The organism is Pseudomonas sp. JC1203, from assembly GCF_056175065.1.
Genome location: NZ_JBWCAM010000010.1, coordinates 56,440 through 253,553, shown reverse-complemented (window position 1 = coordinate 253,553; position 197,114 = coordinate 56,440). Strand labels below are relative to the sequence as shown.

The following is a 197,114-nucleotide window of genomic DNA, read 5'->3' as shown; positions in this document are numbered from 1 at the left end:
AAAGGCAAGTGCGCAAAAGTGGCGCTGGTGGCGTGCATGCGGGTGCTGCTGATCCGGCTTAACGCCATGCTGCGCGAGGGCACAGCATGGCGGACGTAATTAACTGGGCAAGACAGTTGCTGCTACGGGTAAAAAAAACCGCCAGGGTCGCTGGCGGTTTTTTTGGTGTAACGGGGTGAATCAGGCGTCGTCGCCTTCGTCGTCATCCCCACCATCGACTTTCATGCCCAGCTCCTTGATCTTGCGGGTCAAGGTGTTGCGGCCCCAGCCCAGCAGCACGGCGGCGTCGCGGCGGCGGCCGGCGGTGTGCTTGAGGGCGGTCTCGATCATGATGCGCTCGAAACTCGGCACGGCGCTGTCCAGCAGGCTGGACTGGCCACGGGCCAGGGCCTGGTCGGCCCATTGGCGCAGGGCCTGCTCCCAGTTGGTCACCGGCGCTGCGTCCTGTGGCAGGCTCAGCAGCTCGGGTGGCAGGTCGCCGATGTGCACTTCACGGCCCGAGGCCATCACGGTGATCCAGCGGCAGGTGTTCTCCAGCTGGCGCACGTTGCCGGGCCACGGCAGGTTTTTCAGGTATTCCTCGGTCTCGGCTTTCAGCAGCTTGGGCTCGACGGCCAGCTCCTGGGCGGCGCGGCTGAGGAAGTGCTTGGCCAGGGTCGGGATGTCTTCACGGCGGTCCGACAGGCGCGGAATGTGGATGCGGATCACGTTCAGGCGGTGGAACAGGTCTTCGCGGAACTTGCCGGCGTGCACCAGGGTTTCCAGGTTCTGGTGGGTGGCGGCGATGATGCGCACATCCACCTTCACCGGGGTGTGGCCGCCCACGCGGTAGAACTCGCCGTCAGCCAGCACGCGCAGCAGGCGGGTCTGGGTGTCGGCCGGCATGTCGCCGATCTCGTCGAGGAACAGGGTGCCGCCGTCGGCCTGCTCGAAGCGGCCACGGCGCAGGTTGGCGGCGCCGGTGAACGCGCCTTTTTCATGGCCGAACAGCTCGGACTCCATCAGGTCCTTGGGGATGGCGGCCATGTTCAACGCGATGAACGGCGAGGCCGCGCGCGGGCTGTGGCGGTGCAGGGCGTGGGCGACCAACTCTTTACCGGTACCCGACTCACCGTTGATCAGCACGGTGATGTTGGAATGGCTGAGGCGGCCGATGGCGCGGAAAACTTCCTGCATGGCCGGCGCTTCGCCGATGATTTCCGGCGTGCGGGTCAGCGTCGGTACTTCGGTCAGCCCTTGTTGCTCCTGGGCGTGCTGGTTGGCGCGCTTCACCAGGGCCACGGCTTCGTCCACGTCGAACGGCTTGGGCAGGTATTCGAATGCACCGCCCTGGTACGAGGCCACGGCGCTGTCCAGGTCCGAATGCGCGGTCATGATGATGACCGGCAGGCGCGGGTGCGACTCGCGGATGCGCGCCAGCAGGTCCAGGCCACTGGCGCCGGGCATGCGGATGTCGGAAATGATCACATCAGGCTGCTGGCGAGCCAGGCGACTCATGACGCCATCGGCACTGTCGAAGCTTTGGGTGGTCATGCCTTCCTGTTGCAAGGCCTTTTCCAGCACCCAACGGATGGAACGGTCGTCATCGACGATCCAGACAGTTTCACTACGACTCATGACGAAGCGGCTCCTTGTTCCAGCGGCAGGAAGATCGAGAAAGTGGTGTGGCCGGGGTGGCTTTCACACTCGATCAGCCCCTGGTGCTGGCTGATGATGTTCTGGGTAATGGCAAGGCCAAGGCCTGTACCGTCCGGGCGCCCGCTGACCATCGGGTAGAAGATGGTTTCCTGGAGCTCGGCCGGTATACCGGGTCCGTTGTCGGTAATTTCGATTTTGGTCACCAGCCGGTGGCGGGTGTGGCCAATGGTGAACTGGCGCATGGTGCGCGTGCGCAGGCTGATGCGGCCCAGGCGCAGCTCGTTCTGGCCGCTGATGGCCTGCATGGCGTTGCGCACGATGTTGAGCACCGCCTGAATCATCTGTTCGCGGTCTATCAGCACGTCGGGAATGCTGGGGTCGTAGTCGCGCACCAGGGTGATGCCGCCCTGGGCCTCGGCTTCCACCAGGCTGGAAACGCGCTCCAGTACCTCGTGCACGTTAGTCATGGCCAGCGACGGCAGCTTGTTGGAGCCCAGCATGCGGTCCACCAGGTTGCGCAGGCGGTCGGCCTCTTCAATGATGACGTTGGTGTAGTCCTTCAGGCTTTCTTCGGGCAGCTCGCGGGCCAGCAGTTGCGCCGCGCCACGGATGCCACCCAGCGGGTTCTTGATCTCGTGGGCCAGGCCGCGCACCAGCATCTTGGTGGTTTCCTGCTTCGACAGCTGCGCCTCTTCCTTGGTGATGCGCAACAGGCGGTCACGGGGGTGCACTTCCAGCAGCAGCAGGGTCTGGCCGTTGTTGAGAATCGGCGTTACCGCGTAGTCGACGGTCAGGGTCTGGCCGGTCAGCGCGGTCAGCATGGCTTCGCGCTTGGTAAACGGGTGGGCCTGTTCCACGGCCTGGCGCAGGGAGTTGAGCGCCTCGGCCGACTCGGTGAACAGTTCGCTGATGAACTGCCCGTGGCTGCGCTGGCCGCTGATGGCCAACAGCATTTCGGCCGCCGGGTTCATGTATTCCAGGCGCAGCTCGGCGTTGAGCAGGATGGTGGCAGTGGTCAGGTTGTCCAGAAGCAGTCGGTGCAGTGCATCACTGATGGTCATTAGCTGTCGTTGACCTCTTTTGGCCCATTGCCGCGGGAACGCGGGTCCTTGGCGGCGCGGGCTGGTAATCCGCTGATACACCTTAAAATGCAAGAACTAAACCAAAGCTCCGAAAAGAAGCGCGGTCGGCGGAAAATGGCGCTTTCACTGCTCATTAAATGACGCAGCGGGCAGGGTCTCGTTCAGGATTGACCCAAAATGGGATGTTCGTCCGACTTTACCCGTTCTATCCGCACCAAAATAGAGCGTATGCGCACACTATAGCGGCTGGATGTGTCATTCGCTGTCATCGTCGTCCGCAGGCTTGTCCGCCAGTGGGCATTCGGGGCGCACGCCGTAGTCGGCGGTCTTGCAGGGGTTGTTGCGGCGCTTCTGGATCAGCGAGATGCGGTGCATGTGGAACGGTTGCGCCGGGGTGCGCTCGATCACCGTTTCGTGGTTGTCGATGATTTCTGCTGCAAGCTGGTGCGTGCCGCGGTCGATGTTCTTCAGCTGGAACACCGGGCTTACCGCCGGGCCGGCGACGACATTGCCATCCACCAGCAGGCGGTAGCCGTGGTTGGGCATCAGTGGCGGGTCGCTGGTGATGGTCACGATCAGGTTGCCGGAGGGGTCATGAATACTGGCGTCTGGCTCAGGTATGAGGATGCGCAGCATGTCGTAGTGGCTGGCTGGCTGTTTCTTCGCCAGTTTGCGCGCCGGGGTGGGCGGCACTGGCGTGGCGGTCATGCTGTTGCTGGGCCGCACGTCCACCACGGTGGCGTTGGCGTGGGGCTTGTCGGTGTAGACGCGGTTACCCTGGGCGTCGATGTAGGTGTAGACCTGGGCCATGGCGGGTGCGCTCAGCACCAGCAATGCAATGGCCGACAGCAGGCGTGTCATGGGCGTTTTCCGGCAGGGGGCAGGTGGTAGCGCTGCAGCGTGAAGGTGACGGTGGGGCTTTGCTGCACCACCCGGTCGTTGAACAGCACTTGCACGGCGAGGCTATGGTCGCCGCGGTCGATGTTCACCAGTTGCAGGCGTGGCACGTTGGTGGGCTGGCCATAGGGCTGGCCGTCCAGCAGCAGGCGCAGGCGGTGCATTTCGCGCAGGCGCGGGTCTATCAACACGCCCACGGTGAAGGTGCCGTTGTTGGCACGCAGGGCTTCTTCGGTGGGTATGTCGGTCAGTTGCAGGGTGCTGTAGGCCTGTTCGGGCTCGCTGCTGCGGGGGCTGCGCGGCACCGGCACCATGGGCGCGACGGGTGCCTGCGGCTCCACGCTGTTGAGCGGTGGCAGTTCCACGGTCTGCGAGCGGGTGCCATCGGGCGGCTGGTTGGAGTACGCGGTGTTGCCTTCGGCGTCGGTGTATTTGTAGATCTGCGCGAAGGCGGGCAGGGCCACCAGCATCAGCACCCAGATAAGGCATGAACGCATGAACGCATCCTGTCGGCTCATGGAAGGAACGGGCCCTGCGGCCCAGGTGCCAGCATAGAACAGAATGGCCGACGGATGGTTTCGGCTTTGTACCAGCGTGCCGGGTTCGCGTCGCCGCAACTGTCTGGGGGGAGCTGGCTTGCCAGCGAGATTTTAGGGCCCCAACAGCTCGCTGGCAAGCCAGCTCCCACAAGCTGTAGCAGCTGCCGAAGGCTGCGTCCGAGGGCGGTGGGGGTTGCCTGGAATCCAGCGGTGCCTGTGACGCGGCCTGTGGCCGCTGCTACGGGCCGCGTGGGGGGGGCGTCAGGAAGGGCTGGCGCACAACTCGCCGGTGGCCCGGACCAGCGCCGTGCGTTGCAGCGCATCAGCCTTGCGCGCCTCGATGGCGCTGGCCACCCAGCGTGGGCACTGCGGGTCGTTGCGCGACGGCGCGAACGCTGCCAGGCGCTCCAGCAACTGCTTCTGCAGCACGTCCAACTGCGGGCGGATCTCCTTGGCCAGGTCTACGCGTGGCGTGTCTGGTGCGGCGCCCTTGGCGTTCCATTGGGTCAGCAGGCTGTATTGCACCAGCTTGTTGGCTTCTATCTGCGCGGCGAAGAATTGTTCGGCCAGCGGCACATCCACCTTGTAATCGACGGCCAGCTTGCCGGCGCCGGCAATCACGTCGCGCTCGCGCGGGGCGTCGAGCACAGGCTTGTGGCTGTCCCATTTGGTCAGGGCCACCTTGGGGGCGATTTCAAGGCGTTGTTGCACGCTGTCCAGCAGCGGCGCGAGGGTAGCGGGCGGGGCGGCGAAGGCCGCGCTGGAGAACAGGGTGGCGGCTAGCAGCAGGGTTCTACGCATTGTCGTACTCATGTTGTTATTGGTGACGAAAGGCAGCGGCCGATTCTAGCAGGCAAATTATTCCGAAAGCGGCATGCCAGGGCTGCCGGCGTAGAACACGATCAATTCCACGGGCTGTGCACCGGTGCGCCCACGGTGCGTGGTGGCGACCATTTCGGCCAGCGGCTCGCCGGGCTTCAGTACGCGGGTCTTGCCGGTGTCCTGCGCTTCAACGGTCAGTTCGCCGGAAAGAATGTAGGCGACGTTGGGCATGGGGTGGGTGTGCCAGTCCAGGTTGGTGTTGGCGGGAATGTGCAGCTTGAGCAGGGTCAGTTCCGGTTTGCCCTGGGGGTAGGCCTGGTAGGGGGCGCCATCCCATGAGGAGGTGCTTTGCAGCAGGATCTGTTTTTCAACACCGGCCTGGCTCAGGGCCGGGAGGCTGACGAGAGCGGCAATCAGGGGAAGATAACGTTTCATGGTGTGGCCCACGGAATGGTTGGGCGTTGGAGCGTATCTGCGGCAATTGCTGGGGAATGTCAGGCATTGCCGTCCCGATACGAGGGACTCTTCCGTGAAGGTTGTAGGAGTGAAGAACAAAAAAGGCCTCCCGAAGGAGGCCTTTTTCAAATCACGCGGCTTGCGCCAGCGTCACCGGATTAGCAGCTGTAGTACAGCTCGTATTCCAGTGGGTGTACGAAGGTACGAACCTTGATTTCTTCTTCGCTTTTCAGGGCGATGTAAGCGTCGATGAAGTCGTCGCTGAAAACGCCGCCTTTGGTCAGGAACGCACGACCTTTGTCCAGCTCTTCCAGGGCTTCTTTCAGGCTGCCGCAAACTTGTGGGATCTCTTTCGCCTCTTCAGGCGGCAGGTCGTACAGGTTTTTGTCAGCTGCGTCGCCAGGGTGGATCTTGTTCTGGATACCGTCCAGGCCGGCCATCAGCAGTGCTGCGAAGGCCAGGTATGGGTTGGCAGCCGGATCCGGGAAGCGTGCTTCGATACGACGGCCACGTGGGCTGTTGACGTAAGGAATACGGATCGAAGCCGAACGGTTGCGAGCCGAGTAGGCCAGCATTACTGGAGCTTCGAAGCCTGGGACCAGACGCTTGTAAGAGTTGGTAGCCGGGTTGGTGAAGCCGTTCAGGGCCTTACCGTGCTTGATGATACCGCCGATGAAGTACAGGGCGGTGTCGGACAGGCCGGCATAGCCTTCGCCAGCGAAGGTGTTCTTGCCATCTTTGGCGATGGACATGTGCACGTGCATACCCGAGCCGTTGTCGCCGTACAGTGGCTTAGGCATGAAGGTAGCGGTACGGCCGTAGGCGTCCGCAACGTTGTGCACAACGTATTTCAGGGTTTGAACTTCGTCGGCCTTCTTCACCAGGGTGTTGAACTTGACGCCGATTTCGTTCTGGCCAGCAGTTGCCACCTCGTGGTGGTGAACTTCAACGACCTGGCCCATTTCTTCCAGTGCGTTGCACATGGCAGTACGGATTTCGTGGTCGTGGTCGAACGGCGGAACTGGGAAATAACCACCTTTCACGCCTGGACGGTGGCCCTTGTTGCCGCCTTCCACGTCTTGGTCGGACATCCACGAACCTTGTTCCGAGTAGATCTTGAACATGGAACCGGAGATGTCGGACTTGAACTTCACTTCGTCGAAGATGAAGAACTCAGGCTCTGGGCCGGCGAACACGGTGTCACCGATACCGGTCGACTTCAGGTACTCTTCGGCGCGGTGGGCGATGGCGCGCGGGTCGCGATCGTAGCCTTGCATGGTCGAAGGTTCGATGATGTCGCAGACGATGATCAGGGTCGGCTCTTCGGTGAACGGGTCCAGGACGGCAGTTTCGTCGTCTGGCAGCAGGATCATGTCGGAGGCTTCGATGCCTTTCCAGCCAGCGATGGAGGAACCGTCGAACATCTTGCCGACTTCGAAGAAGTCGTCTTCCAGCGCGTCACGGGCTGGCATGGTGACGTGGTGCTGGGTGCCCTTGGTGTCCGTGAAGCGCAGATCAATCCACTTGACGTCATGATCTTTGATGAGTTGAACCGACTTCGACATGTTGTCCTCCGGGGTGAATAAGGGCTGGTAGTGGTTAGCCCTGTAATTTGGGTGATGCCGGGCGCGAATAGTCTGCCAAGGCAACCTGCCTCACAAGGGAGCAATTTGCATGCCAGTGCCCCGAGATGGGTTTTTTGCCCCAAACCCAAGCATTTCGGCCTGTTTTCGGCAAAATGCGCCGTTTTGCCGCACTGTTTTGAAGCGCTAGCAATCCGTGAGGCACCATAAAGGTGCACTGAAAACCTTCTGTACGATAACTGGTTAAAAGCTGAGCAATTTCCGCTATAATCCTGCCCCCCTTTTTCGGCTGGCACCTCGCGCGCTGTTTTTCATGAAACTAATCGTAAAAGTCTTCCCAGAAATCACCATCAAGAGCCGGCCCGTTCGGAAGAACTTCATTCGCCAGCTCGCCAAGAACATCCGCGTCGTGCTCCGTGAACTGGACCCGAAGCTGGTGGTGGATGGCGTGTGGGACAACCTCACCGTTGTCACCCGCATCGAAGATGCGAAAATCCAGCGCGAGATGATCGAGCGGCTTAAATGCGTGCCCGGCATTACCCATTTCCTGCAGGTGGACGAATACCCCCTGGGCGAGATGGACGACCTGGTAGCGCAGTGCAAGCAGCACTTCGGCCACCTGCTGCCCGGCAAGATGTTCGCCGTGCGCTGCAAGCGCGCCGGCCGGCACACTTTCACCTCCATGGACGTGGACCGCTATGTTGGCAGCCAATTGCGCCAGCAGTGTGGCGCGGCCGGCATCGAGCTGAAGAAGCCCGAGGTGGAAGTACGCCTGGAGATCCGCGACAAGCGCGTCTTCATTATTCACAGCCAGCACCAGGGCATCGGCGGCTACCCGCTGGGTTCGCTGGAGCAGACCCTGGTACTGATGTCCGGTGGCTTCGACTCCACCGTGGCCGCCTACCAGATGATGCGCCGCGGCCTGATGACCCACTTCTGCTTCTTCAACCTGGGTGGCCGTGCCCACGAGCTGGGCGTGATGGAAGTCGCGCACTTCCTGTGGAAGAAATACGGCAGCTCCCAGCGCGTGCTGTTCATCAGCATCCCGTTCGAGGAAGTGGTGGGCGAGCTGCTGGGCAAGGTCGACAACAGCCACATGGGCGTTATTCTCAAGCGCATGATGCTGCGCGCCGCCTCGCGCATGGCCGATCGTCTGCAAATTGATGCGCTGGTAACCGGCGAGGCCATCTCGCAAGTGTCGAGCCAGACGCTTCCGAACCTCTCGGTGATCAGTGCGGCAACCGACAAGCTGTTGCTGCGTCCATTGCTTGCCAGCCATAAGCAGGACATCATTGACCAGGCCAACGAGATCGGCACCGCCGATTTCGCCAAACACATGCCTGAATATTGCGGGGTGATTTCGGTCAACCCCACCACCAAGGCCAAGCCCCACCGCGTCGCCTATGAAGAACAGCAGTTCGACATGGCCGTGCTGGAGCGGGCCCTGGAACGCGCCAAGCTGGTCTCCATCGATAATGTGATCGATGAACTGGGCCAGGATATCGAAATCGAGGAAGTCGCCCAGGCCTTGGCCGGGCAGGTGATCATCGATATCCGTCATCCTGACGCCCAGGAAGACGAGCCCCTTGAACTCGAAGGCATCGAGGTCAAGGCGTTGCCGTTCTATGCACTGAACAGCCGTTTCAAGGAACTGGACCCCACTCGTCAGTACCTGCTGTATTGCGACAAAGGCGTGATGAGTCGCCTGCATGCCCACCACTTGCTCAGTGAGGGACATGCCAATGTGCGCGTTTATCGACCGAGCTAAGCGCCCGGGGCTGTTTGCCTGTGGCCTGCGTCACCGGCCCCCCGACGCCACCGTCAAGCTGTAACGGCTTTAACGGACTCTAAGTCAAATCGCTGTCACTAACTGTCAGCACACCGAATCCTCTGATCGAGATACACAAGTGATCGAAAATCTACGTAACATCGCCATCATCGCTCACGTTGACCATGGTAAAACCACCCTGGTAGACAAACTGCTGCGTCAATCGGGCACCCTGGAGCGCAACGAGCTCAACGACGAGCGCGTGATGGACTCCAACGACCAGGAGAAAGAGCGCGGTATTACCATTCTGGCGAAGAACACCGCCATCAACTGGAATGGCTACCACATCAACATCGTCGACACCCCCGGCCACGCCGACTTCGGCGGTGAAGTAGAGCGCGTGATGTCGATGGTTGACTCCGTTCTGCTGCTGGTTGACGCTCAAGACGGCCCTATGCCGCAAACTCGCTTCGTGACCAAGAAGGCTTTCGAAGCCGGCCTGAAGCCAATCGTCGTGATCAACAAGGTTGACCGTCCGGGCGCGCGTCCTGATTGGGTTCTGGACCAGATCTTCGATCTGTTCGACAACCTGGGCGCCACCGACGAACAGCTGGACTTCAAAGTCGTCTACGCCTCGGCCATCAACGGCATCGCCGGCCTGGACCACACCGACATGGCCGAAGACATGACCCCGCTGTACCAGGCGGTCGTGGATCACGTTCCAGCTCCAGCTGTTGACCGTGACGGCGCGTTCCAGATGCAGATCTCGGCTCTGGACTACAACAGCTTCCTGGGCGTCATCGGTGTTGGCCGTATCGCTCGCGGTCGCGTCAAGCCTAACACCCCGGTTGTGGCTATCAGCGCCGACGGCAAGCGCCGCAACGGTCGTATCCTGAAGCTGATGGGTCACCACGGCCTGCACCGCATCGACGTTGAAGAAGCAGCTGCCGGCGACATCGTCTGCATCAGCGGTTTCGACGAGCTGTTCATCTCCGACACCCTGTGCGACCCACTGACCGTCGAAGCCATGAAGCCGCTGACCGTCGACGAGCCAACCGTTTCCATGACCTTCCAGGTAAACGACTCGCCTTTCTGCGGTAAAGAAGGCAAGTTCGTGACCTCGCGTAACATCAAGGACCGTCTGGACAAAGAGCTGCTGTACAACGTTGCACTGCGCGTTGAAGAAGGCGACTCGGCTGACAAGTTCAAGGTTTCGGGCCGTGGTGAGCTGCACCTGTCGGTACTGATCGAAACCATGCGTCGCGAAGGCTTCGAGCTGGCCCTGGGCCGTCCTGAAGTGATCATTCGTGAAGTCGACGGCGTCAAGCAAGAGCCGTTCGAAAACGTGACCATCGACATCCCTGAAGAATCGCAGGGCAAGGTCATGGAAGAGATGGGCCTGCGTAAAGGCGACCTGACCAACATGGTGCCGGATGGCAAGGGCCGTGTTCGTCTGGAATACAACATCCCTGCTCGCGGCCTGATCGGTTTCCGTAACCAGTTCCTGACCCTGACCAACGGTGCTGGCATCCTGACCTCGATCTTCGACCGTTACGACACCGTCAAGTCGGGCCACATGTCGGGCCGTCAGAACGGCGTTCTGGTTTCGGTTGAAACCGGCAAGGCTCTGACCTACTCGCTGGAAACCCTGCAGGCTCGTGGCAAGCTGTTCGTGGAACACGGCCAAGAGATCTACAACGGTCAAATCGTCGGCCAGAACAGCCGCGACAACGACCTGGGCGTCAACCCTACCAAGGGCAAGAAGCTCGACAACATGCGTGCTTCGGGTAAAGACGAAACCATCGCCCTGGTTCCACCTGTTCGCTTCACCCTGGAACAGGCTCTGGAATACATCCAGGAAGACGAGCTGTGCGAAGTTACTCCTAAATCCATCCGTCTTCGCAAGAAGATCCTGGACGAAAGCGAGCGTACCCGCGCTGCCAAGAAAGCCAAGGTGTAAGCTAGCCTTCGCTGAATGAAAAACGCCCCCGGTCGAAAGGCCGGGGGCGTTTTTTTATGCCTTTATAAATCTGTAGTCGCAACACGCTTGTGTGGGTGCTGGCTTGCCAGCGAGCTGTTGATGCCCAAAAGCTCGCTGGCAAGCCAGCTCCCACAGGCAGTTTAGAACGTCGCGGGCTTTGGCTTATACGCGCAATAACCCGGCCGTGGGCCTACGCGCGGGTGGTTGCGGCAGGTGTCCGGGCGCTTGTCGTAGATAGTGCACAGGCGGCTCTTGCGGTCCAGGTACAGGCAATCGTTGTTGCTCATGCGCTGCAGGGTAAAGATCCCCGACTTCTGGTTGAAGCGCTCGACGATGCCGTCCTTCTGCAGGCGCTTGGCGATGTTCTTCGGCGGGTCGCCCAGTTCGAATTCGTCCACCACGCCAATGCGCACCAGATCCTTGATCTTCACCTCGACGGGCAGGGTGCAGCAGGTCGACATGCAGGCGCCGCACATGGGCTGGGTGAATTTCTGCCAGGTCTCCAGGCGGTCGACTTCGGCAGCGGCTATCAGGGTGGTCTTCATCAGGTTCGGTTTTTCGGGGTAATCGGGCGCGCGATGATACCGGTACTGGTGAAATTGTGAACAACCATTTGCCGGTTGGCCTGTTGCTGTTTCACGGTTCTTACAGAAAAGCGCGAACCTGGCCTTTCACCTCCTGTCGAACCGTCTAGGCTCACACAACCCCATCCTAAAAATCCGTCAACTTCCCCGAGGACGCATCAATGTCTCAGGAACCGCTTGTCCGTGAAGCAGAGGTGGCCGAATTTCGCGCCGCTGTACTCGCAAAACTCACATACGCGGTAGGCAAGGACCCGGATCATGCCTTTGATCATGACTGGTTCGAAGCCATCGCCCTGGCGGCCCGCGACCATATGGTCGAGCACTGGATGGACCACACCCGGCAGATCTACCGCAAGGCGCAGAAGCGGGTGTATTACCTGTCCCTGGAATTCCTGATCGGCCGGCTGTTGTACGACAGCCTCAGCAACCTGGGGCTGCTGGACATCGCCAAGGAGGCCCTCACCGACCTAGGCGTGGACCTTGAGCGCATTCGCCTGCTGGAGCCGGATGCGGCGCTGGGCAACGGCGGCCTTGGCCGGCTGGCGGCCTGCTTCATGGAAAGCATGTCCACCCTGGGCATCGCCGCCCACGGTTATGGCATTCGCTACGAGCACGGGCTGTTCCGCCAGGCCATCGTCGATGGCTGGCAGCAGGAGCAGACCGAGAACTGGCTGGATTTCGGCAACCCCTGGGAGTTCGAGCGCCCCGAGGTGATCTACCCGATCAGCTTCGGCGGCCATGTGGAAACCGTGCAGGACGCCGGCGGCCAGCAGAAGCAGGTGTGGTGGCCCGCCGAGACGGTACGGGCGGTGGCGTACGACACGCCCGTAGTGGGCTGGCGCGGTTCCAGCGTGAATACCCTGCGGCTGTGGCGTGCACGCGCGCTGGAAGAGCTGCACCTGGAACGCTTCAACGCCGGTGACCACTTGGGGGCGGTGGCCGAGGTGGCCCGGGCCGAAAGCATTTCGCGGGTACTGTACCCGGCCGACAGCACCGAGGCTGGCCAGGAGCTGCGCCTGCGCCAGGAATACTTCTTCGTCTCGGCGTCGCTGCAGGACCTGCTGCGCCGCCACCAGAACATTCACCCATCGCTGCTGAACCTGGCCGACGGCGCCGCTATCCAGCTCAACGACACCCACCCCTCCATCGCCGTGGCCGAGCTGATGCGCCTGCTGGTGGACACCCACGGCATTGCCTGGGACACCGCCTGGGACATCACCGTCAACACCCTGGCCTACACCAACCACACGCTGCTGCCCGAAGCGCTGGAAACCTGGCCGGTGGGACTGATGGAGCGCATGCTGCCGCGGCACATGCAGATCATCTACCTGATCAACGCCTACCACATCGATTCGCTGCGGGCCAAAGGCATCCACGACTTCGACGTGCTGCGCGCGGTGTCGCTGATCGAGGAAGACAACGGCCGCCGCGTGCGCATGGGCAACCTGGCGTTCCTGGGCTCGCACAGCGTCAACGGCGTGTCGGCGCTGCACACCAAGCTGATGCGCAGCACGGTGTTTGCGCAAATGCACAAGCTGTACCCGGACCGCATCAACAATAAAACCAATGGCATCACCTTCCGCCGCTGGCTGTTCCAGTCCAACGGCGAGCTGACGTCGATGCTGGTGGACGCCCTGGGCGAGGACGTGCTCGACCATCCCGAGCAACGCCTCAAGGACCTGGAACCCTTCGCCGACAAGCCCGAGTTCCGCAAACGTTTCGCCGCCCAGCGCCTGAGCAGCAAGAAGGCGCTGGCGCGCATCATCCAGGACCGGCTGGGCGTGGCCATCAACCCTGAGGCCATGTTCGACGTGCAGGTGAAGCGGATCCACGAGTACAAGCGCCAGCTGCTCAACCTGCTGCACACCGTGGCGCTGTACCAGGCCATTCGCGCCGAGCCGGGCACGCAGTGGGTGCCGCGGGTGAAAATCTTCGCCGGCAAGGCGGCCGCCAGTTACCACCAGGCCAAGCTGATCATCAAGCTGGCCAACGACATCGCGCGTACGGTCAACAACGACCCCACCGTAAGGGGCCTGTTGAAAGTGGTGTTCCTGCCCAACTACAACGTCAGCCTGGCGGAAAGCATCATTCCAGCAGCTGACCTGTCCGAGCAGATTTCCACCGCAGGCTATGAGGCCTCGGGCACCAGCAACATGAAGTTCGGCCTCAACGGCGCGCTCACCATCGGCACCATGGACGGCGCCAACGTGGAGATGAGCGAACTGATCGGCACCGAGCACATGTTCATTTTCGGCCTGACCGCGCAGCAGGTGGAGGCGCGCAAACGCGCCGGCGAGTTCAACGCCAGCGGCGACATTGCTGCGTCCCACCGCCTCAACGACGTGCTGCAGGCCATTCGCGGCGGGGTGTTCTCGCCGGACGACTCGGCCCGTTATGCCGGCCTGATCGACGGCCTGATCGCCTACGACCGCTTCCTGGTGTGCGCCGACTTCGATGCCTACTGGGACGCGCAGAAACGCGTGGAGGACCTGTGGCACGACCCGGCAAGCTGGTGGCGCTCGGCAGTGCTGAACACCGCGCGCACCGGCTGGTTCTCGTCCGACCGCACCATTCGCGAATACGCCGAGGACATCTGGAAGGCGCTGGAATAACCTGACTCATCTGTTGAACGCCATGCCATGTGGGAGTGGGCTCTGCCCACGAAAAGAACACCGCGGTGCTCCAGTAAAACCGCGGTGTTCTTTTCGCGGGCAGAGCCCGCTCCCACAAGAGCCCTTGATGAATAGCCCTTTATGGCAGCTCCTGGTTGTTGGGATATCCGTCAGCAAATACTGGCCCAATCGATATACTGTCGCCCTGCCATGGACTTGTGACACCGGTTAGGGAAATCGATCATGCAATGGGTATTGCTGTTGCTGGGCCTCGCGCTGGGCGCCGCGTTCGATGAATCCATCGACGGCGCGCTCATTGGCGGGCTGCTGGGCCTGGGTTTTGGCCAGGCCTTGCGGCTGGGTGCACTGACGCGCCGCAGCGAGGAGCAACGCCTGGCCCTGGCCGCGATGCAACTGCGCGTGCAGGCGCTGGAAAGCAAGGCCCCTGCGGCTGCCGCAGCGCAGGGGCCAGAGCCTGTCGAGCTGGAATGGGAGCTGCCGGCTACTGCGCCAGAGCCCACGCCAGAGCCCACTCCAGAACCCGCCACTGCCGACGCCTGGGCCACCGAGCCCCGGCAGCCGGGCGCACCGGATATCTTCAGCAAGGCTTTCGACGCCGCCCGCGGCTGGCTGCTGGGTGGCAACACCGTCCTGCGTGTAGGCCTGGTGCTGCTGTTCCTGGGCCTGGCGTTCCTGCTGCGCTACGCCACCGAAAACGTCGTGGTGCCGGTGGAGCTGCGCTACGCCGGCGTGGCGGCCAGTGCCCTGGCATTGCTGGGGCTGGGCTGGTGGCTGCGGCGCAAGCGCCGCGGCTACGGCCTGCTGCTGCAAGGGGCAGGGGTGGCGGTGCTGTACCTGACCATCTTCGCCGCCATGCGCCTGCATTCGTTGCTCGACCCCGGCCCGGCCATGGGCCTGCTGGTGGCGGTGACGCTGTGCTCGGCCATCCTCGCCGTGCTGCAGGATGCCCTGGGCCTGGCCTGCGCGGCTGCCCTGGGCGGCTTTGCCGCGCCTATCCTGGCGTCTACCGGGGCAGGCAGCCAGGTGGCGCTGTTCAGCTATTTCGCCCTGCTCAACGCCGGCATTCTCAGCATTGCCTGGTTCAAGGCCTGGCGCCTACTGAACCTGATCGGCTTCCTTGGCACCTTCGGCATCGGTTTCGCCTGGGGCGCGCGCTCCTACGCGCCTGAGTTGTTCTGGAGCACGGCGCCTTTCCTGTGGCTGTTCTTCGCCATGTACCTGGCCATCGGCCTGCTGTTTGCCCGCCGCACCCTGCTGGACAGCCCGGCGCCGCCTGCCGACGCCGACCGCGCCACGCTGCTGCGTTGGGCTGCGCGCCAGGGTGACTACGTGCACGGCACTATCCTGTTCGGGCCGCCGCTGGTGGGCTTCGGCCTGCAATGGGCATTGATCCGCCACCTGCAGTTCGGGCCTGCCTTCAGCGCCCTGGCCATGGGCGCCATCTACATGGTGCTGGCGTGGCTGCTGGCGCGGCGCGCGCCGCAGCGGGCCACGCTGCTGACCGAAACCTGCCTGGTGCTGGCGGTGATCTTCACCAGCCTGGCCATACCCCTGGGGCTGGACGCGCACGGCACCACCAGCGCCTGGGCATTGGAAGGCGCGGGCTTGTATTGGTTGGGGCTGCGCCAGCAACGCCGCCTGGCGCGCTGGTTCGCCCTGCTGCTGCAGGTGGCGGCGGCCGCGTATTGCCTGTTCGACCTGAGCCCCTTGCCCTACCTGCTGCTGGCGGTGGCTGGCCTGGCCTGCGCCTGGCGCCAGCACGTGGAACAGCCGGGCAGCAAGCTGGGCCCCGTGCTGCTGGTGTGGGGCGGGCTGTGGTGGTTGCTGGCGTGTGCCAGCGCCGTGTGGCGATGGGTGCCGTGGCCGTTGGACGCTGCGGCGCTGTTGATGGCCTTCAGCGCCAGCGCCGCCGTGGCCTGCGCCCTGGCACCGCGCCTGCGCTGGCGGGGCCTGGCGCACGTGGCGCTGATGCTGGTGCCGCTGGCCTGGCTGCTGCTGCCGTATGGCTGGGGCCACAGTTTTCACATCGGCGCCCAGCTGGGCTGGCTGGCGTGGCCGCTGGTATTGGTGGTGCATTTCTGGTCGCTGCGGCGCCTGCCTGAATGGGTGGGCACGCGGGTACTCACCATCAGCCACGTGCTGGGGGCCTGGCTGCTGACCGCGCTGCTGGCGCTGGAGCTCAGCTATGGCCTCGAGCAGTTGGCCGGCTACTACAACGCCTGGCGCTGGCTGGGCTGGGCAGTGTTCCCGGCGCTGTTCCTGCTGGCCATGGCCAGCCCGCGCGAATGGCCGTGGCCGGTGGCCAGTTATCCACAGGCCTACCGCTGGTGGGCCGCCTGGCCGTTGGCGTGCGCCATGCTGGGCTGGCTATGGCTGGCCAACTTCTTCAGTGACGGTGCGGCCGAGCCGCTGCCCTACCTGCCACTGGTCAACCCGCTGGAGCTGGGCCTGCTGCTGGTGACCTACGCCCTGTTCATGTGGGCGCGGCGCTTTGACAGCCGCCTGCGCAGCCTGCGGGTGCGCGGGCCAGTCACCTGGTTGCTGGCGGCCACGCTGTTCGCGGTGCTCACGGCCATGGTCATGCGCACCGCCCACCATTACGCCGGCTTGCCCTATGATCTGCAGGCCCTGCTGGGTTCGATGCTGGTACAGGCCAGCCTGTCGATTCTGTGGACGCTGATCGCGCTGGGCCTGATGATTGGTGGCCACCTGCGCGGGCGGCGTGAGGTGTGGCTGGTAGGGGCGGGCCTGATTGCCGTGGTGGTGGCCAAGCTGTTCTTTGTCGAACTGAGCAACCACGGTGGGCTGGCGCGAATCGTCTCGTTCATCGGGGTGGGCGTGCTGTTGCTGGTGGTGGGGTATTTCGCCCCATTGCCGCCACGGCGAACTGAAACGGCGGGGGCCGATTCCTGATATGGGGCGCATGATCAAGACGTGGTGTGGGGTAATGGGCTTGTGTGCCGTACTGTCGGCCATGGCCCAGGAGCAACCGAACGACTTTGCCAACCAGGTGCCGCTGAGCACCAGTGGCCAAGGCCCGTGGTACCGCCTGGAGTTGCCGCTGGCGTTGCAGTTGGGCGCGCGCCAGGCCGACCTGGGCGATATTCGCGTATTCAATGCTGCCGGCGAGCCCCAGGCATACGCCCTGGTGCATGAGCCGGCGCGGCACGCGCAAGGCGAGCACCAGGCCAGCGTGAAGTGGTTCCCGCTGTACGACGCCGCCGAAACCGCGCCGGGTACGCCCAAGGTGCGGGTGCAGACCGGGCCCAATGGCAACCTCATCGAGGTGCAGCCCGAAGAAGAGCTGGAGGCGGGCGAGGAGGTGCTGCGCGGCTGGTTGCTGGACACCAGCGCCATCAAGGAACCGCTGACCCAACTGAGCCTGGACTGGAGCAGCGAGCGCGAAGGCTTCCAGCGCTTCACCGTCGAGGCCAGCGACGACCTGCAGCATTGGCGGCCTTGGGGGGAGGGGCAGGTAGCGCGCCTGTCGTTTGCCGACGAGCGCATTGAACAGCACGAAGTCAGCCTGCCAGGCCTGCCGGCGCGCTACCTGCGGCTGCTGTGGCAGGTGCCGCAGTCGGCGCCGGTGCTCAGCCAGGTGCTGGTGCAAAGCAGCGCCAGCAGCGCCGTGCCGCCGCCGCTGGTGTGGTCGGAACCGATCAAGGGCAGCAGCGCCAAGGCCAACCAGTACGTGTGGATGCTGCCGGCCGCGCTGGCGGTGGAGCGCGTGCAGGTCGACCTGGACCAGCCCAACAGCCTGGCGCCGGTGGAGCTGCTGGGCCGCTACGACCTCAACGGTAGCTGGGAACCGCTGGAAAGCGGCTTGCTGTACCGGCTGACCCAGAACGGCCAGGACGCGGTACAGAGCGAGTTGCCCATGCGCGGCGAAACCCTGCGCCAGCTGAAGCTTGAGGTGGACGACCGCGGCGGCGGCCTGGGCGCCGAGGCGCCGCTGCTGCGGGTGGCGGTGCGCCCCGTGCAGCTGGTGTTCCTGGCCCGTGGCGCCGGCCCTTACCGGCTGGCCATCGGCAACCCCACGGCCGTGGGCGCGCAGCTGCCGCTGAGCACCCTGATTCCCGATGTGGATGAGCAGCGCCTGGCCGCCCTGGGCGTGGCCGAGCCCGCCGTGACCCCGGTGATCGTCGCGCCACCGCCACCCTCGGCCGCCACGCCTGCATCCAACTGGAAGCGCATCAGCCTGTGGCTGGTACTGGTGATCGGCGTGCTGGCGCTGGCGGCCATGGCCGTAAGCCTTGCAAGGGCGAAGCCGGGCAGCCGCTGAGGCCATAAGCGTCACCTGCGGGCGTTTTCGGACTACGCTTGAGCGGGTGGCGTGAACCTTTATCGTTACAGCCCTGTCTGAAGGGCTGGAACCGCGCCCCTATCGCTCGCTAGGTTGTGAATGAGCCTGTAAACTGCGCGGGTTTTTCCCCACCCCAATCTCCGGAGCCGTCCATGTCCCGCGTTACCCTGAGTCGCTATTTGATTGAGCAGACCCGCAGCAACAAGACCCCTGCCGATCTGCGCTTCCTTATCGAAGTGGTGGCGCGCGCATGCAAAGAGATAAGCCACGCTGTGTCCAAGGGCGCCCTGGGCGGCGTGCTGGGCAGCATGGGCACTGAAAACGTGCAGGGCGAAGTGCAGAAGAAGCTGGACGTACTGTCCAACGACATCCTGCTGGAGTCCAACGAGTGGGGTGGCCACCTGGCCGGCATGGCGTCCGAGGAGATGGACAATGCCTACCAGATCCCTGGCCAGTACCCCAAAGGCGCCTACCTGCTGGTGTTCGACCCGCTGGACGGCTCGTCCAACATCGACGTCAACGTGTCGGTCGGTACCATCTTCTCGGTGCTGCGTTGCCCAACCGAGTACCTGACCCAGAACGACAGCCTCAACGAGCAGGCTTTCCTGCAGAAGGGCACTGAGCAGGTCGCCGCCGGCTACGCCATCTATGGCCCGCAGACCATGCTGATCCTGACCCTGGGCAACGGCGTCAAAGGTTTCACCCTGGATCGCGAGATGGGCAGCTTCGTGCTGACCCACGAGAACATCAGCATCCCGGAAACCACCGCCGAGTTCGCCATCAACATGTCCAACCAGCGCCACTGGGAAGCCCCGGTGAAGCGTTACGTCGGTGAGCTGACCGCTGGTGAAGAAGGCCCGCTGAAGAAGAACTACAACATGCGCTGGATCGCCTCGATGGTGGCCGACGTGCACCGTATTCTCACCCGTGGCGGCCTGTTCATGTACCCGCGCGACGACCGTGAGCCAGAAAAGCCAGGCAAGCTGCGCCTGATGTACGAAGCCAACCCGATGTCGTTCCTGGTGGAACAGGCCGGCGGCGCTTCCACCAACGGCCACCAGCGCATCCTCGACATCCAGCCTGAAGGCCTGCACCAGCGCGTGGCAGTGTTCCTGGGTTCGAAGCAGGAAGTGGAGCGCGTGACCGCGTACCACAAGGAATAACATCCTGCGGTAAAAAAAATGCCCCCATCACTGGGGGCATTTTTGTTTTCAGATGCGGAAGCTGCCAACCAGCTGCTTCAACCGCGACACTTGCTGCTCAAGCTCGCTGCACGCGCGCAGGGTGGACTGCAGGTTCTCCACGCCTTCCTGGTTCAGCGTGTTGATCTCGGTGATGTCCACGTTGATGGCTTCCACCACGGCGGTCTGCTCTTCGGTGGCGGTGGCCACCGACTGGTTCATGCCGTCGATCTCGCCGATGCGCTGGGTCACGCTGCTCAGGCGCTGACCGGCCTGGTTGGCGATACCCACGCTCTGCTCGCTCTGGCTCTGGCTTTCGGTCATGGTGCCCACGGCTTCGCGGGCGCCTACCTGCAGCTCCTCGATGATTTTCTGCACTTGCTGCGCCGAGTCCTGGGTGCGGTGCGCCAGGTTGCGCACCTCGTCGGCTACCACCGCGAACCCACGGCCGGCATCACCGGCGCGGGCTGCTTCGATGGCGGCGTTCAGCGCCAGCAGGTTGGTCTGCTGCGAGATGCTGGTGATCACCTCGAGGATCTGGCCAATGTTCACCGTGTTGGCGTTCAGGGTCTCGATGTTGCCGCACGAGTCGCTGATTTTCGCCGAGAGCTGGCCCATCACCTCGATGGTCTTGTTCACCACCTGCTGGCCGTCTTCAGCCAGGCTGCGCGCGTCGCTGGAATGCTGCGAGGCCAGGGCTGCGTTCTGGGCGATTTCCTGGGCGGCGGCGCCCAACTCGTTGATGGCCGCGGCCACGCTGCTGGTGCGGCTGACCTGCTGGTCGGAGTTGAGCATCGACGAGTTGGAGGCGCTGACCACCTGCAGGGCTACCTCGTTGACGCGGCCCGTGGCCGAGGACACCTCGCGAATGGACTCGTGAATGCGCTCCACGAAGCGGTTGAACGATTGCGCCAGGGTGCCGAATTCGTCGTTGGCGTGGATCACCAGGCGCTTGGTCAGGTCGCCTTCGCCTTCGGCGATGTCATGCATGGCGCGGCCCATCACGTGCAGCGGCTCCATCAGCACGCGAATCAGCAGACCCAGCAGGGCGATGATGATCACCACGGCAATCACCGTGGCCACCAGCGCCGAATTGCGGAACTCGCCGAGCATGGCGTAGGCCGCGTCCTTGTCCAGCACCAGCGCCACGTACCAGTCGGCCGACGGCACGCCGTTTACGCGGGTGAAGGAGATGAACTGGGTCTTGCCATTGACTTCAACTTCCTTGAGGCCCGGCGACACCTGCGGCGCGCCTTGTGGATAAGCTTCCGCAAGGTTCTTGAGGTCCAGCTTGACGTCCGGGTGGATCAGGATCTTGCCGTCGCCGGTGACGATGAAGGCATGGCCATGGCCGCCAAAGTTCAGCGAGTTGATGATGTCGCTGATGCTGGTCAGGTCAATGTCCGCACCGGCCACGCCGATGAACTGGTTGTCATGGCGCACCGGGGTAGCGATGGTGATCACCAACTTGCCCGAGGAGGCGGCGATGTAGGGTTCGGTGACGATGGTCTGCTGGGCAGTGTTGGCCGCCTTGAACCAGCCGCGCTGGCGCGGGTCGTAGTCAGCCGCGCGGTTGCCCGCAGGCACCGAGAACATCACGCCGTTCTGGCCGCCGAAGTAGGTCAGCTGGAAGTTGCTGGAGTACGCCGGCAAGCCCACGCTGCGCGCCAGGCTTGGCGCCGAGTCGCCATCCACTGCCACTTGCTGGCCCAGGGACTGCAGCAATTGGATGCGGCTTTCCAGCCACGTCTGGATGTTGCTGGTGGTCAACAGGCCCAGCTGCTTCATCGAGGCTTCGGTGTTTTCATGCAACGTCGCCCGTTGGCGATAGTCGTTGAATGCCATGAAGCACGAGAACGCCAGGGCAACGATGAGGGCGGCCGCGATCAGGATCTTGTGGCTGAATTTCAGGTTTTTTGTCATTGGGGTGATCTGTACGCAAAGGGGCTGATCAAACGGGGGGTGGCAATCTGCCAGATACACGCAGATAGCGCTATCTACTGTCGGCCGAAAAAACGTGAAGATTAATGTACGGTTTGGTGAGTTGACCGGCGGGCAGGGCGGGGCTGGCATAAATGCCCAAGGCGGCCGGGAACCAGAACGCGATTTTCTCTTCTAAGCTCTAGCTGGCAGCCAAGCCGGCACTACTGTCCAGGAGTGACCTTTCATGTCTTTGCGTTCCCTCGCCCTGTTGTCGTTCTGCGTGTTGCTTGCCGCATGCAACAAGATCAACCAGGAAAACTATTCGCAGATCAAGGCGGGCATGACCAAACCTGAAATCGAGAAGCTGCTGGGCAGCCCCACCGATTGCTCCGGCGCGCTGGGCATGTCCAGCTGCACCTGGGGTGACAAGAACAGCTTCATCAGCGTGCAGTACGCCGGTGACAAAGTGGTCATGTATTCCGGGCAGGGCCTGAAATGAGCCGTTTGAAGATGGTGGCCATGCTGCTGGGCGGCATGGCGGCAGGTGCGCTGCTGGCCGGCTGCGCCAACAAGGCCACTGACCCGCTGGCGCCGCGCACCGTGGACCAGGTCGACCTCAAGCGTTACCAGGGTACCTGGTACGAACTGGCGCGCCTGCCCATGTTCTTCCAGCGCAATTGCGTGCAGTCCGAGGCGCACTACCGCCTCAAGCCTGACGGCAACATTGCCGTGCTCAACCGCTGCCGCACCGCCAGCGGCGAGTGGGAAGAAGCCACCGGCACCGCGTCACCGCAGGTGCCGGGCAAAACCGACAAGTTGTGGGTGGTGTTCGACAACTGGTTCTCGAAGATCCTGCCGGGCGTGGCCAAGGGCGACTACTGGGTGCTGTACGTGAGCGACGACTACAAGCACGCCATCGTCGGCAACCCGGACCGCAAGTACCTGTGGCTGCTGTCGCGCACACCGACCGTGTCGCGCGAGGTGCGTGAAGAGCTGCTGGCCAAGGCGCAGCAGCAGGGCTATGACACCACCAAGCTGATCTGGCGCAAATAAATAGCCTGTGGGAGCTGGCTTGCCAGCGAGCTGTTGGGGCCTGAAAGCTCGCTGGCAAGCCAGCTCCCACACAGATTAAGGCGGGGGTCAGGCGAGAAGGTCGCGTAGCACCTGAGCGAAAGCCGTTGCGCTTTCGCGCTCTTGCGCATGCAGGCCGTCACTGACCACCTGCTTGCCGTTTACCCACACATCACGCACCTGGCGGTCACCGCCGGCAAACAGCCAGCGGTTGAGAATGCCGTCGCCGCTGGCGGTGGCCAGGTACGGGTCGTCGCCATCCAGCACCAGCCAGTCGGCGCGGCTGCCCACGCGCAGTTCACCGATGGCCTGCCCCAGCGCCTGGGCGCCGCCCTGCAGGGCAGCGTCGTAAAGCGTGCGGCCGACCATGGGCTGCTCGGCGCCGTACAGGCGGTTGCGGCGCTGGTCGCGCAGGCGCTGGCCGTATTCCAGCCAACGCAGTTCCTCTACCACGCTGAGCGACACATGGCTGTCGGAGCCGATGCCCATACGCCCGCCCTGGGCCAGGAAGTCCACGGCCGGGAAAATACCATCGCCCAGGTTGGCCTCGGTGGTCAGGCACAGCCCGGCCACGGCGCGGCTCTGGGCCATGCGCCGTACTTCGTCGGCATCGGCGTGGGTGGCGTGCACCAGGCACCAGCGTTCATCCACCGGTACGTTGTCGTACAGCCATTGCAGCGGGCGCTTGCCGCTCCAGGCCAGGCAGTCGTTGACCTCTTTCATCTGCTCGGCGATGTGGATATGCACCGGCGCACCCGGGTCGCTGGCGGCCAGCACCTGGTTGATCTGCTGCGGGGTAACCGCGCGCAGCGAGTGGAAGCACAGGCCCAGGCGCTGCGCCGGTTGCTCGGCAAGTATCGGCGCCAGGCGCTGTTGCAGCGCAAGGTAGGCGTCGGTGCTGTTGATGAACCGGCGCTGGCCATCGTTCGGTGCCTGCCCGCCGAAACCGGAGTGGCTGTACAGCACCGGCAGCAGGGTCAGGCCGATACCGCTGCTGGCCGCCGCCTGGCTGATCTGCCGTGACAGCTCGGCCGGGTCGCCATAAGCCTTGCCTTGCTGGTCATGGTGCACGTAGTGGAATTCGGCCACGGCGGTGTAGCCGGCCTTGAGCATCTCGATGTACAGCTGGCGGGCGATGACGCCCAACTGCTCGGGGCTGATCTTGCCAACCAGGCGGTACATCAGGTCGCGCCAGGTCCAGAAACTGTCGTTGGGGTTGCCCGCCACTTCGGCAAGGCCGGCCATGGCGCGCTGGAAAGCGTGGGAGTGCAGGTTGGGCATGCCCGGCAGCAGCGGGCCCTTCAGAGGCGTGGCATTCTCGGCACTGGCGTTGGCCTGCAGCTGGGTGATCAGGCCGTCGGCGCCCACCTCGATGCGGACCTTTTCGGCCCAACCGGTGGGCAACAACGCACGTTCGGCAAAGAAAGCGGACATCGACACTTACCTCATCAGGTTTATTTGTATATACATATACAGACGTTTGCCTGCCCGGTAAACTGCGGCAAGCTATCCATCTATCGTTTCAGATTGGCTTAACAGAAGGATTTCCCGTGTCGACTCCGCCCGTAGTTTCTCCACTGGTTGCCCAGATGGGCGAAAGTCCGGCACCGCTCTATGCCCGCGTCAAACAGATGATCGCCGGGCAAATCCAGAACGGCACCTGGCCGCCGCACCATCGTGTGCCGTCCGAAAGCGAGCTGGTTACCCAGTTGGGTTTCAGCCGCATGACCATCAACCGCGCCCTGCGCGAACTCACCGCCGAAGGGCTGCTGGTACGCATGCAGGGCGTAGGCACCTTTGTGGCCGAGCCCAAGAGCCAGTCGGCGCTGTTCGAGGTGCACAACATCGCCGATGAAATTGCCTCGCGCGGCCACCGCCACCGCTGCCAGGTGATCATGCTGGCGGAGGAAGCCGCTGGTTCCGAGCGCGCGCTGGCGCTGGACATGCGCGAAGGGCAGAAGGTATTCCACTCGCTGATCGTGCATTTCGAGAACGACATCGCCGTGCAGATCGAAGACCGCTACGTGAACGCGGTGGTGGCGCCGGACTACCTCAAGCAGGACTTTACCCAGGAAACGCCCTACGCTTACCTGTCCAGGGTGGCCCCGCTGACCGAGGGTGAGCACGTAGTTGAAGCCATCCTGGCTGATCCGTCGGAGTGCAAGCTGCTGCAGATTGAGCCGGGCGAGCCTTGCCTGCTGATTCGCCGCCGCACCTGGTCGGGGCGCACGCCGGTAACGGCCGCGCGGCTTATCCACCCCGGCTCCCGTCACCGCCTGGAAGGAAGGTTCAGCAAATGAACAGCATCAAGCACCTGCGCGCCGCCGGTTACCCGCGTATGCCGTGGAAGAACGGCGGTGGCAGCACCGAGGAAATCACCCGTGACGGCGGCGACGGCCTGGATGGTTTCGGCTGGCGCCTGTCGATCGCCGACATCGGCGAGTCGGGCGGCTTTTCAAGCTTCGCCGGCTACCAGCGGGTGATCACCGTGCTGCAGGGCGCAGGCATGGTGCTGACCGTGGACGGTGAAGCCAGCCGCGAGCTGCAGCCGTTCGATGCCTTTGCCTTCAAGGGTGACAGCGCCGTGTCTTGCGCCCTGGTGGGCGGCGCTATTCGCGACTTCAACCTGATCTACGCGCCGGCCCGTTACCGCGCCCGTGTGCAATGGCTGGAAGCGCCGCAACGGCTGTTCAGCGCGGCGCATACGGTGTTGGTGTTCAGCGTGGCAGACGCGCTGACCGTCAAGGCTGGCGCCAACACGCAAATCCTCGGCCTGTACGATTGCCTGCAAATCGAAACCGCCGCTCTCACCGAGCTGACCATCGATGGTCACTGCTGCCTGATCGAAATCTCCCCGCTCTAATACCTGCCCCCGTAATCTTGGGCTGCGGCCGGACGCAGCCTTCGGCAGCTGCTACGGTTACTGCGGGGCTGCACTATTTTGTTACCGATTGCCCCATAGGGGCGCAAAATTCCCACTCGAACGGGCGAATGGCCAAGCCGCCAAACGCCTCGAAATTTTTTTTCATCGCCTCGCAACCCGCTTCCCACCTGCTTTCTGCCCTCGGAACAAGTCGCGCGCCGCAAACTTGGCAACTCAATTGCATATGCTTGTACATACAAGTAAATACGTGCACGGATCAGTGCACTCACATGCTGAGGAGTCTCGTACGTGACTGACAATGCCCAAAACAAATTCCGTGACGTTGAAATTCGTGCCGCCCGCGGTACCAAGCTGACCGCCAAGAGCTGGCTGACAGAAGCGCCGCTGCGCATGCTGATGAACAACCTCGACCCGCAAGTGGCCGAGAACCCCAAGGAATTGGTGGTGTACGGCGGCATCGGCCGTGCGGCGCGCAACTGGGAGTGCTACGACAAGATCGTCGAGAGCCTGACCCACCTCAATGACGACGAAACCCTGCTGGTGCAGTCGGGCAAGCCGGTAGGCGTGTTCAAGACCCACAGCAACGCCCCGCGCGTGCTGATCGCCAACTCCAACCTGGTGCCGCACTGGGCCAACTGGGAACACTTCAACGAACTGGACGCCAAGGGCCTGGCCATGTACGGCCAGATGACCGCCGGCAGCTGGATCTACATCGGCAGCCAGGGCATCGTCCAGGGCACCTACGAAACCTTCGTCGAAGCCGGCCGCCAGCACTACAACGGCAGCCTCAAGGGCAAGTGGGTACTGACCGCCGGCCTGGGCGGCATGGGCGGCGCGCAGCCGCTGGCCGCAACCCTGGCCGGTGCCAGCTCGCTGAACATCGAATGCCAGCAGAGCCGCATTGATTTCCGCCTGGCCAGCCGCTACGTCGACGAGCAGGCCAGCGACCTGGACGACGCCCTGGCGCGCATCGCCAAGTACACCGCCGAAGGCAAGGCCATCTCCATCGCCCTGCTGGGCAACGCTGCCGAGATCCTGCCGGAACTGGTGAAGCGCGGCGTGCGCCCGGACATGGTCACCGACCAGACCAGCGCCCACGACCCGCTGAACGGCTACCTGCCCGCCGGCTGGACCTGGGAGCAGTACCGTGACCGCGCCCAGACCGACCCGGCCGCCGTGGTGAAAGCCGCCAAGCAGTCGATGGCCGTGCACGTGCAAGCCATGCTCGACTTCCAGAAGCAGGGCATCCCCACCTTCGACTACGGCAACAACATCCGCCAGATGGCCAAGGAAGAGGGCGTGGCCAACGCTTTCGACTTCCCAGGCTTTGTGCCGGCCTACATCCGCCCGCTGTTCTGCCGCGGCATCGGCCCATTCCGCTGGGCTGCGCTGTCGGGTGACGCCGAGGACATCTACAAGACCGACGCCAAGGTCAAGGAACTGATCTCCGACGACGACCACCTGCACAACTGGCTGGACATGGCGCGCGAGCGCATCAGCTTCCAGGGCCTGCCGGCGCGTATCTGCTGGGTTGGCCTGGGCCAGCGCGCCAAGCTGGGCCTGGCGTTCAACGAAATGGTCCGCCGCGGCGAGTTGTCGGCCCCGGTAGTGATCGGCCGCGACCACCTGGACTCGGGTTCGGTGTCCAGCCCCAACCGCGAAACCGAAGCCATGCAGGACGGCAGCGACGCCGTGTCCGACTGGCCGCTGCTGAACGCCCTGCTGAACACCGCCAGCGGCGCTACCTGGGTGTCGTTGCACCACGGCGGCGGCGTGGGCATGGGCTTCAGCCAGCACTCGGGCATGGTCATCGTCTGCGACGGCACCGATGAAGCCGCCGAGCGCATCGCCCGCGTGCTGCACAACGACCCGGCCACCGGCGTCATGCGCCACGCCGATGCCGGCTACCAGATCGCCATTGACTGCGCCAAGGAGCAGGGCCTGAACCTGCCTATGATCAAAGGCTGATCAACAGGTGTGGGCGCTGGCTTGCCAGCGAGCTTTTCAGGGCCCCCAAAAGCTCGCTGGCAAGCCAGCTCCCACAATCCTGAGATTGGCTTCCAAATTGCTTGTATGTACAAGCATAGGTGATTGCCTGGTGCGGGCTAGTAACACTTTCTCTCATTCGACTTTGCAGGAAGGTTAACGATGGCGCAGAAATTCAGCTTGTTGGGTTCATTGGCCCTGGGCGCAGTATTGCTGGCGGGCTTGCCGCTGGCGCAGGCCAAGGAATGGACCTCGGTCAACATCGCGACCGAAGGCTCCTACGAGCCCTGGAACGTGACCCTGCCTGGCGGCAAGATCAGCGGCTTCGAGCCCGAGCTGATGGAAATTCTCTGCCAGCGCATGAAGCTTACGTGCAACATCTCGGTGCAGAACTGGGATGGCATGATCGCCAGCCTCAACGCCGGCAAGTTCGACGTGCTGATGGACGCCGTGGTCATCACCGAAGACCGCAAGAAAGTCATGGCCTTCTCCATTCCCTACGCGCGCACCCCGGCAAGCTTCGTTGCCCTGGACGCCAACGTGCTGCCAGGCAAGCCGGGCGGGGCCAACGAAATTACCCTGGGCACCGACGAGAAGCAGATTGGCGAAGCCATCGAAGGCCTGCGCAAGGCCCTGAAGGGCAAAACCATCGGTATCGCCTCGGGCACCATCTACACCCCCTTCATCGACGACCACTTCAAGGACGTCGCCACCATCCGCGAATACAACGCCTCGGCGGACACCATCCTCGACCTGCAGGCCGGGCGTATCGACGTGGCGTTCGACGACGTGACCTTCCTCGACTCGCTGAAAGCCAAGGACGAGAACAAGAACCTGGCCTACACCGGCCCGCAAATCGGCGGCCCGATCTGGGGCGAAGGCGAGGCCCTGGGCTTCCGCCAGGCCGATGCGGACCTGAAGGCCAAGTTCGACGCCGCGCTGAAAGAGGCGCTGGCCGACGGCACGGTGAAAAAGCTCAGCGAGAAGTGGTTCAAGCTCGACCTTACGCCCAAGTCGTAAGCGTGGCGGGGCCGGCGCCTGCGGGCGCCGGGTGTTCAATGATTGCAGTGGTGGGAAAACCTCATGAATCTCTTGCAGATGCTCAGCTTCGGTGACACCGGTTGGGGCATGGCCTTGCTCAAGGCAGCGGCCATGACCTTGCTGTTGACCCTGGCGGCGTTGCTGATCGGCGCCCTGGTGGGCAGCCTGGTGGCGGCGGCGAAACTCTCGCGCCAGCGCAGTGTGCGCTACCTGGGCGATGCCTACTCGATCCTGTTCAGAGGGATTCCTGAACTGCTGGTGATCTACCTGTTCTACTTCGGCGGCGCCAGCGTGGTGTCGGCCATCAATCACTGGTTCGGTGGCCAGGGCTATGTCGACGTGCCGCCGTTCCTGGTGGGCGCCATCGCCGTGGGCCTGATCTCGGCGTCGTACCAGGCCGAGGTCTACCGTGGCGCGTTCATCGCCGTGGCCAAGGGCGAACTGGAAGCGGCGCTGGCCATTGGCATGAGCCGTGGCATGCGCATTCGCCGCGTGCTCATCCCGCAAATCTGGCGTTACGCGTTGCCGGGGCTGGGCAACGTCTGGCAGATGAGCCTCAAGGACTCGGCACTGATCTCGGTCATCGGCCTGGTCGAGTTGATGCGCGCCAGCCAGGTGGCCGCCGGCTCCACCCGCCAGTACTTCACGTTCTACATCGTTGGCGGGGTGTGCTACCTGATCCTCACCGGCCTGTCGGGGCGCCTGTTCAACATTGCCGAAAACCGCGTGCTGCGCACCCAGCGCCGCAACCCGGCCCAATCCTGAGAAAGGGGAATTGTGATGATCGACTTTGCCTTTCTCGCCGACACCATGCTCAAGCTGCTGGGTGCGCTGCCCACCACGCTGACGCTGTTTTTCTCGTCCCTGCTGCTGGGGCTGATCCTGTCGCTGGGCGTGGTGTCCATGCGTGTCAGCCGCTGGTGGTTCCTGAGCTACCCGGCGCGCTTCTACATCATGCTGTTCCGCGGCACGCCGCTGCTGATCCAGATGTTCCTCATCTACTACGGCCTTGGCCAGTTCCCGGCCATCCGCGACAGTTTCCTGTGGGTGGTGCTGAAATCGCCCTACGGCTGCGCCGTGGTGTCGCTGGCCATGTGCACCGCCGGCTACACCGCGGAAATCATCCGTGGCGGCCTGCAGAGCGTGCCTCACGGCCAGATCGAAGCCGGCCAGGCGGTGGGCATGAACCGCTTCACCCTGCTGTACCGGGTGATCGGCCCGGTCACCCTGCGCCAGGCGCTGCCGGCCTATTCCACCGAGGCCATCCTGCTGGTGAAGTCCACCGCCCTGGCGAGTCTTGTGACCGTGTGGGACGTGACCGGCGTGGCCCAGCAGATCATCCAGCGCACCTACCGCACCATGGAAGTGTTCATCTGCGCGGCGCTGATCTATCTGGTGCTGAATTTCCTGGTGGTGCGGGCCGTGGCCTGGATCGAGCATCGGCTGTCGCCGCACCTGCGCGAGCGGCCCCAGGGCCAGCCCGTGGTGCCTGCGCCTGAAGCCTCTACCCATTCCTGATTGCAGCGGAGCTTGTCATGAGTACTCAATTCCAGACCGCCCTGTCGGTTGCCAATATTCACAAGGCGTTCGGTGCAACCCAGGTGCTGAAGGGCATTTCCCTGGACGCGCACAAGGGCGACGTCATCTCCATCCTGGGCGCCAGCGGCTCGGGCAAAAGTACCTTCCTGCGCTGCATCAACCTGCTGGAAACCCCGGACGAGGGCAGCATTGTCCTCGACGGCGAGGCCATCGAGATGAAGCGCCACCGCGACGGCCGCCTGCTGCCGGGCAACCGCCGCCAGGTGGAAGCCATGCGCAGCAAGCTGGGCATGGTGTTCCAGAGCTTCAACCTGTGGTCGCACATGACCGTGCTGCAGAACGTCATCGAAGGCCCGATGCGCGTGCTCAAGCGCTCGCGCGCCGAATGCGTGGAAGAGGCCGAACAGCTGCTGCACAAGGTAGGCCTGTACGAGCGCCGCGACTACTACCCGGCGCACCTGTCGGGCGGCCAGCAGCAGCGCGTGGCCATCGCCCGGGCGCTGGCCATGAACCCCCAGGTGATGCTGTTCGACGAGCCTACCTCGGCGCTCGACCCGGAACTGGTGGGCGAGGTGCTGCGGGTGATGCGCTCGCTGGCCGAAGAGGGCCGCACCATGCTGGTGGTCACCCACGAGATGGGCTTCGCGCGCCATGTCTCCAACCGCGTGGTGTTCATGCAGGGCGGCCAGATCGACTGCCAGGGCACCCCCGCCGAATTGTTCGAAGGCCTGCCGACCGAGCGTTTCCGCCAGTTCGTTTCCAGCCATCAACAGCGCAACGCCGAGTAAAACGCTACCTAACCTGAGGATCGTTGTATGGCTGGTTCAGTTGACCGTGCTGCAAGCACGCCATTGATCGAAAAACGCTCAATCGACTACATTCCCGAATCCGAGCGCCATGGTCGGTTATTCAGCCAGTTCACCCTGTGGCTGGGCGCCAACCTGCAGATCACCGCCATTGTCACCGGTGCCCTGGCCGTGGTGCTGGGTGGCGATGTGTTCTGGTCGCTGGTGGGCTTGTTCGTCGGTCAACTGCTGGGTGGCGGGGTAATGGCCCTGCACGCCGCGCAAGGCCCGCGCCTGGGCTTGCCGCAGATGATCTCCAGCCGGGTGCAGTTCGGCGTCTACGGCGCGGTGATCCCGCTGGTGCTGGTGTGCCTGATGTACATCGGTTTCTCGGCCAGCGGTTCGCTGCTGGCGGGGCAGGCCATCGCCCAGCTGCTGCAGGTGGATGACTGGCAAGGCATCGTCATCTTCGCCGCCCTGATCGTGGTGCTGACCATCTTCGGCTACCGGGTTATCCACATGATCGGCCGCGTCGCCAGCGTGCTCGGTGTCATCGCCTTCATGTACCTGTTCTACCGCCTGCTGGCCGGCAACGACGTTGGCGCGCTGCTGGGCAACAAGCACTTCTCCCTGAGCAGCTTCCTGCTGGCGATTTCCCTGTCGGCGTCCTGGCAGATCGCCTTCGGCCCGTACGTGGCCGACTACTCGCGCTACCTGCCGAGCAGGACCTCGGTGGCCGGCACCTTCTGGGCCGTGGGCCTGGGCGCGGTGATCGGCGCGCAGGCGTCCATGGTGTTCGGCGTGTTCGCCGCCGCCCTGGCTGGCGCGCAGTTCGCCCACCACGAAGTGTCGTTCATCGTCGGCCTGGGCGGCACCGGCGCGGTCGCGGCGCTGCTGTACTTCAGCGTGGCGTTCGGCAAGGTCACCGTCACCACGCTCAATGCCTACGGCAGCTTCATGTCCATCGCCACCATCATCAGTGGCTTCCGCGGCAACCGCCATATCTCCAGCGCCCTGCGCCTGACCTACATTTTCCTGATGGTGGGCATGGCCACCCTGCTGGCGGTGCTGGGCAAGGACTCGTTCCTCAAGGACTTCTCGGCCTTCATCCTGTTCCTGCTGGCGTTCTTCACGCCCTGGAGCGCCATCAACCTGGTGGACTTTTACTGCATCACCAAAGAGCGCTACGACATTCCGGCGCTGTCCAACCCCGATGGCCGCTACGGCCGCTGGAACATCCCCGGCATCACCATCTACGTGATCGGTGTGGTGATCCAGATGCCGTTCATCTCCACCCACTTCTACACCGGCCCGCTGGTGGCCAGCCTGGGCGACACCGACATTTCCTGGATCATCGGCCTGGTGGTGCCGGCGGTGCTGTATTACCTGGTGGCCAAGCGCTGGCACGGCGCGGTGCCAGACCGCCTGATCCTGCCGGACGAGCAGCCTGCAGCCCCGGCAGCAGCAGGGAAGGCTATACCTCAGGGGACCTTCTGACGTGTGAGAGCCGCCCATGTTCCCCGATACCCTGACCTTCTCCATCGCCGACTGGGTCAACCGTGGCGTCGACGCCCTGGTGACCCGCTACGGCGATCTGTTCCGGCAGGTGTCCGATTCGCTGCTGTGGCTGATCGTGCGCCTGGAAAGCGGCCTGCGCCTGCTGCCCTGGTGGTTGCTGCTGCTGATTGTCGGGGGCATAGCCCTGCACGCCACGCGCCGGCTGTTCAGTGCGCTGGTGATCATGGCGCTGCTGTTTCTGGTAGGCGCGGTGGGGCTGTGGGACAAGCTGCTGCAAACCCTGGCGCTGATGCTGGTGGCCACGGTGATCTCGGTGCTGATCGGCATTCCCCTGGGCGTGCTGGCCGCGCGCAGCAAGCGCCTGCGCGCGGTGCTGATGCCGCTGCTGGACATCATGCAGACGCTGCCCAGCTTCGTGTACCTGATACCGGTGTTGATGCTGTTTGGCCTGGGCAAGGTGCCGGCTATCTTCGCCACGGTGATCTACGCCGTACCGCCGCTGGTGCGCCTGACCAGCCTGGGCATTCGCCAGGTGGACCGCGAGGTGATGGAGGCGGTCAACGCGTTCGGCGCCAGCCGCTGGCAGCAGTTGTTCGGGGTGCAGTTGCCGCTGGCCATGCCCAGCATCATGGCCGGGGTCAACCAGACCACCATGATGGCGCTGTCGATGGTGGTCATCGCCTCGATGATCGGCGCGCGCGGCCTGGGCGAGGACGTGCTGGTGGGTATCCAGACCTTGAACATCGGCCTGGGCCTGGAAGCCGGGCTGGCGATTGTCATCCTGGCGGTGGTCATCGACCGCATCACCCAGGCCTATGGCCGCCCGCGCCACGAGGTGCGGTCATGATCGAGGTGCGCAACGTGTCCAAGGTGTTCGGGGTGAAACCCGAGCGGGCGCTGGCCCTGCGCGCCGAGGGCGCCAGCAAGGAGCAGATACTGGCGGCCACCGGCTGCGTGATCGGCGTCGACGACCTGTCGCTGACCGTGGAGGCGGGCGAGATCTTCGTGATCATGGGCCTGTCGGGCTCGGGCAAGTCGACCCTGGTGCGCCACCTCAACCGGCTGATCGATCCTACCAGCGGGCAGATTCTGGTCGATGGCCAGGACATCCTCGGCTACGACCGCCGCGCCCTGCGCGAATTTCGCCGGCACCAGGTCAGCATGGTGTTTCAAAGCTTCGGCCTGCTGCCCCACCGCACCGTGCTGGAAAACGTTGCCTATGGCCTGAAAGTGCGGGGCGAAAGCCGCCAGCAGTGTGCCGAGCGTGCCGCCCACTGGATAGCCGCGGTGGGCCTGCAGGGGTACGAACACGCCTGGCCGGCGCAATTGTCGGGCGGCATGCGCCAGCGCGTCGGGCTGGCGCGGGCGCTGGCGGCCGACACGCCGATCATTCTCATGGACGAGGCCTTCAGCGCCCTCGACCCGCTGATTCGCGCCGAAATGCAGGACCAGTTGCTGGCGCTGCAGCAAGGCCTGCACAAGACCATCGTGTTCATCACCCACGACCTGGACGAAGCTGTCCGGCTGGGCAACCGCATTGCCATCCTGCGCGACGGCCGCCTGATTCAGGTCGGCGCTGCGCAGGACATTCTTCATCACCCGGCCGACGACTACGTGGATCGTTTCGTTCGCCGCCGGGTGGCCACTTATTAAGGAGCGTTGTAGATGTTGTTGGCCGAAAACGTCGTAATCGCCGAAGCACGCTTGCGTTGGCAGGATGTGGTCGCCGTGGCGCGGTTTGGCGCCCGCCTGGAGCTGTCGCCGCAGGCCTGGGCGCGTATTGATAACGCCCAAGCCATTGTCCAGCGCATCGTCGAGAGCGGTGAACGCGCCTATGGCGTCAACACCGGGCTGGGCGCGCTGTGCAACGTGTCGCTGCAGGACGAGCAGCTCAGCCAGCTGTCGCGCAATACCCTGCTCAGCCATGCCTGCGGGGTGGGCAAGCCGCTCACCGACGAGCAGACCCGGGCGATTATCTGTGCGGCCATCATCAACTTCTGCCAGGGCAAGTCCGGCCTGCACCGCCAGGTGGTGGAAGCGCTGCTGGCGCTGCTCAACCGTGGCATTACCCCGCAGGTGCCGTCCCAGGGCTCGGTGGGCTACCTGACGCACATGGCGCACATCGGCGTGGGCCTGCTGGGCATCGGCCCGGTCAGCTACCGCGGGCAGATCGTCGACGCCGCCCAGGCCTTCGCCGCCGAAGGCCTGCAGCCGGTGATCCTCGGCGCCAAGGACGGCCTGTGCCTGGTCAACGGCACGCCGTGCATGACCGGCCTCAGCTGCCTGGCCCTGGACGACGCCTGGCGCCTGACCGGCTGGGCCGACGTGATCGGCGCCATGAGCTTCGAGGCCCTGCGCGGGCAGATCGACGCCTTCGACCCGGCCATCATCAGCCTCAAGCCGCACCCCGGCATGCAGGTGGTGGCGAAAAACCTGCGCTGGCTGCTGGCCGATAGCGAAGTGATCGCCAGCAGCCGCGGCATCCGCACCCAGGACGCCCTGAGCATTCGCTCCATCCCGCAGGTGCACGGCGCCTCCCGCGACCAGCTGGCGCACGCGGCGCGGCAGATCGAGATCGAGCTCAACTCGGCCACCGACAACCCGCTGCTTCTGGGCACCCCCGAGGACTACCGGGTGATGTCCCAGGCCAACCCCCACGGCCAGTCGGTGGCCATGGCCGCCGACGTGCTGGCGATTACCGTGGCCGAGATCGGCGCCATCGCCGAGCGCCGCCTGGACCGCATGATCAACCCGCTGGTCAGCGGCCTGCCGGCGTTCCTGGTCAGCCAGCCGGGGGTGAACTCGGGGATGATGATCGTGCAGTACGTGGCCGCCTCGCTGTGCGCCGAAAACCGCCAATTGGCACAGCCTGCGGTTGTGGATAACTACGTGACCTCGGGCCTGCAGGAAGACCACCTGAGCATGGGCACCAACGCCTCGCTCAAGCTGCACCGGGCGTTGGAGAACTGCACACAGATCCTCGCCATCGAGTACCTGCTGGCGGCCCAGGCCTTCGAATTCCTCAAGGACCTGCGTTTTGGCGCCGGCACCGACACCGCCTGGCGCCTGCTGCGCGAACGCATCCTGCCCTACGACCAGGACCGCTGGCTGGCGCCGGACATCGCCGCCAGCGCCGCCATCCTCAAGGACCCAGCGCTGCTGGGCCGCACCTTCCCCGAATTGTTCCAGGAGACTCTGTGATGAAAACCCTGTGGCAGCACTGCCATGTGGCGACCATGGCCCACGGCAAATACTCGATCATCGAAGACGCCGCCATCCTTACCTCCGGCGGCACTATTCACTGGATCGGCCCGCGCAGCGAAGCGCTGGTGGGGGAGGGCGTGGCGATCATCGACCTGGGCGGCGCCTGGGTTACCCCTGGGCTGATCGACTGCCACACCCACACGGTGTTTGGCGGCAACCGCAGCGGTGAATTCGAACAGCGCCTGCAGGGCGTCAGCTACGCCGAGATCGCTGCGGCCGGCGGCGGCATTGCCAGCACCGTGCGTGCCACCCGCGCCGCCAGCGAGGACGAGCTGTTCGGCAGCGCCCGCAAGCGCCTGGCCAGCCTGCTGCGTGACGGGGTGACCACCGTGGAAATCAAGAGCGGCTACGGCCTGGACCTGGCCAGCGAGCGCAAGATGCTGCGGGTTATCCGCCGCCTGGGGGAGGCGCTGCCGGTGAGCGTGCGCGCCACCTGCCTGGCGGCCCACGCGCTGCCGCCTGAATACAAGGACCGCGCCGACGACTACATCGCCCACATCTGCGACGAAATGCTGCCAGCGCTGGCGGCCGAGGGCCTGGTGGACGCCGTGGACGCCTTCTGTGAATACCTGGCGTTCTCGCCGGCGCAGGTGGAAAAAGTCTTCCGCAAGGCGCGCGAGCTGGGTATCCCGGTGAAGCTGCACGCCGAGCAACTGTCGTCGCTGAACGGTTCCAGCCTGGCTGCGCGCTACCAGGCGCTGTCGGCCGACCACCTGGAATTCATGACCGAAGACGACTGCCGGGCCATGGCCGCCGCCGGCACCGTGGCGGTGCTGCTGCCGGGCGCGTTCTACTTCCTGCGCGAGACCCAGCTGCCGCCCATGGACGCCCTGCGCAAGCATGGCGTGGCCATCGCCATTGCCAGCGACCTCAACCCCGGCACCTCGCCGGCGCTGTCGGTGCGGTTGATGCTGAACATGGCCTGCACGCTGTTCCGCATGACCCCCGAGGAAGCCTTGGCCGGTGCCACCCTGCACGCGGCCAAGGCCCTGGGCCTGGGCGCCAGCCATGGTTCGCTGGAAGTGGGCAAGGTCGCCGACTTCGTCGCCTGGGACATCGAGCGCCCGGCTGACCTGGCCTATTGGCTGGGCGGCGAATTGAACAAGCGCGTCGTGCGTCACGGCGTGGAAGTCACTGTTGGAGAATTGCACCGTGGATAACGTCCTGACCTTCAAGCGCGGCCGCGTGCCGCTGCTGATCAGCATGCCCCATGCCGGCCTGCGCCTGACCCCGGCCGTGAAAAGCGGCCTGATCGACGAGGCGCAAAGCCTGCCGGACACCGACTGGCACATTCCGCGCCTGTACGACTTCGCCGATGAGTTGGGCGCCAGCGTGGTGGCCGCCGAATACTCGCGCTTCGTCATCGACCTCAACCGGCCGTCGGACAACAAACCGCTGTACGCCGGCGCCACCACCGGCCTGTACCCCGAAACCCTGTTCGACGGCGTGCCGTTGTTCCGCGAAGGGCAGGTGCCCTCCGACGCCGAGCGCCAGCGCTACCTGGAAGAGATCTGGGGCCCGTACCACCGCACCATCACCCAGGAACTGGCGCGCCTGCGCGACGAGTTCGGCTATGCGCTGCTGTGGGACGCGCACTCCATCCGCTCCCAGGTGCCACACCTGTTCGACGGGCGCTTGCCGGACTTCAACCTCGGCACCTTCAATGGCGCCAGCTGCGACCCGGAACTGGCCCGCCGCCTGGAAGGCGTGTGTGCAGGCTTCGGCGCCTACACCCACGTGCTCAACGGGCGCTTCAAGGGCGGGCATATCACCCGCCACTTCGGCGACCCGGCCAACAAAATCCATGCGGTGCAGCTGGAGCTGGCGCAGAGCACGTACATGGAAGAGTTCGAGCCGTTCAACTACCGCGAAGACCTGGCGGCGCCAACGCAGGTGGTGCTGAAAGCGTTGCTGGAAACCCTGCTTGATTGGGGGCGCACCAGCGCACCGCAGCGTTCCTGACGCCGCCTGCGGCAGCTGCTACGGGGGACCGTCGTAGCAGCGGCCGCAAGGCCGCGTCCAGCCATTGGCACGCTCCTGTAGGACGCATCCGTAGTCCAATTCTGAAAATACGCCCCCGCCGTGGTTTCGCATTGAGCCGCGCCCCCACCCCCGGTACGTTGGCCCCCGCATTCTTCTCAAATGGAAGTGGGGTACCGGCATGGCCGTCAATCGCTACATCACACCGCTGCTGCTCGAACAGGCGCTGCTCAAGCCTGACCTGACCGACCCGTTCGAAGCCCATGCGGTGGGGATGACCGCCGAGCTGGTGCTCAAGAGCCTGCAGCGCCGAGGCTGGCCGGCAGCGACGCCGTTGCGCGGGCCCAAGGTGGTGTCGCCACAGGACAACTACGGGCTGCTGGGCTACAGCCGCGAAGCGCTGATCCAGCACAGTGAACGGGCACGCTGGGTAGACAGCCAGAAATTGCTGCGCACCCATACCACCTGCCTGCTACCGGCCGCCTTGCGCGCCGCAGCCGCCAAGCGCTGGCCGGGGGAAACGCTGCTGCTGGCCGCGCCCGGCATCACCTTCCGCCGCGATATCCGCGACCGCTGGCATTGCGCCGAACCGCACCAGATGGACGTCTGGGTGCTGGGCGCGCCGCACCTGTCCAGCCGCCAGCAGCTGTTGCGGCTGGTGGGCGATATTCTGGATGCGACCATTCCCGACCAGCGCTGGCTGCACCGCGAGCGCGCGCAGCCCTACACCGAGCGTGGCGTGCAGGTAAACGTGATCAAGGATGACCGGGCGGTGGAGGTCATGACCGGTGGTTGCATCGCCAAATCGCTGCTGGAGCAGCTGGGCATCGACCCTGCGCGCCACGGTGGCCTGGCGCTGAGCATGGGCCTGGACCGCCTGACCATGCTGTGCAAGGGCATTCCCGACATTCGCCTGCTGCGCGACCCCAACGAGCGGGTGGCGGTACAGATGCACGACCTGCTGCCCTGGCGGCCAATGTCGCGGGTGCCGGGCATCACCCGCGATATTTGCGTGGCCATGCGCGCCGGCCACAGCCTGGAAGTGCTCACCGAACTAACCCTGCATGCCGCCGGCCCGTGCGCAAGCTGGGTCGAGGAAATTACCCTGAAGGGCCGCTGGCCCATCAGCGAGCTGCCGCCGGCGGCCGTCGAGCAGCTGGGCATGGTGCCCGGGCAGGAAAACCTGCTGCTGCGCATCACCTTGCGCGATGCCTCGCAATCACTGACGGTAGAGCAGGCCAATGGCCTCTACGATGTACTGGAGAACACCCTGCACGAGGGCACGCCTGGCGGCAGTTACCGGCTTGAGCGTTGAGCTGCACCCGCGCCCGCAATGCCCCCCGACATCATGGGGGCATGATCTGTAAGCGATTCGGGTTTATGATGCCTGACGGCACTTATGACAGAAGTCCCAGCAGGGATGACCCAATACCCTTACGGAGCGTGCAATGCAGACTTTGTACCCGCAGATCAAACCCTACGCCCGGCACGATCTGGCCGTGCAAGAGCCGCATGTGCTGTATGTCGACGAGAGTGGTTCGCCCGAGGGCCTGCCGGTGTTGTTCATCCACGGTGGCCCCGGCGCCGGCTGTGACGCCCAGAGCCGCTGCTATTTCGACCCCAATATCTACCGCATCGTCACCTTCGACCAGCGCGGCTGCGGCCGTTCCACCCCCCACGCCAGCCTGGAAAACAACACCACCTGGGACCTGGTGGCGGACATGGAGCGCATTCGCGAGCACCTGGGCATCGACAAGTGGGTGCTGTTCGGCGGCTCCTGGGGTTCCACCCTGGCGCTGGCCTACGCGCAAACCCACCCCGAGCGCGTGCTGGGCCTGGTGCTGCGCGGCATCTTCCTGTGCCGCCCGCAGGAAATCGAATGGTTTTACCAGGCGGGCGCCAGCCGCCTGTTCCCCGACTACTGGCAGGACTACGTGGCGCCGATCCCAGCAGACGAGCGGGGCGACCTGCTCACCGCCTTCCACAAGCGCCTGACCGGCAACGACCAGATCGCCCAGATGCATGCGGCCAAGGCCTGGTCCACCTGGGAAGGCCGCACGGCCACCCTGCGCCCGAACCCGCTGGTGGTCGACCGTTTCTCGGAGCCGCAGCGGGCGCTGTCCATCGCCCGTATCGAATGCCACTACTTCAAGCACAACGCGTTCCTGGAACCCGACCAGCTGATTCGCGACGTACCGAAAATCGCTCACTTACCAGCTGTTATCGTGCACGGCCGCTACGACGTCATCTGCCCGCTGGACAACGCCTGGGAACTGCACCAGGCCTGGCCCAACAGCGAGCTGCAGGTGATCCGCGATGCCGGCCACGCAGCGTCCGAGCCGGGCATCACCGACGCGCTGGTACGCGCCTGTGACCAGATGGCCCGGCGTTTGCTGGACCTGCCACTGGAGGAAGCGTGAAGGGGCTGTTGCAACGCGTCAGCAGCGCCCGGGTGGAAGTGGGCGGCGAGGTGGTGGGCGCCATTGGCCAGGGCCTCATGGTGCTGGTGGCGGTGGAGCCGGAAGATACCCGCGCCAGCGCCGACAAACTTCTGCACAAGCTGCTTAACTATCGAGTGTTTGCCGATACACAGGGCAAGATGAATCTTTCGCTCAAGGATGTGGGCGGCGGGCTGCTGCTGGTTTCGCAGTTCACCCTGGCGGCCGACACGCGCAGCGGCATGCGCCCCAGCTTTTCCACCGCGGCGCCGCCAGCACTGGGCGCCGAGTTGTACGAGTACCTGCTGGCACAGGCACGCGGGCAGCACGAAGGCGTGGCGGGTGGCCGTTTTGGCGCCGACATGCAGGTGCACCTGGTCAACGATGGCCCGGTTACGTTCCTGTTACAGTCATAAGTGGCGGTAAAACGTTCATTTGCGCGAATTTCGGTGAGTTTGTAGCATAAAAAGTTTACCAACCCTGATGCGTTGTAACGCGGGCTGCTGGATAATCTCGCGCCATGACGATCAGCGTTCGTTGATCCATTTTGTTCCGACATGAGCCTTGGTCTTTGCCGTTTGGGGAATCATTGCGCCCTTTCGGAGTCGGAACAATGCTCGCCAACCCGGCACATGACAGCTGGCCGTTGGTTTTTTGATTTGTTTTTCGGCGAGGGTTGCTCGTGATTGTTAGTCCCTGTAATGCACCAAGAACCCCAGGCAAGCGCCTACGTAGCGCGTTGCTGACGGGGTCTGCACTCCTCTGCCTGCTGAGCGCGGGCCAGATCTGGGCCTTTGGCCTGGATGACGTGGCAGCCAAGGCAAAGGATCTTGCCGGGCAGAAATTCGAGGCGCCCAAAAGCAATCTGCCTGCCGAATTCCGGGACATGAAGTTCGCTGACTATCAGAAAATTCGTTTCCTGAACGAGAAAGCCGAGTGGGCGAACGACAAGACCCCCTTCAAGCTCTCGTTCTACCACCAGGGCATGCATTTTGACACCCCGGTGAAAATCAACGAAATCGCCAACGACAAGGTCCAGGAAATCAAGTACGACCCGGCTCGTTTCGATTTCGGCGACCTGAAATTTGATCCAAAGTCCACCGAGAAGCTGGGCTACGCCGGTTTCCGCGTGCTGTACCCGCTGAACAAGGCGGACAAGCAGGACGAAGTCATGACCCTGCTGGGTGCCAGCTACTTCCGCGTTGTCGGCAAGGGCCACACCTATGGCCTGTCGGCGCGTGGCCTGGCCATCGACACCGCGCTGCCATCGGGTGAAGAGTTCCCGCGCTTCACCGAGTTCTGGATCGACAAGCCGAACCCGGCCGACAAGTTCCTGGTGATCTACGCCCTGCTGGACTCGCCACGCTCCACCGGCGCCTACAAGCTGACCCTGCGCCCGGGTGAAGACACCGTGGTCGACGTGCAGTCCAAGGTCTACCTGCGTGACCACGTCAGCCGCCTGGGCATCGCCCCGCTGACCAGCATGTTCCTGTTCGGCTCCAACCAGCCGTCCAAGGTGCTGAACTATCGCCACGAGCTGCACGACTCCACTGGCCTGTCGATTCATGCCGGCAACAATGAGTGGATCTGGCGCCCGCTGAACAACCCTAAACACCTGGCCGTCAGCAGCTTCACCGTCGAGAACCCGAAAGGTTTCGGCCTGCTGCAGCGTGGCCGCGAGTTTGGCCGCTACGAAGACCTGGATGACCGCTACGACAAGCGCCCAAGCGCCTGGGTAGAGCCGAAGGGTGACTGGGGCAAGGGTACCGTCGACCTGGTCGAGATCCCGACTGCCGATGAAACCAACGACAACATCGTTGCCTTCTGGAACCCGGAAAAACTCCCGGAACCAGGCCAGGCCCTGGATCACGACTACCGCCTGGTATGGACTTCCAACGAAGACCAGCTGCACTCGCCTGAAACCGCCTGGGTCAAGCAGACCCTGCGCTCCACCGGCGACGTCAAGCAGTCCAACCTGATCCGCCAGCCTGACGGCAGCGTGGCCTTCCTGATCGACTTCACCGGCCCGGTGCTTGCCGCCCTGCCTGAAGACGCCCAGGTGCGCAGCCAGGTGAGCGTTGGCGACAACGCCGAGCTGGTCGAGAACAATCTGCGCTACAACCCGGAAACCAAAGGCTGGCGGCTGACGCTGCGCCTGAAGGTGAAGGACCCGAAACAGTCGGTGGAAATGCGCGCCGCACTGGTCAAGGACGCACCATTGCCGCCCGCCAAGCCGGCTGAGCCTGTGAAGGAAGAGAAGCCTGCCGCCAAGCACGCCAAGGCCAACGCCAAGCATGCCAAGGCCGACAAGCCTGCCGAGCAGCCAGCCCCGGCTGCGCCCACCACCGAGGAGCCGGTCAAGTCCGATCAGGTACTGACCGAAACCTGGAGCTACCAGTTGCCTTCCGATGAGTAATTCACAGACCCGGCCGGAGTCGCTCAGCGAATACCTGGCCCACCTGCCCCTGAGCGAGGAGCAGCGCGCAGAACTTGCCCGCTGCAACTCGTTCAGCGAGCTGCATGAATACCTCTCCGCGCAGCCGGCGGACGAGTCGCGCGAGGCCGCCCAGGCCTCGGTCGGCCGCCGGTTGACCCTCAACAGCGCCGCTGAACTGGAAGAGGCCGAGATGCTCTCGGTCGATTCCGACGGCCGCGTGAAGCTCAAGGCCACCCCGCCGATCAACCGCACGCGGGTGGTCCCGGAGCCTTGGCGCACCAACGTGCTGGTACGCATGTGGCGCCGGGTTACCGGCCAGAAGAGCGCGCCGGAACCGGTCAGCGACAAGCGCGAACTGCCCAAGGCGCGCTGGCGCTGGGTAGGCTCGATGCGCCGCTACATCCTGCTGGCGCTGATGCTGGGCCAGACCATCGTCGCCGGTTACTACATGAAAGGCATCCTGCCCTACCAGGGCTGGTCGTTCGTGGACCTGGACGAGGTGCTGCACCAGTCCGTGGCGCAAACCGCGCAGCAAGTGCTGCCGTATGTGCTGCAGACCAGCATCCTGATTCTCTTCGGTATCCTGTTCTGCTGGGTGTCGGCGGGCTTCTGGACCGCCCTGATGGGCTTCCTGGAACTGCTGACCGGGCGCGACAAGTACCGCATCTCCGGTGCCAGCGCCGGCAACGAGCCGATCGAGCCCGGTGCCCGCACCGCGCTGGTGATGCCTATCTGCAACGAAGACGTGCCGCGGGTGTTCGCCGGCCTGCGCGCTACCTTTGAATCGGTAGCCGCCACCGGTGACCTGGACCGTTTCGACTTCTTCGTGCTGTCGGACACCAACGACACCGACATCGCCGTGGCCGAGCAACAGGCCTGGCTGGACGTGTGCCGCGAGGCCAAGGGCTTCGGCAAGATCTTCTACCGCCGCCGCCGTCGCCGCGTGAAACGCAAGAGCGGCAACCTCGACGACTTCTGCCGTCGCTGGGGCAGTGACTACCGCTACATGGTGGTGCTGGACGCCGACAGCGTCATGAGCGGCGAATGCCTGACCAGCCTGGTGCGCCTGATGGAGGCCACCCCGGACGCCGGTATCATCCAGACCGCGCCGAAGGCGTCGGGCATGGACACCCTGTATGCGCGCATGCAGCAGTTCGCCACCCGCGTGTACGGCCCGCTGTTCACCGCCGGCCTGCACTTCTGGCAGCTGGGCGAGTCGCACTACTGGGGCCACAACGCGATCATTCGCATGAAGCCGTTCATCGAGCACTGCGCCTTGGCGCCGTTGCCGGGCAAGGGCGCGTTCGCTGGCGCCATCCTGTCCCACGACTTCGTCGAAGCAGCGCTGATGCGCCGTGCCGGCTGGGGCGTGTGGATCGCCTACGACCTGCCGGGCAGCTACGAAGAACTGCCGCCCAACCTGCTCGACGAGCTCAAGCGCGACCGTCGCTGGTGCCACGGCAACCTGATGAACTTCCGCCTGTTCCTGGTGAAAGGCATGCACCCGGTGCACCGCGCGGTGTTCCTGACGGGCGTCATGTCGTACCTGTCGGCGCCGCTGTGGTTCTTCTTCCTGGTGCTGTCCACCGCGCTGCTGGCGGTGAACACGCTGATGGAGCCTGCGTACTTCCTGGAACCACGGCAGCTGTACCCGCTGTGGCCACAGTGGCACCCGGAAAAAGCCGTGGCGCTGTTCTCCACCACCATCGTGCTGCTGTTCCTGCCCAAGCTGCTGAGCATCATCCTGATCTGGGCCAAGGGTGCCAAAGAGTACGGCGGCCGCATCAAGGTGACTATCTCGATGCTGCTGGAGATGCTGTTCTCCGTGCTGCTGGCGCCGGTGCGCATGCTGTTCCACACCCGGTTCGTGCTGGCCGCGTTCCTGGGCTGGGCCGCCACCTGGAACTCGCCGCAGCGTGACGACGACTCCACGCCATGGAGCGAAGCGGTGCGCCGCCACGGCCCGCAAACCCTGCTGGGCTTCCTGTGGGCGTTGCTGGTGTGCTGGCTGAACCCAAGCTTCCTGTGGTGGCTGACGCCTATCGTCGGTTCGTTGATGCTGTCGATCCCGGTGTCGGTGATTTCCAGCCGCACCAACCTGGGCCTCAGCGCCCGCGACGAGAAGCTGTTCCTCATCCCCGAGGAGTACGACACGCCGCAGGAGCTGATCTCCACCGACCAGTACACCCACGAGAACCGCTGGCACGCGCTGAAGGATGGTTTCATCCGCGCCGTGGTGGACCCGCAGCAGAACGCCCTGGCTTGCGCCCTGGCCACTGCCCGGCACCGCTCGGTGGCGCCGATCGAATCGCTGCGTGAGGAGCGTATTCGCAAGGCTCTGACCGCTGGTCCGTTGAAGCTGGACGGCAACACCCGCCTGCACCTGCTCAGCGACCCGGTGGCGCTGGCGCGCCTGCATGCACTGGTCTGGAGCGAGGGCAACGAAGCCTGGCTTGGCGCCTGGCGCCAGTCCATCGAGGCTGACCCGCATTCGCCGCTGCTGCCACTGCAACCGCACTCAGCCACGCCGCCAGCCCTGGCGAACGCGTGATTCCACTGGCCCCGGGCGCACTGCCCGGGGCCGTTGGAAACCTCTGGAAACACTGCCAACGGTCACTTTCTGTCGACCTTTGCGCATTAAATCCCTCTTCAGCACTTGTACTACCAGACGAGTACGTTAGGATCGCACCCCGAAATGGTGCGCCCCCGATGTGCGGCGCCCTGAATTGACACGCGCGAGCACGTTGCAACGCGTTAGTTAGGGGACTTGGTGATGAAGAAGTATCTGTCGATGCTGCTGCTGGGCGTCATGGCGCTGGGCGCAGTGGGTTCCGCCCAGGCGGGCGCCATTGATGACGCGGTCAAGCGCGGCACGCTGCGGGTGGGCATGGACCCTACCTACATGCCATTCGAGATGACCGACAAGCGCGGCGAGATCATCGGCTTCGAAGTCGACCTGCTCAAGGCCATGGCCAAGTCCATGGGCGTCAAGCTGGAGCTGGTGTCCACCAGCCTCGACGGTATCATCCCGGCCCTGTTGACCGACAAGTTCGACCTGATCGGCAGCGGCCTGACCCTGACCCAGGAACGCAACCTGCGCATCAACTTCAGCGACCCCTTCATCGTGGTCGGCCAGACCCTGCTGATCCGCAAGGACCTGCAGGACAAGATCAAGTCCTACAAGGACCTCAACGATCCCCAGTACCGCCTGACCTCCAAGGTCGGCACCACTGGCGAGATGGTCTCGCGCAAACTGATGTCCAAGGCCCAGTACCACGGCTACGACAATGAACAGGAAGCGGTGATGGACGTGGTCAACGGCAAGGCTGACGCCTTCGTCTACGATTCGCCCTACAACGTGGTGGCCGTCGACAAGGCGGGCAACGGCAAGCTGCTGTTCCTGGAGAAGCCGTTTACCTACGAGCCGCTGGCCTTCGGCCTGAAGAAGGGCGACTACGACAGCCTGAACTTCATCAACAACTTCCTGCGCCAGGCCCATGAAGACGGGTCCTACGATCGCATTCACGACAAGTGGTTCAAGAGCACCACTTGGCTCAAGGACATGGAATAACCCCAGTCGTCCTTGTCTGACACCAGCGCGCGGGCTTGCCCGCGCGTTCGCATTTACGGAAAGGCAGTAGTGATCAAACACAAGAAAGCCCAGTGGCCCTGGCACGGGCTGACGGCGCTGGTCCTGGTGGGCCTGGCTGTCACCCTGTTTTACGCGACTTCGCTGATTTCCTACGAGTGGCGCTGGAGCCGCGTGCCGCAGTACTTCGCCTACCAGGCCGAAGACGTGCAGCGCGCCAGCGGCAACGGCACCGTGGAGGCCATCGACGCCCAGGGCAGCATGACCCGGGTGACGCTCAAGGACGAGGACGGCGACCAGCAGGTGCTGAACGTGGCCCAGGACAGCGTGAGAGTGTCCCAGGGCGACGATATCTCCGAAGGTGACCCGGTAGGCGTTACCCGCCATTGGGCCGCAGGGCCGTTGGCCTGGGGCCTGTGGGCCACGGTGTGGATCTCGGTGCTGTCGGGGGTGATCGGCCTGTTCATCGGCCTGGTGGCCGGGCTGTGCCGCCTGTCCGGCAACCCCACCCTGCGCGACCTGTCCACGGTGTATGTCGAACTGGTGCGCGGCACGCCGCTGCTGGTGCAGCTGTTCATCTTCTACTTCTTCATCGGCACTGTGCTCAACCTGTCGCGCGAGTTCGCCGGCGTGGCGGCGCTGGCGCTGTTCACCGGCGCCTACGTGGCCGAGATCGTGCGGGCCGGCGTGCAGTCCATCGCCCGGGGCCAGGGCGAGGCCGCCCGTTCGCTGGGCCTGAGCGCAGGCCAGTCGATGCGCCACGTCATCCTGCCGCAAGCGTTCAAGCGCGTGCTGCCGCCGCTGGCCGGGCAGTTCATCAGCCTGGTCAAGGACACCTCGCTGGTGTCGGTCATTTCCATCACCGAGCTGACCAAGGCCGGCCGCGAAGCCATCACCACCTCGTTCTCCACGTTCGAGATCTGGTTCTGCGTGGCGGCCCTGTATTTGCTGATCAACCTGCCGCTGTCGCACTTCGCCAGCCGGCTTGAGCGGAGGCTTGCGCAAAGTGATTGAAGTTCGTGACCTGGTGAAAGTCTTCGACACCCGCGGCCACGTGGTGCGCGCGGTGGACCACGTGACCACGCAGGTGGCCAAGGGCGAAGTGCTGGTGGTGGTCGGGCCTTCGGGTTCGGGCAAGTCCACCTTCCTGCGCTGCCTGAATGGCCTGGAGCAGTTCGACGAAGGCGCGGTGAGCATCGACGGCCTGTCGCTGGTAGACCCCAAGACCGACGTCAACGCCTACCGTCGCGAAGTGGGCATGGTGTTCCAGCACTTCAACCTGTTCCCGCACATGACCGTGCTGGAAAACCTGTGCCTGGCGCAGAAAATCGTGCGCAAGCGCAGCAAGAAGGAGCGCGAGGAAAAGGCGCGCATGCTGCTGGACAAGGTAGGCATCGGCCAGAAGGCCAATGAATACCCGTCGCGCCTGTCGGGCGGCCAGCAACAGCGCGTGGCCATTGCCCGCGCGTTGGCCATGGACCCGAAGGTGATGCTGTTCGACGAGCCCACCTCGGCGCTGGACCCGGAAATGGTCGGTGAAGTGCTGGACGTGATGAAGACCCTGGCGCTGGAAGGCATGACCATGATCTGCGTCACCCACGAAATGGGCTTCGCCCGCGAAGTGGCGCACCGCGTGCTGTTCTTCGACCACGGCAAACTGCTGGAAGACTCGCCCCCCGAGCAATTCTTCAGCAACCCCCGCGACCCCCGCGCCCAGGCGTTCCTGCGCCAGGTACTGTAAGCGTCAAGTCGGCTCCTGCACCGTTCATGGTAGGAGCCGGCCCTGGCCGCGATGCAGGCGATGCCCCCCTCCCGTAGCAGCTGCCGCAGGCTGCGTCTTGCATGCGCGGTGCATCAGGCTCACCGCCGCGCCCATGACGCGGCCTGCGGCCGCTGCTACAGGGGTCTGCGTAGCAGCAACTGTCTGGTGGGCACCTGTAGGAGCGCGCCGTGCCCGCGAAGCAGACGCCGCAGTATTTCAGGCCCTGCGCGGTGAGGCCTTCGCGGCCATAGGCCGCTTCTACAGCGGGCCAGGTTGACCTGAACATTGGCCTGAAACCACGATGACGTAGCAGCAACTGTCTTGAATTGGCGTCGTCTGCATCGCGACTAAAGTCGGCTCCTACACCGTTCATGGTAGGAGCCGGCCTTGGCCGCGATGCAGGCGATGCCCCTTCCCGTAGCAGCTGCCGCCAGGCGGCGTCCGCAGGCACCGCAGATGGCCCGGACGCAGCCTTCGGCAGCTGCTACGGGGTCAGACCCGGAAGCGGCCTACCAGGCCTTGGAGGTGGGTGCCCAGCCGCGCCAGCTCGATGCTGGACGCTGCGGTCTCTTCACTGGCCGCCGAGGTCTGGTCCGACACATCCCGCACGTTCAGCACGCTGCGGTTGATTTCCTCGGCTACCGCGCTTTGCTGTTCGGCCGCAGCGGCAATCTGCTGGTTCATGTTCTGGATGGTCGACACGGTGCGGGTGATGTTCTCCAGGGAACTGCCGGCGCGGCGGGTCAGTTCGACGCTGCTGTCGGTGAGGCTGCGGCTGTTGTCCATCACCGTGGCCACCTGCTGGGTGCCGCTTTGCAGGCCGGCAATCAGCTGTTCGATCTCTTCGGTGGATTTCTGCGTGCGCTGGGCCAGGCTGCGCACCTCGTCGGCCACCACGGCGAAGCCACGGCCGGCCTCGCCTGCGCGGGCGGCCTCGATGGCCGCGTTGAGGGCCAGCAGGTTGGTTTGCTGGGCCACGGACTTGATCACGTCCAGCACGCCGCCGATCTTGTCGCTCTCGCGCTTGAGGTGGCCCATGGCTTCGGTGGAATGGCCCACCTCGGCCGCCAGGCGTTCGATCTGCTCGATGGCCTCGCTCACCACGCGGTCGCCTTCGCGGGCCTGCTGGTCGGCTGCCACGGCGGCCTCGCTGGCCTGTTCGGCATTGCGCGCCACTTCCTGCACGGTAGCGGCCATCTGGTTCATGGCGGTGGCCACCTGGTCGGTCTCGACTTTCTGGCTGGTGACCCCGGCGCTGGTCTGTTCGGTAACCGCCGACAGTTCTTCGGCGGCGCTGGCGATCTGTGTGACGCCGTCGCTGATACCGGCGATCAGCGTGCGCAGGCCCACGGTCATGCGCTGCAGGCTGTTCTGCAACTGGCCCAGCTCGTCGCTGCGGTCCACGGTGTGGTCGTGGGTGAGGTCGCCGGCGGCCACCTCGTCCATGATCCTCAGGGTGGTGTGCAGCGGGCGGACCACCTGGCGGGTGATGGCGAAGCCGGCGAGCACGCTGAAGAGCAACGCCATGGCGGCGCTGCCCACCAGCCACTCACGGGCCTTGGCGGCGTCGGCGTTGCGCTTGGCGGTCTGCGAGCGGGTCAGCTCGTCGGCCGAGTCCAGCAGCACGCTGCCGGCGTCGGCCAGGCGCTTGAACAGCGGCGCCTGGTCACGCTGAGGGTCATTGCGCGCCGCGTTAAGCTCGGTGACCGTCTGGCGGTATTCGCGCGCGGCACTGATCTGGCGTTCCAGCACTGCCACGTCTTCGGGTGAGCTGAGGTGGGCGCGGGCGGTTGCCAGCTCATTGTCGAGCTTGCCCAGCACCTTCAGCACGCCGTCGATGCTGCCGTTCTCGTTCGCCACGCTCAGGCGGGCGATGCGCAGGTCACGGGTGAGGTCGCTGACATTGGAGATAGTGTTGAGCTTGTCGCCCCGTTCAATCAGGGCGCCCAGGCCGTTCCAGCCGGCGGTGACGGTGAGCAGGGTCATGGCCAGCACCAGGCCGAACCCCAGCATCAATTTGCGTTGCACACCGATGTGCCCGAGGTGGTATTGCATCCAACGATACATGCGCTTGCACTCCTAGCGAGCAGACAGGGCGTTTTGCCATTAGCGTGCCTCTGTATCGGCTTGGTGCAAAGTATTTGTAATCCGGTGGTTGGGTCTTTTCCGGGCTTTTGTGGGTGGGGGCTTGCCAGCGAGCTTTTGGGGGCCGCTTAAAAGCTCGCTGGCAAGCCAGCTCCCACAAAATCGCGCTAGAACAAACGGGCCAGCAAGGCGGTGACGGCTGTCTCGACGCGCAGGATGCGCTCGCCAAGTTGCACCGGGTTCAGGCCCGCCTTGCCCAGCAGCTCGACCTCGTAGGGTATCCAGCCGCCTTCCGGGCCAATCGCCAGGGTCACCGGCTCGCTCAGGCCGCGGGGGCATGGCGGGTGGTCGCCAGGGTGGCCCACCAGGCCCAGGGTGCCGTCGGCGATGGCGGGCAGGCGGTCTTCGACGAAGGGCTTGAAGCGCTTCTCGATGATGATTTCCGGCAGCACGGTGTCGCGCGCCTGTTCCAGGCCCAGCACCAGGTTCTCGCGGATAGCGTCCGGTTGCAGGAAGGGCGTCTGCCAGAAGCTTTTCTCCACCCGGTAGCTGTTCACCAGTACCACCTTGGCAACGCCCATGGTGGCCACGGTCTGGAACACCCGGCGCAGCATTTTCGGCCGCGGCAGGGCCAGCACCAGGGTCAGCGGCAGCTTGGCCGGCGGGGCCTGGTCCAGCACTACCTGCAGCTCGGCTTCGCGGGCTTCCAGGCGCATTACCTCGGCGCGGCCCATCAGGCCGTTGATGCGGCCCACGCGCAGGCTGTCGCCCACGGCCACGCCGTGCACTTCCTGCATGTGCTTCAGGCGGCGGTCGCGCAGGACCACCCGGTCGGCCGCGATGAAATCGGCCTCCTCGAGCAACAGCAGGTTCACGCCTGGGTCGCTGGCGGCTGGTCGTTATGGTCGCTGGCGTCTTCTTCGTGGTCGCCACGCTTGCTGACAAGGCCGCCGAACAGCACGCCAACCTCGAACAGCATCCACATGGGCACCGCCAGCAGGGTCTGCGAGAAGATGTCCGGTGGCGTCAGCAGCATGCCTACCACGAAGCAGCCGATGATCACGTACGGGCGCATCTTCTTCAGCTGCTGGACGTCGACCACGCCGATCCACACCAGCAGCACCACGGCCACCGGGATCTCGAACGCCACGCCGAAGGCGAAGAACAGGGTCATGACGAAATCGAGGTAGCTGGTGATGTCCGTCATCATCTGCACGCCGGCCGGGGTGGCCGCGGCGAAGAATTTGAAGATCAGCGGGAACACCAGGAAGTAGGCGAAGGCCATGCCGCAGTAGAACAGCAGGATGCTGGAGATCAGCAGCGGCACCGCCACGCGTTTCTCGTGCTTGTACAGGCCGGGTGCGATGAAACCCCAGATCTGGTGCAGGATGACCGGGATGGCCAGGAACAGCGAGACCATCATGGTCAGCTTCAGTGGCGTCAGGAATGGCGACGACACGTCGGTGGCGATCATGGTCGCGCCGGCCGGCAGGTATTCGCGCAGCGGCACCGAGACGAAGGTGTAGATCTGCTGGGTGAAGGCAAACAGCGCGGCGAAGATGACGAATACCGCGGCTACGCAGCGCAGCAGGCGGGTTCGCAGCTCGGTGAGGTGCGAGACCAGCGGCATGGGCTGGTCGTTTTCGGGAATTTCGCTCATGGGGCTCGCGGCGGCTGTGTCGGATCGTGAGGCGGCGTGTGGGCGCCGGGGACTTGCTCGGGCGAGGCATGCACCGGGGCGGCCGGTGCAGGTTCGGCATGCACAGGCGCAGGTTCAGGCACCTGCGTGGGTTGTGGCTGCACAACCGGTGGCTGCGCGGGCTGCGCAAGCGGGTTGAGGATCTTCTTCGCTTCCTGTTCCAGCGAGAGGATGTGCTCGTTGTGCAGCTGCCGGCGAATTTCGTCGGCGCCGATTTCACGTTCCACTTCCGCCTTGATGGCATTGAAGCTGCGCTTGAGCCGGCCTACCCACAGGCCGGCGGTGCGGGCGGCACCCGGCAGGCGCTCGGGGCCGAGCACCAGCAGGGCCACCAGGCCCACCAGAAGCAATTCGCTGAAGCTGATCCCGAACATGACTTCAGTCTTTCCTGATGGGGTCTTCGACTTTCTGGGCCGTGGCATCGATGGTGTGCGGCTGGCTCAGGGGCGAGGTGGCCTGCGGGTGCACTGGCTGGGCAGGTGGCACCGGCTGGTCGGCGGGCTTTTCGTCGTCGTTCATGGCCTTGCGGAAGCCCTTGATGGACTCGCCGACGTCGGTGCCCAGGTTTTTCAGTTTCTTGGTACCGAATACCAGTACCACGACAATCAGGATGACAATCCAGTGTTTCCAGTCAAAGAGACCCATGGGGTAAATCCTCGTTCGATACGTTATGCAGAAGGCTGGCGGGCGGCTTTTTCGGCGTGGCCGGAAAGCCCGAAGCGGCGGTCCAGTTCATCCAGGACGGCCTGCGGGTGTTGCCCCAGCGCAGCCAGCATGACCATGCTATGGAACCACAGATCGGCGGTTTCATAGATGACATCGCTGTAATCTCCGCTGACGGCGGCGTCCTTGGCGGCGATGATGGTCTCGACCGACTCTTCGCCGACCTTTTCCAGAATCTTGTTCAGGCCCTTATGGTAGAGGCTGGCGACGTAGGAGCTGTCGGGCTCGGCGCCTTTGCGCGACTCCAGTACCTCGGCGAGCCGGGTCAGGGTGCTGTCAGTCATGGGAGTGTCCTGGCTGGTAGATGGCTTTCGGGTCCTTGAGCACGGGGTCGACGGTTTTCCAGTCGCCGTTCTCGTAAACGCGGTAGAAGCAGCTTTGACGGCCAGTATGGCAGGCAATGTCGCCTACTTGTTCAACCATCAGGATAATCACGTCGGCGTCGCAGTCCAGGCGCATTTCGTGCAAATGCTGCACGTGCCCGGAGTCCTCGCCCTTGCGCCACAGTTTGCCGCGCGAGCGCGACCAGTAGATGGCGCGGTTCTCGGCGGCGGTCAGGGCCAGCGCCTCGCGGTTCATCCAGGCCATCATCAGCACGCGCCCGGTCTTGTGATCCTGGGCGATGGCCGGGACAAGGCCGTCGCTGTTCCAGTTGATCTCGTCCAGCCAGTCTTTCATTTTTGACTCCGACTACGAGTTCGATCGGCTCGAACTCCTTACTAGTGTGCCACCCTCATGTGCGGCTGGCTATCAACGCGCGACCAGGTAAAGGCCTGCGGCCAGCATGATCCATGCGGGCCACGCGGCCAGGCTGTCGATGGCGCCGCCGGTGGCGGCCAGTGTCGCACCCCCGGCCAGCAGGGCGCCACCCACCACGCGCAGCGCGCGCTGTTCGCGCGGTTGCTGCCAGGGCGGCGGGGCGTCCTTGGCGTGGGGCTGCGACATGCGTTCCAGCAGGTCGCGGGTCATGTTGGCCAGGTGCGGCAGCTGTTCAACCTGGGATTGCACGTTGTGGAACAGGCTCTTGGGGCTCATGCGCTCGCGCATCCAGCGTTCCAGGAACGGCTGGGCGGTGCTCCACAGGTCCAGGTCCGGGTACAGCTGGCGGCCCAGGCCTTCGATGTTGAGCAGGGTTTTCTGCAGCAGCACCAGCTGCGGCTGCACTTCCATGTTGAAGCGCCGCGCGGTCTGGAACAGGCGCATCAGCACCTGGCCGAAGGAAATGTCCTTCAGCGGTTTCTCGAAGATCGGCTCGCAGACGGTGCGGATCGCCGCCTCGAATTCATTCAGCTTGGTCTCGGCCGGTACCCAGCCCGAGTCGATGTGCAGCTGCGCCACGCGGCGGTAGTCGCGCTTGAAGAACGCAAACAGGTTGCGCGCCAGGTAATCCTGGTCTTCGGGCGTGAGGCTGCCGACGATGCCGCAGTCGATGGCGATGTATTTGGGGCTCCACGGCGCCACGGTGCTGATGAAGATGTTGCCCGGGTGCATGTCGGCGTGGAAGAAGCTGTCGCGGAACACCTGGGTGAAGAAGATCTCCACGCCGCGCTCGGCCAGCAGCTTCATGTCGGTGCGCTGGTCGGCCAGGGTGGCCAGGTCAGTGACCTGGATGCCGTAGATGCGCTCCATCACCAGCACCTTGGGGCGGCACCAGTCCCAGTACACCTGGGGCACGTAGAGCATGTCCGAGTCTTCGAAGTTGCGCCGCAGCTGGCTGGAGTTGGCCGCCTCGCGCAACAGGTCGAGCTCGTCGTAGATGGTTTTCTCGTAGTCGGCCACCACGTCCACGGGGTGCAGCAGGCGCGCGTCAGCCGAGAACTTCTCGGCCCAGCGCGCCAGCAGGAACAACCACGCCAGGTCCTGGCCGATGACCGGCTTGAGGCCCGGGCGCACCACCTTGACCACCACTTCCTCGCCACTGCGCAGCTGCGCCGAGTGCACCTGGGCCACCGAGGCTGAAGCCAGCGGTTCGACGTCGAAGCGGCTGAACACCTCGACGATCTTGCTGCCCAGTTGCTCCTCGATCAGCTTGATAGCCTGCTGCGGGTCGAACGGCGGCACGCGGTCCTGCAGCAGCATCAGCTCGTCGGCGATGTCTTCGGGCAACAGGTCGCGGCGCGTGGACAGCAGTTGGCCGAACTTGATGAAGATCGGCCCCAGGTCCTGCAGCGCCAGGCGCAGCGCTGCGCCGCGGGTCAGTTCCAGGCGCTTGCGCGGGAACCAGCGCCAGGGCATGGCAAAGCGCGTGATGCGCAGGAACCACGGCAGGGGGAGGGCAAATAGCAGGTCATCGAGACGGTAGCGGATCACGACGCGCTGAATGCGCAACAAACGGCGGACGGCAAGCAGCTTCATGCGTTATCGCTAGGTTTGAGGGATTGGGCGAGGCGCTCAAGGCGCGCTTCGAGGCGTTCGACATCGAGCTTGAGCTCGTCGATTTCGGCAAACCTGGCTTCGGCTTCGTGCTTGCCCACCAGGGTGCGGGTTTCTTCGGCCAGGTATTCGGCCATGTTCTGGTTCAGGCTGGACAGGCCCTTGCGCACCCAACTGGCGTCGCGGCGCAGGTGGCCGCTGATCAGTTGGCTGGCCACCGGGCCGAGCCAGCGTTGCAGCTCGTATTCCCAGTCCAGTTCCAGATCCTGCAACACTGCCACCAGTTCCAGCAGCACGGCGCTGTCGCCGGCAAGGTCCACCTGCGGGCTGTGCAGCACCGCGGTCTTGTCCTTGCTCAGCGCCAGCTGCGCCAGGCTGCTGGCCGGCGCCTGCAGCACGCAGTCGGCCGGCGCTGCCCATTGGCTGGCTAGCATCAGGCCTTCACCGCTGGGCAGGATGAACAGTTTCATGGCCGGCATCAGGCAATCGACTTCGATCACCTTGCCGGCCAGGCGCGCCAGGCGTGGCAGCGCCGTGCTGTCCAGGCGCAACACACGGTTGAGGCCGTGTTCGGCGCTGGCGATCAGGCCGCTGAACAGCATCAGGGCTTGATGCCGCGGTGCAGGGCAACGATGCCCGAGGTCATGTTGTGGTAGGTGACGCGGTCGAAACCGGCCTGCACCATCATCGACTTCAGCGTTTCCTGGTCAGGGTGCATGCGGATCGATTCGGCCAGGTAGCGGTAGCTTTCCGAGTCGTTGGTGATCAGCTTGCCAGCCAGGGGCATGAATGCGAACGAGTAGGCGTCGTACACCTTGGACATGAACTTGTTGGTCGGCTTGGAGAACTCCAGCACCAGCAGGCGGCCGCCCGGCTTGAGCACGCGCAGCATCGAGGCGATGGCGTCTTCCTTGTGGGTGACGTTGCGCAGGCCGAAGGCGATGGTCACGCAGTCGAAGTAGTTGTCCGGGAACGGCAGCTTCTCGGCGTCGGCCTGGACGAACTTGACGTTGCCGGCCACGCCCAGGTCCAGCAGGCGGTCGCGGCCTACCTTGAGCATGGATTCGTTGATGTCGGCCAGCACCACTTCGCCGCTGCTGCCCACCAGGTGGGAGAACTTGCGGGTCAGGTCGCCGGTGCCGCCGGCGATGTCCAGCACGCGGTTGCCGCTGCGCACGCCCGACAGTTCGATGGCGAAGCGTTTCCACAGCCGGTGCATGCCGCCCGAGAGCACGTCGTTCATCAGGTCGTACTTGGCCGCTACCGAGTGGAATACCTCGGCGACCTTCTCGGCCTTCTTGCTTTCGGGCACGTTCTTGTAGCCGAAGTGAGTAGTGGGTTCGGCATCGCTGGCTTTGCGCTGATCGGTCATATCGCTGTCACCGGAAAAAATTACTGGCCATTCTAATCCCCATGGCCGGCTTTGTCTTGGCAAGGCTGGTCGCAGATGGCTTGGAAGCGCAACCGCGATACTATAGCCAGCATTATCACTTGAGCGGGACTGGTTGGATGACGCAAATCAGCGTTGAGCGCAAACACGGCCTGGGGCGCGAAGCGGCCCGGCAGAAAGCCGAGGTGCTGGTGGACAAGCTGGCCCGCGAATACGACCTGCAGGCCCGCTGGGACGGGGACACCGTGGAGGTGAAGCGCAGCGGCGCCAGCGGCACCATCCGCATTGGCGACGACACCATTCGGGTGGATTTGAAGCTGGGCATGATGCTGTCGATCATGGGCTCGTCGATCAAGGGCGAGATCGAGAAGGCGCTGGATAAAGCGCTGGTCAGCTGACCCGTAGCAGCTGCTGTCTTTGTGGGAGCGGGCTTGCCAGCGAGCTTTTGGGCCCTAACAGCTCGCTGGCAAGCCAGCTCCCACAGTATCCCCGTAGCCGCTGCTACGGGGGTTTAGGTTACTTCTGGACTACGGCGGTGCCGCCGGCCTTGGGCGCGATGGTGGCGTAGTCACGCAGGGTCTTGGGGTTGTAGGGGTCGCCGATCAGCCGTGGGCGCGCCACGAACTTGTCGTTGACGATGCTCTTGGTCGGGTCCCACTCGTTGAAGCTCAAGCCGGCCAGGTCCGCCCAGGTGTGGATCAGGTTCTGGGTGCTGTACGGCCGGTTGGCATCACTCTGGAAGCCCCACGCGTGGTCGGCTTTCCATTTCGGCGAGGCGTAGGCCATGAACGGAATGGTGTACATGGCCGACGTCGGGTTGCCTTCGTTGCGGCCCAGGTTGGTGTGGTCGCCGGAGTCGTACACGTCTTCGCCGTGGTCGGACAGGTACAGCAGGAAGCCGTTCGGGTCGGTGGCCTGGTAGCTCTTGATCAGGCTGGACACGACGAAATCGTTGTACAGCACGGCATTGTCGTAGTCGTTGTAGGTCTGCAGGCGTTCGCCGGTGATGGCCGGTGGTACGCCGACATTGTCCTTGAACTTGTCGAACTCTGGCGGGAAGCGGTACTGGTAGCTGACGTGGGTGCCCAGCAGGTGGATCACGATCAGTTTGCGCGGCGCGCTGTCGCCCAGGGCCTTGGTGAACGGCTCGATCACGTCGCCGTCGTACTGGCGGGCGTTCTGGTTGCGGTTGTTGTTCATGTACGACTGCTCGTCCGCCTGTTCAGAGAAGGTGGTGAGCATGGTGTTGCGTTTGGTCAGGGTCTGCTGGTTGGTGATCCAGAAGGTCTTGTAGCCAGCCTGTTTCATCATCTTGACGATGGACGGTGTCTTCAGGAACAGGTCCGGGTGCTCTTCGTCGGCGAAGGTCAGCACCTGCTGCAGCGCCTCGATGGTGTAGGGGCGCGGGGTGACCACGTCATTGAAGATGCTCAGTTGGTCGCGCATCTTGCTCAATTCGGGGTTGGTGTCGCGGCCGTAGCCGTACAGGCTCATGTGCCCGCGGTTGGTCGACTCGCCAATCACCAGCACCAGGGTGGAAGGCTGGCCGGCGGCAGTGTCTTTCAGGTTGGTCAGCGGCGGGATCTTCGCGTCCAGCGCCAGCATGTCCTGCATGCCGTCCAGCTGCTTGAGGTAGTTGTTGTAGCCAATCACCAGCTGCCATGGCACCGCAGGCTCCATGCGGCCCTGGAAGTTTTCCATGCCGTTCTCGAAGCCGCCTTTCTTCTTCACGGCCTTCACCAGCGGCCACACCAGCAGCCCCAGAATCAGCGCCAGGCTAACGGCGATGGCCTTGGTGGTGCTGATGCGCACGGGGCGCAGGCGGGTCCAGATGAACACCGGCACGGCGGCGTACAGCAGGAAGGTCGGCACCATCCACCACTGGAAGTATTGGCCCAGGTACTCGCCGGCTTCAGCGTTGTTGGACTCGAACATGATGAAAATCACGCTCTGGGAGAACTCCTGGTGATACACCAGGAAGTAGAACAGGCTGCCCAGCGAACACAGGAACAGCACGATGCCGATGACCGCCGCGATCACCTTGGTGCGTGAAGGGAACAGCAGCACCGGGATCAGCCACAGGGCGCTGAGGAAAAATGCGTCACGGAAACCCTGGAAACCAGTGGTGCCGGCGGCCAGGATCAGCGCCTGGGTCACGCCCGAGAAATACCAGAAGAACAGGAAAAGCCAGCCCAGGCCCGCCCAATCGGTACGGGTACGGCGAGCTACTGCGGGGGATGCGGTGGTCATGTGGGTTCCAACTCTCGGCGATCAGGCGCCTGAGTCAGCTGCCCGAAATTAAAAGCGACAAGCATGCTACGACGTCATATGTGAGATTTTTGTCAAAACCCTGACAAGTCCGTGACAAGTGCGGGGCTGTGCTTAGGGTGAGCATTCTAATTTTTGTCATTAAGGTGTGCTCATGCCCTGTGGTCGGGTGGGCAATCCTCCCTCTTTCCAAGCATGAGGTGCACCATGGCAAAAGCGATCCTGAAGAAGAAAGTCCAGGTTCCGGCGGAACACGCCGCCGGTGAGGTTCGTTCCTACGCGCGCAAGATCTGGCTGGCAGGCATCGGTGCCTACGCCAAGGCCGGCAAGGAAGGCGTCAGCTACATCAAGGAGCTGATCAAGACCGGCGAAGACGTGGAAAAGACCGGCAAGAAAAAGATCGATGCCGAGATCAAGGCCGCCAACACCGAAATCGCCGAAGTGAAGGGCGAGGTCAAGGCCGAGCTCAAGTCCGTGAAGGGCAAGGTCGAGCTGCAGCTTGACCGTATCGAAAGCGCCTTCGACTCCCGGGTGGCCAGTGCCTTGAACCGCATCGGCATTCCGTCCAAACATGACGTTGAAACACTCTCTGCTAAGCTCGATGAGCTGACGGCATTGCTTCAACGTGTCGAGCGCAAACATTAAGGAGAGCAGGATGGCTGGCAAGAAGAAGGTTGAGAAAGAAGGCAGCTCCTGGGTCGGCGAAGTAGAGAAATACTCGCGTCAGATCTGGCTGGCTGGTTTGGGCGCTTACTCGAAGATCAGCAATGACGGCAGTAAGCTTTTCGAGAACCTGGTCAAGGACGGCGAGAAAGCCGAGCAACAGGCCAAGGACGAAGTGGACAAAGGCGTCGACTCGGTGAAGTCCACCGCCAAGACCGCGAAATCACGGGTGGGCGATGTGAAAGACCGCGCGCTGGGCAAGTGGGGCGAGCTGGAAGAGGCGTTCGACAAGCGTTTGAACAGCGCCATTTCGCGCCTGGGCGTGCCTAGCCGCCTGGAAGTGAAGCAGCTGCACAGCAAGGTCGATACCCTGACCAAGCAGATCGAGAAGCTCACCGGCCAATCGGTGACCCCGATCTCCAGCCGTACTGCTGCTGCCAAGCCTGCGGCCAAACCGCTGGCCAAGGCTGCTTCCACCGCCAAGGCAGCCACCAAGGCGGTGGCCAAGCCGGTAGCGGCGAAAACCGCGGCAGCGGCCAAGACCGCCACCAAGGCTGCCGCCAAACCGGTAGCCGCCGCCAAGGCCGCCGCGAAGCCTGCTGCCAAGCCGGCGGCGAAAAAGCCTGCGGTGAAAAAACCGGCAGCCGCCAAGCCGGCCACCCCGGCCGCCAGCGCAGCCCCGGCGACCACCGCCAACAGCGCCGCCGCCCCGTCCGCGCCAGCGCCAAGCAGCGCCCAGGCACCGGCGAGCGCCCCGCAGTCCTGATCGCTTCAGGCTGACCAAACGCCCGGCCCCGCAAAGGCCGGGCGTTTTTATTTGCCTCCGTAGCAGCAACTGTCTTGTGGGAGCTGGCTTGCCAGCGAGCTTTTATGGCCCCAACAACTCGCTGGCAAGCCAGCTCCCACAGGATGCCGCGTCAGCCCTCCAGGTAGCGTAGGGCGATGCGTTCCGCTGCATGCCTTGGCTCGGGGTGCAGGTGCGGGGCTACCAGCATCATGATCTGGTACACCACCACGCCCACCTCGCCGTCGCGGCCCAGAATGCGCTGGTAATCCAGGGAGAACACCAGGGTCAGGGTGATCTGCTCCACCAGTTGCCCCAGCGCCTGGGTGTCGCTGGTAACCTGGCCCTGGGCCTTGAGGCTGGCCAGCAGCGAGGCCAGCGTGCGCTTGATGGCGTTGAGCAGGCTGCGCACACCGCGCGCCAGCTTGGGCAGGCGCCCGGCCAGGTTTGACAGGTCCTGGAACAGGAAGCGGTACTGGGCCATGCGCTCCACAATCAAGTGCAGGAACAGCCAGTAGTCCTCGGCACTCAGCTGCAGGTCCTCGGGCGGGTCCAGCAATGGCGTGAGTTCGTCTTCGAAGCGTTCGAACAACCCCAGTATCAACGGCTCCTTGCCGTGGAAATGGTAATAGAGGTTGCCGGGGCTGATCCCCATTTCATTGGCAATTTCCATGGTCGATACATTGGGTTCGCCCTGCTGGTTGAACAGCTGCAGGGCGCACGCCAGGATACGGTCGCGGGTCTTCATCCGGTTTTCTTGTCAGTCCTTGGGCAAAATTCAGCGCACCAGCACATAGGTGCCTGGGGCTGCGTCCAGCGTGGGGTACGTGGCACTGCCAAGGGCCATCTGGGTCTCGCGCTGGGCGCCTGAACGCGCCTGAATCCAGCTGAGCCATTCCGGCCACCAGCTGCCTTCCACGTTCTTGGCGTCGTAGTACCAGGCCCGTGGGTCGCTGCTCAGGCGGGTGTTCTCGACGTAGTTGGCCTTGGGGTTGCCCGGCGGGTTGAGGATGCTTTGCACGTGGCCGCTGTTGGACAGGATGAAACGCCGCTCGCCGCCCAGCAGCAGGGTCGAGCGGTACACCGCGTCCCACGGGGTGATGTGGTCGTTGATGCCGGCCACGCTAAAGCTGTCCGCGGTCACCTTGGACAGGTCAATGGCCGTACCGCACACCTCAAGGCCGCCCGAATGGGTGAGCGGGTTGTGCTTGAAGAAGTCCAGCAGGTCGCCGTGCAGCGCGGCAGGCAGGCGCGTGGTGTCGTTGTTCCAGTAGAGAATGTCGAACGGCGGTGGCGCCTTGCCCAGCAGGTAGTTGTTGACGAAGTAATTCCAGATCAGGTCGTTGGGGCGCATCCAGGCGAACACCCGGGCCATGTCGCGGCCGTCCAGCACGCCGTGCTGGTAGGAGCGGCGCTTGGCCGCCTCCAGCGCCTGTTCATCGAGGAACAGCGCCGCCGGGCTTTCGATCTGGCTGTCCAGCAGGCTTACCAGGTAGGTCGCGCTGGCCACGCGGCGGCCCTGGCGCTTGGCCTGCAGCACGCCCTGCAACGCGGCCATGGTCAGGCCGCCAGCGCAGGCGCCGATCAGGTTCACGTCCCGCGAGCCGGTCACCGAACGGCAGACGTTCACCGCCTCCTCCAGGGCTTCCACGTAGGTGGAAAGGCCCCACTCGCGGTGGCGGGCGTCGGGGTTGCGCCAGCTGATGGTGAACACCTGCAGGCCATTCTTCAGCGCGTACTGGACGAAGCTGTTGGTGGGGCTGAGGTCGAACACGTAGTACTTGTTGATCTGCGGCGGCACAATCAGCAGCGGCTTGGCGTACTGCTTTTCGCTCATGGGCTTGTACTGGATCAGCTCCAGCAGTTCATTGCGAAATACCACCGCGCCGGGCGTGGTGGCCACGGTCTTGCCCACCTCGAACGCCTCGCGGCTGACCTGGCGGGGCAGGCCGTCGTTGTGGCGCAGGTCGTCCAGCAGGTGGCCGATGCCCTTGATCACGCTGGTGCCACCCGAATTGAACAGCTCCTTGAGCGCCAGCGGGTTGAGCAGCGAGTTGGTGGGCGACATGGCGTCGTTGATCAGGGCGAAGACGAAGTGCGCGCGCACGCGGTCGTCTTCGTCCAGGCCGCTCTCGTCGATCCAGGCCTTCACCTCTTTCTGCCAGCTCAGGTAGGCCTGCAAGCCCCGGCGGTAGAATGGGTTAAGGCTCCAGGTGGGGTCACTGAAGCGGCTGTCCTTGGGGTTGGGCTGGTGCAGCGTGTCGCCCATCAGCACCCGGCCCAGCTGGCCGCCCAGGCGTAGCGCGTGGCGGGCGGTAAGCACCGGGTGCAGCAGGCTGTGGCGGCCTACGCTGCGCAGGGTCGAAACCAGGTCGCGACCCCGTAGCCCGGTGATCGCGCTCTGGGCGTTCATAAAGGTGGCAGCGGTGGGCGTATGCCCCTTGGCTGGTTTCTCTTTCATGCGTCAACACTCCTTCGTCGGGCCTTCTACCAACACATGGGTGCAAGCGACGTGCATCGTGCTTGCGTTGATCGCGTTGGCAGCACTCCGGCCACGCACGCGACAACCAGCGGCCCCTCAGGGGCCGCGAAACGGCGCCGGTTGCGGGTGCATCACCGCGCGTTGGCGCTCTTCCTGGAGAAACTTCATGATGATTGGGGCGACGGCTTCGGCCCGGGTAATCAGGAACAGGTGGCCGTCGTCGATAATGTGCAATTGCGCGTTGGGGATGCGCCAGGCCAGCAGGCGCATGTTGATCAGTGGAATCAGCGGGTCGTCGTCGCCGGCCAGCACCAGGGTGGGCTGGTGGATCTTGTGCAGCCAGTGGATGCTGGTCCAGCCGAGCCCGGCGAACAGCTGCCAGTAATAGCCCAGCTTGCCCGAGGAGCGCACCTTGGCAGCGTGGTTCATGGCCAGGTCCGGGTCACGGCGGAACGCACCACCGTAGATTTCCGGGGCGATGCGCACCACGTGCGACGGCTGTATGTAGCGCCGCGGGCTGGCCATCATCCACAGTACCTTGGGCTTGCCCGGCACCATTACCGCGCCCGCTGCCGTGGCCGCCAGCACCAGCTTCTTGCAGCGCTCGGGGTAGTCGTAGGCGAACTGCTGGGCCAGCGCGCCGCCCCACGACACGCCAATGGCGTTCACCTGGCCGTAGTCCAGGTAGTCGAGCATGCGCGCCGTCAGCCGAGCCAGGCCCGGGAAACGGTACGGGTAGCTGGGCGTGGACGAGCCGCCCACGCCGGGCACGTCAAAGGCGATGACTTCCAGGTCCGGGTCCAGCGCCTGAACGAAGGGAAATACCAACTCCAGGTTGGCGCCGATGCCATTGAAGATCAGCAGCGGCGTCAAATGCGGCTTGCCCGGCCTTACCGCGGTGCGGATGGCCTGGCCATCCAGATCCACGGTCCGGAAGATGTACTGTTCCTGCATGCATCAAGCCCTATAGGTTGTGCCGCCACGCCATGTGCCGTGGCGGTTCTCGGACGGGCCTGGCGCCTCAGCGCTCGTGCACGTAAGTCCCGGGTGAAGCCTCCCCGGCCGGGTACGCCTTGTTGCCCAGCTTGAGTGGCGCCTTTTTCAGCTCCCCCGAACGCTCGGTCAACCAGGCTGCCCAGTACAACCACCAGGAATCGGTGTGCTTGGTCGAATCTTCCTGCCACTGCACGGGGGTGGACGTCAGCTCGCTATTGGTCATGAACCGCGCCTTGGGGTTGCCAGGCGGGTTGAGAATGCTCTGGATATGACCGCTGCTCGACAGTACGAACTCCACCTTGCCGCCAAACAGTTGTGCTGATTTGTAGCACGAAGTCCATGGCGTGATGTGATCGTTGGTGCCCGCCAGGCAGAAAATATCGCTGTCCACCTGTTTCAGGTCGATGGCCGTGCCGCAGACTTCCAGGGCGTTGGCGCGGGTCAACGGGTTGTTCTTGAACATTTCGATCAGGTCGCCGTGGAAGGCGGCCGGCAGGCGCGTGGTGTCGTTGTTCCAGAACAGGATGTCGAACACCGGCGGCTCGTTGCCCAGCAGGTAGTTGTTCACCCAGTAGTTCCAGATCAGGTCGTTGGGGCGCATCCAGGCGAAGATCTTCGCCATGTCCTTGCCTTCCAGCACGCCCGATTGGTAGGAGTGGCGCTTGGCCGCCTCCAGGGTCTGCTCGTCGACGAACAGCGCCACCTGGGTGTCCAGGGTGGTGTCGAGCACGCTCACCAGCAGGGTCAGGGCGTTCACTTTGCGCTCGCCCAGGGCGGCGTAGTGGCCCAGCAGCGCGGTGCAGGTGATGCCGCCCGAGCAGGCGCCCAGCATGTTCAGGTCTTTGCTGCCGGTGACGGCCAGCACCACGTCCACCGCTTCCTTCAGCGCGTCGATGTAGGTCGACAGGCCCCACTCGCGCTGGGCCTTGGTTGGGTTGCGCCAGCTGATGATGAAGGTCTGCACGTTGCTGCGCAGGCAGAAGCGCGCCAGGCTCTTCTCGGGGCTGAGGTCGAACACGTAGAACTTGTTGATCTGCGGCGGCACCACCAGCAGCGGGCGTTCCAGGGTCTGCTCGGTAATGGGGCTGTACTGGATCAGCTCCAGCACGTCGTTGCGGTAAATCACCGCGCCTTCGCTGGTGCCCAGGTTCTTGCCCACCTCGAACGCGTCCATGTTCACCTGGCTGGGCATGCCGCCGTTGTTCACCAGGTCCTTGGCCAGGTGCGACAGGCCGTCGAGCAGGCTCTTGCCGCCGGTTTCGAAGAAGCGCTTCACCGCCGCCGGGTTGGCCATGGTGTTGGTGGGGGCCATGGCTTCGGTCATCAGGTTGATGACGAAATGGGCGCGGGCAATGTCCTGGGCCGACAGGTTGCTTTCGCCCGCCCAGTCGTGAAGCTCCTTGCGCCACGCCAGGTACGTCTGCAGGTAGCGGCGGTAAAGGGGGTTCTGGCTCCAGGCGGGGTCACCGAAGCGACGGTCATCGCTTTCCGGCACCAGGCTGGATTTGCCGAAGATCACGTTCTTGAGTTCGATACCGAAATGCGCCACGTGCTTGGCACTGTGCAGTGGCTGCTTGAGAGCTTGCCGCAAAATCATGCGCGCAGAGCTGAGCAGATCCTTGCCGCGCAAGCCGATGACAGGGTTCAAGCCCAGGGTGTTTTCCGAGGCCTGGTACTTCAGTTCATCGTTGTTCTTGTTACTCATCTACGACGCTCCGTTGTCCTGAGACGAGTACTGGTGGGACTGTGCCGACAGCGCAGCCGCGAGCCAGTACTACTGCCCGGGTGACCAGTGATAGCGAACAGTTGTGTAACGACTGGGCGGGCGATGCATCGCGGAGTATTGCCGGCAATCCTGCGCCTGCGGAAGGTTACCTTCTCTCGCAACGTCCGAACCCGACCAGTGCCCTGAGTGATGCAGGGAACTTGCCACTTCCATTGGTTACCCGACTTTGTACGAAATCGCAAGCGACCGATGTAGGACCGCTGCCAAGGCATTCAAGCAAATAGAATTAGAAAATGCTCTCTAGAAAATCCGACCCGCGGGCTAGAGCATCAGTTTGACCACCGACAATGCGGGGTCACGGGTCTTGCCGGCTTTTTGCAGTTCGTCGAGGTAATCGGCCCACAGCTGTTCCTGGCGAATCGACAGCTGGTACAGGTAGTCCCAAGTGAACAAGCCGCTGTCGTGGCCATCGTCGAAGGTCAATTTTAGTGCGTACTGGCCGGCCGGCTCTATTTTGGACAGGCCAACGCCCAGTTTGCCGAATTGCAGGATGGGTTTGCCGTGGCCCTGGACCTCGGCGGAGGGAGAGTGCACGCGCAGGAATTCGGCGGGCAGGTGGTACACCTCGTCCGGGCCGTAGGTGAGGCTCAGGGTTTTCGAGGCTTTGTGCAGGTTGATGGCGGTGGGGAGCTTGGTCATCGATACAGGGCTCTGAAGTTCAGGTCGCCCTTGTGGGAGCTGGCTTGCCAGCGAGCTTTTCGCTTCTAAAAGCTCGCTGGCAAGCCAGCTCCCACAGCACAGGTGCTACGGGCAGGTCTTGCCTTACAGGATATACCGAGACAGATCTTCGTTCTGCGCCAATTCGCCCAGGTGGCTGTTCACGTACTCGGCGTCGATGCGGATCGGCGCTTCGCTGTGGGCGCTGGCCAGGTCGCCGGCGCTGAAGGACACTTCTTCCAGCAGTCGTTCAAGCAGAGTGTGCAGGCGGCGGGCACCGATGTTCTCGGTCTTCTCGTTCACCTGGAAGGCGATTTCGGCCAGGCGCTTGATGCCCTCGGGCGCGAACTCGATGTTCAGGCCTTCGGTCTTCAGCAGCTCGCGGTACTGCTCGGTCAGCGAGGCGTGCGGCTCCTGCAGGATGCGCTCGAAGTCTTCCGGCGTCAGGGCCTTGAGTTCCACGCGGATCGGCAGGCGGCCTTGCAGCTCCGGCACCAGGTCGCTTGGCTTGCTCAGGTGGAAAGCGCCGCTGGCGATGAACAGGATGTGGTCAGTCTTGACCATGCCCAGCTTGGTGTTCACGGTGCAGCCTTCGATCAGCGGCAGCAGGTCGCGCTGTACGCCTTCGCGGGACACATCGGCGCCGCCGACGTTGCCGCGCTTGGCCACCTTGTCGATCTCGTCGATGAACACGATGCCATGCTGTTCAACCGCTTCCAGGGCCTTGGCCTTGAGTTCTTCCTCGTTCACCAGGCGGCCGGCTTCTTCCTCGCGTACCAGCTTGAGGGCTTCCTTGACCTTGAGCTTGCGGGCTTTCTTCTTGCCCTTGCCCATGTTGGCGAACAGGTTCTGCAGCTGGCTGGTCATCTCTTCCATGCCAGGTGGCGCGGAAATGTCGACGCCCACGGCCTCGGCTACTTCGATCTCGATTTCCTTGTCATCCAGCTGGCCTTCGCGCAGGCGCTTGCGGAACAGCTGGCGGGTGTTGGAGTCGGTGCTGTGGTTCTGGTCTTCGTTGAAGCCCATGCGCGCCGGCGGCAGCAGGGCGTCGAGGATGCGCTCTTCGGCGGCGTCCTCGGCGCGGTGTTGCACGCGCACGATTTCCTGCTCGCGGAGCAGCTTCAGGGCAGCGTCGGCCAGGTCACGAATGATCGACTCGACGTCGCGGCCCACATAGCCGACTTCGGTGAACTTGGTGGCTTCGACCTTGATGAACGGCGCGTTGGCCAGCTTGGCCAGGCGGCGGGCGATTTCCGTCTTGCCCACGCCGGTAGGGCCGATCATCAGGATGTTCTTGGGCGTCACTTCAACGCGCAGCTCGGCCGGCAGCTGCATGCGGCGCCAGCGGTTGCGCAGGGCGATGGCGACGGCGCGCTTGGCATCGTCCTGGCCGATGATGTGGCGGTTGAGTTCGTGGACGATCTCGCGGGGGGTCATGGACATGATATGTGGCGGTCCTCTAGCGGTGCTGACAAGCGTGGGAAAGCCCGGCCGCGGCCGGGCGCCAGAACAACTTGTTATTCCGCGAGGTCCTGCTCCTCGATGGTCAGGTTGTGGTTGGTGAACACGCAGATGTCGCCGGCGATACCCAGTGCGGTCTCGGCGATTTCGCGGGCCGACAGGTCGGTTTTCATCAGCAGCGCGCGGGCAGCGGCCTGTGCGAATGCACCACCGGAGCCCATGGCGATCAGGCCGTCTTCAGGTTCGACGACGTCGCCGTTGCCGGTGATGATCAAGGAGGCGTCCTTGTTGGCCACGGCAAGCATGGCTTCCAGGCGGCTCAGGGAACGGTCGGTACGCCATTCCTTGGCCAGCTCGACGGCGGCGCGCACGAGGTGGCCCTGGTGTTTCTCCAGTTGGCCTTCAAAACGCTCGAACAGCGTGAAGGCGTCGGCGGTGGCACCGGCAAAACCGGCGATTACCTGGCCGTGGTACAGGCGGCGCACTTTCTTGGCGTTGCCTTTCATCACGGTATTACCGAGGGAAACCTGGCCGTCGCCGCCCATGACGACTTTGCCGTGGCGACGAACTGAAACGATGGTGGTCAAGGGGAGAGTCTCCACGCAGCGGGGCGAAAATGCCCTGATGGAAACTCATATGGGGGTGCGGTTGGCTATTTCAACCTTGGGGGATGAGCGGTGTTGTTGCAGGGTGGTGGCGGACGCGGCCTGCGGCCGCTGCTACAGGGCCGCGTCCGAAGGGCTTACTGGCGGGTCTGGCGTTGTTGTAACAGCAAGTTGCTGAAACCGCTGCCCGACAGCTGCTTCTGCGCCACGGTCAATTGCTCGCGGTTGCTGAACGGGCCCACCAGCACCCGGTACCAGGTCTCGTCCTTCACGGTGCCCGACTCCACGGCCACGGCCTGGCCCAGCAGAATGATCTGCGCGCGCACGCGGTCCGCATCGGACTGCTTGCGGAACGAGCCGGCCTGCAGGAAGAACTGCGTGGTGGCCGCCGGCTTGATCACCGCCGGTGCTGGCGGTGGCGTCTGCCCCGACAGCGCCGCCTGGGCGCGCGCGGTGTCGATCTTCGCCGCTTCCGCCGGGGTGACCGGTGGTTGCGCCGGCACCGGCGGGGTTTTCTCCGGCACCGCTTCCGGCGGCACGATCACTTCCGACTCGGGCAGCAGGGTGTAGAAGTCGTACTTGGGCTTCACCGGTGCCTGCGGGCTTGGCGGCGTCTTGTTGGCCTCGGCGATCTTGTCGGCCTTGGCCTGCTCGGGTTTCACCCGCTTGACGTCGTCATGCCCCGGCTCCAGCTTCATCAGGAAGACGATGAAGGCGCCGACCGTGAGGCCGACCGCCATCCATACCCAACCCGGAATCGGCTTTTTCGCTGGAGCGGAATTTCGGCTGGCGCCACGCTTGGGAGCAGGTTTTTTCTTGGCAACCAACTTACATGCGCTCCAGAGTTTCCAGGCCCAGCAGCTCCAGGCCTTGCTTGAGGGTGCGACCGGTCAGGGCGGCCAGGCGCAGGCGGCTTTGTTGCTGGGCCGGGGTGTCGGCGCCCAGTACCGGGCAGTTCTCGTAGAAGCTGGAGAACAGGCCGGCCACGTCGTACAGGTAGGTGCACAGCACGTGCGGGGTGCCTTTCTCGGCGACGTTGTTCAGCACTTCGCCGAACTGCGCCAGCTTGGCGGCCAGTTCGTGCTCTTGCGGGGCTTCCAGCACGATCTCGCCTTCCACGTCGGCGAAGCTCTTGCCCAGCTTGCGGAACACGCCGGCAGTACGGGTGTAGGCGTACAGCAGGTATGGCGCGGTGTTGCCTTCGAAGTTCAACATCAGGTCGAAGTTGAAGCTGTAGTCGCTGGTGCGGTGCTTGGACAGGTCGGCGTACTTCACCGAGTCGATGCCCACCACCTTGGCGATGGCGCGCAGTTCTTCCTCGGCCACCTCCGGGTTCTTTTCCTTCACCAGCGCGTAGGCGCGTTCCTGGGCTTCGGTCAGCAGGTCGATCAGCTTCACGGTGCCGCCGTCACGGGTCTTGAACGGGCGGCCGTCGGCGCCGTTCATGGTGCCGAAGCCCATGTGCTCCATGTCCATCGGGTGGGTGACGAAGCCGGCCTTGCGGGCCACGGCGAACACTTGCTGGAAGTGCAGGGCCTGGCGCTGGTCGACGAAGTACAGGGCGCGGTCGGCGGCCAGGGTGCCGCTGCGGTAGCGCACGGCGGCCAGGTCGGTGGTGGCGTACAGGTAGCCGCCGTCGGCCTTGACGATGATCACCGGCAGCGGCTCGCCTTCGGCGTTCTTGAATTCGTCGAGGAACACGCACTGGGCGCCGTTGCTTTCCACCAGCAGGCCGGCAGCCTTGAGGTCGTTGACCACGTTGACCAGGTCGTCGTTATAGGCGCTTTCGCCCATCACGTCGGCCATGGTCAGCTTGACGTTCAGCAGTTCGTAGATTTTCTGGCAGTGCGACAGCGAGATGTCCTTGAACTTGGTCCACAGGGCCAGGCAGTCCGGGTCGCCGGCCTGCAGCTTGACCACCAGGCCACGGGCGCGGTCGGCGAACTCGGGCGACTCGTCGAAGCGCTGCTTGGCGGCGCGGTAGAAGTTCTCCAGGTCCGACAGCTCGTCGCTGGTGATCGGGTTTTCCTGCAGGTACGCCATCAGCATGCCGAACTGGGTGCCCCAGTCGCCCACGTGGTTCTGGCGAATCACGGTGTCGCCGAGGAATTCCAGCACGCGGGCCACGCCGTCACCAATGATGGTGGAGCGCAGGTGGCCGACATGCATTTCCTTGGCAAGGTTGGGGGCCGACAGGTCGACCACCACGCGCTGGGTGGCGCCAGCCTTGCGCACGCCCAGATGGGCGTCGGCCAGGGCGGCGTCCAGGCGGGCGGCCAGGGCCTGGGTGTTCTGGAAGAAATTCAGGAAGCCGGGGCCGGCGATCTCGACCTTGCTGATCTGCGCGTCGGCAGGCAGGGCGGCGATCAGCTTTTCGGCCAGGTCGCGGGGTTTAAGGCCAGCCGGCTTGGCCAGCATCATGGCGATGTTGCTGGCGAAGTCGCCGTTTTTCTTGTCGCGGGCGTTTTCCACCTGGATCGCTGGCGTCAGCCCTTCAGGCAACACACCTTCCGTGACGAGTTGGGTGAGGGCTTGTTGAATCAGCTGGCGAATGGTGTCTTTCATGGTCTTCTCGTTCGACCGCGTGGGCGGGCGGCGCCTGGAAGCGCGGGTGGAAAAACTGGATATTATCCGGTGCCAAGGTTGGCTTGCCAACCTTGTTTAGTGCAAGTTGTGGGAGCTGGCTTGCCAGCGAGCTTTTGGGCCTATTGAAAAACTCGCTGGCAAGCCAGCTCCCACCGTCTTTAATACAGGTCAACCGGGTCGACATCCAGCGACCAGCGTACCTGGCGGCCGCTGGGCATCTGCTCCAGCGCCAGTAGCCAGCTGGCCAGCAGCCGGTGCAGTGGCGCCCGGGCGCTGGCCTGCAATAGTAGCTGTGCACGGTAACGCCCGGCGCGGCGCTCCATGGGGGCCGGCACCGGGCCGAGCAGTTCGATGCCCGAAAGCTGCAATTGTTCCAGCAGTTGCTCGGCTGCGCTGCAGGCTTCATCCAGGAACGCCTCGGCCTGGCCCGGCTTGTGCGCTTCGGCGCGCAGCAGCGCCAGGTGCGCAAAAGGCGGCAGGCCGGCAGCGCGGCGTTCGCTGAGGGCCTGCTCGGCGAAGGCGAAGTAGCCCTGTTCGGTCAGCTGCACCAGCAGCGGGTGGTCGGCCAGGTGGGTCTGGATGATCACCCGCCCGGGCTCTTCGGCGCGGCCGGCGCGGCCTGCCACCTGCACAATCAGCTGGGCCATGCGCTCGCTGGCGCGGAAGTCGCCGGAAAACAGCCCACCGTCGGCGTCCAGGATCGAGACCAGTGTCACCCGTGGAAAGTGATGGCCTTTGGCAAGCATCTGCGTGCCCACCAGAATGCACGGCAGGCCCTTGTGGATAGTGGCGAACAGCTGGTTCATCGCATCCTTGCGCGAGGTGCTGTCGCGGTCCACGCGCAGCACCGGGTAATCGGGGAACAGAATGCTCAGGCGTTCCTCGGCACGCTCGGTGCCGGCGCCCACCGGGCGCAGGTCCACGGTATTGCACTTGGGGCAGCGGCGCGGCACGCGCTCCACGTGGCCACAGTGGTGGCAGCGCAGTTCGCCGGAGCGCTGGTGCACGGTGGTGCGCGCATCGCAGCGGGGGCATTCGGACATCCAGCCGCAGTCGTGGCACAGCAGCGTGGGCGCGAAGCCGCGGCGGTTGAGGAACACCAACACTTGCTGGCCGTTGGCCAGGGTCTGGCCGATGGCTTGCTGCATCGGGCCGCTGATGCCGCTGTCCAGTGGCCTGCTTTTCACGTCAAGGCGCAGGAACTTCGGCTGCTTGGCACCACCGGCGCGGTGTTCCAGTTTCAGCAGGCCGTAGCGGCCGGTGTAGGCGTTGTGCAGGCTTTCCAGCGACGGCGTGGCCGAGCCCAGCAGAATCGGGATGTTCTCCTGGCGCGCGCGCACCAGCGCCAGGTCGCGGGCGTGGTAGCGCAGGCCTTCCTGCTGTTTATAGGAGCCGTCGTGCTCTTCGTCGATGATGATCAGGCCAGGGTTCTTCATGGGCGTGAACAGCGCCGAGCGGGTGCCGATAATAATGTCGGCCTCGCCGTCGCGCGCGGCCAGCCAGGCGTCCAGGCGCTCGCGGTCATTGACGGCAGAGTGCAGCAGGGCGATGCGCGCATTGAAGCGCTGCTCGAACCGCGCCAGGGTCTGCGGGCCCAGGTTGATCTCGGGGATCAGCACCAGCGCCTGCTTGCCGGCCTCCAGGGTTTCGCGGATCAGCTGCAGGTACACCTCGGTCTTGCCGCTGCCGGTGACACCCGCCAGCAGGAAGGCGTGGAAACTGTCGAAGCCGGCGCGCACCGCCTCGAAGGCGGCGCGCTGCTCGGGGTTGAGCGGCAGTTCGGGCTGCGCCAACCAGTGTTCGTGGCGCACCCCTGGGGCGTGGCGGCGTACTTCCACCTGCACCAGGTCTTTTTCCAGCAGCAAATCGAGGCTGGTCTTGTTCAGGCCCAGCTTGCTCAGCAACTGGTGCGGCACGCCGTGCGGGTGCTGGGCCAGGGTGGCCAGGGCCTCGCGCTGCCTGGGTGCGTTCTTGATGCGCGGGTCGTCCTGGCGCGCGCTGGGCGCGGCCAGCCAGAAACGTTCCTGGCGCGCCTCGGCCGGCTCGCCCTGGCGCAGCAGCACCGGCAAGGCCCAGCTCAGGGTGTCGCCCAGGCTGTGCTGATAATACTGCGCGGTCCACAGGCACAGCTTGAACAGCGCCGGCGGCAGCGGGCTCACCGGGTCCAGCAGGGCCACGGCAGGCTTGAGCTTGTCGGCGGGCACCTCGCTGTGCTCGGCGACCTCCACCAGCATGCCGATCATCTCGCGGCGCCCGAACGGCACGCGCAGGCGCATGCCCGGGGTGAACGCGCTGGCTGGCATGCCGGCCGGTGCCCGGTAGTCGAACAGGCGTCGCAGCGGCGAGGGCAGGGCGAGGCGCAGAATGACGTCGGGCACGCGTGGGGGCTCTCTGAAGTGGGGGTGAATGCAGGGGCGCAGCCTACCAGACGACAGTCGGTGCAAGCGATAACTTGCGTGTTTGACAAGGTCTGATAAGATACGCGGCCTAATTACGTGCGGTATTCAACAATGGTGTTGGATGGCGGCACGCAGCCTGAGGAAGTGACCATGAAACCAGAAATTCATCCAGCGTACGAAGCCGTTGACGCCACCTGCAGCTGCGGCAACGTCATCAAGACCCGTTCGACTCTGTGCAAGCCACTGAGCCTGGACGTTTGCTCCGAATGCCACCCGTTCTACACCGGTAAGCAGAAAACTCTGGACACCGGCGGCCGTGTTGACCGCTTCCAGAAGCGTTTCGGCGGTTTCGGCGCTCGCAAGGTTTGATCTAACGATCGAGCTGGTAAAGAAAGGTGTCCTTCGGGGCACCTTTTTTTTGCCTGATTTTTGAACAATAGATGCGACAAATTGTTCACATAAATTAAATTAATTGTAGACACTCGCAAGCCCCGCCAACCGTGGCCCTGCGGCCAAAGTCCAATAGCCAGGCGCCTAAACCAAGTGACCGGGCAGTCTTGTCGCCTGTTTGCAGGGCGAGTATCCTCGGCGCTTCTAAAAGTCCATAGCACAAGCGGAACGCCAAAATGTCAGATTTGAAAACTGCCGCTCTCGAGTACCATGCCCAGCCGCGTCCTGGGAAACTGAGTGTCGAGCTCACCAAACCTACCGCCACCGCCCGTGACCTGTCGCTGGCCTACAGCCCGGGTGTGGCCGAGCCGGTTCGCGAAATCGGTCGCGACCCAGAGCTGGCCTACAAGTACACCGGCAAGGGCAACCTGGTAGCAGTCATTTCCGACGGTACCGCCATTCTCGGCCTGGGTAACCTGGGCCCACTGGCTTCCAAGCCAGTAATGGAAGGCAAGGGCGTTCTGTTCAAGCGTTTCGCCGGCATCGACGTATTCGACATCGAAGTCGACTCCGAAAGCCCGCAAGCCTTCATCGACACCGTCAAGCGTATCTCCATCACCTTCGGTGGCATCAACCTGGAAGACATCAAGGCACCTGAGTGCTTCGAGATCGAGCGCGCGCTGATCGAGCAGTGCGACATCCCGGTGTTCCACGATGACCAGCACGGCACCGCCATCGTTACCGCGGCCGGCATGATCAACGCCCTGGAAATCGCCGGCAAGACCCTGGAAGACGCGAAGATCGTCTGCCTGGGCGCTGGCGCCGCCGCCATCTCCTGCATGAAGCTGCTGGTTAGCATGGGTGCCAAGGTCGAGAACATCTTCATGATCGACCGTACCGGCGTGATCCACGCTGGCCGTGACGACCTGAACCAGTACAAGGCGGTGTTCGCCCACGCCACCGAGAAGCGCACCCTGGACGACGCCATCGAAGGCGCAGACGTGTTCGTCGGCCTGTCGGGCCCGAACCTGCTGACCGCCGAGCAGCTGAAGCGCATGGCCGCCAACCCGATCGTGTTCGCCTGCTCGAACCCCGACCCGGAAATCTCGCCAGAGCTGGCCCACGCCACCCGCAACGACGTGATCATGGCCACTGGCCGTTCGGACTACCCGAACCAGGTCAACAACGTGCTGGGCTTCCCGTTCATCTTCCGTGGTGCCCTGGACGTACGCGCCAAGCGCATTAACGAAGAAATGAAGATCGCCGCCGCCAACGCCCTGCGCGAACTGGCCAAGCTGCCAGTGCCTCAGGAAGTGTGCGACGCTTACGGCGGCATCTCCCTGGAATTCGGCCGTGAGTACATCATTCCGAAGCCAATGGATGCCCGCCTGATCACTGTCATCTCCGACGCCGTGGCCAAGGCCGCCATCGAGACTGGCGTGGCTACCCTGCCGTACCCGAAGAACTACCCGCTGAAAAGCGTGGATGACGTGTTCAACGGCTGATAGCAGCTGGTAATAAAAAAGCCCGACTCATTGAGTCGGGCTTTTTTATTGGTGCGGTGATGAGAGGGCGGGACGGGGGGGGGGGGGGGGGGGGGGGGGGGGGGGGGGGGGGGGGGGGGGGGGGGGGGGGGGGGGGGGGCGGGGCCCCCGGCCGCGGGCCCGCGCTGGGGGCCCCCCGGCCCCCACGGCCGCGTCATGGCCGTCAGAACAGGTCGATAGGCGCCGACTCGTCCGCTGGCAGCGGGCTGCCAGGGGCGCTGCCATTGCCCAGCTCGTTGACCGACGGTGGCGTGTCCTCGCTCTTGAACAGCTCGAAGTAGGCGTTCGGCGTGCTCGGGGCTGCCGCGCGGCCACTGACCGGGTCTACCCGCAGGCTGACGATGCCTTCCGGCTCGGCCTGGGTGTGGGCTGGCTTGTCCTTCAGCGCGGCGGCCATGTAGTCCATCCAGATAGGCAGCGCCACGGTGCCGCCGAACTCGCGACGGCCCAGGCTTTCAGGCTGGTCGAAGCCGGTCCACACGGTGGTCATGTAGTCGGCGTTGTAGCCCGAGAACCACGCGTCCTTGGAGTCGTTGGTGGTACCGGTCTTGCCGGCCAGGTCGCTGCGGCCCAGGGCCATGGCGCGGCGGCCGGTGCCCTTCTTGATCACGTCCTCGAGCATGCTGTTGAGGATGAAGGTGGTACGGCCGTCGACCACCCGCGTGGCCACGGCTGGCGCCTCGGTGAGGGCCGGGCTGCTGGCGTCGGTGATCAGCGAATGCTCGGGCGCGGCAACGCCAGGCGCGGTGGCTGCGGCGCGAGCGTCGGCCGGCACGCTGGGCGGGTTGGCGACGAACAGGGTGTCGCCGTTGCGGCTCTCGATCTTCTGGATCAGGTACGGCGAGATCTTGTAGCCGCCGTTGGCGAAGGTGCTCCAGCCCGTGGCGATCTCGATAGGCGTGAGGGTGGCGGTACCCAGGGCCAGCGACAGGTTCGGCGGCAGGTCCTGCTTGTTGAAGCCGAAGCGGGTGATGTAGTCGATGGTCGGGTTCACGCCCAGCGCCTGCAGCACGCGGATCGACACCAGGTTGCGCGACTTGTACAGCGCTTCGCGCAGGCGGATGGGGCCCAGGAAGGTGTTGGTGTCGTTCTTCGGCCGCCAGACGTTGTCCATGTTGGCGTCGGCGAACACGATAGGCGCATCGTTCACCAGGGTGGCCGGGGTGTAGCCGTTGTCCAGTGCCGCGCAATAGATGAACGGCTTGAAGCTGGAGCCCGGCTGGCGCTTGGCCTGCACGGCGCGGTTGTAGTTGCTCTGCTCGAAGGCGAAGCCGCCCACCAGCGCGCGAATGGCGCCGTTCTGCGGGTCAAGCGACACCAGCGCGCTTTGCACCGTAGGCACCTGGCTGAATTTCAGCGTGCCATCAGGCTGCGCCTGCACGCGAATCAGGTCGCCCACCTGGGCCACGTCCGAAGGTTGTGCGGGGGCACGGCCCTGGCTGTTGGTGTTGAGGAAGGGGCGGGCCCACTTCATGGTGTCCCAGGCTACGTGCTGCTGCTCGCCGTTGCGGTTCAGCACGCTCAGGCCACCCTTGTCGACCTGGGTGACGATCACCGGGTCCAGGCCATTGAGTGGGCGCTGCTTGGTGAGTTCCTGCAGCCAGGCGTCACGGGTCTTGCCCGGCAGGCGCGATTCAGGGCCGCGGTAGCCGTGGCGCTGGTCGTATTCGATCAGGCCGGCGGCAACGGCGGCGTTGGCGTCTTCCTGCAGGTTGCTGGGCACCGTGGTGGTCACGCGGAAACCTTCGGTGTAGGCGTCGCTGCCATAGCGGCCAACCATCTCGGCGCGGGCCATCTCGGCGATCCATGGCGCGTTCACTTCCGGGGTAGGCACGTGGTAGCTGGCGTTGATCGGCTCGGCCAGGGCGGTCTGGTACTCGTCCTCGGTGATCTTGCCCAGTTTGTACATGCGGCCCAGGATCCAGTCGCGGCGCTCCTTGGCGCGCACCGGGTTGGCCAGCGGGTTGAAGCGCGACGGCGCCTTGGGCAGGCCGGCGATCATGGCCATCTGCGCCAGGCTGATGTCGCGGATCGACTTGCCGTAATACACCTGCGACGCGGCATCGATACCGTAGGCGCGGTTGCCCAGGTAGATCTTGTTCACGTACAGCTCAAGAATTTCATCCTTGGTCAGCTGGCGTTCGATCTGCAGGGCCAACAGAATTTCTGTGGCCTTGCGGGAGAAGCTACGCTCACTGCTGAGGAAGTAGTTCTTGGCCACCTGCATGGTGATGGTGCTACCGCCCGTCTGAATGTGGCCGCTGCTGAACAGCTGGCCAGCGGCGCGCATCAGGCTGCTGGGGTCCACGCCATAGTGGTTGGCGAAGTTGTCGTCTTCCGCCGACAGCAGCGCTTGGATGAAGTGCGGCGGAATTTCGGCGAATTTGATCGGAGAGCGGCGCATTTCGCCAAATTCAGCGATCAGCTTGTTGTCGCTGCTGTACACCCGCAGCGGTATCTGCAGCTGCACCGACTTCAGTGCGTCCACAGACGGCAGGCTAGGGCTAAGGTACAGGTAGGCACCGCTCAGGCCGAGCAGCAGGCCACAGAAAACGGCGACGAAGGACCACCAGAAAAACTTCAGCAGGCGTATCAAGGCTTTTGGATTTCCAGATAAAAGAATGGGTTACGCGCAAGGCACGGCGACAAGGGCAAAAGTGCTGGGCATTATAAGCATTTTTAGACACAGAGCGTTATTTGCGCTTCTGTCAAGACTGCTATTAAATGCTTCGTACTATAAGTGGTCCGTAAGTCACGGATAATGATAGGGAATCGGGCGTGCTTGGACTCTTCGGCAAGAAAGCTAATTCGCTTTTGGGGATCGACATCAGCTCGACATCGGTGAAGCTTCTGGAGCTCAGTCGCTCCGGCAACCGGTTCCGAGTCGAAGCCTACGCGGTTGAGCCCCTCCCGGCCAACGCGGTGGTGGAAAAGAACATCGCGGAGCTGGAAGGCGTCGGCCAGGCCCTGTCACGCGTGCTGGTCAAGGCCCGCACCAGTGCCAAGACCGTGGCCGTGGCGGTCGCCGGCTCTGCCGTCATCACCAAGACCATCGAGATGGACGCTGCGCTTTCCGAAGATGAAATGGAAAACCAGCTCAAGGTCGAGGCCGACCAATACATTCCCTACCCGCTGGAAGAGGTCGCCATCGACTTCGAGGTGCAGGGCTATTCGGCGCGCAACCCCGAGCGGGTGGACGTGCTGTTGGCCGCCTGCCGCAAGGAAAACGTCGAAGTGCGCGAGGCGGCCCTGGCCCTGGCCGGCCTGACCGCGCGCGTGGTCGACGTGGAAGCCTACGCCCTGGAGCGTGCCTTCGGCCTGCTGGAGCCCACGCTGATGGAAGGCGAAGGCCCGCTGACCGTGGCCGTGGTCGATATCGGCGCCACCATGACCACCCTCAGCGTGCTGCATAACGGCCGCATCATCTACACCCGTGAACAACTGTTCGGCGGCCGCCAGCTGACCGAAGAGATCCAGCGCCGCTACGGCCTGTCCATGGAAGAAGCGGGCCTTGCCAAGAAGCAGGGCGGCCTGCCCGACGACTACGTGGCCGAGGTGCTGCAGCCGTTCAAGGACGCCGTGGTGCAGCAGGTCTCGCGCTCGCTGCAGTTCTTCTTCGCGGCCGGCCAGCACAACGATGTCGACTACATCCTGCTGGCCGGCGGCACCGCCTCCATTTCCGGGCTCGACCAACTTATCCAGCAGCGCCTGGGCACCCCGGCCATGGTCGCCAACCCCTTTGCCGACATGGCCCTGAGCAGCAAGGTCAACGCCGGCGCCCTGGCCAGTGATGCGCCAGCGCTGATGATTGCCTGTGGCCTGGCGTTGAGGAGTTTTGACTGATGGCGCGCATCAACCTGCTGCCGTGGCGCGAACAGCTGCGCGAAGAACGCAAGAAACGCTTCCTGCTGGCCCTGGCCGGCGTGGTGGTGGGCGGCATCGGCATCATATTGCTGGCGGACCAGTACTACAGCCACGCCATCGACCAGCAGAACGCCCGCAATGCCTACATCCAGACGCAGATCACCGCTTTGGACGAGCGCATCAAGCAGATCGCCGAGCTGAAGGCGCGGCGCAAGCAGCTGGTCGAGCGCATGAAGATCATCCAGGACCTGCAGGCCAACCGCCCGATCATCGGCCACCTGTTCGACCAGTTGGCGCGTACCGTGCCGGACGGCGTGTATTTCACCGACGTGAAGATGACCGACAAGGTCATTGCCGTGTCTGGCTCGGCCGAATCCAACAATCGTGTATCAGACCTGATGCGCAACATGGAAGCCTCGCCATGGATGTCGGCGCCCAGCCTGACTGAAGTCAAGGCCAGGCAAGCTGCTGACCAGCAGCAGAACAACAGCAACAACTTCCAGCTGACGGTGCGTCAGACCCTTCCGACCCCCGAGGAGAATGCAAAATGAATGTCTCCGAATGGCTGGAAGGCTTGCGCAAGATCAACTTCAGCGAACTGGATTTCAACAACCTGGGCTCCTGGCCGCCGGCGATGAAGGGCATTGCCGGGGTGCTGTTGATGGTGTTGATCCTGGCCCTTGGCTACAACTTCCACGTCAGCGACATGGGTGACGAGCTGGAGCGTGCACAGGCGCAGGAACAGACCCTGAAGGACCAGTACGCCAGCAAGGCGTTCCAGGCCGCGAACCTTGAGGCCTACACCCAGCAGATGAAGGAAATGGAGATTTCCTTTGGCGCCATGTTGCGCCAGCTGCCCAGCGACACCGAGGTGCCTGGGCTGCTGGAAGACATTACCCGTACCGGCCTGGGCAGTGGCCTGGAGTTCGAGGAAATCAAGCTGCTGCCCGAAGTTACCCAGCAGTTCTATGTCGAGTTGCCTATCCAGATCACCGTGACTGGCAACTACCACGACCTGGGCACCTTCGTCAGCGGCGTCTCCAGCCTGCCGCGCATCGTTACCCTGCATGACTTCGAGGTGAAGCCTGTGGTGGACGGCAACACCACGTTGCTGCGCATGAACATTCTGGCCAAGACCTACCGTTACCACGACAGCGACAAGGACAAGGGGCCTGGGCCGGCCCAGGACAAGGGAGCGGCCAAATGAGGGCAGTGTGCAGCCTTGTGCTGATCGGTTGCATGGCCCTGCTTGCGGGCTGCGGCAACGGCGATTTCGACGATTTGAAAGCCTACATGGATGGCGTCAACGCCCGGCCGAAGGGGGCTATCGAGCCGATCCCCAAGTTCGCGCCCTACGAGCCGTTTACCTACCAGGCCTCGGCCTTGCGCAGCCCGTTCCAGCCGCCGGTCAAGATCGACCTGGCGCACCGGCAGAAGGGCGCCAGGCAGGTTAAGCCGGATCTCACGCGGGTGAAGCAGTTCCTGGAAGGCTTCAACATCGAACAATTTGAAATGGTCGGCACGCTGGCCAACGAAACCGGCAAGTTCGCCCTGATGAAGGGCGCCGGCGGGGTTTACCGCATGAAGGTGGGCGACTACCTGGGCCGCAACGAAGGGCGAATCGTGTCGATCACCGATTCGCAGGTCGACGTGGTCGAGATTGTCCCCGATGGCGAGGGCGGCTGGCTGGAACGGCCGCGCACCATCACTTTGAAAGAACGCTCATAACGGGCCTGGTCACGCACGCATAGTGGAAAATCGATAATGAATAGGATGCTTTCAGCCCTTGGTCTTTCGCTATGGATAGCGCTGCTTTCGCCTGCCTTGATGGCGGCCACCCTGAAAACACTGGATGTAGCGGCGTTGCCAGGGGACCGGGTGGAGCTAAAGCTGACCTTTGACGCCCCCGTGCCTGCCCCGCGTGGCTATACCACCGACCAGCCGGCGCGCATTGCCCTGGACCTGCCCGGTGTAACCAATGGCCTGGCCACCAAGACCCGCGACCTGGGCGTGGGCAACGCCCGCAGCGTGACCGTGGTGGAGGCCAAGGACCGCACCCGGCTGATCGTCAACCTCACCAACCTTGCGCCCTACGGTACCCGCGTGGAAGGCAACAACCTGTTCGTGATGATCGGCCAGGGCGCCAGCAGTCTCGTCGGCGGCAGCACCGCGCCAGCCCCGGCAGCCGCCCCGCAGGGTGCATTGCCGCGCGCTGCGGTCGCCAGTGCCGCGCCGTCGCGCCCGGTGTACGCGCAGCCCGCTGGCCGCGCCATCCGCAACGTCGACTTCCAGCGCGGCGAGCAGGGTGAAGGCAATGTCGTGCTCGACCTCAGCGACCCGAGCATCAGCCCCGACATTCAGGAACAGGGCAACAAGATCGTCCTGACTTTCCCCAAGACCCAGCTGCCTGACCCGCTGCGCGTGCGCCTGGACGTCAAGGATTTCGCCACCCCCGTGCAGTTCGTCAACTCCACGGCCTCGGCTGACACCGCCACCGTGACCATCGAACCGGGCGGCACCTTCGACTACTCAGTGTTCCAGACCGACAACAAACTGACCGTCAGCGTGCGCCAGGTCACCGCCGAGGACATTGCCCGCAAGAACGCCGACCGCTTCGTGTACACCGGGCAGAAGCTGTCGCTGAACTTCCAGGACATTGACGTGCGTTCGGTGCTGCAGCTGATCGCCGACTTCACCAACCTCAATCTGGTGGCCAGTGACACCGTGCAGGGTGGCATCACCCTGCGGCTGCAGAACGTGCCGTGGGACCAGGCACTGGACCTGGTGCTGAAAACCAAGAACCTCGACAAGCGCAAGGTCGGCAACGTGCTGCTGGTGGCGCCAGCGGCGGAAATCGCCGCCCGCGAGCGTCAGGAGCTGGAGTCGCAGAAGCAGATCGAAGAGCTGGCGCCGCTGCGCCGCGAGTTGCTGCAGGTGAACTACGCCAAGGCTGCCGACATCGCCAAGCTGTTCCAGTCGGTGACCAACTCCAAGACCAAGACCGACGAACGTGGCTCGATCACCGTCGATGACCGCACCAACAACATCATCGCCTACCAGACCCAGGACCGCCTGGACGAGTTGCGCCGCATCGTCGCCCAGCTGGACATTCCGGTGCGCCAGGTGATGATCGAGGCGCGCATCGTCGAAGCCAACGTCAACTACGACAAGAGCCTGGGCGTGAGCTGGAGCGGCGCGACCAACGGTTCGGGCAACAGCAAGTGGACCGTGGCCGGCACCCAGACCACCAGCACCAACACCTTCGTCGACCTGGGCGCCACCAGTGCCACCTCCGGCATCGGCCTGGGCTATGTGTCCAACAACCTGACCCTGGACCTGCAGCTCAGCGCCATGGAAGCCACCGGCAACGGCGAGGTGGTGTCGCAGCCCAAGGTGGTGACCTCGGACAAGGAAACCGCCCGCATCATCAAGGGCACCGAGGTGCCGTACCAGGAATCCTCGTCCAGCGGCGCCACTTCGGTGTCGTTCAAGGAGGCTTCGCTGTCGCTGGAGGTGACCCCGCAGATCACCCCCGACAACCGCATCATTATGGATGTGAAGGTCAACAAGGATGAGCCCGACTATGCCAACGAGCTCAATGGCGTGCCGCCAATCAAGAAGAACGAGGTGAAGGCCAAGGTCCTCGTCAATGATGGCGAAACAGTGGTAATTGGCGGTGTTTTCTCCAATACCCAAACTAAAACGACAGACAAGGTGCCATTTCTCGGTGATGTGCCGTATCTTGGCCGCCTGTTTCGATCGGATACCGTGTCTGAGGCAAAAACCGAGCTGTTGGTCTTCCTCACTCCGCGTATCATGAATAACCAGGCGATTGCTGTGAGTCGTTGATTCTGTGCGAAATTTGATACTTGTTGGGCCAATGGGTGCCGGTAAGAGCACCATTGGTCGATTGCTGGCCAAAGAGCTCCGGTTACCGTTCAAGGATTCCGACAAGGAAATTGAACTGCGCACGGGCGCGAACATTCCTTGGATCTTCGATCAAGAAGGCGAAGCCGGTTTCCGTGACCGCGAGCAGGCCATGCTGGCCGAGCTGTGCGGCTACGACGGGCTGGTGCTGGCCACCGGTGGCGGTGCGGTCATGCGCGGTGAAAACCGCCAGGCCCTGCACGCTGGCGGCCGCGTGGTCTACCTGCATGCCTCGGTTGAGCAGCAGGTAGGGCGCACCGCCCGCGACCGCAACCGGCCCCTGCTGCGCACCGCCGATCCGGCCGGCACGTTGCGGGCGCTACTGGCCGTGCGCGACCCGCTTTACCGGGAAATTGCCGACCTGATCGTGGAAACCGACGAGCGGCCGCCACGCATGGTGGTGCTCGACATTCTCGAGCGCCTGGCGCAGTTGCCGCCCCGCTGACGCGAATCGTCATGGAGTGCCTGCGCAAATGCGCTATTCTCGGCATCGCCCCGGCTTGCCAGCCAGGGTGCATGTCGACAAATAATAAATCCTGAGACAGGGCGACGGGCCCGGCTTCACTGTGGGGAAACATGCAGACAATCAAGGTCGAACTGGGTGAGCGCAGCTACCCGATCTACATTGGCGAAGGCCTGCTGGGCCAACCCGAGTTGCTGGCACCGCACATTGCCGGTCGTCAGGTGGCCATCGTCACCAACGAGACCGTCGGCCCCCTCTACCTGGAACAACTGAGCCGCGCCCTGGGCGCCTACTCGGTGGCCTCCGTGGTCTTGCCCGATGGCGAGGCCTACAAGAATTGGGAAACCCTGCAGCTCATCTTCGATGGCCTGCTGACCGCCCGTCATGACCGCCGCACCACCATCATCGCCCTTGGCGGCGGCGTGGTAGGCGACATGGCCGGTTTTGCCGCCGCCTGCTACCAGCGCGGTGTCGATTTCATCCAGGTGCCAACCACGCTGCTGTCCCAGGTCGATTCGTCGGTGGGCGGCAAGACCGGCATCAACCACCCGCTGGGCAAGAACATGGTCGGCGCCTTCTACCAGCCCAACGCCGTGATCATCGACACCGCCAGCCTCAAGAGCCTGCCGGCGCGCGAGCTGTCGGCGGGCCTGGCCGAGGTGATCAAGTACGGCCTGATCTGCGACGAGCCGTTCCTGGGCTGGCTGGAAGACAATATCGACGCCCTGCGCGCCGTCGACCAGACCGCCCTGACCTACGCCATCAAGCGCTCCTGCGAGGCCAAGGCCGAGGTGGTGAATGCCGACGAACGGGAAACCGGCGTGCGCGCCACCCTGAACCTGGGCCACACCTTCGGCCACGCCATCGAGACCCAGATGGGCTACGGTGTGTGGCTGCACGGTGAAGCCGTGGCCGCCGGTACCGTCATGGCCCTGGAAATGTCCATGCGCCTGGGCTGGATCAGCCAGCAGGCCCGCGACCGCGGTATCCGCCTGATGCAGCGTGCCGGCCTGCCGGTGGTGCCGCCAGCGGACATGACCCCCGCACAGTTCCTCCAGCATATGGCCGTCGACAAGAAAGTGATCGATGGCCGCATGCGCCTGGTGTTGTTGCGTCACCTTGGCGAAGCCGTGGTGACCGACGATTATCCGACTGAAGTTCTACAAGCCACGCTGGCGGCGGATTACCGCGCCATCGCGGCTTCGCTTTGAGGTTAAGAGAGTTCGATGACACTGCACGCCGATGAGGCCTTTCTGGGCCACTACCAACTGGACCATGACCCCTTTGCGGCCCGTGTGCCGGGCTTCAAGTTCTTCCCTGCCCAGCGCAAGCCGGTGCTGGGGCAGCTGCACCACCTGGCGCGCTACAGCCAGCTGCTGCTGGTAGTTACCGGCCCCGAGGGCAGCGGCAAGACCCTGCTGCGCCAGGCCCTGGTGGCCAGCACCAACAAGCAGTCGGTGCAGAGCGTGGTGGTGTCGGCCCGTGGCGCCAGCGACGCCGCCGGCGTGCTCGCTCAGGTGGCGCAGCACCTGAACCTGGCCAAGGCCGATACCCAGGCCATCCTGGCGCAGGTGGTGCAACTGGCACTGACCGGCCAGGAGGTATACCTGCTGGTGGACGATGCGGAACAACTTGACGAATCCGCACTCGAAGCCCTGCTGACGTTGGCAGCCGGTACCCCGGAAGGCCGCCCCCACGTGTTCCTGTTCGGCGAGGCGTCGGTGATCGACGGGCTGGAACAGCTGAGCGCCGAGCAGGAGCTGTTCCACGTTATCGAGCTGCAACCGTACAGCGTCGAGGAAACCCGCGAGTACCTGGCCCAGCGTCTGGAAGGGGCAGGGCAGGGGATCCAACTCTTTACCAATGATCAGATTGCCGACATTCACGAAAATTCCGAAGGCTGGCCCGGCGCAATCAACCAGGCCGCCCGTGATGCAATGATCGAGGCCATGATCGCTAGCCGCTCGGCGGTGAAGCGTCCATCTATGGGGTTCAAAATGCCGAAAAAACACGTACTGGCACTGACCGGGGTTGTGGTGATCGCCGTGGCTGCGGCCGCCTTGCTGCCGGGCCGCAAGTCCGCCAACGCGCCTACCGCGCCGGCTACCGAACAGGCGCAGTTGCCGCTGGGCCAGGGCACGCCGGGCAACGCCCAGCCAAACCAGGACGGCAGCAACGCCGCCATCGAATTCGCCGGCAACTCCAAACCCATGCCACTGCCGCTGGTCGGCCAGTCGCAGCCGGTGATGCGCGGCCCGCTGGCCGAAGCCGCAGGTTCGGGTGATGGCGAGGAAACCACGCCAATCGCCCACGGCTCCTCGGCGCCGCCCACCGTGACCACCACCGCGCCGCCACCTGGCGTGCCTGCAGGCCCTGCGGCCACGCCAGTGCCGGTGCCAACCCCCGCGCCTGCCGCCCCTGTGGCCGCCGCACGCCCGGCACCTGCCCCTGCGCCCGTACACAAGGCGCCTGTACAGGTGGCTACCGCGAAGCCCGAGCACAAGGCCGTCGAGAAGAAACCCGAGCCTGTGGCCGCTGCCAAGCCAGCCGCCGGTGGCGCTGGTGCTGGCTGGTACAAGGGCCAGGCTGCTGGCAACTACGTGGTGCAGATCCTGGGCACCAGCAGCGAAGCCACTGCGCAGAACTACGTGAAAGAGCAGGGCGGCGAGTACCGCTACTTCAAGAAAACCCTGCAGGGCAAACCCCTGTACGTGATCACTTACGGCAGCTTCAGCAACCGCGATGCAGCGGTTGCGGCAATCAAGAACTTGCCAGCGAAGGTCCAGGCTGGTAAACCTTGGCCTAGAAGTGTCGCCAGCGTCCAACAAGACCTGGCATCGACGCGCTGAATGCCGCAAGCCCTGACCCGATAGCGGTCGGGGCCTTGTCCGGTGGCACCATCCCCGCCACCTCGCTGAGCGTCTCCTGATACGACCCCAAGCCTGCTGCGCATAACGCGGCAGGCTTTTGTGTCCCAGACTGTCTGTGGGTACCCCCATTGCAGTCCAGGCTGATAAGCTTCAGACTCAAGCATCGTTGCTACCACAACACCTTGCTTAAAACTTATAGAATTGCGACATGATTTTGTGCGGAGTCGCCGCGCAAATTTGTGGGCGACCCTGTCGCTGTGTACAATGACCTCCCTTTTGCCCCTGCAAAGCTGGCGTACGTTCGGCGCGGTTGGTAAGCGGTTGAATTGAAAAGAAATTTGTCCCCATAGGGGGCAGCCTGGTGAGAAAGTGTCTATGAAAACAGGTCTGTACCAACCCGATGAATTCAAGGACAACTGTGGCTTTGGGCTGATTGCCCATATGACCGGCGAACCCAGTCACCACCTGTTGCAAACGGCCATCGAAGCCCTGACCTGCATGACCCACCGCGGTGGGATCAACGCCGACGGCAAGACCGGTGACGGTTGCGGTCTGCTCATGCAGAAGCCCGATCAATTCCTGCGCGCCGTCGCCCAGGAAACCTTCGGCGTGGAGCTGCCCAAACAGTACGCCGTGGGCATGGTGTTCCTGAACAAGGACGACGCCCGCGCCGAAGCCGCTCGCGAGAACATGAACCGCGAGATCCTGGCAGCCGGCTTGAACCTGATCGGCTGGCGCCAAGTGCCTATCGACACCAGCGTGCTCGGCCGCCTGGCCCTGGAGCGCCTGCCCAAGATCGAACAGGTGTTCATCGGTGGTGAAGGCCTGAGCGACCAGGAATTCGCGATCAAGCTGTTCAGCGCCCGTCGTCGCTCGTCCGTGGCCAACGCCGCCGACACCGACCACTACATCTGCAGCTTCTCGCACAAGACCATCATCTACAAAGGCCTGATGATGCCGGCGGACTTCACCGCCTTCTTCCCGGACATGAGCGACGAGCGCCTGAAGACCGCCATCGCGGTGTTCCACCAGCGCTTCTCCACCAACACGCTGCCGAAGTGGCCGTTGGCGCAGCCGTTCCGTTTCCTCGCCCACAACGGCGAGATCAACACCATCACCGGCAACCGCAACTGGGCCCAGGCCCGTCGCACCAAGTTCGCCAACGACCTGATCCCGGACCTGGAAGAACTGGGCCCGCTGGTCAACCGCGTGGGTTCCGACTCCTCCAGCATGGACAACATGCTGGAGCTGATGGTCACCGGCGGCATCGACCTGTTCCGTGGCGTGCGCATGCTGATTCCGCCAGCCTGGCAGAACGTCGAGACCATGGACCCCGACCTGCGGGCGTTCTATGAGTACAACTCCATGCACATGGAGCCGTGGGACGGCCCGGCCGGCGTGGTACTGACCGAAGGTCGCCATGCTGTCTGCCTGCTGGACCGCAACGGCCTGCGCCCGGCGCGCTGGGTGACCACCAAGAACGGTTACATCACCCTGGCGTCGGAAATCGGCGTGTGGAACTACAAGCCTGAAGACGTCGTGGCCAAGGGCCGCGTCGGCCCGGGCCAGATCTTCGCCGTGGACACCGAAACCGGCCAGATCCTCGACACCGATGCAATCGACAACCGCCTGAAGTCGCGCCACCCCTACAAGCAGTGGCTGCGCAAGAGCGCCCTGCGCATCCAGGCCACCATGGAAGACAACGACCACGGGTCGTCCTTCTATAACCCCGAGCAGCTCAAGCAGTACATGAAGATGTACCAGGTCACCTTCGAGGAGCGTGACCAGGTGCTGCGCCCGCTGGGCGAGCAGGGCTACGAGGCCGTGGGTTCCATGGGCGACGACACGCCCATGGCGGTGCTGAGCCAGCGCGTGCGCACCCCGTACGACTATTTCCGCCAGCAGTTCGCGCAGGTTACCAACCCGCCGATCGACCCGCTGCGCGAAGCCATCGTGATGTCCCTGGAGATCTGCCTGGGCGCCGAGCGCAACATCTTCCAGGAGTCGCCTGAGCACGCTTCGCGCGTGATCCTCAGCTCGCCGGTCATTTCGCCGGCCAAGTGGCGCTCGCTGATGAACCTCGACCTGCCAGGCTTCGAGCGGCAGATCATCGACCTGAACTACGACGAGAGCGTTGGCCTGGAAGCGGCCGTGCGCAACATCGCCGACCAGGCCGAAGAAGCCGTGCGTGCCGGCCACACCCAGATCGTGCTGAGCGACCGCCACATTGCCCCGGGCAAGCTGCCGGTACACGCCTCGCTGGCCACCGGCGCGGTGCACCACCGCCTGACCGAGAAAGGCCTGCGTTGCGACAGCAACATCCTCGTCGAGACCGCCACCGCGCGTGACCCGCACCACTTCGCCGTGCTGATCGGCTTCGGCGCCTCGGCGGTGTACCCGTTCCTGGCCTACGAAGTGCTGGGCGACCTGATCCGTACCGGTGAAGTGCTGGGCGACCTCTACGAGGTGTTCAAGAACTACCGCAAGGGCATCACCAAGGGCCTGCTGAAGATCCTGTCGAAGATGGGCATCTCCACCGTGGCTTCGTACCGTGGTGCGCAACTGTTCGAAGCCATCGGCCTGTCCGAGGAAGTCTGCAACCTCAGCTTCCGTGGCGTGCCAAGCCGCATCAAGGGCGCGCGTTTCGTCGACATCGAAGCCGAACAGAAAGCCCTGTCCGTCGAAGCCTGGAGCGCGCGCAAGCCTATCCAGCAAGGCGGCCTGCTGAAGTTCGTGCACGGTGGCGAATACCACGCCTACAACCCTGACGTGGTCAACACCCTGCAAGCCGCCGTGCAGCAGGGCGACTACGCCAAGTTCAAGGAATACACCGCGCTGGTGGACAACCGCCCGGTGTCGATGATCCGCGACCTGTTCAAGGTCAAGGAGCTGGACAGCCCGCTGTCGATCGACGAGATCGAACCGCTGGAAGCCATCCTGCAACGTTTCGACTCGGCGGGTATCTCGCTGGGTGCGCTGTCGCCCGAGGCTCACGAAGCCCTGGCCGAGGCCATGAACCGTCTGGGCGCACGCTCCAACTCCGGTGAAGGCGGCGAAGACCCGGCGCGCTACGGCACCATCCGCAGCTCCAAGATCAAGCAGGTTGCCACCGGCCGTTTCGGTGTTACCCCTGAATACCTGGTCAACGCCGAAGTGCTGCAGATCAAGGTAGCCCAAGGCGCCAAGCCAGGTGAGGGTGGCCAGCTGCCAGGCGGCAAGGTCAACGGCCTGATCGCCAAGCTGCGCTACGCGGTTCCGGGCGTGACCCTGATTTCGCCACCGCCGCACCACGACATCTACTCCATCGAAGACTTGTCGCAGCTGATCTTTGACCTGAAACAGGTCAACCCGGCCGCACTGGTTTCCGTGAAGCTGGTGGCCGAGGCAGGCGTTGGCACCATCGCCGCCGGCGTGGCCAAGGCCTACGCCGACCTGATCACCATTTCCGGCTACGACGGCGGTACCGGTGCCTCGCCACTGACCTCCATCAAGTACGCCGGTGCACCGTGGGAGCTGGGCCTGGCCGAGACCCACCAGACCCTGCGCGGCAACGACCTGCGCGGCAAGGTGCGGGTACAGACCGACGGCGGCCTGAAAACCGGCCTGGACGTCATCAAGGCAGCCATCCTGGGCGCCGAGAGCTTCGGCTTCGGTACCGCCCCGATGATCGCCCTGGGCTGCAAATACCTGCGCATCTGCCACCTGAACAACTGCGCCACCGGCGTAGCTACCCAGAATGACAAGCTGCGCAAGGACCACTACATCGGCACCGTCGACATGGTCATCAACTTCTTCACCTACGTGGCTGAAGAAACCCGTGAGTGGCTGGCCAAGCTGGGCGTGCGCTCGCTGGGCGAGCTGATCGGGCGTACCGACCTGCTCGAAGTGCTGGAAGGCCAGACCGCCAAGCAGAACCACCTGGACCTGACCCCGTTGCTGGGCAGCTCGCACATTCCGGCCGACAAGCCGCAGTTCTGCGAAGTGGACCGCAACCCGCCGTTCGACCAGGGCCTTTTGGCCGAGCAAATGGTGGAACTGGCCAAGGGCGCCATCGCCGCCAAGTCCGGCGGCGATTACAGCCTGGACATCTGCAACTGCGACCGTTCGATCGGTGCACGTATCTCGGGTGAAATTGCCCGTGCCTACGGCAACCAGGGCATGGCCAACGCGCCTGTGACCTTCCGCTTCAACGGCACCGCGGGCCAGAGCTTCGGCGTGTGGAACGCCGGTGGCTTGAACATGTACCTGGAAGGCGACGCCAACGACTACGTCGGCAAGGGCATGACCGGCGGCAAGCTGGTGATCGTTCCGCCAAAAGGCAGCCCGTTCAAGACCCAGGACAGCGCCATCATCGGCAACACCTGCCTGTACGGCGCCACTGGCGGCAAGCTGTTCGCCGCCGGCACCGCGGGCGAGCGCTTCGCCGTGCGTAACTCCGGTGCCCACACCGTGGTGGAAGGCACTGGCGATCACTGCTGCGAATACATGACCGGTGGTTTTGTCTGCGTGTTGGGCAAGACCGGCTACAACTTCGGCTCCGGGATGACCGGTGGTTTCGCCTACGTGCTGGACCTGGACAACAGCTTCGTTGACCGCGTCAACCACGAACTGGTCGAAATCCAGCGCATCAGCGGCGAAGCGATGGAGGCCTACCGTAGCCACATCGAACGCGTGCTGGCCGAATACGTGGCAGAAACCGATAGCGAGTGGGGCCGGAATGTCTGGGAAAACCTGGACGACTACCTGCGCCGTTTCTGGTTGGTGAAGCCCAAGGCTGCCAGCTTGAAATCGCTGCTTACCAGCACCCGTGCCAACCCGCAGTGATATGCGCCTGAAGAAGTTGATGAGGTTTTAAAATGGCTGAACGTCTGAATAATGACTTCCAGTTCATCGAGGTCGGGCGCAAGGATCCGAAGAAGAAACTGTTGCGTCAGCGCAAGAAAGAGTTCGTGGAAATCTACGAACCCTTCAAACCCCAGCAGTCGGCCGACCAGGCCCACCGCTGCCTGGGTTGCGGTAACCCGTACTGCGAATGGAAGTGCCCGGTGCACAACTTCATTCCCAACTGGCTGAAGCTGGTGGCGGAGGGCAACATCCTCGCCGCCGCCGAGCTGTCGCACCAGACCAACACCCTGCCCGAAGTGTGCGGCCGGGTGTGCCCGCAAGATCGTCTGTGCGAGGGTGCCTGCACCCTCAACGACGGCTTCGGCGCGGTGACCATCGGTTCGGTGGAGAAGTACATCACCGACACCGCGTTCGCCATGGGCTGGCGCCCGGACATGTCCAAGGTCAAGCCGACCGGCAAGCGCGTCGCCATCATTGGTGCCGGCCCTGCCGGCCTGGGCTGCGCCGACGTGCTGGTGCGCGGTGGCGTGACCCCGGTGGTGTTCGACAAGAACCCGGAAATCGGTGGCCTGCTGACCTTCGGCATCCCCGAGTTCAAGCTGGAAAAGACCGTGCTCAGCAACCGCCGCGAAGTCTTCACCGGCATGGGCATCGAGTTCCGCCTGAACACCGAGGTGGGCAAGGACGTGACCATGGAGCAACTGCTCGAAGAATACGATGCCGTATTCATGGGCATGGGCACCTACACCTACATGAAGGGCGGCTTCCCGGGCGAAGACCTGCCGGGCGTACATGACGCGCTGGACTTCCTGATCGCCAACGTCAACCGCAACCTGGGCTTTGAAAAATCGCCGGAAGATTTCGTCGACATGAAGGCCAAGAAGGTCGTGGTACTGGGCGGCGGCGACACCGCGATGGACTGCAACCGCACCTCCATCCGCCAAGGCGCCAAGGCCGTTACCTGTGCCTACCGTCGTGACGAAGCGAACATGCCGGGCTCGCGCAAAGAGGTGAAGAACGCCAAGGAAGAAGGCGTGAAGTTCCTCTACAACCGCCAGCCCATCGCCATTGTCGGTGAAGACAAGGTGGAAGGCGTGAAGGTGGTCGAGACCCGTCTCGGCGAGCCTGACGCCCGTGGCCGCCGCAGCCCCGAGCCGATCCCGGGTTCCGAAGAGATCATCCCGGCTGACGCGGTGGTCATCGCTTTCGGCTTCCGTCCAAGCCCGGCGCCGTGGTTCGAGCAGTTCAGCATCCAGACCGACAGCCAGGGCCGCGTTGTTGCGCCGGAACAGGGCAAGTACAAGCACCAGACCAGCAACCCGAAGATCTTCGCCGGTGGCGACATGGTGCGCGGTTCTGACCTGGTGGTGACGGCGATCTTCGAAGGCCGCAACGCCGCCGAAGGGATCCTGGATTACCTGGAAGTCTAAGCCCATCTGAAACTGGCCGGCTCCTGTGGGAGCTGGCTTGCCAGCGAGTTGTTGAGGCCCTGAAAAGCTCGCCGGCAAGCCAGCTCCCACGGTTGTTTGTGATGCCGGTGGGTTGTGGCAAATCGCCCCGATAGATAAAAGGCACGGCGCACGCCGTGCCTTTTGCGTTCCAGTCTGGGAAAATACCGGCACTTATCTGCCGGATGCTCCCATGACTGCCCTGAAGAACGACCGTTTCCTTCGTGCCTTGCTCAAGCAACCCGTCGACGTCACCCCCGTGTGGATGATGCGTCAGGCCGGTCGCTACCTGCCTGAATACCGCGCCAGCCGCGCCAAGGCCGGTGATTTCATGAGCCTGTGCATGAACCCGGCGTTCGCCTGCGAAGTCACCCTGCAGCCGCTGGAGCGCTACCCGCTGGATGCGGCCATCCTGTTCTCCGACATCCTCACCATTCCCGACGCCATGGGCCAGGGCCTCTACTTCGAGACTGGCGAAGGCCCGCGCTTCAAGAAGGTGGTCAGCACCCTGGCCGACATCGAAGCCCTGCCAATCCCTGATCCGCAAAAGGACCTGGGCTACGTGATGGACGCCGTTAGCACCATCCGCCGCGAACTCAACGGCCGCGTGCCGCTGATCGGCTTCTCGGGCAGCCCGTGGACCCTGGCCACCTACATGGTCGAAGGCGGCTCGTCGAAAGACTTCCGCAAGACCAAGGCCATGCTCTACGACAACCCGCACGCCATGCACCTGCTGCTGGACAAGCTGGCCCAGTCGGTCACCAGCTACCTCAACGGCCAGATCCTGGCCGGCGCCCAGGCCGTGCAGATCTTCGACACCTGGGGCGGCAACCTGTCGGCTGCGGCGTACCAGGAGTTCTCGCTGGCCTACATGAAGAAAATCGTCAGCGGCCTGATCCGCGAGCACGAAGGCCGCAAGGTACCGGTCATCCTGTTCACCAAGAACGGTGGCCTGTGGCTGGAAAGCATCGCCGACGCCGGTGCCGACGCGCTGGGCCTGGACTGGACCTGCGACCTGGGCGAAGCCCGCCGCCGCGTGGGCAACAAGGTGGCCCTGCAAGGCAACATGGACCCCACCGTGCTGTACGCCAAGCCCGAAGCCATCCGCGCCGAAGTGGCACGCATCCTGGCCAGCTACGGCAACGGCACCGGCCACGTGTTCAACCTGGGCCACGGCATCACCCCGGAAGTGGACCCGGAGCATGCGGGCGCGTTCATCAACGCGGTGCATGAGTTCTCGGCGCAGTACCACCAGTAAGCGCTGCCGCCACACCCAGAACGCCCGGCCAGTGCCGGGCGTTTTAGTACGTGCGTCATAAAATTCATGACCAAGAAGCATTTCCATCTTTCATTTGCGGTAGCATGCCGCGTCCTGCAAGAAAGGTGGCCTAATCATGGCATCGACGAATTACACCCCCGCGCAAATGGTGCTCCATTGGCTGTCCGCAGCGTTCATCCTCTGGGCGCTGGTGATGGGCTTCTCGGTGATGCTGCTCGACGTTTCGCCCGCCTTCAAGGCCACCATCGCCGGCCTCAATGTGTCGCTTTCCATTTTGTTCATCCCGGTGTTCGCCCTGCGTACCTGGCTGCGCCTGCGCCACCTGCGTGACCACGGCCACCGCCCGGGCGAGCGCCTGGCCGGGGTGATCCACAACGTCATCTACGCCGTTACCGCCCTGGTGCTGCTGACCGGCGTGCTGATGATGGACCGGCCCATCCAGGTGTTCACCTGGGTGACCTTGCCACAGCCCATTCTCGACCCGGTGTGGGACCACCGCTTCCACACCCTTCACGCCGCCTGCAATGCCCTGCTGGGCATGCTGGTGGCGCTGCACGTGCTGGCGGTGGTCAAGCATGAGGCGGTGGGCAAGCGGGTGCTGCGGCGCATGTGGGTAGAAGCGCGCCCCTGACCCCGAATGCAGACTCCCTGTAGCAGCGGCCGCAGGCCGCGTCCCACGCGCCACGCGTACACCTGACGCACCGCATTTCGCCAGACGCGGCCTTCGGCCGCTGCTACGGGTTAGCGCAGGGTTTCACCGGCGTGGCTGCGCTGATCGAGGACGTTCAGCGCCACGCAGCCCGGCTCCAGCAGCAAATAGGCGGCCAGGGCGAAGTGGCTCAGGTCGGCGTCCTCGGTGTTGCGCGCGCTCATGCAGGCCAGGCCCTTGAGCATGTTGTTGGCGGCGCGCATGCGCAGCTCGGTGAATTCGAGCAGGTCGGCCATGGGCGCCTGAGTGTCCAGGTGCAGGACTGGGTTGGCGGTGAAGTTGCTGTTGAGTGCAAGGAAACGCGACATTCGAGAATCTCTTTTAAAGTGATTGAGGCCGCCCAGCGAATCAATTTGGGTGGCAGCTGCGTACGGGTTAGCAGACCGGTCACACTCATCCCGGCGCACCCGCAGGTGCCCCGTCCGCAGCTGCCATAGTCGAAAATAAGGCGAGCGAAAACGCCTCGAATCGAAAGCGAGTTGCGAAAGATAAATGTGATCTGGACTGCTAAATCCAAGCCGCAAAAACGCGGCCGCCGGCACTATGCGGCCACGATTCCCCCTCAACAACCCCATTTCCGGCCTTTAGGAAACGTCCTGCAAGACTCTCGGATCATATAAAGGATTTGTAGGAAATGCCTGGGCGGGGGCGTGAGCAGATGTAACGCGCAGGCAATTCTCTCCGGGGCGCTGGCGCCCACGTAGCAGCTGCCGCCAGGCTGCGTCGCGCCGCAGAGCGGCGCTCGATCATCAACCTCACTTCCCACCAGCCCCCAACGGCGCCAGCCGCGCCAACCGCGCCGCCACCGCCAACGCCACCACCAGCAACCCGCCGATAAACACTCCAACCCCGTTCCACCCGGCATAGTTCCACGCCACCCCGCCCAGGGTGCCGGCCACGCTTGAGCCCACGTAGTAGCTGAACAGGTACAGCGACGAGGCCTGGCCCTTGGCCTTGGTGGCGCGGCGGCCGATCCAGCTGCTGGCCACGGAGTGGGCGCCGAAGAAGCCGAAGGTGAACATCAGCATGCCGACGATAATCACCGGCAGCGGGCTCAGCAGGGTGGCCAGCAGGCCGGCGAACATCAGGGTTATGCTCATCCAGAACACTTTGCGGCGGCCGTGCTGGTCAGCCAGGGCGCCGACCTTGGCCGAGCTGTAGATGCCCGCCAGGTACACCACCGACAACAGGCCCACCAGCGCCTGGCTCATGTGGTACGGGCCGGCCAGCAGGCGGTAGCCGATGTAGTTGAACAGGGTGACGAAGGCGCCCATCAGCAGGAACGCTTCGAGGAACAGCCACGGCAGGCCGGCGTCCTTGAAGTGCATGGTGAAGCCTTCCAGCAGGCCGCGCGGGTTCATTTTGCGCGGGCGGAAGTTGCGCGACTCGGGCAGGATCTTCACGAACACCAGCGCGGCAACCAGTGCCAGGGCGCCGATCACCAGCATTGCCGTGTGCCAGCTGACGAAGTCGATGAGCACGCCGCTGATCAGCCGCCCGCTCATGCCGCCAATGGCGTTGCCACCGATGTACAAGCCCATGGCCAGGCCGATGTGCTGCGGGTGGATCTCTTCGCTCAGGTAGGTCATGGCCACCGCGGCCAGGCCGCTGAGGGACAGGCCGGTGAGTGCGCGCATCACCAGCACGCCCTGCCAGGTGGGCATCATGGCGCTGGCCAGGGTGCACAGGGCAGCGGCGAACAGGGCGAAGACCATCACCGGCTTGCGGCCGATGGCGTCGCTGATGGGCCCGGTGATCAACAGCCCAATGGCCAGCATGCCGGTGGACACCGACAGAATCAGGCTGCTTTGAGCGGCGTTGATGGCGAACTCTTTGGAAAGAATCGGCATCATCGGCTGCACGCAGTACAGCAGCGCGAAGGTGGCGAACCCGCCGGAGAACAGTGCCAGCACGGTGCGCATGAACAGCGGCGTGCCTTTCTCGATGTAGGCTTCGCTCAGGTGCGTGGCAACATCGGCGAGGGAGGTTGGGGGTATTTCCTGGTGCTGGACGGCAGCGGCAGTTTTCACGCGGGGCCTCGAAAGGTGCGGCAGAAGTGGCAATGAGAAAAAGCATATAGCTGGCTAATTATTCTTTCCAATATATTGTTCGACCCATTTGATAGCTTTAACGACCTATTCGAGGCCGCCATGGAACTGCGACACCTGCGTTACTTCATAGCCGTGGCTGAAGAGCTGCATTTTGGCCGGGCCGCCGAGGCGCTGGGCATCTCGCAACCACCCCTTAGCCAGCAAATACAGGCGCTGGAGCAGGAACTGGGCGCCCGCCTGTTCGACCGTACCAACCGTCGGGTGGCGCTCAGCGAGGCCGGGCGGCTGTTCCTGGAAGAGGCGCGGCTGGTGCTGGCGCAGGTGGACAAGGCTGCCAACGTGGCGCGCCGAGCGCAGTTGGGCGAACTGGGCGAGATGAAAATCGGCTTCACCTCGTCGGCACCGTTCAACTCCGGCATTCCCAAGGCCATCTACGCGTTCCGCCAGGCCTTCCCGGCGGTGCACCTGAACCTGGAAGAAATGAGCAGCGTGGGCGTGGCCGAAGCCCTGGTGGATGAAACCATCGAAGTCGGCCTGATCCGCCCGCTGCCGTTGCCGGAGTCGCTGACCTGGGTCGAGCTGTTCAGCGAACCGCTGGTGGCCGTGCTCAACGCCGACCACCCGCTAGCCCAGGGCAGCGAAGCGGGGCTGTACATGAACGCCCTGGCGCAGGAGCCGTTCGTGTTTTTCCCGCGCAGCTACGGCAGTGGCCTGTATGCGCAACTGATCAACCTGGCGACCCAGGCCGGCTTCAGCCCGCACTTCGCCCAGGAGGCCGGCGAGGCCATGACCATCATCGGCCTGGTGTCCGCCGGCCTGGGCGTGTCGGTGTTGCCGGCCTCTTACCAGTCCATGCGCATCGAAGGTGTGGTCTACCGCACCCTGCTCGACCCCGAGGCCATCACCTCGGTGTGGCTGGTGCAGCGCAAGGCCAACACCTCGGCCATGGCCAAGGCGTTCGTGGACATTGTGACCCGGCAATCAAGCCCTTGATAAATGGTCGAAATGGTCCGTTCAAGTTGTCGCACCCCAGGCCGATGACTTCAGGGCGAGTTATCCCCCTGGAGTCCCTATGAACGTCCGTCAGCTGCGCATCTCGACCCGTGCCTTCCTCAGTTTCGGCCTGATCAGCCTGTTGATGCTGGGCTTTGGCATCTTCTCCATGAACCAGATCACGCACATGCGTGAAGCCGTGATTCATACCGAGGACGTGTCCCACGCCGGCACCCGTTGGCTGGGCAGCATTCGCGACAACTCCCTGGGTATTCGCGTGCTGACGTTCCGCCTGATGCTCAACCGCGACCCCGCGCAGCTGCGCCCGGCGCTGGAGCGCATGACCTTCCTGCGCGGCGAGCTGGACAAGGCGCTGCAGGGCTACACCCCGATCGTGCCGGACGCTGCCCGTTCGGCGTTCGCACAGATGCAAAGCGTGGTAAGCCGCTATCAGGAGCAGCTGTCGCGCTACCAGGCGCTGTCTGACCAGGGCGACACCCAAGGCATGCTGGCGTTGCTCAACGGCCCCATCCAGGACTTGTCCGACCAGACCGGCAACCTGTTCAACGAGCTGGTGAAAATCAACCTGCAGGAATCCGGCCTGTACACCGCCGCCGCCAAGGACCGCTACGAGACCGCCATGCAGACCACCATCGTGGTGCTGGCGATTGTCTTCCTGCTGACCGTGGTACTGGCCTGGATGCTGACCCGCAGCATCGTCAAACCGCTGGAAGAAGCGGTGACCGCCGCCGGCCGTATCGCCAAGGGCGACCTCACCGGGCGCATCAACGTCGAGGGCGAGGACGAAGCCGCGGCGCTGCTGCGCTCGTTGGTGGCCATGCAAAGCAGCCTGACCGACACCCTGCGCCTGATCGGCGATTCTTCGCACCAGTTGGCGGCGGCGTCGGAAGAAATGACCGCCATCACCAACCAGACCTCCGGCGACCTGAACAACCAGAATGCCGAGATCCAGCAGGCCGCCACCGCGGTCAACGAAATGACTGCGGCCGTGGAAGAAGTGGCGCGCAACGCCGTCTCCACCGCCGACGCTTCCAGTGCTTCTACCCGCACCGCCCAGCTGGGCCGCGAGCGCGTCGACACCACCATCATCGCCATCCAGCGCATGGGCGAGCGCGTTGAAGACGCCTCCGAACAGGTCAAGGAGCTGGCTGCCCACTCTCAGGACATCGGCAAGATCCTCGACGTGATTCGCGGCGTGGCCGAACAGACCAACCTGCTGGCACTGAACGCCGCCATCGAAGCCGCCCGTGCTGGCGAGGCAGGCCGTGGCTTTGCCGTGGTAGCCGACGAAGTACGCGCCCTGGCCGGCCGCACGCAAACCTCCACCCAGGAAATCGAACAGATGGTGGCGGCCATCCAGCAGGGCACGGCCAAGGTGGTCGAGACCATGCAGGCCAACAACGACCAGGCGCTGTCGACCCTGGACACCGCCAAGACCGCCGGCACCGCCCTGGACGAAATCGCTGCGGCGATCTCGCTGATTCACGAGCGCAACATGGTCATCGCCAGCGCCTCGGAAGAGCAGGCCCAGGTGGCGCGCGAAATCGACCGCAACCTGGTCAACATCCGCGACCTGTCGATCCAGACCTCGGAAGGCGCCGGCCAGATCGACGAAGCCAGCCAGTCGCTATCGGGCCTGTCCCATGATCTGAAGAACATGGTGGGGCGCTTCCAGCTCTGACAATCACGCTATCGACGCGAACTTCATACCGGCTGCGTGGACGACCCTGCACATAGTGCGCAGGGTCGGATTGCCTTCGGGGGACAGGGCACGGTAAAGACTTTCGCGGGATAGCCCGGCTTTCTCAGCAATTTCCTTCATGCCACCTTTGGCCTCGACGATGTGGCGTAACGCGATTAAAAACGCTGATTCGCCGCCGTCCAGGTCAAGTTCTTCGAATGCCGATCTGAGGTATTCGGCGGCGAACTCTTGATCATTGCGAATCAGCTCAATGATGCTTTCATCATGGCTTCGGGTTCGGTTCATGGTGTTCTCCGCTGGTAGTCGGCCCAACAGTCGAGTGCTTTCTCGATGTCCTGCTGCTGCCTTCTCTTGTCTGCGCCGAGCAATAGCAGAATCAATCGCTTTTGCACCTGCGCGTAGTACACCCGATAACCTGGACCGTGGTCGATGCGTAGCTCCCACACGCCTTGGCCAACCGGTTTGCAGTCGCCGATGGAACCTAGGCTGAGGCGGTTGAGGCGGGTTGCGATTCGCGCTTTTGCAATCGGGTCTTTGAGCCGGTTGAACCATTGCTGGTACAGGTCCTGCCCGTTTGGTGAAACGTAATGAGTTAAATCGATCATGCTCAAATGTAGCTTAAATGCTACATAATCTGATCATACCAGCTTCTGAAATGGCAGTAGGACCTTTCTGAGATGCCAATTCATCCCCATGGCCATGGCGCAGGGAATATCCGTTCAAAGGTGCTGGTCGCCGTGCCACCAAGCCATCTACACTCGGGCATTCACTGGTACACGGAGGTTTTCCATGCGGCGCGTGGTGTTCAATCAGAAAGGTGGCGTTGGCAAATCGAGCATCGCCTGCAACCTGGCGGCGGTCAGTGCCCAGGAGGGCTATCGCACCCTGCTGATCGACCTGGATGCACAAGCCAACTCGACCCATTACCTGACCGGGTTGACGGGCGAAGACATTCCCATGGGCATCGCCGACTTCTTCAAGCAGACCCTGTCCTCCGGGCCGTTCGCCAAGAAGAACACGGTGGATATCTACGAAACGCCCTTCGACAACCTGCACGTGGTCACCGCCACGGCGGAGCTGGCCGACCTGCAGCCCAAGCTGGAAGCCAAGCACAAGATCAACAAGCTGCGAAAGCTGCTGGATGAGCTGGCCGAAGACTACGACCGTATCTACATCGACACGCCGCCGGCGCTGAATTTCTACGCGGTTTCCGCGCTGATCGCCGCTGATCGTGTGTTGATCCCGTTCGACTGCGACACCTTCTCCCGGCAGGCGCTGTACGGTCTGATCGCCGAGATCGGCGAGCTGCGCGACGACCACAACGAAGACCTGGAAGTGGAAGGCATCGTCGTCAACCAGTTCCAGGCCCGCGCCAGCCTGCCCCAGCAACTGCTCGACGAGCTGATTGCCGAGGGCCTGCCGGTGCTGCCGGTGTACCTCACAAGCTCGGTGCGCATGCGCGAATCACACCAGGCCAGCATGCCGCTGATCCACCTGGACCCACGGCACAAGCTGACCCAGCAGTTCGTCGAACTGCACCAGCTGCTGGAAGCCAACACCTCGGCTTGAAACGGCAGTGCACCTGTTAGTTCTGACAGTTGCCCAAGTCTGTCCTCATGTTAGGTTTGTCGAGCCGGTAGCGCACAAAACCAATGTGAGGTGCAGCATGGCCCATGACCACATGATTAAAGACAAAGCTGACGAGCTCGTTGCGACTGTAAAATTGACGTCGAGCCATTTTGGCGGACAGCTCGAGCTGCCCAATAGCGTGCTGTACATTACCGATCCCCCTACAGGCTTCATTTGGTTCAATGCGGGGAGCGAAGCAAGTAAGGTGCAGGTTTTCCAGCTGTTTTTCGCACGTGGTTGCGTGCCCGGCGACTATTCGCTGAGCCACCCCGGCGGCCTGCCGGTGTACTTGAATATCGTGTTTCCGGGCGGGGATCCGCTGCCTGCTCCGGTACGAAGCGGATTTGTTCGATTAGAAGTTTTCGACCTGGAACACCGTCACGTACAGGGGACACTTGAAGAGGTGGTGGTTGAAATCAAGCCAGGATCGATCATTACCTTGAATTCTGGATTCTTTTCATCGCCCCCCAACTTCAGGGGGCGAGCGTCACGCATTTCTGGCCATTAGATACCCTGGCTGTTGAGCCATGCCAGCAATTGCGGCAACGGGAACGCGCCGCTCTGACGCGCCACTTCGCGGCCGTTCTTGAACAGCAGCAGGCTGGGGATCGAACGAATGTTCAATTGCCCGGCCAGTTGCTGGTTGGCCTCGCTGTCGAGCTTGGCCAAGCGGCAGCGGCCGCTCAGTTGGCCGGCGGCCTGCTGGAAGATCGGCGCGAAGGATTTGCATGGCCCGCACCATTCCGCCCACACGTCCACCAACAGCGGCAGGTCGCCCTTGATCTGGCTGGCGTAGTCGCCTTGGGCAAGATCGAACGGCGTGGCCAGGATGACCTCACCCTTGCAGCGCCCGCACTTGGGCGAGTCGCCCAGGCGTTCGGCGGGTATGCGGTTGAGGCCGTTGCAGTGCGGGCAGGGGATGACCAGGGGTTCGGACATGGTGGCTCCAGGTTTGGCAGTTTTGCTGATTCTACCGGTAAGCGAATCCTGTAGCAGCGGCCGAAGGCCGCGTCAGCAGCACCGCCGGACGCAGCCTGCGGCAGCTGCTACGGGCGTGTGGTCGGTCACGAGGAGCAACTGATTTCGAGGTGCTTGCCCCACTCCGGTGGCCGCTGGGCGTAGGCGTCCATGCCTTCCTGCGCGTCGAACGGCCGGGTCAGCACCTGGTGCAGCCGGCGCACTTCTTCGTAATCACCTTGCTGGGCAGCGTCGATGGCTTTCTGCGCCAGGTAGTTGCGCAGCACGTACAGCGGGTTCACCGCGTGCATGCGCGCGGTACGCCCGGCGTCGTCGCCGTCGCGGGCGGTGCGTTCCAGGTAACCGGCAGCCCACTGGTCGAAGCCCTCGCGGTCGACGAAGTCGTCGCGCAGCACGGCCACGGCGGCCGCTGCGGGCTGGTCGCCCAGGCGGCGGAAGAACAGGTTGTAGTCCACGCCGCTGTTCTGCATCAACCGCAGCAGGCTTTCGACCATGGCCTTGTCGCCGTCTTCGGCGCGGGTGAAGCCCAGGCGGCGGCGCATCAGGTCCAGGTAGTGGGCCTCGTACAGCGGCAGGAACATGTCCAGGGTCTCGCGCAGGGCCTCGACGCTGATGAACGGCGTCAGCGCCTGGGCCAGCGCGCTGAGGTTCCAGTGGGCGACGGGCACCTGGTTGCTGAAGCTGTAGCGGCCTTGGTCATCGGAGTGGTTGCAGATGAAGTTGGCGTCGAAATCATCGAGGAAGGCGAACGGGCCGAAGTCGAAGGTGATGCCCAGGATCGACATGTTGTCGGTGTTCATTACCCCGTGGCAGAAGCCGTAGGCCTGCCACTTGGCGATCAGCTCGGCGTTGCGCTCAAGCACGCTGCGGAACATGGCCAGGTAGGGCTCGGGCTGTTCCAGGCACTCGGGGAAGTGCATGGCCAGCACGTGCTCGCCCAGCACCTTGGCCTGCTCGGGCTGCTTGGTGTAGTAGAAATATTCGAAATGGCCGAAGCGTATGTGGCTGGGCGCCAGGCGCAGCAGCATGGCGCCGCGCTCCTGGGTTTCGCGCCACACCGGGGTGTCGGAGCCGATCACGCACAGCGCGCGGCTGCTGGGAATGCCCAGGGCATGCAGCGCTTCGCTGGCGAGGAATTCACGGATCGACGAGCGCAGCACCGCGCGGCCGTCGCCCATGCGCGAGTACGGCGTCAGGCCGGCGCCCTTGAGGTGCAGGTCCCAGTGCTGGCCGGCGTCGTTGTACACCTCGCCCAGCAGCAGGCCGCGGCCATCGCCCAGGCGCGGGCTGTAGCCGCCGAACTGATGCCCCGAATACACCATCGCCCGCGGGTCGGCCTCGGCCCACAGCTTGTGGCCGCCGAACAGCTGGGCAAAGGTGGGGGAGTGGGCCTCGGTAGGGTCCAGGTCGAGCAGCGCCATGGCCGCATCGCTTGCCACCACCAGGCGCGGGTTGTCGAGGGGGTCGGGCAGTACCGAGGTTGAGAACGCATCGCCCAGGCGGGCGAAGCGGTTATCGAAGGTCAGTTCGTCGAGGGCTTTCAACGGCCATCTCCAGCAGAATGTCCGAGCATTCTGCTGGGGGATGGCCGCTGCGTCCAGTCAGTCCAGATGAGTGTCGGGCGGCTCTGGCCGGGTTCTGGGCTGTTGCTGCACGTTGGGCAGCAGCTGCTCGTCGACCTTCTCCACCGGCACCATCCTGAATTCCTGGCCCTGGGTGTTCTTCAGGTACACCTCCATCTGCCGGAACGAGATGTTGATGTTGTTCTTCTTGAACTCGCGGTTGATGTAGCGGTTCATTTCGTCCAGCACCGGGTTGCGGTCGCCCAGGTCACGCACGTGCATGCGCAGCTCGTGGTCCAGGGTGCTTTCGCCGAAGTTGAGGAAGTACACGCTGGGCGCCGGTTCCTTGAGCACCCGTGGGTTTTCCTGGGCGCCCTTGAGCAGCAGGGCGCGCACCAGGTCCAGGTCCGAGCCGTAGTCCACGCCCAGTTTCAGGGTGACGCGGGTAATGGTGTCGGTCAGCGACCAGTTGATCAGTTGCCCGGTGATGAACGTCTTGTTCGGGACAATGATGTCCTTGCGGTCGAAGTCGGTGATGGTGGTGGCGCGGATGCGGATCTTGCTCACCGTGCCCGACAGGCTGCCGATGGTGATGGTGTCGCCGATGCGCACCGGGCGTTCGAACAGGATCATGATGCCGGAGATGAAGTTGGCGAAGATCTCCTGCATGCCGAAACCCAGGCCTACCGACAGCGCCGCCACCAGCCACTGCAGCTTGTCCCAGCTCACGCCCAGGGTGGACAGCGACGAAACGAAACCGATGCCGATGATCACGTAGGACAAAAGCGTTGTGGTGGCGTAGGCGCTGCCCTGGGCCAGGTTCAGCCGCGACAGCACCAGCACTTCCAGCAGGCCCGGCAAGTTGCCCGCCAGCGCCACGGTGATGCCGACGATGATCAACGCCCCCAGCAGGTCGCCCAGGCTGATGGGCACCATGCTCATGGTGGCGCCGGTGCCGCTGGTGTATTCGTACAGGGTGATGTTGTCCAGGTAGGCGAACACGCTGATCAGGTCCGACCACACCCAGTACAGCCCGGCGATGAACACGCCCATCAGTGCCAGGCGAATCAGGCGCAGGGACTGCTGGTTGACCTGTTCGATGTCCAGGGTCGGCTCTTCGATGGGAATTTCGCCATCGCCGCTTTCCTTGGCGGCCTGGCGTTTGCTCAACGCGCGCTGGTACGCCAGGCGCCGTGCCGCCACGCTGAGGCCGCGCACGAAGGCGGCTTCGATCACCAGCCACAGCATCAGCAGGTACAGGGTGTCGATCAGCCGGTCGGTGAGCTTCAGTGCGGTGTAGTAGTAGCCGAAACACACCGCCATGAACAGCGCCACCGGCAGCGCGGTGAAGGCCACGCCCACCAGCTTGCGGAACAGCGAGGTGTTGCCGTGGGTGGGGCTGCTGATCAGCAGCCGGCTCAGCAGCCAGGCCATCAGCGCGTAGCAGGTCAGTACCACGACAATGCCGATGACATCGTCGGCCAGCGCCGAAGGCTGCAGCTCGGCCACCGCCACCACGGCCACCAGGGCCATGACCACGATGCCCAGGCGGCGGATCCAGTTGCGCAGGAATTCCACTTGCGGCTTCTGCCAGCGGAAGTGCACCTCGGCCACGCCGCCGGGCGCCAGTATCCGGTAGGCGGTGTAGAACACCAGCCAGGCCTGGGCCATTTGCAGCAGTGCCGAACCCAGGCTGGCGTTCTGGCCGCGGGCGTCTATTTGCAGGGCCAGGCCGCACAGCGCCAGGCCCAGCCCCACGGGAATCGCCAGCAACACGTTGACCAGCAACGCCTGGGGGGTGTGCCACTGGCTGTCACGCTTGAAGTGGCCAATGTCCTTGTGCACGCGGTTGAGGCGGTTGTGCAGGTAGCTGCGGCGCCACAGCAGCACGCCTATCAGCAGCAACAGCGGCACGAAGAACAGCGGCCGCTGCACCAGGCCGTCGGCCAATTCGCTGAGGCTGGACGCCCAGGGCAGGGTGGTCAGCTGCTTGCTCAGGTGCGACGGCGCGCCCTCCAGCCAGTCGGGGTCCAGCGGCTTGTTGCTGGGGATCCAGAACATCTGCTCGTCGAGGGTGGCACGCAGGCTCAGGGCGGTGCTCAGCAGCTGTTTCTGGTTCAGCTGCAGGGTGATGGACTCGTTGAGCAGGGCGCTCAGCTCGCGGTTCAGGCGCTCCAGCAGGTCGCTGCGGGTAACCGCCAGGTCCAGCAGCTGCTTGCGCAGTTGCGGGGTGACCTGTTCGGGCGGCTGCGCGGCGATCAGGCCATCGACGTAGGCGGTGGGGCTGCTCAGGGCTTCGCGCTGCTGGTTGACCTCGAACTGGTACAGGCGGATATCGGCGATCTCGTCCGCCAGGTTGCGGTCCACCTTCAGGTGCGGCAGCGCTTGCTTCTGTTTATAGAGAATCTTGGACAGCAGCAGGCTGCCCTTGAGAACGTTGATCTGCTCGTCCAGCGCCTGGTCGCTTTGCGTCAGGCTGTCCAGCTGCTGTTGGGTGTGCAGGTTCTGCTGGGTCAGGTCGTTGAGGCGGTCGGTGCTTTTCAGCAGGTAGTCGGACAGCTTCAGGTTGGTGGCGCTCTCCGTGGCCAACACGCTGCTGCCGCCGGCCTTCTGCGCTTCGATGGACTGCTGCGTCACGGTCTCTTGCGACTGCGCCAGGCGCTTTTCGTTGATCAGCGACTGCAGGTCCTGGATTTCCTGGCTGATGCGCGCGATTTTCTCGAACACCAGGTCATGCTGGCTGTTGCCCAGGTCTTGCAGCAGGGTGTTGCCGGCCAGCTCCTGGCGGCGCAGGGCAATCAAGGCGTTCAGCGCGGCCTGCTCGGCCAGCAGCTGGTTGCGTTGGTCGGCGGACACCACCTTGCCGTTGTCCTTGCCGGCCTTGAGGATGCCGTTGATCTGGGTGATGCGCGCCTGGCTGTTGCTGATTTCCGTCTGCGCCCGCTCCGGGCGGGTCTGGGCGGTGATGGCCAGGCTGTTGGCTTCGGTCAGCTGCTTCTGCAGGTCGCCCTGCTGGGCGCCGCGGTCGTTGAGCAGTTGTTCCAGCTGCGGCACCGACAGGTTGGCGTAGCGCTGGGCGACCGGGATCACCTTGGTGGCCTTGAGCTTGGTCAGCTCGCGCTGGTTCTCGCCGATCACCTGCGGGGCTTCGGTGAGCTGTTTCTTAAGCGCGGGCAGCTGGTTATTGCTGTCGTCGCGGTTGGAAAGAAACGTCAGGGTCTGTTCCAGTACCTGTTGCAGGGCTTTCTGGTCGGCGTCGGACAGCTTGCGGTCGGCGATCTTGTCGATGCTTTGCTGCACCGATTCGCTGGTGGGTGGGTCGGCCGCATGAACGGCGGTGACAGTCAGACACAGCCCAAGCAGGGCTGCGGAGAAAAATGAGCGCAGTGAGGGCATAGTCGAAAAGTCGTTTACAGCTCGGAAGAGAATGGCAGTTTAGAGGAAGAGTCCGGGGCCCGGTGCACTTCCTTCGGGCAGTTTGACGCCCACTTTCTGGATCTTGTTCCCGTCCATCACGGCCACGGTCCAGATTGTGTTGTTCCACACCACGTGGTCGCCCACTACTGGCGCGCCGCCAACCTTCTGCATGATGAACTGGCTGAGCGGCGTTTGCGGGTCCTGGCCGTCCAGCTGCAAACCGTACAACGCGGCTACAGGCCCCAGTTCTGCGTCCCCTTCGAGCACGAAGTCGCCGAAGAAGCGCAAATCCAGGCCCCGTTGCGGGGCCTGGCTGAACAGCTTTCCGAGTGCTGGCAAATTGTGTTCATGGCCAATTACACACAGCAAATCATCCACTTCCAATACCGTACTACCCGACGGATGGAGCAGTTCCTGGCCCCTGAAAAGGGCCGCGATGCGGGTACCTTCGGGCATTTTCAGCTCGCGCAGGGGCGAGCCGATGCACCATTTCTCGGCGCCCAGCTTGTAGACGAACAGCTCCCATTCGCTGGTGACGTGCACCTCCAGCGCCGAGCGGGAAATGGGCGCCGGGTCCGGCGGCACGGTCACCTTCAACAGCTTGGCCACCCACGGCAGGCTGGTGCCCTGCACCAGCAGCGATACCAGCACGATGAAGAACGCCAGGTTGAAGTACAGCTGCGCCTCGGGCAGGCCGGCCATCAGCGGGAACACCGCCAGAATGATCGGCACCGCGCCGCGCAGGCCTACCCAGGAAATGAAGGCTTTCTCGCGGCCGTGGAAGGCCTTGAACGGCAGCAGGCCGACGAATACCGACAGCGGCCGCGCCACCAGGATCATGCCCAGCGCCAGCGCCAGGGCCGGCAGGGCGATGGGCAGCAGGTCGTGGGGCGTGACCAGCAGGCCCAGCACCAGGAACATGCCGATCTGCGCCAGCCAGGCCATGCCGTCCAGCATATGCAGGATGCCGTGGCGGCTGCGGATAGGCTTGTTGCCCATCACCAGGCCGCACAGGTACACCGCCAGGAAGCCGCTGCCGTGCAGGGCGTTGGTCAGCGCAAACACCACCAGGCCGCCAGCGACCACCAGGATGGGGTACAGGCCGCCAGCCAGGTTGATGCGGTTCACCAGCTGCAGCATCACCCAGCCGCCGCCCAGGCCGATAACGGCGCCGATGCCGAATTCCTGCACCAGGTGGCCCAGCAGGCTCCAGTGCAGGCCGGTCTGGTGGCTGGCCAGCATGTCGATCAGGGTCACGGTGAGGAACACCGCCATGGGGTCGTTGCTGCCCGATTCGATCTCCAGGCTCGCCGTTACCCGTTCGTTCAGGCCCTTGCCGCCCAGCAGCGAAAACACGGCTGCGGCGTCGGTGGACCCGACGATGGCGCCGATCAGCAGGCCCTGGATGATGTTCAGGTTGAACAGCCAGGCGGCCATCATGCCGGTCAGGCCGGTGGTAATCAGCACCCCCACCGTGGCCAGCGACAACGCCGGCCACAGGGCCACGCGGAAACTTGCCACCCGCGTGCGCAGGCCGCCGTCCAGCAGGATCACGGCCAAGGCCAGGTTGCCGACGAGGTAGGCCGTGGGGTAGTTGTCGAAAATGATGCCGCCGCCGTCGACGCCGGCGGTCATGCCTACCGCCAGGATAATCACCAGAATAGGGATGCCCAGGCGGGAGGAGAGGGAACTGACCAGAATGCTAGCACCTACCAGCAACGCGCCGATCAAGAACAGGCTGTTGATGGTCGTCGCATTCAAAGGCAGTACTCCCTAAAACTGATATGGCGAAACAGCCTGCATCATGCAGGCTGCGTGCCAAGGGATTCTAACCTGTGCAATTGTACCTATGTCAAAAAGGTTCGCATTTCAGCGGCCATGACGCGGCCCCGTGTACCTCGTCGATCGCGTCGCCTGCATCGCGGCCAAGGCCGGCTCCTACCACGGACGGCGTAGGAGCCGACTTTAGTCGCGATGCAGACAACCGAGCACGCGGCCCCGTAGCAGCTGCCGAAGGCTGCGTCATCGATCACGCGGCTAAAACCAGCTGTCGGCCATCCCCAGGCAAGTATCGTCCCGGCTCTGCAGCAAATGCAGGTCGTGATGGCACGCCGGCAGCTCCCACGTCAGGAAATACCGCGCTGCCTGCAACTTGCCCTGATAGAACTCACGGTCTGCAGCGTTGCCTTGGTCTAGCCCTTCCTGCGCGCGAATCGCCTGCTCCAGCCAGCGCCAGCCAATCACCGTATGGCCGAACACTTTCAAGTACAGCGCCGAATTCGCCAGGGTGCCGGTGACCTGCCCCTTGGCCAGGTCGCCCAGAAGCCCCAGGGTTACCCCTTGCAGCGCGGTCAGCATGGTTTCCAGTGGCTGGCGCAGGGCACTCAGCGAAGCATGCGCCTGGGCGCGCTCGCAGGTATTGCTGATCAAACGCATCAGTTGCTTGAGACCGGCGCCGCCGTTCTGCGCCAGTTTGCGGCCCAGCAAATCCAGTGACTGGATGCCATGGGTGCCTTCGTGGATGGGGTTCAGGCGGTTGTCGCGGTAATACTGCTCTACCGGGTACTCGCGGGTGTAGCCGTGACCGCCGAGAATCTGGATGGCCAGTTCGTTGGCCTTCAGGCAGAACTCCGACGGCCAGGATTTGACGATGGGGGTCAGCAGGTCCAGCAGTTCGTGGGCCTGGCGGCGCACCTCTTCGGTCTCCCCGGTCAGGGTGTCATCGAACAGCCGCGCGGCGTACAGGCCCAGGTCGAAGGCGCCTTCCACGTAGGCTTTCTGGGTCAGCAGCATGCGCCGCACGTCGGCGTGGTTGATGATGGCCACCGGCGCGGTGGTCGGGTCCTTGGCATCCGGCAGGCGGCCCTGGGGCCGTTCGCGCGCATAGTCCAGGGAGTACAGGTAGCCGGCGTAGCCCAGCATCACTGCGCCCATGCCGACGCCGATGCGCGCCTCGTTCATCATCTGGAACATGTAGCCCAGGCCCTGGTGCGGCTTACCCACCAGGTAGCCGACGCAGTTGCCGTTATCGCCGAAGTTCAGCGCCGTCGAAGTGGTGCCGCGCCAGCCCATCTTGTGGAACAGCCCGGCCAGCAGCACGTCGTTGCGCGGGCCCAGGCTGCCGTCGTCGTTGACCAGGAACTTGGGCACGATGAACAGCGAAATGCCCTTCACCCCCGGCGGCGCGTCCGGCAGCTTGGCCAACACCAGGTGCACGATGTTCTCGGACAGCGGGTGATCGCCGCCGGAAATGAAGATCTTGTTGCCCTTCAGGCGGTAGCTGCCATCGCCGGCAGGCTCTGCACGGGTACGAATGTCCGACAGCGACGAGCCGGCGTGCGGCTCGGTGAGCGCCATGGTGCCGAAGAAGCGCCCCTCGATCATCGGTTGCAGGAAGCGGCGTTTCTGCTCGTCGCTGCCAAAGCTCTCGATCAGGTTGGCCGCGCCCATGGTCAGGAACGGGTACGAGGTGCTGCCAGCGTTGGCGGCCTGGAAATGCGCGAAGCAGGCTTGCGACAGCAAGGTCGGCAGCTGCATGCCGCCGTCCTCGAACGCGCGCGCGGCGTTGAGGAAGCCGGCCTGCAGGAAGGCATCCACTGCGGGTTTCACTTCCGGAATCAGCACCGCAGCGCCGTTTTCATAGCGCGGTTCGTTCTCGTCGGCCTTGCGGTTGTGCGGCGCGAAGTACTTCTCGGCGATGCTGCGCGCCGTATTGATCGCGGCGTCGAAGGTTTCGCGATTGTGCTCGGCGAAGCGTTCGCGCTGGGTGAGGCTTTCGGCGTCCAGCACTTCGTACAGCTCGAAAGCCAGGTTGCGGGCGCTGAGGAGGGTCTCGGACATGGCGGCATCCTTTTATTTGATGCGCCGAGTGTAGAAGCGGGGCGGGGGCGGGAACAGCAAGATAGATGGTGGTGATGATGGAACGCAGGCGAAAAAAAGGCGCCTGGGTAGGCGCCTTTTTTTGAGTGGCAATCAGCCGATGGTCATCAAACTGGCATTCCCCCCCGCCGCAGCGGTGTTCACGCTCAATGCACGTTCGATCACCAACCGCTCCAGGGCAATGTTGCTCTCGCCATGGGACAGGCCCTGCACACCAACGATGGCGCCGGCACGCTTGGCCACTTGCTGGCACACCGCGCGCAGCTGGTCGGAGTCGCCGTGGTGGATGACGGCGTCGAACGCCACTTCATCCTTGGTCCACTCCGGCACCAGTTGGATGCGCGCTTGCACTTCCTTGGGCAGGCGGGCGCGCAGCGGTTTGGCGATCTCGCCTTCCGGCCACACGGCGGTGCTGCCCACGGCCAGGGCGGCGGCCAGTTGCACCAGCAGGTCGGCTTCCTGGTCGGCCAGGCACAGGACGTGCTCGCGCGGCAGGATGCTGTAGCTGTTGCGCTCGCCGGTAGGGCCGGCCAGTTGGCGGGTGATGCCGCTTTGCGACTGTTGGGCGAACTGGGCGCACAGGGCGGCCAGGTCCGCTTGCTGGTTGCTTTCGGCCCAGGTTTTCAGGGCTTGCAGCGGCTTGCCCAAGGCGTCGCGCAGGCGCACGTCAGGGGCGCTGCCGCTGTCGGCACGCTTGAAGGTGTGCTCGATGGCGTCTTCCGGGCGGGTGGACAGCAGGCGGTACAGGTACAGCGGGCCGCCGGCTTTCGGGCCGGTGCCCGACAGGCCTTCGCCGCCGAACGGCTGCACGCCCACCACGGCGCCGACGATGTTGCGGTTGACGTAGACGTTACCGGCGTTGACGTTGTCGATCACCTTGGCGATGGTTTCGTCGATGCGGGTGTGCACGCCCAGCGTCAGGCCGTAGCCGGAAGCGTTGATCTGCTCGATCAGCTGGTCGAGGTTCTTGCGGCTGTAGCGCACCACGTGCAGCACCGGGCCGAAGATCTCGCGTTGCAATTCGTCGAAGCTTTCCAGCTCGATCAGCGTTGGCATCACGAAGGTGCCGCGCTTCACTTCCTCGCCGTCGGCGATGGCCACCTGGTACACGGCGCGGCCTTTGTCGCGCATGCCCTGGATGTGCTTCTCGATGCCGGCCTTGGCTTCGGCGTCGATTACCGGGCCAATGTCCACGGACAGGCGCTCGGGGTTGCCCAGGCGCGATTCGGCCATGGCACCCTTGAGCATTTCGATCACGCGGTCGGCTGAGTCTTCCTGCAGGCACAGCACGCGCAGTGCCGAGCAGCGCTGGCCGGCGGAGTCGAAGGCCGACGACACCACGTCGATGACCACCTGTTCGGTGAGCGCCGAGGAGTCGACGATCATCGCGTTCTGGCCCCCGGTCTCGGCGATCAGCGGGATAGGCCGGCCCTGGCTGTCCAGGCGCCCGGCGATGTTGCGTTGCAGCAGGCGCGCCACCTCGGTGGAACCGGTGAACATCACGCCTTTCACGCGCTCGTCGCCTACCAGGCGCGCGCCCACGGTTTCACCGCGGCCTGGCAGCAGTTGCACCACGCCCTCGGGAATGCCGGCTTCCAGCAGCAGCCGCACGGCCTGGGCCGCCACCAGCGGGGTCTGTTCGGCCGGCTTGGCCAGTACCGGGTTGCCGGCGGCCAGTGCGGCGGCCACCTGGCCGGTGAAGATCGCCAGCGGGAAGTTCCACGGGCTGATGCACACCACCGGGCCCAGCGGGCGGTGGGCGTCGTTGCTGAAGTCGTTACGGGCCTGCACTGCGTAGTAGCGCAGGAAGTCCACGGCCTCGCGCACTTCGGCGATGGCGTTGGCGAAGGTCTTGCCGGCTTCGCGGGCCAGCAGGCCCATCAGCGGCTGGATCTCGGCTTCCATCAGGTCGGCGGCGCGTTCCAGGATGGCGGCGCGCTCGGCGGGCGGGGTGGCCTGCCAGATCGGGCCGTTGCTCATGGCGCAGAGAATGGCGTTGTCGACGTCGGCAACGGTGGCTTCCTGCACATGGCCGACCACGTCGCGGTGGTCGGAGGGGTTCAGCACGGCCTGGGCCACTTCGGTGCTGGCGTCGCAACCCAGCATGGGCGCGGCTTTCCAGTCGTTGTGGGCGGTGCTCAGCAGTGCGCACGACAGCGAGGCCAGGCGGTGTTCGTTGGCCATGTCGATGCCGGCCGAGTTGGCGCGTTCGCTGCCGTACAGGTCACGCGGCAATGGAATGCGTGGGTGCGGCAGGCCGGCGCTGCCTTCCTGGGTAGCCATGCGTTCGATGTCGCTGACCGGGTCGGACACCAGTTCCTGGATGGAAATGGAGGTGTCGGCAATGCGGTTGACGAACGAGGTGTTGGCGCCGTTTTCCAGCAGGCGGCGCACCAGGTAGGCCAGCAGCGTTTCGTGGGTACCCACGGGTGCGTACACGCGGCACGGACGGTTCAGCTTGCCGTCGGCGACCTTGCCTACAACCTGTTCGTACAGCGGTTCGCCCATGCCGTGCAGGCACTGGAACTCGTATTGGCCGGGGTAATAGTTCTGACCGGCGATGTGGTAGATGGCCGACAGCGTGTGGGCGTTGTGCGTGGCGAACTGCGGGTAGATGACTTCCGGCACCGACAGCAGCTTGCGTGCGCAGGCGATGTAGGAAACGTCGGTGTAAACCTTGCGGGTGTACACCGGGTAGCCTTCCAGGCCTTCCACTTGGGCGCGCTTGATCTCGCTGTCCCAGTAGGCGCCCTTCACCAGGCGGATCATCAGGCGGTGGCGGCTGCGGCGCGCCAGGTCGATGACGTAGTCGATCACGTACGGGCAACGCTTCTGGTAGGCCTGGATAACGAAGCCGATGCCGTTCCAGCCAGTCAGTTGCGGTTCGAAGCACAGGCGCTCGAGCAGGTCCAGGGACAGCTCCAGGCGGTCGGCTTCCTCGGCGTCGATGTTCAGGCCGATGTCATATTGCTTGGCCAGCAGGGTCAGCGACAGCAGGCGTGGGTACAGCTCGTCCATCACGCGCTCGTACTGGGCGCGGCTGTAGCGCGGGTGCAGCGCCGACAGCTTGATGGAGATGCCCGGGCCTTCATAGATGCCACGGCCGTGGGAGGCCTTGCCGATGGAGTGGATGGCCTGCTCGTAGGACGCCAGGTACTTCTGCGCGTCGTGCTCGGTGAGCGCAGCCTCACCCAGCATGTCGTAGGAATAGCGGAAGCCCTTGGCTTCGAACTTGCTGGCGTTGGCCAGCGCTTCGGCGATGGTTTCGCCGGTGACGAACTGCTCGCCCATCAGGCGCATGGCCATGTCGACGCCCTTGCGGATCATCGGCTCGCCGCTCTTGCCGATGATGCGGCTCAGGGACGAAGTCAGGCCGGCCTCGTTGTGGGTCGATACCAGCTTGCCGGTCAGCAGCAGCCCCCAGGTGGCCGCGTTGACGAACAGCGAGGGGCTGTTGCCCAGGTGCGGCTGCCAGTTGCCGTTGCTGATCTTGTCGCGGATCAGAGCGTCGCGGGTGCCCTTGTCGGGAATGCGCAGCAGCGCTTCGGCCAGGCACATCAGGGCCACGCCTTCCTGGGAGCTCAGGGAGAATTCCTGCAGCAGGCCTTGGACGATACCGGCACGGCCGCCGGCGCTCTTCTGGTTGCGCAGTTTTTCGGCGATGCCGGCAGCCAGCTTGTTGGTGGCCTCGGCCATGGCTGCGGGCAGGCGGGCCTGCTCCAGCAGCATGGGCACCACTTCCGGCTCGGGGCGGCGGTAGGCGCCGGTGATGGCCGCACGCAGTACCGATTGCGGCAGGATGCTTTCGGCAAACTCCAGGAAGCACTGGTGGGCGTGGTCGCTGTGCAGGTCGCCGGCGTCGTCGTTGGCCGAGTGTGGCTGGCCGTTGAGTTCAGGCAGGGTGGCGCCACCCTCGAGCTTTTCCAGGTAATTGAAAATCGCCTGCTTGATCAACCAGTGCGGAGTGCGGTCGATGGACTGCGCAGCTGATTTCAGTCGCTCGCGGGTAGGGTCGTCAAGTTTGACCCCCAGGGTGGTCGTCGCCAATTTCTTGTCCTCATCAAGGCCACGTAGGTGTGGCAATAAAGCCGGCGGCAAGATTAGCCGTTGCTCACGGTCGGGTGCAACTAGGTGCAACCCGTATTTGGATGAAAAGTTGCACCTGTCATCGGCTTGCTTTTTTTGTGTGGCAAATCTGCACAACGGCAGTGCGCGGCGCCCCTGGGATGCTCCCAAAGGAAGCAGAACAGCAGCTGTGCCGCCTGGAGCCGGCTGTTGTGTAACAAGGTGCAACTTGCAGGCCATATCGGTTGCGCCCTGTCCGCTGATCGCACCAAAATGCACTTCGGTGGTGCAACCCTTTCCCGGGGCATCGGCCTTCGTGCAAAAAGGTGCAACCCGGTGGTTGCGACACAAAAATAACTAAAAGGAAGTTTCCCCCATGGGTGTGAGCAACCCCACCTTGATCACTTTCGTGATCTACATCGCGGCCATGGTGCTGATCGGCTTCATGGCCTACCGCGCCACCAACAACCTCTCCGACTATATTTTGGGTGGCCGCAGCCTGGGCAGCGTGGTCACCGCGTTGTCGGCCGGGGCCTCGGACATGAGCGGCTGGCTGTTGATGGGCCTGCCCGGTGCCGTGTACCTGTCGGGGCTGTCGGAAAGCTGGATCGCCATTGGCCTGATCGTCGGCGCCTATCTCAACTGGCTGTTCGTGGCCGGCCGCTTGCGGGTGCAGACCGAGCACTGCGGCGACGCACTGACCCTGCCGGACTACTTCGCCAGCCGTTTCGAGGACCGTAGCGGGCTGCTGCGGGTGATCTCGGCGGTGGTGATTTTGATGTTCTTCACCATCTACTGCGCCTCGGGCATCGTCGCTGGCGCGCGGCTGTTCGAAAGCACCTTCGGCATGAGCTATGAAACCGCCTTGTGGGCGGGCGCGGCGGCGACCATCGCCTACACCTTCGTCGGGGGTTTCCTGGCGGTAAGCTGGACCGACACCGTGCAGGCGACGCTGATGATCTTCGCGCTGATCCTCACGCCCATCGTCGTGGTGCTGGCCACCGGCGGGGTGGACACCACTTTTCTGGCCATCGCGGCCCAGGACCCGGCGCATTTCGACATGCTGCGCGGCACCAGCTTCATCGGCATCGTCTCGCTGCTGGGCTGGGGCCTGGGCTATTTCGGCCAGCCGCACATCCTGGCGCGCTTCATGGCGGCGGACTCGGTGAAGTCCATCGCCAAAGCCCGGCGCATCTCCATGGCCTGGATGATCCTGTGCCTGGGTGGCACCGTAGCCGTGGGCTTCTTCGGCATCGCCTATTTCGCGGCGCACCCGGAGGTGGCCGGGCCGGTCAGCGACAACCATGAGCGGGTGTTCATCGAGCTGGCGAAGCTACTGTTCAACCCCTGGGTGGCGGGCGTGCTGCTGTCGGCCATCCTGGCAGCGGTGATGAGCACCCTGAGCTGCCAACTGCTGGTGTGCTCCAGCGCCCTGACCGAGGACTTCTACAAAGCCTTCCTGCGCAAGGCCGCCGGCCAGCGCGAGCTGGTGTGGGTGGGTCGCGGCATGGTGTTGTTGGTGGCGCTGGTGGCGATTGCCATGGCGGCCAACCCGGAAAACCGCGTGCTGGGGCTGGTCAGCTATGCCTGGGCCGGCTTCGGCGCAGCGTTCGGGCCGGTGGTGCTGCTGTCGGTGCTGTGGCGGGGCATGACCCGCAACGGGGCGCTGGCTGGCATTGTTGTCGGTGCGGCGACGGTGGTGCTGTGGAAGCAGTTCAGCCCGCTGCCGCTGTACGAGATCATTCCCGGTTTTGCCTTCGCCAGCCTGGCCATCTGGCTGGTGAGCCTGGCGGGCAAGGCGCCGTCGCTGGCGGTGCGTGACCGTTTCGACGCCTCCAGCGCCGCCTACCACGCCGGCAAATGATCGGATCGCGGCCCTGCAGCCTTGGGTTGCGGGGCCGCGCCGAGGTAAACTCCCCGGCCTTGCAGGAGTTGCCATGAACTATCGTCACGCCTATCACGCCGGCAACCACGCCGACGTCTTCAAACACCTGGTATTGAGCCGCCTGCTTGCGCTGATGTCGCGCAAGGAGCAGCCCTTCGCCTACCTGGACACCCACGCCGGCATTGGTCTGTATGACCTGCGCGGCGACCAGGCCAGCCGCACCGGCGAGTTCCTGGAAGGCATCGCCCGCCTGTGGCAGGCCGATGACCTGCCGGCGCTGACCGCCGACTACATGGGCCTGGTGCGCGACATGAACCCCGATGGCGAGCTGCGATACTACCCGGGTTCGCCCGAGGTGGCCCGCCGCCTGACCCGCCCGCAAGACCGTGTGCAGCTCAACGAGAAGCACCCGGCCGATGGCGTGTTGCTGAAAGAGAACATGAAGGGCGACCGCCGCGTGGCCGTGCACCTGGGCGAGGGTTGGCATGTGCCGCGTGCCTTGCTGCCAGCGCCGGAGAAGCGCGCGGTAATGCTCATCGACCCGCCGTTCGAGCAGTTGGACGAAATGCAGCGCTGCGCCAAGGCGCTGAAGGAAGCGGTAGGGCGCATGCGCCAGACCGTGGCGGCCATCTGGTACCCGGTGAAGGACCAGCGCGCGCTAAAGCGCTTCTACCAGGACCTGGCCGGCAGCGGCGCGCCAAAGCTGTTGCGCGTGGAGCTGCTGGTGCACCCGGTGGACACGCCGCAAAGCCTGAACGGTTCGGGCCTGGCCATCGCCAACCCGCCGTGGGGCCTGGAAGAGGAACTGCGTGAGCTGCTGCCGTGGCTGGCCGAGAAGCTGGGCCAGACCAAGGGCAGCTGGCAGATGGACTGGCTGATCGCCGAGTGATGCGGCGGCGCCTGTGACGCGGCCTTGCGGCCGCTGCTACAGAAAGTCCCGTAGCAGCTGCCGCAGGCGGCGTCAGGCTATCAGCGGTTCAACCAAGGCGGCATGCATACGCCGGTACCGCCCAGGCCGCAGTAGCCCTCGGGGTTCTTGGCCAGGTATTGCTGGTGGTACGCCTCGGCGTAGTAGAAGGTCGGCGCTTCGGCGATTTCAGTGGTGATCTCACCTTCGCCGGCCTTCGTCAGTTCCTCTTGATACGCCGCCTTGCTGGCCTCGGCCGCCGCCAATTGCCCCGGCGTGGTGGCGAAGATCACCGAACGGTACTGGGTGCCGATGTCGCCGCCCTGGCGCATGCCCTGGGTGGGGTTGTGGGATTCCCAGTACGGCTTCAGCAACGCCTCGAAGCTGGTTTGCTTGGGGTCGAACACCACCAGCACCACTTCGCTGTGGCCGGTCAGGCCCGAGCAGGTTTCTTCGTAAGTAGGGTTGGGCGTCATGCCGCCGGCGTAGCCCACGGCGGTGGTGTACACGCCTGGCTGTTGCCACAGCAGGCGCTCGGCGCCCCAGAAGCAGCCCATGCCCAGAATGGCCACTTCCATGCCCTCCGGGAACGGCCCGGTCAGTGGCCGGCCGTTGACGAAGTGCTCGGCAGGTACGCTCATGGCGGTTTCGCGGCCAGGCAGGGCCTGGGCGGCGGTGGGCAAGACGTTTTTGTTCACAAGAATCTCCGAGCGCAGAACCATGTCCCATTCCCCTGAAGGCAGGTGTGGATAACCTGGGTGGTCATCTATTGATAGCCCGGTAGTTTGCCCGAGAGTGGCGCCGATGTCAGGCCATTGGGCCGCGCGGGTAGCGCTTCAGGCGGCGCAGCAGCTCATGGCTGGGGATAGGTCGGTCGAACAGGTAGCCCTGGCCGACGTCGCAGCGGTGGCGTCGCAGGAAGTTCAGCTGCTCGGCAGTCTCGATACCTTCGGCCACTACCTTGAGCTTGAGGTTGTGGGCCATGGCGATCACCGCCGAGGTGATCTCCATGTCGTCCTGGTTGTCGGGGATTTCATGGATGAAGCTGCGGTCGATCTTGAGAATGTCGATCGGGAATTTCTTCAGGTAGCTGAGCGACGAATAGCCGGTGCCGAAGTCGTCCATGGCCAGGGTCAGGCCCAGCGCCTTCAGCTGTTCCAGCTGTTGGTGGGTGTCGTCGGTGGCTTCCAGCAGCAAGCCTTCGGTAAGTTCCAGTTCCAGCAGCGCCGGGTCCAGTTCTTCTTCCTTGAGAATATGGGCGATGGATGCCACCAGGTCCGGGTCGGAGAACTGCTTGGGTGACAGGTTGATGGCCACCTGCAGGCGGCCCATGCCGGCGGCGATCAGGGTGTTGGTCATGCGGCACGCCTGGCGCGCGATCCACTTGCCGATCGGAATGATCAGGCCGGTTTCCTCGGCCACGCTGATGAACTGGTCCGGGCGGATCATGCCCTTTTCCGGGTGGTTCCAGCGCAGCAACGCCTCCATGCCCAGCAGCCGGCCGGTGCGCAGGCACAGCTTGGGTTGGTAGAACACTTCCAGCTCGTTCTGGGTAAGGGCGCGGCGCAGGTTGTTTTCCACGAACAGCTTGTAGCTGGCCTCGGCGTTCAGCGCCTCGGTGAACACCTGCACCTGGTGCTTGCCGTTGGCCTTGGCCTTGTGCAGCGCCAGGCCGGCATTCTTCATCAGGGTTTGCGGGTCGCGGCCGTGCAGTGGCGCGCAGGCCAGGCCCACGGAGCCGGTGACGTTGATCAGCTGGTTGTCGACGAACATCGGCTTGTCGAGGGTCTTGAGCACTTGTGCGGCGGTCTGCTGGCCGGCTTCCAGGTCGGTGTCGTCCAGCAGCACGGCAAATTCGTTGCTGGCGAAACGCGCCAGGCTGCCGCTGGGGCTCAAGCTGTTGCGCAGGCGCCGGGCCAGGCTGATCAGCAGCTTGTCACCGGTCTGGTGGCCGAGGCTGTCGTTGATGCGCTTGAAGTTGTCGATGTCCACCAGCAGCAGGCTGATGGGCGTGTCGCTGTCACGGGCGAAGCGTTCATCCAGGTTGCGGATGAACGCCGGGCGGTTGCCCAGGCTGGTGAGGTTGTCGGTGTAGGCCAGGCGCTCGATGCGCTGCTGGGCCAGCTTGCTCTGGGTGATGTCTTCGTAGATGCCGATGTAATGCGTCAACTCGCGGTTGTCGCCGTACACCTTGGAAATCGACAGCTGGCCCCAGTAGGGTTCCAGGTTCTTGCGGCGGCTCTTGAACTCGCCTTGCCAGCTGTTGCTGTTGGCCAGGCTGCCGGGGGCGTCGAAGAGGATTTCGCTGAGGTTCTCCAGGGCCGGCAACTGCGACAGGCGCTGGCCGTGGACTTCCTCGGTGCTGTACTGGGTAATGGCCGTGAAGCTGGGGTTCACGTACTCCACCACACCGTCGCAATTCACCAGCAGGAAGGCGTTGGCGCTCTGTTCCACGGCGCGCTGGAACAGGTGCAGGGCGCTGGTGGCGGTGCGGCGGTTGTGGTTGTTGATCACCTGGGCGAACTGGTCGGCCAACTCGCCGGCAAAGGCGATTTCGTCGGACTGCCAGGGGCGCGTCTCGCCGGTCTGGTCAAGGCACAGTACGCCTACCACCTGGCCGTCGATGCGAATGCTGGCATCGAGGATCGCATTGATACCCTGGGCCTGCAGGTGGGCGGCCATCTCCAGGGTGCGGGGGTCACTGGCGGTGTCGTTGACGTCCACGGCGCGGCTGGTGTGCAGGGCTTCCAGGTAATTTGGGTACTGGCTGATATCGATGGCGTCTGGGTGGCGGTACTCGCCGCTGGCCGCGTCGTAGGCGGCGATGGGCTCCAGGCGCTGACCTGCCAGGTTCCACAGGCGGGCGCCGGAAATGCCGTAGATCTCGCAGGCGCTGCGGGTAATCAGCTGGCCGGCTTCGAGCAGCGGGTTGTTGGTGCTGTAGCGTTGGCGTGCCAGGCGCAGGATGAGGTCTTGCTGGGCGCGCACGCGCTCCAGGTGCTGCAGTTGCTCTTGCTGGGCGCGCTGGTTCAGCTCCAGGGCAATTTGCAGGCGGTTGTTCTGGGTTTCCAGGTCGCCCTGGCCCGGCAGCAGCTCGCCCAGCAGGTCGTCGACCACCAGCAGGTAGCCGCGCAGCAGCTGCCGGTTGTGCTGCTTGTACGGTTCGCCCACTTCCAGCAGCGCCAGCGGCCCGGCAGAGGTATGCAGGGTATAGCGCACCAGGTAATGGGCGCGGGTGGTGAGCTGCAGCTGGATGGCGTCGTGCAGTTGATAGCGAGCTTCGGGCTCCATGAGGCTGGCGTAGGGCGAGCCAACCAGCGCGCACAGCTCGGCTGCGGGCAGGCCGAATTGGCGCTCGCAGTTGGGGTCCAGGAACAGCAGAGCCCAGTTGGCCTCATTCAGCCGTTCGAAACGCAGCATACCGAGGCGCGAAGGCACCGGTAATTGCGTCACTACCTCGGCCGCCGTACGGCTGGCGGCATCGGGTTGGCTTTTCATGGAGAGCTCGCTTCAAGAGTGCTGGTCGCGCGCGGGCGGGTAAAACCCCCAGGGTCCGGGCGCATATGGCAAGGTTGCATCATGGCGCTCAGGCTGACAAGCAATACAGTGGCTCCGTGCCTGTATCGTTATCGGCAGTGTGATCCGATACTTCAATTCCGGATGAAAATCAGTGTTTGTGGTGGTTTTGTTGGCGTCAGTGACCGGGTGGTTCTGGTTGCGGGCAAAAAAAAGCCCCGCCAATTGGCGGGGTTGAGGTACGAGCGTGGCGCTCGAAAAAAATGGCTGCCGCCTCGCGGGGAGGCGGCAGCGAACAGCGGTTTACAGCAGCATGGTGCGGATGTCGGTCAGCAGGTCGCCCAGGCGCTTGGTGAAGCGCGCAGCCGCGGCGCCGTTGATCACGCGGTGATCGTAGGACAGCGACAGTGGCAGCATCAGCTTGGGTTGGAAGGCCTTGCCGTCCCACACAGGCTGCATGGTGGCCTTGGACACACCCAGGATCGCCACTTCCGGCGCGTTGACGATCGGCGTGAAGCCGGTGCCGCCAATGTGGCCGAGGCTGGAGATGGTGAAGCACGCGCCCTGCATGTCGTCGGCCGAGAGCTTCTTGGTCCGGGCTTTTTCAGCCAGGGCCGCAGCTTCGGCAGCCAGTTGCAGCAGGCTCTTCTGGTCGACGTTCTTGATGACCGGTACCAGCAGGCCTTCAGGGGTGTCTACCGCGAAGCCGATGTTGACGTACTTCTTGCGGATGATGGCCTTGCCGCTCGGGGCCAGGGACGCGTTGAAGTCCGGCAGCTCCTTGAGCAGGTGGGCGCACGCTTTCAGCAGCAGCGGCAGCACGGTCAGCTTCACGCCAGCCTTCTCGGCCACGGCTTTCTGCGCGACGCGGAAAGCTTCCAGCTCGGTGATGTCAGCCTGGTCGAACTGGGTGACGTGCGGCACGTTCAGCCAGCTGCGGTGCAGGTTGGTGGCACCGGCCTGCATCAGGCGGGTCATCGGCACTTCTTCGATTTCACCGAAGCGGCTGAAGTCCACGACCGGGATCGGCGGGATGCCAGCGCCGCCGGTAGCGCCTGCTGCAGCAGCAGGGGCTTCCTTGGCCTTGGTCATGATCGACTTCACGTAAGCCTGAACGTCTTCCTTCAGGATACGGCCGTGTGGGCCAGTAGCGCTGACGGCGCTCAGCTCGACGCCGAACTCGCGGGCCAATTGGCGAACCGCCGGGCCTGCGTGAACCTTGGCGCCCGACGCCGCAGCCGGTGCGGCAGCAGCAGGGGCTGGCGCGGCCGGGGCCTTGGCAGCAGCAGGCGCTGCGGCCGGGGCAGCAGCGGCAGGTGCGGCAGCCTGGGCCGGGGCGGCAGCGGGGGCTGCGCCTGCGACTTTCAGCTTGAGGATCAGGTCGCCGGTGCCGACTTCGTCGTCCAGCTTGACGCTGATGCTCTCGACCACGCCGGCAGCTGGAGACGGGATCTCCATGCTGGCCTTGTCCGATTCCAGGGTGATCAGCGATTGGTCGACTTCGACGCTGTCGCCAACCTTGACCGACAGCTCGATGATCTTGGCCTTGCCCGACGAGCCGATGTCCGGCACGTGGATGTCCTGCACGCTAGGCGCGGCAGCAGCGGCCGGCGCCGGGGCGGCGGCTGGTGCTGGAGCGGCAGCAGCAGGTGCGGCTGCCTGGGCCGGTGCTGCGGCTGGGGCAGCGCCCGCAACCTTCAGCACCAGGATCAGGTCGCCGGTACCCACTTCGTCGTTCAGCTTGACGCTGATGCTTTCCACCACGCCGGCTTCCGGCGACGGGATTTCCATGCTGGCCTTGTCGGATTCCAGGGTGATCAGCGACTGATCAGCCTCGACGGTGTCGCCGACCTTGACCGAGATCTCGATGATCTGGGCCTTGCCCGACGAACCGATGTCCGGCACGTGCACGTTCTTGCTGGCGGCAGCAGCGGCCGGGGCCGGTGCTGCAGCTGGCGCAGGGGCTGCGGCTTGTGGCGCAGCAGCCGGGGCGGCAGCGGCAGGTGCAGCCGCCGCGGGTGCTGCGGCAGCACCCTCGACTTCCAGCTCCAGCACGTCGTCGCCTTCTTTCAGGCGGTCGCCCAGCTTGACCTTGATGGCCTTGACCACGCCGGCCTTGGGAGCAGGGATTTCCATGCTCGCCTTGTCCGACTCCAGGGTCAGCAGGCTCTGGTCGGCTTCAATGCGGTCGCCGACCTTCACCAGCAATTCAATTACTTCACCCTCACCGCTGCCGATGTCAGGTACGCGAATGATCTCGCTCACGAAAATTCTCCTCAGCAGTCCAGTGGGTTGCGTTTCTCGGGGTCGATACCGAACTTCACGATGGCCTCGGCCACCACTTTAGGTTCGATGTCGCCACGATCAGCCAAGGCTTCCAGGGCAGCCAGCACGACGAAGTGGCGGTCGACTTCGAAGAAGTGACGCAGCTTCTTGCGGCTGTCGCTGCGACCGAAGCCATCGGTACCCAGGACTTTGAATTCCTTGGAAGGAACCCACTGACGGATCTGCTCGGCGAACAACTTCATGTAGTCGGTGGAAGCGATGACCGGGCCTTTACGGCCAGTCAGGCACTCTTCAACGTAGGTGGCGCGAGGCTTCTGGCCTGGGTGCAGGCGGTTGAAGCGCTCGGCGGCCAGGCCGTCGCGACGCAGTTCGTTGAAGCTGGTGACGCTCCATACATCGGCGCCGACGTTGAACTGCTCGCGCAGGATCTTCGCCGCCTCGCGGACTTCGCGCAGGATGGTGCCCGAACCCAGCAGTTGCACGTGGTGGGCCGCTTCCTTCTTGTCTTCCTCAAGCAGGTACATGCCCTTGACGATGCCTTCCTCGACACCGGCCGGCATGGCTGGCTGCTGGTAGGACTCGTTCATCACGGTGATGTAGTAGAAGACGTCCTGTTGCTCTTCGGTCATCTTCTTCATGCCGTCCTGGATGATCACCGCCAGCTCGTAGCCGTAGGTAGGATCATAGGTGCGGCAGTTCGGGATGGTGCCGGCCAGGATGTGGCTGTGACCGTCTTCGTGCTGCAGGCCTTCACCGTTCAGGGTGGTACGGCCGGCGGTGCCGCCGATCAGGAAGCCACGGGTGCGGCTGTCGCCAGCGGCCCAGGCCAGGTCGCCGATACGCTGGAAGCCGAACATCGAGTAGAAGATGTAGAACGGCAGCATTGGCTGGTTGTGGCTGGAGTACGAGGTACCGGCAGCGATGAACGAGCTCATGGCGCCCGCCTCGTTGATGCCTTCTTCAAGGATCTGACCTTTCTGGTCTTCCTTGTAGAACATCACCTGGTCTTTATCGACTGGCTCGTACAGCTGGCCAACGGAGGAGTAGATACCCAGCTGGCGGAACATGCCTTCCATACCGAAGGTACGGGCTTCGTCCGGGATGATCGGCACGATGCGCGGGCCAATTTCCTTGTCCTTGACCAACTGCGCCAGGATGCGCACGAAAGCCATGGTGGTGGAGATTTCGCGGTCGCCCGAGCCGTCCAGGATAGCCTTCAGGGTTTCCAGCGGCGGGGTAGGCACGCTGAAGCTGTTGGCGCGGCGCTGTGGCACGAAGCCGCCCAGTGCGTTGCGGCGGTCGGCCAGGTAACGGGCCTCGGCGCTGTTTGGCTCTGGCTTGAAGAACGGCAGGTTTTCCAGTTCTTCATCCTTGACCGGGATGTCGAAGCGGTCACGGAACAGCTTCAGGCTGTCGACGTCGACCTTCTTGGTGTTGTGCGCAGTGTTCTTCGCTTCGCCCGCACCGGTACCGTAACCCTTGATGGTCTTGGCCAGGATGACGGTAGGTTGTTCCTTGTGGTTGACCGCTTCGTGGTACGCCGCGTAGACCTTGTACGGGTCGTGGCCGCCACGGTTGAGTTTCCAGATCTCGTCGTCGGACAGGTCTGCAACCATTGCCTTGAGTTCAGGCGTGTTGAAGAAGTGTTCACGCACGAAGGCGCCGTCTTTGGCCTTGTAGTTCTGGTACTCGCCGTCGATGACTTCGTCCATGCGGCGTTGCAGGATACCGTCGACGTCCTTGGCCAGCAGTGGGTCCCAGAAACGGCCCCAGATGACTTTGGTGACGTTCCACTGGGCGCCGCGGAACACGCCTTCCAGTTCCTGGATGATCTTGCCGTTGCCGCGAACCGGGCCGTCGAGGCGCTGCAGGTTGCAGTTGATGACGAAGATCAGGTTGTCCAGCTTCTCGCGGCCGGCCAGGGAGATGGCGCCCAGGGATTCCGGCTCGTCGCACTCGCCGTCGCCCAGGAAGCACCATACTTTCTGCTTGCCTGGCTGGATGAAGCCGCGGTGCTCCAGGTACTTCATGAAGCGTGCCTGGTAGATCGCCTGGATCGGGCCCAGGCCCATGGATACAGTCGGGAACTGCCAGAAGTCAGGCATCAGCCAAGGGTGCGGGTAGGACGACAGGCCCTGACCGTCCACTTCCTGGCGGAAGTTGTTCATCTGGTCTTCGGTGATGCGGCCTTCCATGAACGCGCGGGCGTAGACGCCTGGCGAGGTGTGGCCCTGGAAGTAGATCAGGTCGCCGCCGTGCTCGTCGGTCGGGGCCTGGAAGAAGTAGTTGAAGCCGATGTCATACAGGGTCGCACTGGAAGCGAAGCTGGAGATGTGACCGCCCAGGTCCGAATCCTTGAGGTTCGTGCGCATAACCATCGCCATGGCGTTCCAGCGCACCAACGAGCGAATGCGGCGTTCCATGAACAGGTCGCCAGGCATGCGTGCTTCGTGGGTGACAGGAATGGTGTTGCGGTACGGCGTGGTGATTGCGTAGGGGAGTTGCGAACCACTGCGGGTGGCCAACTCGCCCATGCGAGTCATCAGGTAGTGAGCGCGGTCTTCGCCTTCTTTGTCGAGAACCGACTCCAGGGCGTCCAGCCATTCCTGGGTTTCGACGGGATCGAGGTCTTGCATGGCTTGCTCCAGGGCGGAAAGGCTTCCAGAATCGAAGCCTGAGTTTGCGACGGCCTTGTGGGCAGACGATATAGATTCTTGGATTACCGGGGGTTGTGCCGGCGTCGTGTAGTTTTACTACAAATCGTTCGTCATTTCATGCGTTGACATTGCGACCATCGTAGTAAAACTACAGGCAGAGGGCTTTTGGCCACCTGTCCTGTTGTGAGAAAAATCGTTAACGTGGGTTAAAAACAAGTCCTCGAAAGGTTGAGTGCGATGCTTTCTGCCAGGAAATACGAATTTTCAGCTATTTCTAACTTTTGTACGACAGTCCAACCGGCGCGAATCAAACGCCCGGTGCCGTGCAACCCCCTTCGCACGCCGATCAAGGATAGACCATGAGCCTGCCAACACCGGTGCAATTGCCGGCCATTTTGACGCCACTTGTTGCGCGCAACCGCCAGACCTTCGAAGCCGCCGTGGCCACTACCGAACGTGCCGGTGAGCTGGCCAATTGGCCCGCGCACACGTGGCAGGCCTTCGACCTGGTGTGCGCTGCCAGCGACTTCGTGATTCAGCAGGCCAGCGCCATGCCTGCGCTGCTGCTGGACCTGGTGGCCAGCGGTGAGCTTGCGCGCAGCTTCGCCGCCGGCGAATTGCGTGGCCAGATCGCCGCGGCCGTGGCCACCGCCAGCACTGACGATGAGCTGGGCCGCCAACTGCGCCGCCAGCGGGCGCGCCAGCAAGTGCGCATCATCTGGCGCGACCTGACGCGCCAGGCCGACCTGGTGCAAACCTGCCGCGACCTGTCCGACATGGCCGACGCTGCAATAGATGAAGCATATAAATGGTTGTATAGACGTCACTGCGACCAGTTCGGCATTCCCAAGGGCCGGCGCAGCGGTGAAGTGCAGCACATGGTCATCCTGGGCATGGGCAAGCTGGGGGCAGTGGAGCTGAACCTGTCTTCGGACATCGACCTGATTTTCGCCTACCCCGAAGGCGGCGAGACCGAGGGCGTGAAGCGCCCGCTGGACAACCAGGAGTTCTTCATCCGCCTGGGCCAGCGGCTGATCAAGGCGCTGGACCCGGTGACCGTCGACGGTTTCGTGTTCCGCGTCGACATGCGCCTGCGCCCCTACGGGTCGGCGGGCGCGCTGGTGCTGAGCTTCAATGCCCTGGAGCAGTACTACCAGGACCAGGGCCGCGACTGGGAACGCTACGCCATGATCAAGGCGCGGGTGGTGGCCGGCGACCAGCAGGCCGGCGCGCAGTTGCTGGATATGCTGCGGCCGTTCGTGTACCGCCGCTACCTGGACTTCTCCGCCATCGAGGCGCTGCGCACCATGAAGCAGCTGATCCAGCAGGAGGTGCGGCGCAAGGGCATGGCCGAGAACATCAAGCTGGGCGCCGGTGGCATCCGCGAGGTGGAGTTCATCGCCCAGGCGTTCCAGCTGATCCACGGCGGCCGCGACCTCAGCCTGCAACAGCGGCCGTTGCTCAAGGTGCTGGCCACCCTGGAAGGCCAGGGCTACCTGCCGCCTGCGGTAGTCGCCGAATTGCGCGAGGGCTATGAGTTCCTGCGCTACACCGAGCACGCCATCCAGGCCATCGCCGACCGCCAGACGCAGATGCTGCCCGATGGCGAGACCGACCAGGCGCGCATCGCCTTCATGCTTGGCTTCGCCGACTGGAAAGCCTTCCACGAACGCCTGATGCACTGGCGCGGCCGCATCGACTGGCACTTCCGCCAGGTCATCGCCGACCCCGATGAAGATGAGGGCGACGAAGGCGAGGTGGTAGTGGGCGGCGAATGGCTGCCGCTGTGGGAAGACGTGCAGGACGAAGAAGCCGCCTGCCGGCAGTTGCAGGGCGCCGGTTTCAGCGACGCCAGCAAAGCCCTGCGGCAGCTGGCCGGCCTGCGTGCCAGCCCGCAACTGCGCGCCATGCAGCGCATTGGCCGCGAGCGCCTGGACGCGTTCATTCCGCGCCTGTTGGCCCAGGCCGTGGAGCATGCCAACCCCGACCTGGTGCTGGAACGTGTGTTGCCGCTGGTGGAAGCCGTGGCCCGGCGTTCCGCCTACCTGGTGCTGCTGACCGAAAACCCCGGCGCACTGCGCCGCCTGCTGACCCTGTGCGCCGCCAGCCCGTGGATCGCCGAGCAGATCGCCCGCTACCCGCTGCTGCTGGACGAACTGCTGAACGAAGGCCGCTTGTTCAACCCGCCGCTGGCACCGGAGCTGGCCGCCGAGCTGCGCGAGCGCCTGACGCGCATTCCCGAGGATGACCTGGAGCAGCAGATGGAAGCGCTGCGCCACTTCAAACTGGCCCACAGCCTGCGCGTGGCGGCCTCGGAAATTGCCGGCAGCCTGCCGCTGATGAAAGTCAGCGACTACCTGACCTGGCTGGCCGAGGCCATTCTTGAACAAGTCTTCATGTTGGCCTGGCGCCAGACCGTGGCGCGCCATGGCATGCCGCAACGGGCTGACGGCAGCCCCTGCGACCCGGGCTTCATCATCGTCGGCTATGGCAAGGTCGGTGGCATCGAACTGGGCCACGGTTCCGACCTGGACCTGGTGTTCATCCACGACGGCGACCCTACCGCCGAGACCGATGGCGCCAAGCCCATCGACGGCGCGCAGTTCTTCACCCGCCTGGGGCAGCGCATCATTCACCTGCTGACCACGCAGACCAACTCCGGCCAGCTGTACGAGGTGGACATGCGCCTGCGGCCCTCTGGCGCCGCGGGTTTGCTGGTCAGTTCGCTGAACGCCTTCGGCCGCTACCAGGAGAACGAAGCCTGGACCTGGGAGCACCAGGCGCTGGTGCGCGCACGCGTGCTGGTGGGCTGCAAGCAGGTGGGCGCAGCGTTCGAACGCGTGCGCGCGCAGGTGCTGGGCCGCGAGCGCGACCTGCCCAAGCTGCGCGCCGAGGTCAGCGAGATGCGCGCCAAGATGCGCGACAACCTGGGCAGCAAGGCCACTGCCGCCGGCACCGGGGCGAACGCCTTCGACGCCGGCGCCCCGTTCGATATCAAGCAGGACGCCGGTGGTATCGTCGATATTGAATTTATGGTGCAATACGCGGCCCTGGCGTGGTCCAGGGATTATCCGGCGTTGCTGAAATACACCGATAATATCCGCATTCTGGAAGGGCTCGAACAGGCCGGGCTGATACCGGCCACCGACGCGAGCCTGTTGCGCGAGGCCTACAAGGCCTATCGCTCGGCCGCTCACCGCCAGGCCCTGCAGAAGCAGGCCGGGGTGATCGGCGGCGATCAGTTTGTCGCCCAGCGTAGGGAAGTGCTGCGCATTTGGGCCGAAATGGGCTTGAGTTGATGTAGCAGGGCTGGGAGGCCTGGAAGGCCTGAAAGGGGCGCAGGCGGTCAATCTGCGCCTGACCAAAAGACAAGACGGGGAGGCCAGGCTGTACACCAACGGCCTGCTGCCTCCTCGGTCGTTTCTGGAAAAAGCATGAAAATTCTGATCATTGGACCCAGCTGGGTCGGCGACATGGTGATGGCGCAGACACTGTTCCAGTGCCTCAAGGTGCGCCACCCCGACTGTGTGATCGATGTGCTGGCGCCCGAGTGGAGCCGGCCGATCCTTGAGCGCATGCCCGAAGTACGCCAGGCCTTGAGCTTCCCGCTCGGCCACGGCGCGCTGGAGCTGGCCACGCGGCGCACCATCGGCAAATCGCTGAAGGGCCAGTACGACCAGGCGATTTTGCTGCCCAACTCGCTGAAGTCGGCGCTGGTGCCGTTCTTTGCCGGCATCCCGAAACGCACCGGCTGGCGCGGCGAACTGCGCTACGGCCTGCTCAATGACGTGCGGCGCCTGGACAAGGCCCGGTACCCATTGATGATCGAACGCTTCATGGCACTGGCTTTCGAGCCCGGCGCCGAGCTGCCCAAGCCGTACCCGCGCCCCGCCTTGCGCATCGACCCGGCCAGCCGCGACGCAGCCCTGGCCAAGTTCGGCCTGGCGCTGGACCGGCCGGTGCTGGTGCTGTGCCCGGGCGCCGAGTTCGGCGAGGCCAAGCGCTGGCCGTCCGAGCACTACGCCAAGGTCGCCGAAATCAAGATCCGCGAAGGCTGGCAGGTGTGGCTGTTCGGCTCCAAAAAAGACCACCCGGTGGGCGAGCAGATCCGTGGCCGCCTGATACCGGGCCTGCGCGAAGAGTCGGTGAACCTCAGCGGCGAGACCTCACTGGCCGAGGCCATCGACCTGATGAGCTGCGCCGACGCCGTGGTGTCCAACGACTCGGGCCTGATGCACGTGGCCGCGGCGCTGAACCGCCCGCTGGTGGCGGTGTACGGCTCCACCTCGCCGGGCTTCACGCCACCGTTGGCCGACCAGGTGGAAGTGGTGCGCCTGGGCCTGGACTGCAGCCCCTGCTTTGACCGCACCTGCCGCTTCGGCCACTACAACTGCCTGCGCCTGCTGGAGCCGCAGCGGGTATCCGATGCCCTGCAGAAGCTGGACGGGCCGGCCACGGTCGAACTGACGGTCGGGGTCGATTAAGTTGCGGGTACTGTTGATCAAGACCTCGTCCCTGGGCGACGTCATCCATGCGCTGCCGGCGTTGACCGACGCGGCCCGGGCCATCCCGGGCATCCGTTTCGACTGGGTAGTGGAAGAAGGCTTCGCCGAGATTCCCACCTGGCACCCGGCTGTGGATAAAGTTATCCCGGTGGCTATCCGCCGCTGGCGCAAGAACGTCTGGGAAACCATCAAGAGCGGCCAGTGGCGGCGCTTCAAACAGAGCCTGGCGGAACGCAAGTACGACCTGGTGATCGACGCCCAGGGCCTGCTGAAAAGTGCCTTGCTGACCCGTTACGTGAAAGCGCCGATCGCCGGCCTGGACCGTGATTCGGCGCGCGAAGCCCTGGCCAGCCGTTTCTACGACCGGCGCCTGGCCGTGGGCCGTGGCCAACATGCGGTAGAGCGCCTGCGCCGGCTGTTCGCCCTGGCGCTGGGCTACGACCTGCCGCCAGGCCAGGGTGAATATGGCCTGGCGGCCGAGCGCCTGGGCAACGGCAAGTCGCGCGTGCCCTATGTGGTGTTCCTGCATGGCACCACCTGGGACACCAAGCACTGGCCCGAGATCTACTGGCGCGAAATGGCCGAGCGCCTGGGCCATGCCGGCATCGAAGTGCGCCTGCCCTGGGGCAACCCGGCCGAGCACGCACGTGCCGAGCGGATTGCCACGGGCTTGAAAAACGCCGTGGTACTGCCCAAATTGAACCTGGCGGGCGTGGCCAAAGTGTTGGTGGCGGCCCGCGCCTGCGTGGCGGTGGACACCGGCCTGGGCCACCTGGCCGCAGCGCTGGATGTGCCGACCATTTCCCTGTTCGGCCCCACCAACCCGGGGCTGACCGGTGCCTATGGCCGCGACCAGGAACACCTGGCCAGCGACTTTGCCTGTGCGCCGTGCCTGTCCAAGACCTGTACTTATCAACCGACGCCGGAAGACCAGCGTCGGTTCGATCTTAAACGCGAGTGGCCCCTGTGCTTCACTCGCCTGAATCCCGAGCGTGTGGCGAGCCGACTAAGCGCATTGTTACTGGCTGAGGATCTTCGTTGATGCAACTGGCGTTTGTTCTATACAAGTATTTCCCGTTTGGCGGGCTGCAGCGCGATTTCATGCGCATTGCCCTCGAATGCCAAAAGCGTGGGCACCAGATTCGCGTGTACACGCTGATCTGGGAAGGCGAGGTGCCGCCCGGTTTCGAGGTGCTGGTGGGGCCGGTGAAGGCGTTCTCCAACCACCGTCGCAACATCAAGTTCAGCGCCTGGATGGAAAAGGACCTGGCCCAGCGCCCGGTCGACCGCGTGATCGGCTTCAACAAGCTGCCAGGCCTGGACGTGTACTACGCCGCCGATGGCTGCTACGAAGACAAGGCCCAGACCCTGCGCAACCCCATGTACCGTTTTTGGGGCCGCTACCAGCATTTCGCCGAGTTCGAGCGTGCGGTGTTCGCACCCGAGGCCAAGACCGAAATCCTGATGATTTCCGAGGTGCAGCAGCCGCTGTTTATCAAGCATTACCACACCCCGCTGCAGCGTTTTCACCTGCTGCCGCCCGGCATTTCCCTGGACCGCCGGGCGCCGGCCAACGCCGCGCAAATCCGCGCCGAGTTCCGTGCCGAGTTCAAGCTGGACGACGATGACCTGCTGCTGGTGCAGATCGGCTCGGGCTTCAAGACCAAGGGCGTGGACCGCAGCCTCAAGGCCCTGGCGGCGCTGCCGCCAGAGCTCAAGAAGCGCACGCGGCTGTTCGTCATCGGCCAGGACGAGCCCAAGTTCTTCCAGCTGCAGGCTGCGGCACTGGGCCTGGGCGACCAGGTGGAAATCATGAAGGGCCGCAGCGACATCCCGCGTTTCCTGCTGGGCGCCGACCTGCTGATTCACCCGGCCTACAACGAAAACACTGGCACCGTGCTGCTGGAAGCCGCTGTGGCAGGGTTGCCGGTACTGGTGTCGGCGGTGTGCGGCTACGCCCACTACATTGCCGAGGCCGACTGCGGCCTGGTGCTGGACGAGCCGTTCGAGCAGGCGCAGCTGAACCAGTACCTGGCGCGCATGCTCACCGATGGCCAGGCGCGCGCCGACTGGGGCCGCAACGGCCTGGCGTTCGCCGACACGGCTGACCTGTACAGCATGCCGCAACACGCTGCCGATGTGATTCTGGCCGGAGCCGCCTCATGAAGCTGATCCTTGCCGAGCCGTTCAAGACCCTGTGGGCCGGGCGTGACCCCTTCGAGGCCGTGGAGGCCTTGCAGGGCGAGGTGTACCGCGAGCTGGAAGCGCGCCGCACCCTGCGCACCGAGGTCGACGGCCGCGGCTATTTCGTCAAGATCCACCGCGGCATCGGCTGGGGCGAAATCGTCAAGAACCTGGTCACCGCCAAGCTCCCGGTGCTGGGCGCCGGCCAGGAATGGCAGGCCATCGAACGCCTGCAACAAGTGGGCGTGGCGACCATGACCGGCGTGGCCTATGGCGAGCGCAACAGCAACCCGGCCGACCAGCATTCGTTCATCATCACCGAAGAACTGGCGCCTACTGTCAGCCTCGAGGATTTCAGCATCAACTGGCGCACCGAGCCGCCGCAGCCGCGCCTCAAGCGCGCGCTGATCGACGAGGTGGCGCGCATGGTCGGCATGATGCACCGCGCTGGCGTCAACCACCGCGACTGCTACATCTGCCACTTCCTGCTGCACACCGACAAGCCGGTGACGCCGGACGATTTCAAGCTGTCGGTCATCGACCTGCACCGCGCCCAGACCCGCCCGGCCATCACCCGCCGCTGGCGCAACAAGGATCTGGCCGCGCTGTATTTCTCGGCGTTGGACATCGGCCTGACGCGCCGCGACAAGCTGCGTTTCCTGCGCGGTTACTTCCAGCAGCCGCTGCGCCAGGTGCTCAAGGACGAAGCGCGGCTGCTGGCCTGGCTGGAAGGCAAGGCCGAGAAGCTCTACGCGCGCAAGCTGCGCTATGGGGATGCGCTCTGATGGCGGGTTGGAACCTTGCGCCGGAATACGCGCATCTGCAGGCCGAGTTCGGCACATTGGACGCGGTGTTCGCGCTGAAGGGCGAACACCTTACGCGCGACCCGCTGTCGGAAGTCAGCCGGGTGAACATCGATGGCGTGAACTACTACGTCAAGCGCTACACCGGCGCCGGCAAGGGCCTGCGCCGCTACCTGGGGCGGCCGCGGGTAAAGTCCGAGTGGCAGAACCTCAAGCGCTTTGCCAAGTGGGGCATTCCCACCGCCGAGATCGTCGGCTGGGGCCTGGAGCGCAAGGGTGCGGCCTTCCACCGTGGCGCGCTGATCACCCGCGAGTTGCCCAACACCATGGACATGTCGGCGCTGGCCGACAACCACGACCCGCGCCTGAAAGACCGTGCCTGGGTGGACGGCATCAGCCGCCAGCTGGCGCGCGCCACGCGGGCCATGCACGACGAGCACTTCACCCATAACGACTTGAAGTGGCGCAACCTGCTGGTCGACGACAAGAGCACACTGTTCTTCATCGACTGCCCCAACGGCGCGTTCTGGGTCAGCTTCTGGCTGCGCTACCGCATCACCAAGGACCTGGCGTGCCTGGACAAGGTGGCCAAGTACCAACTGTCCAACACCCAGCGCCTGCGCTTCTACCTGCAGTACCGCAACCGCAAGCACTTGAACGCTTCGGACAAGCGCCGCATCCGTCACATCATCACGTTTTTCGAGGGCCGCGAATGAGCGACTTCATCGCCGACGCCGAGCAGGGCCTGCTGCAGCGTCACGGCCTGGACAGTTTCGACGCGCTGTGGACCCTGCAACTGGACCCGGTGGACGAGCCGAACACCGCGCGCGGTGGCTACAGCCAGGTGTTCCGCCTGGAACTGGAAGGCAAGGGCTATTACCTCAAGCGCCAGCGTGGCTACCTGACCCGCACCTTGCACCACCCGCTGGGCGAGCCGACCTTTTCCCGCGAGTTTCGCAATATCCGCCGCTACCAGCAGCTGGCGATTCCTGCCCTGCAGGCCGCCTATTACGGGCAGCGCAAGCTGGAAGGCGACCTGTGCGCCATCCTCATGACCCGCGCGTTGGATGGCTGGAGCGACCTGGACGCGCTGCTGCAGGAATGGAGTGCGTCCACCGTGTCGCGGCGCCAGGCCATCCTGGCCGCCTGCGGTACGCTGGCGCGCACCCTGCATGGCGCTGGCCAGGTGCATGGTTGCTTCTACCCCAAGCACATCTTCCTGCGCCAGGGTGCCCACGGCTACCAGGCGCAACTGATCGACCTGGAAAAAACCCGCCCGGCGCTGTTCGGCCGGCGTGACCGCGTGCGCGACCTGGAGCCACTGCTGCGCCGCGCGCCCATGTGGGGCGAGGCCGACATCCGCGTGTTCCTGGCCGCCTACCTGAACCAGGATGCGGCCAGCCCGCTGGTGCAGGACTGGCTGCAACGCCTGACCCGCCGCCGCAGCCACAAGGAGGGCCGCTGATGCGCCTGGCCGAACTGAAAAACGCCGGCCGTGCGCCGGCCTTGCCGCTGAGCCTGACCCTGGCCGACGCTGCCGGCAGCGCCGAGCTGCAACTGCTGAGTCTGCTGCGCGTGCTGCCCGGCCAGCGTTACGTGGGCGCCGGCGTGTGGCGTGGGCGCACGGTGCTGGCCAAACTGCTGGTGGGGCCCAAGGCGGCGCGGCACTTCCAGCGTGAGCGCGATGGCGTCAAACACCTGGCCGCGCAAGGCCTGACCACGCCGCAGTTGCTGGCCGAAGGGCTGCAGGACGGCGAGGGCGGCTGGCTGCTGTTCGAGTACCTGGAGGGCGCGCAAAGCCTGGCCCAGGCCTGGGCCGCAGTGGAAAACCTGCCGGTGCTGGCCGATGCGCAGACCGAGGTACTGGGCGAGGCCCTGGCCGCGGTTGCCGCCATGCACGCCAAGGGCCTGTGGCAGGAAGACCTGCACCTGGAAAACCTGCTGCGCCACGACGGCAAGCTGTACCTGATCGATGGCGCCGGCATCTGCGTGGAGCAGGCTGGCAAGCCGTTGTCGCGCCAGCGCGTGCTGCAGAACCTGGGCGTGTTCTTTGCCCAGCTGCCCAAGCCGTTCGAGCCGTTCATCGAAGAGCTGCTGGTGTATTACCTGCTGGCCAACGGCGAGCACGCGTTGCCGCTGGAAGCCTTGCTCAAGCAGGTGGACAAGGTGCGCGCCTGGCGCCTGAGGGACTTTCTTGCCAAGGTGGGCCGCGAGTGCAGCCTGTTCGCGGTCAAGCGTGGCGCCTTCATGCTGCGCGCCATTCGCCGCGAGGAAGAGCCGGCCATGCTGCCGGTACTGGCCCAGGCCGACGCCCTGCTGGACCAAGGCCAGCTGTACAAGACCGGTGGCGCCGCCAGTGTCGGCAAGGTGCAGGTCGACGGTCGCGCGCTGGTGATCAAGCGCTACAACATCAAGCACTTTGCCCACTGGCTCAAGCGCTTCTGGCGCCCCAGCCGTGCCTGGCATTCCTGGGTGCAGGGCAACCGCCTGGCCTTCCTGGGCATTGCCACGCCCAAGCCGCTAGCCGTGCTGGAGAAGCGCTTCCTGTGGCTGCGCCGCAGCGCCTACCTGGTCACCGAACACCTGGCCGGGCCTGACTTGATCGAGCGATTTGCGCCTTATGTGGATAATGCGGCGGTGCCGGAAGCCGAGCTTACCGCCCTGGACCAGCTGTTCGCCGACCTGACGCGCGAGCGCATCAGCCACGGCGACCTCAAGGGCCACAACCTGTTCTGGGACAACGGCCGCTGGGCGCTGATCGACCTCGATGCCCTGTGCCAGCACGCCAGTCAGGCCAGCTTCGCCCCGGCCTACGCCCGCGACCGCGCGCGCTTCCTGCGCAACTGGCCGGCGGACAGCGCCCTTGCCCAGTTGCTGGACCAGCGCCTGCCGCGTTTGTCCTGACGCAGCCTGCGGCAGCTGCTACGCCGATCTATGTAGCAGCGGCCGAAGGCCGCGTCATTGGCTTAAAACCCGTATTCCAACCCAACCCCCGCATACCACGACCGCCCCGGCGCCGCCTCGTAGTAGCGCTTGTTGCTGTCGCCCACGATCACCGAGCCCACGTACTGGCGGTCCAGCAGGTTGTCCAGGCGCACGATCTGGTGGAAGGTCCAGTGGTCGACCTTCTGTTCGAAGCGCGTGCGCAGGTTGAACACCGCGTAGGACGGCGCTGCCTTGTCCTGGTTGGTGTCCTCGACGTAGACCTTGCTGCGGTACATGCCTTCCAGCGCGGTGCTGACCCAGTCCTGCGGCTGCCATTTCAACTCGCCAAAGAGGGTGTCCTTGGGCACGCCGGGCAGGTAGTTGCCCTTGTCCACCTGCTTGGCGGTGGTGCCGCTGCCGCTGGTGAAGTCGCTGTCGTAGGTGGCGTTGAGGTGGGTGTAGGCCAGCTGGGTGCTCCAGGTGGGCGTCAGCTGGCTGTCCAGCGACAGCTCCAGGCCGCGGCGCAGGGTGCGGCCGGCGTTCTGGTAGCTGGTGCGGCCGTCGGTAGACTCGGCCACCACCAGTTCGTCGTCGGTGGTGATCTGGAACAGCGCGGCGTTGATGCGGGTGCTGTCACCGACCTTGGCCTTCAGGCCGATTTCGTACTGGCGGCTTTCCGAAGGCTTGAGGTTGAAGTTGAAGCCCTCGGTGTTACCCGGCGCGTAGGCCATTTCCGCCTGGGTGGGGGTTTCGAAGCCTTTGCCGGCGCTGACGTAGCCGTGCAGGTTCTCGGTGAAGGCGTACATCACGCTCACCGATGGCGTGTTCTGCTGGTAGTCCTTGCTGCCGCTGGCGTCGCCGTTGCTGAGGAACTTGTCATCCACGTCCATGCGCATGGTGCTGTGGCGCACGCCGGCCTGCAGGGTCCAGTCGCCCAGGGCCCAGTTGGCCTGCACGAAGGGGTCGAGGCTGGTGGCGGTGTCGATCTCGTCGCGGGCCATGGCGCCTTTCACGCCCAGGGTGCTGCCCACGTAGTTCTGGTAGCCCTGGCGGTCGTCCTGGCTGCGGTCGTAATCCAGGCCGGCGATGAGCTTCAGGTCACCGGGGGCTGAAAGTATCGGCTGAATCCAGTGCAGGCTGCCGCCGTAGAAGGTGCGGTCGAAGTTGACCACGCCGCCGCCACGGGTGTCCGCCGCCGTTCCTTTGGGAATCGACAGGTACTGAATCACGCTGCGCGTGCCGTAGTAGCTGGTGACCTGCAGCGTCGCGTCGCCAATGTAACGCTCGTAGTTCAGGCCCACCTGCTGGTGGTCGATGCTCTTGCGCGTGTTGTAGTTCAGCGCAGCAGCGGCCACCGAGCGCGGGCCGGCCTTGTAGGCGTCCCAGGTCTGGCCCAGCGGGTCCTGGGTGCCGTTCTGCTCCAGGCTGCTGTAGATCAGCGCCAGCTTGCTGTCCTCGTCGGGCTTGAGGTTGAGCTTGGCGAAGGTGGTGTCGCGCCGCGCGGCGCTGTGGTCGCGGTAGCCGTCGGTGTCCATGCGCGAGGCGTCCAGCACGAAGCCGGTGTCGGCGTCGATGCCGCCCTCGGCATACACGTGGTTCTTGCTCATGCCGTCGCTGCCCATCACGGTTTCGGCGCCCACCTTCGGCGCGCCGCTGCCGTCACGCGAGAACATCTGGATAACGCCGCCGGCGTTGCTGCCGTACATGGTGGCGGCCGGGCCGCGCAGTACCTCGATGCGCTCGGCGGTGTCGAGGTTGAACGTCGCCGCCTGGCCCTGGCCGTCCGGCGTGCTGGCCGGAATGCCGTCGGCAATCAGCTTCAACCCGCGTACCCCGAACGCCGAGCGCGCGCCAAAGCCACGGGAGGAAATCTGCAGGTCCTGGGCGTAATTCTGGCGGTTCTGCACCACCAGCCCGGGAATGCGCTGCAGCACCTCCGAGGCGTTGATGCCCAGTTGCCCGTCGTGAATCTGCTCTGCACTGACGCTGTCCACCGAATAGGGCAGGTCAAAGCTGCTGTTTTCACTGCGGGCGCCGCTGACCACCACCGAGTCGAGCACAATCTCGGGCGCATCGGCCTGGGCCAGGGGGCTGGCCAACAGCAGGCCGGTGAGCAGGGAGCGACGGCGCAGGAAAGGCGGGGCAGAGATCATTGTGGGGGAAAGGTCCGAAAGTGAAGGTATGTACTGAATCGGACAAGTTTACCAACTCTGAAGCCCACCGGTCCCGTAGCAGCTGCCGTCAGGCTGCGTCTGCCGCACGCGGCGTGTCTGAACAAACGCGGCGCCTGGGACGCGGCCTGGCGGCAGCTGCTACAGGTTTGGGCGTGGTCCTACGGTTGTATGGGAAATGGCTGGCTTTCAACGGACGGTGTTCGCCATAGGCTCCGGGTTCCCTATCTGGAGGATTGCTTCATGCTTGTTCGCAGTGCATTGCTACTCAACATAACGCTGTTGGCGGGGTGTGCAGAATTCAAGGTGGTAGACCCGGCGAATCGGTGGCCGGAGCCTGTCCAGCCATACCAGTGCCAGGGCGATGGGGCGAGGTTTGGGTGCGCGCATAAGCTTCCGGGCTATACGGAGGATTACCGGCTTCGTCGGCGCAGGTAAGGCATTTGGGCATCATGACGTAGGAAAAATCGTTCAACTACATCGGATCCACCTTTCGTGATCGAGGGAATCTGCTGACTTCGTCCCGCAGGTTTCCATGCGCCTAATACCACCCTCTTCCCCTGCAAGCGGTGGCGCGATGTGTAGATTCATACTCTTATCCGTGGGAGGCTTCCTTCTCACCGGCTGCGCCCTGATGGAGTGGGCGGCCGACCAGGGCTTTGGCTGGCACCCCAGCGATGCCCGCCAACGCTTCAAGTGCGACATGGACCCGCTCAAGCCCGGGTGCGCCTACTACCAGCGCGAATACAAGGAACAACTGCTGAAATGGCGCGAGCCGCCGGCGCTGCTTGAGGACGGAAGCTGAACGCCGCGACACCCTGGCAATAGCCCCATATGCAGCCGCTACCGTGAATGCGCTATAATCTCGCCCTTTCGCCGCCGACAGCCCCATGGCCCTCGGCGCATATATTCCGTTGAAAGAGGCTAGACCCTTGGCATTGACGATTCTTGGCCTGTCCGGCGCCCTTAGCCATGATCCTTCCGCAGCCCTGTATATCGACGGCAAGCTGATCGCGGCTGCCGAAGAAGAGCGCTTCGTTCGTGACAAACATGCAAAGAACCGCATGCCCTATGAGTCGGCGAAGTTCTGCCTGGAGCAGGCCGGCATCAAGCCCTCCGACGTTGACGTGGTGGCCATTCCGTTCGCGCCCATCAGCCTGTTCGGCAAGGCCCGCTGGCACTACGCCAAGCGCTACTGGTACGCACCGGACCGCGCCCTCGACGCGCTGCTGATGGGCAACCGCCGCTACAAGCGCTACCGCAACAAGATCGTCTGGTGCCTGGAGCAACTGGGCTTCGACCCGAAGAAAATCAAGATCGAGCCGGTGGAACACCACCTGGCCCACGCCTCCAGCGCCTACCACTGCTCGGGTTTCAAAGAGAAAACCGCGATTCTGGGTATCGATGGCAAGGGTGAGTACGCCACCACGTTCTTCGGCTACGGCGAAAACGGCAAGATCCACAAGATCAAGGAATTCTTCGACCCGGATTCGCTGGGTGGCCTGTACGGTGCCATCACCGAGTTCCTGGGCTTCGAAATGCTCGACGGCGAGTTCAAGGTCATGGGCATGGCGCCGTATGGCGACGCCAGCAAGTACGATTTCTCGCGCCTGGCCACCTTTGAAAATGGCGAACTGGTGATCAACACCGACTACGCCAACGTCATCGGCCTGCGCCGCTATAAAGAGAAGGGCAAGGGCTTCTATTTCTCGCCAAAACTGATCGAGTGGCTGGGGCCGAAGCGCGAAGGCGACATCGCCGACGAGCCATACATCCACTACGCGGCCAGCATGCAGGCGTTGTTCGAGAAGCTGTCGCTGCAGATGATCGACTACTACCTGGGTGACGTGCTCAAGGAAACCGGCAAGCTGGCGTTCGCCGGCGGCTGTGCCCTGAACGTCAAGCTGAACCAGAAGATCATCGCCCGCAACGACGTGAAGGAGCTGTTCGTGCAGCCCGCTTCCGGCGACGCCGGTACTGCCGTGGGCGCTGCGGCCTACGTGTCCCACGCCCGTGGCGTGCCGGTCGAGAAGATGGAGCACGTGTACCTCGGCCCGTCGTACAGCAACGAAGACGTGATCGCCGCCTGTGCCCGCCACCCGAACAAGCCGGCGTTCCGCAAGCTTGAGAACATGCCGCAGCAGATCGCCCAGATCATGGTCGACGGCAACCCGGTGGCCTGGTTCCAGGGCCGCATGGAGTTCGGCCCGCGTGCCCTGGGTGGCCGCTCGATCATCGGCTGCCCAAGCGTGCCGGGCGTGGCTGACCGCATCAACCACCAGATCAAGTTCCGCGAGCGCTGGAGGCCTTTCTGCCCGTCGATGCTCGACACCGTGGCCCCGCAGATGATCAAGATCGACCATCCGGCGCCGTTCATGACCTTCACCTTCGAAGTGGCCGAAGAGTGGAAGACCCGCGTGCCGGAAGTGGTGCACGAAGACGGTACCTCGCGTGCCCAGGTGCTCAAGCGCGAATACAACCCGCGCTACTACGACATGATGAAGGCGCTGGAAGGCCTGACCGGCAACGGCGTGTCGCTGAACACCTCGCTCAACCGCCGTGGCGAACCGATGATCTGCTCGCCTACCGACGCCCTGAACATGTTCTTCGGTTCCGATCTGCAGTACCTGATCATGGAAGACATCCTGGTGGTCAAAGACGGCGCGAACGCTTATGACACGCTCGGCTGAGCGTCATGTGCTGCAGTTCTGCCACGGCTATGACGGGCCGTTCCTGGACTGCGCGCGGCAATACGCCAGCCTCTTCGCCGGTACCGGCTATCGCGTGACCACGGTCTTCCTGACCGGGGTCGCCGACCCGCAGGTAGCGGCGGGCTGCGCCAGCGATGAAGTGCTGTTCATGGAATACAGCTCCAAGGCCATTCGTGGCCTGAAGCTGGGCGCCATTCGCGACTTGCGCAAGATTGCCGCCAGTCGCGATTTCAGCTTCTGCATCGCCCACCGTTTCAAGCCCATCTATATCACCCTGCTGGCCACCGATTTGCCGGTGATCGGCGTGCACCATGCCTTTGGCGACTACCAGCGTGGCTCGCGCAAGCTGTTCGCGCACCTGTTCCGCAAGCGCCTGAGCCTGTTGGGCGTGTCGGACGCAGTGCGCGACGACATGCGCCAGTGCCTGCCCAAGTGGCCGACCGGGCGTATCCGCACCCTATACAACCGCATCGACGTGGCAGCGCTGCAAGCCGAGCAACTGCCGCCGGCGCAGGCGCGTGAAGCGTTGAAGCTGGACGCCGATGCCTGGATCGTCGGCAACGTCGGCCGCCTGCACCCCGACAAGGACCAGGCCACGCTGCTGCGTGGTTTTGCCCAGGCGCTGCCAACGCTGCCGGCCAGCGCACAGCTGGTGATCATGGGCACCGGGCGCCTGGAACAGGACCTCAAGGAACTGGCCGCGGAGCTGAAAATCAGCGAACGTGTGCGTTTCTTGGGCCAGGTGCCGGAGGCGCGGCGCTATTTCCGCGCCTTCGACGTGTTTGCCCTCAGTTCGGACAACGAGCCGTTCGGCATGGTGCTGCTCGAAGCCATGGCCGCCGGCGTGCCGCTGCTGGCCACGGCTTGTGGCGGTGCCCGGGAAGTGGTCGAAGGGGTAGGCATTCTGTTCCCGTTCGGCGACGCCGAGCACCTGGCCCAGGCGCTGGTGCACCTGTCCACGCTTGACGCCGAACAGCGCCAGGCGTGTGCCGACCTTATGCTGCAACGCCTGGCCGAGCGTTTTTCGGACCAGGCCGTACGCGAGACTTTCTGGCGCTTGCCGCAAGTCACCGACATTACTGCGGAGGCTTGATGCTCAACCGTTTTCAAGGCTGGCGCGAGCGCGGCTGGACTCAGATCGACGCTGGCACTTATGCACAGGCATGGCAGCGTTTTGGCGGTAGCGTGGCCACTCACCCGCTGGTGGTGGAACGCCTGGCCGGCCTTGCCGGCATTCCGGTGCGCTATTTGGGCTGGGAGCAGGCGGGCGAACTGCGCGCGGCCATTCCTACCTGGGGGCGTTCGCTGGCCTTGTCCAAGGACGAGCTCAAGCGCGCGGGCAAGAAAGGCCTGTTCGACCTGGGCAATGCCGAGCTGATCCTGCCGGCTGCCAGTGACGCCCAGGCGCCGCTGCGGCATGCCGGGCGCTACCTATCGGAGCTCAACCAGGGGCGCTTCGCCACGCTCAAGCCCCAGGCCGAATCGCTGGCCATGGCCCGTACGCCCGAAGACCTGTCGAAGAAGTTTCGCTACAACCAGCGCCGCGAACTGCGCCTGCTGGAAGAGGCAGGCGGGGTGGTGCGCCCGGTCAGCGACTTCAGCAGCAAGGAACTCGCCGCCATGTACTGCGACCTGTTCCTGCGCCGCTGGGAGTTCCCGGCCACGGGCGCCGAGCACATGGCCGAAGTGGTGGAGCTGCTGCGCGAGCTGCTGATCGGTTCGGTGCTGTTCCTCAACGACGCGCCCATCGCTATCCAGTTGGTGTACCGGGTGGAGGCGCCCGAGTGGGTCAGCGTCGAATACATCAATGGCGGCGTCGACCCGCAGACGCGGGCGTTCAGCCCGGGCAGCGTGCTGAGCTTCCTCAATACCCAGGCTGCGTGGGAAGATGCCCGCTCCCTTGGCAAGGCGTTGCGCTTCTCCTTCGGCCGCGCTGACCGCGAGTACAAGGATCGTTGGTGCAACCCGGTACCGGTATTCCAGATTTGAGCCGAAAACAGCAGCTCCTCAAGCGTCACCGTCGCAACAAGCGCCTGGCCCTGCTGGTAGGGCTGGTGGTGTTGGTCCTCTTGGGCGTGCTGGTCAAATGGTGGTTGGCGCCACTGTTGGCCGTGCTGGCCTGGGTGGCTCATGAGGCCTGGTTTGCCGACCACCTGTTCTACGCCCCTGGCGACGACTACCAATACAACTTTGGCGACAGCGCCACGCAGCCGGCAGTGACCCTGGCGGGCGGGCAGCTGCGCCTGGCCGAGCCGCAAGCGCTGGACGGCGGCGAGACGCTGGTGCTGGCCGTGAAGGTCAAGGCTGGCTGGCTGGGGCGCTTCGTCGACCCGCAGGTGGAAATCAGCGGGGCGGGCCAGGTTGATCGCCAGGCATTCGAGCGCGGCGTCGACGGCCTGCGCTACCTGAACCTGAGCAGTTTCGGCGCCGCGCTGGCGGCCGGTGACCTGCAGCTGCGTGGCCGTCATTGCCGCCTGCTGGGCGCACCGCAGCTGTGGCTGTGGCGTCACCCGGACTTGCGCCACAAGCGCGTGATGGTCATCGCCCCGCATGCCGACGATGCCGAACTGGCCGCCTTTGGCCTGTACAGCCAGGCGGACACCTGGGTGGTTACCCTGACTGCTGGCGAGATCGAAGCCCAGCACTACCAGGCCATGGGCCTGCCGGTGGCCGATGCTGCGCGGCTGAAGGGCCGCCTGCGCGCCTGGGACAGTATTGCCGTGCCCGCCTGGGCCGGCGTGGCCCAGGAGCGTTGCGTGCAACTGGGTTATTTCTGCCTGCAGTTGCCCACCATGCAGGCCGCACCGGACCAGCCCGTGGCGTCCCGCGAGGCGCAGCTGGATGACACCCGCCTGTTCCGCCAATACAACCGCGTCAGCCTGCCCGGCGACGACGGCGTGCCCAGCTGGAACAACCTGCTGGCCGACCTGCGCGCGCTGATCGAGCTGGCCCGCCCCGAGGTGCTGGTGATGCCCGATGCGGCCATCGACCCGCACCCGGATCACATCTGCTCACAAACTGCCGTGCTGGAAGCCTTGCAGGGCACTGGGTGGCAACCGCACACTTTGTTGGGTTATGCCAACCACCTGCATGACAACGACCGCTGGCCCATGGGCGATGCGCATAGCGGTGTCAGCCTTCCACCTTTTTTTGATGCGTCGCAGGTTATGGTGCCGCTCAGCCTGGAACTGGCCCCCGCCGCGCAGGTGGACAAGGCCATGGCCCTGGGCATGATGCACGACCTGCAGCCAGCCCCGCCGTTCAAGCGCCGGTTGCGCCGCTGGTTGCAGCAGTGCCTGGCAGGGCGCCGCTGGCCGCCGTATGGCGATAATGAATTCATGCGCAAGGCCGTGCGCCGCCATGAGCTGTTTTGGATCGGTTCGCCGTCGCGGAGTAAATGATGAAGGTCCTGTTTCTGGTACAAAAAGAGCAGCGGGTGATTCTGGACCGCCTCTATCAGGCTGTGGCCGACCATTGCGAGTGCGACCTGCGCTGGCTGGACAGCGCCGACCAGCGCGACCTGCGCGGCTATTTCCAACGCGAAGTGGACGCCAGCCAGTACGACCGCATCCTGTTCTTCCTGCGCTTCAAGCAGGAGATCCGGCAGGTGGCGTTCATCCGCAGCGTGCCCAACCTGGTAATCCTCGAGCACGACGCCTACCAGAACTACATCGATTGCAAATACACCGGCAAATTCAGCCGGCACTATCGCAACATCCCCTGGGTGCGGGTGATCAGCTCCGGTTTCCAGGTTACCCAGCGCCTGCAGCAGGAGGGTTTCGATGCCGCGTTCGTGGCCAAGGGCTACGACCAGACGCTGCTGCGTGACCTGGGGCTTGCCCGTGACATCGAACTGGCATTCGTCGGCAGCACCGGCAGCGTCGCCTACAGCGGGCGCAAGGCATTGCTGGATGAGCTGGGCGCACATGAAAATCTGCTGGTGACCCGAACGAAGTCCGGCGACGACTATCTGAATACCCTGAACCGTATTCGCTTCTTCGTGAGTGCCGACGTGGGCATGGGCGAATACATGATCAAGAATTTCGAGGCAATGGCGTGCGGCTGCGTCCTGCTGGCCTACGATCAAGGCGAGGCAGAGAACCGCGCGCTGGGCTTCGTCGACATGCACAACCTGGTGTTGTACACCTCGGTCAGCCAGTTGCGGGAAAAGCTCGCCGTGTTGCGTGGCAACCCCGAACTGGCCGGTGCCATCGCACGCAATGGCAGGGAGCTGGTGGAAAGCCGGTACGGCTTCGCGCGTATCGGCCAGCAGATCGTCGAGGCCATGCAAGCGCCGCTGCGTCCATCTAATCTTAAAGGAAGCCTGGGAGAATTCTGGCTGCGGATGCGCCGCCTGGTGTCCGGTTAGGGTGCCTGCGCACCGCGGTGTTACAAGGATTGGGACCGTTGGACGAAGGCTGTGCCACAGCAGTAAGGGACTGAGCATCAAGATGAAATGGCCATTGGTATCGATACTGGTTCCTTGTTACAACCACGAGCTCTACATCGAAGAGTGCCTGCTGAGCATACTGCGCCAGGACTACGACAATGTTGAGCTGATCGTGGTCAATGACGGCTCCACCGACAGCAGCGGCGAGAAAATCAAGGCACTGGCCCAGGCCCACTCGTTCCAATACTACGAGCAGAGCAACCAGGGTGTCAGCGCAGCCTTGAACCTCGCCCTGAGCCATGCCCGTGGCGATTTCATCATCACCCCCGACTCTGACGACGTGATGCTGCCGGGCCGCTTGAAACTGCAGGTCAGCCACCTGCAGGCACACCCCGAGGTCGGCTGCGTGGGCGGGCGGGTGATCTTCATCGATGCCAAGGGGTGCGAGACTAAGCGCGAGGCCACCAGCCACGTGACTATCGAGCGCTTCGATTTTGCCCGCCTGCTGCAGCAGGCCTATTCGGTGGGCGCACCCGTGGCCATGTACCGCCGCGAAGCCATCGAGCGCGTGGGCGGCTATGACCCGAGCATTCGTATCCAGGACTTCCAGATGACGCTGAAGATCGCGCACCTGGGCTACAGCACTGACATTCTGCCGCAGGTGGTGACCCTCTACCGGCGCCACGACACCAACATCTCCAAGACCGCCTACAAGAGCCAGCTGACCTACGACATGCAGGTCATCGATCGTTACCGCGACCACCCCGGCTACGCCCGTGCGCGGGTGGCGGTGATCAACAAGGCGCTCAAGCAGGCCGTGCGTTACGACCACCCCATGGCCCGGGAGCTGTTCGCCAGCCTGCCGGTGCGCAGCTGGGACCGCATCACCTGGAAGCGCTTCAGGCGCTACCTGTTCAAATCAAAGTTCGGCTTCTCCAAGGAATAAGGCGTGGCAACAGTCTACCCCCGGCAGCACCATTTCGATTTCGCCCTGGCGCCAATCCGCGCTGGCGTGCAGCAGTTGCACGGCAAGCTCGGCATAGCCGGCCTGCTGTTGGGCCTTGGCCTGTTCTGGAGCGTGGCAGGCGTGTTGCTGACGCCGACGATGAAATTCTACGTGTGGCTGCTGTCGGCCTTCGCCTACCTGCCCAGCCTGTACCTGCTGGTGCGCCATTACCGCGAGGTGGGCGTCATACTGCGCGAACGCAAGGAACTGTGGGGCTACCTGGCGTTGCTGGCGTGGGCACTGGTGACCCAGGCCTGGCCCATGGACAACCTGGACATGCCGGTCACCATGGTCAAGCGCGAGGCGCTGTTCCTGCTGCTGATGCTGGGCTGGGCGCTGTGGGGGCGTTTCAATGCCTGGGGCGTGCAATTGATGATCGTGGTGTGGGGGGCGTTGGCGGGGCTGTATTCGGCGGCGGCGCTGGTGGCTTATCCGCTGCGTAACATCGACCGTATCTACGGCTTTGGCGGCTTCCTGGACAACCCCAACCCGGCGGCTTATTCGATTGCCTGCCTGATGGTGGTGGGCCTCACCTGGTGGCCACGTTCGGGCCGTGCGCGGGCGCTGTGGGCGGCGCTGCACCTGTGTTCGCTGGCGTTCGTGGTGCTGTCGGGCAGCCGTGGCGCCATGTTGGCGCTGGTGGCGGTGGCCATCGCCTACGTGCTGGCCGGCGGCAAGAAATTCCATTGGCTGACGGCGCTGATCGGCCTCGGCTGCGCAGGCCTGGTGCTGTGGCTCAACCCGTCGCTGCTGGCGCGTGGGGATTCGGAGCGCCTGGAATTGCTGCGCCAGGCAGTCGGCTTTATCAAGGCGCACCCTTGGGTGGGTATCGGCATCAGCGGTGACTACCGCATGGACATGCCCGGCCAGGACCTGGAACACTGCCACAACTTCATCCTCGATACCGCCATTCGCTACGGCGTGATCGCCACTGGCCTGTGGCTGGTGATGTGGGGCTGGGTGGGCGTGCAGGCCTACCGCCTGCGCATGCACGCGCTGGGCATGGCGGCCTTGCTGTTCTGGGTGTTTGCCAGCGTGGCCATTCAGTTCGATGTGTTCGCCCTGTTCGGGCGCAACCGCGCCATGTGGCTGGCGGTGTGGATGCCGGTGATCCTGGTGATGTGCCTGCCGCGCAAACCCACCGAAGCCCCGTAGCAGCGGCCATAAGGCTGCTGCATCCTGTGGGAGCTGGCTTGCCAGCGAGCTGTTGGGGCCATAAAAGCTCGCTGGCAAGCCAGCTCCCACAAGACAGTTGCTGCTACAGCCTGCGTCAGCCCAGGCGCTCGGCCAGCTGGCTGCTGTTCCAGCGCTGCGGCGCGTGGTCGGCGTAGGCCTGGAAAAACGGCAGGCCGGCGTCCTGCATCAGCCAGTCGCGGTCTTCCTCGTAGCGCAGCATGTGCTGGAAATTGCGCAGGCACAGGCTTTTGCGCAGCGCCCAGGGGTAGGTGCGCAGGTCGGCGATGTCGATCAGCCCCAGTTCGCCTTCCGGCGTCATCACCACGTTGCCCAGGTGCAGCGAGCGGAAATACACGCCACGCTCGTGCAGCCCGGCCACGAAGGTGGCGAACTGGGTAAGCAGCGCCCGCGGTGGCGGCACCGGCCCGGTGATCAGCTGGCGCAGGGTGTCGCCGGGCAGCGGGGCGTAATGCACCACGTCGCGCTCGATCTCGGCCACCCGGTAGGTCGCCAGGATGCGCGGGCAGGGAATGCCGCGCTTGCGCAGCGCATCGGTGTTGCTGGCGAAGCGCTGGGCGTAGGGGAACAGGGCGGCGGAGGTGATCACGCGCTTGCGGCGGAACAGCTTGAGGAAATTGCCGTCAGGCAGCAGCAGGACCTTCTCGCCGTGGCCATCGGCCTCGATGACCCGGGCCCCCTGGCGAAGCACCTGATAGTCCGCGTAGTCGAGTCTTTGCATGCCGGCCCCCTGAAAATAGCCGGCTATCATACCCCAGCCTGGCCCCATACGCTTAATCGGCCGACCCTGTGGTAGTATTTCCGCTCTCTTGTACGTGCAGATTTCTATGAGTCATTCAGAAAAAGCCGAACCGTCCAGCCTCAAGGTCTACTTCCGCCTGCTGTCCTACATGCGGCCATACGTAGGCATTTTCGCCTTGAGCATCGTGGGCTTCCTCATTTTTGCCTCCACGCAGCCGATGCTGGGCTACATCCTCAAATACTTCGTGGATGGCCTGACCAACCCCAATGCGTCGTTGTTCCCGACGGTCCCTTACCTGCGTGACCTGCGCCTGTTGCAGGCGGTGCCGCTGCTGATCGTGCTGATCGCGGCCTGGCAAGGGCTGGGCTCCTACCTGGGCAACTATTTCCTGGCCAAGGTTTCCCTGGGCCTGGTGCAGGACCTGCGCATCGAGCTGTTCAACAACCTGTTGACGCTGCCCAACCGCTATTTCGACCAGAACAACTCCGGGCGCCTGATCTCGCGCATCACCTTCAACGTGACCATGGTCACGGGGGCGGCCACCGATGCCGTCAAGGTAGTGATTCGCGAAGGCATGACCGTGGTGTTCCTGTTCGGCTCGCTGTTGTTGATGAACTGGCGCCTGACCCTGGTGATGGTCGCCATTTTGCCGCTGATCGCGGTCATGGTGCGTACTGCCAGCGGCAAATTCCGCAAGCAGAGCAAGAAGATCCAGGTAGCCATGGGCGACGTCACCCACGTGGCGTCCGAGACCATCCAGGGCTACCGCGTGGTGCGCAGCTTCGGTGGCGAGGCCTTCGAGCGCGAGCGTTTCCTGGCGGCCAGCCAGAGCAACACCGACAAGCAACTGCGCATGACCCGCACCGGCTCCATTTATACGCCCATGCTGCAGTTGGTGATCTACACCGCCATGGCCGTGCTGATGTTCCTGGTGCTGTTCCTGCGTGGTGACGCTTCGGCCGGTGACATGATCGCCTACATCACCCTGGCGGGCCTGCTGCCCAAGCCTATTCGCCAACTGTCGGAAGTCAGCTCCACCATCCAGAAGGGTGTGGCGGGCGCCGAGAGCATCTTCGAACAGCTGGACGAGACCCCGGAAGTCGACACCGGCACCGTGGAGCGCGACCGTGTCAGCGGCCGCCTGGAAGTGCGCAACCTGAGCTTCACCTACCCCGAGACCGACCGCCGCGTGCTGGACGACATCAGCTTCACGGTTGAGCCAGGCCAGATGGTGGCGCTGGTAGGGCGTTCAGGCAGCGGCAAGTCGACGCTGGCCAGCCTGATCCCGCGGTTCTACCACCACGACCAGGGCGAAATCCTGATCGACGGTATCGAGGTCGAGGACTTCAAGCTGATCAACCTGCGCCGCCATATCGCCCAGGTTACCCAGCACGTCACCCTGTTCAGCGACACCGTGGCCAACAACATTGCCTACGGCGACCTGGCGGGCGCACCGCGTGCCGATATCGAGAAAGCCGCGGCCGATGCCTACGCCAAGGAGTTCATCGAGCAGTTGCCCGAAGGTTTCGACACCCAGGTGGGCGAGAACGGCGTGCTGCTGTCCGGCGGCCAGCGCCAGCGCCTGGCGATTGCCCGGGCACTGCTGAAGAATGCCCCGGTGCTGATTCTCGACGAGGCCACCTCGGCGCTGGACACCGAGTCCGAGCGCCATATCCAGGCGGCGCTGGACCAGGTCATGAAGGGGCGCACCACGCTGGTGATCGCGCACCGCCTGTCCACCATCGAGAAAGCCGACCTGATCCTGGTCATGGACCAGGGGCGCATCGTCGAGCGCGGTACCCATGACGAGCTGCTGGCGCATAACGGTTTCTACGCCAAGCTGCATGCCATGGGCCTCGACGAGCCGGTTACCGCCGACATTACCTGACGGCCAATGTAAAGCGCGTGGTACCAGGGGGGCGGCATATGTGTCGCCCCCTTTACGTTGTTGACCAAGGTTAAATATTTCTTCAGCCCCCAGTTGCTATTGTCTGCCCTCGCTGTCGCGGGTAACCCACACGGGTCCCCCGCCTTTAACACTCGGGTGCTGCAATGCTGCAACGTATGATCTGGAAGTTGCTTCCAAAGTCTCAGCGGGCATTCCTGCTGGGGCGCCTGTCCGTGGTCGACCGTCAGGCTGTGAACAAATCCATGTCCGGCTCGGTGGCGTTCCCGCAACCTTTCGCCGAGCGCGCCTGCCTGTTCATCCATGTGCCCAAATGCGCTGGCAGCAGTGTCAGCACGGCCCTGTTCGACGGCTGGTTCCCCGGCCATATCCCGCTGTACTGGTACGAGCAGCAGTTCCCCGAGCAGTTCGCCGCAAGCTTCAAGTTTGCCTTCGTGCGCGACCCGCTGGAGCGTGCCTACTCGGCTTTCGCCTACCTCAAGGGGCGGCCCAACTCCCGTGATGGCCAGGCCCATGCCATGGTCAGCCGCTACAACGACTTCAACGCTTTCGTCAGCCATTGGCTGGATGCGGACAACCTGCGCAAGCAGATTCATTTTGCCCCGCAGACCGATTTCCTGGTGGACTCGCTGGGTCACCTGTCGATGGATTTCATCGGTCGCCAGGAGCATATCCAGCGTGACTTCGCCCACCTGTGCGAACGCTTCGGCGTGAGCCGCGACCTGCCGCAGGTCAACCGCTCGCGCAACCGGGTCGAGGCACTGGCCCGCGACTTCTGCAGTGTACGAACACGGCGCCTGGTGCGCCGCGCCTATCAACGTGACTACGAGTTGCTTGGCTATGAATGAAGTGTTGCTGCGCAGTGGTGAACGCCCCCATATCCGCCCCTACAGCCTGGCCGTGCCGGTGGCAGCCCGCGCAGCCATCAAGGGCCAGCGCCCGCGCTGCATCTGGATGACTGGCCTGTCGGGTGCCGGGAAATCGACCCTGGCCAACGCCCTTGAGGTGCAACTCAACCAGCGCTCGCTGCATACCTTCCTGCTCGATGGCGACAACGTGCGTGGCGGGCTGTGCAATGACCTGGGCATGAGCGCGGCGGCGCGCAAGGAGAACATCCGCCGGGTCGCCGAAGTGGCGCGGCTGATGGTGGATGCGGGGCTGATTGTCATTGTCTCGGCCATCTCGCCGTTCCGTGCGGAACGCGAAGCCGCCAAGGCGCTGTTCGGGCCTGGGGAATTCTTCAGCGTGTATGTCAGCACCTCGTTCGCCACCTGCGCGCGCCGCGACCCGAAGGGTTTGTACCAGAAGGCGCTCAGCGGCGAGATCAAGGATTTTACCGGCCTGGACAGCCCCTATGAGGTGCCGTTGGACGCAGATTGCGACATCGACACCGAAATGCTCGGCCTGGATGACGCCACGGCCATGCTGCTGGACCGCCTGCAGATCCCTTGAGCCGCCCAGCCGGTCGCATGCCCTCTGAAGGCAGCCGCCGCGCTGTGCTAATATCGCGCCCTTGTCTATTTGTATGTGGGTTGCCCATGAAGTTGTCCATGCCGCGATTCGATCAAGCCCCTGTCCTGGTGGTCGGCGATGTCATGCTCGACCGCTATTGGCATGGCGGTACCTCACGCATTTCGCCTGAGGCACCGGTGCCGGTGGTCAAGGTAGAGCAGATCGAGGATCGCCCAGGTGGCGCGGCCAACGTTGCCCTGAACATTGCCGCCCTTGGCGCCCCGGCTTCGCTGGTGGGTGTCACTGGCCAGGACGAGGCGGCCGAGAGCCTCGCCAACAGCCTGCACGCCGCCGGCGTGCGTGCTCATTTCCAACGCATCGCCCACCAGCCGACCATCGTCAAGCTGCGGGTGATGAGCCGTCACCAGCAACTGCTGCGCATCGACTTCGAAGAACCCTTTGCCACCGACCCGCTGGCGCTGGGCGCCGAGGTTGACGCGTTGCTGGAAGGCATCAAGGTGCTGGTGCTGTCCGACTACGGCAAGGGTGCGCTGAAGAACCACCAAAGCCTGATCCAGGCCGCCCGCGCCAAGGGTATTCCGGTGCTGGCCGACCCCAAGGGCAAGGACTTCTCCATCTACCGTGGCGCCAGCCTGATCACCCCGAACCTCAGCGAGTTCGAGACCATCGTGGGTGGTTGCGCCGATGAAGCGGAGCTTGTGGCCAAGGGCGCCAAGCTGATGAGCGACCTGGAACTGGGCGCCCTGCTGGTGACCCGTGGCGAGCACGGCATGACCCTGCTGCGCCCGGAACACCCGGCGCTGCACCTGCCGGCGCGCGCCCGTGAAGTATTCGACGTGACCGGTGCCGGCGATACGGTGATTTCCACCCTGGCCGCCGCCATCGCCGCGGGCGAGGAGCTGCCGCACGCCGTGGCCCTGGCCAACCTGGCCGCTGGCATCGTTGTCGGCAAGCTGGGTACCGCCGCCATCAGCGCCCCGGAACTGCGCCGCGCCATTCAGCGCGAGGAAGGTTCGGAGCGCGGCGTGCTGGGCCTCGACCAGTTGCAACTGGCGATCGAGGACGCCCGCGCGCACAACGAGAAAATCGTCTTTACCAACGGTTGCTTCGACATTCTGCACGCCGGCCACGTGACCTACCTGGAGCAGGCGCGCGCCCAGGGTGACCGTCTGATCGTTGCGGTGAATGACGACGCCTCGGTGAGCCGCCTGAAAGGCCCGGGCCGGCCGATCAACAGCGTTGACCGGCGCATGGCCGTGCTGGCTGGCCTGGGCGCGGTGGACTGGGTGATCAGCTTCAGCGAAGGCACCCCGGAAAACCTGCTGACCCACGTGCGCCCCGACGTGCTGGTGAAAGGCGGTGATTACTCGGTGGACCAGGTAGTGGGCGCCGACATCGTCAGCGCCTACGGCGGCACCGTGAAGGTGCTGGGGCTGGTGGAAAACAGCTCGACCACCGCCATCGTCGAGAAAATCCGCAGCAATTGACGCCCCGCGTAGCCGCTGCCGCAGGCTGCGGCTACGGGGTTGTGTGTCTGCTCAGGTTTTATGCAGATTGCCGCGCGCCAGGCGCAGCAATGCCCGCGCCTTGTGAGTCAGTTTGCGCAGCCCCGTGCGTGGCTGATGCACGGGCGCCAGCCCTTGCTGGTGCAGCCAGTCCTTCCAGCGAATCCGCTCATCGTGCACCACCCAGCCTTGCTGTTGCGCGAAGCTTTCGGCCAGGTGCACGCCGCGTGTGCTTGCCGGGTGCAACTGGCCTTTCTTCAGGGTGTACAGCTCGGCGGCGGGCTTGCCGTCGTCCACCGGCATCAGGTACAGGTCCGGCTTGCTGCGGTCCAGGCGCGCCACCAACTGGTCCTTCTCCAGCCGCTCGTCGACGTGGAACAGGCTCAGCGACTTCACTTCCTTGGGCACTTCCAGGCGCAGGTCGTACACCAGCTGCAGCGACGCCGTGGGCAGGTGCACGTAGGCGCGTGGCCGCTCTATCAGGTTGAGGCTGCCGGTGCGCACCGGCAGCGCCGCGCCAGACAAAGGCCGCAGCTTGAACGGCATTTTCTCGCGGTAGTGCAGGGCGCCGGTGTACGGCGTGGGTAGCCAGGTGTCGTTGAACTTGCCGATCAGCCAGCCTTCGCTGGTTTCCAGTAAACACTCTTCCGCCACTTCCTGGATGGCCGTGAGCAGCGGCAGGTTCAGCTCGTGCGCGGGCACGTAGCCGGAGATGAGCTTGAGCACCACGTCGCCGCGGTCCTGGCGGCGCTGGCGCACCAGAATCCAGTAGTCGCGGTTTTGCCACGTCAGGGTGAGGCGCACCGACACGCCCAGGTTGGCGAGCTCAAGGGAAAAGCGCTGGGGGTCTTCCACGGCCACCTGGCGGCGGCGCTGCAGGGTTTGCGCAAAGTTCAGCGGCATGCCGATGCTCTGGTAGCTCAGGCCTTCGGGCGTGGCTTCGACGAACAGCGGCAGGGTCTTGAAGTTGCTGGGGTTTTTTCTTATCAGGGTACGCGGCATGTCGGCTCCTTCTTGCGTCGGGGTCGGCCGCGTGGGCGGCTCCGTGTGTTTCAGCTCCCGCGTATCACAGCGGCTGCGGTGGCCACGTTGTGGGCCAGGTGCAACGGGTTGATGGTGCCGACAATAGCACTGGCGACACCGGGGTGGGCGAACAGCAGCTCGAAACTGGCGCGCACCGGGTCGGTGCCCGGGCTCAGGCAGGCGTGGCCGCTGGCCAGGGCCTTCTTCACCAGGATGGCCTTGCCGTGTGTGGCAGCGTAGTCCAGCACCGGGCGTTCGCCCTGCTCGTTGAGATTGTAGGTGACCATGGCGCAATCGCCGTGCTCAAGCGCTTTCAGGCCGCCGGCCACGGTTTTGCCGGAGAAGCCGAAGCCGCGTATCTTGCCTTCCTGCTTCAGGCGCGCCAGGGCTTCGTACACCCCGGTCTGTTCGAGGATGGCCAGGTCGTTGCCGTCGGAGTGCACCAGCACCAGGTCGATGAAGTCGGTTTCCAGGCGTTTCAGGCTGCGTTCCACGGAGAAGCGCGTGTGTTCGGCGCTGAAATCGAAGTGCGAATGGCCGGCTTCGAACTCCTCGCCCACTTTGCTGACAATCACCCAGTCCTGGCGCTGGCCGCGCAGCAGCGGGCCCAGCCGGGTTTCGCTGGTGCCATAGGCGGGCGCGGTGTCGATCAGGTTGATGCCCAGCTGGCGAGCCTGGTCCAGCAGCAGGCGGGCCTGTGCATCATCGGGGATGGTGAAGCCATTGGGGTATTTCACCCCCTGGTCGCGGCCCAGCTTGACGGTGCCCAGGCCCAGCGGCGAAACGCTCAGGCCAGTGCTGCCCAGCGGGCGGTGCAGGTCGTGCAGGCTGGCGACGGTCATGGCAGCAGTTGCTCCCAAGGGGTCTGGCCCATGGGCGGGCGGGGCAGGGCCGGCAGCGGTTCGTGGCTGCCTGGCTTGATGTTGTCCCGTTCAAGGCTGGTGATGACGCGGTCGGCGAAGTCCGGCGCCAGGGCCAGCTTGGTTGGCCAACCCACCAGCAGCGCGCCCTGCTCGGCCAGGAAAGCGTTGTCGGGGCGTACCAGGCCTGACTGGGCAGGTTCGGCGCGGTCCACGCGCAAGGTGGCCCACTGCACTTGGCTGAGGTCGACCCAGGGCAACAACTGGCCCAGTTCTTTCTGCGCCGTGGCGATCTGCTCCGCGGGTGAACGGGCCACGCCGTCGGCCTCGGCAATATCGCCGCCCAGGTACCACACCCATTGGCCGTCGCTGGCCGGGTGGGTGGTGACGGTGATGCGTGGCTTGGTGCCGCCGCCCAGGCAGTGGGCGTACAGCGGCTTGAGGCTGGCGCCCTTGGCCAGGATCATGTGCAGCGGCCGGCGCTGCATGGCCGGCTGGTCCACGCCCAGGCTGGCCAGCAGGTCGGCGGTGCCGGCGCCGGCGCTGAGCACCACGCGCTGGGCGCGGATGGCGCGGCCGTCGACGCGCAGGCCGGCCAGTTGGCCGTTTTCCAGCAGCGGTTCCAGATGTTCGCCGGCCAGCAGGCCGTCGCCGCCCAGTTGCGCCAGGCGCTCAATGACCGCCGGGGTGTCGACCACCAGTTCGGCCAGGCGGTAGACCTTGCCCTTGAAGGCTTTGTCCTGCAGGGCCGCAGGCAGGTCGCTGCCCTTGACCTGGTCGACGCGGCCGCGCACCGCCTTGCTGGCGAAGAAGCTGGTGAGGTTGCCGGCGAGGGTGCCCGGCGACCACAAGTAGTGGGCCTGGGACAGCACGCGCACGCCGGCCAGGTCCAGCTCGCCGGTGCCGGCCAGCGCTTCGCGCCAGCGCCGCGGCATGTCGGCGATGGCTTCGCTGGCACCGGTCAGGGCGCCATGCAGCGCGTACTTGGCGCCGCCGTGAATGATGGCCTGGGACTTGAGGCTCTGCCCGCCGCCCAGGCTGGCGTTTTCCACCAGCACGGTCGAATAGCCCAGGCGCCGCAGGCGGGCGTTGAGCCACAGGCCGGCGACGCCAGCGCCGACAATCAGCACGTCAGTGGAAATAGCGGATGACATCAAGCAACCTCACAGGCGAAAACAGACCGGCAGTATACAGCCTCAGTGCCCGGCGGTTTTCGAGAACAGCTGGATCACCACCACGCCCAACAGAATCAGGCCCATGCCGGCGATGGCGGGCATGTCCAGTTTCTGCCCGTAGACCACCAGTGCGGCAATGCTCACCAACACGATGCCCATGCCCGACCAGATGGCGTAGGTAATGCCTACGGGGATCACGCGCACCACCAGGATCAGCATCCAGAACGCGATGGCATAGCCGCAAATGACCAGGAACAACGGCAGCGGCGTGCTCAGGCCCTTCACGGCTTTCATGCTGGTGGTGGCAATCACTTCGCAGCAAATGGCGATAGCGAGGAAGTAGTAGGCAGTCATGGTGTGAACCCTCTGAAGTTGGTTCGCATTCTAGAGGCTGGGCAGATGAGGTAAAGTGAATACCTATCTATGCAGGAGATAGGTTGCCATGGGCATCCAATGGAATCTGGAGCAGATCCAGCTGTTCGTGCAGGTGGCCGAGCAGTGTTCGTTTTCGGCCGTGGCGCGCCAGCAGGGCCGTGCCCAGTCGGCAGTCAGCAGTGCGATTGCCCTCCTTGAAGAAGACCTGGGCGTGACCCTGTTCAACCGCAGCAGCGGCCGCCAGCCGCAGCTGACCGAGGCGGGCAGGGCGCTTCTGGAAGAAGCCCGCGAGCTGCTGCGCCAGTGTGAGCGCCTGGACGGCCGCGCGCTGGCGCTGCACCGGGGCCAGGAGGCGCAGTTGCGCCTGGCCCAGGACGAGGCCATGCCCTACCAGCCGGTGCTGGACAGCCTGGAGAAACTGGCGGGGCGCTACCCGGCCGTCGAAGTGCAGCTGGCCAACAGTGCCCCGGGCGACGTGGCGCGCAAGCTGGTAGAGCGGCGCGCCGACCTGGGCCTGCTGTTCCACCATGAGCATATGCCTGCCGCCCTGGAGCGCCGGGCCCTGGGCAGCGTCGAGATGGTCACCGTGTGTTCGGTCAACCACCCCCTGGCCACCCACGCGCACGTCAGCCGCCAGCAACTGGCCCGGCACCGCCAGCTGCTGGTGGCCCTGGAAAGCAGCCGCTACCCGGGCGGCGACCCCATCAGCCCGCAGATCTGGCGCGCCGACAGCTTCTACGTGATGGCTGAACTGCTGATGCGTGGGCTGGGCTGGGCCTGGCTGCCGCGTCATGTGGTGCAGTACCCGGCGTACCAGCAGCAGATGGTGGAGTTGAACAGCGAATGGGTGCCGCCGGCGCTGGTGGTGGAGCTGGTGTGGCGGCGCGACGAGCCGCTGGGCCCGGCGGCACGCTACCTGGCCGAGTGCTTTACCTGGCACCTGCGGGCCATTGGTTAAGCGGCCGCGCTGCTAGTAAACTCCGCCGCCATGAACAGAACTCTTTACACCCTGCTGTTTCACCTGGGGCTGCCACTGGTAGCGTTGCGGCTGTGGCTGCGTGCACGCAAGGCGCCGGCCTATGCCAAGCGTATCGGCGAGCGTTTCGCGCGCAACCTGCCGGCCATGCGCACTGGCGGTATCTGGGTGCACGCGGTGTCGGTGGGCGAGAGCATCGCTGCCGCGCCGATGATTCGCGAGCTGCTGCTTCGCCATCCCGAGCTGCCCATCACCATCACCTGCATGACCCCTACCGGTTCCGAGCGTATCCAGGCGCTGTTCGGCAACGAGCCGCGGGTGCAGCACTGCTACCTGCCCTATGACTTGCCGTGGGCTGCGGCGCGTTTCCTCGACACGGTGCAGCCGCGCCTGGCCGTCATCATGGAAACCGAACTGTGGCCCAACCACATTCACCAGTGCGCCCTGCGCGGCATTCCGGTAGCGCTGGCCAATGCGCGGTTGTCGGAGCGTTCGGCGCGTGGCTATGCACGCTTCGCCAAGCTGACCGCGCCGATGCTGGCGGAGATGAGCCTGATCGCCGCGCAGACCGAGACCGAGGCCGAACGATTCCGCCAGCTGGGCGCGCGACCTGAATGTGTGCAGGTGACGGGCTCGATCAAGTTTGACCTGAAGGTCGATGGCCACCTGCTGGAGCGCGCAGCGCAATTGCGCCAGGAATGGCAGGCCGGCGGCCGGCCGATCTGGATCGCCGCCAGCACCCACGAGGGCGAGGACGCGGTGATTCTCGCTGCCCACCGGCAACTGCTGGCGAGCCACGGCGACGCTCTGCTGATACTGGTGCCACGCCACCCTGAACGCTTCAACAGCGTGTTCGAACTCAGCGTGGCCGAGGGCTTCGACAGCGTGCGTCGCTCCAGCGGCGCGGCGGTGACTGCGCAGCAACAGGTGCTGGTGGGCGACACCATGGGCGAGTTGCTGTTCCTCTACGCCCTGGCCGACATGGCGTTCGTGGGCGGCAGCCTGGTGCCCAATGGCGGCCACAACCTGCTGGAACCGGCGGCGCTGGCGAAGCCGGTGCTCAGCGGGCCGCACCTGTTCAACTTCCTGGAGATCGCCGCCATGCTGCGCCAGGCGGGAGCGTTGATCGAGGTGGACGACGCGGCCGGGCTGGCGCTGGCGGTGCGGCAGTTGATCGAGCTGCCGCAGGATGCCCAACGCATCGGCCAGGCGGGGTTGGCGGTGATGCAGGCCAACCAGGGGGCGTTGGAGCGGTTGCTGGTAGGGTTGAACTGGTTGTTGCGCCCCTGACGCGGCCTGGCGGCCGCTGCTACAGGGCTGCGGCCGGCGCATTACGCGAACTATTTCTTCACAGGCTTGAGCAACTCCTGCGCGGCCTTGGCCAAATCCGGCGGCAGGAAGTCCTTGTCCGGGTTGTAGTCGGGCTTCAGCCAGCGCGCCAGGTCCTGCAAATCCTGCGGGCTGAGCGTGCCGGCGGCCTGTTTCAAGCGCAGGTTGTCGAGGATGTAGTCATAGCGGCTGTTGTTGTAGTCGCGCACCGACGAATACAGCTGCCGCTGCGCGTCCAGCACGTCGACGATGTTGCGCGTGCCCACCTGGTAGCCGATTTCCGTGGCTTCCACCGCGCTCTGGTTGGAGATGATCGACTGCTTGCGCGCCTGCACCTGTTCCACGTCGGTATTCACCGCGCGGTGCAGGTTGCGGGTGTTCTCCACCACCTGGCGGCGCAGACCTTCACGTTGCTGTTCGCTCTGGCTCAGGCGCTGGTACGCCTCGCGCACCTGGGAGCTGGTGAGACCGCCGCTATACAGCGGAATATTCACCTGCAGGCCGACGGTGCGCTGCTCCACATCACCGTGGTAGGTCACGCCGGGGAAGGCGCTGGGGTTGCTGAAGCCCAGCAGGTCGTTGTCACCTTTCTCGTATTTGGCCACCGCGTCCACGGTAGGCGCATGGCCGGCCTTACGCTGGCGCAGGGTTTCCTCGGCGCTGGTCACGGCGTAGGCGCTGGCCTGCAGGTTGAGGTTCTGCTGGGAGGCGGTCTCGACCCAGGTCTTCGCATCGTTGGGGCTGGGCGGCAGCACCGGCAGCGTGTGCACCACGCCCTGCACCGAGTTGTAGTCGCGGTTGGTCAGCGTCACCAGCGCCTCGAAGGCGTCGTCCACCTGGCGTTGGGCGACGATGCGGTTGGCGCGGGCGGTGTCGTAGCTGGCCTGGGATTGCAGCACGTCGGTCTTGTCCGACAGGCCTACGTTGAAGCGCTCGTTGGACTGGTCCAGCTGGCGCTTGAACGCTGCCTCCTCGGCCTTGGTGGCGGCCAGGGTGTCCTGGGCGCGCAGCACGCTGAAGTAGTCCTCGGCGGTCTGCAGAATCAGGTTCTGCTCGGTGGCGGACAGCTGCAGGGCGGCCTGCTCGTTCACGGCCTTGGCTGCCTTCAACTGGAACCAGCGGTCGGCGCGAAAAATCGGCTGGGCCAGCGTCGCCTGGTAGCTGGTGCCGCTGCGGTTGGTGGTCTGCGCAGGCTCGTCTAGCTGGGTGCGCACGCTGGTGATGTCGCTGCCCGCCGACAGGTTGGGCAGCAGGCCGGCGCGGGCCTGGGGCACCACTTCGCTCTGGGCGGCATAGTCGGCGCGGGCCGCGGCCAGGTCGGCGTTGTTGTTGACGGCTTCCCGATACACGCTGACCAGATCCGTGCGGCTGGCCAGGGGCGCTATCTCTGCTGCCTGTGGCATTGCGTTGAACGCACCTGACACCGCAATCGCCAGTGCAATTTTGCGCAGCATGATTCAATCCTTGTAATTAAACGCTGTGCGAGTGTAGTTGCACGGGCGTGCTGCAACAATCCGGCATATCCGCCATTTATCCCGCCCCATCACGCAAGGCTTGTCGTTTGGCCGGCTGCGCGTCTAGACTGGCCGGGTTCTTGTCGGGGTGCCTTGAGTGAAAGGCTGAGATCGGTTAATCCGGATCCCGTTGAACCTGATCAGGTTAGCGCCTGCGTAGGGAACAAGATTTCTCGTCCTCCCGGCGAGTCCTCTTGTGCTTCGTCCGGGAAATTGTTCATTTTGTGAGCAGTTTGCGACGGCCAAAGCACAGCACCGCCCCAGGTGCAGTCCGTGCCTTTTTCAGGTTCCACTCCCGACATTCCACTGCTGGATGCTGTCTGGAGAGCCTGTGATGAGTAAACAAGAAAAAAACCTTGCCCACCTGAGCGAGTCTGCCCAGGTCGACGCGCAATCGGTAAAGCCGTTCACCCGTTCGCAAAAAGTCTACGTGCAGGGCTCGCGCCCCGACATCCGCGTGCCCATGCGTGAAATCAGCCTGGACGTGACGCCAACGGACTTCGGTGGCGAGATCAACGCCCCGGTCACCGTGTACGACACCTCCGGCCCCTACACCGACCCCAACGTGGTGATCGACGTGCGCAAGGGTCTGGCCGACGTGCGTTCGGCGTGGATCGACGACCGTGGCGACACCGAGTGCCTGGGCGGCCTGAGCTCGCACTTCGGCCAGCAGCGCCTCAACGATGAAGAACTGACCAAGCTGCGCTTCGCCCACGTGCGCAACCCGCGCCGGGCCAAGGCCGGTGCCAACGTCAGCCAGATGCACTACGCGCGCCAGGGCATCATCACCGCCGAGATGGAATACGTGGCCATCCGCGAGAACATGAAGCTGGCCGAGGCGCGCGCCGCCGGCCTGCTGAAAGAGCAGCACAAGGGCCACAGCTTCGGCGCCAGCATTCCCAAGGAGATCACCGCCGAGTTCGTGCGTGAAGAGATCGCCCGCGGCCGCGCCATCATTCCGGCCAACATCAACCACACCGAACTTGAGCCGATGATCATCGGCCGCAACTTCCTGGTGAAGATCAATGGCAACATCGGCAACAGCGCCCTGGGCTCCTCCATCGAGGAAGAAGTGGCCAAGCTCACCTGGGGCATCCGCTGGGGCTCGGACACGGTGATGGACCTGTCCACCGGCAAGCACATCCATGAAACCCGCGAGTGGATCATCCGCAACTCGCCGGTGCCCATCGGTACCGTGCCGATCTACCAGGCGCTGGAGAAGGTGAACGGCGTGGCCGAGGACCTGACCTGGGAGCTGTTCCGCGACACCCTGATCGAACAGGCCGAGCAGGGCGTGGACTACTTCACCATCCACGCCGGCGTGCTGCTGCGCTATGTGCCGCTGACCGCCAAGCGCGTCACCGGCATCGTCAGCCGCGGCGGCTCGATCATGGCCAAGTGGTGCCTGGCGCACCATAAAGAGAACTTCCTCTACACCCACTTCGACGAAATCTGCCAGATCATGAAGGCCTATGACGTCAGCTTCTCGCTGGGCGACGGCCTGCGCCCCGGCTCGATTGCCGACGCCAACGACGAAGCGCAATTCGGCGAGCTGGAAACCCTCGGCGAGTTGACCAAGATCGCCTGGAAGCACGACGTGCAGTGCATGATCGAAGGCCCTGGCCACGTGCCCATGCAACTGATCAAGGAGAACATGGACAAGCAGCTGGAATGCTGCGACGAGGCGCCGTTCTACACCCTGGGCCCGCTGACCACCGACATCGCGCCAGGCTACGACCACATTACCTCGGGCATCGGTGCGGCGATGATCGGCTGGTTCGGTTGCGCCATGCTCTGCTACGTCACGCCCAAGGAGCACCTGGGCCTGCCGAACAAGGATGACGTCAAGACCGGCATCATTACCTACAAGATCGCCGCCCATGCCGCCGATCTGGCCAAGGGGCACCCCGGCGCGCAGATCCGCGACAATGCCCTGAGCAAGGCGCGTTTCGAGTTCCGCTGGGAAGACCAGTTCAACCTGGGCCTGGACCCGGACACCGCGCGCGCCTACCACGATGAAACCCTGCCCAAGGACTCGGCCAAGGTGGCGCATTTCTGCTCCATGTGCGGGCCGAAGTTCTGCTCGATGAAAATCACCCAGGAAGTGCGCGAATACGCGGCCAACCAGAAGATCGAGGCTGTGGATATCTCCATGGAGGAGGGCATGCGCGAGCAGGCGGCGCGCTTCAAGCAGGAAGGCAGCCAGCTGTACCAGAAGGTCTGACACTGCGTTGAATCTTCACGAATAACTGTGGGAGCTGGCTTGCCAGCGAGCTTTTCGGCGGCTTTGAAAAGCTCGCTGGCAAGCCAGCTCCCACAGTCCCAATGTGCATAACAACCCATCTCCTCCGAGATCCAAATTGAACACACCCAGCCATTATTCCCCGGACGTTGCTGTCCCTTCCTCCCAGCGCGTGTTCGGCGCCCGGGACCTGTTTTCCCTGTGGTTCTCCCTCGGCATCGGCCTGATGGTGCTGCAGACCGGTGCCCTGCTGGCGCCGGGCCTGGGCCTGTCGGGTTCGTTGCTGGCGATTTTGCTGGGCACTGCGGTAGGCGTGGTACTGCTGGCGGCTGTCGGCGTCATCGGCAGCGACACCGGCCTGTCGTCCATGGCCGCCTTGCGCCTGAGCCTGGGCCAATACGGCGCAGCGCTGCCGGCGCTGCTCAACCTGTTGCAGCTGGTGGGCTGGGGCGCGTTTGAGATTATCGTGATGCGCGACGCCGCCAGCCTGCTCGGCGCGCGGGCGTTTGGCGAGGGCAGCGCGCTCACCAACCCGATGCTCTGGACCCTGGTGTTCGGCGCCCTGGCCACGTTGCTGGCGGTCAGCGGCCCGCTGACCTTCGTGCGCAAGTTTTTGCGCAAATGGGGCATCTGGCTGCTGCTGGCCGCCTGCCTGTGGCTGACCTGGAACCTGTTCGCCAAGGCCGACCTGGGCGCCCTGTGGGCCAAGGCCGGCGACGGCAGCATGAGTTTCGCGGTGGGCTTCGACATTGCCATCGCCATGCCGTTGTCCTGGTTGCCGCTGATCGCCGACTACTCGCGCTTCGGCCGTGCGGCCAAGGGCGTGTTCGGCGGCACCGTGCTGGGCTTCTTCATCGGCAACTTCTGGCTGATGAGCCTGGGCGTCGCCTATACCCTGGCCTTCGCCCCAAGCGGCGAGACCAACGCGCTGCTGTTGGCGCTGGCCGGTGCGGGCCTGGGTATCCCGTTGCTGCTGATTCTGCTGGACGAGTCGGAAAACGCCTTCGCCGACATCCACTCGGCGGCGGTGTCCACCGGCCTGCTGGTGCGCCTGAAGGTCGAACACCTGGCGCTGGCCATCGGCATCGTCTGCACGCTGATTGCCTGCTTTGCGCCGCTGGCGCAGTACCAGAACTTCCTGCTGCTGATCGGCTCGGTGTTCGCGCCGCTGTTCGGCGTGGTGCTGGTGGACCATTTCATCCTGCGCAAGCGCAGTGCCCAGGCCCAGGCCGTGCCGCTGCGCTGGACCGCGCTGGTGGCCTGGGTGGGCGGCATCGCCACCTACCACGTGCTGGCCAACCTCTACCCCGAGGGCGGCGCCACCCTGCCGTCATTGCTGCTGGCCGGGTTGCTGCACGCGGTGCTGGCAGCGGTCAGCCGCGGCCGGGAAACAGTGCCGGCTTGATCACGCCATTGAGCCGCTGGTAGTCGACCTTGATCTCGGCCTGCCCCAAAGCGTAGGGGGCGATGGTGTTGACGTCATACTTGAGGATGATGCCCGCCGAGGTCAGGGCGATGTGCGTGGTGTGCTTGAACGGCCAGTCCTTGACGAACTTGGGGTCACTGGCCAGGCCATTGTCGGCCAGCCAGCCGCGGTGGGCCTCTTCCGCGGCTTTCCAGAACGCCGGCTCTTCGCCGGGCACCAGCATGTCCGCAAGCGTCAGCACTTTCTGCTGCTGGCGCGACCAGTTGATGAAGTCGCGGCCGGGGATGCCTTCCGGCGCGCCGGTGTCCAGGTAGCTCGACACTTCCACGATCACCAGCCCGTCATGCTGGTCGCGTACCTTGGATTGCAGGTAGCTGCCGTAGCGGTTGGGCGCATGGGCCAGGAAGCTGTCCTCGTAGGCTTTCAGCGAGGTGGGCAACTGGGCATTGGCGTCGGTGCGGGTCAATTGCAGCATGCCGCGCTCCATGATCGGGTCAAGGGCGGGCTCGCTGGGGAAATGGATCACGTCCAGGTTGAACAGCGGGCAGTCTGGCGCCGTGCAGCCAGGTTTCACGTGCTCGAAGGCATCGCGGCGCGTGTCCAGCGGTTTGTTCATGCTTGGCTGAAACAGGCTTTGGCAAGCGCCCAGTGTCAGGGCCACGGCGGCCATGGACGTGAATTTCAGAAGCGACATGGTGTTCCTTGACGGTCAGGAAGGGGGTTGCGGGCAAATGTTGTCGTGCTTCGACTCTCGGCATCGCCTTCAGTTCGCCACTAAGCTCAATAGTAACGGGCCGCGGCCCTGCCGCCTATCTTGCCGGGCGCGGCGGGGTCTTGAAAGGGGCTGCAAAGCGCTGGCATCGCAGTTAGGATGGCGCGAAGCTGCACGGACGATGACGAGGTTTTACATGACAGACAGGGCACAGCCGACCAAGGTCGAGATCCTCGAGCGCGAGAACTGCTACAAGGGGTTCTACCAACTGGACCGCCTGCACCTGCGCCATGAGCTGTTCGATGGCGGCACCAGCAAGGACATGACCCGCGAAGTGTTCGTGCGCCACGACGCCGTGTGCGTGCTGCCCTACGACCCCAAGCGTGACGAAGTGGTGCTGCTGGAGCAGTTCCGCGTCGGCGCCATGCTGAAAACCGCCAACCCCTGGCTGGTGGAGATGGTTGCCGGTCTGATCGACAAGGCCGAGCAACCGGAAGAAGTTGCGCACCGCGAGGCCGAGGAGGAAGCTGGGCTTGTGCTGCAGTCGCTCTGGCCCATCACCAAATACTTCCCTTCGCCAGGCGGCAGCACCGAATTCGTGCATCTGTACCTGGGGCATTGCAACAGCGAAGGGGTGGGTGGCCTGTTCGGCTTGAAGGAAGAAAACGAGGACATCCGCGTTACCGTATGGGCTTATGAAGACGCCCTGCAGGCCGTGCGTGATGGCAAGATCATCAACGCGGCAACGATCATCGCCCTGCAGTGGCTGGCGTTGAACCGCGAGGAAGTCAGGGGGCTGTGGAAGTGAACCTGTTGCGCGACCGCTACCGTGTCGACCTGGTCGGCCTGCAGGCAGCCTGCGAGGCAAACTACGCGCGCCTGATGCGCCTGTTGCCGAACATGCGCCATGAACAGCATTCGCGCAAAGTGGCCATGACCCAGGGCGAGCAGATGCTGGGCGTGCTCACCCTGGAAGTGCTGCTCGCCTGCCCCTACACCACCACCTTGCGCGTACGCCAGGAACACAGCCTGCCGTGGCTGCCGGTGCCGCAGCTGGAAGTGCAGGTGTACCACGACGCGCGCATGGCCGAAGTGGTCAGCGCCGAACACGCCCGCCGCTTCCGCAGCGTGTACCCGTACCCCAATGCCAGCATGCACCAGCCCGACGAGAAGGCGCAGTTGAACCTGTTCCTGGGGGAATGGTTGAGCCATTGCCTGGCGTGTGGGCATGAGTATGAGTATGTGCGGTAGCAACGCCCTCGATCTCAAGGACGAGACGAAACCTGCGCCGTGCACCTCCAAGCCTGATCACGGTTACGTTTTTTATCCCCAGATGTGAGCCACATCCCGCCCCCGCGTTTGCCCCCCGCCCGCATCCCCACCATAATCCTTGCTGGTACCCCCTGAAGGAGACGGCCTTGCCGAGCGCACCCACCCCTACCACCGACGAAGCCGTGCTGCTGGTGCAGATTTCGGACAGCCACCTGTTCGCCGACGTCGACGGCGCCCTGTTGGGCCTGAAGACCGCCGACAGCCTCGCGCGGGTGGTCGAGAAGGTGCTGGCCGAGCAGCCGCGCATTGATTTGGTGGTGGCCAGCGGCGACCTGTCCCAGGACGGCAGCCTGGAGTCGTACCAGCGTTTCGAGGCGCTGACCGCGCCCATCCAGGCGCCCAAGCGCTGGTTCGCCGGCAACCACGACGAGCCGGTGCCCATGGAGCAGGCCGCGCAGGGCCGCGACTACCTGCAGCCGGTGGTCGACCTGGGCAACTGGCGCATCACCTTGCTTGATTCTTCGGTGACCGGCTCGGTACCTGGCTATCTGGCGGACGACCAGCTGCAATTGCTGGCCCAGGCCCTCAGCGAGGCGCCGGAGCGTCACCACCTGATCTGCTTCCACCACCACCCGGTGTCCATTGACTGTTCATGGATGGAACCCATCGGCCTGCGCAACCCCCACGCACTGTTCGAGGTGCTCGACCGCTTCCCCCAGGCGCGCGCGCTGCTGTGGGGCCACATCCACCAGGACTTCGAGCGCGAGCGCAACGGCGTACGGCTGATCGCCTCGCCGTCCACCTGCATTCAGTTCAAGCCAGGCAGCGAGGATTTCGCCCTGGACGAGCTGGCGCCGGGGTACCGGTGGTTGCGGCTGCTGCCGGACGGGAAGATTGAAACAGGGGTTTCGCGGCTGGAAGGCTTCGAGTTCACCCCCGACATGGGTGCCGAAGGTTACTGACCCTGTAGCAGCGGCCGAAGGCCGCGTCCGCTGGCACCGCAGCGTGCCAGAGGCAGCAGTTCGAGGCGGTGACGCAGCCTGGCGGCAGCTGCTACGGGGGCGGAATATATTGTTGCCAATTGCCTGAACCTGCCTAAACGTCACCAAGGCGCTGTAAACTGGGCGCCTTTTGCAAGGGAGGTGTCGGCGTGACGGGTTCCATTCTCTATATCCACGGTTTGAACAGCGCGCCGGCGTCGAAGAAGGCCAGCACGCTCACCGAGGTCATGCAGCGCATGGGCCTGGAAGGGCAATTGCGGGTGCCGGCGTTGCACCATCACCCACGCGAGGCCATCGGCCAGCTGGAGGCGGCCATCGCCGAGCTGGGCGCGCCCTTGCTGGTGGGAAGCTCGCTGGGCGGCTACTATGCCACTCACTTGGCCGAGCGCCACGGCCTCAAGGCATTGCTGATCAACCCGGTGGTCAACCCGCACCGTCTGTTCGACGGTTTCCTCGGCACCCAGCAAAACCTGTATACCGGTGAGAGCTGGGAACTGACCCTGGACCACGTCGATGCCCTGGCGGCATTGGAAGTGGCGGCCCCGCAAGACCCCCAGCGTTATCAAGTGTGGCTGCAAACAGCCGATGAAACCCTTGATTACCGCCAGGCCGAGCGGTTCTACCGGGCCTGCGCACTGCGCATCCAGGCCGGCGGCGACCACGGTTACCAAGGCTTCGGCGCACAATTGCCCAGCCTGCTGAATTTTGCCGGGATCGCGCCCGGGCTGTACCACGGCATTGATTTTTCCCAGCTTTGAGCTGTTTATTTTTCATGAACGACTGACGACGAGAACCCATGGCCAATCCCAGCGCTAGCTCTTATAACGCAGACGCCATCGAAGTCCTCTCGGGCCTCGACCCGGTGCGCAAACGCCCGGGCATGTACACCGACACCACGCGGCCGAACCACCTCGCCCAGGAAGTCATCGACAACAGCGTCGACGAAGCGCTGGCCGGCCACGCCAAGTCGATCCAGGTAATCCTGCACGCCGACCACTCGCTGGAAGTGAGTGACGACGGCCGCGGCATGCCTGTGGATATCCACCCCGAGGAAGGCGTCAGCGGTGTTGAGCTGATCCTCACCAAGCTGCACGCCGGCGGCAAGTTCTCCAACAAGAACTACCAGTTCTCCGGCGGTCTGCACGGCGTGGGCATTTCCGTGGTCAACGCCCTGTCCAACCAGGTACGGGTCAAGGTCAAGCGCGACGGCAACGAGTACCAGATGACCTTCGCCGATGGCTTCAAGGCCACCGACCTGGAAGTGATCGGCACCGTGGGCAAGCGCAACACCGGCACCAGCGTGTATTTCGCCCCGGACCCGAAGTATTTCGATTCGCCGAAGTTCTCGGTCAGCCGCCTCAAGCACGTGCTCAAGGCCAAGGCCGTGCTGTGCCCGGGGCTGCTGGTCAGCTTCGAAGACAAGGGCAGCGGCGAGAAGGTCGAGTGGCATTACGAGGACGGGCTGCGCTCGTACCTGGTGGATGCGGTCACCGAATTCAGCCGCCTGCCTGACGAGCCGTTCTGCGGCAGCCTGGCCGGCAACAAGGAAGCAGTGGACTGGGCCCTGCTGTGGCTGCCCGAGGGCGGCGACAGCGTGCAGGAAAGCTACGTCAACCTGATCCCCACCGCGCAGGGTGGCACCCATGTCAACGGCCTGCGCCAGGGCCTGCTGGACGCCATGCGCGAGTTCTGCGAGTTCCGCAACCTGCTGCCGCGCGGCCTGAAGCTGGCCCCGGAAGACATCTGGGAGCGCATCGCCTTCGTGCTGTCCATGAAGATGCAGGACGCGCAGTTCTCCGGCCAGACCAAGGAGCGCCTCTCCTCCCGTGAGGCTGCGGCCTTCGTCTCCGGCGTGGTCAAGGACGCCTTCAGCCTGTGGCTGAACGCCCACCCCGAGCTGGGCATGCAGCTGGCCGAACTGGCCATCAGCAACGCCGGCCGTCGCCTGAAGGCCAGCAAGAAGGTCGAGCGCAAGCGCATTACCCAGGGGCCGGCGCTGCCGGGCAAGCTGGCGGACTGCGCGGGCCAGGACCCGATGCGCTCCGAACTGTTCCTGGTGGAGGGTGACTCCGCCGGCGGCTCGGCCAAGCAGGCGCGGGACAAGGAATTCCAGGCCATCCTGCCGCTGCGCGGCAAAATCCTCAACACCTGGGAAGTGGACGGCAGCGAAGTGCTGGCCAGCCAGGAAGTGCACAACATCGCCGTGGCCATTGGCGTCGACCCGGGCGCCGCGGACATGAGCCAGCTGCGCTACGGCAAGATCTGCATCCTCGCCGACGCCGACTCCGACGGCCTGCACATCGCCACCTTGCTGTGCGCGCTGTTCGTGCAGCATTTCCGCCCGCTGGTGGATGCGGGGCACGTGTACGTGGCCATGCCGCCGCTGTACCGCATCGACCTGGGCAAGGAGATCTACTACGCCCTGGACGAGGCCGAGCGCGACGGCATTCTCGACCGCCTGGTGGCCGAGAAGAAACGCGGCAAGCCGCAGGTCACCCGATTCAAGGGCCTGGGCGAGATGAACCCGCCGCAGTTGCGCGAAACCACCATGGACCCCAACACTCGCCGCCTGGTGCAGCTGACCCTGGACGACTTCGCCCAGGCTTCGGAAATCATGGACATGCTGCTGGCGAAGAAACGCGCCGGCGACCGCAAGTCGTGGCTGGAATCCAAGGGCAACCTGGCCGAGGTACTGGCCTGATGCGGCATGCGTTGGCAGCACTGCTGCTGACCGTGCTGCCGCTGCTGGCCCACGCTGCGCCGGTGGAGGAGCTGAAGTTGCTGGCCGAGCACCCGGTGGACGGGATGGTTGGCGGCAACCTGTCGGGCATCGCCGCCTGCGGTGGCCGGTTGTGGACGGAATCGGATCGCGACGACGGCATCATCTACCGGCTCGACACCAGCGACACCGTGTGGAAAGCCGAGAACGTGCTCATCGACGTGCCGCCGCCACCGGCGGACACCGGCCTGCCGATGATGCTGCGCGCCACGGCCCACGCGGCCGCGGTGATCCGCGGCGGCATTCTCGACTTCGAAGGCATTACTTGCGATGCCCAGGGCAACCGCTACTTGGTCAGCGAAGGCTTTGCCGCCGTGCTGCAGGTGCCTGTGGATGGCAAGCCGAACTGGCTGAAGATCGACCCCGCGATAATCCGCGAAGCCAACGCCAAGGGCATGCTGCGCCACTTCAACGCCATTTTCGAAGGCCTGGCCATCAACGCTGCAGGCGACCACCTGTGGCTGGCCGCCGAGCGCCAGCACCGCGGCCTGCTGTCGGTGTACAAGCAGGCGGACGGCACCTGGGGCTGCAAGGGCAGCTGCATCCTGCTGAACGAGGGCGGCACCGAAATGCAGCCCGACAAGCTGCCGGGTGCTCACCGGGTGTCCCGCGACTTCGCCGACCTGTCGCTGTACAAGGGCAAGCTGTATACCCTGGAGCGCAACATCTACCAGATCTGCCGCCGTGACCTGCAAACGGCCAAGGTCGAGCACTGCTGGTCGTTCGCCGACGAGGCGTTGCTGCCCAACCGCCAGTACGCGCAGAAATACGGCCTGGCCGAAGCGCTGATCGTCGACGACACCGGCGCCTGGGTAGGCATCGACAACAACGATGGCGCCCGTGCCGACGGTGAGGTGCGCCCTATCGTCTGGCGCTTTGCCGCGCCTGCGGGCGGCTGGAACGCTGCCCCGTGAGCACGCAACCTGCTGGCAAGCGTGCCGGGCGGATCTTCCTGATCCTGGCCTGGGCTGCGCTGCTGTTCCTGGCCACGCGGTTTTTCGGGCATTTCCAGCAGGCCCGCGAGAACCCCAACCCGGTGGTCGCCAGCGAGCACGGCCAGGGTTACATCGAGGTGCGCCTGGCCAGCAACGGGCAGGGGCACTTCGTGGCCAGCGGCATGATCAACGGCACGCCGGTACAGTTTATGCTCGACACCGGCGCCACCGACGTGGCGGTCAGCAAGGCCTTGGCCGAACAGCTGAAGCTGCCCTATGGCTACCCGATCACGGTGAACACCGCCAACGGCCAGGCCCAGGGCTTCCGCACGCGGCTGGCCAGCTTGCAATTGGGCGACATTGTCCTCAGGGACGTGCGCGCCGTGGCCATCCCGGACATGGATGGCGAACAGGTGCTGCTCGGCATGAGCGCCCTGAAACAACTCGAATTTTCCCAGCGCGGCGGCACCATGCTGTTGCGCCAGACTACACAATGATGAGGCCCGCATGAGCGACTCCCTTGATCTCAGCCTGGACGGCGTAGAACGCCGCTCGCTGGCTGACTTCACCGAACAGGCCTACCTCAACTACTCCATGTACGTGATCATGGACCGGGCCCTGCCGCACATCGGCGACGGCCTCAAGCCGGTCCAGCGTCGTATCGTCTACGCCATGAGTGAGCTGGGGCTGGATGCCGATTCCAAGCACAAGAAGTCGGCCCGTACCGTGGGTGACGTGCTCGGTAAATTCCACCCGCACGGCGACTCGGCCTGCTACGAAGCCATGGTGCTGATGGCGCAGCCGTTCAGCTACCGCTACACGCTGGTGGACGGCCAGGGCAACTGGGGTGCGCCGGACGACCCCAAGTCGTTCGCGGCCATGCGTTACACCGAGGCGCGCCTGTCGCGCTATTCCGAAGTGCTGCTCAGCGAGCTGGGCCAGGGCACCGCGGACTGGGTGCCGAACTTCGACGGCACACTCGATGAGCCAGCGGTGTTGCCAGCGCGTTTGCCGAACATCCTGCTCAACGGCACTACCGGCATCGCCGTGGGCATGGCCACCGACGTGCCGCCGCACAACCTGCGCGAAGTGGCCACGGCCTGCGTGCGCCTGCTGGATGAGCCCAAGGCCACCATCGAGCAACTGTGCGAGCACATCCAGGGCCCGGACTACCCGACCGAAGCAGAAATCATCACCCCGCGTGCCGAACTGCTGAAAATCTACGAAACCGGCCGTGGCTCGGTGCGCATGCGTGCGGTGTACCGCATCGAGGACGGCGACATCGTCGTCACCGCGCTGCCGCATCAGGTTTCCGGGGCCAAGGTGCTGGAGCAGATCGCCGCGCAGATGCAGGCCAAGAAGCTGCCGATGGTCGCCGACCTGCGTGACGAGTCGGACCACGAGAACCCGTGCCGCATCGTCATCATCGCCCGGTCCAACCGGGTCGACCTCGACGAGCTGATGCAACACCTGTTCGCCACCACCGAGCTTGAATCCACCTACCGCGTCAACGTCAACATCATTGGCCTGGACGGCCGCCCGCAGCTGAAAAACCTGCGCGCGCTGCTGCTGGAGTGGCTGGAATTCCGCATCAACACCGTGCGCCGCCGCCTCAAGTTCCGCCTGGACAAGGTAGAGCGCCGCCTGCACCTGTTGGAAGGCCTGCTGGTGGCGTTCCTCAACCTGGATGAAGTTATCCACATCATCCGTACCGAGGAACACCCCAAGGCTGCGCTGATCGCACGCTTCGACCTGACCGAGACCCAGGCCGAATACATCCTGGAGACCCGCCTGCGGCAGCTGGCGCGCCTGGAAGAGATGAAGATCCGCAACGAGCAGGACGAGCTGGCCAAGGAACAAGCCAAGCTGCAGGCCCTGCTGGGCAGCGAGAGCAAACTGCGCAAGCTGGTGCGCAGCGAACTGATCAAGGACGCCGAAACCTACGGCGACGACCGTCGTTCGCCTATCGTGGCCCGTGCCGAGGCCAAGGCCTTGTCGGAAAACGAGCTGATGCCGACCGAGCCGGTTACCGTGGTGCTGTCGGAAAAAGGCTGGGTGCGTTGCGCCAAGGGCCACGATATCGACGCCACCGGCCTGTCGTACAAGGCGGGCGATGGCTTCAAGGTGTCGGCCATTGGCCGCTCCAACCAGTTCTCGGTGTTCATTGACTCCACCGGCCGCAGCTATTCGGTGGCGTCGCACACGCTGCCATCGGCCCGTGGCCAGGGCGAGCCGCTGACCGGGCGGCTGACCCCGCCGCCGGGTGCAACCTTTGAGTGTGTGTTGCTGCCCGACGACGATGCGCTGTACGTGATTGCCTCGGACGCCGGTTACGGCTTCGTGGTCAAGGGCGAAGACCTGCAGGCCAAGAACAAGGCCGGCAAGGCGCTGCTCAGCCTGCCCAATGGCGCCAAGGTGCTGGCCCCGCGGCCGGTGCCGGACCGCGAGAACAACTGGCTGGCTGCTGTCACAACGGAAGGGCGCCTGCTGATTTTCAAAGTGGCCGACCTACCCCAGCTGGGCAAGGGAAAGGGCAACAAAATCATCGGCATTCCGGGTGATCGCGTGGCTAGCCGTGAGGAATACGTCACTGATTTGGCGGTGATTTCCGATGGCGCAACGCTTGTATTGCAAGCCGGCAAGCGTACATTGTCGCTCAAGGGCGATGACCTCGAGCATTACAAGGGCGAGCGTGGGCGGCGCGGCAACAAGCTGCCGCGTGGCTTCCAACGGGTGGATGCCCTGTTGGTGGAAAACGCTGGCTGACGCGATGGTGCTGTCTGGGAATTGCTCCCAGACAGCACGCTAGAGCGGCTGGTGGCGCTTTTTAAGCGCAGTTCGACGCTTAAGCGCTGGAGTCGTAGCGCATATTCGCGGATGATATGTCCTCTTGAGGTGCCGGCGTGGCTGAGTACCCAGACGAATTCGTTGAGTATCACTGCGGTGAGCCTTGTGGCTGCCGCCTGGATGGAATGATGACTTTTTTGCGCCTTCCTGTTTTATTGCTGACCGGTGTATTGGCCCTGGCGGGCTGCGCCGCTCATCAGCCGGTCGCGCTTTACCAGCTCGACAGTGGCAACCCCGGCCAACCCAAGCAGAGCTCCGGCATGTCGGTACTGCTGGGCCCGGTTTCCGTGGCCGACTACCTGCAACGCGAAACCCTGTTGCAGCGCCAGCCTGATGGCAGCCTCAGCGCGGCGACCGATGGTCGCTGGGCCGGCAGCCTGTCTTCGGACATCGACCAACTGCTGCTGCGCCAACTGGCGTGGCGCCTGGACAGCCAGCGCGTGACCCTGGCGCCTGCCACCAACACCGGCACGCCGGACGTGCAGGTGCTGCTGTCGATCACCCGTCTGGACTCGGGTGACTCGCAGCCGGCCATTCTCGATGCCCAATGGCGTCTGCTCGACCGTCGTGGCCAGGTGCGGGACAACCGCATCGTTCACCTGGAAGAGAAGCATGCCGGCGGCACTGCGGCCCAGGTGAAAGCCCAGGGCGTGCTGTTGCAGCGCCTGGCCGAGCAGCTGAGCGTGGCGCTGAAGCCATTGGCCAACCAGCCTGCGCTGGTGGAAGAGAAGAAGCCTGCGGCGAAGCCGGTGGCCAAGGAAGAGCCGGACAAACCGAAGATGCCGATCGCTTCGCCGATTCGCACCGACATGGAAGTGTTCCGCTTCTAACGAAAAAGCCCGCAGCGATGCGGGCTTTTTTGTGGGTGCTTGTTGGGTTGGACGCGGCCTGCGGCCGCGGCGACAGGGCGGCTCAGCCGCCCCCCGGCGCCGACAGGGCCACAAACCCCGGTTGGGGGGGGGGGCCGGGGGGGGGCGGCCGGCGGGGGGGGGGGCCCGCCGCCCCCCCCGCCCGCGTCATGGCCCTAAACGCGGGTTTCGTGCATTCGCGCCAGCTGGCGCTCAAGCAGCGACGGGTAGGGCTCCAGCAGGCGCTCCACGCAGCAGGCACCCTCGGGGCTGGCGATGGGGCGGATGCGGGCGCGCTGGCGCACCAGGCTGTCGTCGCTGATACGGCGCTCCACCAGCAGCAGGTTGCGGCTGTGCTGCGACAGGGCCAGGGCGTCCTGGGCAGGTTCAGTCAGCAGCAGGTCGATCTGGCTCATGCCGGCCAAGTCGTCGCCCAGCACCAGGCCCAGCTGCAGTTGCAGGGTAATGCCGCTGTCGGCTACCTCGATCTGCAGCTGGTGGCCCAGGGCGCGCAGCAGCTCGCCGCAGCAGATGGCGTTGGTCAGGTAGTCCTCGCCGCTGCTGTCGCTGTTGAACAGCATCAGCGTGCTGCCGTCGTTGAGGGTGTGCAGCTCGCTTTCATACAGCGAAGCGGCCTGGTCCAGGCAGGCGCGGTAGCGCTCCAGCAGTTCCAGCAGGCGTGCACGCGGCAGGCGGCGCAATTGTTCCTGGCCACCCAGCTGCACGGCCAGTACCGCGCTGTGCTGGGGTTCCTTCGGTGCCACGGGCGCCGGGGCAGCTTGCTTGACGGCTACCGGCGCGGTGTCGCGCAGGTCGGCGAAGGGATCTTCGCCATCTTCGTCTTCATCTTCTTCGGCATGAACCACGCGCTTGGGGGCGGGCTTCACCGGCACCGGGGTGCTTTCATCGAAGCGGGCGTCACGCAGGTTGCGCACCTCGAAGGCCGGGCCTTCGTCTTCCTCTTCATCGAACTCGGGCTCTTCCACTTCCGGCACCGGTGCAGGCTCGGGGGCGTAGCGCTGGTGCAGGTCGCGGGCCAGGTCGCCGATCTCGTCCTGGCGCTGGGTAGCCGGGGTGTGTTCGTCGATTTCGCGCAGCCACACCCGCAGTTGCAGCAGCGGGGTGGACAGGTTGCGGCCCAGGCGCAGGCTGAGGATAAGGGTCACCACCAGCAGGATGGCGCCCAGAATACCCATGCTTTCCAGGCTGATGGTCATCGGCTGCTGGAACTGGGTCATGTCCAGGCTGATGCGCAGGTGGCCTGCGGTCACGTCCTGGAAGGTGATCTTGGTCTCGTACAAGCCGCCCGCTTCGCCCAGCAGGCCACTTTTGGGGCGGCTGCCGGCTTCGGCGAGGATGCGGTTGTCGACGCTGTAGATGGCCGCGTGGGCCACCAGCGGGTTCTTCACCAGGTTATTGAGCAGCACGTTGAGGCTGAGGATGTCGTTGGACACCAACAGCTCGGTGGCCGAGGTCGCGGTCTGGGTGGTCAGGCTCTGACCCAGGGCGTCGGCCTGCTGATGCATGGCCTGCTTGAACTGCAAACCCATCACGCAGGCGTAGACCACCAGCGCCAGGGCTACCAGCAACACGTTGAGGCTGGCGATACGCAGAGCAATCGGTGCGCGGCGGTGACGCAGGGCACGGAAGATCAGCAGGAAGAAATTGTCGGTTTTTACTGGCGTGGGCCGGTTCACTGAGCGCGGCTCTTTATGTCCGTGAAGTTGCTGCGCAGTATAGCGACAGGCCCCAGAGCGGCAAAGCGCTGCCTGTGCCCGATGGTCACTGAAAGTAGGTAGAATGCGATTTTTTTCCACGAACGGGGTGCCCTTTGCGCGAAATCGTCCTGATTAACATCACCGGTTCCGACCGTCCTGGCCTGTTGGCGGCCATCACCGGTGCCTTGGCCGAGGATGGCGTGCGCATTCTGGACATCGCCCAGGCGTTGCAGCATGGCGCCCTGGCGCTGGCTGTGGTCGCCAGTGCCGACGATGCGCCCCGCCTGGCGGCGGTGCGCGAGCGCATTGCCAGCGTTGCCGGCGCGCACGTGCAGTTCACTTCGCTGTCGGAACAGGACTACCTGAGCTGGGCAGAAGCGGGCACCGGCGACCGCCACGTGCTGACCCTGATGAGCCGCGAAATCACCGCAGCCCAGGTGCAAGCCGTCACTGAAATCGCCGGCCGCCATGGCCTGGCCATCGAAGCCATCGACCGTCTGTCGGCTCGCGTCGGCCTGGCTGCCCCGGCCGCCGAAGGCAAGGCATGCCTGGAGTTCCTGGCGCGCGGCGTGCCGGCCGACCTGGCCGCGCTGCGTCGTGACTTCCTGGCCGCAGCCATGCTGCTGGACGCCGACATCGCTATCCAGCAGGACGACGTCTACCGCCGTAACCGCCGCCTGGCGGTATTCGACATGGACTCCACGCTGATCCAGGCCGAGGTCATCGACGAGTTGGCCAAGGCCCATGGCGTCGGCCACCTGGTGTCGGAGATCACCGAGCGCGCCATGCGTGGCGAGCTGGACTTCCGCGCCAGCTTCAAGGAGCGCATGGCGCTGCTGCAGGGCCTGGATGTCAGCGTGCTGGACGCCATCGGCGCTTCGCTGCGCCTGACCGAAGGCGCCGAGGTGCTGTTTGCCGAGCTCAAGCGCCTGGGTTACAAGACCGCGATCCTGTCAGGCGGCTTCACCTACTTTGCCAAGCAGGTGCAGGCCAAGTTGGGCATCGACTACGTGTTTGCCAACGAACTGCAGGTAGTGGACGGCAAGTGCACCGGTGTCGCCGTGGAGCCGATCGTGGACGCCCAGCGCAAGGCTGACCTGCTGGTGCAGTTGGCCGAGCAGGAAGGGCTGACGCTCGAGCAGACCATCGCCGTGGGTGACGGTGCCAACGACCTGCCGATGCTGGCCAAGGCCGGTTTGGGCGTGGCGTTCCGCGCCAAGCCGCTGGTGAAGCAGTCGGCGCGCCACAACATCACCACCCTGGGGCTGGATGGCGTGCTTTACCTGCTGGGCGTGCGCGACAGCCAGGCGTGACGGTGACGCGGCCTGCGGCCACTGCTACAGGATGCCCTCCGTAGCAGCTGCCGCAGGCTGCGTCCGTCACAAATCCTTCCAAAGCGATTCGAACTCGCTGCCCGCCTGCGCCGCCACTGGCGCTTTCTCCAATAGCCTGAATTCGAACTGGTTGAAGCTTCCGGTAGAGCTGACCTTGCGCCCCAGGTGCGCGCGGTTTTCCTCGCCGTGGGTGTTGATCATCACTTTCTGGCCTTCCTGGAAGGGCAGGCGCGGGGCGATCAACGAGGCCTGGATGTCGATGGCGCGGATCTCCGGCAGCTGCAGGCCGCGCACGTACTGGCTGTTCTGCTCGTTGCCGCGCAGCAATTGCAGGCCGCAGGGGTTGGCGTGCGGGGCGATCAACTCGATGCCCATCTGCGTGCCGCCGCCACGTACCTGGCGGATCCAGCGCACCACCGCCACGCTCCAGCCCTGGGCTGGAGCGTCCTGGATGCCCACCAGCTCGCCGGCCTGCAACTGCGCGGGCACATCCTTGAGCCAGGCCAGGCAATAGCCGCCGGGGCTGTGGTTGACGATCTGCAGTTCATGCACCGGGTAGTCGCGCGCGGCGGCGCTGGCGCCACCTTCCAGGTCCATGGCCGGGTACTCGATTTCCTCGTAGGGCAGCATGGCGTCACTGGTGCCGCTACCGGCGGCGTCGAAGGCCAGGGTCCAGCTGTCGCTCTTCGCGCTGGGCGTGCCCGCGCTGAAGTTGGCGCTCATGCCTGCTTCGGGGCGCTTGAGCAGTTCGGCGAAGCTGCGTTCACCACCCAGGTAGTAGTGCAGGGTGCTCATGCCGATGCACACGCTCATGCTGCCTTGGCCCGGGGTGCGCTGAAAGGTGCGCTCGGCGACGTCGCCCCAGGCCGCAGCCAGGTGCTGCAGCATGTCCACGGTAAGCCCCGGCGGTACCAGCAGGTTCGACTGGCCGCGCTTGTCCACCGGCAGGTGCAGCCACGCGGTGATGGCCTTGACCAGCGGGTGCGGATCGAGGCCCACCATCTGCGGCAGCTGGCCTGCAGGGAACAGGCTTTTATAGCGCGGCGGGGCATCGACGTCGGAGGCAACGGCGAACTGCGCCTCGGTGGCGCTGGCCGGTAGCACGCGGGTCAGCGCGCTCCACGGCTCCAGCACGTTGGCAAGCTGCACGATGGCCTGCTGGCGCATCTGGTTGCAACGTGAGCTGCCCATCAGCAGGGCGGTGGCGTAGGTCTGTTCGATACTTTGGTGGTGGGCCTGGCTGACCAGGTCGTCGGTGACGAAAGTGCGGTGCAGCTGGAACCTGCTGGCTACCTGATACAGCTGGTGCAGCTCCAGCCACAGGCCCTCGGGCACCGGGCAGTAGAGCAGGCTGGCGCGCACCAGCGGGCCCTTCAGCGCATGCATGGCGCGCTGGATGGCGGTGGCCAGCAGCAGGTTGCGGTCCTTGAGGCGCGCCGAGACGCGCAACACTATCTGCTTGTAGCCCACGGCCAACAGGTTCTGCAGCGCCTGGCACAGGTTGGCGATCTTGCGGGCGCGCTCGTCCAGCACCACCGACTGGTTGAGGAAGTGACGTTCCAGGTGGTTGCAGACGAAATAGACTTCCGGGCGCAGCAGTTCCAGCAGCTGCAGGCGGTTTTCGCTGGGGGTGATCAACTGGTTCAGTTCGATCAGGCCCTGGTACAGCTGGCGGGCGGTTTCGCCGAGGTTGGCCTTGGGCAGCGCGGCAATCCAGCGCTTGAGGTCGCGTGGCGTGGCTTCGCAGAACGTCAGACTGGCCTGCGAGGGCGTGGGGGCGCGCAAAAGAGGTGGCGGGGTGGCGGACATCGAGCGGTTCCCGTTGAGTCAGTCGAGCTTGGGCGGCCTATTGTCACCTGTTGCGCCGAAGACTGCACGCCCTTGGCGTTGTAGCCGCTGCCTGTGGCAGCGGCTACACGAACATCAGGCGGCGCTGTCGACGCCCTGGCCGATGCGCTGGCCCATGTTCACCACCGAGCCGGCGCCCAGTTCGTGCACCCACTTGACCTGTTCCGGGCCAAACAGCACTACGGCGGTAGAGCCCAGCTTGAAGCGGCCCAGCTCGGCGCCTTTCTCCAGGTGGATGGGCGCGCGGGCGGCTTCGTCGTAGCGCACGGTCTTGAGTTCGCGCTTGGGCGGCGTTACCAGCCCGGCCCACACGGTTTCCACCGAGGCCACGATCATCGCGCCCACCAGCACCACGGCCATCGGGCCGCGCTCGGTATCGAACAGGCACACCACGCGCTCGTTGCGGGCGAACAGCTCCGGCACGTTTTCAGCGGTGGTCTGGTTCACCGAGAACAGGCGGCCCGGCACGTAGATCATTTCGCGCAGGGTGCCGGCCAGGGGCATGTGCACCCGGTGGTAGTCCTTGGGCGACAGGTAGATGGTGGCGAACTCGCCGCCCATGAACGGCGCGGCATTGGCCGGGTCGCCGCCCAGCAGCTCCAGGGCGCTGAAGCTGTGGCCCTTGGCCTGGAAAATGCGGCCGTGCTCGATGGCACCCCACTGGCTGATGGCGCCGTCGGCCGGGCTCAGGATAGCGCCTGGGGTCGGGTCCAGCGGGCGGGCGTCGGGCTTCAGCGCGCGGGTGAAGAAATCGTTGAAGTGCTCATAAGCGGTCAGGTCTTCGACCAGGGCCTGGGACATGTCCACCTGGTAGCGCTTGGCGAACCAGGCGGTGAAGGCGTTCTTGAACCAGCGCACGCGGCATTCGGCCACGCAGCCGGCCAGGCGGGAGAGCAGGTGGTGCGGCAACAGGTACTGGCTGAGGATAAACAAGCGGGATTTCATCGAATGTCCTTAAACTTCTACGGGCGTGTCGGGGTGGTTGCCCCATTCGCCCCATGAACCGGCATAGCCCTTGACGCGCGGGTAACCGAGCGCCTTGGCCACAAGGTAAGTGAAACCGGAACGGTGGTGGGTCTGGCAGTGGGTAATGATTTCCTTGTCCGGGGTAATGCCCAGGTCTTCAAGGATTTGCGGCATGTCGGTGCGGATGCGCAGGTTGCGGGCCTTGTCCATGCCGGCGGTCCACTCGAAGTTGACCGCGCCCGGAATGTGCCCGCCCTTGGCCGCCAGTACTTTCTCGCCGCTGTATTCCAGCGGGCCACGGGCGTCCCAGATAGCCAGGTCAGGGGCGCCGATGCGGCTTTGCAGGTATTCGCGGGTGGCGGTGGGCTCGTCGTGCAGCGTCAAGGCAACGCTGCCGGCATGGGCGGCCGGCACCGTGTTGCTCAGGGGCAATTGCGCCGCTTCCCAGGCCAGCACGCCGCCGTCCAGGTAGTGGTACTGGCGGTGGCCGATCACGTCCAGCAACCAGATGAAGCGTCCGGCCCAGCCGCCGCCCTCGTCGTCATACACCACGTAGACGGCGTCGGGGTTGTGCCCCAGTTCGCCGAACAACGCTTCCAGCGCGGGCTGGGTGGGCATCAGCCCCGGCGCCGGTGGCTGGCCCAGCTGGGTGCGCTTGGGGTCGACGAAGCGCGCGCCCGGAATGTGCCCTGCGCCATAGCGGCCGGCGCTGGTCAGGTCGACAAGAATCAGCTCTGGAGCGTCGAGGCGTTCTTGCAGCTGGGCGGCTTCGATCACCAGCGGCAGGCCCGAGAAATCAGCCATGTGAGGTCTCCAGATTGAAAAGTGGGGAGCGATTGTAGCGCATGCTTCAGGCGCCGCGCTTGCTGAACACAGTGAGCGCGCGCTCGATGCACTGGGCAGTCCTGGCGAAGGCCTGCACGGAGATTTCCGCGAACGGCCCGCCGCCCTGATCGGCCACCAGCAGCATCACCACCCGCTCATTGCTGGCCAGCGAGCGCAGCAGCAGGTGCTCGCCCTTGAACAGGCCGCGCAGGCTGGAAGGGATGAGCGCCGAGAACTGCGCATTGTTCTGCGGGGTGAGGCGGATCTGTGCCGGCTTGCTCAACAGCCGCTGCAGCACGGTGCTCTGGCTGATCAGCAGGTTCAGGCCGGCGGCCTCGGCGGGCAGGCCGGCGATCTGGTGCACGCGCAGGTTGGTCTGGGTCTTGTCGAGCATCAGCAGCATCACCCGGCGCATGCCGCACGCCACCAGCGCGTCGCGGGCGAAGGTGGTGAGGTGCATGGCGTTGGCGAAGCGGCTGGGCTCGGCCAGCAACTCGGTGCAGTGCTTGCGCCAGGTGGCCAGGTCATCGGCGCTGGGCGGCGCGGCCGGCAACAGGCCGCGGTGCACGCGGCGGGTGCCCCAGGGCCAGATCAGCGCTTCGGCCGGGTGCCACAGCCCGGGGGCGGCGTAGTGGCGGGCGTTCTGCACGGCCTGCTGGTGCACCTGCTGTTGCAAAGCGTCCAGCGGCATTTGCAGGTACATGCAGGTCAGGTATTGCCAGCGCAGTATGTGCGGGGTGTCCCAGGCTTCCTGGGCGGCCAGGGCCAGGCCGTTGGCCAGCACCACGGTGTTGGCCGGCTGGTTGAGCCAGCGGCGCAGGCCGGGGTCGTCGTCCAGGCGTTGCTGCTGGCGCAGGCGGTGTTCTTCGTCGCGGGCAATGTGCAGCACTTTGACGAATTCGCGCTGCTCGTCCAGCAGCAGGTTGTAGCCGTGGTGCACCCAGGCGGGCAGGCGCCACAGCTGGGCCAGGCTCTGGCACAGGTTCAGCAGGCGCACGCCGAACAGTTCCAGTTCGACCTTGGCCACCGCTTCGCCCTTGTGCACCACGCGCAGCTCCCACTCCTCCAGCAGGTTGGGGTGGGTGACCGCCAGTGGCCACAGGGGCGAGAGGAACAGCAGGCTGCCCCAATGGATCTCCTGCCACAGCCGCGCCAGCCGTGCTGCGAACAGGCCGTTGGCCTGCTGGGCCGCGTGCTGGCTGATCAGCAGCAACTGCCGCAAGCCCCGGGGCATGTCTTCGGGCAGTGCGGTGGGCAGGCGCTCCAGCAGCTCTTCTGTGCGCTTGAGGCCCAGGCGGTTGAGGGCAATTTCCAGGCTTTCCACCGGCTCGGCCAGGCTCTGGTGCACCGGGTGGTTGGCTTCGCGAATCACGCTCAGCACCAGCGCTGGGCTATCCTGCATCAGCTCGGCAATGTCGCGCAGCGAACTGCGGCTGTCGCGCAGAGCAGCCTGCACCCGCTCATGGCTTGCCAACGGGATGGGCAAACGCACGCTGTCGAGCAGCTTGAGCCAGTCTGGAAGGGTACGGGGAGTCTTGGTAGGCACGTTGGGCTCAATTGGCATGCTGTTGGGACCGAACTGGCTTTTCACCTTTTCAGGCTATAGTCTGGCGCAGATCTGCCGATAAGTAGAACAAGAGATTTAGAATCTTGCGCCCTCACCCCTGACCACGACATGTAAGTGCTTCCAATCTATGGCTAAAATTATCGGCATCATCGTCGTATTCGCGAGTGTGCTCGGCGGGTACGTTCTGTCCCACGGTAAGATCGCAGCGTTGATTCAGCCTTTCGAAGTGCTGATCATCGGTGGTGCGGCGTTTGGTGCCTTCCTCCAGGCCAACCCGGGCTACATGACCATGAAGGTCATCAAGAAGTCCCTGGGCATGTTCAAGTCGCGGTTCTCGCACAGCTTCTATATGGAAGTGCTGGGCCTGGTCTACGAGATCCTCAACAAGAGCCGTCGCGAAGGCATGATGGCGATCGAGAGCGATATCGAGGACGCGGCTGCCAGCCCCATTTTCGCCAAGTACCCCACCGTGCTCAAAGACGAGCGCATGACCGCCTACATCTGCGATTACCTGCGCATCATGTCCTCCGGCAACATGGCCCCCCACGAGCTGGAAGGCCTGTTCGACATGGAGCTGCAGAGCATGAAGGAAGAGCTCGAGCACACGTCCCACGCCGTGACCGGTATCGCCGACGGCATGCCCGGCTTCGGTATCGTCGCCGCAGTATTGGGTATCGTGGTGACCATGGCCTCGCTGGGTGATGGCGACAAGGCCACCATCGGTGCTCACGTGGGTGGTGCGCTGGTGGGTACCTTCTTCGGTATTCTGGCCGCCTACGGTTTCATGGGCCCCCTGGCCACCGCCATCGGCCACGATGCCAAGGAAGAAGTGAACGTGTACGAGGCCATCAAGGCCGCGCTGGTGGCTTCCGCCTCGGGCATGCCGCCGTCGCTGGCCGTGGAATTCGGCCGCAAGGTGCTGTTCCCGGCGCACCGCCCAAGCTTCGCCGAGCTGGAACAAGCGGTTCGCGGTCGCTGAGTCATGGAAAATAACCAGCCGATAATCATCAAGCGCGTAAAGCGCTTCGCCGGCGGCCACCACGGCGGTGCCTGGAAGATTGCCTTCGCCGACTTCGCCACGGCGATGATGGCCTTCTTCCTGGTGCTGTGGTTGCTGTCCTCGGCCACGCCGGAGCAGAAGCTGGCCATTTCCGGCTACTTCCAGGACCCGGTGGGCTTCACCGAAAGTGGTTCGCCCTACATCATCGACATGGGTGGTACGCCGCAGTTGGCGCCGGACAAGACCCTGAACCCGCAGATCGAGAGCTCCACGCCGCAGCCGCAGACGCCCGACACGCTGAGCGAAAAGGACGCCGAGGCCGCCGCGGAAAAAATCGACCAGGAACGCCTGAACCTGCTGCTGCAGGAGCTGCAGAACAAGGTTGACCAGAACCCGCAGCTGCAGAAGTTCAAGGACCAGATCCTCTTCGAGATCACCCAGGAAGGCTTGCGCATCCAGATCATGGACGCCGAGAACCGGCCCATGTTCGACACCGGCAGCGCGCGCCTGAAGCCGTATTTCGAAGACATCCTGCTGGCCATGGCCGACACCATCAAGGCGGTGCCGAACAAGATCAGCGTCAGTGGCCACACCGACGCCCAGCCGTATGCCGGCCAGGGCGACTTCGGCAACTGGGAGCTGTCGGCCAACCGCGCCAACGCCGCACGGCGTGCGCTGGAAGGCGGCGGCTACCCGGATGACCAGGTGGCGCGAGTGGTGGGTTATGCCTCTTCGTCGCTGTTCGACCGCAAGAACCCGCTGAACCCGGTCAACCGCCGCATCGACATCGTGGTGCTGACCAAGAAGGCCCAGCGCGAGATCGAAGGCGAGGCCAAGCCGGATGCGCCACCTGCGGCGCCTGGTAAACCTGCCGCCCCTGCTGCCCCCGGCGCCGCTGGCAAACCGGGCGCCGCGGTCGTCGACCCGGCGGCGCCGGTGCAGGCACATGAACTGCGCCAGCGGCTCAACCTGTTTGAAGATGGCACGCTGAAACTGGACGAACCGGGCAAGTAATACGCCGGCAACCCCTGCAACGCCCGCCCCGACCACCGTCGCGGCGGGCGTCGTGCGTTTCAGGCATGCAGGGTGATGGCGCCGACGATGGTGCGGGTGCTCCAGCCGCACTCGGCATGGGCGGCGTTGCGCACCGTGGGCGAAATGCGCTCGGGGCCGAATGGCTTGACGGCGATGATGGGTTTGCCTAGGCGGCGGGCCACTTCGATTTCCTTGTCTATCCACTTGCCGAAGGTAGGGTACACCCCGGCCATGATCACCAGCGCCGAGCAGGGTTGCAGCTGCTCGATGATGGCCTGTTCGAGGGCGTGTTCATCGAGTTCGATCACCGGGTGGGGCGCCGGCACGCTATGCCCCTGGAAGGTGAAGGCGGCGTCCATCTGCAGCAGTTCCTGCAGGCGTTCATAGGCATCCGAGTAGCGCCAGGAATGGCTGATGAACAGGTGATAGGTCGACATAGCAGTCCCTTTCCGTCGTGGTGAGTGGCGGGGCTGACAATCGTTCAGAAGTGTTTCAAGGGGCAATAGATGGCAGGAAAAAGAGACCGTTCCTACATCGTTCGGTAAAAAATCCCACAGAAATTTCCCACAAAAACAGCATTCCCGTAGCAGCTGCCGCAGGCTGCGTCCAGCTGCGGCGCGGTATGCCCGCGAATGCGCGGTGCGTTCGGACGCGGCCTTGGGGCCGCTGCTACGGAGGCGGTGTGCGCGACTGCTGTAGCCGCTGCCGCCAGGCTGCGCTGGTGCCGGCGTGCACTGAAGATTTTCAGCGTGGAAACGGGCCAGCGCAGCCTTCGGCAGCGGCTACGCCGAACCCGCGTAGCAGCTGCCGCGAGGTATGCCTGGGAATGCGCGGTGCGTTCGGACGCGGCCTTGGGCCGCTGCTACGGGGGCGGTTTAGTAGGTGTCTTCGGGCAGGCTGGCGATGATCGAGCGGTAGCTGTTCATCCGTTGCTGCTGCACGCGGCCGTCCTCCAGTGCCTTCAGCAGCGCACAGCCCGGCTCGCGGTCGTGTTTGCAGTCGCGGAAGCGGCAGCGGCCAATCAGGTCGTCGAACTCGATGAAGCCCGCTTCCACGTCTGCCCGGCTCACGTGGCCCAGGCCGAATTCGCGAATACCGGGGGAGTCGATCAGCTCGCCGCCGCCCGGGAAGTGGAACAGCCGCGCGGTAGTGGTGGTGTGGGTGCCCTGGCCGGACAGCTCCGACAGCGGCCCAACGCGAGTCTGCACTTCAGGCAGCAGGCTGTTGACCAGCGACGACTTGCCCACGCCCGACTGGCCCACGAACACGCTGATGTGCCCGTCCAACTGCGCTTGCAGCTGCTGCATGCCATCGCCATGGTGCGCGGACACTTCCAGCAGCGGGTAGCCTAGTTGGCGGTAAACGGCCAGCAGCGCATTCAGTGCCGGGGCGTTCTGCTCGTCGATCAGGTCGGCCTTGTTCAGCAGCAGCAGCGGGCGAATGCCGGCGTGCTCGGCGGCCACCAGGTAGCGGTCGATGAGGTTGGCGTGGGGCTCGGGCATCGGCGCGAAGACGATCACGATCAGGTCGACGTTGGCCGCCACCGGCTTCAGCTGGCCACGGCTGTCGGGCCGGCACAGTTCGGTGGTGCGTGGCAGCTGCGCCACAATCACGCCGATGCCCTGGTTGCCGGCACGCCACACCACGGTGTCGCCGGTCACCAGCGCCGGCAGGTTGGCCCGCAGGTGGCAACGGAATACCTGGCCTGCCAGCTCGCCTTCCTGGGCCTCGACTTCCACCTGCACGCCAAAGTGGGCGATGACCAGGCCAGTCTGCTCAGGGCCCAGGTCGCCGCCTTCCAGCGCTTCCAGCGTGTGGGATTCGCGTTTGGCGGCGCGAGCGGCGCGCTCGCCCTGGATTTTTTCGATGCGCCAGTTCTGGCGACGGTTGAGCTGGCGTTTGGCCATGAGTGTTCCGTGCAGGGGTAATTAAAACGGCGACGAGTTTAGCATGCCCGGCTGAGCTAAACTGCGCAGTCAAGCCGAGGAGCCCCCCACATGCAAAACGCAAACAACCTGATCTGGATCGACCTGGAAATGACCGGCCTGGACCCGGACAGCGACGTCATCATCGAAATGGCCACCATCGTCACCGACAGCGACCTCAATACCCTGGCCGAAGGGCCGGTCATTGCCATTCACCACAGCGACGAAGTGCTGGCGCGCATGGACGAGTGGAACACCCGCACCCACGGCAACTCGGGCCTGACCCAGCGCGTGCGTGACAGCAAGGTCAGCATGGCCGAGGCCGAGGCCCAGACCATCGCCTTCCTGGAGCAATGGGTGCCCAAGGGCAAGTCGCCGATCTGCGGCAACAGCATCTGCCAGGACCGCCGCTTCCTGTACCGCCACATGCGCGGCCTGGAAACCTATTTCCACTACCGCAACCTGGACGTTTCCACCCTCAAGGAACTGGCCGCGCGCTGGGCGCCAGAGGTGAAGGACAGCTTCAAGAAAGGCAGCACCCACCTGGCCCTGGACGACATTCGCGAGTCCATCGCCGAGCTGCAGCACTACCGCAAGCATTTCATCAAGTTCTGATGCGCAGGTGCCCCCTGTAGCAGCGGCCGCCAGGCCGCGTCCCGGGCGCCGCGGTCAGGCGCGTGCAGCGTGCTGCTTCAACGCCCACTCCACATGCTCGCGCACCAGCTCCGAAGGGTAATCGCGCCGCGCCGCCAATGCTTCCAGCACTGGAATGGTCGACGGCGCGTTGCCCAGCCCCACCGCCAGGTTGCGCAGCCAGCGCTCGTAGCCGGCGCGGCGCAGGGGCGAGCCCTCGGTGCTGCTGAGGAATTTCGCCTCGTCCCACAGGAACAGCTCCGCCAGCCCGGCGTTGTCGAGGTTGTGCCGTGGCTTGAAGTCGCTTTCGCCGGTAGGCCGCGCGAAGCGGTTCCACGGGCAGACTATCTGGCAGTCGTCGCAGCCGAACACACGGTTGCCGATCAGCGGCCGCAAATCCTCGGGTATGGCGGTCTTCAGCTCGATGGTCAGGTATGAAATGCACCGACGAGCGTCCAGCACATAAGGCCCGACGAAGGCGTTGGTGGGGCAGATGTCCAGGCAGGCGCTGCACCGGCCACAGTGCTCGGTGGCGTGCGGCTCGTCCACCGGCAGCGGCAGGTCGACGAACAGCTCGCTGAGGAAGAAATAGCTGCCGGCCTTGCGGTTGAGGATCAGGGTGTTCTTGCCCAGCCAGCCGAGGCCGGCCTGTTCGGCGATGGCCTTTTCCAGCACCGGCGCGCTGTCGACGAAGGCGCGGAAGCCGAACGGGCCGATTTCCTGCTGGATGCGGTCGGCCAGCTGCTGCACGCGCTTGCGGATCAGCTTGTGGTAGTCGCGGCCCAAGGCGTAGCGCGAGATATAGGCCTTTTCGGGCTGCGCCAGCAGTTGCGCCATGGAGGTGTCGCCGGGCAGGTAGTCCATGCGCAGCGACACCACGCGCAGGGTGCCGGGCACCAGTTGGTCGGGGTGCGAGCGCTTGCTGCCGTGGGCGCCCATGTACTCCATGTCGCCGTGGTAGCCGGCGTCCAGCCAGCGTTGCAGGTGGTGTTCGTGTTCACCCAGGTCCAGGCCGGCGATGCCGACTTGCTGGAAGCCCAGTTCGCGGCCCCATTCCTTGATGGAGTGGGCCAGGGCGGGGAGATCGACGGTAAGGGCGGACATGCGAAGAGGGAAACCGGAGCTGAGGTAGGTATAATTCTGCCAGACATCGCCAGCGAACGTTCAATCATGCCACTGCCAGACGACGATATGCCCGACTTGCTGTACAGCGCGGCCCAGGTGCGCGCGCTGGATGCTGCCCTGATTGCGGCCGGTACCGACGGTTTTGAATTGATGCAGCGCGCCGCCCACGCGGCCTGGCGCGCCTTGCGCCGACGCTGGCCGGAGGCTGGCGAGATCACCGTGTTGACCGGCCATGGCAACAATGCCGGCGACGGTTTACTTGTCGCCGCCCTGGCGCGCCGCGCCGGCTGGGCGGTGACGGTGTTCGCCGTGGGCGACACCTCGGCGCTGGGTGGCGACGCCGCCAGCGCGCTGGCCGAGGCCAGGGCGGCCCAAGTGGACATCCTCCCGTGGCTGCCAGGCGTGGCCTTGCGAGGTGTGCTGGTGGACGCGCTGCTGGGCACCGGGCTCAAGGGCGCCGTGCGCGCGCCCTACGCCGAAGCCATCGAGGCGATCAACGGTAGCGGCCAGCCAGTGCTGGCGGTGGATATCCCCTCGGGGCTGAGTGCCGACACCGGCCAGGCGCTGGGCCACGCGGTGCACGCCGACCTGACCGTGACCTTCATCGGCCTCAAGTTCGGCCTGTTCAGCGGCCAGGCCGCCGACCATGTCGGCCAGCTGGTATTTGATGACCTGCAGGCCGCTGCCGCCATCGTCGCCGCCAGCCCTGCCGTAGCCAGGCGCCTGAGCCCGGCCTCGCTGCCCCGCCCGGCGCCGCGCCCGATGACCGCGCACAAGGGCCAGTACGGCCAGGTGCTGGTCATCGGCGGTGACCACGGCACTGGCGGCGCCACCCTGATGAGCGCCGAGGCGGCGCTGCGCAGCGGTGCCGGCATGGTTGCCCTGGCCACCCGCGCCGAGCACGTGGCCGCAGCGCTGACCCGGCTGCCCGAGGTGATGACCCTGGGCGTGCATTCGTCCAACCAGCTGCTGGACCCGCTGGACAAGGCTGACGTGCTGGTGGTTGGCCCCGGGCTGGGTCAGGCCAGTTGGGGGAGCAGCCTGCTGTCCATCGCCGCCACCGCCGCTAAAGCCCAGGTGTGGGATGCCGATGCATTGAATCAGCTGGCCCAGGGCCTGGTGCACTTGCCGGCGGGGGCCATCATCACCCCGCACCCCGGCGAGGCCGCGCGCCTGTTGGGCGTGACCACCGCCCAGGTGCAGGCCGACCGTGCCCACGCGGCGCTGGCCTTGGCGAAAAAGTTTTCAACAATTTGTGTATTGAAGGGCGCCGGCAGCCTGGTCGCTGCCCCCGACGGCCGCCTGGCCCTGTGCGCCCACGGCCACCCGGCCATGGCCACCGCCGGCCTGGGCGACGTGCTGGCCGGCCTGCTGGGCGCGCTTCTGGCCCAGCACATGGCCCCGTATGATGCCGCCTGCCTGGGCGTGTGGCTGCATGCCCGCGCCGGTGAACTGCAAGGTGTGAATGGCCGCGGGCTGGCGGCCACCGATCTGATTCCAGCCATTCGTCAGTTGTTTGAGGAGTTGTCCCCGTGTCTGAAGTAGAGCTGTTTCTGGGCGATGAAAACGCCATGGTCGAGTTTGGCGGGCGCCTGGCGAAGATTACCCAGGCGGTGGGGGTCATTTTCCTCGAAGGCGACCTGGGCGCGGGCAAAACCACGCTCTCCAGGGGCCTGATCCGCGGCCTGGGGCATGAGGGCGCGGTGAAAAGCCCGACCTTCACGCTGGTGGAACCTTACGAGTTTCCGAGCTTTCGGGCCTATCATTTTGATCTGTATCGCCTTGTAGATCCCGAAGAACTGGAATTTCTTGGCATTCGGGATTACTTTGAAGGTGACGCTCTCTGTCTGATCGAGTGGCCTCAGCGTGGCGCGGGCTTTTTGCCAAAGCCTGACCTGACCATTACCATACGCCCCCACGCGGGCGGCCGTTCACTGACTCTGACGCCACAGGGCGCGCGTGGCGAGTCGTGGTGTGCCGTCCTGGCACAGGAAATCAAATAATTTTGGGTGGGTGTCTGTATGCGCATTCGCGCGCTGGTCGCGTTCGTGGGGTTGCTGTTGGCGACAGTTGTCGTCGACGCGTTTGCGGCTTCTCAGGTCAAGAGCGTTCGCCTGTGGCGAGCGCCGGATAACACGCGCCTGGTGTTCGACCTGTCGGGGCCGGTGGAACACAGCCTGTTCACGCTGCAGTCGCCTGACCGCCTGGTAATCGACATCAATGGCGCCACCCTGGCGGGGTCCTTGAACCTGCCTATCGCCAACACGCCAATCACCTCGGTGCGTTCCGCCCAGCGCACGCCCACCGACCTGCGCGTGGTCATCGACCTGAAGAAGGCCGTCACCCCGAAAAGTTTCTCCCTGGCGCCCAACCAGCAGTACGGCAACCGCCTGGTGGTAGACCTGTTCGACAACGCCGCCGACGCCGCGCCGCAGCCACCTGAACCGACCGTGGCGACTACCCCGGCGGTGCCGGTGACGCCTGTGCAGCCGGCCATCAAGCTGGCGCCGGTGCCCAACGGCAAGCGTGACATCATTGTTGCCATCGACGCCGGCCATGGCGGCGAAGACCCGGGTGCCTCGGGCTCGCGCGGCCAGCACGAAAAAGACATCACCCTGTCGATCGCCCGCGAACTGCAGCGCCAGATCAACGGCGAGAAGGGCTTCCGCGCCGAGCTGACCCGCACCGGCGACTACTTCATCCCGCTGCGCCAGCGCACCGAGATCGCCCGCAAGAAGGGCGCCGACCTGTTCGTCTCCATTCACGCCGACGCCGCGCCTTCCTCGGCGGCCGTGGGCGCCTCGGTGTTTGCCCTGTCCGAGCGCGGTGCCACCTCCGAGACCGCGCGCTGGCTGGCCGACAGTGAAAACCGCTCCGACCTGATCGGCGGTGCCGGTGCGGTAAGCCTCGACGACAAGGACAAGATGCTCGCCGGCGTGCTGCTGGACCTGTCCATGACCGCCTCGCTCAGCTCCAGCCTCAATGTGGGCCAGAAGGTGCTGAGCAACATCGGCCGCGTGACGCCCCTGCATAAGGCGCGGGTCGAACAAGCAGGTTTCATGGTGCTGAAATCGCCGGACATTCCGTCGATCCTGGTGGAAACCGGGTTCATCTCCAACGCCGGCGAAGCGGCCAAGCTGCAAAGCTCCAGCCACCAGCAGGCGCTGGCCCGCTCCATTACCAGTGGCGTGCGCCAATTCTTCCAGCAGAACCCGCCGCCGGGCACCTACATTGCCTGGCTGCGTGACAGCGGCAAGCTGGCCCAGGGCCCTACCGAGCACGTAGTGCGCCCCGGCGAGACATTGCCGATGCTGGCCGTGCGCTACAACCAGTCGGTGGCTACCCTGCGCAGCGCCAACAACCTCACCACTGACGAGCTGAAGATAGGCCAGACCTTGAATATCCCGGCCACTGTACTGGCGGCCCAGCAATGACGTCGTCTGCACGCATCGAGCTGCTCAGCCCGCGGCTTGCCAACCAGATTGCCGCCGGTGAGGTAGTCGAGCGCCCGGCCTCGGTGATCAAGGAGCTGCTGGAAAACAGCCTGGACTCCGGTGCCCGGCGCATCGACGTGGAAGTCGAGCAGGGCGGCGTCAAGCTGCTGCGCGTGCGCGACGACGGCGGCGGCATCGCCTCCGACGACCTGCCGCTGGCGCTGGCGCGTCACGCCACCAGCAAGATCCGCGACCTGGAAGACCTGGAACGGGTAATGAGCCTGGGCTTCCGTGGCGAGGCCCTGGCATCGATCAGCTCGGTGGCGCGCCTGACCCTGACCTCGCGCACCCGTGACGCCGAGCAGGCCTGGCAGGTGGAAACCGAAGGCCGCGACATGGCCCCGCGCGTGCAGCCAGCGGCGCACCCGGTGGGCACCTCGGTGGAAGTGCGCGACCTGTTCTTCAACACCCCGGCGCGGCGCAAGTTTCTCAAGACCGAAAAGACCGAATTCGACCACCTGCAGGAAGTGATCAAGCGCCTGGCGCTGGCGCGTTTCGACGTGGCCTTCCACCTGCGCCACAATGGCAAGACCATCCTCAGCCTGCATGAAGCCAACGACGAGATCGCCCGTGCGCGCCGCGTGGCGTCCATCTGCGGCCCCGGCTTCCTGGAACAGGCGCTGCCCATCGAGATCGAGCGCAACGGCCTGCATCTGTGGGGCTGGGTGGGCTTGCCGACCTTCTCGCGCAGCCAGGCCGACCTGCAGTATTTCTTCGTCAACGGCCGTGCGGTGCGCGACAAACTGGTGGCCCACGCGGTACGCCAGGCCTACCGCGACGTGCTGTTCAACGGCCGCCACCCGACCTTCGTGCTGTTCTTCGAGGTCGATCCGACGGTGGTCGACGTCAACGTGCACCCTACCAAGCACGAAGTGCGCTTCCGTGACGGGCGCATGGTGCATGACTTCCTGTATGGCACCCTGCACCGTGCCCTGGCCGACGTGCGCCCCGAAGACCAGTTGCCCACGGCCGCCACGGTAGAGCCGGTAGCCCGGCCCAGCGGCCTGGCCGCCGGTGAGTTCGGCCCCCAGGGCGAGATGCGCCTGGCTGCCAACCTGCTTGAGCAACAGCAGCAGGAGCCCGCCAGCCGTGGCTACAGCAGCAGTTCGGGCGCAGGCTACCAGTACGTGCCGCGCCCGGCGCAACCCGCGCCCACGGCGGAAACCCAGGCCGCCTACCGCGAATTCTATGCGCCGTTGCCCCAGCAAACCGGGGTTGCCGCGCCAAGCCTGCCCGAGGGGCAGGGCGACATCCCGCCGCTGGGCTACGCCCTGGCGCAGCTGAAGGGCATTTATATCCTCGCTGAAAACGCCCAGGGGCTGGTGCTGGTGGACATGCACGCCGCCCACGAGCGCATCATGTATGAGCGCCTGAAAGTAGCCATGGCCAGCGAAGGCCTCAGCGGCCAGCCGCTGCTGGTGCCCGAGTCCATCGCCGTCAGCCAGCGCGAGGCCGACTGCGCCGAAGAGCACGCCGGCTGGTTCCAGCGCCTGGGCTTCGAGCTGCAGCGCCTGGGCCCGGAAAGCCTGGCCATCCGCCAGATCCCGGCGCTGCTCAAGCAGGCCGAGGCCAACCGCCTGGTGCACGACGTGCTGGCCGACTTGATGGAATACGGCACCAGTGACCGCATCCAGGCGCACCTGAATGAACTGCTGGGCACCATGGCCTGCCACGGCGCCATCCGCGCCAACCGGCGCCTGGCCATCCCGGAAATGAACGGCCTGCTGCGCGATATGGAAAACACCGAGCGCAGCGGCCAATGCAACCATGGCCGACCGACCTGGACCCAGATGGGCCTGGATGATCTGGACAAACTATTCCTGCGTGGCCGTTGATTGCGATGAGTGCGTTACCCCCTGCGATATTCCTGATGGGCCCCACGGCCGCCGGCAAGACTGACCTGGCCATAGAACTGAGCAAGGTGCTGCCTTGCGAGCTGATCAGCGTCGACTCGGCGCTGGTCTACCGCGGCATGGACATTGGCACCGCAAAGCCCTCCAAAGCGCTGCTGGCCGCCCATCCGCACCGCCTGATCGACATCCTCGACCCGGCCCAGGCCTACTCGGCAGCTGAATTCCGCGCCGATGCCCTGCAGGCGATGGCCGAGATCACCGCGCGTGGAAACATCCCGTTGCTGGTTGGCGGCACGATGTTGTATTTCAAAGCATTACTGGACGGCCTGGCCGACATGCCGGCCGCCGACGCTGCCGTGCGCGAGGAGCTCGAAGCCATGGCCCAGGCCGGTGGCCTGCAGGCCCTGCACGACGAGCTGGCGCGCGTGGACCCGGTATCGGCGGCGCGCATCCACCCCAACGACCCCCAGCGCCTGATCCGTGCGCTGGAGGTTTACCGGGTAAGCGGTTCCAGCATGACCGAGCACCGCGCGCGCCAATCTGCGCAAAGTGCCGACGCAGGCGCTCCGGGCGGCGGTCAATTGCCCTATACTGTTGCCAGCTTGGCGATCGCGCCAACGGATCGCAAGGTGCTGCACGACCGTATTGCCCTGCGTTTTCGGCAAATGCTGGAACAGGGCTTCGTGGACGAGGTCAGAGCACTGCGTGCCAGAAGTGACTTGCATGCGGGCCTGCCGTCTATACGTGCGGTGGGTTATCGCCAGGTCTGGGATCATCTGGATGGCAAGCTGAGCTCGATGGAAATGCAGGAGCGGGGCATTATCGCTACACGCCAACTGGCCAAACGACAGTTCACCTGGCTTAGAAGCTTCGGTGATCTTCACTGGCTGGACAGTCTGGCTTGTGACAATCTGCCACGCACCTTGAAATACCTGGGAACGGTCTCCATATTGAGCTGAGTCCTTGTAATTGCCGTCTATCCTTGGGGTGGGGCGGCCTAAGCCATCATTTTTTCTGATTTTTCTTACTATTGATCCTTAAAGGAGTGCGGCACATGTCAAAAGGGCATTCGCTACAAGACCCTTACTTGAATACATTGCGTAAAGAGAAGGTCGGTGTTTCGATCTATCTCGTTAACGGTATCAAGTTGCAAGGTACGATCGAATCGTTTGACCAGTTCGTGATTCTGCTGAAGAACACCGTCAGCCAGATGGTCTACAAGCACGCTGTCTCCACCGTCGTTCCTGTGCGCCCGATCCGTCTGCCTAGCGCAACCGAATCCGAGCATGGCGACGTCGAACCAGGTAACGCCTGATAGGAGTCTGCTTTGTTCTTTGAGCGCCACGGTGGTGGTGAACGGGCAATTCTCGTTCACTTGGATGGTCAGGACCCTGAGGCGCGCGAAGATCCGCAGGAGTTTCAGGAGCTGGCCATGTCGGCCGGCGCCGAAACTGTCGCGTTCGTCAACGTGGCACGGCATCAGCCCACGGCCAAATACCTGATTGGCAGCGGCAAGGTCGAGGAATTACGCGACCGGGTCAAAGCCGAACAGGTAGATCTGGTGATTTTCAATCACACCCTCACACCTTCCCAGGAACGTAACCTCGAGCGTGCTTTCGAGTGTCGCGTGCTGGACCGTACCGGTCTGATCCTGGATATCTTCGCCCAGCGGGCGCGCACCCATGAAGGCAAGCTGCAGGTGGAACTCGCCCAGCTTGAGCACATGAGTACGCGACTGGTTCGTGGCTGGACCCACCTTGAGCGCCAGAAAGGCGGTATCGGCCTGCGTGGCCCGGGTGAAACCCAGCTGGAAACCGACCGCCGCCTGCTGCGGGTGCGCCTGCGCCAGATCAAGGCGCGGCTGGAGAAGGTGCGCAGCCAGCGCGAGCAGGCCCGTCGTGGCCGGCGCCGTGCCGACATCCCTTCGGTTTCACTGGTGGGCTATACCAACGCCGGCAAATCGACCCTGTTCAATGCCGTGACCTCGTCCGAGGTGTACGCCGCCGACCAACTGTTCGCCACCCTCGACCCGACCCTGCGTCGCCTCGAGCTGGACGACCTGGGGCCGGTGATCCTCGCTGACACCGTGGGCTTCATTCGCCACCTGCCGCACAAGCTTGTCGAGGCTTTCCGGGCTACGCTCGAAGAGTCGAGCAACTCCGACCTGCTGCTGCACGTGATCGACGCCCATGAGCCGGAGCGCATGGCGCAGATCGAGCAGGTGATGGCGGTGCTGACCGAGATCGGCGCCCAAGGGTTGCCGATACTCGAGGTGTATAACAAACTCGATCTGCTTGAGGGGGTCGAGCCGCAGATCCAGCGCGATGCCGACGGCAAGCCGCAGCGGGTCTGGGTTTCGGCGCGTGACGGGCGTGGCCTGGACCTGGTGAAACAGGCCGTGGCGGAGCTTCTGGGTGACGACCTGTTCGTCGGCACCCTGCGTCTGCCGCAACAACTGGGGCGCCTGCGAGCGCAGTTCTTCGAGATGGGTGTGGTGCAGAGCGAGACGCATGACGAGGAAGGGGCCAGCCTGTTGGCTGTGCGCGTGCCTCGTGTCGAGCTCAACCGTCTGGTCAGCCGGGCAGGGATGGAACCGCTGGAATTTATCGAGCAACACACTTTGCAATAAAAGCCCTGCAATGCGGCGATGCCGCGAGCTCGGGCATTCTGTAGCATTGGTTGGCGCGCCGTGGGTGCGTCTTTGCTTTATCAGATGGAGAGCGCTATGGCTTGGAATGAGCCGGGTGGCAACTCGAACAATCAGGATCCTTGGGGTGGTAAGCGCCGTGGGGGCGACCGCAAGGGGCCACCGGATCTCGACGAAGCCTTCCGAAAGCTGCAGGAAAGCCTGAACGGTTTGTTCGGTGGTGGAAAAAAACGCACGGGTGATGGCGGCGGTTCGTCCAGGGGTGGTGGCTTCGGCCTGCTCGGGATCGGGCTGGTCGTGCTGGCAGCTATCTGGCTGTACAGCGCCATCTACGTGGTGGACGAGCAGGAGCAGGCGGTCGTGCTGCGCTTCGGCAAGTACTACGAAACGGTAGGTTCGGGCCTGAACATCTACTTCCCGCCTATCGACAGGAAGTACCTGGAAAACGTGACGCGCGAGCGTACGTACACCAAGCAGGGCCAGATGCTCACCGAAGACGAGAACATCGTCGAGGTGCCGCTGACCGTGCAATACCGCATCAGCAACCTGCAGGACTTCGTGCTCAACGTCGACCAGCCGGAAGTCAGCCTGCAGCATGCCACCGACAGCGCCCTGCGCCACGTGGTGGGTTCCACCACCATGGACCAGGTGCTGACCGAGGGCCGCGAGCTGATGGCCAGCGAGATCAAGAAGCGCCTGCAAAGCTTCATGGACACGTACAAGACCGGTATCACGATTACCCAGGTCAACGTGCAGAGCGCGGCCGCGCCGCGTGAAGTCCAGGAAG

The 197,114-nt window shown here is 64.4% G+C and carries 158 protein-coding genes, 5 pseudogenes and 1 riboswitch (1 of these 164 running past the window's edge); of the genes and pseudogenes, 100 read left to right on the top strand and 63 right to left on the bottom strand.

The window, feature by feature from the left end; genetic code table 11:
• A pseudogene (locus AC0SZ7_RS17155) lies at positions 1 to 99 on the top strand (IS110 family transposase); the annotation flags it as partial.
• Positions 100 to 180: 81 nt separating this feature from the next.
• On the opposite strand, the gene ntrC reads toward AC0SZ7_RS17155, so the two are convergent.
• From ntrC to glnA, 7 genes are all read right to left on the bottom strand, one after another.
• Entirely contained in the window at positions 181 to 1,617 is a 1,437-nt protein-coding gene (ntrC, locus tag AC0SZ7_RS17150) for a nitrogen regulation protein NR(I) (protein ID WP_475505481.1), read from the bottom strand.
• A complete protein-coding gene (gene glnL, locus AC0SZ7_RS17145) occupies positions 1,614 to 2,699 on the bottom strand; it encodes a nitrogen regulation protein NR(II) (protein ID WP_416421998.1) in 1,086 nt (361 codons plus the stop codon). The genes ntrC and glnL overlap by 4 nt, the downstream gene beginning before the upstream one ends.
• A 276-nt stretch (positions 2,700 to 2,975) precedes the next feature.
• Positions 2,976 to 3,581, bottom strand: coding sequence for a DUF4124 domain-containing protein (locus tag AC0SZ7_RS17140; RefSeq protein WP_475505480.1), 606 nt, complete (start codon positions 3,579 to 3,581; stop codon positions 2,976 to 2,978).
• Entirely contained in the window at positions 3,578 to 4,114 is a 537-nt protein-coding gene (locus tag AC0SZ7_RS17135) for a DUF4124 domain-containing protein (protein WP_475505479.1), read from the bottom strand. Before AC0SZ7_RS17135 ends, AC0SZ7_RS17140 begins: the two co-directional genes overlap by 4 nt.
• Positions 4,115 to 4,417: 303 nt before the next feature.
• The gene (locus AC0SZ7_RS17130) at positions 4,418 to 4,957 is read right to left on the bottom strand and encodes a chorismate mutase (RefSeq protein ID WP_475505478.1); all 540 of its coding nucleotides are present in this window, start codon (positions 4,955 to 4,957) and stop codon (positions 4,418 to 4,420) included.
• A 57-nt stretch (positions 4,958 to 5,014) separates the two neighbouring features.
• Positions 5,015 to 5,413 (bottom strand): cupin domain-containing protein, encoded by a 399-nt coding sequence (locus AC0SZ7_RS17125; RefSeq protein WP_475505477.1) that lies wholly within the window; start codon positions 5,411 to 5,413, stop codon positions 5,015 to 5,017.
• A gap of 179 nt (positions 5,414 to 5,592) precedes the next feature.
• Entirely contained in the window at positions 5,593 to 6,999 is a 1,407-nt protein-coding gene (glnA, locus tag AC0SZ7_RS17120) for a glutamate--ammonia ligase (RefSeq protein ID WP_475505476.1), read from the bottom strand.
• Positions 7,000 to 7,330: 331 nt separating this feature from the next.
• On the opposite strand from glnA, the gene thiI reads away from it, so the two are divergent.
• Both thiI and typA read left to right on the top strand, forming a co-directional pair.
• Positions 7,331 to 8,785, top strand: coding sequence for a tRNA uracil 4-sulfurtransferase ThiI (thiI, locus tag AC0SZ7_RS17115; RefSeq protein ID WP_475505475.1), 1,455 nt, complete (start codon positions 7,331 to 7,333; stop codon positions 8,783 to 8,785).
• 139 nt (positions 8,786 to 8,924) lie between these two features.
• Positions 8,925 to 10,745, top strand: coding sequence for a translational GTPase TypA (gene typA, locus AC0SZ7_RS17110; protein ID WP_475505474.1), 1,821 nt, complete (start codon positions 8,925 to 8,927; stop codon positions 10,743 to 10,745).
• Positions 10,746 to 10,906: 161 nt separating this feature from the next.
• On the opposite strand, the gene AC0SZ7_RS17105 is transcribed toward typA, so the two are convergent.
• Positions 10,907 to 11,314, bottom strand: coding sequence for a YkgJ family cysteine cluster protein (locus AC0SZ7_RS17105; protein ID WP_475505488.1), 408 nt, complete (start codon positions 11,312 to 11,314; stop codon positions 10,907 to 10,909).
• A 197-nt stretch (positions 11,315 to 11,511) separates the two neighbouring features.
• On the opposite strand from AC0SZ7_RS17105, the gene AC0SZ7_RS17100 reads away from it, so the two are divergent.
• The 4 genes from AC0SZ7_RS17100 (at position 11,512) to AC0SZ7_RS17085 (ending at position 19,449) form a co-directional block, all read left to right on the top strand.
• Positions 11,512 to 13,962, top strand: coding sequence for a glycogen/starch/alpha-glucan phosphorylase (locus tag AC0SZ7_RS17100; RefSeq protein WP_475505473.1), 2,451 nt, complete (start codon positions 11,512 to 11,514; stop codon positions 13,960 to 13,962).
• A 243-nt stretch (positions 13,963 to 14,205) separates the two neighbouring features.
• A complete protein-coding gene (locus AC0SZ7_RS17095) occupies positions 14,206 to 16,896 on the top strand; it encodes a DUF2339 domain-containing protein (RefSeq protein WP_475505472.1) in 2,691 nt (896 codons plus the stop codon).
• Between the two features lie 10 nt (positions 16,897 to 16,906).
• On the top strand, positions 16,907 to 18,265 hold the full coding sequence (locus tag AC0SZ7_RS17090) for a DUF3999 domain-containing protein (protein ID WP_475505471.1): 1,359 nt from the start codon (positions 16,907 to 16,909) through the stop codon (positions 18,263 to 18,265).
• A gap of 173 nt (positions 18,266 to 18,438) precedes the next feature.
• Positions 18,439 to 19,449 (top strand): class 1 fructose-bisphosphatase, encoded by a 1,011-nt coding sequence (locus tag AC0SZ7_RS17085; RefSeq protein WP_475505470.1) that lies wholly within the window; start codon positions 18,439 to 18,441, stop codon positions 19,447 to 19,449.
• A 48-nt stretch (positions 19,450 to 19,497) separates the two neighbouring features.
• Here AC0SZ7_RS17085 and AC0SZ7_RS17080 read toward each other — a convergent pair whose 3' ends face one another.
• Together AC0SZ7_RS17080 and AC0SZ7_RS17075 are read right to left on the bottom strand one after the other, a co-directional pair.
• Entirely contained in the window at positions 19,498 to 20,262 is a 765-nt protein-coding gene (locus AC0SZ7_RS17080) for a methyl-accepting chemotaxis protein (protein ID WP_475505487.1), read from the bottom strand.
• 90 nt (positions 20,263 to 20,352) lie between these two features.
• Positions 20,353 to 21,312: pseudogene (locus tag AC0SZ7_RS17075) on the bottom strand (HAMP domain-containing protein); the annotation flags it as partial.
• A 322-nt stretch (positions 21,313 to 21,634) separates the two neighbouring features.
• Between AC0SZ7_RS17075 and bamE the strand changes: the two are divergent.
• A complete protein-coding gene (gene bamE / locus AC0SZ7_RS17070; RefSeq protein ID WP_416422008.1) occupies positions 21,635 to 21,889 on the top strand; it encodes an outer membrane protein assembly factor BamE domain-containing protein in 255 nt (84 codons plus the stop codon).
• Positions 21,886 to 22,443, top strand: coding sequence for a lipocalin family protein (locus AC0SZ7_RS17065; RefSeq protein ID WP_475505469.1), 558 nt, complete (start codon positions 21,886 to 21,888; stop codon positions 22,441 to 22,443). Before bamE ends, AC0SZ7_RS17065 begins: the two co-directional genes overlap by 4 nt.
• A gap of 87 nt (positions 22,444 to 22,530) precedes the next feature.
• Here AC0SZ7_RS17065 and AC0SZ7_RS17060 read toward each other — a convergent pair whose 3' ends face one another.
• The gene (locus AC0SZ7_RS17060; RefSeq protein WP_475505468.1) at positions 22,531 to 23,895 is read right to left on the bottom strand and encodes a formimidoylglutamate deiminase; all 1,365 of its coding nucleotides are present in this window, start codon (positions 23,893 to 23,895) and stop codon (positions 22,531 to 22,533) included.
• Between the two features lie 155 nt (positions 23,896 to 24,050).
• Here AC0SZ7_RS17060 and hutC point away from each other — a divergent pair, with 155 nt between their 5' ends.
• The 21 genes from hutC to AC0SZ7_RS16955 all read left to right on the top strand — a co-directional run bounded on the left by hutC (position 24,051) and on the right by AC0SZ7_RS16955 (position 47,663).
• Positions 24,051 to 24,761 carry a histidine utilization repressor gene (hutC, locus tag AC0SZ7_RS17055; protein ID WP_416427524.1) on the top strand — a complete coding sequence of 237 codons (711 nt, stop codon included), beginning with the start codon at positions 24,051 to 24,053 and terminating at the stop codon, positions 24,759 to 24,761.
• Positions 24,758 to 25,324 (top strand): HutD/Ves family protein, encoded by a 567-nt coding sequence (locus tag AC0SZ7_RS17050; RefSeq protein WP_475505467.1) that lies wholly within the window; start codon positions 24,758 to 24,760, stop codon positions 25,322 to 25,324. Before hutC ends, AC0SZ7_RS17050 begins: the two co-directional genes overlap by 4 nt.
• Before the next feature lie 309 nt (positions 25,325 to 25,633).
• On the top strand, positions 25,634 to 27,313 hold the full coding sequence (gene hutU, locus AC0SZ7_RS17045) for a urocanate hydratase (protein ID WP_475505466.1): 1,680 nt from the start codon (positions 25,634 to 25,636) through the stop codon (positions 27,311 to 27,313).
• A gap of 180 nt (positions 27,314 to 27,493) precedes the next feature.
• Positions 27,494 to 28,351: a transporter substrate-binding domain-containing protein gene (locus AC0SZ7_RS17040; protein WP_475505465.1), complete on the top strand. Its 858-nt coding sequence runs from the start codon at positions 27,494 to 27,496 to the stop codon at positions 28,349 to 28,351.
• Positions 28,352 to 28,414: 63 nt separating this feature from the next.
• Positions 28,415 to 29,137 carry an ABC transporter permease gene (locus AC0SZ7_RS17035; protein WP_475505464.1) on the top strand — a complete coding sequence of 241 codons (723 nt, stop codon included), beginning with the start codon at positions 28,415 to 28,417 and terminating at the stop codon, positions 29,135 to 29,137.
• Between the two features lie 15 nt (positions 29,138 to 29,152).
• Positions 29,153 to 29,890 (top strand): ABC transporter permease, encoded by a 738-nt coding sequence (locus tag AC0SZ7_RS17030; RefSeq protein ID WP_475505463.1) that lies wholly within the window; start codon positions 29,153 to 29,155, stop codon positions 29,888 to 29,890.
• 17 nt (positions 29,891 to 29,907) lie between these two features.
• Positions 29,908 to 30,699 carry an ABC transporter ATP-binding protein gene (locus AC0SZ7_RS17025; RefSeq protein WP_027979857.1) on the top strand — a complete coding sequence of 264 codons (792 nt, stop codon included), beginning with the start codon at positions 29,908 to 29,910 and terminating at the stop codon, positions 30,697 to 30,699.
• Positions 30,700 to 30,726: 27 nt separating this feature from the next.
• Entirely contained in the window at positions 30,727 to 32,193 is a 1,467-nt protein-coding gene (locus AC0SZ7_RS17020) for a purine-cytosine permease family protein (RefSeq protein WP_475505462.1), read from the top strand.
• 16 nt (positions 32,194 to 32,209) lie between these two features.
• Positions 32,210 to 33,061 (top strand): ABC transporter permease, encoded by an 852-nt coding sequence (locus AC0SZ7_RS17015; protein WP_475505461.1) that lies wholly within the window; start codon positions 32,210 to 32,212, stop codon positions 33,059 to 33,061.
• Positions 33,058 to 33,867 carry a quaternary amine ABC transporter ATP-binding protein gene (locus AC0SZ7_RS17010; RefSeq protein WP_416422018.1) on the top strand — a complete coding sequence of 270 codons (810 nt, stop codon included), beginning with the start codon at positions 33,058 to 33,060 and terminating at the stop codon, positions 33,865 to 33,867. The genes AC0SZ7_RS17015 and AC0SZ7_RS17010 overlap by 4 nt, the downstream gene beginning before the upstream one ends.
• Positions 33,868 to 33,879: 12 nt before the next feature.
• Complete coding sequence (gene hutH, locus AC0SZ7_RS17005) at positions 33,880 to 35,415, top strand: histidine ammonia-lyase (protein ID WP_475505460.1); 1,536 nt, start codon at positions 33,880 to 33,882, stop codon at positions 35,413 to 35,415.
• Positions 35,415 to 36,638, top strand: coding sequence for an imidazolonepropionase (hutI, locus tag AC0SZ7_RS17000; RefSeq protein ID WP_475505459.1), 1,224 nt, complete (start codon positions 35,415 to 35,417; stop codon positions 36,636 to 36,638). Before hutH ends, hutI begins: the two co-directional genes overlap by 1 nt.
• The gene (gene hutG, locus AC0SZ7_RS16995; RefSeq protein WP_475505458.1) at positions 36,631 to 37,440 is read left to right on the top strand and encodes an N-formylglutamate deformylase; all 810 of its coding nucleotides are present in this window, start codon (positions 36,631 to 36,633) and stop codon (positions 37,438 to 37,440) included. Before hutI ends, hutG begins: the two co-directional genes overlap by 8 nt.
• Positions 37,441 to 37,639: 199 nt before the next feature.
• Positions 37,640 to 38,773, top strand: a complete 1,134-nt coding sequence (gene srmL / locus AC0SZ7_RS16990; RefSeq protein WP_475505457.1) for a PheS-related mystery ligase SrmL — start codon at positions 37,640 to 37,642, stop codon at positions 38,771 to 38,773.
• Positions 38,774 to 38,906: 133 nt separating this feature from the next.
• Positions 38,907 to 39,878 carry a prolyl aminopeptidase gene (pip, locus tag AC0SZ7_RS16985; RefSeq protein WP_475505456.1) on the top strand — a complete coding sequence of 324 codons (972 nt, stop codon included), beginning with the start codon at positions 38,907 to 38,909 and terminating at the stop codon, positions 39,876 to 39,878.
• Positions 39,875 to 40,312, top strand: a complete 438-nt coding sequence (gene dtd / locus AC0SZ7_RS16980) for a D-aminoacyl-tRNA deacylase (RefSeq protein ID WP_475505455.1) — start codon at positions 39,875 to 39,877, stop codon at positions 40,310 to 40,312. The genes pip and dtd overlap by 4 nt, the downstream gene beginning before the upstream one ends.
• A 266-nt stretch (positions 40,313 to 40,578) precedes the next feature.
• Complete coding sequence (locus AC0SZ7_RS16975) at positions 40,579 to 42,312, top strand: glucan biosynthesis protein G (protein ID WP_475505454.1); 1,734 nt, start codon at positions 40,579 to 40,581, stop codon at positions 42,310 to 42,312.
• Positions 42,305 to 44,884, top strand: coding sequence for a glucans biosynthesis glucosyltransferase MdoH (gene mdoH, locus AC0SZ7_RS16970; protein ID WP_475505453.1), 2,580 nt, complete (start codon positions 42,305 to 42,307; stop codon positions 44,882 to 44,884). Before AC0SZ7_RS16975 ends, mdoH begins: the two co-directional genes overlap by 8 nt.
• Before the next feature lie 222 nt (positions 44,885 to 45,106).
• Positions 45,107 to 45,904, top strand: a complete 798-nt coding sequence (locus tag AC0SZ7_RS16965; RefSeq protein WP_475505452.1) for a transporter substrate-binding domain-containing protein — start codon at positions 45,107 to 45,109, stop codon at positions 45,902 to 45,904.
• A 69-nt stretch (positions 45,905 to 45,973) separates the two neighbouring features.
• Positions 45,974 to 46,936 (top strand): amino acid ABC transporter permease, encoded by a 963-nt coding sequence (locus AC0SZ7_RS16960; RefSeq protein ID WP_475505451.1) that lies wholly within the window; start codon positions 45,974 to 45,976, stop codon positions 46,934 to 46,936.
• A complete protein-coding gene (locus tag AC0SZ7_RS16955) occupies positions 46,929 to 47,663 on the top strand; it encodes an amino acid ABC transporter ATP-binding protein (protein WP_475505486.1) in 735 nt (244 codons plus the stop codon). The genes AC0SZ7_RS16960 and AC0SZ7_RS16955 overlap by 8 nt, the downstream gene beginning before the upstream one ends.
• 513 nt (positions 47,664 to 48,176) lie before the next feature.
• On the opposite strand, the gene AC0SZ7_RS16950 is transcribed toward AC0SZ7_RS16955, so the two are convergent.
• From AC0SZ7_RS16950 to ubiE, 10 genes are all read right to left on the bottom strand, one after another.
• Positions 48,177 to 49,751 carry a methyl-accepting chemotaxis protein gene (locus tag AC0SZ7_RS16950; protein WP_475505450.1) on the bottom strand — a complete coding sequence of 525 codons (1,575 nt, stop codon included), beginning with the start codon at positions 49,749 to 49,751 and terminating at the stop codon, positions 48,177 to 48,179.
• Between the two features lie 185 nt (positions 49,752 to 49,936).
• Positions 49,937 to 50,644, bottom strand: coding sequence for a 16S rRNA (uracil(1498)-N(3))-methyltransferase (locus tag AC0SZ7_RS16945; protein WP_475505449.1), 708 nt, complete (start codon positions 50,642 to 50,644; stop codon positions 49,937 to 49,939).
• Positions 50,641 to 51,429, bottom strand: coding sequence for a twin-arginine translocase subunit TatC (tatC, locus tag AC0SZ7_RS16940; protein WP_475505448.1), 789 nt, complete (start codon positions 51,427 to 51,429; stop codon positions 50,641 to 50,643). The genes AC0SZ7_RS16945 and tatC overlap by 4 nt, the downstream gene beginning before the upstream one ends.
• Complete coding sequence (tatB, locus tag AC0SZ7_RS16935) at positions 51,426 to 51,842, bottom strand: Sec-independent protein translocase protein TatB (protein ID WP_475505447.1); 417 nt, start codon at positions 51,840 to 51,842, stop codon at positions 51,426 to 51,428. The genes tatC and tatB overlap by 4 nt, the downstream gene beginning before the upstream one ends.
• 4 nt (positions 51,843 to 51,846) lie before the next feature.
• Positions 51,847 to 52,113 (bottom strand): twin-arginine translocase TatA/TatE family subunit, encoded by a 267-nt coding sequence (locus AC0SZ7_RS16930; RefSeq protein ID WP_416422034.1) that lies wholly within the window; start codon positions 52,111 to 52,113, stop codon positions 51,847 to 51,849.
• A gap of 23 nt (positions 52,114 to 52,136) precedes the next feature.
• The gene (locus AC0SZ7_RS16925; RefSeq protein WP_475505446.1) at positions 52,137 to 52,475 is read right to left on the bottom strand and encodes a phosphoribosyl-ATP diphosphatase; all 339 of its coding nucleotides are present in this window, start codon (positions 52,473 to 52,475) and stop codon (positions 52,137 to 52,139) included.
• Positions 52,468 to 52,869 carry a phosphoribosyl-AMP cyclohydrolase gene (gene hisI, locus AC0SZ7_RS16920; protein WP_475505445.1) on the bottom strand — a complete coding sequence of 134 codons (402 nt, stop codon included), beginning with the start codon at positions 52,867 to 52,869 and terminating at the stop codon, positions 52,468 to 52,470. The genes AC0SZ7_RS16925 and hisI overlap by 8 nt, the downstream gene beginning before the upstream one ends.
• A 72-nt stretch (positions 52,870 to 52,941) precedes the next feature.
• The gene (gene ubiB, locus AC0SZ7_RS16915) at positions 52,942 to 54,546 is read right to left on the bottom strand and encodes a ubiquinone biosynthesis regulatory protein kinase UbiB (protein ID WP_475505444.1); all 1,605 of its coding nucleotides are present in this window, start codon (positions 54,544 to 54,546) and stop codon (positions 52,942 to 52,944) included.
• The gene (locus AC0SZ7_RS16910; RefSeq protein WP_475505443.1) at positions 54,543 to 55,166 is read right to left on the bottom strand and encodes a ubiquinone biosynthesis accessory factor UbiJ; all 624 of its coding nucleotides are present in this window, start codon (positions 55,164 to 55,166) and stop codon (positions 54,543 to 54,545) included. Before AC0SZ7_RS16910 ends, ubiB begins: the two co-directional genes overlap by 4 nt.
• Positions 55,166 to 55,936 carry a bifunctional demethylmenaquinone methyltransferase/2-methoxy-6-polyprenyl-1,4-benzoquinol methylase UbiE gene (gene ubiE, locus AC0SZ7_RS16905; protein ID WP_416422039.1) on the bottom strand — a complete coding sequence of 257 codons (771 nt, stop codon included), beginning with the start codon at positions 55,934 to 55,936 and terminating at the stop codon, positions 55,166 to 55,168. Before ubiE ends, AC0SZ7_RS16910 begins: the two co-directional genes overlap by 1 nt.
• A 137-nt stretch (positions 55,937 to 56,073) precedes the next feature.
• On the opposite strand from ubiE, the gene AC0SZ7_RS16900 reads away from it, so the two are divergent.
• Positions 56,074 to 56,352, top strand: a complete 279-nt coding sequence (locus tag AC0SZ7_RS16900; protein WP_475505442.1) for a polyhydroxyalkanoic acid system family protein — start codon at positions 56,074 to 56,076, stop codon at positions 56,350 to 56,352.
• Between the two features lie 118 nt (positions 56,353 to 56,470).
• On the opposite strand, the gene cptA is transcribed toward AC0SZ7_RS16900, so the two are convergent.
• Positions 56,471 to 58,204, bottom strand: coding sequence for a phosphoethanolamine transferase CptA (cptA, locus tag AC0SZ7_RS16895; protein ID WP_475505441.1), 1,734 nt, complete (start codon positions 58,202 to 58,204; stop codon positions 56,471 to 56,473).
• Positions 58,205 to 58,429: 225 nt separating this feature from the next.
• Between cptA and AC0SZ7_RS16890 the strand changes: the two genes are divergently transcribed.
• Both AC0SZ7_RS16890 and AC0SZ7_RS16885 read left to right on the top strand, forming a co-directional pair.
• Positions 58,430 to 58,867, top strand: coding sequence for a phasin family protein (locus tag AC0SZ7_RS16890; protein WP_475505440.1), 438 nt, complete (start codon positions 58,430 to 58,432; stop codon positions 58,865 to 58,867).
• A gap of 10 nt (positions 58,868 to 58,877) precedes the next feature.
• Positions 58,878 to 59,651: a phasin family protein gene (locus tag AC0SZ7_RS16885; RefSeq protein WP_475505439.1), complete on the top strand. Its 774-nt coding sequence runs from the start codon at positions 58,878 to 58,880 to the stop codon at positions 59,649 to 59,651.
• 151 nt (positions 59,652 to 59,802) lie between these two features.
• Here AC0SZ7_RS16885 and AC0SZ7_RS16880 read toward each other — a convergent pair whose 3' ends face one another.
• The 10 genes from AC0SZ7_RS16880 to AC0SZ7_RS16835 all read right to left on the bottom strand — a co-directional run bounded on the left by AC0SZ7_RS16880 (position 59,803) and on the right by AC0SZ7_RS16835 (position 72,620).
• A complete protein-coding gene (locus AC0SZ7_RS16880) occupies positions 59,803 to 60,417 on the bottom strand; it encodes a TetR/AcrR family transcriptional regulator (RefSeq protein ID WP_475505438.1) in 615 nt (204 codons plus the stop codon).
• A 30-nt stretch (positions 60,418 to 60,447) separates the two neighbouring features.
• Positions 60,448 to 62,130 carry a class II poly(R)-hydroxyalkanoic acid synthase gene (phaC, locus tag AC0SZ7_RS16875; protein WP_475505437.1) on the bottom strand — a complete coding sequence of 561 codons (1,683 nt, stop codon included), beginning with the start codon at positions 62,128 to 62,130 and terminating at the stop codon, positions 60,448 to 60,450.
• 117 nt (positions 62,131 to 62,247) lie between these two features.
• Positions 62,248 to 63,105 carry a poly(3-hydroxyalkanoate) depolymerase gene (gene phaZ, locus AC0SZ7_RS16870; protein ID WP_416422046.1) on the bottom strand — a complete coding sequence of 286 codons (858 nt, stop codon included), beginning with the start codon at positions 63,103 to 63,105 and terminating at the stop codon, positions 62,248 to 62,250.
• A 67-nt stretch (positions 63,106 to 63,172) separates the two neighbouring features.
• Complete coding sequence (phaC, locus tag AC0SZ7_RS16865) at positions 63,173 to 64,852, bottom strand: class II poly(R)-hydroxyalkanoic acid synthase (RefSeq protein ID WP_475505436.1); 1,680 nt, start codon at positions 64,850 to 64,852, stop codon at positions 63,173 to 63,175.
• A 342-nt stretch (positions 64,853 to 65,194) separates the two neighbouring features.
• On the bottom strand, positions 65,195 to 65,572 hold the full coding sequence (locus AC0SZ7_RS16860; RefSeq protein WP_475505435.1) for a gamma-butyrobetaine hydroxylase family protein: 378 nt from the start codon (positions 65,570 to 65,572) through the stop codon (positions 65,195 to 65,197).
• A 123-nt stretch (positions 65,573 to 65,695) separates the two neighbouring features.
• Positions 65,696 to 67,033: an ATP-dependent protease ATPase subunit HslU gene (hslU, locus tag AC0SZ7_RS16855; protein ID WP_475505434.1), complete on the bottom strand. Its 1,338-nt coding sequence runs from the start codon at positions 67,031 to 67,033 to the stop codon at positions 65,696 to 65,698.
• A gap of 74 nt (positions 67,034 to 67,107) precedes the next feature.
• Positions 67,108 to 67,638 carry an ATP-dependent protease subunit HslV gene (gene hslV, locus AC0SZ7_RS16850; RefSeq protein ID WP_008368013.1) on the bottom strand — a complete coding sequence of 177 codons (531 nt, stop codon included), beginning with the start codon at positions 67,636 to 67,638 and terminating at the stop codon, positions 67,108 to 67,110.
• A gap of 155 nt (positions 67,639 to 67,793) precedes the next feature.
• Positions 67,794 to 68,483, bottom strand: coding sequence for an SPOR domain-containing protein (locus AC0SZ7_RS16845; protein WP_416422050.1), 690 nt, complete (start codon positions 68,481 to 68,483; stop codon positions 67,794 to 67,796).
• A gap of 1 nt (position 68,484) precedes the next feature.
• The gene (gene argS / locus AC0SZ7_RS16840) at positions 68,485 to 70,221 is read right to left on the bottom strand and encodes an arginine--tRNA ligase (RefSeq protein WP_475505433.1); all 1,737 of its coding nucleotides are present in this window, start codon (positions 70,219 to 70,221) and stop codon (positions 68,485 to 68,487) included.
• A gap of 179 nt (positions 70,222 to 70,400) precedes the next feature.
• Positions 70,401 to 72,620, bottom strand: a complete 2,220-nt coding sequence (locus tag AC0SZ7_RS16835) for a primosomal protein N' (protein WP_475505432.1) — start codon at positions 72,618 to 72,620, stop codon at positions 70,401 to 70,403.
• A gap of 171 nt (positions 72,621 to 72,791) precedes the next feature.
• On the opposite strand from AC0SZ7_RS16835, the gene rpmE reads away from it, so the two are divergent.
• Both rpmE and AC0SZ7_RS16825 read left to right on the top strand, forming a co-directional pair.
• On the top strand, positions 72,792 to 73,010 hold the full coding sequence (rpmE, locus tag AC0SZ7_RS16830) for a 50S ribosomal protein L31 (RefSeq protein ID WP_158154476.1): 219 nt from the start codon (positions 72,792 to 72,794) through the stop codon (positions 73,008 to 73,010).
• A 257-nt stretch (positions 73,011 to 73,267) separates the two neighbouring features.
• Positions 73,268 to 74,536, top strand: coding sequence for a malic enzyme-like NAD(P)-binding protein (locus tag AC0SZ7_RS16825; RefSeq protein WP_475505431.1), 1,269 nt, complete (start codon positions 73,268 to 73,270; stop codon positions 74,534 to 74,536).
• 202 nt (positions 74,537 to 74,738) lie between these two features.
• Here the strand turns inward: AC0SZ7_RS16825 and AC0SZ7_RS16820 are convergent, their stop codons facing one another.
• Complete coding sequence (locus tag AC0SZ7_RS16820) at positions 74,739 to 77,171, bottom strand: penicillin-binding protein 1A (protein ID WP_475505430.1); 2,433 nt, start codon at positions 77,169 to 77,171, stop codon at positions 74,739 to 74,741.
• A gap of 182 nt (positions 77,172 to 77,353) precedes the next feature.
• On the opposite strand from AC0SZ7_RS16820, the gene AC0SZ7_RS16815 reads away from it, so the two are divergent.
• From AC0SZ7_RS16815 to AC0SZ7_RS16760, 12 genes are all read left to right on the top strand, one after another.
• The gene (locus AC0SZ7_RS16815) at positions 77,354 to 78,418 is read left to right on the top strand and encodes a pilus assembly protein PilM (protein ID WP_416422055.1); all 1,065 of its coding nucleotides are present in this window, start codon (positions 77,354 to 77,356) and stop codon (positions 78,416 to 78,418) included.
• A complete protein-coding gene (locus AC0SZ7_RS16810) occupies positions 78,418 to 78,990 on the top strand; it encodes a PilN domain-containing protein (protein ID WP_475505429.1) in 573 nt (190 codons plus the stop codon). The genes AC0SZ7_RS16815 and AC0SZ7_RS16810 overlap by 1 nt, the downstream gene beginning before the upstream one ends.
• Entirely contained in the window at positions 78,987 to 79,646 is a 660-nt protein-coding gene (gene pilO, locus AC0SZ7_RS16805; protein WP_475505428.1) for a type 4a pilus biogenesis protein PilO, read from the top strand. Before AC0SZ7_RS16810 ends, pilO begins: the two co-directional genes overlap by 4 nt.
• The gene (gene pilP / locus AC0SZ7_RS16800; protein ID WP_475505427.1) at positions 79,643 to 80,167 is read left to right on the top strand and encodes a type 4a pilus biogenesis lipoprotein PilP; all 525 of its coding nucleotides are present in this window, start codon (positions 79,643 to 79,645) and stop codon (positions 80,165 to 80,167) included. The genes pilO and pilP overlap by 4 nt, the downstream gene beginning before the upstream one ends.
• Positions 80,168 to 80,203: 36 nt before the next feature.
• The gene (locus AC0SZ7_RS16795) at positions 80,204 to 82,288 is read left to right on the top strand and encodes a type IV pilus secretin PilQ (RefSeq protein ID WP_475505426.1); all 2,085 of its coding nucleotides are present in this window, start codon (positions 80,204 to 80,206) and stop codon (positions 82,286 to 82,288) included.
• Positions 82,289 to 82,292: 4 nt separating this feature from the next.
• On the top strand, positions 82,293 to 82,811 hold the full coding sequence (gene aroK, locus AC0SZ7_RS16790) for a shikimate kinase AroK (RefSeq protein ID WP_416422060.1): 519 nt from the start codon (positions 82,293 to 82,295) through the stop codon (positions 82,809 to 82,811).
• A 131-nt stretch (positions 82,812 to 82,942) separates the two neighbouring features.
• Positions 82,943 to 84,040 (top strand): 3-dehydroquinate synthase, encoded by a 1,098-nt coding sequence (gene aroB / locus AC0SZ7_RS16785; RefSeq protein WP_475505425.1) that lies wholly within the window; start codon positions 82,943 to 82,945, stop codon positions 84,038 to 84,040.
• 15 nt (positions 84,041 to 84,055) lie between these two features.
• Entirely contained in the window at positions 84,056 to 85,678 is a 1,623-nt protein-coding gene (locus AC0SZ7_RS16780; protein ID WP_475505424.1) for an AAA family ATPase, read from the top strand.
• 396 nt (positions 85,679 to 86,074) lie between these two features.
• On the top strand, positions 86,075 to 90,523 hold the full coding sequence (gene gltB / locus AC0SZ7_RS16775; RefSeq protein ID WP_475505423.1) for a glutamate synthase large subunit: 4,449 nt from the start codon (positions 86,075 to 86,077) through the stop codon (positions 90,521 to 90,523).
• 32 nt (positions 90,524 to 90,555) lie between these two features.
• Entirely contained in the window at positions 90,556 to 91,974 is a 1,419-nt protein-coding gene (locus AC0SZ7_RS16770; RefSeq protein ID WP_475505422.1) for an FAD-dependent oxidoreductase, read from the top strand.
• A gap of 211 nt (positions 91,975 to 92,185) precedes the next feature.
• A complete protein-coding gene (hemE, locus tag AC0SZ7_RS16765) occupies positions 92,186 to 93,250 on the top strand; it encodes a uroporphyrinogen decarboxylase (protein WP_416422064.1) in 1,065 nt (354 codons plus the stop codon).
• Positions 93,251 to 93,386: 136 nt separating this feature from the next.
• A complete protein-coding gene (locus AC0SZ7_RS16760) occupies positions 93,387 to 93,902 on the top strand; it encodes a cytochrome b (protein ID WP_475505421.1) in 516 nt (171 codons plus the stop codon).
• A 110-nt stretch (positions 93,903 to 94,012) separates the two neighbouring features.
• Here the strand turns inward: AC0SZ7_RS16760 and AC0SZ7_RS16755 are convergent, their stop codons facing one another.
• Together AC0SZ7_RS16755 and AC0SZ7_RS16750 are read right to left on the bottom strand one after the other, a co-directional pair.
• A complete protein-coding gene (locus AC0SZ7_RS16755; protein ID WP_475505420.1) occupies positions 94,013 to 94,288 on the bottom strand; it encodes a hypothetical protein in 276 nt (91 codons plus the stop codon).
• A gap of 447 nt (positions 94,289 to 94,735) precedes the next feature.
• A complete protein-coding gene (locus tag AC0SZ7_RS16750) occupies positions 94,736 to 96,010 on the bottom strand; it encodes an MFS transporter (protein WP_475505419.1) in 1,275 nt (424 codons plus the stop codon).
• A 120-nt stretch (positions 96,011 to 96,130) separates the two neighbouring features.
• Here AC0SZ7_RS16750 and AC0SZ7_RS16745 point away from each other — a divergent pair, with 120 nt between their 5' ends.
• The 3 genes and pseudogenes from AC0SZ7_RS16745 to AC0SZ7_RS16735 all read left to right on the top strand — a co-directional run bounded on the left by AC0SZ7_RS16745 (position 96,131) and on the right by AC0SZ7_RS16735 (position 98,726).
• Positions 96,131 to 97,024, top strand: coding sequence for a LysR family transcriptional regulator (locus AC0SZ7_RS16745; RefSeq protein ID WP_475505418.1), 894 nt, complete (start codon positions 96,131 to 96,133; stop codon positions 97,022 to 97,024).
• Between the two features lie 79 nt (positions 97,025 to 97,103).
• Positions 97,104 to 97,868 (top strand): annotated as a pseudogene (locus AC0SZ7_RS16740) (MCP four helix bundle domain-containing protein); the annotation flags it as partial.
• Positions 97,863 to 98,726 carry a methyl-accepting chemotaxis protein gene (locus AC0SZ7_RS16735; protein ID WP_475505485.1) on the top strand — a complete coding sequence of 288 codons (864 nt, stop codon included), beginning with the start codon at positions 97,863 to 97,865 and terminating at the stop codon, positions 98,724 to 98,726. The pseudogene AC0SZ7_RS16740 and the gene AC0SZ7_RS16735, both read left to right, overlap by 6 nt.
• Positions 98,727 to 98,729: 3 nt before the next feature.
• Here AC0SZ7_RS16735 and AC0SZ7_RS16730 read toward each other — a convergent pair whose 3' ends face one another.
• Both AC0SZ7_RS16730 and AC0SZ7_RS16725 read right to left on the bottom strand, forming a co-directional pair.
• Positions 98,730 to 99,032, bottom strand: a complete 303-nt coding sequence (locus AC0SZ7_RS16730; protein WP_473005159.1) for an addiction module antidote protein — start codon at positions 99,030 to 99,032, stop codon at positions 98,730 to 98,732.
• Positions 99,029 to 99,352 carry a type II toxin-antitoxin system RelE/ParE family toxin gene (locus tag AC0SZ7_RS16725; RefSeq protein ID WP_473005160.1) on the bottom strand — a complete coding sequence of 108 codons (324 nt, stop codon included), beginning with the start codon at positions 99,350 to 99,352 and terminating at the stop codon, positions 99,029 to 99,031. The genes AC0SZ7_RS16730 and AC0SZ7_RS16725 overlap by 4 nt, the downstream gene beginning before the upstream one ends.
• Before the next feature lie 184 nt (positions 99,353 to 99,536).
• On the opposite strand from AC0SZ7_RS16725, the gene AC0SZ7_RS16720 reads away from it, so the two are divergent.
• Together AC0SZ7_RS16720 and AC0SZ7_RS16715 are read left to right on the top strand one after the other, a co-directional pair.
• Positions 99,537 to 100,316 (top strand): ParA family protein, encoded by a 780-nt coding sequence (locus AC0SZ7_RS16720; RefSeq protein ID WP_475505417.1) that lies wholly within the window; start codon positions 99,537 to 99,539, stop codon positions 100,314 to 100,316.
• 97 nt (positions 100,317 to 100,413) lie between these two features.
• Entirely contained in the window at positions 100,414 to 100,884 is a 471-nt protein-coding gene (locus tag AC0SZ7_RS16715) for a hypothetical protein (protein WP_475505416.1), read from the top strand.
• Here the strand turns inward: AC0SZ7_RS16715 and trxC are convergent.
• The 6 genes from trxC to putA form a co-directional block, all read right to left on the bottom strand.
• On the bottom strand, positions 100,881 to 101,315 hold the full coding sequence (trxC, locus tag AC0SZ7_RS16710) for a thioredoxin TrxC (protein ID WP_475505415.1): 435 nt from the start codon (positions 101,313 to 101,315) through the stop codon (positions 100,881 to 100,883). The genes AC0SZ7_RS16715 and trxC overlap by 4 nt on opposite strands.
• Positions 101,316 to 101,440: 125 nt before the next feature.
• Positions 101,441 to 102,898: a protein adenylyltransferase SelO gene (gene selO, locus AC0SZ7_RS16705; protein ID WP_475505414.1), complete on the bottom strand. Its 1,458-nt coding sequence runs from the start codon at positions 102,896 to 102,898 to the stop codon at positions 101,441 to 101,443.
• 57 nt (positions 102,899 to 102,955) lie between these two features.
• Complete coding sequence (gene mscK / locus AC0SZ7_RS16700; protein WP_475505413.1) at positions 102,956 to 106,312, bottom strand: mechanosensitive channel MscK; 3,357 nt, start codon at positions 106,310 to 106,312, stop codon at positions 102,956 to 102,958.
• Between the two features lie 39 nt (positions 106,313 to 106,351).
• Positions 106,352 to 108,094 (bottom strand): potassium/proton antiporter, encoded by a 1,743-nt coding sequence (locus AC0SZ7_RS16695; protein WP_475505412.1) that lies wholly within the window; start codon positions 108,092 to 108,094, stop codon positions 106,352 to 106,354.
• A 276-nt stretch (positions 108,095 to 108,370) separates the two neighbouring features.
• Positions 108,371 to 110,173, bottom strand: coding sequence for an acyl-CoA dehydrogenase (locus tag AC0SZ7_RS16690; protein ID WP_475505411.1), 1,803 nt, complete (start codon positions 110,171 to 110,173; stop codon positions 108,371 to 108,373).
• A 132-nt stretch (positions 110,174 to 110,305) separates the two neighbouring features.
• Positions 110,306 to 114,259, bottom strand: coding sequence for a trifunctional transcriptional regulator/proline dehydrogenase/L-glutamate gamma-semialdehyde dehydrogenase (putA, locus tag AC0SZ7_RS16685; RefSeq protein ID WP_475505410.1), 3,954 nt, complete (start codon positions 114,257 to 114,259; stop codon positions 110,306 to 110,308).
• Positions 114,260 to 114,653: 394 nt separating this feature from the next.
• On the opposite strand from putA, the gene putP reads away from it, so the two are divergent.
• Both putP and AC0SZ7_RS16675 read left to right on the top strand, forming a co-directional pair.
• Positions 114,654 to 116,141, top strand: coding sequence for a sodium/proline symporter PutP (gene putP / locus AC0SZ7_RS16680; protein ID WP_475505409.1), 1,488 nt, complete (start codon positions 114,654 to 114,656; stop codon positions 116,139 to 116,141).
• 73 nt (positions 116,142 to 116,214) lie between these two features.
• Positions 116,215 to 117,051, top strand: a complete 837-nt coding sequence (locus AC0SZ7_RS16675) for a 23S rRNA (adenine(2030)-N(6))-methyltransferase RlmJ (protein ID WP_475505408.1) — start codon at positions 116,215 to 116,217, stop codon at positions 117,049 to 117,051.
• Between the two features lie 80 nt (positions 117,052 to 117,131).
• Here AC0SZ7_RS16675 and msrA read toward each other — a convergent pair whose 3' ends face one another.
• The 4 genes from msrA to aceE all read right to left on the bottom strand — a co-directional run bounded on the left by msrA (position 117,132) and on the right by aceE (position 125,507).
• Entirely contained in the window at positions 117,132 to 117,791 is a 660-nt protein-coding gene (gene msrA / locus AC0SZ7_RS16670) for a peptide-methionine (S)-S-oxide reductase MsrA (RefSeq protein WP_475505407.1), read from the bottom strand.
• An 85-nt stretch (positions 117,792 to 117,876) separates the two neighbouring features.
• Positions 117,877 to 120,567, bottom strand: a complete 2,691-nt coding sequence (locus AC0SZ7_RS16665) for a sensor domain-containing phosphodiesterase (RefSeq protein WP_475505406.1) — start codon at positions 120,565 to 120,567, stop codon at positions 117,877 to 117,879.
• 321 nt (positions 120,568 to 120,888) lie between these two features.
• Positions 120,889 to 122,850: a dihydrolipoyllysine-residue acetyltransferase gene (gene aceF / locus AC0SZ7_RS16660; protein ID WP_475505405.1), complete on the bottom strand. Its 1,962-nt coding sequence runs from the start codon at positions 122,848 to 122,850 to the stop codon at positions 120,889 to 120,891.
• Positions 122,851 to 122,861: 11 nt separating this feature from the next.
• Positions 122,862 to 125,507: a pyruvate dehydrogenase (acetyl-transferring), homodimeric type gene (aceE, locus tag AC0SZ7_RS16655; RefSeq protein WP_475505404.1), complete on the bottom strand. Its 2,646-nt coding sequence runs from the start codon at positions 125,505 to 125,507 to the stop codon at positions 122,862 to 122,864.
• Positions 125,508 to 125,887: 380 nt separating this feature from the next.
• On the opposite strand from aceE, the gene glnE reads away from it, so the two are divergent.
• The 8 genes from glnE to AC0SZ7_RS16615 all read left to right on the top strand — a co-directional run bounded on the left by glnE (position 125,888) and on the right by AC0SZ7_RS16615 (position 135,924).
• Positions 125,888 to 128,827, top strand: coding sequence for a bifunctional [glutamate--ammonia ligase]-adenylyl-L-tyrosine phosphorylase/[glutamate--ammonia-ligase] adenylyltransferase (gene glnE, locus AC0SZ7_RS16650; RefSeq protein ID WP_475505403.1), 2,940 nt, complete (start codon positions 125,888 to 125,890; stop codon positions 128,825 to 128,827).
• Positions 128,828 to 128,962: 135 nt separating this feature from the next.
• Complete coding sequence (waaF, locus tag AC0SZ7_RS16645; RefSeq protein WP_475505402.1) at positions 128,963 to 130,012, top strand: lipopolysaccharide heptosyltransferase II; 1,050 nt, start codon at positions 128,963 to 128,965, stop codon at positions 130,010 to 130,012.
• A gap of 1 nt (position 130,013) precedes the next feature.
• The gene (gene waaC, locus AC0SZ7_RS16640; protein WP_475505401.1) at positions 130,014 to 131,075 is read left to right on the top strand and encodes a lipopolysaccharide heptosyltransferase I; all 1,062 of its coding nucleotides are present in this window, start codon (positions 130,014 to 130,016) and stop codon (positions 131,073 to 131,075) included.
• Positions 131,075 to 132,199 carry a glycosyltransferase family 4 protein gene (locus AC0SZ7_RS16635; protein ID WP_475505400.1) on the top strand — a complete coding sequence of 375 codons (1,125 nt, stop codon included), beginning with the start codon at positions 131,075 to 131,077 and terminating at the stop codon, positions 132,197 to 132,199. The genes waaC and AC0SZ7_RS16635 overlap by 1 nt, the downstream gene beginning before the upstream one ends.
• Positions 132,196 to 133,002, top strand: coding sequence for a lipopolysaccharide core heptose(I) kinase RfaP (gene rfaP, locus AC0SZ7_RS16630; protein ID WP_475505399.1), 807 nt, complete (start codon positions 132,196 to 132,198; stop codon positions 133,000 to 133,002). Before AC0SZ7_RS16635 ends, rfaP begins: the two co-directional genes overlap by 4 nt.
• A complete protein-coding gene (locus AC0SZ7_RS16625; RefSeq protein ID WP_475505398.1) occupies positions 133,002 to 133,736 on the top strand; it encodes a lipopolysaccharide kinase InaA family protein in 735 nt (244 codons plus the stop codon). The genes rfaP and AC0SZ7_RS16625 overlap by 1 nt, the downstream gene beginning before the upstream one ends.
• Positions 133,733 to 134,485 carry a lipopolysaccharide kinase InaA family protein gene (locus AC0SZ7_RS16620; protein WP_475505397.1) on the top strand — a complete coding sequence of 251 codons (753 nt, stop codon included), beginning with the start codon at positions 133,733 to 133,735 and terminating at the stop codon, positions 134,483 to 134,485. Before AC0SZ7_RS16625 ends, AC0SZ7_RS16620 begins: the two co-directional genes overlap by 4 nt.
• Positions 134,485 to 135,924 carry a lipopolysaccharide kinase InaA family protein gene (locus AC0SZ7_RS16615; protein ID WP_475505396.1) on the top strand — a complete coding sequence of 480 codons (1,440 nt, stop codon included), beginning with the start codon at positions 134,485 to 134,487 and terminating at the stop codon, positions 135,922 to 135,924. Before AC0SZ7_RS16620 ends, AC0SZ7_RS16615 begins: the two co-directional genes overlap by 1 nt.
• A gap of 62 nt (positions 135,925 to 135,986) precedes the next feature.
• Here the strand turns inward: AC0SZ7_RS16615 and AC0SZ7_RS16610 are convergent, their stop codons facing one another.
• Positions 135,987 to 138,098 (bottom strand): TonB-dependent receptor family protein, encoded by a 2,112-nt coding sequence (locus AC0SZ7_RS16610; protein ID WP_475505395.1) that lies wholly within the window; start codon positions 138,096 to 138,098, stop codon positions 135,987 to 135,989.
• Positions 138,099 to 138,750: 652 nt separating this feature from the next.
• On the opposite strand from AC0SZ7_RS16610, the gene AC0SZ7_RS16605 reads away from it, so the two are divergent.
• The 8 genes from AC0SZ7_RS16605 (at position 138,751) to AC0SZ7_RS16570 (ending at position 147,378) form a co-directional block, all read left to right on the top strand.
• Positions 138,751 to 138,921, top strand: coding sequence for a hypothetical protein (locus AC0SZ7_RS16605; RefSeq protein ID WP_475505394.1), 171 nt, complete (start codon positions 138,751 to 138,753; stop codon positions 138,919 to 138,921).
• Between the two features lie 127 nt (positions 138,922 to 139,048).
• The gene (locus tag AC0SZ7_RS16600) at positions 139,049 to 140,806 is read left to right on the top strand and encodes a carbamoyltransferase family protein (protein WP_475505393.1); all 1,758 of its coding nucleotides are present in this window, start codon (positions 139,049 to 139,051) and stop codon (positions 140,804 to 140,806) included.
• Complete coding sequence (locus AC0SZ7_RS16595) at positions 140,790 to 141,920, top strand: glycosyltransferase (protein ID WP_475505392.1); 1,131 nt, start codon at positions 140,790 to 140,792, stop codon at positions 141,918 to 141,920. The genes AC0SZ7_RS16600 and AC0SZ7_RS16595 overlap by 17 nt, the downstream gene beginning before the upstream one ends.
• On the top strand, positions 141,920 to 142,816 hold the full coding sequence (locus AC0SZ7_RS16590) for an antimicrobial resistance protein Mig-14 (protein ID WP_475505391.1): 897 nt from the start codon (positions 141,920 to 141,922) through the stop codon (positions 142,814 to 142,816). Before AC0SZ7_RS16595 ends, AC0SZ7_RS16590 begins: the two co-directional genes overlap by 1 nt.
• Positions 142,813 to 144,228 (top strand): PIG-L deacetylase family protein, encoded by a 1,416-nt coding sequence (locus tag AC0SZ7_RS16585; RefSeq protein ID WP_475505390.1) that lies wholly within the window; start codon positions 142,813 to 142,815, stop codon positions 144,226 to 144,228. The genes AC0SZ7_RS16590 and AC0SZ7_RS16585 overlap by 4 nt, the downstream gene beginning before the upstream one ends.
• Positions 144,228 to 145,196: a glycosyltransferase gene (locus tag AC0SZ7_RS16580; RefSeq protein ID WP_475505389.1), complete on the top strand. Its 969-nt coding sequence runs from the start codon at positions 144,228 to 144,230 to the stop codon at positions 145,194 to 145,196. The genes AC0SZ7_RS16585 and AC0SZ7_RS16580 overlap by 1 nt, the downstream gene beginning before the upstream one ends.
• 82 nt (positions 145,197 to 145,278) lie before the next feature.
• Complete coding sequence (locus AC0SZ7_RS16575) at positions 145,279 to 146,163, top strand: glycosyltransferase family 2 protein (protein ID WP_475505388.1); 885 nt, start codon at positions 145,279 to 145,281, stop codon at positions 146,161 to 146,163.
• Positions 146,164 to 146,166: 3 nt separating this feature from the next.
• Positions 146,167 to 147,378: an O-antigen ligase family protein gene (locus tag AC0SZ7_RS16570; protein WP_475505387.1), complete on the top strand. Its 1,212-nt coding sequence runs from the start codon at positions 146,167 to 146,169 to the stop codon at positions 147,376 to 147,378.
• A gap of 115 nt (positions 147,379 to 147,493) precedes the next feature.
• On the opposite strand, the gene AC0SZ7_RS16565 is transcribed toward AC0SZ7_RS16570, so the two are convergent.
• Complete coding sequence (locus tag AC0SZ7_RS16565) at positions 147,494 to 148,138, bottom strand: BUD32 family EKC/KEOPS complex subunit (RefSeq protein ID WP_475505386.1); 645 nt, start codon at positions 148,136 to 148,138, stop codon at positions 147,494 to 147,496.
• Positions 148,139 to 148,244: 106 nt separating this feature from the next.
• On the opposite strand from AC0SZ7_RS16565, the gene msbA reads away from it, so the two are divergent.
• The 4 genes from msbA (at position 148,245) to hldE (ending at position 153,025) form a co-directional block, all read left to right on the top strand.
• On the top strand, positions 148,245 to 150,047 hold the full coding sequence (gene msbA, locus AC0SZ7_RS16560; protein ID WP_475505385.1) for a lipid A export permease/ATP-binding protein MsbA: 1,803 nt from the start codon (positions 148,245 to 148,247) through the stop codon (positions 150,045 to 150,047).
• 164 nt (positions 150,048 to 150,211) lie between these two features.
• Positions 150,212 to 150,913, top strand: coding sequence for a sulfotransferase family 2 domain-containing protein (locus tag AC0SZ7_RS16555; RefSeq protein WP_475505384.1), 702 nt, complete (start codon positions 150,212 to 150,214; stop codon positions 150,911 to 150,913).
• Positions 150,906 to 151,517 carry an adenylyl-sulfate kinase gene (cysC, locus tag AC0SZ7_RS16550; protein WP_475505383.1) on the top strand — a complete coding sequence of 204 codons (612 nt, stop codon included), beginning with the start codon at positions 150,906 to 150,908 and terminating at the stop codon, positions 151,515 to 151,517. Before AC0SZ7_RS16555 ends, cysC begins: the two co-directional genes overlap by 8 nt.
• Positions 151,518 to 151,603: 86 nt before the next feature.
• Positions 151,604 to 153,025 carry a bifunctional D-glycero-beta-D-manno-heptose-7-phosphate kinase/D-glycero-beta-D-manno-heptose 1-phosphate adenylyltransferase HldE gene (gene hldE, locus AC0SZ7_RS16545; protein WP_475505382.1) on the top strand — a complete coding sequence of 474 codons (1,422 nt, stop codon included), beginning with the start codon at positions 151,604 to 151,606 and terminating at the stop codon, positions 153,023 to 153,025.
• Positions 153,026 to 153,076: 51 nt separating this feature from the next.
• Here the strand turns inward: hldE and AC0SZ7_RS16540 are convergent, their stop codons facing one another.
• From AC0SZ7_RS16540 to AC0SZ7_RS16525, 4 genes are read right to left on the bottom strand one after another with little or no spacing between them, the layout of a single operon-like run.
• Positions 153,077 to 154,045: a metal ABC transporter ATPase gene (locus AC0SZ7_RS16540; protein WP_475505381.1), complete on the bottom strand. Its 969-nt coding sequence runs from the start codon at positions 154,043 to 154,045 to the stop codon at positions 153,077 to 153,079.
• Between the two features lie 50 nt (positions 154,046 to 154,095).
• Positions 154,096 to 154,908, bottom strand: coding sequence for an aldo/keto reductase (locus tag AC0SZ7_RS16535; protein ID WP_475505380.1), 813 nt, complete (start codon positions 154,906 to 154,908; stop codon positions 154,096 to 154,098).
• Positions 154,905 to 156,080, bottom strand: a complete 1,176-nt coding sequence (locus AC0SZ7_RS16530; protein ID WP_475505379.1) for an NAD(P)/FAD-dependent oxidoreductase — start codon at positions 156,078 to 156,080, stop codon at positions 154,905 to 154,907. Before AC0SZ7_RS16530 ends, AC0SZ7_RS16535 begins: the two co-directional genes overlap by 4 nt.
• Positions 156,081 to 156,122: 42 nt before the next feature.
• Positions 156,123 to 156,455 (bottom strand): DMT family transporter, encoded by a 333-nt coding sequence (locus tag AC0SZ7_RS16525; RefSeq protein WP_475505378.1) that lies wholly within the window; start codon positions 156,453 to 156,455, stop codon positions 156,123 to 156,125.
• An 88-nt stretch (positions 156,456 to 156,543) separates the two neighbouring features.
• Between AC0SZ7_RS16525 and AC0SZ7_RS16520 the strand changes: the two genes are divergently transcribed.
• Positions 156,544 to 157,434, top strand: coding sequence for a LysR family transcriptional regulator (locus tag AC0SZ7_RS16520; protein WP_475505377.1), 891 nt, complete (start codon positions 156,544 to 156,546; stop codon positions 157,432 to 157,434).
• A 30-nt stretch (positions 157,435 to 157,464) separates the two neighbouring features.
• Positions 157,465 to 158,742, top strand: a complete 1,278-nt coding sequence (gene waaA, locus AC0SZ7_RS16515; protein ID WP_475505376.1) for a lipid IV(A) 3-deoxy-D-manno-octulosonic acid transferase — start codon at positions 157,465 to 157,467, stop codon at positions 158,740 to 158,742.
• Positions 158,743 to 158,792: 50 nt separating this feature from the next.
• Here waaA and AC0SZ7_RS16510 read toward each other — a convergent pair whose 3' ends face one another.
• Positions 158,793 to 160,235 (bottom strand): TolC family outer membrane protein, encoded by a 1,443-nt coding sequence (locus tag AC0SZ7_RS16510; protein ID WP_475505375.1) that lies wholly within the window; start codon positions 160,233 to 160,235, stop codon positions 158,793 to 158,795.
• Between the two features lie 134 nt (positions 160,236 to 160,369).
• A riboswitch (TPP riboswitch) is annotated at positions 160,370 to 160,475 on the top strand.
• Positions 160,476 to 160,629: 154 nt separating this feature from the next.
• Between AC0SZ7_RS16510 and thiC the strand changes: the two genes are divergently transcribed.
• Positions 160,630 to 162,519: a phosphomethylpyrimidine synthase ThiC gene (thiC, locus tag AC0SZ7_RS16505; RefSeq protein WP_475505374.1), complete on the top strand. Its 1,890-nt coding sequence runs from the start codon at positions 160,630 to 160,632 to the stop codon at positions 162,517 to 162,519.
• A 136-nt stretch (positions 162,520 to 162,655) separates the two neighbouring features.
• On the top strand, positions 162,656 to 163,942 hold the full coding sequence (gene cytX, locus AC0SZ7_RS16500) for a putative hydroxymethylpyrimidine transporter CytX (RefSeq protein ID WP_475505373.1): 1,287 nt from the start codon (positions 162,656 to 162,658) through the stop codon (positions 163,940 to 163,942).
• On the opposite strand, the gene AC0SZ7_RS16495 is transcribed toward cytX, so the two are convergent.
• Positions 163,911 to 164,657: an RsiV family protein gene (locus AC0SZ7_RS16495; protein ID WP_475505372.1), complete on the bottom strand. Its 747-nt coding sequence runs from the start codon at positions 164,655 to 164,657 to the stop codon at positions 163,911 to 163,913. The genes cytX and AC0SZ7_RS16495 overlap by 32 nt on opposite strands.
• A 214-nt stretch (positions 164,658 to 164,871) precedes the next feature.
• Here AC0SZ7_RS16495 and AC0SZ7_RS16490 point away from each other — a divergent pair, with 214 nt between their 5' ends.
• From AC0SZ7_RS16490 to AC0SZ7_RS16450, 9 genes are all read left to right on the top strand, one after another.
• Positions 164,872 to 165,483 carry an NUDIX domain-containing protein gene (locus AC0SZ7_RS16490; protein ID WP_475505371.1) on the top strand — a complete coding sequence of 204 codons (612 nt, stop codon included), beginning with the start codon at positions 164,872 to 164,874 and terminating at the stop codon, positions 165,481 to 165,483.
• Complete coding sequence (locus AC0SZ7_RS16485) at positions 165,474 to 165,926, top strand: DUF1249 domain-containing protein (RefSeq protein WP_416422129.1); 453 nt, start codon at positions 165,474 to 165,476, stop codon at positions 165,924 to 165,926. The genes AC0SZ7_RS16490 and AC0SZ7_RS16485 overlap by 10 nt, the downstream gene beginning before the upstream one ends.
• 167 nt (positions 165,927 to 166,093) lie before the next feature.
• On the top strand, positions 166,094 to 166,909 hold the full coding sequence (gene cpdA, locus AC0SZ7_RS16480; RefSeq protein WP_475505370.1) for a 3',5'-cyclic-AMP phosphodiesterase: 816 nt from the start codon (positions 166,094 to 166,096) through the stop codon (positions 166,907 to 166,909).
• A gap of 188 nt (positions 166,910 to 167,097) precedes the next feature.
• The gene (locus AC0SZ7_RS16475; protein WP_475505369.1) at positions 167,098 to 167,706 is read left to right on the top strand and encodes a YqiA/YcfP family alpha/beta fold hydrolase; all 609 of its coding nucleotides are present in this window, start codon (positions 167,098 to 167,100) and stop codon (positions 167,704 to 167,706) included.
• Positions 167,707 to 167,744: 38 nt separating this feature from the next.
• Positions 167,745 to 169,649 carry a DNA topoisomerase IV subunit B gene (gene parE / locus AC0SZ7_RS16470; RefSeq protein ID WP_475505368.1) on the top strand — a complete coding sequence of 635 codons (1,905 nt, stop codon included), beginning with the start codon at positions 167,745 to 167,747 and terminating at the stop codon, positions 169,647 to 169,649.
• Positions 169,649 to 170,641: an esterase-like activity of phytase family protein gene (locus AC0SZ7_RS16465; RefSeq protein WP_475505367.1), complete on the top strand. Its 993-nt coding sequence runs from the start codon at positions 169,649 to 169,651 to the stop codon at positions 170,639 to 170,641. The genes parE and AC0SZ7_RS16465 overlap by 1 nt, the downstream gene beginning before the upstream one ends.
• A complete protein-coding gene (locus AC0SZ7_RS16460) occupies positions 170,638 to 171,159 on the top strand; it encodes a retropepsin-like aspartic protease family protein (protein WP_475505366.1) in 522 nt (173 codons plus the stop codon). Before AC0SZ7_RS16465 ends, AC0SZ7_RS16460 begins: the two co-directional genes overlap by 4 nt.
• A gap of 10 nt (positions 171,160 to 171,169) precedes the next feature.
• Positions 171,170 to 173,428 carry a DNA topoisomerase IV subunit A gene (gene parC / locus AC0SZ7_RS16455; RefSeq protein ID WP_475505365.1) on the top strand — a complete coding sequence of 753 codons (2,259 nt, stop codon included), beginning with the start codon at positions 171,170 to 171,172 and terminating at the stop codon, positions 173,426 to 173,428.
• A gap of 209 nt (positions 173,429 to 173,637) precedes the next feature.
• On the top strand, positions 173,638 to 174,339 hold the full coding sequence (locus AC0SZ7_RS16450) for a PqiC family protein (protein ID WP_475505364.1): 702 nt from the start codon (positions 173,638 to 173,640) through the stop codon (positions 174,337 to 174,339).
• A gap of 194 nt (positions 174,340 to 174,533) precedes the next feature.
• Here the strand turns inward: AC0SZ7_RS16450 and AC0SZ7_RS16445 are convergent, their stop codons facing one another.
• Entirely contained in the window at positions 174,534 to 176,054 is a 1,521-nt protein-coding gene (locus tag AC0SZ7_RS16445; RefSeq protein WP_475505363.1) for a histidine kinase, read from the bottom strand.
• 134 nt (positions 176,055 to 176,188) lie between these two features.
• Between AC0SZ7_RS16445 and AC0SZ7_RS16440 the strand changes: the two are divergent.
• Both AC0SZ7_RS16440 and serB read left to right on the top strand, forming a co-directional pair.
• Positions 176,189 to 176,335, top strand: a pseudogene (locus tag AC0SZ7_RS16440) (ACT domain-containing protein); the annotation flags it as partial.
• Between the two features lie 69 nt (positions 176,336 to 176,404).
• Positions 176,405 to 177,388, top strand: a pseudogene (gene serB / locus AC0SZ7_RS16435) (phosphoserine phosphatase SerB); the annotation flags it as partial.
• A 66-nt stretch (positions 177,389 to 177,454) separates the two neighbouring features.
• On the opposite strand, the gene AC0SZ7_RS16430 reads toward serB, so the two are convergent.
• From AC0SZ7_RS16430 to AC0SZ7_RS16415, 4 genes are all read right to left on the bottom strand, one after another.
• Positions 177,455 to 179,218: a molecular chaperone gene (locus AC0SZ7_RS16430; RefSeq protein ID WP_475505362.1), complete on the bottom strand. Its 1,764-nt coding sequence runs from the start codon at positions 179,216 to 179,218 to the stop codon at positions 177,455 to 177,457.
• Between the two features lie 114 nt (positions 179,219 to 179,332).
• Positions 179,333 to 180,202, bottom strand: a complete 870-nt coding sequence (asd, locus tag AC0SZ7_RS16425; RefSeq protein ID WP_475505361.1) for an archaetidylserine decarboxylase — start codon at positions 180,200 to 180,202, stop codon at positions 179,333 to 179,335.
• 9 nt (positions 180,203 to 180,211) lie between these two features.
• A complete protein-coding gene (locus tag AC0SZ7_RS16420; protein WP_475505360.1) occupies positions 180,212 to 181,027 on the bottom strand; it encodes a rhodanese-like domain-containing protein in 816 nt (271 codons plus the stop codon).
• 46 nt (positions 181,028 to 181,073) lie between these two features.
• On the bottom strand, positions 181,074 to 182,612 hold the full coding sequence (locus AC0SZ7_RS16415) for an HDOD domain-containing protein (RefSeq protein ID WP_475505359.1): 1,539 nt from the start codon (positions 182,610 to 182,612) through the stop codon (positions 181,074 to 181,076).
• A gap of 130 nt (positions 182,613 to 182,742) precedes the next feature.
• Between AC0SZ7_RS16415 and motA the strand changes: the two genes are divergently transcribed.
• Positions 182,743 to 183,594 (top strand): flagellar motor stator protein MotA, encoded by an 852-nt coding sequence (gene motA / locus AC0SZ7_RS16410; RefSeq protein ID WP_475505358.1) that lies wholly within the window; start codon positions 182,743 to 182,745, stop codon positions 183,592 to 183,594.
• 3 nt (positions 183,595 to 183,597) lie between these two features.
• On the top strand, positions 183,598 to 184,629 hold the full coding sequence (gene motB / locus AC0SZ7_RS16405) for a flagellar motor protein MotB (RefSeq protein ID WP_475505357.1): 1,032 nt from the start codon (positions 183,598 to 183,600) through the stop codon (positions 184,627 to 184,629).
• 59 nt (positions 184,630 to 184,688) lie between these two features.
• Here the strand turns inward: motB and AC0SZ7_RS16400 are convergent, their stop codons facing one another.
• Positions 184,689 to 185,087: a TIR domain-containing protein gene (locus AC0SZ7_RS16400; RefSeq protein ID WP_475505356.1), complete on the bottom strand. Its 399-nt coding sequence runs from the start codon at positions 185,085 to 185,087 to the stop codon at positions 184,689 to 184,691.
• Positions 185,088 to 185,525: 438 nt separating this feature from the next.
• Positions 185,526 to 186,557 (bottom strand): small ribosomal subunit biogenesis GTPase RsgA, encoded by a 1,032-nt coding sequence (gene rsgA, locus AC0SZ7_RS16395; protein ID WP_475505355.1) that lies wholly within the window; start codon positions 186,555 to 186,557, stop codon positions 185,526 to 185,528.
• A gap of 90 nt (positions 186,558 to 186,647) precedes the next feature.
• On the opposite strand from rsgA, the gene orn reads away from it, so the two are divergent.
• Complete coding sequence (gene orn, locus AC0SZ7_RS16390) at positions 186,648 to 187,190, top strand: oligoribonuclease (RefSeq protein WP_475505354.1); 543 nt, start codon at positions 186,648 to 186,650, stop codon at positions 187,188 to 187,190.
• Positions 187,191 to 187,244: 54 nt separating this feature from the next.
• Here orn and queG read toward each other — a convergent pair whose 3' ends face one another.
• Positions 187,245 to 188,312, bottom strand: a complete 1,068-nt coding sequence (gene queG, locus AC0SZ7_RS16385; protein WP_475505353.1) for a tRNA epoxyqueuosine(34) reductase QueG — start codon at positions 188,310 to 188,312, stop codon at positions 187,245 to 187,247.
• A gap of 66 nt (positions 188,313 to 188,378) precedes the next feature.
• Here queG and AC0SZ7_RS16380 point away from each other — a divergent pair, with 66 nt between their 5' ends.
• The 8 genes from AC0SZ7_RS16380 to hflK form a co-directional block, all read left to right on the top strand.
• Complete coding sequence (locus AC0SZ7_RS16380; RefSeq protein ID WP_475505352.1) at positions 188,379 to 189,878, top strand: NAD(P)H-hydrate dehydratase; 1,500 nt, start codon at positions 188,379 to 188,381, stop codon at positions 189,876 to 189,878.
• Positions 189,866 to 190,336, top strand: coding sequence for a tRNA (adenosine(37)-N6)-threonylcarbamoyltransferase complex ATPase subunit type 1 TsaE (gene tsaE / locus AC0SZ7_RS16375; RefSeq protein ID WP_416422153.1), 471 nt, complete (start codon positions 189,866 to 189,868; stop codon positions 190,334 to 190,336). Before AC0SZ7_RS16380 ends, tsaE begins: the two co-directional genes overlap by 13 nt.
• Before the next feature lie 6 nt (positions 190,337 to 190,342).
• Positions 190,343 to 191,767, top strand: coding sequence for an N-acetylmuramoyl-L-alanine amidase (locus AC0SZ7_RS16370; RefSeq protein ID WP_475505351.1), 1,425 nt, complete (start codon positions 190,343 to 190,345; stop codon positions 191,765 to 191,767).
• A complete protein-coding gene (mutL, locus tag AC0SZ7_RS16365; RefSeq protein WP_475505350.1) occupies positions 191,764 to 193,662 on the top strand; it encodes a DNA mismatch repair endonuclease MutL in 1,899 nt (632 codons plus the stop codon). Before AC0SZ7_RS16370 ends, mutL begins: the two co-directional genes overlap by 4 nt.
• A gap of 5 nt (positions 193,663 to 193,667) precedes the next feature.
• The gene (gene miaA / locus AC0SZ7_RS16360) at positions 193,668 to 194,639 is read left to right on the top strand and encodes a tRNA (adenosine(37)-N6)-dimethylallyltransferase MiaA (protein ID WP_475505484.1); all 972 of its coding nucleotides are present in this window, start codon (positions 193,668 to 193,670) and stop codon (positions 194,637 to 194,639) included.
• A gap of 95 nt (positions 194,640 to 194,734) precedes the next feature.
• The gene (gene hfq, locus AC0SZ7_RS16355) at positions 194,735 to 194,995 is read left to right on the top strand and encodes an RNA chaperone Hfq (RefSeq protein WP_008368554.1); all 261 of its coding nucleotides are present in this window, start codon (positions 194,735 to 194,737) and stop codon (positions 194,993 to 194,995) included.
• A gap of 12 nt (positions 194,996 to 195,007) precedes the next feature.
• On the top strand, positions 195,008 to 196,309 hold the full coding sequence (gene hflX / locus AC0SZ7_RS16350; protein ID WP_475505349.1) for a ribosome rescue GTPase HflX: 1,302 nt from the start codon (positions 195,008 to 195,010) through the stop codon (positions 196,307 to 196,309).
• Positions 196,310 to 196,405: 96 nt separating this feature from the next.
• Positions 196,406 to 197,114, top strand: partial view of an FtsH protease activity modulator HflK gene (gene hflK, locus AC0SZ7_RS16345; protein WP_475505348.1) — the 5' portion only. The gene runs 467 nt beyond the window's last position; the window shows 709 of its 1,176 coding nt (coding positions 1–709); its start codon is at positions 196,406 to 196,408; its stop codon lies beyond the right edge, outside the window.

What these genes read in the sequence shown, in the direction of transcription:
- AC0SZ7_RS16525 (WP_475505378.1), bottom strand. Translation starts at nt 156,455, where the DNA reads ATGACTGCCTACTACTTCCTCGCTATCGCCATTTGCTGCGAAGTGATT.
- hutI (WP_475505459.1), top strand. Translation starts at nt 35,415, where the DNA reads ATGAAAACCCTGTGGCAGCACTGCCATGTGGCGACCATGGCCCACGGC.
- glnL (WP_416421998.1), bottom strand. Translation starts at nt 2,699, where the DNA reads ATGACCATCAGTGATGCACTGCACCGACTGCTTCTGGACAACCTGACC.
- AC0SZ7_RS16595 (WP_475505392.1), top strand. Translation starts at nt 140,790, where the DNA reads ATGACACGCTCGGCTGAGCGTCATGTGCTGCAGTTCTGCCACGGCTAT.
- AC0SZ7_RS16880 (WP_475505438.1), bottom strand. Translation starts at nt 60,417, where the DNA reads ATGAAGACCCGCGACCGTATCCTGGCGTGCGCCCTGCAGCTGTTCAAC.
- mutL (WP_475505350.1), top strand. Translation starts at nt 191,764, where the DNA reads ATGACGTCGTCTGCACGCATCGAGCTGCTCAGCCCGCGGCTTGCCAAC.
- cptA (WP_475505441.1), bottom strand. Translation starts at nt 58,204, where the DNA reads ATGACCACCGCATCCCCCGCAGTAGCTCGCCGTACCCGTACCGATTGG.
- waaA (WP_475505376.1), top strand. Translation starts at nt 157,465, where the DNA reads ATGAACAGAACTCTTTACACCCTGCTGTTTCACCTGGGGCTGCCACTG.
- AC0SZ7_RS16735 (WP_475505485.1), top strand. Translation starts at nt 97,863, where the DNA reads ATGCAAAGCAGCCTGACCGACACCCTGCGCCTGATCGGCGATTCTTCG.
- AC0SZ7_RS16420 (WP_475505360.1), bottom strand. Translation starts at nt 181,027, where the DNA reads ATGGCTGATTTCTCGGGCCTGCCGCTGGTGATCGAAGCCGCCCAGCTG.
- pilP (WP_475505427.1), top strand. Translation starts at nt 79,643, where the DNA reads ATGAGGGCAGTGTGCAGCCTTGTGCTGATCGGTTGCATGGCCCTGCTT.
- ntrC (WP_475505481.1), bottom strand. Translation starts at nt 1,617, where the DNA reads ATGAGTCGTAGTGAAACTGTCTGGATCGTCGATGACGACCGTTCCATC.
- trxC (WP_475505415.1), bottom strand. Translation starts at nt 101,315, where the DNA reads ATGTCCGAACCCCTGGTCATCCCCTGCCCGCACTGCAACGGCCTCAAC.
- hslU (WP_475505434.1), bottom strand. Translation starts at nt 67,033, where the DNA reads ATGTCCATGACCCCCCGCGAGATCGTCCACGAACTCAACCGCCACATC.
- AC0SZ7_RS16885 (WP_475505439.1), top strand. Translation starts at nt 58,878, where the DNA reads ATGGCTGGCAAGAAGAAGGTTGAGAAAGAAGGCAGCTCCTGGGTCGGC.
- aroB (WP_475505425.1), top strand. Translation starts at nt 82,943, where the DNA reads ATGCAGACAATCAAGGTCGAACTGGGTGAGCGCAGCTACCCGATCTAC.
- AC0SZ7_RS16605 (WP_475505394.1), top strand. Translation starts at nt 138,751, where the DNA reads ATGGAGTGGGCGGCCGACCAGGGCTTTGGCTGGCACCCCAGCGATGCC.
- hemE (WP_416422064.1), top strand. Translation starts at nt 92,186, where the DNA reads ATGACTGCCCTGAAGAACGACCGTTTCCTTCGTGCCTTGCTCAAGCAA.
- AC0SZ7_RS16675 (WP_475505408.1), top strand. Translation starts at nt 116,215, where the DNA reads ATGAACTATCGTCACGCCTATCACGCCGGCAACCACGCCGACGTCTTC.
- AC0SZ7_RS16430 (WP_475505362.1), bottom strand. Translation starts at nt 179,218, where the DNA reads ATGTCCGCCACCCCGCCACCTCTTTTGCGCGCCCCCACGCCCTCGCAG.
- srmL (WP_475505457.1), top strand. Translation starts at nt 37,640, where the DNA reads ATGGCCGTCAATCGCTACATCACACCGCTGCTGCTCGAACAGGCGCTG.
- mdoH (WP_475505453.1), top strand. Translation starts at nt 42,305, where the DNA reads ATGAGTAATTCACAGACCCGGCCGGAGTCGCTCAGCGAATACCTGGCC.
- parE (WP_475505368.1), top strand. Translation starts at nt 167,745, where the DNA reads ATGGCCAATCCCAGCGCTAGCTCTTATAACGCAGACGCCATCGAAGTC.
- AC0SZ7_RS16540 (WP_475505381.1), bottom strand. Translation starts at nt 154,045, where the DNA reads ATGCCGCGTACCCTGATAAGAAAAAACCCCAGCAACTTCAAGACCCTG.
- AC0SZ7_RS17090 (WP_475505471.1), top strand. Translation starts at nt 16,907, where the DNA reads ATGATCAAGACGTGGTGTGGGGTAATGGGCTTGTGTGCCGTACTGTCG.
- AC0SZ7_RS17050 (WP_475505467.1), top strand. Translation starts at nt 24,758, where the DNA reads ATGAACAGCATCAAGCACCTGCGCGCCGCCGGTTACCCGCGTATGCCG.
- pip (WP_475505456.1), top strand. Translation starts at nt 38,907, where the DNA reads ATGCAGACTTTGTACCCGCAGATCAAACCCTACGCCCGGCACGATCTG.
- aceE (WP_475505404.1), bottom strand. Translation starts at nt 125,507, where the DNA reads ATGCAAGACCTCGATCCCGTCGAAACCCAGGAATGGCTGGACGCCCTG.
- AC0SZ7_RS17010 (WP_416422018.1), top strand. Translation starts at nt 33,058, where the DNA reads ATGATCGAGGTGCGCAACGTGTCCAAGGTGTTCGGGGTGAAACCCGAG.
- AC0SZ7_RS16715 (WP_475505416.1), top strand. Translation starts at nt 100,414, where the DNA reads ATGGCCCATGACCACATGATTAAAGACAAAGCTGACGAGCTCGTTGCG.
- hfq (WP_008368554.1), top strand. Translation starts at nt 194,735, where the DNA reads ATGTCAAAAGGGCATTCGCTACAAGACCCTTACTTGAATACATTGCGT.
- hutC (WP_416427524.1), top strand. Translation starts at nt 24,051, where the DNA reads ATGGGCGAAAGTCCGGCACCGCTCTATGCCCGCGTCAAACAGATGATC.
- AC0SZ7_RS16415 (WP_475505359.1), bottom strand. Translation starts at nt 182,612, where the DNA reads ATGCCAATTGAGCCCAACGTGCCTACCAAGACTCCCCGTACCCTTCCA.
- gltB (WP_475505423.1), top strand. Translation starts at nt 86,075, where the DNA reads ATGAAAACAGGTCTGTACCAACCCGATGAATTCAAGGACAACTGTGGC.
- msrA (WP_475505407.1), bottom strand. Translation starts at nt 117,791, where the DNA reads ATGGTTCTGCGCTCGGAGATTCTTGTGAACAAAAACGTCTTGCCCACC.
- AC0SZ7_RS16620 (WP_475505397.1), top strand. Translation starts at nt 133,733, where the DNA reads ATGAGCGACTTCATCGCCGACGCCGAGCAGGGCCTGCTGCAGCGTCAC.
- mscK (WP_475505413.1), bottom strand. Translation starts at nt 106,312, where the DNA reads ATGCCCTCACTGCGCTCATTTTTCTCCGCAGCCCTGCTTGGGCTGTGT.
- AC0SZ7_RS16490 (WP_475505371.1), top strand. Translation starts at nt 164,872, where the DNA reads ATGACAGACAGGGCACAGCCGACCAAGGTCGAGATCCTCGAGCGCGAG.
- AC0SZ7_RS17135 (WP_475505479.1), bottom strand. Translation starts at nt 4,114, where the DNA reads ATGCGTTCATGCCTTATCTGGGTGCTGATGCTGGTGGCCCTGCCCGCC.
- glnA (WP_475505476.1), bottom strand. Translation starts at nt 6,999, where the DNA reads ATGTCGAAGTCGGTTCAACTCATCAAAGATCATGACGTCAAGTGGATT.
- cysC (WP_475505383.1), top strand. Translation starts at nt 150,906, where the DNA reads ATGAATGAAGTGTTGCTGCGCAGTGGTGAACGCCCCCATATCCGCCCC.
- AC0SZ7_RS16615 (WP_475505396.1), top strand. Translation starts at nt 134,485, where the DNA reads ATGCGCCTGGCCGAACTGAAAAACGCCGGCCGTGCGCCGGCCTTGCCG.
- phaC (WP_475505436.1), bottom strand. Translation starts at nt 64,852, where the DNA reads ATGAGTAACAAGAACAACGATGAACTGAAGTACCAGGCCTCGGAAAAC.
- AC0SZ7_RS17035 (WP_475505464.1), top strand. Translation starts at nt 28,415, where the DNA reads ATGAATCTCTTGCAGATGCTCAGCTTCGGTGACACCGGTTGGGGCATG.
- ubiE (WP_416422039.1), bottom strand. Translation starts at nt 55,936, where the DNA reads ATGACCGATCAGCGCAAAGCCAGCGATGCCGAACCCACTACTCACTTC.
- AC0SZ7_RS17065 (WP_475505469.1), top strand. Translation starts at nt 21,886, where the DNA reads ATGAGCCGTTTGAAGATGGTGGCCATGCTGCTGGGCGGCATGGCGGCA.
- hldE (WP_475505382.1), top strand. Translation starts at nt 151,604, where the DNA reads ATGAAGTTGTCCATGCCGCGATTCGATCAAGCCCCTGTCCTGGTGGTC.
- motB (WP_475505357.1), top strand. Translation starts at nt 183,598, where the DNA reads ATGGAAAATAACCAGCCGATAATCATCAAGCGCGTAAAGCGCTTCGCC.
- rsgA (WP_475505355.1), bottom strand. Translation starts at nt 186,557, where the DNA reads ATGGCCAAACGCCAGCTCAACCGTCGCCAGAACTGGCGCATCGAAAAA.
- AC0SZ7_RS16510 (WP_475505375.1), bottom strand. Translation starts at nt 160,235, where the DNA reads ATGCTGCGCAAAATTGCACTGGCGATTGCGGTGTCAGGTGCGTTCAAC.
- AC0SZ7_RS16625 (WP_475505398.1), top strand. Translation starts at nt 133,002, where the DNA reads ATGGCGGGTTGGAACCTTGCGCCGGAATACGCGCATCTGCAGGCCGAG.
- AC0SZ7_RS17130 (WP_475505478.1), bottom strand. Translation starts at nt 4,957, where the DNA reads ATGCGTAGAACCCTGCTGCTAGCCGCCACCCTGTTCTCCAGCGCGGCC.
- AC0SZ7_RS16635 (WP_475505400.1), top strand. Translation starts at nt 131,075, where the DNA reads ATGCAACTGGCGTTTGTTCTATACAAGTATTTCCCGTTTGGCGGGCTG.
- AC0SZ7_RS17085 (WP_475505470.1), top strand. Translation starts at nt 18,439, where the DNA reads ATGTCCCGCGTTACCCTGAGTCGCTATTTGATTGAGCAGACCCGCAGC.
- putP (WP_475505409.1), top strand. Translation starts at nt 114,654, where the DNA reads ATGGGTGTGAGCAACCCCACCTTGATCACTTTCGTGATCTACATCGCG.
- AC0SZ7_RS16910 (WP_475505443.1), bottom strand. Translation starts at nt 55,166, where the DNA reads ATGCTGTTCAGCGGCCTGATCGCCAGCGCCGAACACGGCCTCAACCGT.
- AC0SZ7_RS16780 (WP_475505424.1), top strand. Translation starts at nt 84,056, where the DNA reads ATGACACTGCACGCCGATGAGGCCTTTCTGGGCCACTACCAACTGGAC.
- AC0SZ7_RS16590 (WP_475505391.1), top strand. Translation starts at nt 141,920, where the DNA reads ATGCTCAACCGTTTTCAAGGCTGGCGCGAGCGCGGCTGGACTCAGATC.
- AC0SZ7_RS16730 (WP_473005159.1), bottom strand. Translation starts at nt 99,032, where the DNA reads ATGAACCGAACCCGAAGCCATGATGAAAGCATCATTGAGCTGATTCGC.
- waaF (WP_475505402.1), top strand. Translation starts at nt 128,963, where the DNA reads ATGAAAATTCTGATCATTGGACCCAGCTGGGTCGGCGACATGGTGATG.
- miaA (WP_475505484.1), top strand. Translation starts at nt 193,668, where the DNA reads ATGAGTGCGTTACCCCCTGCGATATTCCTGATGGGCCCCACGGCCGCC.
- AC0SZ7_RS16755 (WP_475505420.1), bottom strand. Translation starts at nt 94,288, where the DNA reads ATGTCGCGTTTCCTTGCACTCAACAGCAACTTCACCGCCAACCCAGTC.
- phaC (WP_475505437.1), bottom strand. Translation starts at nt 62,130, where the DNA reads ATGAAAGAGAAACCAGCCAAGGGGCATACGCCCACCGCTGCCACCTTT.
- bamE (WP_416422008.1), top strand. Translation starts at nt 21,635, where the DNA reads ATGTCTTTGCGTTCCCTCGCCCTGTTGTCGTTCTGCGTGTTGCTTGCC.
- AC0SZ7_RS16450 (WP_475505364.1), top strand. Translation starts at nt 173,638, where the DNA reads ATGACTTTTTTGCGCCTTCCTGTTTTATTGCTGACCGGTGTATTGGCC.
- AC0SZ7_RS17025 (WP_027979857.1), top strand. Translation starts at nt 29,908, where the DNA reads ATGAGTACTCAATTCCAGACCGCCCTGTCGGTTGCCAATATTCACAAG.
- AC0SZ7_RS16690 (WP_475505411.1), bottom strand. Translation starts at nt 110,173, where the DNA reads ATGTCCGAGACCCTCCTCAGCGCCCGCAACCTGGCTTTCGAGCTGTAC.
- rpmE (WP_158154476.1), top strand. Translation starts at nt 72,792, where the DNA reads ATGAAACCAGAAATTCATCCAGCGTACGAAGCCGTTGACGCCACCTGC.
- AC0SZ7_RS16860 (WP_475505435.1), bottom strand. Translation starts at nt 65,572, where the DNA reads ATGACCAAGCTCCCCACCGCCATCAACCTGCACAAAGCCTCGAAAACC.
- AC0SZ7_RS16520 (WP_475505377.1), top strand. Translation starts at nt 156,544, where the DNA reads ATGGGCATCCAATGGAATCTGGAGCAGATCCAGCTGTTCGTGCAGGTG.
- AC0SZ7_RS16400 (WP_475505356.1), bottom strand. Translation starts at nt 185,087, where the DNA reads ATGTCGACCTATCACCTGTTCATCAGCCATTCCTGGCGCTACTCGGAT.
- msbA (WP_475505385.1), top strand. Translation starts at nt 148,245, where the DNA reads ATGAGTCATTCAGAAAAAGCCGAACCGTCCAGCCTCAAGGTCTACTTC.
- AC0SZ7_RS16725 (WP_473005160.1), bottom strand. Translation starts at nt 99,352, where the DNA reads ATGATCGATTTAACTCATTACGTTTCACCAAACGGGCAGGACCTGTAC.
- AC0SZ7_RS17100 (WP_475505473.1), top strand. Translation starts at nt 11,512, where the DNA reads ATGTCTCAGGAACCGCTTGTCCGTGAAGCAGAGGTGGCCGAATTTCGC.
- AC0SZ7_RS17095 (WP_475505472.1), top strand. Translation starts at nt 14,206, where the DNA reads ATGCAATGGGTATTGCTGTTGCTGGGCCTCGCGCTGGGCGCCGCGTTC.
- AC0SZ7_RS16720 (WP_475505417.1), top strand. Translation starts at nt 99,537, where the DNA reads ATGCGGCGCGTGGTGTTCAATCAGAAAGGTGGCGTTGGCAAATCGAGC.
- AC0SZ7_RS17040 (WP_475505465.1), top strand. Translation starts at nt 27,494, where the DNA reads ATGGCGCAGAAATTCAGCTTGTTGGGTTCATTGGCCCTGGGCGCAGTA.
- rfaP (WP_475505399.1), top strand. Translation starts at nt 132,196, where the DNA reads ATGAAGCTGATCCTTGCCGAGCCGTTCAAGACCCTGTGGGCCGGGCGT.
- asd (WP_475505361.1), bottom strand. Translation starts at nt 180,202, where the DNA reads ATGAAATCCCGCTTGTTTATCCTCAGCCAGTACCTGTTGCCGCACCAC.
- AC0SZ7_RS17140 (WP_475505480.1), bottom strand. Translation starts at nt 3,581, where the DNA reads ATGACACGCCTGCTGTCGGCCATTGCATTGCTGGTGCTGAGCGCACCC.
- ubiB (WP_475505444.1), bottom strand. Translation starts at nt 54,546, where the DNA reads ATGAAGCTGCTTGCCGTCCGCCGTTTGTTGCGCATTCAGCGCGTCGTG.
- AC0SZ7_RS17080 (WP_475505487.1), bottom strand. Translation starts at nt 20,262, where the DNA reads ATGCTCAACTCCGACCAGCAGGTCAGCCGCACCAGCAGCGTGGCCGCG.
- phaZ (WP_416422046.1), bottom strand. Translation starts at nt 63,105, where the DNA reads ATGCAGGAACAGTACATCTTCCGGACCGTGGATCTGGATGGCCAGGCC.
- AC0SZ7_RS16925 (WP_475505446.1), bottom strand. Translation starts at nt 52,475, where the DNA reads ATGACTGACAGCACCCTGACCCGGCTCGCCGAGGTACTGGAGTCGCGC.
- pilO (WP_475505428.1), top strand. Translation starts at nt 78,987, where the DNA reads ATGAATGTCTCCGAATGGCTGGAAGGCTTGCGCAAGATCAACTTCAGC.
- AC0SZ7_RS17030 (WP_475505463.1), top strand. Translation starts at nt 29,153, where the DNA reads ATGATCGACTTTGCCTTTCTCGCCGACACCATGCTCAAGCTGCTGGGT.
- thiI (WP_475505475.1), top strand. Translation starts at nt 7,331, where the DNA reads ATGAAACTAATCGTAAAAGTCTTCCCAGAAATCACCATCAAGAGCCGG.
- AC0SZ7_RS17015 (WP_475505461.1), top strand. Translation starts at nt 32,210, where the DNA reads ATGTTCCCCGATACCCTGACCTTCTCCATCGCCGACTGGGTCAACCGT.
- AC0SZ7_RS16745 (WP_475505418.1), top strand. Translation starts at nt 96,131, where the DNA reads ATGGAACTGCGACACCTGCGTTACTTCATAGCCGTGGCTGAAGAGCTG.
- tatB (WP_475505447.1), bottom strand. Translation starts at nt 51,842, where the DNA reads ATGTTCGGGATCAGCTTCAGCGAATTGCTTCTGGTGGGCCTGGTGGCC.
- AC0SZ7_RS16930 (WP_416422034.1), bottom strand. Translation starts at nt 52,113, where the DNA reads ATGGGTCTCTTTGACTGGAAACACTGGATTGTCATCCTGATTGTCGTG.
- AC0SZ7_RS17020 (WP_475505462.1), top strand. Translation starts at nt 30,727, where the DNA reads ATGGCTGGTTCAGTTGACCGTGCTGCAAGCACGCCATTGATCGAAAAA.
- orn (WP_475505354.1), top strand. Translation starts at nt 186,648, where the DNA reads ATGCAAAACGCAAACAACCTGATCTGGATCGACCTGGAAATGACCGGC.
- AC0SZ7_RS16380 (WP_475505352.1), top strand. Translation starts at nt 188,379, where the DNA reads ATGCCACTGCCAGACGACGATATGCCCGACTTGCTGTACAGCGCGGCC.
- AC0SZ7_RS17125 (WP_475505477.1), bottom strand. Translation starts at nt 5,413, where the DNA reads ATGAAACGTTATCTTCCCCTGATTGCCGCTCTCGTCAGCCTCCCGGCC.
- AC0SZ7_RS16950 (WP_475505450.1), bottom strand. Translation starts at nt 49,751, where the DNA reads ATGTATCGTTGGATGCAATACCACCTCGGGCACATCGGTGTGCAACGC.
- argS (WP_475505433.1), bottom strand. Translation starts at nt 70,221, where the DNA reads ATGAAAGACACCATTCGCCAGCTGATTCAACAAGCCCTCACCCAACTC.
- AC0SZ7_RS16565 (WP_475505386.1), bottom strand. Translation starts at nt 148,138, where the DNA reads ATGCAAAGACTCGACTACGCGGACTATCAGGTGCTTCGCCAGGGGGCC.
- thiC (WP_475505374.1), top strand. Translation starts at nt 160,630, where the DNA reads ATGAGTAAACAAGAAAAAAACCTTGCCCACCTGAGCGAGTCTGCCCAG.
- AC0SZ7_RS16890 (WP_475505440.1), top strand. Translation starts at nt 58,430, where the DNA reads ATGGCAAAAGCGATCCTGAAGAAGAAAGTCCAGGTTCCGGCGGAACAC.
- AC0SZ7_RS16530 (WP_475505379.1), bottom strand. Translation starts at nt 156,080, where the DNA reads ATGTCATCCGCTATTTCCACTGACGTGCTGATTGTCGGCGCTGGCGTC.
- hutH (WP_475505460.1), top strand. Translation starts at nt 33,880, where the DNA reads ATGTTGTTGGCCGAAAACGTCGTAATCGCCGAAGCACGCTTGCGTTGG.
- tatC (WP_475505448.1), bottom strand. Translation starts at nt 51,429, where the DNA reads ATGAGCGAAATTCCCGAAAACGACCAGCCCATGCCGCTGGTCTCGCAC.
- AC0SZ7_RS16555 (WP_475505384.1), top strand. Translation starts at nt 150,212, where the DNA reads ATGCTGCAACGTATGATCTGGAAGTTGCTTCCAAAGTCTCAGCGGGCA.
- parC (WP_475505365.1), top strand. Translation starts at nt 171,170, where the DNA reads ATGAGCGACTCCCTTGATCTCAGCCTGGACGGCGTAGAACGCCGCTCG.
- AC0SZ7_RS17060 (WP_475505468.1), bottom strand. Translation starts at nt 23,895, where the DNA reads ATGTCCGCTTTCTTTGCCGAACGTGCGTTGTTGCCCACCGGTTGGGCC.
- AC0SZ7_RS16665 (WP_475505406.1), bottom strand. Translation starts at nt 120,567, where the DNA reads ATGAAAAGCCAACCCGATGCCGCCAGCCGTACGGCGGCCGAGGTAGTG.
- AC0SZ7_RS16770 (WP_475505422.1), top strand. Translation starts at nt 90,556, where the DNA reads ATGGCTGAACGTCTGAATAATGACTTCCAGTTCATCGAGGTCGGGCGC.
- AC0SZ7_RS16465 (WP_475505367.1), top strand. Translation starts at nt 169,649, where the DNA reads ATGCGGCATGCGTTGGCAGCACTGCTGCTGACCGTGCTGCCGCTGCTG.
- AC0SZ7_RS16760 (WP_475505421.1), top strand. Translation starts at nt 93,387, where the DNA reads ATGGCATCGACGAATTACACCCCCGCGCAAATGGTGCTCCATTGGCTG.
- AC0SZ7_RS16900 (WP_475505442.1), top strand. Translation starts at nt 56,074, where the DNA reads ATGACGCAAATCAGCGTTGAGCGCAAACACGGCCTGGGGCGCGAAGCG.
- queG (WP_475505353.1), bottom strand. Translation starts at nt 188,312, where the DNA reads ATGTCCGCCCTTACCGTCGATCTCCCCGCCCTGGCCCACTCCATCAAG.
- AC0SZ7_RS16580 (WP_475505389.1), top strand. Translation starts at nt 144,228, where the DNA reads ATGAAGGTCCTGTTTCTGGTACAAAAAGAGCAGCGGGTGATTCTGGAC.
- AC0SZ7_RS16495 (WP_475505372.1), bottom strand. Translation starts at nt 164,657, where the DNA reads ATGTCGCTTCTGAAATTCACGTCCATGGCCGCCGTGGCCCTGACACTG.
- AC0SZ7_RS16795 (WP_475505426.1), top strand. Translation starts at nt 80,204, where the DNA reads ATGAATAGGATGCTTTCAGCCCTTGGTCTTTCGCTATGGATAGCGCTG.
- AC0SZ7_RS16610 (WP_475505395.1), bottom strand. Translation starts at nt 138,098, where the DNA reads ATGATCTCTGCCCCGCCTTTCCTGCGCCGTCGCTCCCTGCTCACCGGC.
- motA (WP_475505358.1), top strand. Translation starts at nt 182,743, where the DNA reads ATGGCTAAAATTATCGGCATCATCGTCGTATTCGCGAGTGTGCTCGGC.
- AC0SZ7_RS16535 (WP_475505380.1), bottom strand. Translation starts at nt 154,908, where the DNA reads ATGACCGTCGCCAGCCTGCACGACCTGCACCGCCCGCTGGGCAGCACT.
- AC0SZ7_RS16825 (WP_475505431.1), top strand. Translation starts at nt 73,268, where the DNA reads ATGTCAGATTTGAAAACTGCCGCTCTCGAGTACCATGCCCAGCCGCGT.
- AC0SZ7_RS16575 (WP_475505388.1), top strand. Translation starts at nt 145,279, where the DNA reads ATGAAATGGCCATTGGTATCGATACTGGTTCCTTGTTACAACCACGAG.
- AC0SZ7_RS16965 (WP_475505452.1), top strand. Translation starts at nt 45,107, where the DNA reads ATGAAGAAGTATCTGTCGATGCTGCTGCTGGGCGTCATGGCGCTGGGC.
- glnE (WP_475505403.1), top strand. Translation starts at nt 125,888, where the DNA reads ATGAGCCTGCCAACACCGGTGCAATTGCCGGCCATTTTGACGCCACTT.
- AC0SZ7_RS16810 (WP_475505429.1), top strand. Translation starts at nt 78,418, where the DNA reads ATGGCGCGCATCAACCTGCTGCCGTGGCGCGAACAGCTGCGCGAAGAA.
- hisI (WP_475505445.1), bottom strand. Translation starts at nt 52,869, where the DNA reads ATGAAAGACTGGCTGGACGAGATCAACTGGAACAGCGACGGCCTTGTC.